The 222859-nt window shown below is 62.8% G+C and carries 232 protein-coding genes and 5 tRNA genes (2 of these 237 only partly in view); 117 read left to right on the top strand and 120 right to left on the bottom strand.

Going from position 1 to position 222859, the window contains the following annotated elements; all coding sequences use genetic code 11:
• The 4 genes in view from FHR23_RS05190 to FHR23_RS05175 are tightly spaced (at most 6 nt apart) and all read left to right on the top strand, a layout consistent with a single transcriptional unit that may run on beyond the window.
• Positions 1–473, top strand: the final stretch of a protein-coding gene (locus FHR23_RS05190) for an ABC transporter permease (RefSeq protein ID WP_184001810.1). It extends 625 nt beyond the left edge of the window; only the last 473 of its 1098 coding nucleotides appear in the window; the start codon falls outside the window, past its left edge; it ends in the stop codon at positions 471–473.
• Positions 470–1252 carry an ABC transporter ATP-binding protein gene (locus tag FHR23_RS05185; RefSeq protein ID WP_184001809.1) on the top strand — a complete coding sequence of 261 codons (783 nt, stop codon included), beginning with the start codon at positions 470–472 and terminating at the stop codon, positions 1250–1252. Before FHR23_RS05190 ends, FHR23_RS05185 begins: the two co-directional genes overlap by 4 nt.
• 6 nt (positions 1253–1258) lie before the next feature.
• Complete coding sequence (locus tag FHR23_RS05180) at positions 1259–2233, top strand: MlaD family protein (protein ID WP_184001808.1); 975 nt, start codon at positions 1259–1261, stop codon at positions 2231–2233.
• A complete protein-coding gene (locus FHR23_RS05175; protein ID WP_343043006.1) occupies positions 2230–2823 on the top strand; it encodes an ABC-type transport auxiliary lipoprotein family protein in 594 nt (197 codons plus the stop codon). The genes FHR23_RS05180 and FHR23_RS05175 overlap by 4 nt, the downstream gene beginning before the upstream one ends.
• Positions 2824–2827: 4 nt before the next feature.
• On the opposite strand, the gene FHR23_RS05170 is transcribed toward FHR23_RS05175, so the two are convergent.
• Positions 2828–3688 (bottom strand): peptidylprolyl isomerase, encoded by an 861-nt coding sequence (locus tag FHR23_RS05170; protein WP_184001807.1) that lies wholly within the window; start codon positions 3686–3688, stop codon positions 2828–2830.
• Positions 3689–3787: 99 nt separating this feature from the next.
• On the opposite strand from FHR23_RS05170, the gene FHR23_RS05165 reads away from it, so the two are divergent.
• Positions 3788–3878 (top strand) — tRNA-Ser (locus tag FHR23_RS05165).
• 228 nt (positions 3879–4106) lie between these two features.
• Here FHR23_RS05165 and FHR23_RS05160 read toward each other — a convergent pair.
• Positions 4107–4182 (bottom strand) — tRNA-Lys (locus tag FHR23_RS05160).
• Between the two features lie 39 nt (positions 4183–4221).
• Positions 4222–4686 (bottom strand): 2-amino-4-hydroxy-6-hydroxymethyldihydropteridine diphosphokinase, encoded by a 465-nt coding sequence (folK, locus tag FHR23_RS05155; RefSeq protein ID WP_184001806.1) that lies wholly within the window; start codon positions 4684–4686, stop codon positions 4222–4224.
• Positions 4687–4708: 22 nt separating this feature from the next.
• Here folK and FHR23_RS05150 point away from each other — a divergent pair, with 22 nt between their 5' ends.
• Positions 4709–5368, top strand: coding sequence for a uracil-DNA glycosylase (locus FHR23_RS05150; RefSeq protein WP_184002194.1), 660 nt, complete (start codon positions 4709–4711; stop codon positions 5366–5368).
• A 3-nt stretch (positions 5369–5371) separates the two neighbouring features.
• Here the strand turns inward: FHR23_RS05150 and aguB are convergent, their stop codons facing one another.
• The 7 genes from aguB to rpsD all read right to left on the bottom strand — a co-directional run bounded on the left by aguB (position 5372) and on the right by rpsD (position 13428).
• Complete coding sequence (gene aguB, locus FHR23_RS05145) at positions 5372–6220, bottom strand: N-carbamoylputrescine amidase (protein WP_184001805.1); 849 nt, start codon at positions 6218–6220, stop codon at positions 5372–5374.
• Between the two features lie 36 nt (positions 6221–6256).
• The gene (locus FHR23_RS05140; RefSeq protein WP_184001804.1) at positions 6257–7036 is read right to left on the bottom strand and encodes an SDR family oxidoreductase; all 780 of its coding nucleotides are present in this window, start codon (positions 7034–7036) and stop codon (positions 6257–6259) included.
• 35 nt (positions 7037–7071) lie between these two features.
• On the bottom strand, positions 7072–7626 hold the full coding sequence (locus FHR23_RS05135; RefSeq protein ID WP_184001803.1) for an isochorismatase family protein: 555 nt from the start codon (positions 7624–7626) through the stop codon (positions 7072–7074).
• Between the two features lie 49 nt (positions 7627–7675).
• A complete protein-coding gene (locus FHR23_RS05130) occupies positions 7676–8662 on the bottom strand; it encodes an agmatine deiminase family protein (protein ID WP_184002193.1) in 987 nt (328 codons plus the stop codon).
• Between the two features lie 146 nt (positions 8663–8808).
• Positions 8809–10917: a prolyl oligopeptidase family serine peptidase gene (locus FHR23_RS05125; protein ID WP_184001802.1), complete on the bottom strand. Its 2109-nt coding sequence runs from the start codon at positions 10915–10917 to the stop codon at positions 8809–8811.
• A 129-nt stretch (positions 10918–11046) separates the two neighbouring features.
• The gene (locus FHR23_RS05120) at positions 11047–12687 is read right to left on the bottom strand and encodes a M28 family metallopeptidase (protein ID WP_184001801.1); all 1641 of its coding nucleotides are present in this window, start codon (positions 12685–12687) and stop codon (positions 11047–11049) included.
• A gap of 126 nt (positions 12688–12813) precedes the next feature.
• Complete coding sequence (gene rpsD / locus FHR23_RS05115; RefSeq protein WP_184001800.1) at positions 12814–13428, bottom strand: 30S ribosomal protein S4; 615 nt, start codon at positions 13426–13428, stop codon at positions 12814–12816.
• A gap of 226 nt (positions 13429–13654) precedes the next feature.
• On the opposite strand from rpsD, the gene FHR23_RS05110 reads away from it, so the two are divergent.
• The gene (locus FHR23_RS05110) at positions 13655–13957 is read left to right on the top strand and encodes a chorismate mutase (RefSeq protein WP_184001799.1); all 303 of its coding nucleotides are present in this window, start codon (positions 13655–13657) and stop codon (positions 13955–13957) included.
• Positions 13958–14179: 222 nt separating this feature from the next.
• Here FHR23_RS05110 and FHR23_RS05105 read toward each other — a convergent pair whose 3' ends face one another.
• On the bottom strand, positions 14180–15025 hold the full coding sequence (locus FHR23_RS05105) for a methyltransferase domain-containing protein (RefSeq protein WP_184001798.1): 846 nt from the start codon (positions 15023–15025) through the stop codon (positions 14180–14182).
• 44 nt (positions 15026–15069) lie between these two features.
• On the opposite strand from FHR23_RS05105, the gene FHR23_RS05100 reads away from it, so the two are divergent.
• The 8 genes from FHR23_RS05100 (at position 15070) to FHR23_RS05065 (ending at position 19859) form a co-directional block, all read left to right on the top strand.
• Positions 15070–15804 carry a ComF family protein gene (locus FHR23_RS05100; protein ID WP_184001797.1) on the top strand — a complete coding sequence of 245 codons (735 nt, stop codon included), beginning with the start codon at positions 15070–15072 and terminating at the stop codon, positions 15802–15804.
• A 31-nt stretch (positions 15805–15835) separates the two neighbouring features.
• A complete protein-coding gene (gene grxC / locus FHR23_RS05095) occupies positions 15836–16090 on the top strand; it encodes a glutaredoxin 3 (protein ID WP_184001796.1) in 255 nt (84 codons plus the stop codon).
• Between the two features lies 1 nt (position 16091).
• Positions 16092–16916 carry a carbon-nitrogen hydrolase family protein gene (locus FHR23_RS05090; protein WP_184001795.1) on the top strand — a complete coding sequence of 275 codons (825 nt, stop codon included), beginning with the start codon at positions 16092–16094 and terminating at the stop codon, positions 16914–16916.
• Positions 16913–17389 carry a DUF1178 family protein gene (locus FHR23_RS05085; protein WP_184001794.1) on the top strand — a complete coding sequence of 159 codons (477 nt, stop codon included), beginning with the start codon at positions 16913–16915 and terminating at the stop codon, positions 17387–17389. The genes FHR23_RS05090 and FHR23_RS05085 overlap by 4 nt, the downstream gene beginning before the upstream one ends.
• A gap of 34 nt (positions 17390–17423) precedes the next feature.
• Positions 17424–17500 (top strand) — tRNA-Arg (locus FHR23_RS05080).
• Positions 17501–17584: 84 nt separating this feature from the next.
• Complete coding sequence (gene trhO / locus FHR23_RS05075) at positions 17585–18553, top strand: oxygen-dependent tRNA uridine(34) hydroxylase TrhO (RefSeq protein WP_184001793.1); 969 nt, start codon at positions 17585–17587, stop codon at positions 18551–18553.
• Complete coding sequence (locus tag FHR23_RS05070; protein WP_184001792.1) at positions 18546–19190, top strand: glutathione S-transferase; 645 nt, start codon at positions 18546–18548, stop codon at positions 19188–19190. The genes trhO and FHR23_RS05070 overlap by 8 nt, the downstream gene beginning before the upstream one ends.
• 111 nt (positions 19191–19301) lie before the next feature.
• Positions 19302–19859: a hypothetical protein gene (locus FHR23_RS05065; protein WP_184001791.1), complete on the top strand. Its 558-nt coding sequence runs from the start codon at positions 19302–19304 to the stop codon at positions 19857–19859.
• Positions 19860–19908: 49 nt separating this feature from the next.
• Here FHR23_RS05065 and FHR23_RS05060 read toward each other — a convergent pair whose 3' ends face one another.
• Positions 19909–22383 (bottom strand): glycoside hydrolase family 3 protein, encoded by a 2475-nt coding sequence (locus FHR23_RS05060; protein WP_425506342.1) that lies wholly within the window; start codon positions 22381–22383, stop codon positions 19909–19911.
• A 184-nt stretch (positions 22384–22567) separates the two neighbouring features.
• Here FHR23_RS05060 and FHR23_RS05055 point away from each other — a divergent pair, with 184 nt between their 5' ends.
• The gene (locus tag FHR23_RS05055) at positions 22568–23371 is read left to right on the top strand and encodes an SGNH/GDSL hydrolase family protein (protein WP_184002191.1); all 804 of its coding nucleotides are present in this window, start codon (positions 22568–22570) and stop codon (positions 23369–23371) included.
• A gap of 50 nt (positions 23372–23421) precedes the next feature.
• Here the strand turns inward: FHR23_RS05055 and FHR23_RS05050 are convergent, their stop codons facing one another.
• The 5 genes from FHR23_RS05050 to FHR23_RS05030 form a co-directional block, all read right to left on the bottom strand.
• Positions 23422–24534: a LacI family DNA-binding transcriptional regulator gene (locus FHR23_RS05050; RefSeq protein ID WP_184001790.1), complete on the bottom strand. Its 1113-nt coding sequence runs from the start codon at positions 24532–24534 to the stop codon at positions 23422–23424.
• Between the two features lie 10 nt (positions 24535–24544).
• Positions 24545–26053, bottom strand: coding sequence for a tryptophan halogenase family protein (locus FHR23_RS05045; RefSeq protein WP_343043003.1), 1509 nt, complete (start codon positions 26051–26053; stop codon positions 24545–24547).
• Positions 26050–27081 (bottom strand): cupin-like domain-containing protein, encoded by a 1032-nt coding sequence (locus FHR23_RS05040; protein ID WP_184001789.1) that lies wholly within the window; start codon positions 27079–27081, stop codon positions 26050–26052. Before FHR23_RS05040 ends, FHR23_RS05045 begins: the two co-directional genes overlap by 4 nt.
• A complete protein-coding gene (locus FHR23_RS05035; protein WP_184001788.1) occupies positions 27074–27790 on the bottom strand; it encodes a SapC family protein in 717 nt (238 codons plus the stop codon). Before FHR23_RS05035 ends, FHR23_RS05040 begins: the two co-directional genes overlap by 8 nt.
• Positions 27791–27926: 136 nt before the next feature.
• Positions 27927–30983 carry a TonB-dependent receptor gene (locus FHR23_RS05030; RefSeq protein WP_184001787.1) on the bottom strand — a complete coding sequence of 1019 codons (3057 nt, stop codon included), beginning with the start codon at positions 30981–30983 and terminating at the stop codon, positions 27927–27929.
• Between the two features lie 262 nt (positions 30984–31245).
• Here FHR23_RS05030 and FHR23_RS05025 point away from each other — a divergent pair, with 262 nt between their 5' ends.
• Together FHR23_RS05025 and FHR23_RS05020 are read left to right on the top strand one after the other, a co-directional pair.
• Complete coding sequence (locus FHR23_RS05025; protein WP_343043045.1) at positions 31246–33450, top strand: beta-glucosidase; 2205 nt, start codon at positions 31246–31248, stop codon at positions 33448–33450.
• 111 nt (positions 33451–33561) lie between these two features.
• Entirely contained in the window at positions 33562–34743 is a 1182-nt protein-coding gene (locus FHR23_RS05020) for an MFS transporter (protein ID WP_343043002.1), read from the top strand.
• A gap of 44 nt (positions 34744–34787) precedes the next feature.
• Here FHR23_RS05020 and FHR23_RS05015 read toward each other — a convergent pair whose 3' ends face one another.
• Positions 34788–35615, bottom strand: coding sequence for a glycoside hydrolase family 16 protein (locus FHR23_RS05015; protein ID WP_184001785.1), 828 nt, complete (start codon positions 35613–35615; stop codon positions 34788–34790).
• 119 nt (positions 35616–35734) lie between these two features.
• Here FHR23_RS05015 and ung point away from each other — a divergent pair, with 119 nt between their 5' ends.
• A complete protein-coding gene (gene ung, locus FHR23_RS05010; RefSeq protein ID WP_184002188.1) occupies positions 35735–36454 on the top strand; it encodes a uracil-DNA glycosylase in 720 nt (239 codons plus the stop codon).
• Between the two features lie 34 nt (positions 36455–36488).
• On the opposite strand, the gene FHR23_RS05005 is transcribed toward ung, so the two are convergent.
• From FHR23_RS05005 to FHR23_RS04985, 5 genes are all read right to left on the bottom strand, one after another.
• Positions 36489–36893: a BLUF domain-containing protein gene (locus tag FHR23_RS05005; protein WP_184001784.1), complete on the bottom strand. Its 405-nt coding sequence runs from the start codon at positions 36891–36893 to the stop codon at positions 36489–36491.
• 105 nt (positions 36894–36998) lie between these two features.
• On the bottom strand, positions 36999–37544 hold the full coding sequence (gene ssb, locus FHR23_RS05000) for a single-stranded DNA-binding protein (protein ID WP_184001783.1): 546 nt from the start codon (positions 37542–37544) through the stop codon (positions 36999–37001).
• 16 nt (positions 37545–37560) lie between these two features.
• Positions 37561–39426 carry a ferrous iron transporter B gene (gene feoB / locus FHR23_RS04995; protein ID WP_184001782.1) on the bottom strand — a complete coding sequence of 622 codons (1866 nt, stop codon included), beginning with the start codon at positions 39424–39426 and terminating at the stop codon, positions 37561–37563.
• A gap of 5 nt (positions 39427–39431) precedes the next feature.
• On the bottom strand, positions 39432–39656 hold the full coding sequence (locus FHR23_RS04990; protein WP_246359685.1) for a FeoA family protein: 225 nt from the start codon (positions 39654–39656) through the stop codon (positions 39432–39434).
• 109 nt (positions 39657–39765) lie between these two features.
• Complete coding sequence (locus FHR23_RS04985; RefSeq protein WP_184001780.1) at positions 39766–40434, bottom strand: COQ9 family protein; 669 nt, start codon at positions 40432–40434, stop codon at positions 39766–39768.
• A gap of 174 nt (positions 40435–40608) precedes the next feature.
• Here FHR23_RS04985 and FHR23_RS04980 point away from each other — a divergent pair, with 174 nt between their 5' ends.
• Positions 40609–41700, top strand: coding sequence for an alkene reductase (locus FHR23_RS04980; RefSeq protein ID WP_184001779.1), 1092 nt, complete (start codon positions 40609–40611; stop codon positions 41698–41700).
• 3 nt (positions 41701–41703) lie between these two features.
• Here the strand turns inward: FHR23_RS04980 and FHR23_RS04975 are convergent, their stop codons facing one another.
• The 9 genes from FHR23_RS04975 to gltX all read right to left on the bottom strand — a co-directional run bounded on the left by FHR23_RS04975 (position 41704) and on the right by gltX (position 49306).
• A complete protein-coding gene (locus tag FHR23_RS04975; protein ID WP_184001778.1) occupies positions 41704–42057 on the bottom strand; it encodes a YbaN family protein in 354 nt (117 codons plus the stop codon).
• Positions 42057–42608, bottom strand: a complete 552-nt coding sequence (locus FHR23_RS04970; RefSeq protein WP_184001777.1) for a GNAT family N-acetyltransferase — start codon at positions 42606–42608, stop codon at positions 42057–42059. Before FHR23_RS04970 ends, FHR23_RS04975 begins: the two co-directional genes overlap by 1 nt.
• Before the next feature lie 2 nt (positions 42609–42610).
• Positions 42611–43036 (bottom strand): 6,7-dimethyl-8-ribityllumazine synthase, encoded by a 426-nt coding sequence (gene ribH, locus FHR23_RS04965; RefSeq protein ID WP_184001776.1) that lies wholly within the window; start codon positions 43034–43036, stop codon positions 42611–42613.
• 13 nt (positions 43037–43049) lie between these two features.
• Positions 43050–44180: a 3,4-dihydroxy-2-butanone-4-phosphate synthase gene (gene ribB / locus FHR23_RS04960; RefSeq protein ID WP_184002187.1), complete on the bottom strand. Its 1131-nt coding sequence runs from the start codon at positions 44178–44180 to the stop codon at positions 43050–43052.
• Positions 44164–44772 carry a riboflavin synthase gene (locus tag FHR23_RS04955; RefSeq protein ID WP_184001775.1) on the bottom strand — a complete coding sequence of 203 codons (609 nt, stop codon included), beginning with the start codon at positions 44770–44772 and terminating at the stop codon, positions 44164–44166. Before FHR23_RS04955 ends, ribB begins: the two co-directional genes overlap by 17 nt.
• Before the next feature lie 2 nt (positions 44773–44774).
• Positions 44775–45728: a bifunctional diaminohydroxyphosphoribosylaminopyrimidine deaminase/5-amino-6-(5-phosphoribosylamino)uracil reductase RibD gene (gene ribD / locus FHR23_RS04950; protein ID WP_184002186.1), complete on the bottom strand. Its 954-nt coding sequence runs from the start codon at positions 45726–45728 to the stop codon at positions 44775–44777.
• Positions 45729–45742: 14 nt separating this feature from the next.
• Complete coding sequence (locus FHR23_RS04945; protein WP_184001774.1) at positions 45743–46093, bottom strand: hypothetical protein; 351 nt, start codon at positions 46091–46093, stop codon at positions 45743–45745.
• A 283-nt stretch (positions 46094–46376) separates the two neighbouring features.
• Positions 46377–47870 (bottom strand): S10 family peptidase, encoded by a 1494-nt coding sequence (locus FHR23_RS04940; protein ID WP_246359684.1) that lies wholly within the window; start codon positions 47868–47870, stop codon positions 46377–46379.
• 113 nt (positions 47871–47983) lie between these two features.
• Positions 47984–49306 carry a glutamate--tRNA ligase gene (gltX, locus tag FHR23_RS04935; RefSeq protein ID WP_184001772.1) on the bottom strand — a complete coding sequence of 441 codons (1323 nt, stop codon included), beginning with the start codon at positions 49304–49306 and terminating at the stop codon, positions 47984–47986.
• A 121-nt stretch (positions 49307–49427) separates the two neighbouring features.
• Here gltX and FHR23_RS04930 point away from each other — a divergent pair, with 121 nt between their 5' ends.
• Both FHR23_RS04930 and FHR23_RS04925 read left to right on the top strand, forming a co-directional pair.
• Positions 49428–50363 (top strand): ribose-phosphate pyrophosphokinase, encoded by a 936-nt coding sequence (locus tag FHR23_RS04930; RefSeq protein WP_184001771.1) that lies wholly within the window; start codon positions 49428–49430, stop codon positions 50361–50363.
• A 53-nt stretch (positions 50364–50416) separates the two neighbouring features.
• On the top strand, positions 50417–50746 hold the full coding sequence (locus tag FHR23_RS04925) for a PilZ domain-containing protein (RefSeq protein WP_184001770.1): 330 nt from the start codon (positions 50417–50419) through the stop codon (positions 50744–50746).
• A 17-nt stretch (positions 50747–50763) separates the two neighbouring features.
• Here the strand turns inward: FHR23_RS04925 and FHR23_RS04920 are convergent, their stop codons facing one another.
• Positions 50764–51276, bottom strand: a complete 513-nt coding sequence (locus FHR23_RS04920; protein WP_184001769.1) for a sterol desaturase family protein — start codon at positions 51274–51276, stop codon at positions 50764–50766.
• A gap of 199 nt (positions 51277–51475) precedes the next feature.
• Between FHR23_RS04920 and sucC the strand changes: the two genes are divergently transcribed.
• From sucC to FHR23_RS04905, 3 genes are all read left to right on the top strand, one after another.
• Positions 51476–52675, top strand: a complete 1200-nt coding sequence (gene sucC, locus FHR23_RS04915; RefSeq protein WP_184001768.1) for an ADP-forming succinate--CoA ligase subunit beta — start codon at positions 51476–51478, stop codon at positions 52673–52675.
• 205 nt (positions 52676–52880) lie between these two features.
• The gene (locus FHR23_RS04910; RefSeq protein ID WP_184001767.1) at positions 52881–53630 is read left to right on the top strand and encodes an electron transfer flavoprotein subunit beta/FixA family protein; all 750 of its coding nucleotides are present in this window, start codon (positions 52881–52883) and stop codon (positions 53628–53630) included.
• A complete protein-coding gene (locus FHR23_RS04905) occupies positions 53627–54556 on the top strand; it encodes an electron transfer flavoprotein subunit alpha/FixB family protein (RefSeq protein ID WP_184001766.1) in 930 nt (309 codons plus the stop codon). The genes FHR23_RS04910 and FHR23_RS04905 overlap by 4 nt, the downstream gene beginning before the upstream one ends.
• Before the next feature lie 150 nt (positions 54557–54706).
• Here the strand turns inward: FHR23_RS04905 and FHR23_RS04900 are convergent, their stop codons facing one another.
• The 4 genes from FHR23_RS04900 to nhaA all read right to left on the bottom strand — a co-directional run bounded on the left by FHR23_RS04900 (position 54707) and on the right by nhaA (position 57900).
• Positions 54707–55270, bottom strand: coding sequence for a fasciclin domain-containing protein (locus tag FHR23_RS04900; RefSeq protein ID WP_184001765.1), 564 nt, complete (start codon positions 55268–55270; stop codon positions 54707–54709).
• 84 nt (positions 55271–55354) lie between these two features.
• Positions 55355–56080, bottom strand: a complete 726-nt coding sequence (locus FHR23_RS04895) for an anti-sigma factor (protein WP_184001764.1) — start codon at positions 56078–56080, stop codon at positions 55355–55357.
• A complete protein-coding gene (locus tag FHR23_RS04890; RefSeq protein ID WP_184001763.1) occupies positions 56073–56654 on the bottom strand; it encodes a sigma-70 family RNA polymerase sigma factor in 582 nt (193 codons plus the stop codon). Before FHR23_RS04890 ends, FHR23_RS04895 begins: the two co-directional genes overlap by 8 nt.
• A 22-nt stretch (positions 56655–56676) precedes the next feature.
• Positions 56677–57900, bottom strand: a complete 1224-nt coding sequence (gene nhaA / locus FHR23_RS04885; protein ID WP_184001762.1) for a Na+/H+ antiporter NhaA — start codon at positions 57898–57900, stop codon at positions 56677–56679.
• 128 nt (positions 57901–58028) lie between these two features.
• Here nhaA and FHR23_RS04880 point away from each other — a divergent pair, with 128 nt between their 5' ends.
• The 9 genes from FHR23_RS04880 (at position 58029) to csgH (ending at position 67181) form a co-directional block, all read left to right on the top strand.
• Complete coding sequence (locus FHR23_RS04880; protein ID WP_184001761.1) at positions 58029–59633, top strand: DUF389 domain-containing protein; 1605 nt, start codon at positions 58029–58031, stop codon at positions 59631–59633.
• A gap of 64 nt (positions 59634–59697) precedes the next feature.
• Positions 59698–59771, top strand: a tRNA-Gln gene (locus FHR23_RS04875).
• A 427-nt stretch (positions 59772–60198) separates the two neighbouring features.
• Positions 60199–60660: a curli production assembly/transport component CsgF gene (locus FHR23_RS04870; RefSeq protein WP_246359683.1), complete on the top strand. Its 462-nt coding sequence runs from the start codon at positions 60199–60201 to the stop codon at positions 60658–60660.
• Positions 60661–60662: 2 nt separating this feature from the next.
• Positions 60663–61664, top strand: a complete 1002-nt coding sequence (locus tag FHR23_RS04865) for a CsgG/HfaB family protein (RefSeq protein WP_221227344.1) — start codon at positions 60663–60665, stop codon at positions 61662–61664.
• 232 nt (positions 61665–61896) lie between these two features.
• Positions 61897–63351 carry a hypothetical protein gene (locus tag FHR23_RS04860; RefSeq protein WP_184001760.1) on the top strand — a complete coding sequence of 485 codons (1455 nt, stop codon included), beginning with the start codon at positions 61897–61899 and terminating at the stop codon, positions 63349–63351.
• 94 nt (positions 63352–63445) lie between these two features.
• Positions 63446–65029 (top strand): hypothetical protein, encoded by a 1584-nt coding sequence (locus FHR23_RS04855; protein ID WP_184001759.1) that lies wholly within the window; start codon positions 63446–63448, stop codon positions 65027–65029.
• Between the two features lie 93 nt (positions 65030–65122).
• Positions 65123–65776: a hypothetical protein gene (locus FHR23_RS04850; RefSeq protein WP_184001758.1), complete on the top strand. Its 654-nt coding sequence runs from the start codon at positions 65123–65125 to the stop codon at positions 65774–65776.
• Between the two features lie 285 nt (positions 65777–66061).
• Entirely contained in the window at positions 66062–66799 is a 738-nt protein-coding gene (locus FHR23_RS04845; RefSeq protein ID WP_184001757.1) for a hypothetical protein, read from the top strand.
• Between the two features lie 16 nt (positions 66800–66815).
• On the top strand, positions 66816–67181 hold the full coding sequence (csgH, locus tag FHR23_RS04840; protein WP_184001756.1) for a curli-like amyloid fiber formation chaperone CsgH: 366 nt from the start codon (positions 66816–66818) through the stop codon (positions 67179–67181).
• Positions 67182–67308: 127 nt separating this feature from the next.
• Here csgH and FHR23_RS04835 read toward each other — a convergent pair whose 3' ends face one another.
• Genes FHR23_RS04835 through FHR23_RS04820 form a run of 4 tightly spaced genes read right to left on the bottom strand, consistent with a single transcriptional unit; the run spans position 67309 to position 72022 of the window.
• Positions 67309–68508, bottom strand: coding sequence for an ABC transporter permease (locus FHR23_RS04835; protein WP_184001755.1), 1200 nt, complete (start codon positions 68506–68508; stop codon positions 67309–67311).
• Complete coding sequence (locus FHR23_RS04830) at positions 68508–69263, bottom strand: ABC transporter ATP-binding protein (protein ID WP_184001754.1); 756 nt, start codon at positions 69261–69263, stop codon at positions 68508–68510. The genes FHR23_RS04835 and FHR23_RS04830 overlap by 1 nt, the downstream gene beginning before the upstream one ends.
• The gene (locus FHR23_RS04825) at positions 69260–70579 is read right to left on the bottom strand and encodes an efflux RND transporter periplasmic adaptor subunit (protein WP_184001753.1); all 1320 of its coding nucleotides are present in this window, start codon (positions 70577–70579) and stop codon (positions 69260–69262) included. The genes FHR23_RS04830 and FHR23_RS04825 overlap by 4 nt, the downstream gene beginning before the upstream one ends.
• On the bottom strand, positions 70580–72022 hold the full coding sequence (locus FHR23_RS04820) for an efflux transporter outer membrane subunit (RefSeq protein ID WP_246359682.1): 1443 nt from the start codon (positions 72020–72022) through the stop codon (positions 70580–70582).
• Between the two features lie 190 nt (positions 72023–72212).
• Here FHR23_RS04820 and acs point away from each other — a divergent pair, with 190 nt between their 5' ends.
• Together acs and FHR23_RS04810 are read left to right on the top strand one after the other, a co-directional pair.
• Positions 72213–74153, top strand: coding sequence for an acetate--CoA ligase (gene acs, locus FHR23_RS04815; protein ID WP_184001751.1), 1941 nt, complete (start codon positions 72213–72215; stop codon positions 74151–74153).
• Between the two features lie 61 nt (positions 74154–74214).
• Positions 74215–74406, top strand: a complete 192-nt coding sequence (locus FHR23_RS04810) for a DUF5818 domain-containing protein (protein WP_184001750.1) — start codon at positions 74215–74217, stop codon at positions 74404–74406.
• Between the two features lie 3 nt (positions 74407–74409).
• On the opposite strand, the gene FHR23_RS04805 is transcribed toward FHR23_RS04810, so the two are convergent.
• The gene (locus FHR23_RS04805) at positions 74410–75105 is read right to left on the bottom strand and encodes an NnrU family protein (protein ID WP_184001749.1); all 696 of its coding nucleotides are present in this window, start codon (positions 75103–75105) and stop codon (positions 74410–74412) included.
• Positions 75106–75130: 25 nt separating this feature from the next.
• Complete coding sequence (locus FHR23_RS04800) at positions 75131–76738, bottom strand: peptide MFS transporter (RefSeq protein WP_184002183.1); 1608 nt, start codon at positions 76736–76738, stop codon at positions 75131–75133.
• Positions 76739–76886: 148 nt separating this feature from the next.
• Here FHR23_RS04800 and FHR23_RS04795 point away from each other — a divergent pair, with 148 nt between their 5' ends.
• The 3 genes from FHR23_RS04795 to FHR23_RS04785 all read left to right on the top strand — a co-directional run bounded on the left by FHR23_RS04795 (position 76887) and on the right by FHR23_RS04785 (position 78411).
• Positions 76887–77468: a nitroreductase family protein gene (locus tag FHR23_RS04795; protein ID WP_184001748.1), complete on the top strand. Its 582-nt coding sequence runs from the start codon at positions 76887–76889 to the stop codon at positions 77466–77468.
• A 37-nt stretch (positions 77469–77505) separates the two neighbouring features.
• Complete coding sequence (locus FHR23_RS04790) at positions 77506–77862, top strand: GntR family transcriptional regulator (RefSeq protein WP_184001747.1); 357 nt, start codon at positions 77506–77508, stop codon at positions 77860–77862.
• A gap of 315 nt (positions 77863–78177) precedes the next feature.
• Entirely contained in the window at positions 78178–78411 is a 234-nt protein-coding gene (locus tag FHR23_RS04785; protein ID WP_184001746.1) for a hypothetical protein, read from the top strand.
• A gap of 3 nt (positions 78412–78414) precedes the next feature.
• On the opposite strand, the gene FHR23_RS04780 is transcribed toward FHR23_RS04785, so the two are convergent.
• Positions 78415–80136: an acyl-CoA dehydrogenase gene (locus tag FHR23_RS04780; RefSeq protein WP_184001745.1), complete on the bottom strand. Its 1722-nt coding sequence runs from the start codon at positions 80134–80136 to the stop codon at positions 78415–78417.
• 66 nt (positions 80137–80202) lie between these two features.
• Here FHR23_RS04780 and FHR23_RS04775 point away from each other — a divergent pair, with 66 nt between their 5' ends.
• The gene (locus tag FHR23_RS04775; RefSeq protein ID WP_184001744.1) at positions 80203–81144 is read left to right on the top strand and encodes an L-threonylcarbamoyladenylate synthase; all 942 of its coding nucleotides are present in this window, start codon (positions 80203–80205) and stop codon (positions 81142–81144) included.
• Positions 81145–81221: 77 nt separating this feature from the next.
• Positions 81222–83099, top strand: a complete 1878-nt coding sequence (locus FHR23_RS04770; protein ID WP_184001743.1) for a gamma-glutamyltransferase family protein — start codon at positions 81222–81224, stop codon at positions 83097–83099.
• Between the two features lie 126 nt (positions 83100–83225).
• On the opposite strand, the gene msrA is transcribed toward FHR23_RS04770, so the two are convergent.
• On the bottom strand, positions 83226–83774 hold the full coding sequence (gene msrA, locus FHR23_RS04765; protein WP_184001742.1) for a peptide-methionine (S)-S-oxide reductase MsrA: 549 nt from the start codon (positions 83772–83774) through the stop codon (positions 83226–83228).
• Positions 83775–83832: 58 nt separating this feature from the next.
• Here msrA and galE point away from each other — a divergent pair, with 58 nt between their 5' ends.
• Entirely contained in the window at positions 83833–84828 is a 996-nt protein-coding gene (galE, locus tag FHR23_RS04760; protein WP_184001741.1) for a UDP-glucose 4-epimerase GalE, read from the top strand.
• A 32-nt stretch (positions 84829–84860) separates the two neighbouring features.
• A complete protein-coding gene (gene lldD / locus FHR23_RS04755; protein ID WP_184001740.1) occupies positions 84861–86018 on the top strand; it encodes an FMN-dependent L-lactate dehydrogenase LldD in 1158 nt (385 codons plus the stop codon).
• An 8-nt stretch (positions 86019–86026) separates the two neighbouring features.
• Here the strand turns inward: lldD and FHR23_RS04750 are convergent, their stop codons facing one another.
• A complete protein-coding gene (locus tag FHR23_RS04750) occupies positions 86027–86458 on the bottom strand; it encodes a TlpA family protein disulfide reductase (RefSeq protein ID WP_343042994.1) in 432 nt (143 codons plus the stop codon).
• Positions 86459–86615: 157 nt separating this feature from the next.
• Here FHR23_RS04750 and argH point away from each other — a divergent pair, with 157 nt between their 5' ends.
• The 5 genes from argH to FHR23_RS04725 are packed head-to-tail and all read left to right on the top strand — an operon-like array spanning position 86616 to position 91244.
• Positions 86616–87983 (top strand): argininosuccinate lyase, encoded by a 1368-nt coding sequence (argH, locus tag FHR23_RS04745; RefSeq protein ID WP_184001738.1) that lies wholly within the window; start codon positions 86616–86618, stop codon positions 87981–87983.
• Positions 87983–88225 carry a hypothetical protein gene (locus FHR23_RS04740; protein ID WP_184002182.1) on the top strand — a complete coding sequence of 81 codons (243 nt, stop codon included), beginning with the start codon at positions 87983–87985 and terminating at the stop codon, positions 88223–88225. Before argH ends, FHR23_RS04740 begins: the two co-directional genes overlap by 1 nt.
• A 13-nt stretch (positions 88226–88238) precedes the next feature.
• Entirely contained in the window at positions 88239–89498 is a 1260-nt protein-coding gene (gene lysA, locus FHR23_RS04735; protein ID WP_184001737.1) for a diaminopimelate decarboxylase, read from the top strand.
• Between the two features lie 7 nt (positions 89499–89505).
• On the top strand, positions 89506–90285 hold the full coding sequence (locus FHR23_RS04730; RefSeq protein WP_184001736.1) for a precorrin-2 dehydrogenase/sirohydrochlorin ferrochelatase family protein: 780 nt from the start codon (positions 89506–89508) through the stop codon (positions 90283–90285).
• On the top strand, positions 90285–91244 hold the full coding sequence (locus FHR23_RS04725) for a CorA family divalent cation transporter (RefSeq protein WP_184001735.1): 960 nt from the start codon (positions 90285–90287) through the stop codon (positions 91242–91244). Before FHR23_RS04730 ends, FHR23_RS04725 begins: the two co-directional genes overlap by 1 nt.
• A gap of 12 nt (positions 91245–91256) precedes the next feature.
• On the opposite strand, the gene fliS is transcribed toward FHR23_RS04725, so the two are convergent.
• The 18 genes from fliS to FHR23_RS04635 all read right to left on the bottom strand — a co-directional run bounded on the left by fliS (position 91257) and on the right by FHR23_RS04635 (position 107217).
• On the bottom strand, positions 91257–91655 hold the full coding sequence (fliS, locus tag FHR23_RS04720) for a flagellar export chaperone FliS (protein WP_184001734.1): 399 nt from the start codon (positions 91653–91655) through the stop codon (positions 91257–91259).
• Positions 91656–91660: 5 nt separating this feature from the next.
• Positions 91661–93106: a flagellar filament capping protein FliD gene (gene fliD, locus FHR23_RS04715; RefSeq protein WP_184001733.1), complete on the bottom strand. Its 1446-nt coding sequence runs from the start codon at positions 93104–93106 to the stop codon at positions 91661–91663.
• 46 nt (positions 93107–93152) lie between these two features.
• Positions 93153–94280 (bottom strand): flagellar type III secretion system protein FlhB, encoded by a 1128-nt coding sequence (gene flhB / locus FHR23_RS04710; RefSeq protein ID WP_184001732.1) that lies wholly within the window; start codon positions 94278–94280, stop codon positions 93153–93155.
• On the bottom strand, positions 94280–95050 hold the full coding sequence (gene fliR / locus FHR23_RS04705) for a flagellar biosynthetic protein FliR (protein ID WP_184001731.1): 771 nt from the start codon (positions 95048–95050) through the stop codon (positions 94280–94282). Before fliR ends, flhB begins: the two co-directional genes overlap by 1 nt.
• A 3-nt stretch (positions 95051–95053) precedes the next feature.
• Positions 95054–95323 (bottom strand): flagellar biosynthesis protein FliQ, encoded by a 270-nt coding sequence (gene fliQ / locus FHR23_RS04700; RefSeq protein ID WP_184001730.1) that lies wholly within the window; start codon positions 95321–95323, stop codon positions 95054–95056.
• A 52-nt stretch (positions 95324–95375) separates the two neighbouring features.
• Entirely contained in the window at positions 95376–96170 is a 795-nt protein-coding gene (fliP, locus tag FHR23_RS04695; RefSeq protein WP_184001729.1) for a flagellar type III secretion system pore protein FliP, read from the bottom strand.
• Positions 96167–96421, bottom strand: coding sequence for a FliO/MopB family protein (locus tag FHR23_RS04690; protein ID WP_184001728.1), 255 nt, complete (start codon positions 96419–96421; stop codon positions 96167–96169). Before FHR23_RS04690 ends, fliP begins: the two co-directional genes overlap by 4 nt.
• Positions 96418–96720 (bottom strand): flagellar motor switch protein FliN, encoded by a 303-nt coding sequence (gene fliN / locus FHR23_RS04685; RefSeq protein ID WP_184001727.1) that lies wholly within the window; start codon positions 96718–96720, stop codon positions 96418–96420. The genes FHR23_RS04690 and fliN overlap by 4 nt, the downstream gene beginning before the upstream one ends.
• Positions 96717–97682, bottom strand: a complete 966-nt coding sequence (locus tag FHR23_RS04680) for a flagellar motor switch protein FliM (RefSeq protein ID WP_184001726.1) — start codon at positions 97680–97682, stop codon at positions 96717–96719. The genes fliN and FHR23_RS04680 overlap by 4 nt, the downstream gene beginning before the upstream one ends.
• A 6-nt stretch (positions 97683–97688) precedes the next feature.
• Entirely contained in the window at positions 97689–98339 is a 651-nt protein-coding gene (locus FHR23_RS04675; RefSeq protein ID WP_184001725.1) for a flagellar basal body-associated FliL family protein, read from the bottom strand.
• Positions 98340–98351: 12 nt separating this feature from the next.
• Positions 98352–100205: a flagellar hook-length control protein FliK gene (locus FHR23_RS04670; protein WP_184001724.1), complete on the bottom strand. Its 1854-nt coding sequence runs from the start codon at positions 100203–100205 to the stop codon at positions 98352–98354.
• 71 nt (positions 100206–100276) lie between these two features.
• Entirely contained in the window at positions 100277–100711 is a 435-nt protein-coding gene (locus FHR23_RS04665; RefSeq protein WP_184001723.1) for a hypothetical protein, read from the bottom strand.
• Positions 100704–102035, bottom strand: a complete 1332-nt coding sequence (locus FHR23_RS04660; protein WP_184001722.1) for a FliI/YscN family ATPase — start codon at positions 102033–102035, stop codon at positions 100704–100706. The genes FHR23_RS04665 and FHR23_RS04660 overlap by 8 nt, the downstream gene beginning before the upstream one ends.
• Positions 102029–102835 carry a FliH/SctL family protein gene (locus tag FHR23_RS04655; RefSeq protein WP_184001721.1) on the bottom strand — a complete coding sequence of 269 codons (807 nt, stop codon included), beginning with the start codon at positions 102833–102835 and terminating at the stop codon, positions 102029–102031. The genes FHR23_RS04660 and FHR23_RS04655 overlap by 7 nt, the downstream gene beginning before the upstream one ends.
• Positions 102828–103841, bottom strand: a complete 1014-nt coding sequence (fliG, locus tag FHR23_RS04650; RefSeq protein ID WP_184001720.1) for a flagellar motor switch protein FliG — start codon at positions 103839–103841, stop codon at positions 102828–102830. The genes FHR23_RS04655 and fliG overlap by 8 nt, the downstream gene beginning before the upstream one ends.
• Complete coding sequence (gene fliF, locus FHR23_RS04645; RefSeq protein ID WP_184001719.1) at positions 103838–105571, bottom strand: flagellar basal-body MS-ring/collar protein FliF; 1734 nt, start codon at positions 105569–105571, stop codon at positions 103838–103840. The genes fliG and fliF overlap by 4 nt, the downstream gene beginning before the upstream one ends.
• Positions 105572–105574: 3 nt before the next feature.
• Positions 105575–105958, bottom strand: a complete 384-nt coding sequence (gene fliE / locus FHR23_RS04640) for a flagellar hook-basal body complex protein FliE (RefSeq protein ID WP_184001718.1) — start codon at positions 105956–105958, stop codon at positions 105575–105577.
• Positions 105955–107217: a sigma-54 interaction domain-containing protein gene (locus FHR23_RS04635; protein ID WP_184001717.1), complete on the bottom strand. Its 1263-nt coding sequence runs from the start codon at positions 107215–107217 to the stop codon at positions 105955–105957. Before FHR23_RS04635 ends, fliE begins: the two co-directional genes overlap by 4 nt.
• A 258-nt stretch (positions 107218–107475) precedes the next feature.
• Between FHR23_RS04635 and FHR23_RS04630 the strand changes: the two genes are divergently transcribed.
• Positions 107476–108300 carry a flagellin N-terminal helical domain-containing protein gene (locus FHR23_RS04630; RefSeq protein ID WP_184001716.1) on the top strand — a complete coding sequence of 275 codons (825 nt, stop codon included), beginning with the start codon at positions 107476–107478 and terminating at the stop codon, positions 108298–108300.
• Between the two features lie 136 nt (positions 108301–108436).
• On the opposite strand, the gene FHR23_RS04625 is transcribed toward FHR23_RS04630, so the two are convergent.
• From FHR23_RS04625 to FHR23_RS04585, 9 genes are all read right to left on the bottom strand, one after another.
• Positions 108437–109294, bottom strand: a complete 858-nt coding sequence (locus FHR23_RS04625; RefSeq protein WP_184001715.1) for an oxygenase MpaB family protein — start codon at positions 109292–109294, stop codon at positions 108437–108439.
• 116 nt (positions 109295–109410) lie between these two features.
• Positions 109411–110160, bottom strand: a complete 750-nt coding sequence (locus FHR23_RS04620) for a sigma-70 family RNA polymerase sigma factor (protein WP_184001714.1) — start codon at positions 110158–110160, stop codon at positions 109411–109413.
• Positions 110157–112235, bottom strand: coding sequence for a flagellar biosynthesis protein FlhA (gene flhA / locus FHR23_RS04615; RefSeq protein ID WP_184001713.1), 2079 nt, complete (start codon positions 112233–112235; stop codon positions 110157–110159). The genes FHR23_RS04620 and flhA overlap by 4 nt, the downstream gene beginning before the upstream one ends.
• Before the next feature lie 4 nt (positions 112236–112239).
• Positions 112240–113181 carry a lysozyme family protein gene (locus tag FHR23_RS04610; RefSeq protein WP_184001712.1) on the bottom strand — a complete coding sequence of 314 codons (942 nt, stop codon included), beginning with the start codon at positions 113179–113181 and terminating at the stop codon, positions 112240–112242.
• Positions 113182–113288: 107 nt separating this feature from the next.
• Positions 113289–113600 (bottom strand): flagellar protein FlgN, encoded by a 312-nt coding sequence (locus tag FHR23_RS04605; protein WP_184001711.1) that lies wholly within the window; start codon positions 113598–113600, stop codon positions 113289–113291.
• Complete coding sequence (locus tag FHR23_RS04600) at positions 113587–113880, bottom strand: flagellar biosynthesis anti-sigma factor FlgM (RefSeq protein WP_184001710.1); 294 nt, start codon at positions 113878–113880, stop codon at positions 113587–113589. The genes FHR23_RS04605 and FHR23_RS04600 overlap by 14 nt, the downstream gene beginning before the upstream one ends.
• 67 nt (positions 113881–113947) lie before the next feature.
• The gene (locus FHR23_RS04595; RefSeq protein ID WP_184001709.1) at positions 113948–114475 is read right to left on the bottom strand and encodes a flagella basal body P-ring formation protein FlgA; all 528 of its coding nucleotides are present in this window, start codon (positions 114473–114475) and stop codon (positions 113948–113950) included.
• An 86-nt stretch (positions 114476–114561) separates the two neighbouring features.
• Positions 114562–115116, bottom strand: coding sequence for an OmpA family protein (locus FHR23_RS04590; RefSeq protein ID WP_184001708.1), 555 nt, complete (start codon positions 115114–115116; stop codon positions 114562–114564).
• Entirely contained in the window at positions 115113–115790 is a 678-nt protein-coding gene (locus FHR23_RS04585) for a motility protein A (RefSeq protein ID WP_246359681.1), read from the bottom strand. The genes FHR23_RS04590 and FHR23_RS04585 overlap by 4 nt, the downstream gene beginning before the upstream one ends.
• Before the next feature lie 241 nt (positions 115791–116031).
• Here FHR23_RS04585 and flgB point away from each other — a divergent pair, with 241 nt between their 5' ends.
• The 13 genes from flgB to FHR23_RS04520 all read left to right on the top strand — a co-directional run bounded on the left by flgB (position 116032) and on the right by FHR23_RS04520 (position 126843).
• Complete coding sequence (gene flgB / locus FHR23_RS04580) at positions 116032–116400, top strand: flagellar basal body rod protein FlgB (RefSeq protein ID WP_221227343.1); 369 nt, start codon at positions 116032–116034, stop codon at positions 116398–116400.
• A gap of 1 nt (position 116401) precedes the next feature.
• Positions 116402–116812, top strand: coding sequence for a flagellar basal body rod protein FlgC (flgC, locus tag FHR23_RS04575; RefSeq protein WP_184001707.1), 411 nt, complete (start codon positions 116402–116404; stop codon positions 116810–116812).
• A 3-nt stretch (positions 116813–116815) separates the two neighbouring features.
• The gene (locus FHR23_RS04570; RefSeq protein ID WP_184001706.1) at positions 116816–117505 is read left to right on the top strand and encodes a flagellar hook assembly protein FlgD; all 690 of its coding nucleotides are present in this window, start codon (positions 116816–116818) and stop codon (positions 117503–117505) included.
• 23 nt (positions 117506–117528) lie between these two features.
• The gene (flgE, locus tag FHR23_RS04565) at positions 117529–118800 is read left to right on the top strand and encodes a flagellar hook protein FlgE (protein ID WP_184001705.1); all 1272 of its coding nucleotides are present in this window, start codon (positions 117529–117531) and stop codon (positions 118798–118800) included.
• Between the two features lie 25 nt (positions 118801–118825).
• Positions 118826–119572 (top strand): flagellar basal-body rod protein FlgF, encoded by a 747-nt coding sequence (gene flgF, locus FHR23_RS04560; RefSeq protein ID WP_184001704.1) that lies wholly within the window; start codon positions 118826–118828, stop codon positions 119570–119572.
• A gap of 12 nt (positions 119573–119584) precedes the next feature.
• Positions 119585–120373 (top strand): flagellar basal-body rod protein FlgG, encoded by a 789-nt coding sequence (gene flgG / locus FHR23_RS04555; RefSeq protein ID WP_184001703.1) that lies wholly within the window; start codon positions 119585–119587, stop codon positions 120371–120373.
• Between the two features lie 31 nt (positions 120374–120404).
• On the top strand, positions 120405–121076 hold the full coding sequence (locus FHR23_RS04550) for a flagellar basal body L-ring protein FlgH (RefSeq protein ID WP_246359743.1): 672 nt from the start codon (positions 120405–120407) through the stop codon (positions 121074–121076).
• Positions 121077–121095: 19 nt separating this feature from the next.
• The gene (locus FHR23_RS04545) at positions 121096–122187 is read left to right on the top strand and encodes a flagellar basal body P-ring protein FlgI (protein WP_184001702.1); all 1092 of its coding nucleotides are present in this window, start codon (positions 121096–121098) and stop codon (positions 122185–122187) included.
• Between the two features lie 8 nt (positions 122188–122195).
• Entirely contained in the window at positions 122196–122549 is a 354-nt protein-coding gene (locus FHR23_RS04540) for a rod-binding protein (protein WP_343042992.1), read from the top strand.
• Positions 122546–123889 carry a flagellar hook-associated protein FlgK gene (flgK, locus tag FHR23_RS04535; protein ID WP_184001700.1) on the top strand — a complete coding sequence of 448 codons (1344 nt, stop codon included), beginning with the start codon at positions 122546–122548 and terminating at the stop codon, positions 123887–123889. The genes FHR23_RS04540 and flgK overlap by 4 nt, the downstream gene beginning before the upstream one ends.
• Before the next feature lie 5 nt (positions 123890–123894).
• The gene (gene flgL / locus FHR23_RS04530) at positions 123895–124800 is read left to right on the top strand and encodes a flagellar hook-associated protein FlgL (protein WP_184001699.1); all 906 of its coding nucleotides are present in this window, start codon (positions 123895–123897) and stop codon (positions 124798–124800) included.
• A 107-nt stretch (positions 124801–124907) separates the two neighbouring features.
• Positions 124908–125771 (top strand): flagellar motor stator protein MotA, encoded by an 864-nt coding sequence (gene motA, locus FHR23_RS04525; protein ID WP_184001698.1) that lies wholly within the window; start codon positions 124908–124910, stop codon positions 125769–125771.
• Between the two features lie 166 nt (positions 125772–125937).
• Positions 125938–126843, top strand: a complete 906-nt coding sequence (locus tag FHR23_RS04520) for a flagellar motor protein MotB (protein WP_184001697.1) — start codon at positions 125938–125940, stop codon at positions 126841–126843.
• An 18-nt stretch (positions 126844–126861) separates the two neighbouring features.
• Here the strand turns inward: FHR23_RS04520 and dprA are convergent, their stop codons facing one another.
• A complete protein-coding gene (gene dprA, locus FHR23_RS04515) occupies positions 126862–127950 on the bottom strand; it encodes a DNA-processing protein DprA (RefSeq protein ID WP_343042991.1) in 1089 nt (362 codons plus the stop codon).
• Entirely contained in the window at positions 127943–128548 is a 606-nt protein-coding gene (gene plsY, locus FHR23_RS16560; protein ID WP_343042990.1) for a glycerol-3-phosphate 1-O-acyltransferase PlsY, read from the bottom strand. The genes dprA and plsY overlap by 8 nt, the downstream gene beginning before the upstream one ends.
• 85 nt (positions 128549–128633) lie before the next feature.
• Here plsY and murI point away from each other — a divergent pair, with 85 nt between their 5' ends.
• The 3 genes from murI (at position 128634) to FHR23_RS04500 (ending at position 133080) form a co-directional block, all read left to right on the top strand.
• Positions 128634–129431: a glutamate racemase gene (gene murI, locus FHR23_RS04510; RefSeq protein WP_184001695.1), complete on the top strand. Its 798-nt coding sequence runs from the start codon at positions 128634–128636 to the stop codon at positions 129429–129431.
• Positions 129432–129926: 495 nt separating this feature from the next.
• Positions 129927–131171 (top strand): 5-aminolevulinate synthase, encoded by a 1245-nt coding sequence (gene hemA, locus FHR23_RS04505; RefSeq protein WP_184001694.1) that lies wholly within the window; start codon positions 129927–129929, stop codon positions 131169–131171.
• Positions 131172–131247: 76 nt separating this feature from the next.
• Complete coding sequence (locus tag FHR23_RS04500; RefSeq protein WP_184001693.1) at positions 131248–133080, top strand: PDZ domain-containing protein; 1833 nt, start codon at positions 131248–131250, stop codon at positions 133078–133080.
• On the opposite strand, the gene FHR23_RS04495 is transcribed toward FHR23_RS04500, so the two are convergent.
• From FHR23_RS04495 to FHR23_RS04485, 3 genes are all read right to left on the bottom strand, one after another.
• Complete coding sequence (locus FHR23_RS04495; RefSeq protein ID WP_184002178.1) at positions 133067–133690, bottom strand: class I SAM-dependent methyltransferase; 624 nt, start codon at positions 133688–133690, stop codon at positions 133067–133069. The genes FHR23_RS04500 and FHR23_RS04495 overlap by 14 nt on opposite strands.
• 28 nt (positions 133691–133718) lie before the next feature.
• Positions 133719–134954, bottom strand: a complete 1236-nt coding sequence (locus FHR23_RS04490) for a BtaA family protein (RefSeq protein ID WP_184001692.1) — start codon at positions 134952–134954, stop codon at positions 133719–133721.
• A gap of 109 nt (positions 134955–135063) precedes the next feature.
• Complete coding sequence (locus tag FHR23_RS04485; RefSeq protein WP_184001691.1) at positions 135064–135531, bottom strand: hypothetical protein; 468 nt, start codon at positions 135529–135531, stop codon at positions 135064–135066.
• A gap of 52 nt (positions 135532–135583) precedes the next feature.
• Between FHR23_RS04485 and rpiB the strand changes: the two genes are divergently transcribed.
• From rpiB to FHR23_RS04465, 4 genes are all read left to right on the top strand, one after another.
• Complete coding sequence (gene rpiB, locus FHR23_RS04480) at positions 135584–136024, top strand: ribose 5-phosphate isomerase B (protein ID WP_184001690.1); 441 nt, start codon at positions 135584–135586, stop codon at positions 136022–136024.
• Positions 136025–136113: 89 nt separating this feature from the next.
• Entirely contained in the window at positions 136114–137433 is a 1320-nt protein-coding gene (gene glyA, locus FHR23_RS04475; RefSeq protein WP_184001689.1) for a serine hydroxymethyltransferase, read from the top strand.
• Between the two features lie 109 nt (positions 137434–137542).
• Positions 137543–138007 carry a transcriptional regulator NrdR gene (nrdR, locus tag FHR23_RS04470; protein WP_184001688.1) on the top strand — a complete coding sequence of 155 codons (465 nt, stop codon included), beginning with the start codon at positions 137543–137545 and terminating at the stop codon, positions 138005–138007.
• Between the two features lie 45 nt (positions 138008–138052).
• A complete protein-coding gene (locus FHR23_RS04465) occupies positions 138053–139657 on the top strand; it encodes a cisplatin damage response ATP-dependent DNA ligase (RefSeq protein WP_184001687.1) in 1605 nt (534 codons plus the stop codon).
• A 3-nt stretch (positions 139658–139660) separates the two neighbouring features.
• Here FHR23_RS04465 and FHR23_RS04460 read toward each other — a convergent pair whose 3' ends face one another.
• Entirely contained in the window at positions 139661–140722 is a 1062-nt protein-coding gene (locus FHR23_RS04460) for a DUF3667 domain-containing protein (protein WP_184001686.1), read from the bottom strand.
• Between the two features lie 68 nt (positions 140723–140790).
• Here FHR23_RS04460 and FHR23_RS04455 point away from each other — a divergent pair, with 68 nt between their 5' ends.
• The 13 genes from FHR23_RS04455 (at position 140791) to FHR23_RS04395 (ending at position 152149) form a co-directional block, all read left to right on the top strand.
• Positions 140791–142074 carry a glutamate-5-semialdehyde dehydrogenase gene (locus tag FHR23_RS04455; protein WP_184001685.1) on the top strand — a complete coding sequence of 428 codons (1284 nt, stop codon included), beginning with the start codon at positions 140791–140793 and terminating at the stop codon, positions 142072–142074.
• A gap of 113 nt (positions 142075–142187) precedes the next feature.
• The gene (locus FHR23_RS04450; RefSeq protein ID WP_184001684.1) at positions 142188–143231 is read left to right on the top strand and encodes an aldo/keto reductase; all 1044 of its coding nucleotides are present in this window, start codon (positions 142188–142190) and stop codon (positions 143229–143231) included.
• A gap of 7 nt (positions 143232–143238) precedes the next feature.
• Positions 143239–143907: a nicotinate-nucleotide adenylyltransferase gene (locus FHR23_RS04445; protein WP_221227342.1), complete on the top strand. Its 669-nt coding sequence runs from the start codon at positions 143239–143241 to the stop codon at positions 143905–143907.
• A 9-nt stretch (positions 143908–143916) separates the two neighbouring features.
• The gene (gene rsfS, locus FHR23_RS04440) at positions 143917–144306 is read left to right on the top strand and encodes a ribosome silencing factor (RefSeq protein ID WP_184001683.1); all 390 of its coding nucleotides are present in this window, start codon (positions 143917–143919) and stop codon (positions 144304–144306) included.
• A gap of 21 nt (positions 144307–144327) precedes the next feature.
• Complete coding sequence (locus FHR23_RS04435) at positions 144328–144750, top strand: 23S rRNA (pseudouridine(1915)-N(3))-methyltransferase RlmH (protein ID WP_184001682.1); 423 nt, start codon at positions 144328–144330, stop codon at positions 144748–144750.
• 4 nt (positions 144751–144754) lie between these two features.
• Positions 144755–145942, top strand: coding sequence for a murein hydrolase activator EnvC family protein (locus FHR23_RS04430; RefSeq protein WP_246359680.1), 1188 nt, complete (start codon positions 144755–144757; stop codon positions 145940–145942).
• Positions 145943–146048: 106 nt separating this feature from the next.
• Entirely contained in the window at positions 146049–147368 is a 1320-nt protein-coding gene (locus FHR23_RS04425) for a S41 family peptidase (protein WP_184001681.1), read from the top strand.
• 15 nt (positions 147369–147383) lie between these two features.
• Positions 147384–147875 (top strand): disulfide bond formation protein B, encoded by a 492-nt coding sequence (locus FHR23_RS04420; RefSeq protein ID WP_184001680.1) that lies wholly within the window; start codon positions 147384–147386, stop codon positions 147873–147875.
• Positions 147875–148408, top strand: coding sequence for a demethoxyubiquinone hydroxylase family protein (locus FHR23_RS04415; RefSeq protein ID WP_184002175.1), 534 nt, complete (start codon positions 147875–147877; stop codon positions 148406–148408). The genes FHR23_RS04420 and FHR23_RS04415 overlap by 1 nt, the downstream gene beginning before the upstream one ends.
• A gap of 32 nt (positions 148409–148440) precedes the next feature.
• Complete coding sequence (locus FHR23_RS04410; RefSeq protein ID WP_184001679.1) at positions 148441–148842, top strand: hypothetical protein; 402 nt, start codon at positions 148441–148443, stop codon at positions 148840–148842.
• An 89-nt stretch (positions 148843–148931) separates the two neighbouring features.
• Positions 148932–150179, top strand: a complete 1248-nt coding sequence (locus tag FHR23_RS04405) for a putative DNA modification/repair radical SAM protein (RefSeq protein WP_184001678.1) — start codon at positions 148932–148934, stop codon at positions 150177–150179.
• 59 nt (positions 150180–150238) lie between these two features.
• Positions 150239–150721 carry a hemerythrin domain-containing protein gene (locus tag FHR23_RS04400; RefSeq protein WP_184001677.1) on the top strand — a complete coding sequence of 161 codons (483 nt, stop codon included), beginning with the start codon at positions 150239–150241 and terminating at the stop codon, positions 150719–150721.
• Positions 150722–152149: a UdgX family uracil-DNA binding protein gene (locus FHR23_RS04395; protein WP_184001676.1), complete on the top strand. Its 1428-nt coding sequence runs from the start codon at positions 150722–150724 to the stop codon at positions 152147–152149.
• Here FHR23_RS04395 and FHR23_RS04390 read toward each other — a convergent pair.
• The 3 genes from FHR23_RS04390 to FHR23_RS04380 are packed head-to-tail and all read right to left on the bottom strand — an operon-like array spanning position 152138 to position 154807.
• Positions 152138–152770 (bottom strand): DUF6445 family protein, encoded by a 633-nt coding sequence (locus tag FHR23_RS04390; protein WP_184001675.1) that lies wholly within the window; start codon positions 152768–152770, stop codon positions 152138–152140. The genes FHR23_RS04395 and FHR23_RS04390 overlap by 12 nt on opposite strands.
• 43 nt (positions 152771–152813) lie before the next feature.
• Positions 152814–153341, bottom strand: coding sequence for a DUF3833 family protein (locus FHR23_RS04385; protein ID WP_184001674.1), 528 nt, complete (start codon positions 153339–153341; stop codon positions 152814–152816).
• Positions 153342–153376: 35 nt separating this feature from the next.
• The gene (locus FHR23_RS04380) at positions 153377–154807 is read right to left on the bottom strand and encodes a sigma-54-dependent transcriptional regulator (RefSeq protein ID WP_184001673.1); all 1431 of its coding nucleotides are present in this window, start codon (positions 154805–154807) and stop codon (positions 153377–153379) included.
• A gap of 152 nt (positions 154808–154959) precedes the next feature.
• Between FHR23_RS04380 and FHR23_RS04375 the strand changes: the two genes are divergently transcribed.
• The 8 genes from FHR23_RS04375 to FHR23_RS04340 all read left to right on the top strand — a co-directional run bounded on the left by FHR23_RS04375 (position 154960) and on the right by FHR23_RS04340 (position 160809).
• Positions 154960–155085, top strand: a complete 126-nt coding sequence (locus FHR23_RS04375; protein ID WP_184001672.1) for an aa3-type cytochrome c oxidase subunit IV — start codon at positions 154960–154962, stop codon at positions 155083–155085.
• Between the two features lies 1 nt (position 155086).
• Positions 155087–156214, top strand: a complete 1128-nt coding sequence (locus FHR23_RS04370; protein ID WP_184001671.1) for a Re/Si-specific NAD(P)(+) transhydrogenase subunit alpha — start codon at positions 155087–155089, stop codon at positions 156212–156214.
• Positions 156215–156336: 122 nt separating this feature from the next.
• Positions 156337–156687 (top strand): endonuclease domain-containing protein, encoded by a 351-nt coding sequence (locus FHR23_RS04365; protein ID WP_246359679.1) that lies wholly within the window; start codon positions 156337–156339, stop codon positions 156685–156687.
• Positions 156687–156986 carry an NAD(P) transhydrogenase subunit alpha part 2 gene (locus FHR23_RS04360; RefSeq protein ID WP_184001669.1) on the top strand — a complete coding sequence of 100 codons (300 nt, stop codon included), beginning with the start codon at positions 156687–156689 and terminating at the stop codon, positions 156984–156986. The genes FHR23_RS04365 and FHR23_RS04360 overlap by 1 nt, the downstream gene beginning before the upstream one ends.
• A 123-nt stretch (positions 156987–157109) precedes the next feature.
• Positions 157110–158585: an NAD(P)(+) transhydrogenase (Re/Si-specific) subunit beta gene (locus FHR23_RS04355; protein WP_184001668.1), complete on the top strand. Its 1476-nt coding sequence runs from the start codon at positions 157110–157112 to the stop codon at positions 158583–158585.
• A gap of 78 nt (positions 158586–158663) precedes the next feature.
• The gene (locus FHR23_RS04350) at positions 158664–159596 is read left to right on the top strand and encodes a hypothetical protein (RefSeq protein ID WP_184001667.1); all 933 of its coding nucleotides are present in this window, start codon (positions 158664–158666) and stop codon (positions 159594–159596) included.
• A gap of 35 nt (positions 159597–159631) precedes the next feature.
• Positions 159632–160651, top strand: coding sequence for a helix-turn-helix domain-containing protein (locus FHR23_RS04345; RefSeq protein WP_221227341.1), 1020 nt, complete (start codon positions 159632–159634; stop codon positions 160649–160651).
• An 82-nt stretch (positions 160652–160733) separates the two neighbouring features.
• Positions 160734–160809 (top strand) — tRNA-Val (locus tag FHR23_RS04340).
• 18 nt (positions 160810–160827) lie between these two features.
• Here the strand turns inward: FHR23_RS04340 and FHR23_RS04335 are convergent.
• On the bottom strand, positions 160828–161391 hold the full coding sequence (locus tag FHR23_RS04335; RefSeq protein WP_184001665.1) for a helix-turn-helix domain-containing protein: 564 nt from the start codon (positions 161389–161391) through the stop codon (positions 160828–160830).
• A gap of 91 nt (positions 161392–161482) precedes the next feature.
• On the opposite strand from FHR23_RS04335, the gene FHR23_RS04330 reads away from it, so the two are divergent.
• The gene (locus FHR23_RS04330) at positions 161483–161959 is read left to right on the top strand and encodes a DUF6456 domain-containing protein (protein WP_184001664.1); all 477 of its coding nucleotides are present in this window, start codon (positions 161483–161485) and stop codon (positions 161957–161959) included.
• Positions 161960–161971: 12 nt separating this feature from the next.
• Here FHR23_RS04330 and FHR23_RS04325 read toward each other — a convergent pair whose 3' ends face one another.
• On the bottom strand, positions 161972–162931 hold the full coding sequence (locus FHR23_RS04325) for an NAD-dependent epimerase/dehydratase family protein (RefSeq protein WP_184001663.1): 960 nt from the start codon (positions 162929–162931) through the stop codon (positions 161972–161974).
• A 99-nt stretch (positions 162932–163030) separates the two neighbouring features.
• Here FHR23_RS04325 and FHR23_RS04320 point away from each other — a divergent pair, with 99 nt between their 5' ends.
• On the top strand, positions 163031–163801 hold the full coding sequence (locus FHR23_RS04320) for a class II aldolase/adducin family protein (protein WP_184001662.1): 771 nt from the start codon (positions 163031–163033) through the stop codon (positions 163799–163801).
• 50 nt (positions 163802–163851) lie between these two features.
• Positions 163852–164550: a hypothetical protein gene (locus FHR23_RS04315; RefSeq protein ID WP_221227340.1), complete on the top strand. Its 699-nt coding sequence runs from the start codon at positions 163852–163854 to the stop codon at positions 164548–164550.
• A 2-nt stretch (positions 164551–164552) separates the two neighbouring features.
• Here the strand turns inward: FHR23_RS04315 and FHR23_RS04310 are convergent, their stop codons facing one another.
• The 6 genes from FHR23_RS04310 to FHR23_RS04285 all read right to left on the bottom strand — a co-directional run bounded on the left by FHR23_RS04310 (position 164553) and on the right by FHR23_RS04285 (position 170646).
• Positions 164553–165575 (bottom strand): sensor histidine kinase, encoded by a 1023-nt coding sequence (locus FHR23_RS04310; protein WP_184001660.1) that lies wholly within the window; start codon positions 165573–165575, stop codon positions 164553–164555.
• Positions 165576–165722: 147 nt separating this feature from the next.
• The gene (gene pnp, locus FHR23_RS04305; protein ID WP_184001659.1) at positions 165723–168008 is read right to left on the bottom strand and encodes a polyribonucleotide nucleotidyltransferase; all 2286 of its coding nucleotides are present in this window, start codon (positions 168006–168008) and stop codon (positions 165723–165725) included.
• 228 nt (positions 168009–168236) lie between these two features.
• On the bottom strand, positions 168237–168506 hold the full coding sequence (gene rpsO, locus FHR23_RS04300; RefSeq protein ID WP_184001658.1) for a 30S ribosomal protein S15: 270 nt from the start codon (positions 168504–168506) through the stop codon (positions 168237–168239).
• Positions 168507–168529: 23 nt separating this feature from the next.
• On the bottom strand, positions 168530–169525 hold the full coding sequence (truB, locus tag FHR23_RS04295) for a tRNA pseudouridine(55) synthase TruB (protein ID WP_184001657.1): 996 nt from the start codon (positions 169523–169525) through the stop codon (positions 168530–168532).
• Positions 169526–169596: 71 nt separating this feature from the next.
• On the bottom strand, positions 169597–170019 hold the full coding sequence (locus tag FHR23_RS04290; protein WP_184001656.1) for a hypothetical protein: 423 nt from the start codon (positions 170017–170019) through the stop codon (positions 169597–169599).
• A 27-nt stretch (positions 170020–170046) separates the two neighbouring features.
• Complete coding sequence (locus FHR23_RS04285; protein WP_184001655.1) at positions 170047–170646, bottom strand: thymidine kinase; 600 nt, start codon at positions 170644–170646, stop codon at positions 170047–170049.
• 154 nt (positions 170647–170800) lie between these two features.
• Between FHR23_RS04285 and FHR23_RS04280 the strand changes: the two genes are divergently transcribed.
• Together FHR23_RS04280 and FHR23_RS04275 are read left to right on the top strand one after the other, a co-directional pair.
• Positions 170801–171697, top strand: coding sequence for a DUF481 domain-containing protein (locus FHR23_RS04280; RefSeq protein ID WP_246359740.1), 897 nt, complete (start codon positions 170801–170803; stop codon positions 171695–171697).
• Between the two features lie 120 nt (positions 171698–171817).
• Positions 171818–172642 carry a class I SAM-dependent methyltransferase gene (locus FHR23_RS04275; protein ID WP_184001653.1) on the top strand — a complete coding sequence of 275 codons (825 nt, stop codon included), beginning with the start codon at positions 171818–171820 and terminating at the stop codon, positions 172640–172642.
• 9 nt (positions 172643–172651) lie between these two features.
• Here FHR23_RS04275 and rbfA read toward each other — a convergent pair whose 3' ends face one another.
• The 6 genes from rbfA to rimP all read right to left on the bottom strand — a co-directional run bounded on the left by rbfA (position 172652) and on the right by rimP (position 179079).
• Positions 172652–173050, bottom strand: a complete 399-nt coding sequence (gene rbfA / locus FHR23_RS04270) for a 30S ribosome-binding factor RbfA (protein ID WP_184001652.1) — start codon at positions 173048–173050, stop codon at positions 172652–172654.
• A 145-nt stretch (positions 173051–173195) separates the two neighbouring features.
• On the bottom strand, positions 173196–173294 hold the full coding sequence (locus FHR23_RS04265; protein ID WP_184001651.1) for a putative holin-like toxin: 99 nt from the start codon (positions 173292–173294) through the stop codon (positions 173196–173198).
• 99 nt (positions 173295–173393) lie between these two features.
• The gene (infB, locus tag FHR23_RS04260) at positions 173394–176087 is read right to left on the bottom strand and encodes a translation initiation factor IF-2 (RefSeq protein WP_184001650.1); all 2694 of its coding nucleotides are present in this window, start codon (positions 176085–176087) and stop codon (positions 173394–173396) included.
• A 7-nt stretch (positions 176088–176094) separates the two neighbouring features.
• Positions 176095–176784, bottom strand: coding sequence for a DUF448 domain-containing protein (locus tag FHR23_RS04255; RefSeq protein ID WP_184002174.1), 690 nt, complete (start codon positions 176782–176784; stop codon positions 176095–176097).
• A gap of 106 nt (positions 176785–176890) precedes the next feature.
• Positions 176891–178528 (bottom strand): transcription termination factor NusA, encoded by a 1638-nt coding sequence (nusA, locus tag FHR23_RS04250; RefSeq protein WP_184001649.1) that lies wholly within the window; start codon positions 178526–178528, stop codon positions 176891–176893.
• Positions 178529–178536: 8 nt separating this feature from the next.
• Positions 178537–179079, bottom strand: a complete 543-nt coding sequence (rimP, locus tag FHR23_RS04245) for a ribosome maturation protein RimP (RefSeq protein WP_184001648.1) — start codon at positions 179077–179079, stop codon at positions 178537–178539.
• A 174-nt stretch (positions 179080–179253) separates the two neighbouring features.
• Here rimP and FHR23_RS04240 point away from each other — a divergent pair, with 174 nt between their 5' ends.
• Positions 179254–180429, top strand: coding sequence for a PQQ-dependent sugar dehydrogenase (locus FHR23_RS04240; RefSeq protein ID WP_246359678.1), 1176 nt, complete (start codon positions 179254–179256; stop codon positions 180427–180429).
• Between the two features lies 1 nt (position 180430).
• Here the strand turns inward: FHR23_RS04240 and rpe are convergent, their stop codons facing one another.
• The 12 genes from rpe to FHR23_RS04180 all read right to left on the bottom strand — a co-directional run bounded on the left by rpe (position 180431) and on the right by FHR23_RS04180 (position 193017).
• Entirely contained in the window at positions 180431–181099 is a 669-nt protein-coding gene (gene rpe, locus FHR23_RS04235; RefSeq protein WP_184001646.1) for a ribulose-phosphate 3-epimerase, read from the bottom strand.
• Positions 181084–181923, bottom strand: a complete 840-nt coding sequence (locus FHR23_RS04230) for an HAD family hydrolase (RefSeq protein WP_184001645.1) — start codon at positions 181921–181923, stop codon at positions 181084–181086. The genes rpe and FHR23_RS04230 overlap by 16 nt, the downstream gene beginning before the upstream one ends.
• A complete protein-coding gene (zwf, locus tag FHR23_RS04225; protein ID WP_221227338.1) occupies positions 181902–183386 on the bottom strand; it encodes a glucose-6-phosphate dehydrogenase in 1485 nt (494 codons plus the stop codon). The genes FHR23_RS04230 and zwf overlap by 22 nt, the downstream gene beginning before the upstream one ends.
• The gene (gene gnd / locus FHR23_RS04220) at positions 183383–184360 is read right to left on the bottom strand and encodes a phosphogluconate dehydrogenase (NAD(+)-dependent, decarboxylating) (protein WP_184001644.1); all 978 of its coding nucleotides are present in this window, start codon (positions 184358–184360) and stop codon (positions 183383–183385) included. The genes zwf and gnd overlap by 4 nt, the downstream gene beginning before the upstream one ends.
• A gap of 38 nt (positions 184361–184398) precedes the next feature.
• The gene (gene tkt, locus FHR23_RS04215) at positions 184399–186465 is read right to left on the bottom strand and encodes a transketolase (protein WP_246359677.1); all 2067 of its coding nucleotides are present in this window, start codon (positions 186463–186465) and stop codon (positions 184399–184401) included.
• Positions 186466–186589: 124 nt separating this feature from the next.
• Positions 186590–187279 (bottom strand): ribose-5-phosphate isomerase RpiA, encoded by a 690-nt coding sequence (gene rpiA, locus FHR23_RS04210; protein ID WP_184001642.1) that lies wholly within the window; start codon positions 187277–187279, stop codon positions 186590–186592.
• Positions 187279–187599 (bottom strand): cytochrome o ubiquinol oxidase subunit IV, encoded by a 321-nt coding sequence (locus tag FHR23_RS04205; protein WP_184001641.1) that lies wholly within the window; start codon positions 187597–187599, stop codon positions 187279–187281. The genes rpiA and FHR23_RS04205 overlap by 1 nt, the downstream gene beginning before the upstream one ends.
• A complete protein-coding gene (cyoC, locus tag FHR23_RS04200; RefSeq protein WP_184001640.1) occupies positions 187596–188222 on the bottom strand; it encodes a cytochrome o ubiquinol oxidase subunit III in 627 nt (208 codons plus the stop codon). The genes FHR23_RS04205 and cyoC overlap by 4 nt, the downstream gene beginning before the upstream one ends.
• Entirely contained in the window at positions 188219–190312 is a 2094-nt protein-coding gene (locus tag FHR23_RS04195) for a cbb3-type cytochrome c oxidase subunit I (RefSeq protein ID WP_184001639.1), read from the bottom strand. The genes cyoC and FHR23_RS04195 overlap by 4 nt, the downstream gene beginning before the upstream one ends.
• Positions 190309–191265: a COX aromatic rich motif-containing protein gene (locus tag FHR23_RS04190; RefSeq protein ID WP_246359676.1), complete on the bottom strand. Its 957-nt coding sequence runs from the start codon at positions 191263–191265 to the stop codon at positions 190309–190311. Before FHR23_RS04190 ends, FHR23_RS04195 begins: the two co-directional genes overlap by 4 nt.
• Positions 191266–191380: 115 nt before the next feature.
• Positions 191381–192481, bottom strand: coding sequence for a 3-dehydroquinate synthase (gene aroB, locus FHR23_RS04185; protein WP_184001638.1), 1101 nt, complete (start codon positions 192479–192481; stop codon positions 191381–191383).
• Entirely contained in the window at positions 192478–193017 is a 540-nt protein-coding gene (locus FHR23_RS04180; protein WP_184001637.1) for a shikimate kinase, read from the bottom strand. The genes aroB and FHR23_RS04180 overlap by 4 nt, the downstream gene beginning before the upstream one ends.
• Positions 193018–193102: 85 nt before the next feature.
• Here FHR23_RS04180 and FHR23_RS04175 point away from each other — a divergent pair, with 85 nt between their 5' ends.
• The 4 genes from FHR23_RS04175 to FHR23_RS04160 are packed head-to-tail and all read left to right on the top strand — an operon-like array spanning position 193103 to position 196901.
• Positions 193103–193240: a hypothetical protein gene (locus FHR23_RS04175; protein ID WP_184001636.1), complete on the top strand. Its 138-nt coding sequence runs from the start codon at positions 193103–193105 to the stop codon at positions 193238–193240.
• On the top strand, positions 193221–195038 hold the full coding sequence (locus FHR23_RS04170) for a hypothetical protein (protein ID WP_184001635.1): 1818 nt from the start codon (positions 193221–193223) through the stop codon (positions 195036–195038). Before FHR23_RS04175 ends, FHR23_RS04170 begins: the two co-directional genes overlap by 20 nt.
• Positions 195035–195940, top strand: coding sequence for a tyrosine recombinase (locus tag FHR23_RS04165; RefSeq protein WP_343042983.1), 906 nt, complete (start codon positions 195035–195037; stop codon positions 195938–195940). The genes FHR23_RS04170 and FHR23_RS04165 overlap by 4 nt, the downstream gene beginning before the upstream one ends.
• Positions 195941–195953: 13 nt before the next feature.
• Positions 195954–196901: an acetyl-CoA carboxylase carboxyltransferase subunit alpha gene (locus FHR23_RS04160; RefSeq protein ID WP_184002170.1), complete on the top strand. Its 948-nt coding sequence runs from the start codon at positions 195954–195956 to the stop codon at positions 196899–196901.
• A gap of 244 nt (positions 196902–197145) precedes the next feature.
• On the opposite strand, the gene FHR23_RS04155 is transcribed toward FHR23_RS04160, so the two are convergent.
• Together FHR23_RS04155 and FHR23_RS04150 are read right to left on the bottom strand one after the other, a co-directional pair.
• Positions 197146–197313 carry a Flp family type IVb pilin gene (locus FHR23_RS04155; RefSeq protein ID WP_184001634.1) on the bottom strand — a complete coding sequence of 56 codons (168 nt, stop codon included), beginning with the start codon at positions 197311–197313 and terminating at the stop codon, positions 197146–197148.
• Between the two features lie 120 nt (positions 197314–197433).
• A complete protein-coding gene (locus FHR23_RS04150; RefSeq protein ID WP_425506341.1) occupies positions 197434–197622 on the bottom strand; it encodes a Flp family type IVb pilin in 189 nt (62 codons plus the stop codon).
• Between the two features lie 42 nt (positions 197623–197664).
• Here FHR23_RS04150 and FHR23_RS04145 point away from each other — a divergent pair, with 42 nt between their 5' ends.
• The 4 genes from FHR23_RS04145 to FHR23_RS04130 all read left to right on the top strand — a co-directional run bounded on the left by FHR23_RS04145 (position 197665) and on the right by FHR23_RS04130 (position 201995).
• A complete protein-coding gene (locus FHR23_RS04145; protein WP_184001633.1) occupies positions 197665–198105 on the top strand; it encodes a (deoxy)nucleoside triphosphate pyrophosphohydrolase in 441 nt (146 codons plus the stop codon).
• 108 nt (positions 198106–198213) lie between these two features.
• Positions 198214–198861 carry an aldehyde dehydrogenase iron-sulfur subunit PaoA gene (paoA, locus tag FHR23_RS04140; protein WP_184001632.1) on the top strand — a complete coding sequence of 216 codons (648 nt, stop codon included), beginning with the start codon at positions 198214–198216 and terminating at the stop codon, positions 198859–198861.
• Entirely contained in the window at positions 198858–199799 is a 942-nt protein-coding gene (locus FHR23_RS04135; protein ID WP_184001631.1) for an FAD binding domain-containing protein, read from the top strand. Before paoA ends, FHR23_RS04135 begins: the two co-directional genes overlap by 4 nt.
• Before the next feature lie 15 nt (positions 199800–199814).
• The gene (locus FHR23_RS04130; RefSeq protein WP_184002168.1) at positions 199815–201995 is read left to right on the top strand and encodes a xanthine dehydrogenase family protein molybdopterin-binding subunit; all 2181 of its coding nucleotides are present in this window, start codon (positions 199815–199817) and stop codon (positions 201993–201995) included.
• A 170-nt stretch (positions 201996–202165) separates the two neighbouring features.
• Here FHR23_RS04130 and FHR23_RS04125 read toward each other — a convergent pair whose 3' ends face one another.
• From FHR23_RS04125 to FHR23_RS04115, 3 genes are read right to left on the bottom strand one after another with little or no spacing between them, the layout of a single operon-like run.
• Positions 202166–203026, bottom strand: coding sequence for a hypothetical protein (locus FHR23_RS04125; protein WP_343043043.1), 861 nt, complete (start codon positions 203024–203026; stop codon positions 202166–202168).
• Complete coding sequence (locus FHR23_RS04120; RefSeq protein ID WP_184001629.1) at positions 203016–203357, bottom strand: MmcQ/YjbR family DNA-binding protein; 342 nt, start codon at positions 203355–203357, stop codon at positions 203016–203018. Before FHR23_RS04120 ends, FHR23_RS04125 begins: the two co-directional genes overlap by 11 nt.
• A complete protein-coding gene (locus FHR23_RS04115; RefSeq protein ID WP_184001628.1) occupies positions 203354–204667 on the bottom strand; it encodes a replication-associated recombination protein A in 1314 nt (437 codons plus the stop codon). The genes FHR23_RS04120 and FHR23_RS04115 overlap by 4 nt, the downstream gene beginning before the upstream one ends.
• A gap of 109 nt (positions 204668–204776) precedes the next feature.
• Here FHR23_RS04115 and FHR23_RS04110 point away from each other — a divergent pair, with 109 nt between their 5' ends.
• Both FHR23_RS04110 and FHR23_RS04105 read left to right on the top strand, forming a co-directional pair.
• On the top strand, positions 204777–205355 hold the full coding sequence (locus FHR23_RS04110; RefSeq protein ID WP_246359675.1) for a PadR family transcriptional regulator: 579 nt from the start codon (positions 204777–204779) through the stop codon (positions 205353–205355).
• 91 nt (positions 205356–205446) lie between these two features.
• Complete coding sequence (locus FHR23_RS04105) at positions 205447–205767, top strand: DUF2218 domain-containing protein (RefSeq protein ID WP_184001626.1); 321 nt, start codon at positions 205447–205449, stop codon at positions 205765–205767.
• A gap of 32 nt (positions 205768–205799) precedes the next feature.
• On the opposite strand, the gene FHR23_RS04100 is transcribed toward FHR23_RS04105, so the two are convergent.
• Entirely contained in the window at positions 205800–206954 is a 1155-nt protein-coding gene (locus tag FHR23_RS04100; protein ID WP_184001625.1) for a glycosyltransferase family 4 protein, read from the bottom strand.
• Positions 206955–207045: 91 nt separating this feature from the next.
• Between FHR23_RS04100 and FHR23_RS04095 the strand changes: the two genes are divergently transcribed.
• From FHR23_RS04095 to FHR23_RS04065, 7 genes are all read left to right on the top strand, one after another.
• Positions 207046–207264: a hypervirulence associated TUDOR domain-containing protein gene (locus tag FHR23_RS04095; RefSeq protein WP_184001624.1), complete on the top strand. Its 219-nt coding sequence runs from the start codon at positions 207046–207048 to the stop codon at positions 207262–207264.
• 62 nt (positions 207265–207326) lie between these two features.
• A complete protein-coding gene (gene radA / locus FHR23_RS04090; protein WP_184001623.1) occupies positions 207327–208700 on the top strand; it encodes a DNA repair protein RadA in 1374 nt (457 codons plus the stop codon).
• Positions 208701–208714: 14 nt separating this feature from the next.
• A complete protein-coding gene (locus tag FHR23_RS04085) occupies positions 208715–209281 on the top strand; it encodes a CvpA family protein (RefSeq protein ID WP_184002167.1) in 567 nt (188 codons plus the stop codon).
• Positions 209282–209328: 47 nt separating this feature from the next.
• Complete coding sequence (locus FHR23_RS04080; RefSeq protein ID WP_184001622.1) at positions 209329–209766, top strand: iron-sulfur cluster assembly scaffold protein; 438 nt, start codon at positions 209329–209331, stop codon at positions 209764–209766.
• Complete coding sequence (locus FHR23_RS04075; RefSeq protein ID WP_184001621.1) at positions 209766–211544, top strand: cation:proton antiporter domain-containing protein; 1779 nt, start codon at positions 209766–209768, stop codon at positions 211542–211544. The genes FHR23_RS04080 and FHR23_RS04075 overlap by 1 nt, the downstream gene beginning before the upstream one ends.
• Positions 211545–211576: 32 nt before the next feature.
• Complete coding sequence (locus FHR23_RS04070) at positions 211577–211912, top strand: DUF423 domain-containing protein (protein WP_184001620.1); 336 nt, start codon at positions 211577–211579, stop codon at positions 211910–211912.
• A 29-nt stretch (positions 211913–211941) separates the two neighbouring features.
• Positions 211942–212727: an enoyl-CoA hydratase-related protein gene (locus FHR23_RS04065; protein WP_184001619.1), complete on the top strand. Its 786-nt coding sequence runs from the start codon at positions 211942–211944 to the stop codon at positions 212725–212727.
• A gap of 82 nt (positions 212728–212809) precedes the next feature.
• Here FHR23_RS04065 and FHR23_RS04060 read toward each other — a convergent pair whose 3' ends face one another.
• Positions 212810–213001, bottom strand: coding sequence for a hypothetical protein (locus FHR23_RS04060; RefSeq protein ID WP_184001618.1), 192 nt, complete (start codon positions 212999–213001; stop codon positions 212810–212812).
• Positions 213002–213030: 29 nt separating this feature from the next.
• Positions 213031–214314, bottom strand: a complete 1284-nt coding sequence (aceA, locus tag FHR23_RS04055) for an isocitrate lyase (protein ID WP_184001617.1) — start codon at positions 214312–214314, stop codon at positions 213031–213033.
• 202 nt (positions 214315–214516) lie between these two features.
• Between aceA and FHR23_RS04050 the strand changes: the two genes are divergently transcribed.
• Positions 214517–215920 (top strand): helix-turn-helix domain-containing protein, encoded by a 1404-nt coding sequence (locus FHR23_RS04050; RefSeq protein WP_184001616.1) that lies wholly within the window; start codon positions 214517–214519, stop codon positions 215918–215920.
• A gap of 73 nt (positions 215921–215993) precedes the next feature.
• Here FHR23_RS04050 and FHR23_RS04045 read toward each other — a convergent pair whose 3' ends face one another.
• From FHR23_RS04045 to FHR23_RS04030, 4 genes are all read right to left on the bottom strand, one after another.
• Positions 215994–218423, bottom strand: coding sequence for a TonB-dependent receptor plug domain-containing protein (locus FHR23_RS04045; protein ID WP_184001615.1), 2430 nt, complete (start codon positions 218421–218423; stop codon positions 215994–215996).
• Positions 218424–218771: 348 nt separating this feature from the next.
• Positions 218772–219737, bottom strand: coding sequence for an aldo/keto reductase (locus FHR23_RS04040; protein ID WP_184001614.1), 966 nt, complete (start codon positions 219735–219737; stop codon positions 218772–218774).
• Positions 219734–219937, bottom strand: coding sequence for a hypothetical protein (locus FHR23_RS04035; RefSeq protein ID WP_184001613.1), 204 nt, complete (start codon positions 219935–219937; stop codon positions 219734–219736). The genes FHR23_RS04040 and FHR23_RS04035 overlap by 4 nt, the downstream gene beginning before the upstream one ends.
• 79 nt (positions 219938–220016) lie before the next feature.
• Complete coding sequence (locus FHR23_RS04030; RefSeq protein ID WP_184001612.1) at positions 220017–220268, bottom strand: hypothetical protein; 252 nt, start codon at positions 220266–220268, stop codon at positions 220017–220019.
• A gap of 123 nt (positions 220269–220391) precedes the next feature.
• Here FHR23_RS04030 and FHR23_RS04025 point away from each other — a divergent pair, with 123 nt between their 5' ends.
• From FHR23_RS04025 to FHR23_RS04015, 3 genes are all read left to right on the top strand, one after another.
• Positions 220392–221351 (top strand): ArsR/SmtB family transcription factor, encoded by a 960-nt coding sequence (locus FHR23_RS04025; protein WP_184001611.1) that lies wholly within the window; start codon positions 220392–220394, stop codon positions 221349–221351.
• A complete protein-coding gene (metF, locus tag FHR23_RS04020) occupies positions 221348–222289 on the top strand; it encodes a methylenetetrahydrofolate reductase (protein ID WP_184001610.1) in 942 nt (313 codons plus the stop codon). Before FHR23_RS04025 ends, metF begins: the two co-directional genes overlap by 4 nt.
• A 109-nt stretch (positions 222290–222398) precedes the next feature.
• Positions 222399–222859: the 5' portion of a homocysteine S-methyltransferase family protein gene (locus FHR23_RS04015; protein ID WP_184001609.1), read on the top strand. Its footprint extends 586 nt past the window's final position; 461 of the gene's 1047 nt are visible here — the first part of the coding sequence; it begins with the start codon at positions 222399–222401; the stop codon falls past the right edge of the window.

The following is a 222859-nucleotide window of genomic DNA, read 5'->3' as shown; positions in this document are numbered from 1 at the left end:
TCATGGTTGCCGGGCGTTCGGGATCGGCCTTTGCGGCCCAGCTCGGCACGATGAAGCTGACCGAGGAAATCGACGCGATGCGTACGATCGGCGTGTCGCCGATGGAGGCGCTGGTGGTGCCCCGTACGCTGGCGGCGGTGCTGATGATGCCGTTGCTGGGCTTTTACGCCTCGGTCATCGCGATTATCGGCGGCGGGGTGCTGTGCTGGGTGTCGCTGGGAATCCCGCCGGTCACTTTTGTCCAGCGGCTGCATGAGGTGGTGCCGATCACTGACCTGTATGTCGGACTGGTCAAGGCACCGGTATTCGGTGCGATCATCGCCATCGCCGGTTGTTTTCAGGGCATGCAGGTCGAAGCTGACGCGGAACAGGTCGGCAACCGCACGACTTCTGCGGTGGTGCAGGCCATCTTCCTCGTCATCGTGCTCGACGCGTTCTTCGCCGTTTTCTTTACATGGATCGGCTGGATATGAGCGACGATATCGTCATTTCGGTGCGCGGCCTGAAAAACGCGTTCGGCGAGCAGGTCGTGCATGAAAATCTCGACCTTGACGTCCATCGTGGCGAAATTCTGGGCGTCGTCGGCGGATCGGGCACCGGTAAATCGGTGCTGATGCGTTCGATTATCGGGTTGCAGCCGCCGGTCGAAGGCGAGATTTCGGTGTTCGGCGAACCGATGGCCCACCTGTCCGAAAGTGAGGCACTGGAGATTCGCAAACGCTGGGGCGTGCTGTTTCAGGGCGGAGCGTTGTTTTCGACGCTGACGGTGGCCGAAAATGTGCAGGTGCCGCTGCGCGAATTCTATCCGAAACTCGATCTGGCACTGATGGACGAAATCGCCGCGTACAAGATCATCATGGCCGGCCTGCCCGCAGATGCGGGGCCGAAATTCCCGGCAGAACTGTCGGGTGGGATGAAGAAACGTGCAGGCATCGCACGCGCGCTGGCGCTCGACCCGGAACTGCTGTTTCTCGACGAGCCGACGGCGGGGCTGGACCCCATCGGTGCCGCCGGATTCGACGAACTGACCAAATCGTTGCAGAAGACACTGGGGCTGACGGTGTTTCTGATCACCCATGATCTCGATACACTCTATGCGATTTGTGACCGGGTAGCGGTGCTGGCCGACAAAAGAGTGATTGCGGTGGGGACCATCGACGAACTTCTTGCGTTGGATCACCCGTGGATCGAACAATATTTCAAGGGGCCACGCGGACGCGCAGCCGTGGCCGCTGCGCACGCCGGAGGATAGACAGGGATGGAAACAAGATCGAACCATGTGCTGGTCGGCGCGGTCGTTCTGATCCTGCTGGCGATGCTGGCATTGTTCACCGTATGGATGGCGCGCCTGAACGGGCCGTCCGCCAGCGATTATGACATCTTCTTCAAACAGTCGGTCGACGGCCTCGCCAAGGGGTCGACGGTCACCTATTCGGGCGTTCCTGCCGGACAGGTGAAACAGATCGCGCTGTTCAAGCAGGATCCGCAATTCGTGCGGGTGCGGATCAGCATCAACGACGATATCCCGATTTTGCGGGGCACGACCGCGACCGTGCAAAGTTCCTTTACCGGCACAAGCACGATCGAGCTGGATGGTGCAGTGAAGGGAGCGCCGCCGATTGTCTGCCCCCAACAGAACAGACACGCGGCCTGCCCGCTGGGCGTTCCGGTCATTCCGACCAAGGTCAGCGGATTCGGGGCGGTGCTGAACTCCGCGCCAAAGCTGTTCGAGCGGCTGACGTCGCTGACCGAGCGGCTGACCGAATTGCTATCGGATAAGAATCAGGCGTCGATTGCGGGGATTCTCGAAAACACCGACCGGTTGACCAAGGCGCTGGCCGATCGCGGCCCTGAAATCGCCGCAACGCTGGCGCAGACCCGCATCGCGGTTAAGCAGGCGGGCGATGCCGCGGAGAAGATCGGCGATCTGGCGCAGACCACCAATGGTGTGTTGTCGAGCGATGTGAAGCCCGCCATGGCCAATCTGAACAAGGCCATTCAATCCGCCCAAAAAAGCATGGATACGCTGAACGGCACGATTCAGGATGCGCGGCCGGGCGTGAAGACCTTCTCCGACCGTACCGTTCCGGAGATCAACCAGCTTGTGCATGATCTGCGCGAAACTTCCGAATCGCTGAAATCGATTGCGCAAAAGGTCAATCAGGGCGGCGCCACCTCTATATTGGGGCCGCAGAAGCTGCCGGACTACAAGCCGAAGGATTCGAAACAGTGAGCATCGCCACCAAGACTCTGCCCGCGCTTGCCCTGCTCGCCCTGCTGGGCGGGTGCGTCAAATTCGGCAGCAATCCTCCGCCGTCGCTGCTGACGCTCGACAGCGCCGCCCAGACGCCGGTGGGGCAGGTGCGCAGTTCAGGATCCAGTCCGACGATCGTCGTCGATGTGCCGACCGTGTCGCAGGAACTGGCGGTGCAGCGCGTGCCGGTGCGGGCGACCGACACCTCGATCGCCTATATCAAGGATGCGCAATGGGTGGAGCCGCCCGCGCAACTGTTCGCGACGCTGCTGGGCGACACGATTTCGGCACGCACCGGGCACGTCGTGCTGGGGTCGTCGCAATCGGCGATTGTGCCGGGCGAGGAACTGGCCGGGTCGCTGCGCGACTTCGGGATCGATGCCGCCAGCAAGGAAGCGGTGGTGACCTATGACGCGGCGCTGATGCACAGCAGCCCGCAAAGCGTCGAGAAGCGCCGCTTTCAGGCACGGGTGCCGGTGAACACTATCGATGCGGCGGATGCCGGTCGTGCGCTCAATCAGGCCGCCAATCAGGTTGCAACACAGGTCGCCGACTGGATCGGGAAGTAACGCTTTATCCGGGCGTCCTGCGGGTCTCAAGCGGCACGTTGCACAGATCGGCACCTCCCGCGGGCACGGTAAAGAACGGCGGCTGCCGGTTTTCACGCGCCCTGATATAAGCGGCGAAGCGGGGATTGTCGGTCGCGCGATACTGATAGTGCGGCTGTTCCGCCGCCGGCAGGTCGGTGCCGAGCCGGACGCTGACGATCTTCACCCGCCGTTTCGGATCGGCATAGAAGCCCATTTCCCCTTTGCCGCGCGGTAAGGCCGACAGATTGTCCATCCCGTCGATGACGCGTCCCACCAGCGCGATATTGCGATCCAGATGACGCGGCGCATGGCCGATCACGGTATAGAGGTCGCCGCCGCTGCCCGTGCTGGGGGCCAGATCGCGCGCGACGCCGACCATGCCATAGCAATGGGTCAGCCATTGTTCCGTGCCATTGCTCGCCAGCGGCCAGCCATCGGCGCTGAACCCGTCGATCGCGGCATAGGGATCGCGCCGCGACATGCGCGCGGCAAGCGGTCTGGCAGGCCATTCATATTCGGCCGGGGGATTGGCGATGACCCCGGCGGGCAGCGGTTTCTTCTCAGTCGCGTCGCCCCATTGGGTGACGTAGTTATCCTGCACCCGATAGACGGTTTCGCCGTCCCACCAGTGCGCGTGGGCAAGCTTGCGGATATTGGTGACATGCGCGGGCGCATATTCCGGCGCGAGTCGGATGACCACGCGACCCCCGTCCGCCAGCGTCATTACCAGCAGATTGTTCTCCGGAATCGCATGCCAGTCGGATGCAATCGGTGCGTCGGCTTTGGGCGCGGCGGTGGCCGGAGCGGGCAGGAGCGCGAGCAGCGCAAGGATAGAGGTCAGCATGGAAAAGATGCTGGCACGTGCCTTGTTGCAAGGCAATCGTTCAGCACGCTTGCACAAGCGGACATCAGGCCTTAGTGGAAGCGCCCTTCCAGTGCATGCGGAGCGGTGGCCGAGTGGTCGAAGGCGCTCGCCTGGAAAGTGAGTATACGGCAAAACCGTATCGAGGGTTCGAATCCCTCCCGCTCCGCCATTTATGGATATAAATCAGTTGCTTATCCGGATAAGCCTGGTGCCGGTCACCTTAAATTAGCGCTTAATAGGCTATGGGAAGCTTCAACGCGCGAACCTCGTCGATCAACTGGCCAACAGCTTCTTCGGTATGGCCCATTTCGCCACCGCCGGATATTGGCTCAAATTTGTCCACGCGGCCCAGGCGGCACCCCGCGCCGCCGACCACATGTCCAAGTTATTGAAAAGGTGGTGAGCCCTGCTGGGTTCGAACCAGCGACCTACTGATTAAAAGTCAGTTGCTCTACCGACTGAGCTAAGGGCCCCCATGGGAAGGGTGCAGGTAAGGCCGCTTTGCGCTGCGGTCAACCGTGTCTGCGCCGATTGGCGAGTTGTTTGATGGTCCGGTGGGTGATCGGGTCGCGCCAGGCCGGGGCGATGGCGTTCAGCGGGTCGAGTACGAAACGCCGTTCGCGAAAAGCGGGATGGGGGATGACGAGGCCGCGTCCTTCCCAGCACCCCTCCGACCACAGGATGATGTCGAGATCGAGCGGGCGCGTGCCCCAGCGCTGTCCGCGCCGCCTGCCGAAGTGACGTTCCATGGCTTTGAGCCGGTCGAGCATTTCCGGTGGCGACAGGGCACTTTCGATCAGCACCGCGGCATTGGCGAAGCGACGGACAGACGGGCCGAGCGGGGCGCTGTCGATGATCGGCGAAACCGCCGTCACGCCTTCCAGCATGGCCATTGCGGCGCGCAGCGTGGCGCGCGGCGTACCATAGCGGGTAGCCCGGTTCGATCCCAGCGCGATGGCATAGCTTGCGGCCGTCATGTCCACCTCCTATCCCGCCGGGATGTTTGCAGCCAGCCCCATTCCCGATACCGAGCCACCGCACGATTGTCCGCTGTGCCCGCGCCTTGTCGGGCTGAGGGAGGAATTGCGCGGTGCATATCCCGACTGGTGGAATGCGCCGGTCAATGCCTTTGGCGATCCGCAGGGCTGGCTGGCGATTATCGGGCTGGCGCCGGGCAAGCATGGGGCGAACCGGACCGGCAGGCCGTTTACCGGCGACTATGCGGGCGACCTGCTGTTCGCGACGCTGGACAAGGCGGGCTTGTCGGAAGGGCGTTATGACAGCCGCGCCGATGACGGGCTGCGCCTCAAGGGTGTGATCATCATCAATGCGGTCAAATGCCTGCCGCCGCAGAACAAGCCGACGCCGGAGGAAATCCGTACCTGTCGGCCGTTTCTGGAAAGGCAGGCAGCGGTGCTGCCGAACGTGCGGGTGTTTGTCGCGCTGGGGCGGATTGCGCATGATTCGGCACTGCGGGTGTTCGGGGCAAAGCCGTCACAGGCGAAGTTCGGGCATCTCGCCGAACACCGCCTGCCCGATGGCCGGGTGCTGATCGACAGCTATCACTGCTCCCGGTACAACACCAATACCGGGCGCCTGACGCCTGAAATGTTCGAAGCGGTGTTCGAACGCGCAAGGGCAGTCCGGGAAGCGGGTTGACGCTCAGACGTCCTGCGCCAGCCGTCCGTACAGGTCCGGGCGGCGATCCCGGAAAAATCCCATTCCCGCCCGGTGCCTGCGCGCGCGATCGAGGTCGAGCGTCGCGGTGATGATGCCGGTTTCCCCGCGCCCCAGCTCGGCAACGACGTCACCCCATTCGTCGGTGATGAAGCTGGTGCCGTAAAATGTCTGGTCGCCCTCGGTGCCGATGCGGTTGGCGGCGACCACCGGCACGGTGTTGGATACCGCATGGCCCTGCATCGCGCGGCGCCACATGCGTGCGGTATCGAGTTCGGCGTCATAGGGTTCGCTGCCGATCGCGGTGGGATAGAACAGGATCTGCGCGCCCATCAGCATCATCGCGCGCGCGGTTTCGGGATACCATTGGTCCCAGCAGATGCCGACGCCCAGCGTGGTGTCGGCGGCATTCCAGACCCTGAATCCCGTATTGCCGGGGCGGAAATAGAATTTCTCCTCATAGCCCGGCCCATCGGGAATATGGCTCTTGCGATAGACGCCCGCGACCCTGCCGTCAGGACCGACCATGGCGAGGCTGTTATAATGGTGCGGGCCATCGGCCTCGAAAAAGCTGGTCGGAATCCAGATACCCAGTTCGCTCGCCAGCGCACGCATCGCCAGCACTGCCGGATGCGCGTCGGTGGGTTTTGCCTGCGCGAACAGCGCCTCATCCTCCACCCGGCAGAAATATTCGCCCTCGAACAGTTCGGGCGGCAGCACGACCTGCGCGCCCCTGTCGGCCGCCTGTCGCACAAGATCGGACACATGGGCGATATTGGCGTCGGTATCGGTCGAGAAAGCAAGTTGCAGCGCGGCGACGGTGATCTGGGTCATAACCGGCTATCTAGGCCCTGTGGCAGCGAACGGCAATCAGCCGGGCGCAGCGGCGGACCCGGCGAGCAGGCCGCCGTCGATATTGAATTCCGCGCCGGTGACGTAGGTGGCTTCGTCGCTGGCCAGCATTACCGCGACCGCCGCGACCTCTTCGGGCGTGCCGAAGCGTTTGAGCGGGGTGTCGGCAACCAGTGCGGCCATGCGGTCTTCGCGATCCTCACCGGTCCCCAGCATCGGTTCCCATATCGGGGTGAGGATGGCGGCAGGGTGGATCGAATTGCAGCGGATTTTCCATCCCTGCTGCGCGCAATAGAGCGCGACCGACTTGCTATGGTTGCGCACCGCCGCCTTGGACGCGGCATAGGCGGCGGCGAGCGGGATGCCGACCAGCCCGGAACGCGAGGAGATGTTGATGATCGAGCCTGCGCCCTTCGCCTTCATCGCACCAATGGCATAGCGGCAGCCGAGAAACGTACCGTCGAGATTGACGCGATGCACCGCGCGCCAGTCCTCCAGCGCGGCATGTTCGGGATCGTGCGCGACCGGGCCGTCCTCGAAACCCGTGATGCCGGCATTGTTGACGACGACATCGGCGGTCGGAAAGCTGTCTGCCAGCGCCGCCCAGTCCGCTTCCCGCGTCACGTCGAGCGGATGGAAGGTGCAGCCGATATCCTCGGCAGTGCGCGTGCCGGTTTCCCTGTCCTTGTCGGTGACAAGCACGGTTGCACCCTCTGCATGAAAGGCGCGGGCGATGGCTTCCCCGATGCCGCGTGCGGCGCCGGTGACGATGCAGGTCTTTCCCGTCAGTCGGTTCATCCGGCTCCCCCTGTCGGCGCCAGATGGCACCCGTCTTAAATGCCGATCGCGTCGGCTTTCACGATCCGCGCGATATTAGGCAGGATGCGCTCAATCGCAAAATCGTGCAGGTCGGCGGCGCGCGACGTGCAGCCGTCTTCGACCACGACCATGTCATAGGACAGTTCCCAGCCAGATCGCACCGTCGATTCCACCCCGAAATTGGTGGCGATCCCGGCGACGACCAGCGTGCGGATGCCGCGGCGGCGCAGTTGCAGGTCGAGGTCGGTGCCGATGAACGCGCCCCAATGATGTTTGAGGACGACGATATCGCCCTCCTGCTCCAGCCCGTCGACCAGCTTGGCAAAGGCGGGCGGCGTACCGTCGGCAGGCAGAGAGGCGGTATCCGCGTTCAGGCTAGGCAGTTCGTCCTTTTTGAAGCCGACATGGACGAGGACGACCGGCGCACCGGCCTTGCGGAAACGATCGGCCAGTGCCTTGCAGGTGGCGACGACTTCGGTGCCGGAGCGCGGCCCCTTGTCACCGGCGACGATGCCGTCCTGCAGATCGATGAGGATGAGAGCGGTGGTGTGTGGATCGAAATCGGGCATGTCGCACTAACCTTGAAGCAGGGCCGGGAGTTCCGGACGTATCCGGGTTTCAGCGCAATTTGGGGATTTGCTGGCTGATACAATGGAAGCTGCCGCCGCCGGTCAGGATATGATCGGCGCGCAGGCCCACCACCTCGCGGTTCGGAAACAGTTTCTCGATCGCCGCGACCGCCGCCATGTCGGCGGGCATGCCATAGATCGGCACGACCACGGCGGCATTGCCGATATAGAAATTCATGTAGCTGGCGGGCACCACGTCCCTGTTACGGTCGAGATAGCGGCCGGGCGAGGGGATACGCACCACGTCGCACCCGAACGCCTCCGCCGTGCGCGCTGCCGCCTGATAGATCTGCCAGTTGGGATCATTGTCGGCGGCCATGGGAATGGCGATTCGGTTTTCGCCGACGAAGCGCGCCAGATTGTCGACATGGCCGTCGGTATGATCGTTGACCAGCCCGTCGGCGAGCCACAGCACCCGGTCGAAGCCAAGGTCGCGATAGAGCCAGTCCTCCACCGTCGAGCGGGTGACGAAGCCGTTGCGATTGGTGTTGAGCACGCATTGCTGCGTCGTCACGACCAGCCCGGTGCCGTCGCCGTCGAGCGCGCCGCCCTCCAGCACCCAGTCATGGTCGGCAACCTTCATCCGTTTGCGTTTCGCGAGCCGGATGCCGACATCTTCATCACCGGGGAAATCGTATTTGCCGCCCCAGCCGTTGAACTGAAAATCATGGGCAACGCCGTCGCCGTCGATAATGACGCCGGTATCGCGCAGCCAGACATCGCCGAAATCCTCCCGCACGATGGTGATGCCGGGATCGACGCGCATCCGCGCCGCGCGCTCCGCCTCCTCATCCGCGACGACAAGCAGCACGGTTTCGCCGCGACCGTCCGCATGGACGGCATCGGCGAATGCGGCGGTTTCATCGCGCGCAATTTCGAAATCCGGGCCCCAGATTTCGGAATGGCTGGGAAAGCCGATCCAGACGGCGCGGTGGGGCGCCCATTCAGGCGGCGGTGGGGTGGGCGCGGTTGCCATAGCCATGCCGATTAGCGCGTTGCGGCGCGTCCGAAAAGACGGTTCGCGCCGCCTTGCCGCACAGTCATCCCTTCAGACCGCATCGGCCATCGCGGCTGCGCCCGTGATCTCCGCCGGATTGCCATGTCCCGTCGTACCGGAAGGTGTTACTTGCCCGCACCGTCCGGATCGAGTTCCTTGTTGAGATAGACGGTCACCAGTGCGGCGCGCTTTGCGTCTTCGACGCGGTCGGCACCGGCGGCATGGCCGCCTTCGGGATTTTCATAATAATAGAATTTGTCGCCATACTGCTCCAGCCGGGCGGCGAATTTGCGCGCATGGCCGGGATCGACGCGGTCATCCTCGGTCGAGGTATAGATGAACGGCACCGGATAGTGCACGCCGCGCTTCAGATTCTGATAGGGCGAATATTTGGAAATGAATGCCCAGTCGGAGGGCTTGTCCGGGTCGCCATATTCACCGATCCACGATGCGCCCGCCAGCAGGTGCGAATAGCGCTTCATATCGAGCAGCGGCGATCCCATCACCACCGCGCCGTACATTTGCGGGTGCTGCTCCATGCCCGCGCCGACCAGCAGGCCGCCGTTGGAGCGCCCGGAAATCGCGACGTCGCCTTTTTTCGTCACGCCGCGCTTCACCAGATCCTGCGCTACTGCAAACTGATCGTCAAAGGCGTTCTGGTGCTTTTCACGCATCGCACCCTTGTGCCAGCGCGGCCCGTATTCGCCGCCGCCGCGGATATTGGCGAGCACATAGACATTGCCTTCCTGCACCCAGAACAGCGCCGCCGGGCCGGAACGATAGGGTTCGGTGACCAGATAGCTGGGCGTCTGCGCGTCCGCGAACCCGCCATAGGCATGGAGCAGTACGGGGCGCGGGCCGGTCACGCCCTTCTTGCGCACCTCGAAATAGGGGATTTTGGTGCCGTCCTTCGACGTCGCGAAATGCTGTTCGACGACCATGTCCGACGCATTGAAACGAGTGGGGCCGGTTTCGAGCTTTACGGGCGTAGTGTCGGGCCGCGCGGCATAGAGGGTCGGCGGATTGAGGAAACCCTCTACCGTCGCGAAGGCGAGATTGCTCTCGTGCGAGACCGAATTGAGGTGGATCGTCGCCTTGTCGGGCAGCGTCATCGGATGCGCCTGCCAGTGTCCGTCCCCCTGATGCGTCAGCGCGACGAGGCGGCCCGACACGTCATCGAGCAGCTTCACCCACAGCACCGAACGGCTGGCCATCACCTGTTCGACCGCCTGATGCCGATTGGGTGCGAACACCAGCGACACCCTGGGCTGCTTACCCGCCAGCGCGTCGGCCATGGGATAGGAGACCACCGACCCGGCGGTCAGCCCTTTCCAGTCGCTGACCAGCGTGGCGATCAACTGCCCGTCGAGCACATCGTCGATCTTTGCGTCGCTGGGCAGCGGCAGCGGAATCAGATGGCCGTCGGGCGCGATCAGATTGCGTTTCGAATGGAAGAAATCGGTTGCCTGATCGAGGATCGGATAGCGCTTGGCGCCTTCGGTCAGCACGCGGACATCGACGGCGACATCGGTCATCTTGCCGGTGGCGATCGTCTTTGCCGAGGACAGGGGCGTTCCGCGCCGCCACAGTTTGACAATGCGTGGGTAGCCGGAATTGGTCATCGACCCCTTGCCGAAATCGGTGCCGACATAGAGCGCGTCATTCCCGGCCCAGCTCGTCTCGCTCTTCGCGGTCGGCAGGGTGAAGCCGCCGGTGACGAAGGTGCCGGTGTTCAGGTTGAATTCGCGCTGGATCACCGCGTCGCCGCCGCCGTTCGACAGCGACACCATGCACAGGTCATGGTCGGGTGAGTTGCAGTCCGCACCCTTCCACACCCAGCTCTTGCCCTCCTGCTTGCCCAGTGCGTCGATATTGATCAGCGTATGCCATTGGGGCTTGCCCGAAGCGAAAGATTCAAGCGTCGTCATCCGCCACAGTCCGCGCGGATTGGCCTTGTCGCGCCACAGGTTGAGGACATGATCGCCCACCACCTGATCGGGCGTCGAAAGCTGATGGTCGTTCTGAAGAAGCTGCAGCGCACGCTGCTGATAGCTTTTGAAACCGGGCAGTGCCTCCAGCGCGTCGAGGCTGCGGGTGTTCCAGCGCTTTACCGTCGCCAGCGCGCGGGCACCGTGGATATTTTCAAGATAGAGATTGGGGTCGGGTTTAACGGGCTGCGCGGCAATCAGAAGGGGGGCGGCCAGGATAGCGGCCATCGGCAGCAGCGAACGCATTGCGACATCTCCAATGGTATAAAGTTACGTCGCATATACAGTAGTGACGTCAGAACGCCAGAAGGGGTACGTATTTATGCCTATTCCGGCCGGTGCCCGCAGGACACCGACCGGAAATGCGCATTTGCGTTACATTCCCGCGCGGCTCTTGTCGCGCACGGCGCGGAATTCGGCGCCCTTATACCAGTTGGGCCACATCGTGCCGTTGGCAAGCTCGCGACCGAGATCGTAATAGATGGTCAGATCGGCGACCGCGCCCGACCAGTCCCAGTCGGGATTATATTCGTCCTGCGGCTTGTGATAGCGATGCTCGGTATAGTCGCGCGACGCGGCTTCGCCTGCTGCGACACCGCCCTTGACCAGATCGTTGCCGCTGGTCGCATCGAGCATCGGCACCCCCAGCTTGGCGAAGCTGAAATGATCGGAACGGAAATAGCCGCCCGCTTCCGGATGCGGTTCGGGTTTGATCACCCGGCCTTCCGCTGCCACAAAGGGCTTCACCATATCCTCAAGCTGCGACTTGCCTGCGCCGGTGATGACGAAATCGCGTGCCTTTCCGTTGACGTTGAGCACGTCCATATTGACGCCGCCGACTGTATTCGCGAGCGGATAGATCGGGTGTGCGGCATAATAGGCCGACCCCAGCAGCCCCGATTCCTCCGCCGTCACCGCCAGATAGACCTGGCTGCGTCGGGTCGGCCCCGCTTCGTGATTGGCCTTGGCAAGCGCTACCAGACCCGCAACGCCGCTGGCATTATCGACCGCACCGTTGCAGATGCCGTCGCCATCGACCGGGTCGCAATGGCCCAGATGATCCCAGTGCGCGGAAAACAGCACCACGTCCTGCGGCGCGGTGGTGCCGGGCAGGATGCCGACGACATTGTGTGATTTCTGGCGACGGATAGTGTTGGTGAACTGCGTCGAGGCTTTCAGGTCGAGCGGGACAGCGTGGAAGCCCTTGTGCTTCGCGGCTTCCAGCAGCTTCGCATAATCCTTGCCCGCTGCGGCGAAGAGCTGCTGCGCGGCGTCCTGCTGAATCCAGCCGATCACCTTGGACTGGTCCATATGATCGCCCGGCGCATCGGGTTCGAGCTGCGGCCCGGTCCAGCTCGACTGCACCACGCCCCAGCCATAGGCGGCGGGTTCGGTGTCGTGAATGATGATCGCGGCCGCCGCGCCCTGCCTTGCCGCCTCTTCATATTTATAGGTCCAGCGACCGTAATAGGTCATTTCGCGACCGTTGAAGAGGCCCTTGCGCGCCATGGTCTGCCAGTCGGGGTCGTTGACCAGAATGATGACCGTCTTGCCCTTCACATCGACGCCGGCATAGTCGTTCCAGCCGCGTTCGGGTGCGTTGATGCCGTATCCGACGAACACCACGTCGCTGTTCTTCAGGTCGATCTGCGGCGTGACGCGATAAGTGCCGACGACCATGTCCTTGCGATAGTCGAAGGACAGTGGCGTTTTCCCACCGGTAAAGGTCAGCGGCTGGACATCGTTGGCGGTAATCTGGACCAGCGGTACTTCCTGAGTCCACTTGCCATGATTGCCCGGTTGCAGCCCGGCAGCCTTGAACTGCTGAATGATGTAATCGACCGTCTTCGGTTCCGCGGGCGTCGCGGGTGCGCGCCCTTCGAACGCATCGGACGACAATGTCTTCGTCACGGTCTTCAGCGTCGCAACGGAAATGTCGGGTTTTGGTATCGCGGTCTGGGCAAGCGCCGGTGTGGCAGTGATCGCGGCAATTCCTGCAAGCAGACATAAACGCATTCATATTCCCCCTGATATGCACATGGTACCGGGGCAGCAGCCCCCATGCGCTGGCCAGCTTGCACGAAAAAGGGCGACCCTGCAAAGGGCCGCCCTCTTGATTTCGTAAATGGTGTGTCCGCCGGATCAGCGCGAATAGAATTCGACGACCAGGTTCGGTTCCATCTTCACCGGATAGGGTACTTCGTCCAGCGTCGGTACGCGGGTGAAGGTCACCTTCGCAGCACCGTCGGGAGCGACATAATCGGGAATGTCGCGTTCCGGCAGGCTCTGCGCTTCCATGACCAGCGCCATTTCCTGCGCCTTCGAACCCAGCGTGACTTCGTCGCCCGGCTTTACGCGGCGCGATGCGACGTTGCACTTCACGCCGTTGACGATGACGTGGCCGTGGCTGACGAGCTGACGCGCGGCGAAGATCGTCGGCGCGAACTTGGCGCGATAGACGACCATGTCGAGACGCTGTTCAAGGATGCCGATCAGGTTCTGGCTGGTGTCGCCTTTCATCCGCGACGCTTCTTCATAGGCGCGCTTGAACTGCTTTTCGGTGACGTCGCCATAATAGCCCTTCAGCTTCTGCTTGGCGCGAAGCTGGATGCCGAAGTCCGACATCTTGCCCTTGCGGCGCTGGCCGTGCTGGCCGGGGCCATAGGGGCGCTTGTTGACGGGGCTTTTCGGGCGACCCCAGATGTTTTCACCCATCCGGCGGTCGAGTTTGTACTTGGCGCTGGAGCGCTTAGACATGCGATATTCCTTTGCAAATTGCCAACAACGTTGACCCGGCAGCGTTCGGACTGCCTGATCGCGGTCCCGGTCATCGCCTGTAAAAAACAGGGCCGCCGCTTCACCGGGGTGCGGAGCCGAAATGCGAAGCATGGGCCGTTAGCGACGGGCAGGGGCAGAGTCAAGGCGGAGGGGCGGTCGGAAAAGCAATCTGGACAGCCGCAGCGCCGCGCGGCACTAGGCGGGCATGACGAATATTCTCGATCCTGAAGCCTGTACGACGATGCCGGAAGTACGCGCGGGCGTTGACGATGTTGACCGGCAACTGGTGGCGCTGCTGATACGGCGTTTCGGCTATATGGATGCGGCGGCCCGGATCAAGCCGGAGCGCGGCCATGTGCGTGACGAGGGGCGCAAGGCGGAGGTGATCGCCAATGCCATGGCCCATGCCCGCAAAGGCGGCATTCCGGACAGCGTGGTCGGCGACATCTGGGAAACGCTGGTCGAAGGCTCGATCGCCTATGAGCTGGAGGCGTTCGACAACCGATAAGTCGGCGGCAATCCCGCGATGTTCGGGTGACGTGGATTGCTTCGCTACGCTCGCAATGACGCCGCACCAGGCCATTTTGGCCAAATCCCGCAGGGACGCCCAAATGGCTTCCATCTCGAACCGAACACCGCTTGCAAAGGCAAAGAGCCTTTGCCGCGCGTCGTTCAGCCCGATCTGTTCGCCATTTGGACGCCTCGACGGTGCCGTTTATGGGTTTACGGCCTAGTCCTTTTTGTCGGGAATGCGCAGCGCCTCGGCAAGCGAGGTGGTGCCGCTGCCGCGCTTTGCGGGCTTGGGCTGCGACGGGGCAGGTGCCCAGCCGGTCAGCGTGACGATTTCGAAACGCTCGGTCGTGCGGCCTTCGGTATCGGCCATCTCGGCAAAGGCGGCACCGGTGCGCAGCCATGCCGCCCGCGACAATGGATGGCGATCTTTCATCAGGTTGGTGGCCGCCATTGCGCGCAGGTCGCGCACCAGCCCCATGATCGAGCCATAGCGTACGCTGATCGTTTCCCCGTCCGCGACCGGCAGGGCAAAGCCCGCGCGGACCAGCAAATCGCCCGCCGACCGTACGTCGATTTGCGGGTGCATTCTGGCGACCGGGCGCTCGGCTTCTCCGCGCAGCAACGCCGTGCGCAGGCCGGGCAGGCTTCCCGCGCCCAGAAACGCGGCAAGGAACAGCCCGTCGGGCTTCAGTGCACGCCGCGCCAGCGTCAGTGCGCCGGGCAGGTCGTTGACGCTGTCGAGTACGCCCACCGACACCACCAGATCGAAACTTTCTGGCGCGAAGGGCAGGCGATCCTCTTCGCATTGGGTGCCACCAGCCAGCGTTGCGAACTGTTCACCCGCGTCGACCCGCGTCACCGAGGCACCGGCCGGAGCAGGAAAGCGCCCGTCCCAGCAACCGATGTCGAGCATGGCGGTGAAGTCGCGCTTCACCATCGACAGCCGGTCGGTGACGCTGTCGAGCATCAGGCCGTGGAGAAAGCCGTGTTCGGCAAAACTGGCGGCAGCACGGTCGCGGCGCAGGCCGCGCAGATTGCGGTCGAAAAGATCGGGTACACTCACGGCGGCGCTTGTGCCGCCTTCGCGCCTCGGCGACAAGAGGGACAATGCCGTTGCTCACCGCCCCCCTGCGTGCCGTTGCCGATTATGCGTTGCCGCCGCGCTGCCCGTCGTGCGGGGCGATTACGCAGGGCGATCACCGGTTGTGCGCGCCGTGCTGGGGTGCGCTGACCTTTCTTGGCGATCCGGCCTGTGCGGCATGCCGCCTGCCGTTCGAATATGACCGGGGGGAGGGAGCGTGGTGCGCGATGTGCATGGCCGATCCGCCGCTTCATGCCGGGATCCATGCCGCGGTCGCCTATGACGATGTGGCGGCGGCGATGATCCTGAAGTTGAAATATGGTGGCCGCATGGCGATTGCCGATACCGTGGCGCGGCTGATCCGCCCGCATGTGCCGGACGATATCGACCTGATCGTGCCGGTGCCGCTCCATCGTCGCCGTATCTGGTCGCGCGGGTTCAATCAGGCGGCGCTGATCGCGGGCGCTCTGGGCAAGGCAAACGGCGTGTCGGTCGCACTCGATATACTGCGCCGGACACGCGCGACGCCGGTGTTGCGCGGCATGGCGGCGCGGGCGCGGGCCAAGGCGCTGGCGGGCGCGTTCGCACTGGCTCCGGCGGCTGCAGAGCGGGTAAAGGGCAGACGCCTGTTGCTGGTCGATGACGTCTATACCAGCGGCGCGACCACCAATGCCTGTATCCGGGTGTTGCGGCGTGCGGGCGCGCAGAGCGTGGCGATTGCCGCCTGGGCCCGGGTGCTGCCCGATACCGGCGGTGATTGACATTCGCCTTCGGACGCCACACCTCACAGCTATGGCAAAAGTCGAAATCTACACCAAGGCGTTCTGCCCTTATTGTTCGCGCGCGAAGATGCTGCTCGATCAGAAAGGCGCGGATTATGCCGAATATGACATCACCATGGATGCACCCAAGCGTGCCGAGATGATCGAGCGATCGAACGGCGGCATGACAGTGCCGCAGATTTTTATCGACGACCGGCATATCGGCGGATCGGACGACATGGCCGCGATGGAGCGTCAGGGTAAGCTGGACGCGTTGCTCGGCTGATATGCGCGCCGCCCTCCTGCAAATGACGAGCGGGATCGACCCTGCGGCCAATGCGGCGGTGCTGACCGACGCAGTAGAGCAGTCGGCGGCGCAGGGCGCGGCAATGCTGTTCACGCCGGAAATGTCGGGCGCGCTGGACCGTGACCGCAAGCGCGCCGAGGGCAATCTGCACGAAGAGGGCAGCGACCCGGTGCTGGCGGCGGTGCGCGACGCGGCGGCGAAACACGGCATCTGGGTATCGCTCGGTTCGCTGGCCCTTGCGCGTGGCGATGGCAGGCGCGCCAACCGGGCGTTCGTGATCGACGATACCGGCGCGATCCGGGCGCGCTATGACAAGCTGCACCTGTTCGATGTCGATCTGGCAAGCGGTGAAAGCTGGCGCGAATCGGCGGTCTATGCACCCGGCGAAAGCGCGGTGGTGGTGGCGACGCCGCTGGGCAGGCTGGGTCTTTCCATCTGCTACGACATTCGTTTTCCCGACCTGTATCGCGCGCTGAGCGATGCCGGTGCGGAGCTGTTCGCGATTCCCGCCGCCTTTACCCGGCCGACCGGGCGTGCGCACTGGGACGTGCTGTTGCGCGCCCGTGCGATCGAGGCAGGTGCTTTCGTGCTCGCCGCCGCGCAGACCGGCGAGCATGAGGATGGCCGTGCGACCTGGGGCCATTCGATGGCGGTCGATCCCTGGGGAGAGGTGCTGCTCGACATGGGAGAGGCGCCGGGCATCGGCTTTGTCGAGATCGATCCGGCACGGCTGACCGAGGCGCGCGGACGGGTGCCGGTGCTGAATCACCGTCGACCGATCCCGGCGGTGGAGACAGTGGCATGATCGTGTTCGACCTGCGCTGTGGGGCGGGCCATGTGTTCGAGGCATGGTTCGGATCCAGCAGCGCCTATGAGGAGCAGCGCAAGCAGGGATATGTCGCCTGCCCGCATTGCGGCGATAGTGATGTGGCCAAGGCGGTGATGGCGCCCAATGTCGGGGCCAAGGGCAACCGGCGACAGGACGTCACCCCGGCGCGCGCCGCCGACAAACAGCCGGATGGCGATGCGCCACCGCCCCCCGAAGCGGTGAAACAGGCGATGGCCGCACTCGCCAAAGCGCAGGAAAAGGCACTGGAAGGATCGCAATGGGTCGGTACCGCCTTTACCGACCGTGCCCGTGCGATGCATCACGGCGAGGAAAAAGCCGCGCCCATCCATGGTCAGGCGAGCATCGAGGATGCCAAGGCGCTCCACGAGGAGGGCGTGGCGGTCGCGCCGCTCCCCTTTCCGGTCGTACCGCCCGACATGCGCAATTGACCGGCCGCGGGCCAGCCGATACCACCGCCCGCAGGCGCCCGTAGCTCAGCAGGATAGAGCATCAGATTCCTAATCTGGGGGCCACTGGTTCGAATCCAGTCGGGCGCACCAATCACATCCCCACTGAACTGTCGTATCGGCGGTCGATGCATGCTTGTGGCTGACGCCATGCGCGAATGCCCCTATGTAAGGGGAATGAACACCCCTTCTCGCGATACCGCAACGGGCGTGCGAGTTGCCGCGCTGTACCGTTTTACGCCGTTCGAAGATTGCATCGCTTTGCAGACGCCGCTGGAACGGGTCTGCCGCGAGCAGAATATCCGCGGTACGCTGTTGCTGGCGTCCGAAGGAATTAACGGCACGATTGCCGGACCTGCCGATGGCATCGATACGGTGTTGCGGCATATCCGCAGCCTGCCCGGCTGCACCGAACTGGACGTCAAGTTTTCCGAAGCGTCGCACCAGCCCTTTCACCGGATGAAAGTCCGCCTGAAAAAAGAGATTGTGACGATGGGGCAGCCGGACATCGACCCGCGCAAGAGCGTCGGCACCTATATCGATCCGCAGGACTGGAACGCGCTGATTTCCGATCCCGACACCATCGTCATCGATACCCGCAACGATTACGAAGTCGCGGTGGGCAGCTTTGACGGCGCGATCAATCCGAAGACGGCTAGCTTTCGCGACTTTCCCGATTGGTTTCGGGCACAGCGCGACCAGATACTGGGCACCGGCGCGGCACCAAAGGTCGCGATGTTCTGCACCGGCGGCATCCGGTGCGAGAAATCGACGGCATTCCTGAAACAGGAAGGGGTGGAGGATGTCTTCCACCTGAAGGGCGGCATCCTGAAATATCTGGAGACCGTGCCGGAGGAGGAAAGCCTGTGGCACGGCGAATGTTTCGTATTTGACCAGCGGGTGACGGTCGGCCACGGGCTGGTCGAGGGCAGCTATGGTCTGTGCTTTGCCTGCCGCGCGCCGATCAGCGCAGAAGACCGGCAATCGCCGCTGTTCGAGGAGGGGGTGAGTTGTCCCGCCTGCCATGCCCGGCGTAGCGAGGAACAACGCAAATCCTATCGCGAACGCCATCGGCAGGAAGCGCTGGCGGCGCAGCGCGGACAGGCGCATGTCGGTGCGGTGCTGGCCGGGACGGTGGATGACTGACGCGCGGTTGCCGGTTCTCTACAGCTTTCGCCGCTGTCCCTATGCCATGCGCGCGAGACTGGCGCTGGCGATCAGCGGAACGCAGTGCGAACTGCGTGAGGTGAAGCTGTCGGCCAAGCCGGAAGCGATGCTGGCCGCTTCCCCCAAGGGTACGGTGCCGGTGCTGGTGCTGCCCGAGGGGCAGGTGCTGGAGGAAAGCCTCGACATCATGCGCAGGGCCCTGTCGAGGCACGATCCCGAAGGCTGGCTGGAGCGCGATGACGCCGACCTGATTGCGGCCAATGACGGTCCGTTCAAACAGGATCTCGACCGCTATAAATATCCCGATCGCCATGGATCGGATGCGCTGGAGCACCGGCAAAGGGCAGTCGGGTTTTTACGCAGGCTTGATGAGAGGCTGGCCGGGCAGGGGCAGTTGTGCGGGACGGAGAGAGGGCTTGCCGATGCGGCGATATTTCCCTTTATCCGCCAGTTTGCAGCGGTCGATCGCGACTGGTTCGATGCCGGCGACTGGCCGCATCTGCGCGACTGGCTGGCGGAGCATCTGGCATCGCCGTTATTCGCCGATATCATGATCCGGGTACCGCCCTGGAACGCGCAGGAAAGGCCGGTCCTTTGGGGCGGGACAGAACCATAAGGGGCCGCTGACAAGACAGCGCGGCGCTATATTGCCGCCGAAATGGTCGTGAAAAGGCTTGACCGCTGCCCCTTCCCCGCTCTTTTAATGGGGGGAGGGGTGGTCAAATAGATGTGTAAAATCATGGTCATGGTGCTTGGGCTCGCCTTGGCGGCCTGCACGGCGCCATCGCATGGCAAGGATGCGGCGGACGGCAATCTGTCGGGTGCGGATGCCATTTCTGCGGCGACAGGCGTATTGGACAACACATCATCGACCTCGGCGCAGGGGTGGCATTATTCCACGCCGGTGGACTCAATGGCGCACAGTGCGTCGATCAATGCGACTCAGGCACTCCACCTTCCCTTTCCTTATGGCGTAACGATGCCGAAGCTGAACATTCGGGAGAGCACCAGATCCGGCTTCGACATCACCATCACCAGCGACGGGCAGCCCTTGTGCAGAAGCTATGACCATGAAACGCTTACGATCCGGTTCGACGCCGGACCGGTGCAGGAATATCGTTGCACAGAGGCTGCGGACGGATCGCCGGGCATCGTCTATTTCAGCAATCCGCAGGCCGTGTTGAAAAAGATACGCACGGCCGACCGGATGACCGTCGACATCAGCTATTTCGATGCGGGCCGCAAACAGCTTGTCTTCCCCGTCAAGGGGTTGCGCTGGAACTAAGCATGTGCATCGGTTCCGGCCTGTCGTGCCGGAACCGATGATGCTTATGCTACTGACAGGTTATGTCGGGTGAGGCGACGCTCTTGATCTGAATGCCTGAAATGTCGATGCCCAGCGGTCCGGTACTGGTCAGGACGAAGCTTTGTCCGACCGCCTTCATATCCGCCCCTGCGGCGGCGAAACAGCGCAGCGGTACCGCCAGGGTGCGCCATGCACCGGTCTCTGTACCCAGTTTCTGCGTTACCGGCACCATGCCCGCTTTGCCGCTGCCCGATAGGCCCAGCGATACCGCACCGGCGGGCGCGCTGGTCAGGCGATAGTCCATCACCAGACTGAGATCGCCATTGGTTTCGCGCGTCAGGTCGATGGGTTCGGCCTGATCGATCGCCACGGTTCCGGTGCCGGTGAAGGTGGCACGCAGGCTGTCTTCCTGCGCATTGCGATCGGTACGGCTGACCTGCACGGCGCCATCGGGGGTAACGCGCGCGCCGCCCGCCACTTTGCCCCGCACGAAAATCGCGTTCCGGTCGCCAGCGATATTGGTCGGATGGGTTTCATCGAGATGCGGGACCGTGACATCGCTGGCATAGGTCAGGCCATAGCCGAACGGGAATAGCGGGTTGTAGGGCTTTTCGCCGATGTTGAGATCGTACTGGTCGAAACGACGCGGCCAGGAGAAGCTCAGCTTGCCGTGGAAGTCATAGTCTGGCTTGCCATCCGGCCTGGCGATCAGCACGTCGGCCACGCCCTCGCCCTCAGTGCCGGGCAGGAACGCCGCGACAAAGGCGTCGGAGGCGTTAATCTCCCGGTTGACCCAGAGCGGACGCCCCGACAGGAACACCGATACCACCGGAATGCCCGCAGCTTTCAGCCTGTGGAGCAATTTCAGATTGCTGTCGTCGTCGGGCGAGAATTCCAGCGTCGGCCGATCCCCGTTGAACTCGGCATAAGGATGCTCGCCGAACACCACGATCGCGACATCGGGCTTCGTCGTATAGCTGCCGTCGGTCGACAGAGTGGCGGTGCCGCCCGTGGCGTCGACGGCATCCCTGATCCCCGCCCAGATGGATTCGCCATTGGGGAAATCTTTGTTGGTGGTGCCCGTGCCCTGCCAGGTCAGCGACCAGCCGCCCGACTGCATCGCGATATTGTTCGCGCCGTCTCCTGCCACCAGCACATTGGCACCGGGTTTGACGGGCAGAACATGGTCGTTGTTCTTCAGCAGGACGAGCGATTCCCGTACCGCCTGCCGCGCAATGGCGCGATGCGCAGGGGAGCCGACGATGCTGAAATCGCCGGCGGTCTTGTGCGCGGACGGGCGCCCGCGATCGAGCGCGCCGGACAGGATCTTGACGCGCAGGATGCGGCGCACCGCATCGTCGAGGCGCGTCATCGGGATGACGCCGGTCTGCACCTCGCGCAGGGTATTGGCGTAAAGCTGTTTCCAGTGGTTGCCCGAATACATGAACATGTCGAGCCCGGCATTGATCGCCTGCGGACAATCCTCGTTCGTGCAGCCGGGAACCTGTCCATGGGCGTTCCAGTCGCCGACCACGATCCCCTGAAACCCCCAGCGCTTCACCAGCACACCGGTTATCAGGCTCTTGTTGCCGGTCATCTTCTCACCATTCCAGCTTGAGAACGACACCATGACCGTCAGCGCACCGGCTTTCAGTGCGGGCGGATAGCCGGCACCATGGATGTCGCGCAGCCCCGCCTCTGAAATGCGGGTATCGCCCTGATCGTGACCGCCGGTGCCGCCATCGCCGAGAAAGTGCTTCACGGTAGCGATCACATGGCCGGGCGTCATGAAATTCTGGCCGATCGTGCCCTGCAATCCCCGCACCATTGCACCCGAATAGGAGGCGACCACGGCAGGGTCTTCGGAATAGCTCTCATAGGTGCGTCCCCAGCGATCATCGCGTGACACCGCGACGGTGGGGGCGAAGCTCCAGTTGATGCCGGTCGCGGCGGTTTCGGCCGCCGTCACCTGCCCGATCTTTTCGACCAGTGCCGCATCGCGCATCGCGCCCAGCCCGATATTGTGCGGAAACAACGTGGCGCCGACGACATTATTGTCGCCATGCACGGCATCGGTGCCCCAGATCACCGGAATGGCGGGACGGCCGTCGCTGCGTTTCATCGAGGCGTCGTAAAAGGCATCGGCCAGCTTCAGCCAGGCCGCAGGCGGCGCGAACGCCTTGCCACCGGGAGCGGAGTTGCCGCCGTTCAGCACGGAGCCGATCTTGAACGTCTCCAGATCCTTCGGGGTGATCGAGGCGATATCGACCTGAATCAGCTGCCCCACCTTATCCTTCAGCGACATGCGCTTCATGATCGCGGTAATCCGCGCCTCAACCTTCGGATCAAGCTTCGGCGCGGTCGCGATTTTCGGCCACAGGTCGGGATGGGCGATGGAGGCCGCAGGCTGTTGCATGTGCGATTGTGCGATGACGGGCGTCGTTCCGGCAATACCGACCATGGCCAGCGTCAGAGCACTGGCCCCAATATACCCGAATTTCATGCGATTCCTCCCCTGTTATTCCAGCCGTACATATATGTCGGCGATTGATGCGAGATGCGCTTAGCCCAGCCGATATCGCCCGATACCCCAAGGATATGCCATAATCCGTTTGCCCGTTGTACGTTACCTGGTTCATGATGGAAGAAACGATTTCGAACACGTAAAAAAGGATGGGACGATGAACATGCGCGCGGTGCTTGGTAGCGCTATAGCGATGATCGCTCTGGCAGGGCTGACCAGCGGGGCATTCGCCGAAACGAAAGTCCCCGGCGATCCCCATGCCGACGACCCCGTGGGCATCATGGCCGACCCGTGTCCGCATCCGCTTTATACCCCCGGCAAAGACTACAACATGTGGAGCATCCACATGCTGACCCGCGATTTCGGGCAGCTTTGCCGGTACAAACAGGCCAATCGCGCGCTTGCCGGAAAGAAGGTGCGCGTCGTCTTCATGGGCGATTCGATCACGGACAACTGGGACGATTCGGTTCCCGATTTCTTCAAGGACGGGTTGGTGGACCGCGGGATCAGCGGCCAGACCACGCCGCAGATGGTGGTGCGGTTCCGGCAGGACGTGATCGACCTGCACCCGCAAGCCGTGCACATCATGGCCGGAACCAACGATATTGCAGGCAATACCGGCGCCGCGACGATGGCGACGGTGGAGGGCAATATCAAAACCATGGCCGAGCTGGCGAAGGCGCATGGGATCAAGGTCATTCTGGCCTCGATTCCCCCGGCGATAGCCTTCCCCTGGCAAAAGGGGATCAAGCCCGCGCCGCAAATTGCCGAAATGAATCGCTGGCTGAAACATTATGCGGCGAAGAACGGCTTCACCTATGTCGATTATTACGACGTACTGGCAACGCCCGATGGCGCGATGAAGAAGGGCATGTCGATCGACGGGGTGCATCCCACGCCCGCCGGTTATGCGCTGATGGAGCCGCTGACCCTTGCCGCGATTACGAAGACGCTGGGCGGAAAATAACTGCTGATTAGCGTAATCTTTTAACGGCTGCATCAGACCGGTTCCCGATTTCAACCGGATTGCGCTGCCGAAGGCGAGGGCGGCTCCGAAGGGAGCGAGGCGCTTTCGACCCCGATTGCCGGCGAGGCGGTTGAGGTTCGCTCGATCAGGCGGACGGGAACCACGACCGGCTCTTCCGGTGGTTTCTGTCCGCGACGGTCGGCGATGATGAGTTCGACGGCGCGGGCGGTGACTTCGGCGATCGGCTGCTGAATGGCGGTCAATGGCGGCTGCGCAAAGCGGACGACCGGCGTGTCGTCGAAACTGAGGATCGACAGGTCGTCGGGAATGATCAGCCCGCGCTGCTTCGCCACGTCGAGTGCGGCGCGGGTCATCTGATCGTTGCTGACGATGATCGCGGTGGCCGGATCCGGCTGGTCGAGCAGTGCCGCGGTTGCCGTCAGCCCCGATTCATAGCTGAAATCGCCTTCCGCCAGCAGGCCTTCGCTGTCCAGCCCCGCATCCGCCATTGCCGCGCACCATCCGTCGATGCGCCAGCCGCTCAGTTCATAATCGCGCGCCCCCGCGATCAGGCCGATCCGCCGGTGTCCCAGCGCGGCAAGATGTTCCGTGGCGAGACGGGCTGCCCCTTCATCATCCATGGTCAGCGAAAAGCCCGGTCCTTCCTTCAATGAACCGATCCGGGCGATGGAGATATTATGCTTGTCGAGAATTCGGGTGATGACCGGATTTTGCGAATGCGGCGGGGTCAGGATCACACCATCGGGCTGAATCGCGGCAATGGCCGCGAGCAGTTCGCGTTCGACATGATCGCTATGCGTGTCGATCAGCTCGACGATCATGCGATAGCCGTGCTCTGCGCATTTCAGCATCCCGCCCAGCAGCATCTGATCGACCCAGTCGGTACCATGCTGGTCGCGCCAGTCGGCAATGGTACGCTCGCGGTCGTTCAGCGCCATGATCAGATAGGATCGCGACCCGCTCATCCGCTGGGCGGCAATCGAGGGGACATAGCCCAGTTTCTCGATCGAATCGCGCACCCGTTTCTGCATTTCCGGGCGGACATTGGGTTCGTTGTTGATGACACGGCTGACGGTTTGCAGGGAAACCCCTGCATCGGCCGCGACATGCTTGATGGTTACGGATTGCCGTCGTCTTGCCATGGACGTCCGTTCAGACCGGTTCGGCGCGTTTGGCGCCGCAATAGCGTGAGACATACTCGCCATGCGGCGGAAGCGAGCCGACCGTGCGGCGGACATCGTCGCGCAGGCCGGAGAGCAGACGATCCAGTTCCTCGTCAGGCAGTTTTTCCGCAATCGGGTGATGGCTTTGCGGCATAATTCCCTGACCCATCATCACCTGCACCCAGCTATTTTCGGCAAAAAGTTCTTCATTCTTGCGGAATACCCGGCCGGTTTCGCGGAACAGTTCGATCTTTTGTTGCAGCGTGTCGGGAATGTCCATCGTCGCGCATTGGCGCCAGAAGGCGCTGTCGCGTCGATCCGTCGCCTTGTAGTGGAGGATCAGGAAGTCGCGGATCTGTTCCATGTCGGTGAACTGCTGATCGTTGAACTCGGCCACGTCGCGCGCGCTGATATGGGTGAGCGGCATCATCCGGATCAGGCGCAGCACCGCCCGCTGGATCAGGTGGATGCTGGTCGATTCCAGCGGCTCCATGAAACCGCCCGACAGGCCGATGGCGACGCAGTTGCGATACCATTGCCGCCGCCGCGCGCCGGTGGTGAAGCGCAGCATGTTGGGCTTGGTCCGCATATCGCCCTCGATATTGCCGAGCAGGCGTTCGAGGGCCGATTCCTGATCCAGATAGCGGCTGCAATAGACCAGTCCGTTGCCGGTGCGATGCTGGAGCGGAATGCGCCATTGCCAGCCCGCATCATGCGCGATCGAACGGGTATAGGGCGGCGGCGGGCCGACATTTTCGGTCTGTACCGCAATCGCGGAGTCACAGGGGAGCCAGTGGGTCCAGTCGTCGAACCCGGCATGGAGCGCCCCTTCGATCAGCAGCGCGCGAAAGCCGGTACAGTCGAGGAACAGGTCGCCTTCGATCCGTTGTCCCGATTCCAGTTCGAGTGCGGTTATATTGCCGCTCTCACCATCCAGATCGACCTGCGCGATCCTGCCCTCGACCCGCTTCGTGCCGTTCTTTTCGGCGAGGGTGCGCAACAGCTTCGCATAGAGCGTGGAATCGAGGTGATAGGCATAGTTCATGCGGTTGTCGGGCAAGTGCGCGAACTTGCCGTCCAGTGCCGCGACCAGTTCCAGGCAGTAATCGTCATAGGGCCGGTCATGCCCGCGTTGCAGGCCGCTGAGCCAGAAATGCTGAAACCCCGCCGACCAGTGATCGCGCCCGGTCAGTCCGAAAGAGTGGAAATAGCGGTCGTGCCCGTTCTTCCATCCGTCGAACAGGATGCCGAGTTTGAACGTCGCCTGCGTCGCGCGCATGAAATCGGCTTCGTCGAGGTTGACGATCCGGTTGAAGGTGACGAGCGGCGGGATCGTTGCCTCACCGACGCCGACCGTGCCGATGGCTTCGGATTCGACCAGCGTCAGATCGACGACATCGCCCAGCGTATTGGCAATTGCCGCCGCCGCCATCCATCCGGCGGTGCCGCCACCGGCGATGACCACCCGGCGCAGGCGGGGTTGCGTCGGCGCGTTCACTGGCTGAGCTGCCGCAGGAGGAAGGCACGCAGGCGGCTGGCGCCTTCCGCCGTCATCGGATCGAGTATGCCGCGGGTTCCCTCCGGAATATGGTCGATGACCGAGCCGTCATTGTGAAAGACATAATGGTCGAACAGATCGCGCCAATAGGCTTTTTCGGCGTCAGGCAGATCGCGGATCGCCATGATCGCGAGGTTCAGCGCATTTTGCGGTTGCCCCAGCCAGCGCGGCGTGTCGCGCCACCAGAAATTGACCAGCACGTTGAATGCCGACAGTCCTTCGACATGATGCCACCAGGATGACGGGATATAGAGCGCGTCGCCCGGTTCCATTTCCGCGACCTGTGCATGGTCGAGTGCCTCGCGGAAGCGCGGGAAACGCTCGAAATCGGGGTCGTGGAAATCGACCATGCTGATCGCCCGCCCGGCCGGCGTGTTGTCGATCGGGCCGAGATAGAGGTTGCGGAACTGTTCGGGCGGAAACAGCGTGAAACGGCGGCGACCGACCGCGACACAGGCCAGATTGTCGGGAAAGTCGTTATGCGCGGCAACCCGCGTCGCGGTGCCGATCCAGATACCGTCCAGCGTCTTGCGATCGCCGAGGTCGACATGGTTTGCGTCGTAGAGTCCGTCGAAGAACCGGTGCATGTCGAGCGACTGAAGATAGACGGGGTTGGCGTCGGGGCGGTTCTCTCCCGCATCCATGCGTGCAAAGATTTCGGGCAGTTTCGCCTGCAGCGTGCGGAAATTCATTCCCATCTGATCGGTATAGAACATGCGGCCATCGGCACCGGGCGGGCCGACCGAGACGGTAAAGTTCATCGCGCGGGCATGATCGAGCAGATAGCGGCGTACCGCGCGCGGCGATTCATGGCCGAGTGCGACCAGCGGCCAGTCCTTCACCAGAGAGCGCACGATGAAGGGACGGTCGGCGTCGCGCAGCCCGGCATCCAGCGCCGTGGCATCGGCAAAGCTGCGTTCGGGAACGCTCGCCAGCGTCCGGAAAAGGCCGGGATCGGCTTCAGCCATCGCGCATCCGTTCGTTCTTGCGCCGGATCAGCGCGCTGACATTGGACAGCGAGGCCAGCGCCATGAACACGGGCATCAGATGTCCGCCGCCATGCAGATCGGCCAGCGCATCGGCATCCAGCGCCTGCAACCGTTCCTCATGGATTCCGTGAAAGCCGACAAACCGGTTGACCGAACCGTCGACCAGCGGAATCTCGACCGACAGCGGTTCGAGCAGATCGTGGCGGCGCAACGCAGCAAAAAAAGCCGGGGAGGATTGATAGCCTGCGTCGAGTTCGCCGAGTTGTCCGATAACCCGCCGGAGATAGTCGGTCGGCTGTCCTTCGTCGTCGAAAATGGCGGTGCCGCCGCTTTGTGCGATCCGCTGGCTCGCCATGTCGATATGGACCTGACCTTCGCTGGAGTCAGGGGAGGAACGACCGATCAGGAAGGGCTGAATGTCCATCGCCAGGGGACGATAGCGGGCGTTCCAGCGGCCATCCTCCACAAACAGATTTTCGCCGTTTTCAAAACCGAACAATGCGAATGCAACGAACTCGTCGCGTTCGATATTCAGGCGGAAGAGGATGGGATATTCGTTCTGGACCCGCCGGAATTCGCTCGGCACCGTGACGCAGCACATCACCGCATCGCCATAATCGGCACCATATTCGGTGTGGACGTGCAGGTCTTTATGGGTTTGGGGCGTCAGAGCGGCGTGATCGGACATGATGTGCAGATAAACCTGTATTCAGTAAATGCGCAGGGCGAAGGGGCCGGGGACGCCGGGGCGAGCCGGCATCATGGCACAAAGGGCACCCCCTTTCGAGAGTGCCCTTTGCTGATTCCGTTCACCGCGCCTTCGATCAGAAGGTGAAGCGGATACCGGCCGAATAGCGGGCATAGCCGGGTGAAATAGAGGTCACATAGGCATCTGACCGGCGATGAGCACGACGACTTGCTCCGGTCAGGTTGATCACCTGTCCATAGAGCGACAGTCCGTGCATGAACTCGAAGCTGCCGCTGAGGTCGACCTGCCCATAGGGTTCGATATAGGTCGGGTTCGGTCCCGAAGCCTGCAGGAACTGATCGCGCCAGTTATAGGCGACCCGGAACTGGATCGGCCCCTTGTCATAGAAGGCAACGGCATTGGCACTGTTGCTCAACCCGGTCAGTGCGAACTGCGTGACGTCGAAGGGCAGAGTATTGTTGTATTTGGCGGACCCGTCGACGATCGTATAGTTCAGGATGACGCCGAACCCGGTGTTCCAGAAATTATGCTGGATCGCGAATTCCCAGCCGTCGATGGTTGCGGTCTGATCGCTGTTGACCGGTGTGGTGATCTGATAAATCAACGGATCATCGTCCGGTGTGCCGGGGATGATAAGCTGCGGGGAATCACCGCCGGTATAATAGACGGCATCGGGGTAATTTGTTGCGATATAGTTGCGGATCGCAGTGGACGTGGGCGGAACACCGGGATTCGCAGCAGAAAGCGCGGCAATCGCGGCGCGGGTGAGCGGGCCCGAGCTTGGGTTGGTCAGATTCGATACGGTGTTGAACCGCGTGCTGCCGATAAAGTTGGAAATGTCCTTATGGAAATACCCCACCGAGATGTAGCTTGACGGCCCGTAATACCATTCCGCCGACAGGTCGATATTCTTCGACTTATACGGTAACAGACCGGGGTTGCCCTGGCTGCCGGTGGCCGGTGCGTCGACCCGGAACAACTGATCGATGGTTCGCCCGCCCTGAAGATCCGCATAGTTCGGCCGGGTAATGGTATGGCTATAGGCGGCGCGCAATTTGACGTTATGGAGCGGCTCCATGTCGAAATTGAACGCAGGCAGCCAGTTCTGATAATGGCCTTTCAGAGTGTCGGTGGTGTTGCCTGAAAAGGTGATGTTCAGTTCGTTGGCCGAATTCCATGAGGTAGCCGCGGGAAATAATACCACGCCCGAGGACCGGATGGTCGTGGTTTCGTAGCGTACGCCCAGAACCAGATGGGCCGGATTGCCGAACAGGTCGAACTTGTTCGCGACCTGAATATAGGGCGCGATGGTGCGTTCATCGAACTGGCGGTCGGTCGTATAGGGGGAACGGCAACTGCCGTCCCCGCCGCAAATCCCGAATTTCTGATCGAGCAACGGCACCAGTTTGTTGAAATCGAACGTGTAGAACTGCGAAATCATGCCGTCCTGGCCGACACCGTTCAGGCCCGGGAATTTATCGTTGATGCTTTCCAGGGTAAACAGATTGTCGGGAATATCGTCCGGCGTGCCGAGACCGCCCCAGGTGTCGTTCTGAATATAGCCATAGGCCGAACGCACCTTGTTATCGACATAGTCTACACCCCAGTCGATGCTGTCGAGGAAGCTGCCTTCATTGTCATAATGGCCCATCAGGCGGATCTGGTTGATCCGATCCTTGAAATAGGAATTGCGGAAGACATTGCCGGTTGCGTGAATTTGCCCGGCATCCAGCGGATCGATGCCCGGATAGAAAGAGGTCGAGATGATCGGGAAATCATGCTGGAAATTGATCGACTGATTATCGATTCCGAAAATCGCCGTGGTGACTGAATTGCTGTTTCCATAAGGGCTGTCGGGTTTCGATTCAGCGGTCGAATGGTGCGCGTCCAGAGTAATGGTCACGCCCTGCGGCGCTTCCCATTTCAGGTTGAAGCCGAGCGATTTATTCTCGTTCAGAGTTTTGGTGAGCGAACCGGAATAGGTGTAATCCTTGTTCTCGCTCTGCTGGAAATGCTCTGAATAGAATATCGGATCGGCGATCGGGCCGTCCGTCCACGCGCTGGAGGTATCGGCGTGGTTGTAATAAATGCCGACGCTGCTGTCGTGCGTTTCGATCGTGTAGCGCGAATAGGTGTAATCGAGCGTCGCCGTCAGCGAGTCGACGGGGCGGAACTGCAACACCGCCTGACCATTGATGCGTTCGCGATTGGTGTCGACGATATCGTAAGAGGCGTTCTGCGCCACCGCATAGACATCGTTGGGACCGGGGCGGTTGGTGATGTTGGCCGCCCGGGGGTCCGGCGCCATCGGTAGTGCACCCCAGTTATTATCGGGGGAGTAGGAACCCAGATAACCGTCACGCCAGCCGACATTGGCACTGTTGTTGCTGCGTTCGATCTTGGAATAATCGCCGATCAGCATGATGCCGATACGGTTGTCGGCGAAGGTGTCGCTGATGATACCGGAGATTTCCGGCGTAATCGGCTTTTTGCCGTTGCGCGACGAATCCAGAATGCCCTTGACCGAAAAACTGCCGTGCAGGCCGGGACGGTCGAGCGGACGCGGGGTGATGATATTGATGGTCGAACCGATGCCGCCCGATTCAAGCGTGGCTTCACCCGATTTATAGACTTCGAGCGCCTTCACGCCTTCGGAGGCGAGGTTGGCGAAGTCGAACGAGCGCGACGAAGGCGCACTAACCCCGTCGCCGATCGTCGAGGTCGGCATCTGGCGACCATTGAGCAGGACGAGGTTGAAGGACGGACCGAAGCCCCGCACCGTGACGGTGGAACCCTCACCGTTTGAACGGTCGATCGACACACCGGTAATACGCTGCAGCGATTCGGCGAGGTTGGTGTCGGGGAACTTGCCGATATCCTCGGCGGAAATCGCATCGACAACGCCGATCGCGTTGCGCTTGATGTTCATCGAGCTGCGAAGGCTGGCGCGGATACCGGTGACGACAATGTCCTGGGCGGTGTCGGCGACAACGGCCGGGGACTGGCTGCCCTGAGCGGAGGGCGTCGGCGTCGGTGCTGTCTGAGTTGAGTCGGCCTGCGTGTTCTGCGTAGTGCCGGTTTGCGCGAGAGCGGTTGCCGGTGCGGCAGCAATCGCCAGGGTCGAAACGCCGATTACCCAGCGTGAAAGCGAGCGAGCAGCGGAGCTGCGCATAATCATCCCTCCCCAAATCTATATGGCGCGGTACCATCCGCGCTCAATTGAGAACGTTCACTTGCGCGCTTCAATTTGCTCTGTCAAGTAATCCCCTGAAGCAGAATCCGGTTCGCCGTTGCGCCTGTGGCATGCGGGCAACAGTGGTCAGACCGGACCTGGGAGAAAATCATACAGACCGTATCCGGGCGGTCGAAGAGGAGGGGTGATCGTGTCTATTCGATTGAAAACACTTTTTATTGCGTCTTGCACTGTGCTGGCCATTACCGCACCGACCGTCGATGCGCGGCCGGCAACGCAGGCCGCAAGTCATCATACCGATGCCCGAGCACGCGCCGCAGCACTGGTCGCGCGCATGACGCTGGATGAGAAGATTGCGCTGGTCCACGGGTTGTTTCCGCCAATGGCCAGGGGCAAGACGAAACATGAGCTGATTCCGTCTGCCGGGCATATCGACGGCATCCCCCGGCTCGGGGTTCCGCTGGTGCGCGAAACCGATGCGTCGCTAGGTGTCGCCAACCAGGTCAACCAGCGCAAGGGCGATGTCGCGACCGCGCTTCCGGCGGGGCTGGCGACGGCGGCGAGCTTCGACCCCGAGATTGCTCATGAAGGCGGCGCGATGATCGGTTCGGAAGCGCGCGCCAAGCGGTTTAACGTGATGCTGGCGGGCGGGGTCAACCTGACGCGCGATCCGTGGGGCGGGCGCGATTTCGAATATCTGGGTGAAGACCCGCTGCTCGCCGGGCGCATGGCGGGTGCGCATATTGCGGGGGTGCAGTCGAACCATATCGTTTCGACGGTCAAGCATTTCGTCCTGAATTCTCAGGAAACCGGGCGCATGGTGTCGGATGCACGGATCGGGGAGGCGGCGCTGCGCGAGAGCGATCTGCTCGCCTTTGAAATTGCGATCGAACAGGGCAATCCCGGTTCGGTCATGTGTTCCTACAACATGGTCAATGGCGACCATGCCTGTGAAAGCCATCATCTGCTGACCGATGTGCTGAAGCATGACTGGGGCTATCAGGGCTGGGTGATGAGCGACTGGGGCGCGGTGCATTCCACGGTCAAGGCGGCGAATGCCGGGCTGGATCAGGAATCGGGCCAGGAACTCGACAGCGAAATCTTCTTCGGCAAGCGGCTGAAAGCGGCGGTCGAGGCGGGCAAGGTGTCGATGGCGCGGCTCGACGATATGGTGACGCGCTATCTGACCGGGCTGATCGAAACCGGTGCGTTCGACACACCGGAACCGAAAACGCCGCAGCCGATCGATTATGCTGCCCATGCCAAGGTCGCTCAGGCCGCCGAGGAGGCGGGACTGGTGCTGCTGAAGAATGAAAACAATATCCTGCCGCTCGCGGCAAAGGCGCGCAATATCGTACTGATCGGCGGCCATGCCGATGTCGGCGTATTGTCCGGCGGCGGATCGAGCCAGGTGCGTTCGGTCGGCGGCGTGCCGATTGAAATCCCGTTGAAATCGGGGGCGGCGGCGTCGTTTGCGCGCGTCACCTATCACGACTCTTCACCGCTCAAGGCGCTGCGTGCGGCATTGCCCGACGCGCACATCACCTATGTCGACGGCAGCGACCCGGTGGCGGCGGCAAAGGCCGCGAAGGCCGCCGATATCGCCATCGTCTTCGCGACCGAGTGGAGGACCGAGGCGGAGGACGTGCCCAACCTGTCGCTGCCCGATAATCAGGACGCGCTGATCGGCGCCGTGGCGGACGCCCAGCCCAACAGCGTGGTCGTGCTGGAAACCGGCGGTCCGGTGCTGATGCCCTGGCTCGCTAAGGTGCCGGGCGTGATTGAGGCATGGTATCCCGGCCAGCGCGGCGGTCCGGCGATCGCCAATGTGTTGACCGGCATGGTCAATCCGTCGGGGCGTCTGCCGATCACCTTCCCGGCGGCGGCATCACAGGCGCCGAGGCCGAAGCCGGTCGGGCTGGACACGCTCAACAAGCTGGAGGCGCAGGCTGCGGCCAACCCGGCGGATGCGGGCAATCATCCGCTCAAGACCTTTCCCATCGATTATGTCGAAGGCAGCAATGTCGGATATCGCTGGTATGAACTGAAAGGGGAAAAGCCGCTTTTCCCGTTCGGATATGGGCTGAGCTACACCAGCTTCGCCTATCGCAACGCGAAAGTGACGGGCGGCAAACAGCTGACCGTGTCGTTTGATGTCGTAAACACCGGCAAACGGGCTGGTGCGGACGTCGCGCAAATCTATGTCACGCGCAAGGGGTCGGGCACGCCGATGCGGCTGGCCGGGTTCAAACGGGTCGAACTGAAACCGGGTGAATCGCGCCATGTCACGCTGGTCGCGGCGCCGCGCATCGTCGCCGATTACGATACGAAGCTGCCGGGCTGGCGGATTGCGGGCGGCGCGTATGAAGTGGCGCTCGCCCGCGATGCGAGCGACCGTTCGCAGACCTTTACCGTCAATCTTGACCCGGCCACAATGAAGCCCTGACGCACCGGTTCGCCCGGTAGGACAATCTTGCGCTTGCCGCCCGATGTCCTACCGGGCATCCCCTGTGGAATGGTTGGGGATGCTGCATCGTCAGAGAGCGGAGAGGCCGGGGTGCCGGAGCGGCGTTCGTTTGCCTTCCTGCTGATATACGGCATCGCCAATATCGGCGGGGTCGTCGCCTATATGCCGCTTTTATCCCTGCTGCTGCCGGTCAAGGTAGAGGCGATTGCGGGCGCCGGGCGGCTTGGGGTGTTCACCGCCTGTGTGGTGGCGGGCGGTGTCGCCGCGGCACTGTCCAATATTCTGTTCGGCTGGCTGAGCGACAGGTCGCTGGCGCATGGAAAGGGGCGGCGGCGCTGGATGCTGGCGGGGCTGGTCGCGCTTGCTGCTGCCCTGACGGGTATTGTCGCCGCTGCGTCGCCCTATGCAATCGTTGCGGCGATCGTGGCGTTTCAGATCGCGGTCAATATTCTGCTCGCGCCGTTGCTGGCGATCATGGCGGATGAGATTCCCGACGCGCAAAAGGGGGTGGCGAGCGGTCTGTTGTCGCTCGGGCGCCCTGTTGCCGCTGCGCTTTCGGCGGCATTGGTTGCGCTGCCGCTGATCGGGGAGGGCGCGCGCCTGTTGCTGGTCTTGCTGGCGGTGATCGTTTGCGTGCTGCCGCTGATGCTGGTGCCCGCGCGCCGCGTGGAATCGGCAGTGCCGGTTGCGGAGCAGCGGTATTTGCTGCGCTACGACCTGACCATGGCCTGGGGCGCGCGTTTTCTGATTCAGGTCGCCGGTGCGGTGCTGTCGGTCTATCTGCTTTATTATTTTCAGAGCCTGTCGAACGAACCGGCGGAAACGATGGCGGCGCGCGTCGGCAACGTGTTTACCATTGCCTATCTGTTGCCGGTGCCGATTGCTTTGGCGATCGGGCGCGCCTCGGACCGGATCGGGCGGCGTAAGCCGTTCCTGCTGGCCACCGCCGCTGTGGCAGCGATCGGGCTCGGTGGTATGGCGCTGGCGCAGGACTGGATAGCGGGCGCGGTCGCCTTTTGCGTCTATGCCAGCGGTGCGGAAGCGTTTCTGGCGCTGCATGCCGGCTTTGCGATGCAGTTGCTGCCCGATCCGCGCCATCGCGGCCGTGACCTGGGCATATTGAATCTGACCAACACGCTGCCTTCGGTGCTTGGACCGGTGATCCCCTGGTTATTGGCAACCCCGCACGATTTTGACAGTGCGATGCTGGCGCTGGCGGCCTGTGCACTGGCGGGTGGCCTGTTGATCCTGACCGTGCGGGGAAGGCGTTAGTTCTTCCCGGTGCTGTGCTGATTCAACGTACCCGAATCACAGGCCTAGTCCTTCGGCTTCGCTTTCCAGTAGCGGACGTAATCGACGGTCATGCGCTGCGGCATCGCCTGGTCATCAATGCCTTCCTTGCCACCCCAGTCGCCGCCGATCGCGAGGTTCAGAATCATCTGAAAGGGTCGGGTGAAGGGCCATGCGCCGTGTCCGCCCGGCTGATCGTTGTTGACGCGCATATAGCCGTGATCGTCCACGCCGATGGTGATGCTGTGCGGTTGCCAGTCGAGCTGATAGCGGTGGAAGACGGTGCAACTGGTCGGTACCAGCGTTTCGGCACCGCGCTGGGTATTGAGGCGATGGTTGAACAGCTTCGTATGCAGCGTGGCATGCACCACATGCGGATCCCAGCCGACCATTTCCATGATATCGATTTCGCCCTCGTCGGGCCATGTGCCACTGGAAGGAAGCATCCAGATGGCGGGCCAGGTGCCGCGTGCACAGGGCAGTTTCGCGCGGATTTCGTAAAAGCCGTAGCCCATCGATTTGCGGCTCACCAGCTTTGCCGAAGTGTAGTGTTGTCCGCCCCAATCGGGATATTTCGCTTTCGACAGCGTTTCGTGCCGCGCCTCGATCACCAGCGCGCCGTTCTCGATCCGTGAATTTTGCGGCCGGTCATCGGCATAATATTGTTTTTCATGGTTGAACCAGCCGGTTGCATTGCGGCTGGTGTCGAAGCGCCATTTTCTGCGGTCGACCGATAGCTTGTTGAATTCGTCGGCAAAGGTCGGCGCGGTTTGCGGCGCGTGCAGCGCCACCTCTACGGAATAATTATCGGCACCCAGCGACGTCGCCTGTGCCAGCAGCAATGCCAGAATCATGAAATTAGGGTCTCCCTGTTTGCACAATATGCCGCGCGTCCCATCCGGCAGGCAAGGCTTGCGTGATGACTGACCTGTTGTCGGCTGATATCGCACAGGGGAGCGAACGGAGGATGGATATGACCGAGGCCGTACAGGGCGTGAAACTGCATTCAAGCTGGCTGAACCCGCTTCGCGGGGAATTCGACAGTCCCTATATGGCGGCGCTCAAACAGTTTCTGGTCGCGGAAAAAGCCGCGGGCAAGGCGGTCTTTCCGGCCGGGAGTGAGTGGTTTCGTGCGCTCGACCTGACACCGCTGGAGGAGGTGCGCGTGGTGATATTGGGACAGGATCCCTATCACGGCGCGGGACAGGCGCATGGCCTGTGCTTTTCGGTACGTCCGGGCGTGCGCACGCCGCCCAGCCTCGTCAATATCTACAAGGAACTGAATGCCGATCTGGGCATCGCGCCGCCGCGCCACGGCTTTCTGGAACATTGGGCGAAGCAGGGGGTATTGCTGCTCAATTCGGTGCTGACCGTCGAAATGGGCCGCGCCGCCTCGCACCGCGAAAAGGGGTGGGAGAAGTTCACCGATGCGGTGATCCGCGAAGTTGCGACAAAGGAAGAGCCGGTCGTGTTCATGCTGTGGGGCAGCTATGCCCAGCGCAAGGCGGCGTTCATCCCGTCGGTGGAAAAGGGCGGACGGCACCTGGTGCTGAAGGCGCCGCACCCCTCCCCGCTATCGGCGCATACCGGCTTTCTGGGCTGCCGCCATTTTTCGAAGTGCAACGCGTTTCTGGAACAGGCGGGCAGGGGAGTGATCGACTGGGCACTGCCACCGGTCGAACAGCCCACCTGAGGTCAGTGCCGATGTCGGAGAACCCGGCGCATAGCTATGCCGCGTGGCGGCGCACGAATCCTTCGAAATCGGCTTTCAGGTTCGGATCGCTGATCGGTGCGATCAGTGCCATAAGGGCTTCATTCGGTGTGCCCGCGCCGGAAAGCGATCCGGCATCCTGAAACCCCATCGCCCACTCGGCGAAGATGCGCTCTGCGACGTGGCGGCGGCTCAATATCACGGGGGCAACGTGACGATGGTCGGTAGAAATGCGACGATAGGTTTTTTCGACCGCCGCTTCAGGACCTTCCAGAACCTGTAAAAAGCGTTTGCCCCCGGCGACTAAAAGGCCGGAAACACCCGCCGCGGCATTGTTGCGACGCGACGCGCGGAGGATGGGGTCCAGCACAGATGAGGCATGCGCCTGGCGTGCAGTGCTGATGTACAGCAGTCGAATCACGGTAAGACTCTTTCCGTCAGAAGAAGGTCAAGGATATGGAATATAAACCAAAATACCGTTAACTCGCCGCCGTTGCCTCGCGTCCCCGCCGCGGGGAGTTCCGCCTCAGAACGGCACGTCGTCGTCGAGATCGTCGGGGAACCCGCCGAAATCATTGCCGCCCGAGCGCACATTGCCCGACTGACCGCCGCCTGAATTGAAACCGCCGCCGCGACCGCCCGATGAACCGCCGCCGAAATCGTCACCGCCCGCGCCCCAGCCGTCATTACTGCGCCCCGCGCCCTGACCCTGACCGCCGCCGGGCGAATCGAGCATCGTCAGTACCGAGTTGAAGCCTTGCAGCACGACCTCCGTCGAATAACGGTCCTGACCGTTCTGATCCTGCCATTTTCGGGTCTGAAGCTGGCCCTCGATATAGACTTTCGAACCCTTGCGCAGATAGCGTTCGGCAACGTTGGCCAGCCCTTCATTGAAGATCGCGACCGAATGCCATTCGGTCTTTTCCTTGCGTTCGCCGCTATTGCGATCCTTCCACGTTTCACTGGTCGCGATGCGCAGATTGACCACCTTGCCGCCGTTCTGAAAACTGCGGCTTTCGGGATCGCGGCCCAGATTGCCGACCAGAATTACCTTGTTCACGCTGCCGGCCATGATCCGCTCCTTATCCCTACAAACCGATTGCCACGGCGATCCAGTATGTCGCCCCTGCTGCGATGTAGGCGAGTGCGAACAAATAGCCAACCATGAAGGCAGGCCATTTCCATCCATTCGTCTCTCGTCGGGTGATCGCGATGGTCGAAATACATTGCGGCGCGAACACGAACCACATCAGAAAGGCAAGCGCGGTGGGCAGCGTCCAGTGGGTGCGCAGATTCTGGATCAGGTTGCGTTCACCCGCAGGCTGATCGGGATTGTCGATGGCATAGACGGTGCCGATTGCCGCCACTGCCACTTCGCGCGCCGACATGGCGGGCAGCAGGGCGAGTGAAATATCGCGGTTGAACCCGATGGGGGCGACGACCTTTTCGATGCCATGACCGATCCGGCCCGCAATCGAATAATCGACCGGAGAGACGGTGCTGCCGATCGGTGGCTTGGGAAAGCTGAGCAGCAGCCAAAGCACGATGGTCGTTGAAGCGATAATCGTGCCCGCGCGTTTCAGGAAGATCAGCGCACGTTGCCACAGCCCCAGCAGCAAATCCTTCGGATGCGGCCACTGATATTTGGGCATCTCCATCAGAAAGCCCGATGATGCCCCCTTGGTGACGGTTTTGCGCAGGATCAGCGCGGCGAAAAACGCACCGATAATCCCCGCGACGTAAAGGCTAAACAGCACCAGCCCCTGCAATCCCACACCGGGCAGCACGTCGCGGGCGGGAATGAAGGCGCCGATCATGATCGAATAAACCGGCAGGCGCGCCGAACAGGTCATCAGCGGGGCGATCAGGATCGTGGTCAGCCGGTCCTTTTCATCGTCGATGGTGCGCGTCGCCATGATGCCCGGTACCGCGCAGGCGAAGGACGACAGCAGCGGGATGAAGGCGCGGCCGGAAAGCCCGACACTCGCCATCAGCCGGTCCATCAGGAAGGCCGCGCGGACCATATAGCCCGATGCCTCCAGCGTCAGGATGAAGGCGAAGAGGATGAGGATCTGCGGCAGGAACACCACCACTGCACCGACGCCCGCGATCAGCCCGTCGACCAGCAGCGAGCGGATGAAACCTGGGGGCAGGGCGGCGGATACCGCACCACCCAGCGCATCCATGCCGCCCTGAATCCAGTCGATCGGCGCCTGCGACCATGCGAACACCGCCTGAAACATCACGAACAGGATGGCGAGCAACAGCAAGGTGCCGAACACCGGATGCAGCGCGACCGCGTCCAGGCGATGCGTCCAGCGCCGCACGGCGGTTTCGGAGACGGTTGCTTTTTCCGACAGCGCGCGCGCCCGGCGCTGCAGCGTGACGATATCCTCCGCAACCGGATGATCGCTGGGCCGGATCGGATGCGCCGGTCCCTGTTGCAGCACGGTTGCAAGCGCTTCCTTCAGCGCATCCAGCCCGCGCCGCCGCACCGCGACGGTGGGAAGCACCGGAACGCCCAGTTCCTGCGCAAGGACATTGGGATCGAGTGTCAGCCCGTCGCGCTCGGCCAGATCGATCATGTTGAGCGCGACCACTACCGGCAGGCCCAGCGCGACGAGTTGCAGCGTGAAGCGCAGATGGTTGTCGAGATTGGCGGCATCGACCACCACGACAATGGCATCGGGCAGGCGCTCGCCCGTCTGCGTGCCGGTCACGACGTCGCGTGTCACCTGTTCGTCCGGGCTGGACGGGTCGAGGCTGTAGGCGCCGGGCAGGTCGACCAGTTCGACCGGGCGGCCATCGGGCAGCGCCATTCGTCCGGAATGCCGCTCCACCGTGACGCCGGGATAGTTGCCCACTTTTTGCCGCGCGCCGGTCAGTGCGTTGAACAGGGCGCTTTTACCGGCATTCGGGTTGCCGACCAGCGCGACGAGGGGGGCGGGGTTCATGATGTTCAGGCGGCAGGAATAACGTCGATGGCACCTGCGATATGGCGGCGCAGCGCGACCGTCATGCGTCCGATGCGGCAGGCAATCGGGCCGCGGCCAAAGGCCGAGCGATGGAGCAGTTCGATGCGGACGCCTTCATCCAGTCCCAGTTCCCGCAACCGGCGTGCCTCTGGCGGAGACAGCGTATCCCAATGCACATCGGCCACCCGCGCCTGTTGATGGCGGGGCATGTTCGACAGGGCGACTCGCTGATCTACGGCATGGGGGGCGTTCATATTGCGACTAAGTATCAATAACGGTATCGAATGGCCAGCGAAATATCCCTTTGGTGCGTGCAGATCAGATTGCGGGGTGGCGCAACCGCCCGATGAAGCGGCTGAGGCTGAGCTTGTGGTCGCCCTGCATCCGGCCGGTCAGCTTTGCCTTCGCCTTTTCGAACCGCATGATGCCGTCGATCCGGCGGGCGAGAAAGGCGCGCGTTTCGGCCCAATCCTCCGATTCGTCGTCGAGAAAGACGCTCAGCGTCGCGGCATAGATGCCCGCCAGCATCGTCCGCTTGGTATAGTGGTTGTAATCGGTCGCGGTGTCGCCCGCGAGCCGCCACATCCTGTCCGCCGCCCGCCAGCCGAGTTTGGTCGCGGCGGGGATATTCTGCGGCATGGCAAGGATGGCGAGCGCACGGCGCAGTGCTTCGCGTTCCGGGGCGAGCGTAGTGAGTCGCTGTTCGACCAGGGCGGTGATGCGTTCGCGGATTTTCATCGTCGCGAGCTTTTCGGCCGGCAGCGCGCGTGCCATTTCCGCATCGACATAGGCGAACCATGCGTCGATCCGATCGACCGCACCGTCTGGAAAGGCAAGCGCGGCAACGTCCGGATCGACGCCCGCACTGTCGGCCGCTGCCGTCACCGCTTTCGCGGTCCAGCCGTCAAATGCGGCGTTCTTCGGCAGTTCGGGGGCCAGCCCGGCGCGGATTTCGTCCAGCGTGGCATCTTCGGCAATCGCGGCCATCGGTGCATCTCCTTCGCGACCGATTTAATGCCCCGGCGCAAAGGCACAAGCATCGTCGCAGGAAATCGCCCCTGTTTCCCGGCCCCAAGTTTTTCTTGTTGCAGCGCACTCGTATGAATCGGGGCGGCACCTTATCTGGTTTCCATCTGAAACTGTTTTGAGGGAGACCTGCCCATGCCCAGCCTGTTCGATCCTATCCAGCTTGGTGCGATTGCCGCGCCCAACCGTATCCTGATGGCGCCGCTGACGCGCGGACGTGCGACCGAAGGCCATGTGCCGACGCCGATCATGGCCGAATATTATGCCCAGCGGGCGGGCGCGGGTCTCATCATCTCCGAAGCCACGGGCATCAGCCGTGAAGGGCTGGGCTGGCCCTATGCGCCGGGATTGTGGACCGACGAACAGACCGAGGCATGGAAGCCGGTGACCGACGCGGTGCATAAGGCCGGTGGACGCATTGTCGCGCAGCTCTGGCACATGGGCCGCATCGTCCATCCCAGCTTTCTGGACGGGGCAGCGCCGCTTTCCTCCTCTGCGACCACCGCACCGGGGCAGGCGCACACCTATGCGGGCAGGCAGGATTATGCCGAAGCGCGCGCAGCAACCACCGATGATATTGCGCGGGTGCTCGACGATTATTCGAATGCCGCGCGCAATGCGAAGCGGGCCGGGTTCGATGGAGTGCAGTTGCATGCCGCCAATGGCTATCTGATCGACCAGTTTCTGCGCGACGGCGCCAATTTCCGCGATGACGATTATGGCGGCAGCCCGGAAAACCGCGCGCGTTTGCTGCGAGAGGCGACGGAAAGGCTGATCGCCGAAGTCGGCGCGGATCGTACCGCCGTCCGTTTCTCGCCCAATGGGGATACGCAAGGCGTACAGGACAGCAATCCAGAGGCCGTTTATGTGCCCGCGGCAAAATGGCTGGCGGAGCAGAAAATCGCATTTCTCGAACTGCGGGAGCCGGGGCCGGAAGGCACGTTCGGCAGTACCGACCAGCCGCGTATTTCGCCTGCCATCCGGCCGGTGTTCGACCGCCCGCTGGTGCTTAATCAGGACTATGGGTTCGATCAGGCGCAGGCCGAACTGGATGCCGGTTTGTGCGATGCGATTGCGTTCGGACGTCCTTTCCTCGCCAATCCCGACCTGCCGGTACGCTTTGAAAAAGGGGCGCCGCTCAACGAGTGGAATATGGCGACCTGGTATGCGCGCGGGCCGGAAGGCTATGTCGATTATCCGACGCTGGCAGAGGTGGAAGCGGCCTGAGGTTCAGGCCTCCGGTCTTGTCCAGATCCAGATCCCGCTGGCGCACATTGCTGCCAGCGGGAACAGCATCCACGGCATTTTGAGCCAGTAAAGCGTGGCGGCGATGCTGATCGCAAAGGTCACTGTCGCCGCCCATTTCCCACGCCGGGAAATCGACCCGCTTTCGCGCCATGCGACGATATGCGGGCCGAAGCGGGGGTGGTCGAGCAGCCAGCGTTCCAGTCGGGGGCTGCTGCGCGCGAAGCAATAAGCGGCAAGGATCATGAACGGCACCGTCGGCAGCAGCGGCAGGAAGATGCCGACCACGCCCAGTGCGACTGCAATCCAGCCCGCGACGTGAAACAATGCGCGGCGCATCAGGTGTCCGTGCGGACTTGTCGCCTCGCCCGCCAGTCCGATGCGCTTTGCCCCCATTTGTTGACGGGCATATCCTGCAAGGGCGCAGGCAGACGGGTCGGTTCCAGCCGTTGCGAACCGAGGCGCGCGGCAAGGACGGCAGAGCGATGGTTGTCGGGCGCGATGACGTGGATGATGTCGTTCCAGCCGAGCATGTCGACCGCGAAATCGATCGCCGCGCTTGCCGCTTCAAAGGCATAGCCGGTGCCTTCGAAACCCCGTGCGACGCCCCAGCCGATTTCGGTGCCCGGCCAGCCATCGGGTTGCCAGGGGCCGATACGCCCGACCCAGCGGCCGCTGTCGCGTTCGATCACGGAAAACATCGCAAAACCCCGAATGGCCCATGCACCGCGCATCGCACACAGTCCGCGCCATGCTTCGCTGCGCGTCTGGACGCCGCCCAGATGCTGCATGGTTTGTGCATCGGCGTGGAAGTCGGCCCAGGCGTCCAGGTCATCGGCCTGCGGCAGGCGCAGCATCAGCCGGGGCGTGAAGAGCACCGGCTCCGCCATGGTTACTGACCGGGCCAGCGCTGGGTGAGGTCGAACATGGCGACGGCAGCCTTTGCCGCTTCGCCGCCCTTGTCCTTTTCATCCGGCCTGGCGCGGGTCAGCGCCTGCGCTTCGTTTTCGACCGTCAGGATGCCGTTGCCGATGGCGATCCCGTCCATGGCCAGCGCCATCAGTCCGCGTGCGCTTTCGTTCGAGACAATCTCGAAATGATAGGTTTCGCCGCGGATCACCACGCCCAGCGCGACAAAACCGTCATAGCGCCCGGTTTCCGCCGCTATGGCGACCGCGCCGGGGATTTCCAGTGCGCCCGGCACCGTGACCGTTTCATGGGCGTGCCCGGCTTCTTCCAGCGCGGCACGTGCGCCTTCCAGCAGCAGGTCGTTCAGATGGCCGTAGAAACGTGCCTCTACGATCAGGAATTTTGCCATGGGAATATTCTCCTCAGTCGATCGGTCGTTCGCCGACGATCGACAGGCCATAGCCGTCCAGCCCGATCAGCGTGTGGTGGGTGTTGGTGAGCAGGATCATCTCCTCGACGCCCAGCTCGTTCAGGATCATCGCGCCAACGCCATAATCGCGTAATTCGTCCATGTCGCCGGGTTTCAGCGCGCCTGCGCGCGCCTGCACCGCCATGGTGAAGGCATCGCTGCGCTGTTTGTTGATGACAACGACGACACCGGCGCCTTCCTTTGCGATGATTTCCATCGCACGTCGCAACAGGCTGCCGCGCGGACCGCCTTCCCCGAAAATGTCGGTGAAGGGGGAAAGGGCGTGCATGCGCACCAGGGTCGGCTTCGTGGGATCGACCCTGCCCTTCACCAGCGCGATCTGTTCGGTGCCGGTAGCGGTGTTCCAGAAGGTGATGGCGCGCCAGTCGCCGCCCCATTCGCTTTCGAAGCGCACCTCGGCCCGCTGTTCGACCAGATGGTCGTAGCGACGGCGATAGGCGATCAGGTCGCGGATCGTGCCGATTTTCAGATTATGATACTGCGCGAAGGTGACGAGATCGTCCATGCGCGCCATCGTCCCGTCATCCTTCATGATCTCACAGATCACGCCGGACGGATTGAGGCCCGCCAGACGGGCGACATCGACGGCAGCCTCGGTATGGCCGGCACGCACCAGCACGCCGCCTTCGCGTGCGACAAGCGGGAAGACATGGCCGGGGGTAACGATATCTTCGTTGTCCTTGGCCGCGTCGATGGCAACGGCGACCGTGCGCGCGCGATCAGCGGCGGAAATGCCGGTGGTCACGCCGTCCTTCGCCTCGATCGAGACGGTGAAGGCGGTTTCGTGCCGGGTGCCGTTGTGGCGGCTCATCAGGTCAAGGCCGAGTGCGTCCACTCGGCTCTTCGTCATGGCAAGGCAGATCAGGCCGCGACCATATTTCGCCATGAAGTTGATCGCATCGGGCGTCGCCATCTGGGCGGGAATCACCAGATCGCCCTCATTTTCCCGATCTTCGTCATCGACCAGAATGAACATCCGGCCGTTGCGCGCTTCGTCGATGATTTCTTCCGGGCTGGACAGGAACCCGTGGCGCAGCCGCGCCAGTTCAGGCTTTTGCACGATAGTGCTCCATGCGTTGCAGATAACGGGCGAGCACGTCGATCTCCAGATTGACGGCCTGCCCCGGTGCCAGCGTGGCGAATGTCGTCACGGCGGCGGTATGCGGGATGATGTTCAGGCCGAAATGGGTGCCGTCGGCGACATCTTCAACATGATTGACGGTCAGCGATACGCCATCGACCGTCACCGATCCCTTGGCGGCGAGATAGGGCGCGATTTCCGGCCCGGCGGCGATGACGACGCGGTGCGATCCGCCTTCTTCCGTCACCGAGACGACGGTGCCGATGCCGTCGACATGGCCGGTGACGATATGCCCGCCCAGTTCGTCGCCGATCTTCAATGCGCGTTCGAGGTTGAGGCGTCGCCCCGCCTCCCACATGCCTTGTGCGGTGCGCGATACGGTTTCGCCCGAAACATCGACGGCGAACCAGCCCGCGCCCTTGCCCACCACGGTCAGGCAGACGCCGGAACACGCAATCGACGCGCCCATGTCGATGGTGGTGGTGTCATAGCCGCAGGCGATGCGGACACGCAGGTCGCCCTGCGGCTCGACGGCATCGATCGTGCCGATATCGGTGATGATTCCAGTAAACATATTCAGCCTCGCACGCGCTCGTAGCTTTCCATGCGGTCGCTGCCAAGCATCCGCGTATCGGTGAGACGCCAGCGGCCATGCGCGTCGGCCAGATGCGCCAGCCCGATATCGCCCAGAGCATGCCGGCCATCGCCGATCAGGATCGGTGCGCGGTAAAGCAGCATGCGGTCGACAAGGTCAGCGGCCAGAAAGGCGGAAGCCGTTTTCGCGCCGCCTTCGATCAGCAGGTGATTGGTCTGCTCCAGTCCGACGACCGCGGCGGGATCGGGAAGGACGCGCCAGCCGGGTGGCGGCGCGACGGTGCCGGAAAGCAGCAGCCGCTGCGGACTTCTGTCGCGCAGCCCCTCCAGCCGGACATCGAGTTGCGGCCGGTCGGCTTCAAAGGTGCCGCGTCCGACCAGAATGGCGTCGTGGCGCGCGCGTTCGAGATGGGCATGGGCGCGCGCCGGTGCGCCGGTGATCCAGCGGCTTTCGCCGTTGGCGCGGGCAATGCAGCCGTCGAGCGAGGTGGCGAGCTTGAGCGTCACCTGCGGGCGGTTGAGTGCGATCCGGCTGAGAAAGCCGGACATGCTCGCGCGCGCCTCCGCTGCGCCGATGCCGCTGACGACCTCTATGCCTGAGTCACGGAGCAGCGCGATGCCCCGGCCATTGGTACGCGGATCGGGATCGGTCAGCGCGATAACAGCGCGGGCAATCCCCGTCTTTGCCAGCGTCGGCGCGCAGGCGGGGCCGCGCGGCGACGGATGTGCACAGGGTTCGAGCGAGACATAGGCGGTGGCACCGCGTGCGGCTTCTCCCGCCTGTGCGAGGGCCATCGCCTCGGCATGGGGGCGCCCGCCGGGCTGTGTCCAGCCACGGCCGACGACGCGGCCATCGCGGACCAGGATGCAACCGACATTGGGATTGGGGGCGGTGCGGCCCCGCCCGCGCTCGCCCAGCGCAATGGCGGCGGCCATCCAGCGCCGGTCGCTCAAAGCCAGGGCGCCAGCTTGTTGTTCAGCGCCTCAAATTCTTCCTGATTCTTTTTGCGCAGCTTGGCGAGTTTGGCGTCCTCGACCTTTTTCTCCGCCATGGATTTCTTCTGATCGGCGAGAATTTGCGCTTCAGTACGGTTCAGCGGCCAGCTTTTGGCATAAATGATCGTCGGCGGCTGATAAGGCGGCGTGACATGCGCATCATGCGCAAAAGCGACGATGATCAGCGTGGTTACGGCCACGGAAGCGGCCATGAACCACAGTTCATGCTTGCGCCGCTGACCCATAAAGGCACGCAGGTCGCGAATGGCGCGCAGCGGCGACAGGAATCGGAAGAACGAAAACATCGCGCTAAAGATAGGGATACGAAGGGCTGACGGCCAGCCCCTCCCATCCGGGGGGTAATCGGTCGCGTGGAACGAAGCACAGTGTCATCGTTTTCCGGTTTTTTCTAATAGTGCCGCCGTGCGTGACGGGGTGACCGGCGCCATAGCCGTGGCGCTGCGCGGGTCGATGCCCCGGTGTCCGACATATCTGTCCGGTGTCGGGGATGCCGTGGCTTGCGGTATAGAAAGAAAAGGCCGTGGCGAATCAGATCGCCACGGCCGTATTTCCAGATCGTCAGTAAGGTCAGCGGGTATAGATGGCCTTCGCATCATTGCGGAACGCTGCGCCGCTGTCGTCGCGGGTGTAGAACATGTGTCCGCCCGGGAAGATGTCGAGATGGATGCGGTCCGCAACGCCATAGCCCGGCATCTGTTCGATCAGCAGCTTCGATCCGAAGAAGGGGCAGGACAGATCGTTCCAGCCATGCGCGATGATCACCTGCATCTTGGGATCGTTGGCGATTGCCTTGCGCAGATCCTCAACCGGCTTGTCGTCGGGCGTGCCGCGATCCCAGGCCTCGTTCACCGCATAGGACAGAGCCTCATAATGGCGGCCCTTCACATCCCAGCCTACCGTGCGGGTGATGAAATCGACCATCGCGCTGGTCGTCGGGGCAAGGATCGCGTTGAGGATCGGGTCGTTCGACTTGCGCTCCGCCGAACCGGGGAACGGATCGAAGGCGGTGACATTGCTGTCATAGACGCTGCCGATCTTCTTTTGCGCCCGATGCCCTTCGCGCAGGAAGGTGCCGATGTCGATGCGGCCGTTCAGTTTTGCCACCAGCGCATGATCGAGACCGGTCAGTTCCGCGACCTTGTTGACCAGCCGGTCGGTCGCGACCTTGTCTTTCGGTCCGGCGAAAAAGTCCGTGACGAACTGCGTCTGGGTATAGTTTTCGATCGGCGCCATGTTGGCGGCGGTCAGCTTGCCCTCGCGTTCCAGCTTGGCAGCCGCCATCGACGGCAGGTTGATCATCCACGGCAGGGGCGACAGGCCGTTGTCGCCACTGACCGAGGCCGGATCGAGATAGGGCGACACCATGACAAGGCCCGATACGCCGACCCCCATCTGCGTTTGCAGTTCGTAGGCGATGCGCGGTGCGCGATAGCCGCCATAGCTTTCGCCGATGACATATTTGGGGGAACGCAGCCGCTGATTCTGGACCAGCCAGTCATAGACGATGCGCGACAGATATTTGATGTCGGGATCGTTGGCGTAGAAATCCTTCTTGGTTTTGTCCTTGTCCTCCAGGCTGCGGCTGTAGCCGGTGCCGACGGGGTCGATGAAAACCAGATCGGTAAAGTCGAGCCAGCTATGCGGATTGTCGCTCAGCACCGGCGCGTCGGAGGGGCTGTCGCCCGCATCGCCGAAGCGCACCCGTTTCGGGCCGATCGCGCCGAGATTGAGATAGACCGAGGATGCGCCGGGGCCGCCGTTAAAGGCAAAGGTCACCGGGCGCGACGGGCTGGCACCCGGCACGGTATAGGCGGTATAAACGACCTCGGCGATGATCTTGCCGTCGGAATTGCGTACCGGCAGCTTGCCGACCGTTGCCTTGTAATGAAGACTCTTGCCCGCGATGACCGTGGTCTGGTCAACGCTCTTGTCGGCGGGAAGCGGCGGCAGCTTGCTGGAATCGTCCTGTGGATCGCTCTTCTGCTCGCTTTTCGCATGGTCCTTGGGCGGGTGCGCATAGGCTGGAGTGATAGTGGCTGCAGCAAACAGAGTTGCGGCCATGGTCAATAGCCTGAAGCGCATGAAATTCTCCCGGTGGACGTTTGAGCGCGTTTTGTGCCCGGATCGGCGCACTCATGCAAGGTAATAATATTATATACGATGAATGGATTATGTCAGGCGGACAGGCGTTCGATGGCGCGTTCCCGGCCGATGAGCGGCAACAGCGCCGCCATGTCGGGGCCATGGTCGAGACCCGTCAGCGCGCGACGGAGGGGCAGGAACAGGGCGCGCCCCTTGCGTCCGGTGCGTTCCTTCAACGCGCCCGTCAACGCGTGCCAGGGATCGTCCGACCAGTCGATTTCGGATGCGACCTCAGCCGCAATCTCCAGATACTCATTTTCTTCGCTCAGATCGCCGGTTTCGACGGGCCCTTCGATAATGCGCCACCAGTCGGCAGATTCGCGCACGGTGGAAAGGTTGGGCCGCACCGTTTCCCACGCTTCGCCTCCCATGCCGGAGGGCAACCGGTCGGCCACCCTATCATAGGGGAGTTGATGCACGATTTTCGCGTTCAGCGTCGCCAGTTCGCTTTCGTCGAATCGGGCGGGTGCGCGTCCGAAGCGGGCAAAGTCCATCGTCGCGGCAAGTCTGCCGGCGTCCGGTTCCGGTTCGACCGGATCGCTGGTGCCGATGCGTGCGAGCAGGGCAACCAGCGCCTGCGGCTCGATGCCGGCTTCGCGAAAATGCGCGATACCCAGCGACCCCAGCCGCTTCGACAGCTTGCCTTCGCTGCCGGTCAGCAGTGCCTCATGCGCGAAGGCGGGCGGGGTCGCTCCCAGCGCTTCGAACATCTGAATCTGCACGGCGGTGTTGGACACATGATCCTCACCGCGCACGACATCGGTGATGCCCATATCGATGTCGTCGATGACCGATGGCAGCAGATAGAGCCAGGAACCGTCCTCGCGCCGGATAACCGGATCGCTCATCCGCGACGGGTCGAACCGCTGTTCGCCACGTATATGGTCGGTCCAGCCGATCGGCGCGTCATGATTGAGGCGGAAGCGCCAGTGCGGGCGGCGGCCCCCGGCTTCGAGTGCCGCGCGCGCATCGTCGGTGAGGTGCAGGGCGGCGCGATCATAGACCGGCGGCAGGCCGCGACCCAGCAGCACCTTGCGCTTGAGGTCGAGTTCCTGCGGCGTTTCATAGGCGGGATAGACCCGGCCGGCCTCGCGCAGCGCCTGAAACTGTGCCTCATACCTGTCGAAGCGTGCCGATTGCCGTTCCTCGCCGTCATAGCCAAGTCCCAGCCAGTCCAGATCGGCGCGGATGCCGTCGACAAATTCCTCACGCGACCGTTCGGCATCGGTGTCGTCGATGCGCAGCAGGAAACGGCCGCCCTGTTTGCGCGCCCACATCCAGTTGTGCAGCGCGGTGCGCAGATTGCCGACATGCATATGGCCGGTCGGGCTGGGGGCGAAACGTGTAATAACCATGACTGCGCTGTAGAAAGCGGCGGGAAAGGGGGCAATGCCCCTTTTCGCATCGGCATGTCGGCTTTATGAGCCTTTTGACATCGAAACCGCATAGCGCAGAAATCAAGGAAACGGGGCGGGCATGAAGCTTTTGGTCGGAAATTCGAATCTGCCGCTGGGCGATGCCATTGCCAGCTATCTGGAAATCCCCAAGACCAGCGCCAGCATCCGCCGGTTCGCGGATGAAGAAATTTTCGTCGAGATTCTGGAAAATGTGCGCGGCGAAGATGTGTTCATGCTGCAATCGACCTCCTATCCGGCCAATGACAATCTGATGGAATTGCTGATCGGTATCGATGCGCTGAAGCGTGCGTCGGCACGGCGCATCACGGCGGTTATCCCGTATTTCGGCTATGCCCGGCAGGATCGCAAGCCGGGGCCGCGCACGCCGATTTCGGCCAAGCTGGTCGCCAATCTGATCGCCGGTGCAGGTGCCGACCGCGTGCTTTCGGTTGATCTGCATGCAGGCCAGATTCAGGGCTTTTTCGATATTCCGACCGACAATCTCTATGCCGCACCGGTGATGAGCGAGGATATCAAGGCGCGCTTCTTCGACAAGAATCTGATGGTGGTTTCCCCCGATGTGGGTGGTGTGGTGCGTGCGCGGGCACTGGCGAAGCGGCTCGACAATGCACCGCTGGCCATTGTCGACAAGCGACGCGAACGGCCCGGCGAATCGGAAGTCATGAACATCATCGGCGATGTGTCGGGGCGGTTTTGCATCCTGATTGACGATATCGTCGATTCGGCCGGTACGTTATGCAACGCCGCCGCTGCGTTGAAGGAAGCGGGCGCGGAAGGGGTCGTTGCCTATTGTACGCACGGCGTGCTTTCGGGCGGCGCAGTGGCGCGGGTCGAAAAATCGGCGCTGGAGGAACTGGTCATCACCGATTCGATCGGCAATCACGACGTTATCGCCAAGGCGGATCATATCCGCCACCTGACGATTGCGCCGCTGCTCGCCGAGGCAATCCGCCGCATTGCTGAAGAAGCATCGGTTTCCAGCCTGTTCGACTGATTTTTTCCACATCGTTTGCAATTCGCTAACCCTGTTCCGCTAGCGTCTGGGGCATGGGCGCAATTGATTTGAAATTCGGTGCGGATTCGCATGATGATATGCGGCAATTCCCGCGCGAGCCGGTGGCGATGCAGGCCATGCTGCGCGGACCGCGCAGCCTGCGTTTCCGGATCGATGTGCTGGATATGTCGGTGAGCGGTTTTCGCGCGACGGCGGCGCCCAATCTGGAACCTGGCGATACGATCTGGCTGCAGATTCCCGACATGGCCGGGCAGGAGGCGCAGGTCGTCTGGCGGCGGCATTTCTGCTACGGTTTCGTCTTTCGCCAGCCGCTCTATCCGGCCGTTCTAGATCGTATCAAGGCCATGTATCCCGGAACCTGACGGATTCGTAAGGGGAATTATGCGACGGGATTTTCGCCGCGCGGCGCCCGTATCCCATGCCTGCCGCTGTCGCGAAGCGCTGCCTTCAGTTTTTCCGGCGCCGGTGCCCAGAGAAATCCGAAACTGACCGTGCCGTGCTTCGTCTCCACCGCGTGATGGAGACGATGGGCCTGCATGATGCGCTTCATATAGGCTGAGCGCGGGACATGGCGATGGCCGATCCGGCGATGGACCAGAATGTCGTGAAAGCCGAAATAGATCGCGCCATAGGCGGCAATGCCCGCACCGATCCAGGTGCAGCCGGGCCACCAGCCCCATCGCACGCCGCCCGCCAGCAGGACGATCGACGGAATCGCGAAGATCACCGCATAAAGGTCATTCCATTCCCAGTTGCCGGTGCGCGGGCGGTGATGGCTGGCATGCAGGAACCAGCCCGGCCCATGCATCACCCAGCGGTGCATGGCATAGGCAAAGCCTTCCATACCGATCACGGTGGCGACGAACAGCCCGATTGCGAGGGTCCAGTGCATGACGCATGCTATAGCGCCTCGGGTGACGAAGGCGAATAGCCGATTACCCGGCGCAATGCCGTTCCCCGCAATTATTGTTGTTGCAAATCAATAGCGATAAACGGGCGCGCTATTCTGATTCAGGGGGTGGATTCCTCGCTTCGCTTGTGCGAAAGGCGCAAGCAACTCCCATGGTCATCGAGAAAGTCGAGATTGCCCCATGAATATTCATGAATATCAGGCCAAGGAACTGCTGGCCAAATTCGGCGTCCCCGTTCCCGCAGGGTTTGCTGCCCTGTCCGTCGAGGAAGCGGTGGAAGCGTCGAAAAAGCTCCCTGGGCCGCTCTATGTCGTCAAGGCGCAGATTCACGCCGGCGGCCGCGGCAAGGGCAAGTTCAAGGAACTCGGCCCCGATGCCAAGGGCGGTGTCCGCCTCGCCAGGACTGAGGAAGAGGTTCGCGCTGCGGCGGCCGACATGCTGGGCAACACGCTGGTTACCGTCCAGACGGGCGAAGCGGGCAAGCAGGTCAATCGCCTGTACGTCACCGACGGCGTCGATATCGACAAGGAATTCTATCTCGCGTTGCTCGTCAACCGCGCGACGGGCCGCATCTCCATGGTCGCTTCGACCGAAGGCGGCATGGATATCGAGGAAGTGGCGCATTCCACGCCTGAAAAGATCCACACCATCGATATCGATCCGGCGACCGGCTTCATGCCGCATCATGGCCGTTCGGTGGCGGCGGCGCTGGAACTGACCGGCGACCTTGCCAAGCAGGCGGCGTTCACGGCGTCGAAGCTGTATGATGCGTTTCTGGGCACCGATGCCGCGCAGATCGAGGTCAATCCGCTGGCGGTGACCGGCGACGGCAAACTGATGGTGCTCGACGCCAAGGTCGGGTTCGATTCGAACGCGATGTTCCGCCACAAGAATCTGGCCGAGCTGCGCGACGAGACCGAAGAAGACCCGATGGAGCTGGAAGCGAGCAAGTACGACCTCGCCTATATCAAGCTCGATGGCGATATCGGCTGCATGGTGAACGGCGCGGGTCTGGCCATGGCGACGATGGACATCATCAAGCTGAACGGCATGTTCCCGGCCAACTTCCTCGACGTTGGCGGCGGCGCGAACAAGGAGAAGGTCACGGCGGCGTTCAAGATCATCCTGAGCGATCCGGCGGTGAAGGGCATCCTCGTCAACATCTTCGGCGGCATCATGCGCTGCGACATCATTGCCGACGGCATCGTCGCGGCGGCGAAGGAAGTGAACCTTTCGGTGCCGCTGGTCGTTCGACTGGAAGGAACCAATGTACAGCAGGGCAAGGACATTCTTGCCAATTCCGGCCTGCCGATCGTGGCCGCGAACGATCTGGGCGATGCCGCCCAGAAGATCGTGGCAGAGGTCAAGCAGGTCGCCTGATTGCACACCTTGCACAGGTAGCAAACGGGGTTCCGGCGACTGGTCGGGGCCCCGTTTTGCATTCGGGAGTGTAATCAGGGAAATATCGGCGTGATGATGAAAAGAGGGCCATACCGTACTTGCGAAAGCAACGGAAAAACGCCATGTCACGCCAGACTGAACATGCAAAACCCGCTTTTCGGCGGATAGTTGGGAAGGGAAGCATATGAAGGTGCTGGTGCCGGTCAAGCGCGTGCTTGACTATAATGTCAAACCACGGGTGAAGGCGGACGGGTCGGGTGTCGACCTCGCCAATGTCAAGATGAGCATGAACCCGTTCGACGAAATTGCGGTCGAGGAAGCCATCCGTCTGAAGGAAAAGGGCGTGGCGAGCGAAATCATCGCGGTTTCGATCGGCGAACACAAATGCCAGGAAACGCTGCGTACCGCGCTCGCCATGGGTGCCGATCGCGCGATCCTGATCCAGACCGATGACAAGGTCGAGCCGCTGGGCGTCGCCAAGCTGCTTGCCAAGGTGGTCGAGGAGGAAAGCCCCGAACTGGTGATCCTCGGCAAACAGGCGATTGATGATGACAATAACCAGACCGGCCAGATGCTGGCCGCACTGCTGGGCTGGGGACAGGGTACGTTCGCATCCAAGGTCGAGATCGCGGACGGCACGGCGAGCGTGACCCGTGAAGTCGATGGCGGGCTGGAAACCGATGCTCTCAAGCTTCCGGCAATCGTCACCACCGATTTGCGCCTCAATGAGCCGCGCTATGCTTCGCTGCCCAACATCATGAAAGCGAAGTCGAAGCCGCTCGCGCAGAAGACGGTTGCCGATTACGGCGTCGATGTCGCGCCGCGCCTGACAGTCACCAACGTGTCCGAACCGCCCAAGCGGACGGCGGGCGTGAAGGTCGCCGATGTCGATGAACTGGTGGCGAAACTCAAGGCAATGGGAGTTGCGGCATGAAGACGCTGGTCTGGGTCGAACATGACAACAAGGACATGAAGGACGCGACGCTGGCCACCGTGACGGCGGCATCCAAGCTGGGTGAGGTGCATCTGCTGGTCGCGGGCGAAAATTGCGGCGGCGTGGCTGAGGCCGCGGCGAAAATCGCCGGTGTGGGCAAGGTGCATGTTGCCGACGATGCGGCCTATGCGCACGCGCTCGCCGAAAATGTGGCGCCGCTGATCGTCGACCTGATGGGACATCACGATGCGTTCCTGGTTCCCGCGACAACGACGGGCAAGAATATCGCGCCGCGCGTCGCCGCGCTGCTCGACGTCATGCAGATTTCCGACATTCTGTCGGTTGAGGGTGAGGACACGTTCACGCGTCCGATCTATGCCGGCAACGCAATCGCGACGGTCAAAACGAGCGACAAAAAGCTGGTTATCACCGTGCGCGGCACCGCGTTCGAAAAGGCGGCTGCCGAAGGCGGTTCGGCCGAGATCGAGAATGTTGCCGCGGCAGGCGACAAGGGGCTTTCAAGCTTTGTCGGTCAGGAAATCGCCGAGAGTGAGCGTCCTGAACTGACTAGCGCGAAGATTGTCGTTTCGGGCGGCCGCGCGCTGCAGAACAGCGAGAATTTCCACACCATCATCGAACCGCTTGCCGACAAGCTGGGTGCCGCCGTCGGCGCATCGCGTGCGGCGGTCGATGCGGGCTATGTCCCCAACGACTATCAGGTCGGTCAGACCGGCAAGATCGTCGCGCCGGAAGTGTATATCGCCATCGGTATTTCGGGCGCGATCCAGCATCTTGCGGGGATGAAGGATTCGAAAACCATCGTCGCGATCAACAAGGATGAGGATGCACCGATCTTTCAGGTCGCCGATCTCGGCCTTGTCGCCGATCTTTACAAGGCGGTGCCGGAGCTGACTGAAAAGCTCTGAACGATAGCGCCGTATAGCAAGAAGGGCCGGGAAGCGATCTGCTTCCCGGCCCTTTTCGTTACGGGTCCGCCGAAACGGAGGAGCTCGACGGACCCGCGTATCGCCGCCCTCAGGGCAAAAGCGGCGATACTAGTGGAGACGGATCAGGCGTCAGGGCATCATCACGGTGTCGATGACATGCACCACGCCGTTCGACTGCATTACATCGGGCATGGTGATGTTGGCGTGATGGCCCTGGGCATCGGTCAGCATCCAGCCGGACGGTCCTTTGGATACGGTCAGGTCTTCGCCCTCCACCGTCTTCAGCATCGCCTTGCCGCCATGCGCCTTGGCGTCCGCAGCCAGCGTCGTTGCGGTCAGTCTGCCGGGTACGACATGATAGGTAAGAATCTTGGTCAGCTTTGCCTTGTTCTCCGGTTTGAGCAGGGTCTGCACGGTGCCCGCAGGCAGCTTGTCAAACGCAGCGTTGGTCGGCGCGAACACGGTGAACGGACCGGAGCCGCTCAGCGTTTCGGCAAGGCCCGCTGCCTTGACCGCTGCGACCAGCGTGGTGAGGTTCTTTGCCTGTGCGGCGTTCTGAACGATGGTCTTGGTCGGATACATCGGCGCACCGCCGACCATCGGAACGTGCTGGGCGATCGCATAGGAGCCGGAGACGGTAAGCGCAGCGGCAGCGACGGCCATGGGCAGGCGCTTCAGGGAAAATTTCTTCATCGGGCATTCCTTTCCTCGCGCACCCGATTTGCGGGTGCTGTCGAAGCTACGGAGGCATCCGGCATACGGATGCAGCCCGAATTTTCAGATCGTCGCTATTTTGCCACTGGCCACCGGCGCGCTGCTGGGCGCGGCGTGCGGGGCGCCTGCTGCCGGTTCCATCGTCACCGCCAGCGTTGCTCCGTCGCGCAGCATCGCGCGCATCGGGACGGGGACGTGCATGTGCATGCGCCCGGTGCGCGCAACCAGTCCGAGCGAATGCGGGGTACCGTCTGCCGGAATGACCCAGAGTTCAGGCGCAAGCCCTTCGCGCGGAACGTCCTGCGAATCGACCACCATGCCACCGGTCTGACGGTTGATGCGTGCGATAAAACTGGGTCCGTTGTCGCTTCCCGTGAGCTGGGCCACGGTAACGAGCGATGCCGGTCTGGGGGCGGGAATGGTGCGGTTCGGTTGCTGCCAGGTGAAGGTCAGGAAGATCAGCAGGATGGCGGCGACCGCCGCGCTGGTGATCGCGCCGCGCTGCCACCAGCGAAGGCGCTGCCGGAGCGTTTGAGCGTCATTGTCGTTGGCGGCGCCATGCAGGGCGGCGGCGATCCGTTGCCAGTGCCCCGGCGGTGCGGGCACCGGTGCAATTTCATCGAACAGCGGCGCGAAACGCTCTTCCCACGCGACCACCTCGGCTGCGAAAGCGGGATCGTTCCGCTGCAACTGCAGGGCCTGTTCGCGCGTCTCTCCTTCCGGCAGGCCAAGGGCCAGTTCGGCGGCCAGCGCCTCCCATTCGTCACGGGGGATCTCGGGCTCAGCCATGTTCGATACACGCCTTGAGTCGTTGAAAACTGCGGCGCATCCAGCTTTTCATGGTGCCCAGCGGCACGTCTGCACGCCGGGCCAGTTCGGCATAGGTGAAGCCTCCGAAAAAGGCCGCGCGAATGGCGCTGCGCGGGCGTTCGTCGAGTTCGTCCAGACAGTGATGCAGCCGCTCGCTCGCCTGGCTCTGTTCGATGAGCATATCGGCGGCCGGCCGATCGTCGGCAATCCCGGTGGCGGCGTCCTCAGTATCTGCGGACAGGTGGCGGCTGTTCGCGCGCCGCCAGTCGATCGCCGTATTGCGTGCGATCGTCGCCAGCCAGGTAATCGGGCTGGCGCGAGTGGGGTCGAACCGCTCCGCCCGATCCCAGATTTTCAGATACACGTTTTGCAAGATGTCCTCTGCTGCCTGTCGCTCACCGGAGATACGCAGGCAAATGCCGAACAGTTTCGCCGAGGTGCGTTCATGCAGCCTGTGCAACGCCTCCTGATCCTTGCGCGCGACGTCGGCGAGCACGCCCGTCAGATAGGCTCTGTCGGCCGATGCCGTATCGGAATCAGACGACCCGGCCATGGTCAGGACAGCCTATTCGGGATCATGCGGCATGCCCTTCAGAGGTGGTGTTTTTCTGTGGCGCGAACCGCAGGATACAATATCCCGCCAGCGCCGACAGGATCGAGCCGGAAAGCACCCCGATCTTCACCTCGTCGACCAGCAATTCGTTACCGGGAAAGGCCAGGCCGCCGATGAACAGGCTCATGGTGAAACCAATACCCGCCAGCAGCGACACGCCATAGGCCTGCCGCCAGGTGGCACCGCCGGGTGTTTTCGCAAAACCGGTTTTTGCTGCCAGCCAGATACTGCCGAGAATGCCGATCTGCTTGCCGAGGAACAGGCCGAGCGCAATCGCCAGCGGCAGCGTGTTGAACAGGATCATCGGGGTCAGCCCCTTGAAAGATACACCCGCATTGGCAAAGGCAAACAAGGGGACGATCACGAATGCCACCCAGTTTTCCAGCGAATGTTCCAGCCGGTGCAGTGGTGAGTCGGCATCATCCGGTGCAGCGGGCGATTTGGTGATCGGAATCATCATCGCCGCCAGCACACCGGCAATGGTTGCGTGCACCCCCGACAGAAAGACGAAATACCACAGTACCGCCGCCAAGATCAGATAGGGCCAAAGTACCTGCACATGGCTCTTGTTAAGGACATACATGACGAGCAGCACCAGGGCCGCCAGCGCCAGCGCGATGCTCGAGAGATGCGCGGTATAGGCCAGCGCTATGATCGCCACCGCGCCCATATCGTCGACGATGGCGACGGTGGTAAGGAACAGCTTCATCGACGCAGGCACGCGCGATCCCAGCAGCGCGAGCACGCCGATCGCGAAAGCGATGTCGGTAGCGGCGGGGATGGCCCAGCCCGATTGCAGTTCGGGACGGCCCCAGGTGATGCCGAGATAGATCAGCGCGGGAAACACCATGCCCGCGGCCGCCGCGATGACCGGCAGCCGCCGCCTTTCCCATGTCGCCAGCCGTCCGTCGACAAACTCGCGCTTGATCTCCAGCCCGACGAAGAGGAAGAAAACCGCCATCAGTCCGTCATTGATCCACAGATGGATCGTCATCGGATGGCCGGGTTTGAAGGTCGGACCGAGTTCGGCATGCAACAGGTGGAAATATTCTTCCGAGATGCCGGGGATGTTGGCGACGACCATCGCCGCGATGGCTGCGACGATCAGGACGATACCTCCCGCCGCTTCGCTTCTCAGAAAGCTGCGAAGTGCCGATTGAATCCTGACGGGTTCGTCTGCGGCCATGAATGCCCCCTTGCTGTTATCCGTTGCGCCATTCCTATCGGCTGGAGGTGCCGAGGCAAAGCCCAAGCGGATCGCAAAAGCTGCAAATCCGATTTGGCACGCGGAAAAAATGGGCTAGATCGCTGCGAATGAGTAGTTCTGCCGGTATCGTTTCCCGCAACCCCATTCTTTCCTGGTGGTATGATCATGTCATCGCCACGGTCGATCATGTCCGCGTGGTGGACAAGGTTCAGGCAGAGCTGGGCTGGAGTGGCCGCTACGCCTTTATGACGCTGATGTCGGCGGGCATCGCGGTGCTGGGCCTGTTGCTGTCTTCGCCGGCGGTCGTGATCGGTGCGATGCTGATCTCGCCGCTGATGGGGCCGATCATCGGGCTGGGCTTCGGTCTGGCGACCTTCGACACCGCACAGATCCGGCAGGCCTCGTTCGCGCTGGCGATGGGCGTGGTGCTGGCGGTGCTGTTCACCGCGCTGGTGGTGATGCTGTCGCCGTTGCAGAATGTGACGCCGGAAATCGCGGCGCGCACGCGTCCCAATCTGTTCGATCTGATGGTGGCGCTGTTTTCGGCGCTTGCCGGTGCCTATGCGATGATCCGGGGGCGCGAAGGCACGGTGGTCGGCGTGGCCATCGCCACCGCGTTGATGCCGCCGCTTGCGGTGGTCGGGTTCGGGCTGGCGACGCTGAACTGGACGGTGTTCGGTGGCGCGGTCCTGCTGTTCTTTACCAACCTGATGACGATTGCGCTGCTGGCGGCGGTGATGGCGCGTCTCTATGGCTTCGGGTCGAACCTGTCGCCGCAGCATACGATGTTGCAAAGCGTTGTCGGCTTCGTGGTGCTGGTGGCGCTGGCCATTCCGCTGGGGATTTCGCTCTATAACATCGCCTGGGAAGCACGTGCCTCGCGGCAGGCGCAGGATGTGATTCAGGCACAGTTCGCAAGTGACGCGCGGCTGAGCCAGATGGACGTTTCCTATGGCACCAAGCCGCTGCGGATCAGTGCAACGGTGCTGACACCGCAATTCCGGCCCAATGCCGAGCGCGATGCCAAACGTACGCTGACCCAGTTGCTGGGCAAACCGGTGGAAGTGGCGCTGGAGCAATATCGCGTGGGCACCAGTCAGGCGGCGGAAGCGGCGCAGATTGCTTCGGCCCAGGCCAATGCGCGGCAGGTGGCGGCGGACCGGGTGGCGGTGCGCACTACCGAACAGCTTGCGCTGGTCGCGGGGGTCGACCCCAGTGCGGTATTGCTGGACCGCGATCAGCAGCGCGCGCTGGTGACGGCGAAAGTGCTGCCGGGGGCCGGGTTGCAGGCCTATCGCACCTTGGAGCAGCGCGTGGCGAATGTCGCGACCGGCTGGACCGTTGAACTGATCCCGCCCGCGGCCGACCTGCCCGATGTCTCCTTCGAGCCTCCCCCACCCAAGGAGAAGTCGGCCAAGGCGAAACCGGCATCGTCCTCCGGCGACCAGAGCCAGCAGGCGCCCGCCGATACCGGTCCGGTGCCAGACGCTGCGGGCAAGCAGGCGATTGCGACTGCCATCTGGGGTGCCAGGCGGCTGAACGTGCCGATCGGCGTGTCCGGTAACAAGGATAAGGTCGCCGTGGTGGTGAAGGCGCTGACCGACGGCGGGGTGCATGCCCAGGCGGTGACGGGTGCGGGCGGCCGGGGCGGCGCCGTGCGCCTGACCTGGCTGCCGCCCGATGCAACGCCGGATGCCGACGCGACTGGGTAATAGCAGCCCGCGCCATCACCCCCCTTGACCCGGACGAATGAGCCGACTATCTGCGCCCCCTCTTTGCCCCGTCGTCTAATGGCAAGACTACGGACTCTGACTCCGTCAATCGTGGTTCGAATCCACGCGGGGCATCCAGCATTTGAATGGCGATAGCGGCGCAGTCGCCTGCACTACCCCTTGCGATAGACATGCCCATTCGGATGAGGCACTGCCCTTGTCGGGAACCGGTTTGCTTGTCTTCGCACCGGCCACTCTGCGCCGCCTGTCGATACCGTTGCGGCATAAACCCGGCGCCTTCATTCGTGCGACTCGTGCTGTAAGGCCGGAATACGCCCCCCCATCCTGTCGGATGAAGCTCTACCTCCAAAGTATTACTATCTGAAATTTCTAATATTTCCCGATTTTGTCCCGTAAAGTGACACTTATCGGCACACCCCTCTTTTCGAGCCTCCTACCACAAATTGCAGATGCCAAGGCCGCTTCGGACTCGTTAACGTAAGATTAACAAGTCGGCGAATCGTGAGTCGTTCGTCGATTAAGAGAGGATGAGGCAGGGGGACATATGACTGCTCGAAACTCGGTGCGTACCCGGTTGATACGGGGGATGTCGGTGGCGGTTACATCGACCATGGCGATCGGTTTTTCCGCAGCGCCGGCGATGGCGCAGGACATGGTCTATACGCCGATCGATCCCTCCTTTGGGGGTAATCCGTTCAACTCAAGCCATCTGCTCGGCATCGCGAATGCGCAGAACCAGTATAAGGATCCTTCGTCGAGCAGCAGCAGCAATTCGCAGGCGGATATTTTCGCCCGACAGTTGCAATCGCGCCTGCTTTCGGCACTGTCTTCGCAAATTGTCGACGCGATTTTCGGCGATAATCCGCAGCAGCACGGCACGATTTCCTTTGGTGGTCAGACCATCGAGTTCGACCGCGGGCTGGATGAGGTGACGCTGACCATCACCGATGACGGGACGGGCGAAATCACCACGATCGTTATTCCGACCTTTGTCGACGTCAACTGATCATGCGCCGTTATCTTGCCATGATTGGCGCACTGTTCGTGCTGTCCGCCTGCACCACGCTGGGCGATGACGGGCGGGCATTCATTCCCGAAACCACCAGTCTGGCCTATTATCCGCAGACCACGCAGACCCAGCGCGAGTTGCAGGCGATCCCGCCACCTGCGCGACCGGTGGCGATTGCGGTCTATGGCTTTGGCGATCAGACCGGGCAGTTCAAACCCACCGATACCGGCCAGACATTGTCACGCGCGCTGTCGCAGGGGAGTGCGGCGATGCTGGTCAAATCGCTGCAGGATGCGGGCAACCGCAAATGGTTCACCATCGTCGAGCGGGAATCGCTGAAAAACCTGCTGAGCGAGCGCCAGATCATCCGCGAGATGCGTGAACGCTATCTGGGCGAGAAAAATCTCGACCCCAAGGCGCTGCCCGCACTGCTGTTTGCCGGTGTCCTGCTGGAAGGCGGAGTGATCGGGTTCGATTCCAACACCGTCACCGGCGGTGCGGGGGCGGCATTTCTGGGCATCGGCGCGCATGGCGAATATCGTCAGGATACGGTGACGGTGTATCTGCGCGCGGTATCGGTGCGCACCGGTGAGGTGCTGACCACCGTTACCGCGTCCAAGACGATCGCGTCCAAGGCGATCAGCGCCAACGCCTTTCGCTATGTCGCGTTCAAGGAATTGCTGCAGGCCGAAACCGGCATCACCACCAACGAACCGAAACAACTCGCCCTGCAACAGGCGATCGACAAGGCGGTCTATGGCCTGGTGATGGAAGGGGTCGACCTGAAGCTGTGGCAGTTCGCCGATTACAAGGAAGGCTGGCCGATGCTCTGGCGCTACCGTCAGGAGCGCGCCGGGGTGTTTGCCGCCGATGAGGTCCGCGACGCGATGAAGCAATCCGGCGAACTCGCACCCAGGGCGGTGAAGCCCAAGGCAAGCGAGGTGCCGCCGCCTCCATCGCAGGAGGCGCGTGTGAATATCGCGAAGCCGCGAGCGTTTTGAAGAGCTTCCGGGGTTGCCGCCCCGGTGGAACCAGTCCGGTGAGATGCCTGCGCTCGACCGGAACGAAAAAAGCAGGAGGGACCCCGCTTTGAACAGGTCGTCGGGGGACTGAAAAATCGTGCGCCCGAGTTGCCGCTCAAGCGCACGAGGATTTGCAGATGCTGATTTTCATGTCGGCCCCTCTTCGATGGGGGCGGCGTGGTTATCAGTCCTACAGGAAGGAATGACAACCATGAAACGCACACTATTGTTTTCGGTATCGGCTGCGGCGCTGTTCATCGCCGCCCCGGTTTCGGCGCAATCGAACAACTCGACGATCACCCAGACCAACCAGTATAACGACGCCAGCGTGACGCAGGACGGCACCAATGGCATGTCGCTGGTTACGCAGTCGGGGGACGGCACCAGCGACGAACGCAAGAACCAGGTCAAGGTCATGCAGTCGGGCGACGGCGCCGATTCCGAGGTCGAGCAACTGGGCAGCGACCGCAATGAGGTCGAGGTCGTCCAGAACGGCGCCAGCACCTCCTATGTCCGGCAGGAAGGTACCTCCCAAGGCGCGGAAGTACGTCAGACCGGCGATGGCAACGACTCGACGGTGCTGCAGCACGGCAATAGCAACCAGGTCGGCAATGCGCTGAACGGTTCCTCCGCCGGGGTTCAGCAATATGGCAATAACAACTCGTCGATGGTCGATCAGGACCCGGCGAGCTATAGTGCGGCCAATGTGTTGCAGGACGGCGATTACAACATGTCGACCGTCAAGCAGGAAGTACGTGGCGGTGCGGGCGCGAACCGCAGCGACGCGACGGTGGTCCAGACCGCAAATTACAACAATGCGACCATCAATCAGACGACCGACCTGCAACCGGCACGCGTCAGTGCATCGATCACCCAGACCGATGACGGCAACACCGCCCAGATCGATCAGACAGCGCAGGACGCCACCGGCGACATCGTCCAGTCGGGCCAGAGCAACAATGCCATGCTGACGCAGGGACGCCCTGAACCGACCAATTATCAGACGAATTCCCAGAGTGCGCTGATTGTTCAGGGCGGCAATAACAACCAGCTATGGGCCGTACAGTCGGGCTCGCACGGCAGCCTGAATGCCTCCCAGTCCGGCGATCATAACATGGCTGATATCAATCAGCCGGGTTTCAACAACTCTTCCGGCGACGCGGATGATCTTAATGACGTGGGGGTCGATCAGAGCGGTTCGTATAACCAGGCCTATGTCACGCAGGCAGCCCAGAACTCGTCCGCCTATGTCGATCAGATCGGCGACGGCAATATGGGTACGATCAACCAGACCAATGGTGGCCCGAGTGATACGCGCACGCGTAACATGAGCGCCAGCATCACGCAGGGCGGCAATAATAACGAAAGCACGATCAATCAGACGAACGATTTCGTCGTGACGGATTATGCCTCGAACGATGCCAGCTCGAATCAGGCGGGCGATCACAACCAGTCGACCATCACCCAGAATGGCGAACTGAACCTTGCGTCGGTCAGCCAGGACGGAAGCTACAACCAGAGCATGATCATGCAGACGGGCACGAGTAACTCCGCCATGGTTGGTCAGGGGTCCGACGGCAACACGTCAACAGTCACCCAGACCGGCGACAATAACTCCGCCACGATCATGCAGGGTGCCAGCATCGCGCCGCCGCCCGCATTCTAATCAACCCGTTCATTTGCGGCGATGGCCCGGCCATCGCCGTAATAGGGGCGGGTGTTGAATACAGGAAATACCCGCCTTCTATCAGGAGGTTATCATGAAAAACATTCTGTTTATCACTGTATCGGCCGCAGCACTCGCCATTGGCGCTCCCGCGGTTGCCCAGACCAACAACTCGACGGTTAACCAGACCGGCACGATGAACGATGCCAGCGTCAGTCAGGGCGGTTCCAACAACACGGCGACTGTTGATCAGGATGGTGTCGGGACGAACGATGCAACCGGCAAGTCGAATACTGCCACGGCCGTCCAGAACGGCAGCAACAGCAGCATCGACCTTGACCAGACCGGGCATAACAATGCCACGCTGCGTCAGCTTGCCGGAACGGCGGACAGCACGATGAAAGTGTCGCAGGAAACCGTGCCGGACAACAATAATGGCGGAAACGCCACCAATGCCACGCAGGACGGAGCCGTCAACAGCTCGCTGGACGTGACGCAGTTCGGGCGTTCGCAATCGGTATTCAGCGAACAGACGGGCACGGATTCGACCTCTCTCGTCATCCAGACCGACCCGGAAGATCCCGCGGTTGCGCCTTATACGCAGGCCAATCGCGCCGAAATCCGCCAGTCGGGAACCGGTGCGGACTCGGAAATCTATCAATATGGTAATTTCCAGCAGGCCGAACTGCGTCAGGATGGCGACAGCACATCGTTCATCAGCCAGACCGGAACGCGCAACGCCGCTGCGGTCGACCAGTCGGGGGACGGAAACGACTCCAGCGTGATCCAGAACGGTAATTTCAACTCTGCCGGCACGCCGAATGGTCCCAGCGCCTTCACCAACAATGTCGGCGTTTCGCAGACCGGCAACAACAACAGCTCGACGCTGCTTCAGCAGGGCAATCAGGCCGATGCCATGATTACCCAGACGGGCGACGGCAACATGGTGGATGCCACCCAGGGTTCGCCCAACCGGACGACCGACAACCAATCGCTGACGGTGGTGCAGACGGGCAACGACAATATGTCGCGCTCGACCCAATATGGCAGCCGCGGTACGATCGATCTGCTTCAGCAGGGTAATGAGAACCTGTCGGAAATCGATCAGGGCGGTCTGGAAAATACCGCTGCCCAGATCAGCCAGATCTCCGATTCGAGCGAAAGCTACATCACCCAGAGCAGCAATTTCGCAACCGCATCGGTCAGTCAGGCGGGTATGGACCAGATCAGCACGATCAACCAGACCGGCCGTGCCAACTTCGCCAATGCCGTGGTGGATCAGAGCGGGGACAGCAATACCAGCATGATCGAGCAGTTCGCTGCTGCACCTGCCGACGGCGGTCCAGCCGCCAATCTGGACGCAAAAGTCACGCAGTCGGGCACGGGCAATGACAGCACGGTGTCGCAGACCAACACCTTTGGCGATCCGGCGGATTCGAGCAACTATGCCGAGGTCAACCAGCATGGTTCCTTCGGCATGTCGTCGATCGATCAGGATGGTCACAACAATGATGCGATGCTGACCCAGTATGGCGTCGGCAACAACAGCATGATCATGCAGTCGGGCAGCGACCTGAGTGCGTCCGTCAGCCAGTATTCCGACGGGAATATGTCGACGGTCGATCAGAGCGGTACGATGAACTCGACCACGGTCGTGCAGGGTACGCCCTCCAGCTGAGGTGGAGCCTGAATTGCGGCGCCCCAATCACGGGGTGCCGCATTTTTCCCCGGACGGTAGCGACAGTTGCAATAGCCGGGATGGAGAAGTTCAATGCGCACCAAAATCGTCACGACGACATGCCTGGCATTCGCGATCGCCCACGCCCCGCTTCATGCCCAGACCAATGGAGGCACCACGACGGTATCCGGCGGGCAGCAGGCGCAGACGCTGGAAGTGCCGCGCCCCGATGTGGTGCGCAATACCGCCTATATTGCCCAGATCGGTGACGGCAACCGCGCCACCATTCTTCAGTCGGCGACCAATGCCGATGCCAGTATTCGCCAGACCGGGAACCGCAATGTCGCGCAGGTCGCGCAGCAACAGGATGCCGCAAGCTATGCCGACCTGAAACAGGACGGCGACGATAACGATGCCGGGGTCACGCAGCAGGGAAGTGTGGGCAATGCCGCCTATCTGACCCAGACCGGCGACCGCAATATTGCGCGCGCCACGCAGACATCCGGTGCTGCCGGTGAAAACGGCGCGATCCTGATGCAGCAGGGTTCGGATAATCTGATGGCGCTGACCCAGGATGGCGGCGACAATCAGGCGCTCTTGACGCAGACCGGTGACGGGAACAGCATGACTGCGCGTCAGGAAAACGGCGCCAATCGCCTGATCTGGCAGCAGACGGGAAATAATCTCAGCGACCTGCAGATCACGCAGAGCGGTGGTGCCGCGATGCAGATTACGCAGTCAAACTAGGCCGTAAACCCATAAACGGCACCATCGCGTTTGGGCCAAAATGGCGTGGTGCAAGGAGGAAAGGCGCAGGAATATGTCAATATTTCCAGACTTTTCGACGCCGCACCGGGCCATTTTGGCCAAATCCCGCAGGGACGCCCAAATAGCTTCCATCTCGAACCGAACGCCGCTTGCAAAGGCAAAGAGCCTTTGCCGCGCGTCGTTCGGCCCGATCTGTTCGCCATTTGGGTGCCTCGACGGTGCCGTTTATGGGTTTACGGCCCAGGCTGTGCGGGAGATGGAGTGATGGCAGGCATCGGCATCGGATCATCTTTTCAACCGGCCCTTGTCCCGGCGGTTGCGTTGGTCCTCATATCGGTCATAGCAACCGGTGCGACGGCGCAGGAGCGTGCGGAAAAGCGCCATGATCTGACCAGCGTTACCCAGATTGCGCCGATCCTCAGTACCGATCCGGATGATGATATCGTCCAGCAGGTCGATACGAATACACGATCCGGTCCCCAGGCTGTTGTCGAAACGCAGCTTGGGCCGCAGGGGCGGTCCGCCGATGCCGGTCCGCAACTGGTCAGCGGTAAGCCGACCGCACATGCCCCGACTCCGCTTTCGCGACCGGAGGACGGTCGTGCGCAGCAGCTTGTGCGAGTGGAGGGTAAGGATCGTTGCGATACGGCGAATGACGCTGCACGCAAGAACCCCGATTGTGCCCACGTCATCGAGACCCGGTCGGCCGACTATGCCAGACCGAATCCCGTTACCCTGTCGCCCGAACAGCGCCTGCTGATGTATCAGGGCGCGGATGAAGACGGCACCGGTGTCTCTCGCGCGATCCGCCGGGTCGGCAGCCAAAGCCTCGACCCCAACGATCCCGATGCGCAGTCCGTGGCCTCCGTCGTCCTGCCGCAGGATCAGACGGATCAGACCGCCAGTCCGGACAAGAAGAATCCGGACACACCGTCTGCCGCCGATCAGCTCGTTGTCGATATCTTGCAGGCGATTGCGCAACAACAAGGGCAGCAACCATGAAGGAAGGAGGCACGCAATGGCGATGGTTCCCACGATTGTCTTCGCGGCGGGACTGGCGACGATGACCATGACTGCATCCGCAGATGATGAAACCGGCCGCCCGATCACCCTGCTCGTCAGCCAGCAGCAGGACAGTGTTGAATTGCGGGTGGTCGGCCAGTCGCCCGAAGCCGTCCAGGCGCATTACACGCTGGAAGTGAGCGGCGGCGACAAGAGCAACAGCAACCGGACCGTGCAGCGCGGATCGGCCCGGTTGAAACCGGATCAGGCGGTTGTGCTGATGACCCTGAAGCTGGGAGCGGCCGGCGGCCGGCACTGGCACGCGGTGCTGAAGGTGGAGCCGGAACACGGCAAGGCGTACGAACTCAGCGAAGGTCGGTAAGGCGGTCTGACACTGCCGAAGCCCGCCGGATTGCGGACGGGGCGTTGGGTTGCTTCGTACCTTCGGCGCTCGCACTGACGTTCGGTTTCTCGCCACGCAGCGTTTCATCGATATGGCTGTTGGTGCCCTATTCGTGGCGCAGAGCCTCGATCGGATCGAGGGCGGCGGCGCGCTGAGCGGGGAAATAGCCGAAGACCACCCCGATCAGCGCCGAAAAGCCGAAGGCGACGATGTTGATCATGGGATCAAAGGCGAACGGCACCTTCGCCGCGCTGGTGATCGCCAGCGACAGGCCCAGCGCCAGCACCATGCCGACCATTCCGCCGAGACAGCACAGCACCACCGCTTCGGTCAGGAACTGCATCCGCACTTCGCGGGCAAGCGCACCGATGGCGAGCCGGATGCCGATCTCCCGCGTGCGTTCGGTCACCGACACCAGCATGATGTTCATGATGCCGACGCCGCCGACGATCAGCGAAATCGCCGCGACGGCCGCCAGAAAGGCGGTGATGACGCTTAACGACCCGGTGACGGCGGCGGTGATCTGCGCAGTGTCGATGATGTTGAAATCATTCTCCGCTGCATCCGACAGGTGGCGCCGGTCGCGCAACAGCTTGACCAGCTGGTTCTGGATCGAGGTGCTGTCATACTGTCCGTCATAGGCGACAACGATGGTCTGAATATCCGGCGAGCCGGTGAAGCGCCGCTGCACGGTTTTCAGCGGCATTACGACCATATTGTCCTGATCCTGCCCGCCGCCGCCCTGGCCGCGTTCCTTCAGCACGCCGATGACGGTGCACGATACGGTATCGAGGCGCATCCGCTGACCCAGCGGACTGGTATCGGCCTGAAAGATGTTCGACTGTACCTTGCTGCCGATGATGCAGACGCTTTTGCCCGCTTCCTGTTCGGTATCCGAAAAGATGCGGCCCGACGACAATTCCATGTTGCGCGCAACGAGAAACGTGTCGTTTGCGCCATTGACCGTAGTGGCCCAGTTCTGGCCGTTATGAATGGCGGTCACGCTTTGCGAAACCTGACCGGCGACGGTCTTCACGCCCGCGATCTGCGTCCGGATCGCCTCGATATCCGACGATTTGAACTGCCGTGGCGTACCCGACCGGTCGCCGCGGGTGGGGAAGACCATCAGCACGTTGGTACCCAGCGAACTGATCTGGTCCTCGACGCTTTTCGACACGCCGTTGCCCAGCGTCACCATGGTGATGACGGCGGCGACGCCGATAATGATGCCCAGCGTGGTCAGAAAGGACCGCAGCAGGTGACGGCGAATCTCGCGAAAGGCGAGCAGCAGCGTGGTTCCGAACATCAGTCCTTGCCCTCCACCACGACATCGGGCGGTGCGACCCCGTCGACCGGCTGGCCCGGACGATGGTTGCGTTCGATCCGTTCGACCAGCCCGTCGCGGAAATGTACGACCGTATGCGCAAAGGCCGCCATTTCCGGCTCATGCGTTACGAGCAGGATAGTGATGCCGCTGTTGCGGTTGAGATCGGTCAGCAATTCCATGATCTCGACCGAGCGTTCGGTATCCAGATTGCCGGTCGGTTCGTCGGCAAGCAGCACGTCGGGATTGGTGACGATGGCGCGTGCGATTGCTACGCGCTGTTGCTGCCCGCCCGACAGTTCGGCGGGGGTGTGGGTGGCCCAGGGTGCAAGTCCCACCTTGTCGAGCGCCGCCATTGCGGCCTCGCGCCGGGCAGCCTTGGATTCACCGCGATAGAGGAGAGGCAGTTCGACATTTTCCAGCGCACTGGTGCGCGCCAGCAAGTTAAATCCCTGAAACACGAAGCCGAGATATTGCCGCCGGAGCAGCGAGCGCTGATCGCGATTAAGCGACTGCACCGGGACATCGCGAAAGGTGAAGGTGCCGCTGGTCGGTATGTCGAGACAGCCGAGAATGTTCATCGTCGTCGACTTGCCCGATCCCGACGGTCCCATCACCGCCATGAAGTCGCCGCGCATGATGTCGAGGTCGACGCCCTTCAGTGCCTGAAAGGCTGCGGTTCCCTTGCCGAACGTCTTGGTGATGCCCGACAGCCGGATGAGCGGCGCGTCGGTCATTTCTTCGAAGCCCGAACCCCGGTGATGACCTGCTGGCCTGCCTTCAGCTTGGTATCCTTGACCACCGTCTGCTCGCCGTCGCTCTGACCGGTAACGACGCTGACCGCTTCAGGCTGCTGTTTAGCATTCAGGATATAGACGGTCTGCTTGCTGCCGACGCCGATGCTTGCCTGCTGTTCCTTGTTCAGGCCGAACCGCTGCGGACCCATGTGGAACCCGCCGCTGCTGCTGCTTGTCGTACTCGGTGTGAAGCGCAGGGCACCATTGGGCACCAGCAATTGCTCGCCGGTCTGATCGGTCTGGATCGTCGCGGTCGCGGTCATGCCGGGGCGCAGCACGCCGTCAGGGTTCTGCACATCCAGAATGGCGGTGTAGGATACGACGCCGCTGGTACTGCTCGAACTGCTGCTGCTGGAGGAACTGCTCGAACTCGAACTGCTTGAGGCGATACTGGTGGAGGCCAGATCAACCCGGTTGATCGTCGCCGGGAAATTGCGGCCCGGATAGGCATCTACGGTAAAGGTTGCCTTTTGGCCCGCATGGACCTGTCCGACATCGGCTTCGTCGATCGACACTTCAAGCTGCATCGACGTCAGATCCTGCGCCAGCACGAACAGGGTCGGGGTGCTGAACGATGCCGCGACGGTCTGCCCCGGTTCGACTTCGCGTGCCAGCACGACGCCGGAAATCGGCGAGACGATCACGGCACGCGAACGGTTGGTCAGATAGGTCGATAGCTGTGCCTGATTCGCGGCGACATTGGCCTGCGCCGACTGTACCGCGGCCTTATCGCGTGCGACATTGGCGATGGCGGTATCCATTTCGGTCTTCGACGGCACCTTGCCGCCGGACAGTTTCTGCACCTGCTGCAACCGGTTGAGCGATGCCTGGTCGCCCTGCAACGTCGCCTTTGCCTGCGCGACCGAGGCTTGGGCGGCGGACAGGTTGGCACGGCCCTGCTTGATCTGATCGTTGACGACATCGGTGTTGATGACGGCCAGCACCTGTCCCTTGGTGACATGATCGTTGACGTCGACCATCACCTTGTCGATCCGGCCGGACACTTCGGAACCGACATCCACCTGATTGGTGGGTTTCAGGTTACCCGTCGCGGTAACCGAAATGTCGAGCGAGCCTTTTTTTACGGGCTGGGTGATATAGCCCGATTGCTCCTTTCCCCCGAAACAGCGCGAAACCAGCAGGGCGAGCAGGATCACGCCGATACCGATGGCGATCCATTTCACCCAGCGCCGCCAGCGGGGCGTCGGCCTGGCACCAAGAAACTCGTCGAGTTGGGCCTGATCCTGCTCGGCCATTTAGCGTTTCCCGTTGGTTGTTGTCTGGTCAAGCGGCGTGGTGGGCGCGGTATCGGATTGCCAGCCGCCGCCCAGCGCGCCGTAAAGCTGAATCAGTGCGTTGGCGCGGTCGGCACGCGCCTGTGACAGGCTGTTGGCTGCGCTCAGCAACGCGCTTTCCGCCTGATTGAGAGTGGTGAAGTCGGTCAGGCCCGCGCGATACTGGCTGCGTGACAGGATCGCGGCGTTGTTCGCAGCGTTCAGGGCAGTCGTGTAATCGCGCTCGCGCTGTTCGGCGGTGTCGAGCGCGGTGATGCCGTTTTCGACATCTTCCAGCGCGCTGAGTACCGTTTGTTTATAGTTGTAAAACGCGCCCTGTGCGGCGGCTTCGTTCGACCGCACCTGCGCACGCTGACGACCGCCGTCGAAGATGGTCTGGGCAATGGTGGCGAACAGCCGGCCGGTGATGATGTTGGTCAGGCTCGACAGCGCATTGGCGCTGGAATCGATGCTGCCGCCGATATTGAATTGCGGAAAAAGCTGCGCCTTTGCGACACCGATCTGCGCGGTGGCGGCGGCAAGATCACGTTCGGCGGCGCGAACATCGGGGCGCTGGCGCAGCGTATCGGCAGGGATGCCGACCGCGATATCGGACGGTCCTTGCGGAATCGGCTCCTTCTTTTCCATTTCGGTCTTGAGCGCGCCCGGCGCCTGGCCGGTCAGCACGCCAAGCCGCGATACCGCCTGATTATAGCTGTTTTCCAGCGACGGGATGGTTGCGGCGGTCTGTGCGCGTTGTTGACGCGCCTGTTCCTGATCGAGCGAGGAAACCAGACCGGCCTGCACCCGCCATTGCGCGATCTGGAGATTGTCATCCTGAATCGACAATGCATTGCGGGCATTGGTGAGCTGCGCCTGATAGAGGCGGGCGAGGATATAGTTGCGGGCGATTTCGCCCTGTACGGTGATCAGCACGTCGGCATAATTATATCCCGAGGCGGCCAGGCTGGCGCGCGCCGCCTGCACGCTGCGCAGGTTGCCGCCGAACAGATCGGCCTGATAGCTGGCGTCCGCGCCGATCGAGAAGCTGGTCGAATTGCCCGTGGTGATCGATGTCACCGTGCCGTCGGGCAGGGTATAGGTGCTGGTGCCGCCGCGCAGATTCTGGTTGCGCGATACCGTGCCCGACGCGCTGAGCGAGGGCAGCAGCGATGCACGCGACTGTACCAGCGATTCGCGTGCCTGACGCAATCGGGTCAGCGCCTGCGCGACATCGAGGTTGGTGGCTTCGGCCGAGCCGACAAGTTGTGTCAGCAAGGGATCGTTGAAGCTGGTCCACCAATGGGTGAGGTCCGCGCGCGGCTGTTCATCGGCCGCCACAGAATATTGCTGCGGGACGCCCAGCGATGCTCCGGACTGCGGATGATAGTCGGGGCCGACTGCGCAGCCTGACAGAAGCAGCATCGCCGGCGCGCTAACGGCCCAAATCCGTTTTACATCCATAGAACACTTAAATGCGAAATTGGTTGGCATTCGTCCACTAGTTTTTTGTCGCAAACTGTATCAGCGCCACAATAAAGTTTCCCGCATATGTCTGAGCACGGCTTGCACGTCGCCGGGCATACCCCCACAAAAGAGGGCAAGGAGAGCATCTATGTCGGAACCGCAAGTCTATCCCGTCCCCGAAGCATGGAAACGGCGCGCGCGTGTCGATGCGAAAGGGTATGAAACCCTGCACGGCCGTTCGATCGCTGACCCCGGCAGCTTCTGGCTGGAACAGGCGCGGCGGCTGGACTGGATCAAGCGGCCCGAGCTGGCGGGCGACTGGTCGTTCGACGAAAATGATTTTCACATCAACTGGTTCGCCGACGGCAAGCTGAACGTCGCGGCCAACTGTATCGACCGGCATCTGAAGGATCGCGCGGCCGCCACCGCGATCATCTGGGAGCCCGACGACCCGGAAGAGCCTGCGCGACGCTATACCTATCTGGAACTGCATCGCGAGGTGTGCCGCTTTGCCAATGTCCTGAAAGCGCAGGGGGTGCGCAAGGGCGACCGGGTGACGATCTATATGCCGATGATCCCGGAAGCCGCCTTTGCGGTGCTGGCCTGCGCGCGGCTGGGTGCGATCCATTCAGTGGTGTTTGCCGGTTTTTCGCCCGAGGCGCTGGCGGGGCGGATTACCGATTGTGATTCAGCGGTGCTGATTACCGCTGACGAAGGGCGGCGCGGCGGCAAGCGGGTGCCGCTGAAAGCCAATGCCGATGCGGCGGCGAAGCATGCCCCGGCGCTGGAAAAAATGATCGTGGTCAAAGCGACCGGCGCCGATATCGCGATGCAGGACGGGCGCGATATCTGGTATCATGAAGCATCTGCAGAGGTTTCCGAAGACTGCCCCGCCGAGGCGATGGATGCCGAGGACCCGCTGTTCATCCTCTATACCTCCGGCTCGACCGGCAAGCCGAAGGGCGTGCTGCATACGTCGGGCGGTTATCTGCTCTGGGCCAGCTATACGCATGAACTCGCCTTCGACTATCGTGAGGGCGAGGTGTTCTGGTGCGCCGCCGATATCGGCTGGGTGACGGGGCACAGCTATATCCTCTATGGTCCGCTCGCCAACGGGGCGACCACGCTGATGTACGAAGGCGTGCCGAACTGGCCCGATTCCAGCCGGATGTGGCAGGTGGTCGACAAGCATCAGGTGACGTCGCTCTATACCGCACCGACGGCGCTGCGTGCGCTGATGGCGGAGGGCGACGAACCGGTAAAAGCGACCAGCCGTGCCTCGCTGCGCGTGCTGGGCAGCGTCGGCGAGCCGATCAACCCCGAGGCCTGGCGCTGGTATTATGAAGTGGTGGGCGACAGCCGGTGCCCGATCATCGATACCTGGTGGCAGACCGAAACCGGCGGGCACATGATCGCGCCGCTGCCCGGCGCCACCGCACTCAAGCCCGGTTCCGCGACGCTGCCCATGCCGGGGGTGGACCCGCAGATCGTCGATGCCGAAGGCCAGATCCTGCATGGTGCGACCGAAGGCAATCTGGTGATCGCGAAAAGCTGGCCGGGGCAGATGCGCACCGTATGGGGCGATCATGACCGCTTCTTCCAGACCTATTTCAGTACCTATCCCGGTAAATATTTTACCGGCGACGGCTGCCGCCGCGATGCGGACGGCTATTACTGGATCACGGGGCGGGTCGATGACGTGATCAACGTATCGGGACATCGCATGGGCACCGCAGAGGTCGAGTCCGCGCTGGTCGCCCATCCGCATGTGGCCGAAGCCGCCGTGGTCGGACGTCCGCATGACGTGAAGGGGCAGGGTATCTATGCCTATGTCACGCTCAACGCCAACGATGAACCGACGGAGGAATTGCGGCGGGAACTGCGCCAATGGGTGCGCAGCGAAATCGGACCGATCGCCACGCCCGATGCGATCCAGTTCGCGCCCGGGCTGCCCAAGACGCGTTCGGGCAAGATCATGCGCCGTATCCTGCGCAAGATCGCGGAGGGCGATACCTCCAGCCTTGGCGATACCTCGACCCTGGCCGATCCGGCCGTGGTCGATGACCTGATCGCCAACCGGGTGGCGTGACGCGGCTTGCCGTCGATAGCGCGCTGCTGGCTGACGCTTATGCAGATTGGTTGGTCAACAGATGAAAGATCACGTCACCGTGACCGGCACGCTGACCCGCGATGGCGGCGGCTTTGTGCTCAAGCGCGATGATGGCGGGCGTTTGCCGCTGCGGCTGGCGCGTACGCCGGTCGATCATGTCGAAAAGCGGGTGCGCCTGTCGGGTGAGATGATGGGGGCGGTGCTGGAAGTCACCGCCATCGCCCGCGAATAGGCTTTAACCGATCCAGCGCCATATTCCGGCGGGCCATCCGGCGAGCGGCATATGCGCCCAGCTTGCGATCAGCCATAGTGCGATGCCGCCCAGCGTAACGCCGGTGCCGGGCCAGGCGGCGGCCCATTGCGCGCGGCCTTCCCGCAAGGCAACGAAGGGCCAGAAAGAGGTAACGCCTTCCCAGCGTTCCCAAAAGCGCGGTTCCAACCGCTCTTTCTTGCGGTCCTGCAACGCCGCGCCGACCAGCGACAGGATGGCGATGGCGAGCGCCAGCACGATGTTGGACGCAATCGGCAGCACCAGAATATGGGCGAGCGACCACAGTGCGAAGGACCACAGCATCGGATGCCGGGTAACCGCGAACACGCCGCGCGGTGCGGGTGGGCGGCTGGTCGTCTTCGGCGTCGGGTCGGGCAGGGCAGGGTTCCCGATCAGCGACCCGACCAGCAGAATGCTCGCCACCAGCATGATGAGCGTCGCCAGCGCCCATAAGGCGGTACCGACATGCCAGTAATAGGGCTGCATCGGCACGGCGCGATAGGCGACCACCATCCAGCCCAGTGTGATGAAGGATATGAGCGAATAAAGCCCCAGAAAGCCGCGCTCACCCATCCGAGCGACCAGCGTCGCGCGCAGCGGATGGGAGAGGAGGAAATGCGTTCCGACAAAGGCGGCGCACGCCAGTATCAGGTTGAACATTTCCTCCTCCCTTCAGCGGCTCGGATCAGCGCGTTTCCGTGCTGGTGTTGAAGCCTGCGGCCTCCGGCTCGGCAAGCTCGCCTTGTCCGGCCAGCGGATCGTCCCGAAGCGTGTCGAGATGCGACAGTTTCTTCACCAGCGGTGCGATCACCATCACGAACACGCCGATAGCGACCGTGATCCAGCCGATATCGGAGTAAATGGCGAGGATCGATTGTTTGGTCGCCTCGCCCCCATCGCTGCCGGTGGCTTCACCGATCTTGCCCGCGACGAAATTGCCGCCCGCGGTGCCAAAGAACCACGCCGCCATGATGAGGCTGGCCATATGTTTGGGCGACAGCCGGTTCATCGCGCTCAGCCCCACCGGCGACAGCGACAGTTCGCCGATCGTGTGGAACAGATAGATGAGGAAGATGAACAGCACCGGCGTCGCCACCATCATGCCCGCGCCATGCGCCCCCCAGTTGAGCACCAGGAAGCCCAGACCCAGCAGCACCAGGCCGATACCGAACTTGGCAGGTGTGGAGGGTTCGAGTCCGCGCTTGCCCAGCTTCGTCCACAGCATCGCCATCAGAGGGCCGAAGATGATGATGTAGATCGGGTTGACCGACTGGAACAATGAAGCGTCGATGCCCGCCCGGTCGACATAGCGGTCGGTGAACAGGCTGAGCGAACCGCCCGCCTGTTCGAACAGGCCCCAGAAGACCGGTTGCAACAGGATCAGGAAGATGATCGCGAAGATACGATCGCGCGAATGCGCATCCAGCCGGAATGCCTCTATCAGCATATAGCCGAGCAGGATGACGCCGCACACCAGCATCAGCCAGCCGATCACGTCCTGATACTGGATCAAGGCCCAGATGATCGCGATCGAGGCGATGCCCGCGATATAGATCAGCCATTCCAGCTTGATGCCCGCCACCGGCTTTGCCAGCGCAACGGGATCGGGGGATTCGCCCTGACCCAGCAGCAGCGGCCGGAACACGACGAACACGATCAGGCCCAGCAACATGCCGACACCGGCCGCGCCGAAGCCCCAGCTCCAGCCCCATTGCTGACCCAGCCAGCCGGCGATGATCGTACCGACCGCCGCACCGACGTTAATCCCCATGTAGAAGATGGTGTATGCACCGTCACGGCGCACATCGGTGCGCGGATAAAGCTGGCCGACGATCACCGAGATATTGGCCTTCAGGAAGCCCGAACCGACGATGATGAAGGACAGCGCCAGCCAGAAGATGTTGATCGTCGCATCGCCCTGTCCGCCGGTTCCTTCGAACGCCATCAGGAAATGGCCGCCGGTAAGAATGATCGCGCCGAACAGCACCGCCTTGCGCTGACCAAGCCATTTATCGGCAAGATAGCCGCCCAGAACCGGCGTAATATAGACCAGTGAGGTATAGGCGCCGTAGATCAGCGTCGCCTTTGCGTCGGTGAATTTCCAGTGCATCGTCAGATAGAAGATCAGCAGCGCGCGCATCCCGTAATAGGAAAAACGCTCCCACATCTCCGCGAAGAACAGGACGTACAGTCCCTTGGGATGGCCCAGAAATTCCGGTTGCGGTCGGGTGACGGCATAGGCGCCGCCCAGCAGGAAGAGCACGAGTACCGCGATCCCTCCCACCAAAATCATGTCGTTGAAACTCACCGGCAAAACCCTTTTGCAATTCTCTTGTCGCCCGTCGCATCTGCGGGGCGTTTCATGACGGGGGAACGTAACGACAGAAACCGGCTTGCCAAGCGCATTGTTACTTTGCGGATGACGACCTACATCGCGCCGCATGACGTTCAACGACCGCACCACCCCGCTTTCGCTGCTTTCAACCCGTCGTTCGGGCAAGCCGCGCGACCTTATTGCGCCTGGCCCTGACATGGATGCACTGCGTTCGATGGTTGCCGTCGCCGGCCGGACTCCCGATCACGGTAAACTGGCGCCCTGGCGGTTCGTGATCGTCCCGGACGACCGCCGCGCAGCGCTGGCCGAACTGTTGAAGAGCGCGTATCTGGCCGGGAAACCTGATGCCGGAAGGCTGGAGCTGGAAGCGGCGGAACAGTTTGCCCATCAGGCACCCGCGCTGGTCGTGGTGCTTTATTCTCCCCGGACGGAGAGCAAAACTCCCTTATGGGAGCAGGAATTATCGGCAGGCGCCGCGTGTATGAACCTGCTCCATGCCGCACACGCCATGGGCTATGCGGGTGGCTGGCTGACCGGCTGGGCCGCGTTCGACGACCGGGTGCGCGACGCGTTCGGCGCTGCGCCCGAGCGGATCGCCGGTTTCATATTCCTCGGCACGCCCGGCAAGGAACTGTCCGAACGCCCGCGTCCCGAACTGGATCAGGTGTTGAGCGTATGGGACGAATAGGGCTGGCTTTTTTACGTGGTTGCTGTATTAAAGCAGCATGACGGCACTGGAGCATGAGGACGGCCCGGTTTACCTGCGGCTGAGGGCGATCGTCGCGGCAGCGATCCTTCGCGGGGAATATGGCGCTGGCGATCAGCTTCCCTCGGTACGCGCGTTTGCGGCTGAACAGGGCGCCAATCCGCTGACCGTCGCCAAGGCCTATCAAAGCTTTCAGGACGACGGTTATGTCGAGGTGCGCCGCGGCGTCGGCATGTTCGTGCTGCCCGGCGCAGTGGAACGACTGCGGGTGGCGGAGCGCGAGCGCTTCCTCACCGGGTATTGGCCGCGCGTGTGCGAACATATTGCCTTGCTGGGTCTTAACACGGCCGAATTGCTGGATTGCGAAACCGCCTGAACGCGGGATACGATTTGTAATCATACGCAACTATCTTTTGGACAGTACGGCATCCTTCATAGGGATTATGCCATAAGGCGTACTGATGGCTGGACCGTCTCCGGTCTCGCCGAGCGTGACCAATAGGGCTTAGGCCGCCCTTTTTCCCGCATCTGAAAAAGCCGCCGACCCCGGCGATTCGGCCCTTTGACAAGTGGTAAAATACCGTTGCATTGCAGCAACAGTGTGCCTTGTCGGACCGGCTGTAGCAGCTTATCGTCGGAACAAAACGGGTCGTCGCGCGCTTTTTCTCTTCACAAGTCAGGGAGTGTGGACATGTACCAGTTCAAGCAGCCCGTCGTCCCCGGTCGAACCGGATATCGCGTCGGCTATCGCATGCATGAGGTCAATCATTGCCCCGGTTGCGGCAACACCCAATGGGTGATCGGACGCACCACTGCGGAATGCGCATTCTGCGCCACCGCGCTGCCGATCAATGGCGGTGGGGTGCGCGGCTTCGGCCTGTTCCGCAGTCATGGCGGCAAGCAGGTGGAGCCGCTCGCCGCGTAAACCTTATGCGGCGAATGTTTCCGGCTCCACCGCATAGAGCGGTGCCGCCGGTGCCATTGCTGCGGCCTTGAGACCAAGCGCCTCCGGCACGATCTGTTCGCCATAGAAGCGCGTTGCGGCGCGTTTCATTGCGACAAAGGGCGAATCCGGCAGTTCGGCCGCAATCCGCCCCTCTCGTTCCAGCAGCCAGCCGCAGGTCGCGACCGACAGCATGGTCAGGAACGGGCTGCTGGCCGCCAGTCGATCCTCGATATCGCTGGCGAGCAGATTGCGAGCCACGTCTTCGCAAGCATCTATCAGCGTCAGAAGCGCCTCGCCCTGCGCCTCACCGCGCATATCGGCAAGCAGCGAGGTGAGCGTTGCGCCATTGTCCATCGACAATTTGCGCCCGACCAGATCGGCGGCCTGAATGCCATTGGTGCCTTCATAGATGCGGGTGACGCGTACATCGCGGAAATGCTGGGCGGCGCCCGTTTCCTCGATATAGCCCATGCCGCCATGCACCTGAATAGCGATGTCGGCGACTTCGGCGCCCAGATCGGTGCCGTGCGCCTTCGCCAGCGGAGTCAGCAGGTCGAGCCGCTTCTTCGCCTCCGTATCGCCCAGATTGGCATGATCGACCTGCGACGCAGCGTAATAGAGCAGGGCGCGTGCAGCCATGGTCTGAGCCTTCATGCGCATCAGCATCCGCCGGACATCGGGATGTTCGATGATCGCCACCGGTTCCCGGCTACCCGATCCGGCGCGCGCCGACTGGATACGTTCGCGGGCATAGGCGACGGCGCGCTGCGTTGCGCGTTCGGCGGTCTGCACCCCCTGTAGTCCAACATTGAGGCGGGCATTGTTCATCATCGTAAACATCGCCGCGATGCCGCCGCCTTCCGCGCCGATCAGTTCGCCGATGCAATCGCCATGGTCGCCGAAGCTCAGCACGCAGGTGGGAGAGCCGTGCAGTCCCATCTTGTGCTCGATCGACACCACGCGAACATCGTTGATGTCGCCGGGATTGCCGTCGGCGTCGAGGCGGTATTTGGGCACCAGGAACAGTGACAGCCCCTTCGTACCTTCCGGTGCGCCGGGAGTGCGCGCGAGCACCAGATGGACGATATTGTCCGTCATGTCGTGATCACCGAAGGAGATGAAGATCTTCGTGCCCCGGATCGACCAGCGCCCGTCGTCGCGCGGCTCCGCCTTCGTCTTGAGCGCGCCGACATCGGAGCCTGCCTGCGGCTCGGTCAGGTTCATCGTGCCGGTCCATTCTCCGGTCGAGAGTTTCGGCAGGTACGCCGCCTGCTGCTCCGGCGTGCCGTGATGGGTGAGCGCCTCGATTGCGCCCACGGTCAGCGTCGGTGCCAGTGCAAAGGCCATATTGGCGGACCCCAGCGTATCCAGCACGGCAGTCGCCAGCACGAAGGGCAGGCCCTGTCCGCCGAATGCTTCCGGTGAGCCTATCGTACCCCAACCGCCTTCGACATACGCCTGATAGGCGGCGCGGAAGCCGTCGGGCATCACCACACCGTCTTCGGTCCAGCGCGCGCCCACCGTGTCGCCGATACGGTCGAGCGGCGCCCATTCGCCGGCGGCGAACTGGCCGATTCCTTCCAGTACGGCATCCACCAGATCGGGCGAGGCGGCGGCGAAACGCGGTGTGTCGGCAAGCGTGTCGAGACGGGCGATATGATCGAGTACGAAACGCTGTTCGGTGACGGGGGCGGTAAAGTCCATGATCCTCTCTTGTGCCTTTTCCGAACTGGCTATAGCCCCGCTTTCGTGCCCGATTCAAATGCCCCGATGCTCACGCGAACCTTACCCTACGGCGAGGCCGGACTGGTGGAGGCCGCGCATGTGATCGCGGCGGGCGGATGCGTCGCGGTACCGACCGAGACAGTGTACGGGCTGGCCGCCGACGCCACCGATTCGCGCGCGGTGGCGGGCATCTATGCGGCCAAGGGGCGACCGAGTTTCAACCCGCTGATCGTGCATGTCGCCGACTTGGCGATGGCGCAAGCGATCGGGGAGTTCAACGATGCGGCGCTGGCGCTCGTCGAACGCTGGTGGCCGGGGCCGCTGACGCTGGTGGTGCCGCTGGCAGAGGGGGCGCCGGTGGCCAGCTTGGTGACGGCAGGCCTGCCGACGGTCGCGATCCGTTGTCCGGCGCACCGCGCGATGCAGGGGTTGATCCGGGCGACGGGCAAGCCGCTCGCCGCGCCGTCCGCCAATGCCAGCGGGTCGATCAGCCCGACGCGGGCCGAGCATGTCGTTGCCAGCCTGAACGGGCATATTTCCCTGATCCTCGACGACGGGCCGACGGAACGCGGGCTGGAATCGACCATCGTTGCGCCGGGACCGCCGCCGCGCCTGCTGCGTCCCGGTCCGGTTACGGCGGAGGCGATCGAGGCTGTGCTGGGGGAGCCATTGCAGGGCGCGGGTGGCGGGATCAGTGCACCGGGCCAGCTTGCCAGCCATTATGCGCCGGTAAAGCCGGTGCGGCTGAATGCGATGGCGGCGCGCGTCGGGGAGTGGCTGATCGGGTTCGGCGATGTGCGCGGGAACGATACGCTGTCGGCGTCGGGCGACGCGATGGAAGCGGCGGCGCGGCTGTTCGACTGTCTCCACCGCGCCGATGCGTCGTCGGGGCAAGCGATTGCGGTGGCACCGGTGCCGATGGCGGGGGTCGGTGCGGCCATTAACGACCGCCTGTCGCGCGCGGCGGTACCGCCCGAACGCGGCTGATAAGGGCGGCTGGGAACAATAGTTGCATCGTGCCGGTGCGTCGGTCAGCATGACCGGATAGCTGCTGGAGACCCATAATGTTCCGTCGAACCTTTCTCGCTTCGCTGCCCGCCACCGCATTGGCCACCAAATTGCTTACCCGAAAGGCCGACGCACGTGCAGCATCGACCGGTGCGGGAACGGGCGGTGCGGCACCGGAGGCGGGTCCGCAACAGGCGGCGGACAAGCCGAAATTCTGGCCGAAGGGCAAAGACCGGTTCGTGCGCTATGACGTTCGGGCGGGCGACCGGCCGGTCGGCGCGACCTTCGCCTCTCGCACGGCAGTGTACGGGACGTCGGGAGCGTGCGGATCGGCGCATCCCTATGCGACCATGGCGGGCCTCGACATTCTGAAGAAAGGCGGGTCGGCGGTCGATGCCGCGGTTGCGATCAACGCCTGTCTGGGTTTTCTGGAACCCACATCCAGCGGCATCGGCGGCGACTGTTTCGCGATGGTATGGGATCCCAAGGTGGGGAAACTGGCCGGGCTGGCAGGGTCGGGCGGATCACCGATGGGACTGAGCCTCGAAACGGTGCGTCGACATGCCAAAAACGGTGCGATTCCGGCGCTGGGCCCTATTGCCGTATCGGTGCCCGGCGCGCTCGACGCCTGGTGGACGCTGCATCAGCGTTACGGCAAGCTGCCCTGGGCAGAGGTGCTGCAACCCGCGATCGACTATGCCGAAAACGGCGTGCCGGTGCCGGATGTGATCGCCTATTATATCCGCCGCAACATGGCGATTTTCAAACAGCGCAAGGCCGAGATCGGCGAAATCGAAAACGCCTTCAAAACCTATGCCCCCAACGGCGTCGGCCCGGCGACCGGCGGGATGTTCCGCAATCCCGATCTGGCCCGCACGTATCGCATGATCGCCAGGGGCGGCCGCGATGCCTTTTACGACGGGCCGATCGCCGACACGATCGACGCCTATTTCCGGCGCATCGGCGGCTGGCTGCGAAAGTCCGACCTGCAGGCGATGCACAGCGAATGGGTACAGCCCTATACCACCGATTATCGCGGGGTGACGGTGCATGCGCTGGGCGCCAATACGCAGGGGATCGCAACCTTGCAGATGCTCAACATGCTGGAGCATTTCGACCTGCGCGGGGAAGGGTTCCAGTCGCCGCGCTCTATCCACTTGCAGGTCGAGGCAAAGCGCCTCGCCTATGAAGACCGCGCGCGCTATTATGCCGATCCGCACTTTTCGAAAGTGCCGGTCGAATGGCTGATTTCCAAGGAATATGCCGCCAAACGCGCCGCGCTCATCAAACCTGACAGCATCCTGACGCCGGTCTATCCCGGCCATGCGCCCGATCATGCCGAAACCACCTATTTCAGCGCCGCCGACAAGGACGGGATGATGGTGTCGATGATCCAGTCCAATTTCCGCGGCATGGGGTCGGGGCTGGTTGCCGACGGGCTGGGCTTCATGTTTCAGGATCGCGGGCAGCTCTTCTCGCTGAAGGACGGGCATCCCAACATCTATGCGCCGGGCAAGCGGCCGTTCCAGACGATCATTCCCGGTTTTGCCAGCATCAAAGGCGTGCCGTGGATGGCGTTCGGCGTGATGGGCGGCGACATGCAGCCGCAGGGCCAGACGCAGATCATCGTCAATCGCAAGGATTATGGGCTGGAAATCCAGTCCGCCGCCGACAGTCCGCGCTGGCACCATGAAGGCTCTTCACAATCGATGGGGGAAGACGCACCGGGCCTGCCCAAAACCGGGCTTTTGCGGCTGGAAACCGGCATTCCGGCGGCAACGCGGTCTGCGCTGGCCGATATGGGCTGGACGATCGGCGAGCCGGACGGCGGGTTCGGCCGCTATGAATGCGTCGAAAACCGGCATGAGGGCGACACGCGCATCTACGCTGCCGCCAGCGAGATGCGCGCCGATGGCTGCGCGCTGGCCTATTGAGAGGAGGCATAAAAGGCCGTCATTGCGAGTCCGGCATAAACCGGGCGAAGCAATCCAGCGCGCGTTGGGCCGGGGCTGGATTGCCGCGCGCCTTTGGCGCTCGCAATGACGATGGAGCAGGGGTGTTCAGGCTTCCGCCGTTGCCGCTTTCGACCGTTCGGCAAAACTCTTGCGCAGTTTGGCGAGCTTGGGCGGAATGACGGCCATGCAATAGGGATTGCGCTGTCCTTCGCCTTCCCAATATTCCTGATGATAGTCCTCGGCCGGCCACCATTCATTCGACTGTTCGATAGTGGTCACGATGGGCTGGGGCCAGTTCACCTGATTACGTTCGATCGCCATCATCGCCTGATGGCTCTGCTCTGGCGTTTGTGGGAAAATGGCGGAGCGATACTGTGTGCCGACATCGTTGCCCTGCCGGTTGAGCTGCGTCGGATCGTGAGTCGCGAAGAAAATGTCGAGCAGATCGGCATAGCGGACCTGATCGGGGTCGAAGGTTACCCGGATCGCTTCGGCATGGCCGGTATTGCCGTCGCAAACCTCGCGATAGGTGGGATTGGGCTTCGTGCCGCCGATATAGCCGCTTTCGACGCTGTTGACGCCGATAATATCCTTGAACACGGCTTCGGTGCACCAGAAACACCCGCCCGCAAAAATCGCGGTTTCGCTTGCCATTGTAACACTCCTTCTGTTTGACAGTCATGTAGGAAGCATCGAGCGAAAGGGAAACCGCATGGCCAGCAAGGGATGCGTGATGGTAACCGGCGGGGCAGGCTATATCGGTAGCCATGCCGTGCTGGCGCTGCTCGATGCCGACTGGGACGTGGTGGTCATCGACAACCTCGTCACCGGCTTTGCCTGGGCGGTGGACGATCGCGCGACGCTGGTCGAGGCGAATGTCGCCGATGATGATGCGGTGCGCGCAGCGATGCGCGATTATGATGTGGTCGCGGTGATGCACTTCGCCGGATCGGTCGTAGTGCCCGAATCGGTGAGCGATCCGCTCAAATATTATCGCAACAATACCGCCGCCAGCCGCGCGCTGATCGAAAGTGCGGTGGCATGCGGGGTGAAGCATTTCATCTTTTCCTCGACGGCGGCGACCTATGGCATTCCCGACGTCGTGCCGGTGCGTGAGGATTCGCCCAAACAGCCGATCAACCCCTATGGCATGTCGAAGCTGATGACGGAGATCATGCTGAAGGACACGGCGGCAGCGCACCCGATCAATTATTGCGCGCTGCGGTATTTCAACGTCGCGGGTGCCGATCCGCAGGGGCGCAGCGGGCAATCGACTGCCGGAGCGACCCACCTGATCAAGGTCGCGGTTGAGGCGGCGATCGGCAAGCGCGATGGGGTGAGCGTGTTCGGCACCGATTTCGACACGCCCGACGGCACCGGGGTACGCGACTATATCCATGTCAGCGATCTGGCGGCGGCGCATGTCGATGCGCTCGACCTGCTGATCGCAAAGCCCGATGAGAGTCATACGCTCAATTGCGGCTATGGCCGGGGCTATTCGGTGCTGGAGGTGCTGGATGCGGTCGATCGGGTGACGAATATGAAGATCGACCGGCGGATGGAGGGGCGCCGTGCGGGCGATCCCGATGCGCTGGTGGCCGACAACGCCGCGATCCTCAAAGCGCTGCCCTGGCGTCCGAAGCGCGATGACCTTGACGGCATCGTACGCGATGCCCTTGGCTGGGAACGCAGGCTCGCTGAGCGCTAGACAAGCCTGTCCCCCTTCATCAAAGGCCCATAATGCTGATTTCGTCTCCCACCGATTATCGTGAAGCGGCCCGTCGGCGGCTTCCGCCTTTTCTGTTCCACTATATCGACGGCGGCGCCTATGCCGAGCAGACACTGCACCGCAATGTCGCTGACCTGTCAGATATCGAATTGCGCCAGCGGGTGCTGAAGAATGTCGAAAACCTCGACCTGACGACGGAAGTTCTCGGCACGCAGCTTGCCATGCCGGTGGGGCTGGCGCCGGTCGGGCTGACGGGCATGTATGCTCGCCGCGGCGAGGTTCAGGCGGCGTGCGCAGCGGCGGGGTTCGGCGTTCCCTTTACCCTGTCGACCGTATCGGTGTGCCCGATTGCCGAGGTGCAGGCGGCATCTTCCGCACCGATCTGGTTCCAGCTTTACGTGCTGAAGGATCGCGGTTTCATGCGCGACGCGCTGGAACGCGCGCAGGCAGCGGGGATCAAAACGCTGGTCTTTACCGTCGATATGCCGACGCCGGGTGCACGCTATCGCGATGTGCATTCGGGCATGTCGGGGCCGAATGCGGCGTTGCGCAGGATGGCGCAGGCGGTGCTGCACCCGGTATGGGCATGGGATGTGGGATTGCGCGGACGCCCGCACGATCTGGGCAATATTTCCGCCTATCGCGGCGAGGCGACGAAGCTGGAAGATTATATCGGCTGGCTTGCCAATAATTTCGATCCGTCGATTTCCTGGCGCGATCTGGAGTGGATTCGCGACTTCTGGAAGGGGCCGATGGTCATCAAGGGCATATTGGACCCGGAAGATGCGCGTGATGCGGTGCGCTTCGGTGCGGACGGCGTGGTCGTTTCCAACCATGGCGGCAGGCAGTTGGATGGCGTGCGTTCCACCGCACGCGCCTTGCCGCTGATTGCCGATGCGGTCGGCGGCGATATGAAGGTGCTGGTCGATTCGGGCGTGCGCTCCGGGCTGGATGTGGTGCGGATGCTGGCGCTGGGTGCCGATATGGTGCTGCTGGGCCGTGCTTTCATCTATGCGCTGGCCGCAGAAGGGGAGGCGGGGGTGCGCAACCTACTCGACCTGTTCGCGAAGGAAATGCGGGTCGCCATGACGCTGACGGGCGTGCGTTCGATTGCCGAAATCGATCGCTCGATCCTCGCGAGTGAAGTGTTCGCCGCCGCCAAAGCCTGATTCGGCGGCTACCCGGCTTCGTCGATCAGCTTGCGAGCCTTGGCGCTGGTCCAGTCCATACCGCCGCTGACCCGCCAGACTTCCTTGCCCTGCGCGTTGAACAGGATGGTGGTGGGCAGATTGACCGCATAGAGGGTCGACAGCGCGATCTTCGGGTCGAGATAGGGCTGAAGCGTCCTGAACTGCTTCTTTTTGAAATAGGGGGCGACGACCTTCGTGCCCTCCAGATCCTGGCTGACGGTCAGCACCTGCACCTTGCCTTTCAGATCGCTCGCCAGCGTGTCGAGCGTCGGCATCTCCGCGACACAGGGCGGGCACCAGGTCGCCCACAGGTTGAGCAGCACCGGCTTGCCGCGAAAATCGGCGAGCGTCACCTGTTTGCCGTCGGGCGCGGTGAACGGGGTGTCGGGTTCGGCTTCCCCGGCATGGCTGCGGTCCACTTTCGCGGCGGTCGGCTGCGTGATGCTACCATTGCTATCGGCATTGGTAGCGGCTGTTGCTTGCTCCGGGGCGGGGGATTGCCTATCGCAACCCGCGATTCCAACGGTGACGAGCAGGAGAAGCGCGATTCCTGAGCGCAAGGCAGACTCCAATCAGATGTGGGGCGGGCGGTTCGCCGAAGGCCCCTCGGCGGTTATGCGGGTGATAAATGCCTCCATCCCGTTCGACAAGCGGATGTGGCGGCAGGACATTGCCGGATCGAAAGCGCATGTCGCGATGCTGGGCAAACAGGGAATCGTCGCTGCCGGGGATGCGCAAACGATTGCCGATGGGCTGGACGCGGTCGCGGTGGACTATGAACGCGACGGCGTGCCGGAGGATCTGGCGCTCGAAGACATTCATATGGTCACCGAAAATGCGTTGGCCGAAAAGATCGGCGCGGTGGCGGGGCGGCTGCATACCGCGCGGTCGCGCAACGATCAGGTGGCGACCGATTTCAAATTGTGGGTGCGTGCAGCGATCGATGAAGTCGATGCCGGGCTTGCGGCACTGCAGACCGCGCTGCTCGACCGGGCGGAGGAACATGCCGACAGCGTGATGCCGGGCTTTACCCATTTGCAATCGGCGCAGCCGGTGACGCTGGGCCATCATCTGATGGCGTATCACGCGATGATCGCGCGCGACCGGGGGCGGTTTCGCGATGCGCGGGCACGGCTGAATCAATGCCCGCTGGGCGCGGCGGCACTCGCCGGAACCGGTTTTCCTATTGACCGGGAGGCAACGGCGGCGGCGCTGGGGTTCGACGGCCCGACGACCAATTCGCTCGACAGCGTGTCGGATCGCGACTTTGCGCTCGAATATCTGACCGCTGCGACGCAATGTTCGCTGCATCTGTCGCGACTGGCCGAGGAATTCGTGATCTGGGCGTCGCAGCCCTTCGGCTTCGTATCGCTTAGCGATCAGTGGTCCACGGGCAGTTCGATCATGCCGCAAAAGCGCAACCCCGATGCCGCCGAACTGGTGCGCGGCCATGCCGGGCGGATCATGGGCTGCATGACCGGCCTGATGATGACGATGAAGGGCCTGCCGCTCGCCTATTCTAAGGATATGCAGGACGATAAGCCGCCGGTGTTCGAAGCGCACGACCTTTTCGGCCTGACCATCGCGGCGATGACCGGCATGGTGGAAAGCGCGACGTTCCGCACCGAGAGGATGCGGGCGCTGGCCGAAAGCGGCTTTGCCACTGCTACCGATCTTGCCGACTGGCTGGTGCGCGAGGCTGGTCTGCCGTTTCGCGAGGCGCACCATGTCACGGGTCGTGCGGTCAAGGCGGCCGAGGATGCGGGCGTGCGGCTGGATCAGCTACCGCTGGAAACGCTGCGTGCGATTGATGACCGGATCGGCGAAGGCGTGTATGACGTGCTGAGCGTCGATGCCTCGGTCAACAGCCGCCGCAGCTTTGGCGGAACCGCGCCCGAACGGGTGCGTGAGGCGATTGCGGCGGCGCGTCGGGAGAATGGGTGATGCGTAGGGCAATGCTGGCCGCTGTGGCGCTCGTCGCGCTGGCCGGGTGCGGGTCGCGCAAGGAACTGGCGCCGCCCGCCAAGGAGCCACTGCCCGTCAAGCCCTATGGCGCGGCCGCCACGCCGACGCCCCAGCAGTTGCTCGAACCCCGCCCGGAAGCGCGTCCGACGCGCAACGATGAACTGCTGAAGGAATCGAAGGAGCGTCCTGAGGACCCCTTCGACATTCCCCCCAAGAACTGAAGGCCCACCGCTCATGGATCATTTTACGCTGCGCGACGGGCGCATGTTTTGCGAAGACGTGCCGCTGGAACGCATTGCCGAAGAAGTCGGCACCCCCGTTTATGTCTATTCGCAGGCGACGCTGGAACGCCATGCGCAGGTGTTTCGCGATGGCCTGAAAGACATTCCCAGCGTTCACATCGCCTTCGCTATCAAGGCCAATCCCAATCTGGGCGTGCTGCGGGTGCTCGCCGATCAGGGCTATGGTGCCGATGTGGTGTCGGGCGGAGAGATGGCGCGCGCGCTTGCAGCGGGCGTTCCTGCCGATGGTATCCTGTTTTCGGGCGTGGGTAAGACCCCTGCCGAACTGAAGGCCGGACTGGAAGCGGGTATCGGCCAGTTCAATCTGGAGCATGAACCCGAAGGCATGGCGCTGGCTGAAATCGCCGCGGCGATGGGTAAGCGTGCGCCCGCCGTGCTGCGCGTCAACCCGGACGTCGATGCGCACACCCATGCGAAAATCTCCACCGGTCGCGCGGAGAACAAGTTCGGTATCCCCATCCATGAAGCGCGTGCGATGTTCGCGCGACTGGCGGCGCAACCCGGTCTCGACCTGCGCGGAGTTGCGATCCATATCGGTAGTCAGCTTGGCGACCTGGCTCCGCTGGAGGCCGCCTATACCCGCATTGGCGAACTGGTGCGCGAACTGCGCGCCGATGGCCATAAAATCACCCATGTCGATCTGGGCGGCGGGCTGGGCGTGCCCTATCGCGCCGACGACGTGATGCCCAGCCCGGCGGAGTTCGGGGCGATGGCCGCACGGGTGACGCGCGACTGGGATGTCGAACTGATGTTCGAACCCGGCCGGGTGATCGCGGGCAATGCGGGCGTGCTGCTGACCAAGGTGATCTGGGTGAAGCCGGGGGTGCAGAATCCCTATGTCATCGTCGATGCGGCGATGAACGACCTCGCTCGCCCGGTATTGTACGATGCCTATCATGATTTTGCCGCCGTCCGGCCGACGGGCGAAACGATGATGGCGAATATCGCAGGACCGGTGTGCGAGACGGGCGATACGTTCGCCATGAACCGCGAAATCGATGCGGTAGAGCCGGGCGATCTGGGCATTTTCAGGACCGCCGGGGCCTATGGCGCAACCATGGCATCGACCTATAACAGCCGCCCGCTGGTACCCGAAGTGCTGGTGTCGGGCGATCGCTATGCGGTGGTGGCCGACCGAATCGCGGCAGGTACGATCATGGCTGCCGAGCGCGTGCCCGAATGGCTGAAATGATCCGCTGATGCGCGATGCCGGCCTGCCCCTGTTGCTGCGTGTGGCGGACAGGCCGGTGATCCTGTTGGGCGACGGTCCGGCGGCGGAAGCGAAACGGCGCATATTGGAGCGGGCCGGAGCGCGGGTCGTGGGGGAAGCGGATGATATGGCGCGGATCGCCGTCGTAGCCGTTGCCGAAGAACGGGCAGCGCAGGATGCGGTGGCGAGGCTGAAGGCGCGCGGTATCCTCGTCAATGCCGTTGATCGTCCGGCGTTGTGCGATTTCACGCTGCCCGCCGTCATCGACCGGTCGCCGGTGTTGATCGCGATTTCGACCGGCGGCGTTTCGGCGGGGCTGGCGGCGGCGTTGCGACAACGGCTGGAGGCGATCCTTCCGCAATCGCTGGGCAGGCTGGCGGTGGCACTCGGACAGGCGCGCGCAGCGATCCGCGCGCGCTGGCCCGACGGCGCGGTTCGGCGGCGTGCACTGGGCGAAGCATTGTCGGAGGGCGGCAGGCTGGACCCGGTCGCCGTGCATGAGGAAAATGTCGTTGCACAATGGCTTGCATCGTCCGAAACGCTGGAGCAGGCTGATCGGATGGAGCATATCCGGTTGCGCAGCGACGATCCCGACGACCTGACCCTGCGAGAGGCACGCTGGCTGGCGCAGGCGGATCGCGTATATTATGCCGTCGACGTCCCTTCATTGATTTTGAACCGTGCACGTGCCGATGCCGGGCGCATCCTTTGCGACACGCCGCCCACCCGGTTGGAGCCGGGGCTGTCGGTGATGGTGAAGGGCGTGTGATGAACGGCTTTGCGATCCGGGTGAAAAATCATCTGGCGGAGAAGATTCCGCTGGAGCAGGCACTGAAATGCGATGCCGAACTGGTCTGGGTGCATCTCGCTTCGAATGATGAGGCAGTGCAGCGCTGGCTGCGTGAAGAAGCGCACCTGAGCGAATATCTCACTGACATGCTGACCGCGACGGAAACGCGTCCGCGCTGTGATGCGGCGCCCGATGGCGGGGCGCTGATCAACATGCGCGGTCTTTCCGATGATGAGATGGAGCCTGCCGATCCGCTGGCGTCGATCCGTATCTATGCCCATGCCGGCCATGTCTATTCGGTCAGCCGCAAACGCTTGCATGCGGTGGGAGAAGTGCGTGACGAAGTGATGGCCCGGGCGGAAATCGACGATCCCGGCGATCTGATCGCTGAATTTGCCAGCGCGATTACCGAAGAACTTGATCCCAATGTTGCTGATCTGGGCGACCTGCTCGACGATTGCGAGGAGCGGTTAAGCGCCGATCAGGCGTTCGAGATGCGCCGTCGGGTCAATCAGGTGCGGATCAAGGCAATCGGCTATCGTCGGTTCCTGAACCCGCAGCGATCGGCGCTGGAGAAGCTGGCGACGCTGAATGTCGACTGGCTGGAGGATGACGACCGGCTGCATCTCGCGGCGGCGGCCGACCGGGCGGCGCGTATGTCGGAAGAACTGGATTCCATCCGCGAACGCAGTGCGCTGATCCATGAAACGCTGACCGATCTGCGGGCCGAGCAGATCGACCAGCGCTCGCTGATCATCGCAATCGTGGCGATGGTGTTCCTGCCGCTGACTTTCCTCACCGGTCTGCTGGGCATGAATGTGGAGGGGATTCCCTATGCCAGGGAGCCCTGGGCATTTGACGGCGTGCTGCTGGTATGCGCGCTGATGGCGGCGGGGATCACCATCTTTTTTCTCTACCGCCACTGGTTCGCCAAATAAGGCGAGGCTGCTTCAGTTTCGTACGCTGTTCCAGGCAGCGGCGACTTCCGAAAGGTCGTTGGCGGCGTTGCGAAAGGGGGCGGGGTCGCTGCCGATGCTGGCCGCTACGATCTGCTCGCGTATGCCACGATACAGCGTTGCGAGCGTGCGCGACACCTGACCGCCCTTTTCGAAGTCGAGGCCCGATTCAAGCGCGAACAATACGGCGATTGCACGCGTAACCCGTTCGCTTTTCGTCTTGAACTGATTGTTTTCAGTCGCCCAGGCGGCTGTACGAAGCGCGCGAACCGCCTCTTCGTAGAGCAGACCGACGAGCTGATGCGGGTCGGCGCCACCGATCCGCGATGTCATGTCGATCTGCTGATAAGTGTGCGCCGGATCGCAGGCCAGGGCGCTTGCATAGCGTGTCATTGACGTTAGCCGTTACTGCTCGAATTCCAGGCGTTGATTTGCTGGGTAAGGAAGGTCTGCGTCGATTTATACGCAGCAACCTTTGAATCCATGCTGGCGAATTGCTGGGTCAGGCGCGTGCGCATCGCATCGGCATCGCTTGCCGCCTGAGTCTGTTCATCCGTGATATGCTGCTTCTGCGTGGTATAGGACGCTGCACTGGCACCAAGACCGTACACCACGCTGGTCGCGCGGGTGGTGATCGAATCGAGCGCCGCCGACAAGCCGTCCCCGGTGGACAGCAGGCCGGGGGAAAACATCTTTTCCACCGCACGCGGGAAGTTGCTGAGCGCGGAATCGAGTTGATCGGTGTTGACGCTCAGCGAACCGTCACGATTGGTGGATATCCCGATTTCCGCCAGCGTCTGCGGTGAGCCGCTGGGTTCGTCATTGACGAGGTTGGTCAGCGTCAGTTGCGACAGCGCCGATTGCAGGGCGCGTGCCGCCGTGTCGGTGCTCAGCGGCCCCGTTTTTGAATCGGTATCGGTCTGCAACGTCGACATCACCTGATTATAGGTGTCGACAAAATCATTGACCGCATTGCGCAGATTGTCGGTCTGGGCCTGGCTGCCGATCTGGACGGTGGTGCCGGGGCTGGCCGAAACGAGGTTGAGGGTAACGCCGTCGATCAGGTCGCTGATCTGATTGCTGGAGCGTTTGACCGAAACGCCATCGACCGCGACGACCGCATCCTGTGCGGCGGTGCCGATGGTGGTGTTGCCGGCACCGACGCCGACATCGAGCGCCGACAGGCCGGGAGCGCTGCTGTCTTCGGTGGCGGAGAGGGTGAATGCCTGATCCGCGCCGGTGGCGCTTTTCAGTACGAGCCGCGCACCGTCGGAGTCGCTCAGCACGCTGGCCGTAACCCCTGCTCCGGCAGCATTGATGGCCTTGGCAATACCGTCGAGGCTGTTGTTGGTGCTGTCGATGGTGATGTTGACCGGCGTGCCGCTGCCTGCGGTGAAGCTGGTCATCTGACCGTTGGAAACGCTGGCCGTGCCCAGTGTGATGGTCAGCGTGCCGGTGCCGATCGCGCTGGTGCTGTCGGCAAAGGGCGTGGTGTTGGCAACCTGCGATGCAGCAAGTTGCTGCACCTGAATCGATGCCGAAAGGCCGGACAGGTTCGCGGTCGAACCGCTGGTCGCCTTGGCAGTCACAATGCCGGTGTTGCTGCTCGTCGGCTGGGTATTGAGCGTGCCGCCCTTGACCAGTTGTTTGAGCGCGGTGTTGAAGCTGCTGATTGCGCTCTTGATATCGGAAACGGCCGAAATCTTGGTATCGAGCGCGTCCGACTGATTGCTGAGCTGGGTGTTTTTCGCATCGAACTGCGCAGTAACGAGCTGATCGACCAGCGCGGTCGTGTCGATCCCCGAACCGGTACCCAGTGTTTTGGCGATCGACTCAACGGCCATGCGTGTTTCCCTTCTTCCCCATCAAACGACCGTACAGCCCAAATCTTTACGACATCTGACGACCATTTTCGTCGAAACGAGCGGTTGCCGGAACGTCGATATGCGGCAAGGTGCCGCCGGCCTGCGCATTGACGTTGAAAACAAAGGCAAGAACGGTTGCGATCGAACGATACAGGTCGTCGCGAATTTCCTGTCCTTCGCGGCTGGTATAATAAACCGCACGGGCGAGCGCGGGCGATTCCAGCGTCGTGATCTCCAGCTCCTTCGCCAGCTCACGAATGGCAAACGCGGTTTCGCCGCGGCCCTTTGCCACCACCACCGGCACCTGATCGCGGCCCGTCTGATAGCGCAGCGCCACTGCGAAATGGGTCGGGTTGGTAAGCACGACATGCGCCTCTGCCACCGCCTTGCGGAAGGAGCGTTTCATCACCTCGCGCTGCTTGCCGCGAATGGCCTGTTTCGATTCGGGCGAGCCTTCGCTTTCCTTGTGCTCGTCGCGCACTTCCTGCTTGGTCATCATCAGCTTGTTTTTCAGGCGATAGGCGGCGATCGGCACGTCGATCGCGGCGATGGCCGCAAGTCCCGCCGCCATGGCGAACAAAAGGATGGTGAAGTCGCTGCTCAGAACGCCGACCGCGCCCTCCAGATCAGAGGAGAGCAGCCCCATCGAATGGTGCGCGGCCTGACTGAGCAGGACATAGCCGATGCTGCCGAGCAGGATGACCTTCAGCAGCGACTTGCCCATTTCGATCCAGCCCTGCGGGCCGAAAATACGCTTGATCCCGGAAGCGGGATTGATGCGTGACGGCTTTGGTGCGAGCAGCTTCGCGTTGAAGCTGAACGCGCCCAGTCCGACCTGGCTGAGGATCGCGGCAAGGAACACCAGCGCCAGCAACGTGCCCATCGGGACGAAGAGGCGGGTTCCCGCCTCGATCAGCGGGCGCATCGGTTCGAAATCGTCAACATCGGCGCGGCCGAAGGTCAGGCTGGCGGCCATTATGCCCTGCACCGCGCGAACCATCGAGCCGCCGAACATCGCAATCCAGCCACACCCGAACAACACGACGATCGCCGCCGCGAAGTCCTTGGAGCGCAGGATATTGCCCTCGTCCCGCGCCTTTTTGAGGCGCTTGGCTGTCGGGGCTTCTGTTTTGTCCTGACCGCTTTCCGACATTATCCCAGTACCAGCCTTTGTGTCGCGTCCAGGCCGTCGCGGATAATGATGAACATATAGTCACTCATCGCCGGCATCGCGACGAACAGTGCAATCACCCCGACCATCAGGCTGGCGGGAAGGCCGACCGCGAACAAATTGAGGGCAGGTGCGGAGCGCGACACCATGCCGACGACCAGATTGAGGCACAGCAGCAGAAAGCCGACCGGCAGCGCCAGCATCAGTCCGGCCATGAACGCATAGCCGCCGAAAAACGCGATATTCTTGAGCTGTTCGGCACCCAGCCATGCGCCCGGAGGAAGCAGCGTGTAGCTTTTGACGATCAGTTGAACGAGGATCAGATGGCCGTTCACCGACAGGAACAGCAGCGTCAGCAGAATCGACAGGAAATTGCCGAGCGCAGGCGTCGAGGCACCGCGCTGCGGGTCCATCATTGTCGCGAAGCCAAGCCCCATGGTGATGCCGATCGCCTCACTCGCCACCATCGGCGCAGCAAAGGCGATTTGCAGGATAAAGCCGAGCGCGAGACCGATCAGCGCTTCCCCCGCCACCGACAGGAAGGTGACAAGCGAGAAGACCTGCTCGGGCGGATGAATATGCGCGACGTTCATCGCGAGGACCGCGATTGCGCCGGAGAGCGTGATGCGCACGGGCAGCGGCACGGTTATCGCACCGAATACCGGCGCCGCGATAAAGGCGGCGCCGACGCGCACCATCGTGAAGATGAGCGTCCAGAGCTGTGGCTCGATCGAGACGCCGAAACCCAGCATCGGCTATTTCACAAGGTCGGGGATACGGTTGAAAATCTGCACCGTGAAATCGCTCAGAAGACCGAACATCATGCCGCCGAAAATGACCAGCGAGATGGCGACGACGATCAGTTTCGGTACGAAGCTCAGCGTTTGTTCGTTGATCGAGGTTGCCGCCTGGATCATGCCGAGAATCAGGCCCGACAGCAGCGCCGGGATCAGCACCGGCGCAGACACCAGCGCCAGCACCCACAGGGCCTGTCTGGCGACGGAGAGGAAATAATCGGCGTCCATGATGCAAATTCCGGGTCGGGATTGAGAAGAAAGCGGTGGTGGTAGGGTTCGGCTAGGTGACGAAGCTGTTGGCGAGGCTGCCCATGGTCAGTGCCCAGCCGTCGACCAGCACGAACAGTAACAGCTTGAACGGCAGCGATATGATCGTCGGCGACAACATCATCATGCCGAGCGACATCAGCACGGTCGCGACGACGAGGTCGATGACGATGAACGGCAGGAAGATCAGGAAACCGATCTGGAATGCGGTTTTCAGCTCGCTGGTGACGAAAGCGGGAAGCAGTACCGAATAGGGCACGTCTTCGGGGCGGGCATAGGGACCGCTCTTGGCCATTTCCGCGAACATGGTGAGGTCGCGGGTGCGCGTCTGCTTGATCATGAAGGCGTGCAGCGGACGGCCGCCCTGCTTGATCATCTCGGTCGCGCCGATCTTGCCCGCGGCATAGGGCTGGATCGCGGTCTGGTTGATCTGGTTGATGGTCGGCGCCATCACGAAGAAGCTGAGGAACAGCGACAGACCGATCAGCACCTGATTGGGCGGTGTCTGTTGCAGGCCCAGCGCCTGACGCAGCACCGCCAGCACGATGACGATGCGGGTGAAGCTGGTCATCATCAGCAGAATGCCCGGCAGAACCGTGAGCAGCCCCATGATGATGAGGATTTGCAGCGACAGGCTGAGCGGGGCATTGCCGCCGCCAAGGTCGCCCAGCGCACGGTCGATCGCGTCGCCCGTGCCCGGCGTTGCCGCAGGTGCGGTCTGTGCGAACGCAGGATGTGCGAGGATCAGGGCAATCAGAATGGCGCCCAGCGCGAAGAGGATGCGCCGGGGCGGAAACGAAATCGTCATTGCCCTGCCTTGTCGATCAGCGTGACTCCACCCCGGCTGACCGAGACGAGCAGGCGCTTTCCTTCGAATTCGATGACCGCCAGACGAGTGCCGGTGCCGACCATCATGGTTTCGCGGACATGGATCAGTTTCTCGCCCTGATTGCCGGGCAGGCGTGCCTCAAGCTTGCGCCATGCCCACAGGCAGGCGATCAGCAGACCGCAGACCAGCGGCAGCAGGATCACCAGTTTCAGGACATAAGCCCACATCATTTGCCAGCGACCCGCTTTTCCGGGCTGACCAGTTCGGTCATGCGCACTCCGAAACGTTCGCCGACGGTGACGACCTCGCCACGGCCGATCAGCGTGCCGTTGACGAACACGTCGAGCAGTTCATTGGCCGCGCGGTCGAGTTCGATCACGCTCGATTCCCCCAGCGCCAGCAGTTCGCGCAGCGTGAGTTCGGTCGAGCCGATCTCTACCGTCAGCTTCACATCGACGTCCTGAAGCAGCCGGAAATTGGCCGCGACAGCTCCGTCCACGGGCAGGCCGCCGTTCGTCATATCGTTCATTGGAAGTCCTCTTCTTCAATTCGTTCGAGGCTGTGGAGCCTGATTGCCGCGCGTCCGTTGGCGGTGCCGACGGTGCCGGTGCCCAGCCGGTTGCGACCGACCATGACAGGGACATAGGTGCCGAAGCTGATCGGCAGGACGTCCCCTTCCTTCAGCTCCATCAATTTGCCCAGCGACACCACCGGCTCGGCAAGCACCGACCGGACGGGGAATTTCACGCTCATGGTCGAGCGGGTCAGATTATGCTGCCATTTCGGATCGGCCTCTGCCGTGCGGCCATGTACCTTGGCGGTCAGCGACGGCGCATGCGGTTTCAGGTCGGCAACCGGATAGATGATGTCGATGAAGACCGGATCTTCCTTGTCGCCCGCCAGCCCGAAGCGGGTGACGACCATCGGATCGTCGCCGTCGAGCGAGGAGAACATGGCCGGATTGATCTCGACATGGCGCGGATCGAAGGTGAGGCGGGCGATCGGCTCCCACGCATTGTGGAGCGAATCGAGCATCATCGTCGCCAGCCGCTGCACCATTGCTTCGGCGGACGGAGAAAATTCACCGGGCAGGTTGTGCGGCGCTTCGCCGTTGCCGCCGAAGAACAGGTCGAGCAGTTCAAGCACGAAGCGACCGTCCATCACCAGCAGGGCATGCCCGCCTGTCGGCTGTATCTCCATGGGAAGCCAGGCGGTCAGCCCGTCGCCGCGCTCCACCCGGTAATCGGCAAAACGTTGTACGCTGACCGGCTCCGCCCAGCTTCGCAGTGCTTTGTGCTGCAACGGTTCGAATACCCCGCGCAGCGACCGCGCCAGACGCGCGGACAGGTGCTGCAACGTGTGCAGATCCCCGAACGGATTACGATTCGGGTCGCCAAACAGTGGCGCGTGGCCGACGCCCACGGTGCCCCGTGTGCGTTCGCGCCTGTCCTGCCGCTCCTGCGGGGCTTCTGGTGAATCAGCGTTAACCATGCAAGTTCACTGAACAACAAAATTGGTAAAGTAGACGTTACTAACGCCACCGAATCCTTCTTTTTGCTGGAGCACCTGATTGATGGTTTTCACCAGTCGCTGTTGCAGTTTGCGCTTGCCCTCGACTGAGAAAACCTGATCCTCATCGGTCTGGCCCAGCGTCATCAGGATCGCGGAACGTACTGCAATCTCATGAGTTTTCAGGTTTTCGAGCACCCGGTCGTCATAGGGCGTGGAGACCGCCAGACCGACCTGGATGAAGTGCACGCTGTCGAGAAGGTTCGACGTGAACTCTTTATCCATCACAAAATAATTTGAGGCATATTTATCGCCGCCCTGACCGGCGGGCGTGGGCAGGCCGCCATGGCTGCCGCCTGAATCGCCGCCGCCTTCGCCATGGCCGCCGTCGCCGTCACCGCCGAGCGAGGCGCGTTTTTCTTCCGATTTGGGGACCAGATGCGGCACGTCGGGGGCAGGGGCGGCATGGGCCTTTGCCCCGCCGCCGCCAAGCAGGCCGGACTGGGCGGCGTAAATACCCGCTCCGGCTCCGCCGCCGCCAAGCACCAGCACGCCGCCGACGAGCAGGAGCATCTTGCCCATGCCGCCCTTTTTCTTCTTGCCGTCCTTAGCGTCGTCCTTGTCGTCTTTCTTACTCATTCCAGTTCCCCGTTAAGCGATTCGAGCGTCGGCGATTCCGGATTCGGAATCATCGGCCGCCGATGTTGGCGCGAAATTGCGGATATTCGGTTGCTGCTGCCCTTGCGGTTGCTGCTGATTCGATTGATAGCCCTGACCGGCAGCGCCTGAATCGACCGTGGTATTGCCGAGTTTCAGGCCGCGTGCGTCCGCCATTTCGGCAAGGCGCGGCTGCGCGTCGTGCAACAATGTGCGGGCAGCCAGCGTATCGGTGGTGAAGTGCACATGCGTTTGCGCACCGTCGTGACGCACCGTCACCTGCACATTGCCAAGCGCATCGGGCGCCAGCCGGATGCGGGCGTCGTTCGCGCCCTTTCCGGCATCGCGCAGCGCGGCGATGCGGTCGATCATCTGCTCCATGCCCTGCTGCTGTTTCAGGTCGAGCGCGGTGCCGTCCTGGCCTGTGGCACCTGAAAGCGCGGTGGCGGTGGTTTGCCCTGCGGCCGCACCATGCGACAGCAGCATGGAAATCTGACCGTCGCCGGACGAATCGCTCGCGGGTGTCAGCGGTACGTTTCGGCGTGTCGCGCTCTGACCGGCGAGCTGCGCGGCGAATTGTGCCGGCAGGGCGGATGTCATGGCAAGTGTCGCGCGGATGACGGCGGGTGGTGGCGCGGTTGTCGTGAACTGAATATCGACAGGCGACTTGCCGAGTATATCAGTGTGCGCGGCGCTGGGCGTTGGCGCAGACGACGCGGTGCCCGATACCGGCGTTGCGGATTGAATCGCTGCCTTGAGCGCCAGCGATTCAAGCTTGTCCGGTTGGGGAGCCGCCTGCGTATGTGCCTGAGCGGTCGCCTGCTGATTGGCGGCAATCGCCGTATTGCCGATGTCCTTTGAAAGTGCCGGACCTTGTCCGGTTACAGGCTGCGCCGCATGCGCGACCGGGGCGGCGGTATTACCAGTCGCGGGGGTAGTGCCCGCCGACGGATTGAACGGAGCCTGCCAGGCAAAGGCGAGTGTCGGAGCCACCTTTCGGGGTGTCGGCGCATCCCCTTTTGTCGTCGATGCTCCGTCTCCATGACCGGTATCATCGGCTTTTGCGGAAGCCGAACGGGCGACCCCGCTCGCTGCCGGCGTATCCGAAGCGACTGCTGCAACGATGGCAGCGGCGGCGCTGTCTGTCGCTGTCGGGCGCGATGCAGATGTCTTGCTCTTTTCGGGAGCCTTCTTTGCAGTCTGTGCGACGGCTTTATCGCCGGTCCCGGTGTCAGGTCCGGCCTGCGCCGTCATGTTCGCATCATTGCCATCGGCGATGTCGGCGGCGGTGGGATCGGTGATTGTGACCGTTGCGTCGGCTGTACCTCTGGTCGGCTGTGCGCGATGCTTTGTGGGTGTCGTTGCAGGCTGGCTGCCCTGATGTGAGACCGACGCCGTCAAACTCGGTACCGTTGGGGATGTCGCATCCAAAGCATCGTCGGCGGTCACTATCGTTTTTGCAGTCGACACGGGAGCGGATGTTTTGGTGTCGGTGGCAGACTGTGCCTGTGCGGTCGTGTCGGCTTCGCCTGATGCGTCGGCGCCTTTTGCATTTTTCGCAACCGGCAAGATTTTGCCGGGCGTGGCGGAGGTTTGCCGCTTTGCGCCACCGGCCGTTTGCGTGGTCTTTTCTGTAGTCTTGAGTTTGGAATCAGGAAGGCGTGCTTTCGCCGGAAGCGCCTTGTCCTGAGCAACAATCGTGTCGGCTGAAACCCGCTTTGCGGTGCCGCTACCCTTGATTGCATCGGCAAGGGCAGGGGCAAAGTCCTTTACCCCCTTGCCGCCGGTTTTGGGCGCAGCGCCGGGGGTTCCCGGATTGAGGGAAAGAGGCAGGCTGATCTTCATCATCGCGCTATGTTTCCGAAACCATGCATATCCTGCGTTTAAGCAAGGACCGTGCCGTTTTTGGGGAAACGGCTCTATTCCGGATCGTTGCGGCGCTTGCGCGGTTCGCCGGGCATCGCCTCCAGCGCGCGCATGGCGCGGCGCGCGGCTTCCGCTTCGGCGCGTTCGATCAGCTTTTCCACCGCGGTCTGTTCGCGTTTGGCTTCGCGGGTCGCGCCGCGTGCGGATTGCAATCCGGCCTCGGCCACTTCGATCCGGCGTTCGGCGGCTTCGGCCGACTGGTGGAGGCGGTGACGATAATGGGCAGCGGCAATCAGGCTGCCCGCGCTGGTCGGCGCAGGGGTGGCGACGGGCGCGACCGACTGGCTGAGCCGGTGAATACGGTCGCGCAAATTGGATTCGTCGGATACGCGCTGGGCGGCGCGGGCTTCGTCAGCACGCACGAGATCGAGTTGCAGCGTGCGGACCCGGTGAATGCGGTCGAGGCGCTTTTTGGAGCGTTCAGCCATCGCCGAAGACGCCGGTCAGTTCGGCAATCGCATCGGCCAGCGGCACGACGGCGTCGGAATCCTGGCGGATATATTCAAGCACCGCCGGATGACAGGCAAGCGCCGCGTCGATCGCGGCATCGGTGCCGGGGCGATAGGCACCCATCAGGATCAGGTCGCGATTTTCCTCATAGGTGGCAAGGTGCCGACGCAGCACCCGCGCGGCGGCAACATGCTCTTTCGTGGCGATATCGGTCATCACGCGGCTGACCGACGGGCCAAGATCGATGGCGGGGTAAACCCCCTGTTCGGCAAGCTGGCGCGACAGCACGATATGCCCGTCGAGGATCGAGCGCGCTGAATCGACGACCGGATCGTTACCGTCATCGCCATCGGCCAGCACGGTATAGATGGCGGTAATCGAGCCGCCGGTGGTGACATCGGTGCCCGCGCGTTCGATCAGGCTGGGCAGCATGGCGATGGCCGAGGGCGGATAGCCGCGCGCGGAGGCCGGTTCGCCCAGCGCCAGTCCGATTTCACGGCCCGCATGCGCTACGCGCGTCAGCGAATCCATGATCAGCAGCACCTTCTTTCCTTCCGCGCGGAAGGATTCGGCGATGGCCGTGGCGCGCAGGGCGCCGCGAATACGCAGTACCGGCGAATGGTTGGCGGGCACGGCGACGACGACCGAACGTGTGCGTGCCTCGCCCGAAATCTTGGTTTCGAGAAAGTCGGCGACTTCGCGGCTGCGTTCGCCGATCAGTCCGACGACGACAACATCGGCCTGGGCTGCGCGCACGATCATGCCGAGCAGCACCGATTTACCGACGCCCGAACCGGCCATGATGCCGACACGCTGGCCCTGACCGATGGTCAGCAGGCCGTTGATCGCGCGCACGCCGACATCCATCGGTTTGAGCACGCGGCCGCGATCGAGCGGGTTTTGGATCTTGCCCGCCAGCGGCCAGTGTCCGGCATCGCGGATCGGGCCTTTGCCGTCGATCGGCTTGCCCGCACCATCGACCACGCGGCCGAGCAGGGCGGAGCCGACCTCTGCCTCTCCCGGCGGACCGATGGGCCGCACCGGTGCATTAGGCAGAAGCGCGGCTGGACCGCCGAGATTCATCAGCAACGTCCTGCCGCCGCGAAAGCCGATGACTTCGGCCTCCACCGTACCGCCATTGGCGGTGGAAATCGCGCAGACCGTACCGACCGGCAGCGACAGGCCGACCGCCTCCATCAGCAACCCGTCGAACGAGGACAGACGTCCGGCAACGCGCGGCTGCGGACGAAAATTCGAAAGGTTGAGCGAGCCCAGATAGTCTTCGGCGAACTGATTCAGCATGAAGGCGGTGTCACATGTTCCAGAGCAGCAGTCAGTTGTTCGATCCACAGATCGGGACCGTCCTCAATGACGGTCGATGCCGATTCGATCACGAAATGGCCGCGTTCGACATGGGGATCGCCGACGGGAAAGACGGTTTTGGGCAGCTTGTCCTCGACCATTGCAAGGTCGTCGGGGTTGAGGCGCAGCATCGCCGATTCGGCGCTGTCGCTCAGCATGTCGGCGGCAACTTCCACCCGGTTGGCGAGATAGTCGGGCGCAATGCCGGTTTCGCCGATGATTTTCTGAACCAGCGCCAGCACCGTCTGGCGCAATTGCCGGGCGACGCGTTCGCGATCAAAATGCGACCCTTGTGCCAGCGCCTCGGACAGTCGGGTGACGAGCGCTTCCTCACGGTGCTGTGCCTGCGCCATTTCAGTGCGCGCGGCGGCCAGCCCTTCGGCATAGCCGGCGGTACGAGCCGCTTCGAACGGATCGTGAAAGTCGCTGTCATTTGCCCCCGGAGCGGCGCTTGCCTGCGTCCGCTCTTCGGGATCGGCGGGGCTGAAATGGCGCGGACCTGGCTGGGCGGCGTCGGCTGTGCCGGTATGCCTGCTTTGCGGGCTGAACCCGACCGGGCCGTCGGCTGCCGGTTTCGGACGGGCGTCGCGGATACGGTCGCGAATGTCGATTGCGGAGAACCCTTCGACCGGCGCGAACGCCTTGCGCAGCGCTTCGCCCGCGCGATCGTGGCGGCTGGCGAAACCGGGAGTGAATCCCGGTTCAGGCGCGTCGGGAAAGGCGCGTGCGGCATCAGACATAATCGTCTTCTCCGCCGCCCATCATGATCGTGCCGTCCTTCGCCAGCTGGCGCGCGGTGGTGATGATGACCTTTTGCGATTCGAGCACTTCGGCAAGGCGCATCGGCCCGCGCGATTCCATCTCGTCGACGATGCCGTCGGCGGCGCGTGCGGACATGCAGCCCAGGAAACGACCGCGCACCGTCTCGTCCACGCCCTTGAGCGCGCGCACCAGCGTATCGGTGTCGATATTGCGGATGAGGATGCCGAGATTCTTGTCGTCCATCTCCAGCAGATTTTCGAAGACGAACAATGCCTCCTCAATCTCCTTGGCGACCGCACGGTCGATCTTGGCGAGTTTCGGCATGACGCGGGTTTCGGTCGACTTGCGCGCGCTCGACAGGATTTTGGCGGCATCTTTCGATCCGCCGAGCCTGAGGCCGGTGGACGCCTGTCCCTTGCCGATGCGGCGCGACAATGTGACCTTCAGCGTCTCGATCGCCTCCGGCGTGATCGGGCCGAGACGTGCGACGCGATGCAGGATCTGCGGCTGTACCGCTTCGGGCAGCGTTTCCAGCACCTTGCCCGCCACTGCCGGGTCGAGATTGGCGATCAGAACCGCAGCGATCTGCGGATGTTCATCCTCGATCAGTTGCGCGATTTCGGCCGGCTCCAGCCAGTCGAGCAGGTCGATGGCACAGGCAGCTTCCGGCGGAGTAATACGTGACAGCACGCTTTCCGCCTTTTCAGGGCCGAGCGCGCGATTCATCATCGTTTCGATCTTCGGGCGCGGGTTGAAGCCGATGGCGGTACGTTCGACCGCCTTGTCGATGAAGTTGTCGAGGACGTCGTTGACGTCCATCTCGCTCACATCGGCGACGGCGAACATCGCCCGGCCAAGCTCTCGCACCTCTTCGGGATCAAGCTTTTGCAGGATTGCAGCAGCTTCGTCTTCACCGACGAGCATCATCAGAACGGCGGCGCGTTCGATGCCGGTAAAGCTGCGGGTGGTGGTCGGCGCGTTCATCCTTTTGCATCCGCCTGGATCATGTCACGAACCGCGAGCGCGGCGCGCGAAGGGTTGTCACGGGTGAACCCGCGGACGAGATCGACCCGGTCGCCATAGTTACGCGAGGCGGCGAGCATCTCGACACTGACGGGCGCTTCGCCGGGGGTCTGATTCTCGACCTGACCCGGTCCCGAAGCGCCGGGAAGTGCGGCGATCGCCTTTTCGGCGTCGATTTCTTCCTTCTTCTTCAGCAGCGACTTGGCGAGCGGACGAACGCCCAGCAGCAGCACCAGCAGCGCGATGATAAGCGCGGTGCCGTTGCGGGCGACCATCGGTACCCAGTCGGCCTGATACCAGGCCGGCTTGTCGGCATCGGCAGTGGCATCGGGTGAGAATTTGCGGGCGATGACCGTTACCTGATCGCCGCGTGCCTGCGAATAGCCGACGGCGGCACGCACCAGTTCGGTAATCTGCTGGATATCGGCCTTGCTGCGCGGCTTGCCGGTGGTGGGGTCGCGCAGCAGGACGGCGACGGACAGGCGCTTGACCTCTCCCGGCACCGCGCGGGTGACGGAGATTTCCTTACCATTGGCATAGGTGCGGGCATATTGCTCGCTGGTCTTCTGCGTGGAGTCATCGGTCGATCCCGATGCGGTGCCGGAGGTGGCTCCGGTGGCAGGCGTGCCGTCGGCATTGGTCGCCTTGGGATCGGGCTTCACCAGCTTGGGATCGGCTGGCGGCGTGTTGGAGAGCGCGCCGGGAATGCCTGCGGGCGTCTTGCCGGAGTCCGGATCGCGGGTCCAGTTGCCCTGTTCGGTGCGCAGCACGCCGTCCTTGTCATAGGCTTCGCGGGTCGCCTGCGTCTCATCGAGGTCGACATCGGCCTGCACCTCGGCGGAGAAATTGCCCGCGCCGACCAGCGGGGTCAGCAGCTTGGTGAGTTGCTGGCGATATTTGTCCTCCACCCGGCGCTGGAAATCGATCCGCGCGTCCCCGGCTTCGGAGGCGCTGTCGCTCTTTTCGGGATCGGACAGAAGGTTGCCCATCTGATCGACGATGGTGACGCCGTCGGGCGACATCCCCGGCACTGAAGATGCGACGAGGTTGACGATCGACTGGACCTGCGAATCGCTGAGCGACCGGCCGGGCTGAAGCCGGACGATCACCGAAGCCGAAGGTTTTGAATTGTCGCGGACAAAGGCGGAAGCCTCCGGGGTGGCGAGATGGACGCGGGCGTCGGCGACGGCATCGATCTCCTCGATCGATTCGGCCAGTTCGCTTTCGCGCGCCTGTCGCAGCCGTTCGCCCTCTACCGCACGGCTGACGCCCATCGGCAGATTGTCGAGAATGGCATAACCGCCCGGAGCCGCTTTCGGCAGATCCTGCCCGGCAAGCAGCATCCGCGCCTTGTTATACTGATCTTCCGCGACGGTAACCGATCCGGCACCGTCGAAATGCGTATCGATCCCTGCCTTGTTGAGCGCCTGCGTCACCGCCGCCTTGTCGCTGTCGTCGAGATTGGCGAACAGGATCCGTTGCGAGGGTGTACGCAGCATCGCCCAGGACAGCAGCGCGGCGGCCACCAGACTGACCATGAAGATCAGCGGCAGGCTGCGCTTGATCGCCGGCTGGGTGAGGAAATCCCTGATCTGCGAAAAGGGATTGGCAAAGCTGAAGGGCGCCGCTGCCGGAGCAGAGACGCCGCTGGCCGTCATATTGGCGGCGGGTGTGGGAAGAGCGCTTTCCATGGATTACACCGGCATGTTCATGATGTCTTTGTACGCGGACAACAGCTTGTTCCTGACCTGCATGGTCGCTTCGAAGCCGACGGACGCCTGCTGACGGGCGAGCATCACCTTGGCGATGTCGATCGTTTCGCCGCGTTCATAGGCGGACGACAGTTCGCCCGCTTTCGATTGCGCCTGATTGACGCTTTGCAGCGCATCCTGCAGCGAATCGCTGAAGCTGGGTTGCGAAGCGCCGCTGGTCGCCTGCGCGCCGCCGGTCGCCGCCGTCGAGGCGTCGGCCGTGCCCGCGTTTTTGAGCGCGGCGTTGCGTTCGAGGATCTGCGCACGCAGCGCCATCACCCGATCGACGCCCATGGCGCCGCCGCCGATCCCGCCGACGCCGCTCATGCCGAGATCCGGCGATTGGCGGTGTCGACGATTTCGTCACCCTGTTCGCGGGCCTTGGCGAGACGGTAGCGCAGGGTGCGCTCCGAAATGCCGAGGCGCTTTGCGGTTTCGATGCGGCTGCCGCCACAGGCGGCCAGCGTCTCGCGGATCGCCTGAAATTCCGACATCTGGACGATGTTCGACAGTTTTTCCGGCTGATTGGCGTTGGCCGCCGGGCGCGATGCGCGGTCGAAGACGATGTGATCGGTTTCAATCGTCGCGCCGCTCGAAAGCAACAGCGCGCGCTGAATGACATTTTCCAGCTCGCGGACATTGCCCGGCCAGTCATGCGCGGCGAGCATTGCGATCGCGTCGGCGCTGAGCCAGGGCATCGGTTTTCCGGCCTGGGCATGGCGTACGACCATGGCCGCGGCGAGCACGGTGATGTCGCCGGGCCGTTCGGCCAGCGCGCGGGTTTCGAGCGGAAATACGCTCAGGCGGTAGTACAGGTCGGGACGGAACCGGCCTTCCTCCGCTTCGCGTTGCAGGTCGCGGTTGGCGCAGGCGATGACACGCACGTCCACCGGAATGGCCTCGGTCGCGCCGATGGGAACGACTTCGCGCTCCTGCAATGCACGCAGCAGCTTCGCCTGAAGCTGAAGCGGCATTTCGGCGATTTCGTCGAGCAGCAGCGTGCCGCCATGGGCAGCGCGGAAAAATCCCTCACCGCCCGATGACGCGCCGGTGAATGATCCTTTTTGATGACCGAAGAGCATCGCCTCCAGCATCGTTTCGGGAAGCGCGGCACAGTTAATGGCGATGAAAGGTCCTTCGGCACGCGGCGATGCGTTGTGAATCGCGCGGGCCAGAACTTCCTTGCCTGTGCCGGTGGGGCCATTGATCAAAACGGTGATGTCCGCACCCGCCACGCGTTCGGCCAGCGCCAGCAGGGCAAGGCTTTCGGGGTCGGCCGCAATCGGTGCCTGCGGCCCGCGCAGCATGGCGCTCGCCATGCCGGAAGCGATCGCGACATCGTCGGCCGGATAGGTCAGGCGAGCGGGGTTGCCGTCGCAGAAATGCTGCGCAAATGCTTCGTTGCCCGATTCGAGGATCAGCGTCCGCGCCGCGATCGGCGGCGTCTCCCCCTGGCAGACCAGAAACAGATCGTCCCGCCCGGGTCGGCTGCCCGCTTCGGCGATTCCGAAACCCTGCGCACGCAAGGCCGAGATCAGCATGAAGTGTTCTTCCTGAACCGCACCGGAAAGATGAAGTGAACGCATTGGCATTTCCCCCTGTTGGAAATTCCTATGCCCCGAACAGGGTAAACACTTTGTAAATTTACCCCCCGGTTTTATCCGAAAGCGGCTCCAGTTTTTTGCGCGCGGTTGCGTGTACGCGCGTAAGGGCCCCGATCCGGCGATGATCTTTTTTGTTTAATCCTCTCCGACAGCGGTCGTTCAATGGGTTGGCTACTCCGGCTCCCGCAATCTTAGGGGGGAGGTCGGGAGGAAGCCGGACGTAGAACGGAGACACGGAACATGACTGTTATCGGAACCAATATCGGCTCGATGCGCGCCGCCAATGCCTCGACCTCAGCGAATATGGCGCTGACGGACAGCATGGAGCGCCTGTCGACCGGCAAACGCATCAACTCCGCGAAGGACGACGCCGCCGGCCTCGCCATCGCTTCCTCGATGACCGCACAGATCACGGGTATGAACCAGGCGGTTCGTAACGCCAATGACGGTATCTCGATGGCGCAGACCGCCGACGGCGCGCTGAACGAAGTTACCAACATGCTGCAGCGTATCCGCGAACTGGCCGTGCAGTCGTCTTCGGGCACCTATGGCTCGGACGACCGCGCGAATCTCAACACCGAAGTTACCGCGCTGAAGAGCCAGATCAGCGACATTCTGTCGAACACCGAGTTCAACGGCGTGAAGCTGTTCGACGGTACGGCGGGTTCGGGTGGTTCGGTTTCGATCCAGACCGGCGCAAACAGCGGCAACACCGTTGCGCTGGACCTGAGCAAGGTCGATCTGTCGACCATCACGGGCAGCGGCACGGCGGTTGACACCTCGACCAACGCTTCGACCGCGATCGGCAATGTCGATACCGCGCTGACCACGGTCAACACCAAGCGTGCGACCTATGGTGCGACGCAGAACCGTCTGCAGTCGGTCGTCAACAACCTGACGCAGAACGTCACCAACCTGAGCGACGCGCGTAGCCGGATCGAAGATACCGACTATTCGACGGAAACGACGAACCTCGCCAAGTCGCAGATCCTGGCCCAGGCCTCGACCGCGATGCTGGCGCAGGCCAACCAGAGCCAGCAGGGCGTTCTGAGCCTGCTGCGCTAAGAATGGCGGACGGGCCCGCCGCCGCCCCCCTATAAGGTGGCGGGTTCGGCCCAGCCCTACCCCAACAGGAGGGCAAGCACGGAAGCCCCGATGGTCGCAAGACTATCGGGGTTTTTGTGCGCCCACCCCATGCCGGTCAACGAAATGCCCAGCGCAGGGTGCGCGCCATGCCGGTCGCGCCGATACGGACGAGCGGCGCGGAAAGCGGGCCGGGTGAAAGACCGTGCATCCGTCGCGCCCATTCGGGGAGCAGATCGATACCGGCACGCAGAGTCACGGCATGGAACGGCGCGGCCGCCAGTTGCGGGGAAGGTTGTTTCAGCAGGAAGCGGGCAACGGTGCGCGCGCGGTCGTCGCACACCAGTTCCTTGCGCATCGACTCTATATATAGAGTCGCTTCTGTTCTGCTTTCGGGAATGTCGGTCGCGCCCAGCCGTGCCGCGATCTGTGCGACCTCTTTGAAATAGCGGTCCTGATCCGCCGCGGGCATGTCCGGTTCGCCATAGCGTATCCAGCCGTTCAGGAAGCTGACCGCTTCGGTGACATGCACCCAGGTCAGTAGGTGCGGATCATTGGCATCATACGCTGTGCCGTCCGGCAGCGTGCCGTGCACCCGATCGTGAATCGAGCGCACCCGCGCCAGTGCGGTCTCCGCCTCTTCCCGCCCGCCATAGGTGGTGAGCGCAATGAAGCGCGCGGTGCGGCGCAACCGGCCCAGCGTGTCGTGCCGGAAATCGGAATGATCCCACACGCCTGCCAGCGCACGCGGATGCAGCATCTGGAGCAGCAGCGCCGAAATGCCGCCGATCATCATACTGGTGACATCGGCATGGACACGCCAGGCGACCGAACCGGAACCGAACAGGCCGTCCTCTTTCCGCTGAACGGGTTTTTCCCCACGGGCGGTGTCGTTGAACAGGGCGCGTACCCGGCCGACCAGCAGCTTCTTGACCGGGCGGCTGAAGGGCAGGGCAGGGGGGTGACGCGTTGCCATCCCCTTGAATGTGCGTACGCCGGGAGCGTAGCGCAAGCATCACGGGTGATGAGAGGCAGGTACTATGTACCGTGTGGCTGCGTTGCTACGTTCCTCGCAATGACGAGCGAGAGGAGCTAGCCGAGGCGTTTGTGGAGCAGGTCTTTCAGCCGGTCGTGCGCCGACTTCTTGATCTGGCAGACGCGCGCGGAGCCGACGCCGATCACCTGTCCGATCTCGTCAAGGTTCATTTCCTCGACATAATAGAGCTGGATGACCAGCGCCTCACGTTCGGGCAGGGCAGCAATCGCGCCGATCAGCGCATCGCGCAGGTCGGATTCGGCGAGTTGTTCGAACGGGTCCGGCTCGTCGCTCATGAACCAGGGGCCTTCGTCGGTATAGACGTCGTCGATCGAATCGAAATGCAGCGCTTCTGCCGCAGCATAATCGGTGCGCAGCTTTTCCGGGGTGACTCCCAGATGTTCAGCCACTTCCGCATCCTCCGGCTTGCGATCGAGTTTGACGGTCAGCGATTCGACGGCTTCGCGATACATGCGGCGTCGTTTCATCGCGCCTCGGGTCAGTGTCGCCTGACGCCGAAGCTCGTCGATCATCGCCCCGCGCACGCGCGTCGACAGATATTGTTCGAACGTGACCTGGCCGCGATCTTCGAAAGCGTTGACCGCCTCTACCAGCGCGACCATGCCGATCTGGACGAGATCCTCGACCTCGACGATACCGCTCATCGCGCCATGGATGTGCCAGGCAATGCGGCGGACCAGCGGCAGATGCGTGCGGACCAGCGCTTCGGTGTCGCGTTGCGACTGGCCGGTGCGGCTGTAGGTCAGCGGCCCCTGGGGCGTCAGTTTTCCGGTGGGCATATTCATGCGGGCAGAGCCTCCGGCGCGCCGACAACGGCAACGACCTCAACGGGTTTTTCCTCAGGTACTTCAAAGAAGCTCATCACCGGCGTGTCGGGCAGAACCGAGCGAACGAGCCTGCGGATCGCAAGCCGGATCGAAGGCTGCACGACCAGTGCGAACGGCTTGGCCTCCGCGATCATCGGCTGGGCGGCGCGTTGCAGGGCATCGACGATGCGGCGGCCGAGATCGGGTTCGATGGTGTGGCTGCGCGAGGCATCGCCGCGCACGGCCTGACCCAGCAGCGATTCGAGCTGGCCCTCCAGCGTCATCACGCGTAGCGGTTCGCGTACCGAGCACAGTTTCTGAATGATCAGCGGGCCGAGTTGGGGGCGGATCAGTTCGATGATTTCCTCGGCATCCAGCGTGCGCTGGGCGGCGATGGCGACGGCCGAGGCGATACGGCGGAATTCCTTGAGCGGGATATTTTCCGCCAGCAGGCCGCGCAGCACCTGAGTCAGCGTGGTCAGCGGTACCGGCTGCGGGCAGAGCGAGGCGACGAGCTGGCCGGCGCGCTCCTTCAGCCCGTCGAGCAGCGCCTGTACCTCATCCGGGCCGAGCAGATCGGACGCATTCTGAAGCAGCATGTGATTGAGATGGGTGGCGATTACCGTGCCCGGATCGACGACCAGATAGCCAAGCCCCGTGGCGGCGTCGGCGTCGGATGGGTTGATCCAGATGGCGTCGAGGCCGAAGGTCGGGTCTTTGGCGGGTTTGCCGTTGAGATGCCCCGAAGCCTGACCGGTGTTCAGCGCCAGCACATCGTCGGGCGACACGCTGTCTTCACCGACCACCACGCCGTTGATGCGGATGCGATAGGCATAGGGTTGCAGGTTGATGTCGTCATTGACGCGCGCCTGCGGCACGACGAAGCCGAGGTCTTTCGACAACTGGCGACGGACCCCCGTGATGCGGCCCATCAGTTGCTTGCCCTTGCGCTCGTCGACCAGCGGCACCAGGCCATAGCCGATTTCGATCACCACCTGCATCGCGTCGGTGACTTCATCCCAGCCGATCTTCGACAGGTCGGGCGCGGGTGCTGCCGGTTCGGGCGGCGGCGGACGATTGGCGATCTGATGCAGGCGGTAGGCCGTGAAACCGGCGGCGCCCGCGGCCGGCAGGATCACCAGCATCGGCATGCCGGGCAGGAAGGCGAGGATGCCGAGGATGCCCGCAACCGGCGTCCAGATCTTATGGCTGCCGAACTGGCCGCCGATCTGACCGGCAAGGTCGTCTTCGGATTTGACGCGGGTGACGATGGCGGCAGCGGCGATCGACAGCATCAGCGACGGGATCTGCGCGACCAGCGCGTCACCGATGGCGAGCAGGACATAATTATGCGCGGCATCGCCGATCGACAGGCCATGGCTGACGGTGCCGAGGATCAGACCGCCGATGACGTTGACGCCCAGGATCAGCAGCCCGGCAATGGCATCGCCCTTCACGAATTTCGACGAACCGTCCATCGCGCCGTAGAAATCGGCCTCGGTCGCGACCTCGATCCGGCGCGCGCGCGCTTCGTCCGGGGTGATGAGACCGGCGTTCAGGTCGGCGTCGATCGACATCTGCTTGCCGGGCAGGGCGTCGAGGGTGAAGCGCGCGGATACTTCCGACACGCGGCCCGCGCCCTTGGTCACGACGATCAGGTTGATGATCAGCAGGATCGCGAAGACGAAAATGCCGACGACATAATCGCCGCCGATCAGGAAGGTGCCGAATGCCTCGATCACATGGCCGGCGGCTGCTTCGCCTTCATGGCCATGCACCAGCACGACGCGGGTTGAGGCAACGTTGAGGCCGAGCCGGAAGAGCGTCGCGAACAGCAACACCGTGGGGAAGGCGGAGAAGTCGAGCGGCTTGCGCGCGTTCAGCGCCACCATCAGCACGGCAAGGCTGATCATGATGTTGGTGATGAAGAAGGTGTCGAGCAGGAAGGCCGGTATCGGCACGACCAGCAGCACGATCAGCATCAGGATCGCGAGCGGCAGGGCGCCGCTGCGTGCTAGCGAGGAAAAATCACTACGCGGAAGGAACGGACGCATTCAGTTACGCTCCGAGACTGGCAAGCAACATATAGGCGAGGCGCGCCGTTTCCGGCGTCGGGCGGTACAGCGCGGACTGGACGAGCGTACTCGCGTCATTTCCGGCAATCAGGGTATTGGAGGCGGTCTCGGTCGCGGCGCTGGCGACGCTGTCACCAGTGCGGGTTGCCGAGTTGAGCATGTCGAGCGTCGAGGCAAGCCACGCCTTGTCGCCGTCGATCGCCTTGCTGCCGAGCAGAACCTGAACCCCCTGCATCGTGCCGGGGATGTTCGGGGCGGCACCGTCGAGCGCATCGGAGGCAAGGCCGGTGGCACCGGCGGCACCCGCACCGCTGTCGAGCTTGCCCGCGAACCGCTGATAGATTTCAGACAGCGTCCGAGGCTGGCCGTTGGAGGCATAAAAGACGTTGCGGTTGGCGCGCGCGGCAGCCGGGAACATCGATGCGCCGGTCCGGTCCGGCGAAGACTGCATCGCACTCAGGAAGGAGCGGGCACCGCCCAGTCCCAGAAAATGCGCCATATACAGGTCAGTGCCGGTAACGTTGCGATCCAGCGTGTTTTCCAGCGCGGCCTTGTTATCGGCGGCATGTTCGGCGGCCATGATTGCGGACGTTTGCGGATCGTTGCGCAACGCGAGAATGGATTTGCGCAGCGACGGGTCGCTGACGGTGTAGCGGCCGCCGGACGTCTGGGTGATGCTGTCGGCCGCCCAGCCAAGCCCATGTTCGGCACCATGTTGTTTGATGATGCCAAGCCAGCTCTGGTCAATGAACTGATACAGGCCCGACGCGCTGGACGTCGATGCACGGGCGTCGGGACGCAGGCCGCTTTCGACCTGCGCCTGACCGAGAAGATAGTCGAAATCGATCCCCGTGCGCTTGCTGGCAGCAGCAATCGCCTTTTGAACCGATGTCGTTTCAGTGGGATTGAAGTTTACGGCACCCATCAATCGCTGCTCTCAGTTCCTCCTGTTCAGGAGGCCTATAAGCAAGCGGCGTGCCAATTATGTAGAATGTAGCCCGATCAGAGCAGCAATGCGGATTTTCGCGCGTTTCAGGCCGCGTATGGGCCGGCCTGGTAGGTGCCCATGCCGTGACCGGCAAGATCCTGCAGGCGGCGGCGAACATTTGCCGTCATCAGGTTGACGTAAATGCGCGCGGTTTCGTTCAGGCGATTTGCCTCGGCCGCAAGCGCGCGTATCTCCGCGCTGGGCGGCAGATCGTCGTCATTGGCGGCAATCGTCTGGATATGGCCAAGCTTCGCGGCGGTCACCTGTTCCAGCGCCGCGATATCATTCGCTTTCAGCGCCGCGATTTCGGCATGCAGGCAGTTGATGACCTGCATCAGGGCGTCACGACGGGTCATTCGGATTCCATTGCATTTTCAGCGCGAGCAGACGGTCGGCGACCGTGGCGGGCAGGATCGGAAATCTGCCTTCCTTGACGGCCCGACGTACCTCGGCGACGTGATCGGAATCGATCGGCGCCTTGTCGGCAAGCTTCTTTGCCGCCGTCGCAATCGAATCGCTGCTGCGTGCCTGTTGCGTTGTTGCCTGTTCCGCCTGTACCGACGGTGCCGTGGGCGCGACGGATTTTACGTCGCGAACAGGCGTCGATACGGCTTTCGGGCCAATTGAGTCCACCATGTCTGCAAGTCCTGATTGTTGCCGACACCATGTGGAACGACCCCTTTCGCAAAAGCTTTAGAAAAAATTATTCCGCCCATCCGGGCAGTGTCACCTGACCGGGGCCGACAGCGACGGCCTGGATCGGCGGCTGGCGTTCCCCGACCTTGACGGGAAGGCGCGCACCCTTGACCGCATCGGCCATGGCGATGCCGTCGCGCGTGATCGAAAAGCCCCTGGCGCTGGCTTCGATCGTAACCGGGTCACCGCGCTTGATGACTTTTTCAGGCTTGGCGGCAGGGGCAGCGGCGGCAACCGGTGTCGCGGCAGGGGCCTGCGGCGCGACGTTGACGGGCACGTAAATGCGCCATTGCGGCGACATGCAGCGTACCACCACCGCATCATGAAAGCTGCCGCGCCAGGAAAGCTGGGGCAGCGCGCAACTGGCCAGTTTCAGCCGTGCGTCGACCGCTGCGCGCGCACCGCCGACATCGCCGATGGCCTTGCCGGTAAACTGCTCCACCGCAGTGTCGAGCACCTTGGTATCCTGAAACTGACCCGCCTGCGCTGCCGCCGGAGCGGCGATCAGCAACGCGGGAACCAGAAGGCGCAACATGATATTCTCCCTTGCAAAGAAGTCGGATGAGGCAAAGCAAGCCCCGTGCCGGTTTGACCGGCAAAGCGGCAATGCCGGGCGGCAAATCATTGCCGCTTTCCCCGGAAGCCGATGGTGGCGGTGACCGCGCGCATGCGGGCGGCGGTCATGGATTCAAAGCGGATCTGATCCGGCGCGACGACACCGCGCGCAATCAGCCCGGCAGCCACCGCACGGGCACGGTCAGCGGCCAGAATAGCAGCGCTGCCGCTATCCGCATCGACGTCGGCAGAAGACCCGTCCGTGGCTCCGGACAGGATGATTTCGGTCCGCGGATCGCTTGCCGCGCCACGAGCCCAGTTTGCCAGCGAGTCCAGGGCTGCCGGTGACGGTGTGGCGCTGCCAATTGCAAAACTGCCGATCCGGCCGATATCGACCGGCATTGCCGCCGGCAGGGGTGCGGCCGCCGCCGCTTCTGGCATCGGTGCATCGAACGCGGCGCGGATGCTCTTAGCGATCTTGCCGTGATCGTCGATACCGGTTGCATGGACCAGCACCAGAAAGCCGACCAGCAACAGGCCGAGATCGGCCAGCGTCGTCAGCCAGAGCGGACGGCGTTCGCGCGGGATGGCGTTGAACCGGGCAAGGGCGGCGCTTCTCATGCGGCAGCCTCTTTCAGGCGTGGACGTTCGCGCGCAGCCAGCGCCACCAGCGGAGCGATCAGCCGGGTACGCTCAAGCGCTTCGCTGCGGGCCTGTCTGCGCAGCCGCGTGGCGACGGGCATCGCGATCAGGCTGGCGATCAGGGCACCGTACAGCGTCGTGAGCAATGCCACCGCCATGGCGCCGCCGATCGCGTCGGGGTCCGTCATCACCAGAAACATGCGTACCAGTCCGATCAGCGTCCCGATCATTCCCATGGCAGGGGCGACATCGGCCATGCCCGCCCAGACATCGGCAGTGGCAAGGTGCCGCTCACTGCGTACGAGCTGACGCGTTTCGAGCAGCAGTTCGACCTGTTCCGGGCCTTTGCCGTCGACAATTGCTTCGACTGCACAGGCGATATCGGGGTCGCGGATGATCGAGCGATCAAGCGCCAGTGCGCCATGACGGGCAGCGATGCGAGACAATGCCGTGATCTGTTCCAGCGAGCGGTCGGCCTGCCACCGGCGGCGCGGCAACACCCGCAGTGCTGCCACCGCGCGGCCGAGATCGGCGAGCGGCGTGCGCAGGAACATGGCCAGCACCGTGCCGCCGACGACAATCGCCAGCGCCACGGGGTCGAGAAACGGTGCCATCGCCTGCGCGAAGGCGGGGTCGAACGCAAATCCTGTCATACGGGCCTGTACTGCAAAAGCCGGGCCAAATGCGATGGATGTGTTTCCTGCCGCGATGACTTGCCGGTTGAGGCAGTGCTTTGCCGCCGACCGGCAAGATTTTGCCGCTTGCCGTTGAAAAACCGCCAATTGCGCGGGTTTGGGATTGCCGGAATGCGATAAATTCGAAACTGGCACAGCCTTTGCAAGAATGTCCCACGGAATTTTCGTCGCGCGGATTTCGCGCTTTTGGGAGGCCATTATGGCGCAAGACAGCTTGTTCGGCGTGCACGCGGATGCACTGCTGGTACGCTCAAAGCGTATGGGCGTGCTCGCGTCGAATATCGCCAATTCCTCGACGCCGGGGTTCAAGGCGAAAGATATCGATTTCCAGAAGGCAATGACGGAGATCGAAGGGGCCAACGGGATGGGCGGTACCATGTCCGCCGATCAGGCGATCGACAGTGCGACCGAATATCGCGTGCCGATCCAGCCGTCGATGGACGGCAATACGGTGGACCTTTCGACCGAACAGACCGCCTTTGCCGAAAACGCCGTGGCGTATCGCACCACTTTGTCTTTCCTGAACGGGCGCATCAACACGATCACCCGTGCACTGAAGGGTGAATAAGATGGGGATCGGTCCTTCCAACATCTTTCAGGTCGCAGGCCGTGCCATGTCGGCGCAGCTTGTGCGGATGAACACCACCGCGTCGAACCTGGCCAATGCCGATACGGTTTCGACCACCGAGGCCGGTGCCTATCGTACCATCAAGCCGGTGTTCCAGACGCATATGGACAAGGCCACCGGCCTTTCCACAGTCGATGTCAGCGAGGTCGTGACCGCAGGCGAGCCGCCGGTGAAGCGCTACGATCCGGGCAATCCGCTCGCCGACAAGGACGGCAATGTCTACGCAAGCTCCGTTCAGGAAACGCGCGAGCTGGTCGACATGATGGATGCCGCGCGCAGTTATCAGAACAATGTGGAGGTGATGCAGACGGCCAAGTCGCTGATCCTCGATACCCTCAAGCTGGGACAGTAAGGTATGACGACCACCTCTTCCTTTGATTCAACGCTGACGAGCCTGGGCATTACCAACAGCTCGACCGCGCAGAGCACGTCCAACACGACGGGAAAGACCACGCTCGATCAGGCGGATTTCCTGAAGCTGATGACGGCGCAGTTGCAGAATCAGGATCCGTTCAATCCGGTCGACAACACCCAGATGGTGTCGCAGATGGCGCAGTTCTCCACCCTTTCGGGTCAGACGGAGATGAATTCGACGCTGAAGGCGATCGCCGCCAAGCTGGGCGCGACCAGCACCAGCGACGCGATGTCCTGGGTCGGCAAGAATGTGCTGACCGAAGGCAGTGTCGCCTATCCCAATACCGACGGCACGTTGCAGGCGGCGGTCGACCTTTCCAGTGACGCCACCGACGTCAAGGTAACGATCCAGAACGCCAATGGCGCGACGCTGCGCACGGTGTCGCTGGGTCCGCAATCGGCGGGCACCGTCAATTTCGTCTGGGACGGATCGACCGACAGCGGCGATGCTGCAGGTTCGGGGCCATTCACGATCACCGCGTCGGCCGAAAACGGCACCGACAAGGTGGATGCGCAACCCCTGGTCTGGGCGCCCGTAACATCGGTGCAGATGACCACCGACGGCGACCCCGTCCTCACCCTTCCCGGCATCGGTCAGGTGCCTTCTTCCGCCGTCCGCAGCGTCGGCTGAGTTTTGACTGGAGTATACTGAAAATGTCTTTCTACACTTCGCTCAGCGGCCTTCAGGCGTCGCAGACCGATATGTCGGTGATTTCGAACAACCTGGCCAACGTTTCGACCAACGGGTTCAAGAAGTCGGATGCGTCTTTCGCGGACGTGATGGCATCCAGCCTGTCGACCAGCCCGACCAAGATGATCGGCTCGGGAACGGTTACCAAGTCGATCACCCAGGATTTCGGTCAGGGGTCGATGAAGCAGTCCAGCTCCGCGCTTGATCTCGCGATCACCGGCGATGGCTTCTTCGCAGTCAAACCCAATGCCGACGGTACGCAGGTCAACTTTACCCGCGCCGGCAGCTTTCAGGTCGATGCCAATCGCTATGTCGTCGATTCCAATGGTAGTAATCTTCAGGTTTACCCGGTTGACGGCAGCGGCGCGGTGGTTGCCACCGGTCTCGATCAGACGGTCAACCTGCGCCTGCCGGAAACCAGCGGTACGGCCACCGCGACGAGCAACGTCGCGCTGGGCGTCAACCTGAATTCCAACAGCACGATGCCGAGCGGCAGTTTCGACCGGTTCGATCCGACGACCTATAACCAGTCGACGGCGACCACGATCTACGATTCGAACGGCAACCCGCTGACGATGACAAGCTATTTCGTGCGCAAAACGGCGGCGGACACCACCGATCCGACCAGCACCAGCACCTGGGACGTGTACAACTATGTCGGCGACACCGAACTGACGCCGACCGGCGGCAGCAGCCCGGTGACGATGACATTCGATTCGTCCGGTGCGCTGACGTCGCCGACCACCGCAACCAGCTTTGATCCGTTTACGCCGGGCAGCTCCAGCGCGGCGCAGGGCATTTCGCTCGATCTCGCATCGAGCACGCAGCTTGCTTCGCCTTTCAACGTCGCCAGCCGCACCCAGGATGGTCAGGCCGTCGGCCAGCTTCAGGGCGTGACCGTCAATGACAAGGGCATGGTCGTGGCGAGCTTCTCGAACGGCGATACTCAGGCGCTGGGGCAGGTGGCGCTGGCCAACTTCTCCAACCCCAAGGGACTTCGCCAGTTGGGTAACGGCTATTGGGCTTCGACCGGCGTGTCGGGCAGCCCGACGCTGGGTTCGGCCAATACCAAGGGGTTCGGTTCGCTGTCGTCGGGGATGATCGAGGGCTCGAACGTCGACATTACCGAAGAACTGGTCAATCTGATTGCGGCGCAGCGCAACTTCCAGGCGAATGCCAAGGCGCTCGATACCTCCAACCAGATTTCGCAGACCATCTTCAACCTGCGCAGCTAAGCGTTGAACTGAGGGGGGAACGACCATGGACCGGCTGATCTACACCGCGATGTCAGGGCTGAAGAGCCAGATGGCCGCGCAGGCAGCGATCGCCAACAACATCGCCAACGCATCGACCATCGGCTATCGCGCCGACCGGATCAATTTCGACCGGATGATGGTACAGGGCGACGGGTTCGATTCACGTCAGCCCACCGATGGCGAAGTTGTCGATATGGATCGTTCCGCCGGTACCATGGAATCGACCGGTCGCCCGCTCGACGTGGCGGTCGCCGACGATAGCTGGATCGCGGTCCAGGCAACCGATGGTACAGAAGCCTATACCCGTCGCGGCGACCTGAAGGTCGCGGATTCGGGTGTATTGGAAACCGGCGACGGTTTCCCGGTGATGGGGTCGGGGGGCCCCATCACCGTGCCCCCGTACAAGAAGATCATGATCGCCGATGACGGCACGATTTCGATCGAGCCGCTGGGCGGCCAGCCCGGCGCCGCGCCGCAGGTCATCGGCCAGATCAAGCTGGCCAATGCGGAAGGCAGCGACACCGTAAAAGGTACCGACAACCTGCTGCACGTCAAAGGCGGCGGGGTTCTGCCCCAGAATATGGACGGCAGGGTCGTGTCGGGTTCGCTGGAACAGTCGAACGTCAACCTGACCCAGTCGCTGGTCGACATGATTGAAAACCAGCGCAGCTACGAGGTGCAGGCGAACCTGCTCCGCGATGCAAAGAAAATGGATGAGAGCGGCGCATCGGTGATGCGTCTGCCGAGCTGAAGGAACTGAATCATGGGTAGTGCGGCAATGCATATCGCGCGTACCGGGCTGGATGCCCAGGATATGCGCATGCGGGTCATCTCGAACAACCTGGCCAACGTCAACACGACCGGGTTCAAGAAGGACCGCGCCAATTTCGAGACGCTGGCCTATCAGACGGTGACCGCGCCGGGCGCGCCCAGCACGTCGGAGACCAATTACGCCACCGGCCTGAACCTCGGCACCGGTGTGCGCGTGCAGGGCACGTCGCGCATCGACACGCAGGGGTCGCTCCAGACCACGAACAACAGCCTCGACATGGCGCTGGACGGCGATGGCTATTTTCAGGTCCAGCTTCCCGGCGGCCAGCTCGGCTATACCCGTGCGGGCAATTTCACGCGCTCTGCCGATGGTACGCTGGTCACGTCGGAGGGCTATCAGGTGATGCCGGGCATCACTATTCCCGAGGGCGCGACCTCGATCACGGTCGGCACCGACGGTACGGTTTCCGCAACCGTCGCGGGGCAGACCGATCCGCAGCAGCTCGGCCAGATTCAGGTTGCAAGTTTCCCGAACGCCAGCGGACTGCAGGACAAGGGCGACAACTATCTCATCGAAACCGCCGCTTCGGGCGCCGCCAATCTGGGCATCGCCGGCCAGGACGGTCGCGGCCAGATCCGTCAGGGAATGCTCGAAGGTTCCAATGTCAATGTCGTGGAATCGCTGGTCGACATGATCGAGACCCAGCGCGCTTACGAAGTCAATTCGAAGATGATTTCCGCCACCGATGAGATGCTGAAATATGTCAACCAGAACATCTGATCGCCGCCACACGGCGCGTATTTTCCTTGGCATGGCCGCCGGCGCGATGCTGGCCGCCACGGTCGGCGCACCTGCGCCCGCCCATGCGGGTATCTTCGGCAAGAAGAAAAAGCACGACAGCCCGGAATTTGCGACTGTCCTGCCGTCGCCGCCACCTGCGGCGCCCGCAAACGGCGCCATCTTTCAGGCATCGAACGGCTATGCAGGCCTGTATTCGGGCAATCGCGCGGCTGCCGTCGGCGATCCGGTGACGATCGTGCTGACCGAACGGACCAGCGCGAGCAAATCGGCCGGTTCCAATCTCGACAGTTCCGGCGGAGTTTCGCTCGTGCCGCCGACGACCGGCCTGCTGAACCTGTTCAACAAGACGGACGCGAGTGCCAGCGGCAGCCGCGGGTTCAAGGGTACCGGGACGGCCGATCAGTCGAACGCGCTGACCGGTGAGATCACCGTGACCGTCGCACAGGTTTATCCCAACGGCACCATGCTGGTGCAGGGCCGCAAGAAGGTTACGCTCAATCGCGGCGACGAGTGGCTGGAAATCCGCGGAATCGTTCGTTCCGCCGATATCGACCAGTATAATCGCATTCCGTCGACCCGCGTCGCCGATGCGCAAATCGCTTACACCGGCAAGGGCGATGTCGCCCGTGCCAGCCGTCAGGGCTGGCTGAGCCGGTTCTTCCAGATCATCAGCCCATTCTAACGAGCCGGAACACAAGACCATGCGCTTTCTTCTTTCCCTGATGGCGGCCCTGCTGATCGCGACGCCGGCCATGGCCGACCGGATCAAGGATCTGGGCGAGTTCCAGGGCGTTCGTTCGAACCAGCTTGTCGGCTACGGTATCGTGGTCGGTCTGGCCGGAACGGGTGATGACAATCTGGAATATACCGTCCAGTCGGTACGCGGCGTCGCATCGCGCATGGGACTGCAGCTTCCGGCGGGGATCAACCCGAACCTGAAGAATGCTGCAGCCGTGATGATTACGGCGGATCTTCCTGCCTTTGCCAAGCCGGGACAGCGTATCGACGTGACCGTTTCGGCACTGGGCAAGGCCAAGAGCCTGCGCGGCGGCAGCCTGATCCTCACCCCGCTTCAGGGCGCGAACGGCCAGATTTACGCGATGGCGCAGGGGAATCTGGTCGTCGGCGGTCTGGGCGCGGAAGGCGCGGACGGATCGAAGATCACCGTCAACATTCCGTCTTCGGGCCGTATTCCCGACGGTGCGTCGGTTGAACGCGCGGTCGACACGGGGTTCGAAAACTCTCCCTATCTGACCTTCAACCTGGCGGATGCCGATTTTACTACCGCACAGCGCGTGGCGACGGCGATCAACCGCCGCTTCGGTGCGGGCGCGGCGGATGCTCTGGATGCCGTATCGGTGCGGGTCAACGCGCCGCAGGGCGCGGGCGTTCGCTCCACGCTGATGAGCCAGATCGAGAATCTGGATGTGGATCCTGCGGAGGCGGCTGCAAAGGTAATTGTTAACGCTCGGACGGGTACGGTCGTTATTAATTCTGCGGTGCGTGTGTCGCCGGCTGCCGTGACCCACGGCAAGCTGACGGTCCGCATCAGTGAACAGCCGCGGGTCAGCCAGCCTGCGCCCTTCAGTCAGGGGCAGACGCAGGTGGTGCAGAACAGCGCGGTTGGCGTTGACGAGGAAAAGCGACCGATGTTCCTGTTCAGTCCCGGCCCGAAACTGGCCGACATTGTGAAGGCGGTGAACGCGATCGGTGCTTCGCCGAGCGATCTGGTGGCGATCCTCCAGGCGCTCAAGGAAGCCGGTGCGCTGAAAGCCGATCTGGTGATCCTGTGACGACGCCGGTGACCTCAACCAACGCCGTGGCGTCATCGCCGTCGGGGGTGTCGCAGGACACCAGCCGGCTGGCGACGGCTGCCAACCTGAAAAAGGCGGGGCAGAAGTTTGAGGCGATTTTCGTCAACATGATGCTGAAATCCATGCGTCAGGCAAAGCTGGCGGACTCGCTGTTCGACGACAAGGCGACCCAGCAGTTTCGCGACATGCAGGACCAGCAGCTTGCGCAGAACATGGCAGCGACGACGCCGCTGGGCATCGGCAAGGCGATGACCGACTTTCTGGCCAAGGGCAATCCGACGCTGCTCGACCCGACAACGACGGTCGATCCGCAAACCCAGGCTGAGGCCAAGACAAAATGAGCGACCTGCTGACCATCGCTGCCAGTGGGGTCAATGCGTATCAGAGCGCGCTGACCACCGTGTCGGAGAATATCTCCAACGCGGGCACCGCTGGTTATGTACGGCGGGCAGTCAACCTGACGGAAGTCAGTTCCAGCGGTGGTTCGATCAACGGGCTGACGTCTAGTGTCAGTGGCGTGCGTTATGACGGCGTCGATCGTCAGGCCAATGAATTCCGTTCGGAAGAGGTGCGCACCACCAGTTCCGACCTGTCCCGCTCGTCAAGCGGCGTGACATGGTTGCAGCGGATCGACAGCGCGCTGAACGACAATGGGCTGAGCGATCAGCTCACGGGATTCTTCAACTCGGTACAGGCGGTTGCCGCCGACCCGACCGCGACCGCGCCGCGCGCATCCATGCTGGAGGCCGCGAAAAGCGTCGCCAGTGCTTTTACGATAACGGGCAAGGCGCTGGATACCGCGACTTCGGATATGAAGGCCAGCGTTACCCAGTCGGTCAACCAGTTGAACCAGTTGTCGACGACTCTGGCCACGGTGAACGATGCGCTGGGCCGTTCCAAAGCGGGTTCGTCGGGCCAGGCGGCGTTAATGGATCAGCGCGATCAGGTGCTCGACCAGATGAGCCAGTTGGTGAACATCAACGTCAGCACCGATTCGACGGGCCGCGCGACGGTGCGGGCCGGGGGCGCTTCCGGTCCCTTGCTGGTCGAAGGGAACATTGCCGGTACCGTCGTCGCCGCGCATAACAACACCGGTGTTTTAAGCTTTTCGGTCCATCGTAACGGGCAGACCTCGACGATGACGCCGGGCGGCGGTTCGCTTGCCGGGATGGTCGATAGCGCGCAGAAGATCGCCGACGCGTCCACTGCACTGCAGAGCATGGCGACCGATTTCATGAACGGCGTGAATAGCGTGCAGGCGGGTGGTCAGGATCTGTCGGGCAATGCCGGCCAGCCCATTTTCGCGGCCGGAAGCGGTACCGCCGCCCTGAGCGTCGTGATGGACGATCCACAGGCGATCGCGGCTGCTGCAACCGGCGGCGGAACCCGCGACAACAGTAATATTCAGGCGTTTAATGCGCTCCGCAGCAGCGGCGGGTTCGAACAAAATCTGACCAATATGATTGCCGACAACGGCTCCACGCTGTCCGGACGGCAGCAGGTTGTCGACGCGCAGACTTCCATTCGCGATCAGGCGGTTTCGTCGCGGGATTCGCTTTCAGGCGTCAATCTGGATGAGGAGGCGGTCGACCTGATGCGCTTTCAACAGGCCTATCAGGCGTCGAGCCGCGTCATTCAGGTCGCGCGGGAAACCTTTCAGTCCTTGATCAATATCGGGTGATGTCGATGCGGATTGCCACAAGCCAGTTTTATGATCGCTCGACGAGCCAGATCCAGTCGCTGAATGCCGAGGCGGACAAGCTGCAGACGCAGATTGCCACCGGCAAGAAGCTGACCGGTGCATCCGACGACAGTGTCGCCTGGACCCAGTTGGCGACGCTGAAGCGCGCATCCGCCAACGACACTGCCTATAGTGCCAACATCAAGCTGGCACAGGGCGTCCTGTCGCAGACGGATTCGACGCTGGGCAGCATCAACACCCAGTTGCAACGCGCCAATGAACTGATGGTGCAGGCCAATAGCGGCACCCTGTCTCAGGATCAGTTGCAAAGCGTGGCGTCGTCGCTGGACGGGATCGTCGATGAACTCGTGTCGCTGTCCAACAGCACGGACCTGCGCGGTCAGCCGTTGTTCGGCGGCTCCGATTCCAATGCGCCCTATGTGAAGAATGCGGACGGGACGGTGAGCTATGTCTCCAGCGGAAACGCACCGTCGATTCCGATCGGCGACAGCGATAATGTGCAGGTTTCGGTCAACGGCGCCTCGGTTTTTGGGGGCGACGGCGGCAGCACGCCCGACATGTTCAAGACAATCACCGATTTCGCCGCCGCGATTCGGTCCGGCGGTGACCTGAGCGGTCCGGCATCGACGGCGATCGACGGGATTCAGGCCTCGATCAATTCGGTGACCAATGCGCAGGCCGTGGCCGGTGCGCGCGCCGCACGCGTGGATCAGGCATCGACCCGCATGACCACCACAGCGACGACGCGCGAAACGCTGCGTTCCGGACTGGAAGATACCGATGTCACTTCGGCGATCACCGAACTGCAAAAGACACTGACGGTGTTGCAGGCAACGCAGACGAGTTTTTCGAAACTCTCCGGTCTGTCGTTGTTCAATTATCTGAATTGACAACGATTTGGTAACCAAGATCGGCCAAGGTGAAAGTGCAATCGCATCCGGCGGTTGATGAGTGTTTGTAAGCCGGAGAAATCCGGCCGGGGGGAATTCATACTAGCATGTTTCCGGTAATCGGCCTTGTTGTCCTGCTGGTCATGGTGTTCGGCGGCTTTGCCTTTACCGGCGGCGCGCTGGGCCCGGTCATGCATGCGATTCCGCACGAGATGCTGATTATCGGCGGTGCCGCTGTCGGCGCGCTGATCATGGGCAATTCAGGCAAGGAACTGAAGGCGATCGGCAGCGGCCTCGCCAAGGTGATGAAAGGCCCGAAATACAAGAAACAGGACTATCTCGACACGATTTTCCTGGTGTCGAAGCTGATGAAGATGCTGCGCACCGACGGGCCGATCGCGCTGGAACCGCATGTCGAGGACCCGAAGTCGTCGGATGTGTTTAACGAATATCCCCGGTTGCTGGCGGATCACACGCTGGTCAACCTGATCGCCGATACGCTGCGGCTGGTCGTCGTCTCTTCCGGCACGCTGGACGTTCATGCGGTCGAGGAAGTGATGGATAACGCCATCAAGACCCACCATCATGAGGTGGAGGGACCGCAACACACTCTGCAATCGCTGTCCGACGCACTGCCGGCGCTGGGTATCGTCGCGGCCGTGCTGGGCGTGGTGAAGACGATGGGCTCGATCGACAAGCCGCCGAGCATTCTCGGTGAAATGATCGGGTCGGCGCTGGTCGGCACCTTCATGGGCGTGTTGCTCGCTTATGGTATCGTCGCGCCGCTCGCCAACCGGTTGCAGCAGGTGATCGACGCCGATGCCGCCATCTATCACGTCGTCAAGCAGATCATCATCGCATCGCTGCACGGTCATCCGCAACCGCTGGTCATCGAAGCGGCGCGGTCGGGTATCGCCCATAACAACCAGCCGGGTTTCGGCGAGGTCTTCGACGGCCTGAGAGGGCGTTAATGGGTTTGCTGACGCATTGTCGCGGCACCAGCCCGCTCCCCCACCCGGCCACCCATGAGCGTATCCTGATCGGGTGGCCGGGTGACGGGTATGCCCCGCAAAGTATTACTTTGCGGGGGCCCCGTGGGGGAGCGGGCTGGTGCCGCTTACCCGGAGGGTTCGAATAATGGCCGCGCGCGCTCCGCACGGCTCCAACCAGCCGCCCAAGGTCATTGTCAAAAAAGTCTATATCGAGGGCGGCGGCGGCCATCACGGCGGTGCGTGGAAGGTCGCCTATGCCGACTTCGTGACGGCGATGATGGCGTTTTTCCTGCTGCTGTGGCTGTTGGGCGCGACGACGGAGAAGCAGCGCAAGGCGCTGGCAGACTATTTCTCGCCGACGCTGATCGAGCTGAAGCAGAACAGCGCGGGATCGAACGGCATGTTCGGCGGTTCGTCGATCACCGATGCCGACAATTATCCGCACAAGGCGCAGCAGACCGGGACGCAGGCGATGACCATTCCGGTGGGCGCGCAGGGCGGCAAACGGGTCGGTTCCGGGCAGAAGGGTTCGCTGAAAAGCCGGGAGGCGATTGCGGCGGAAGATCGCAAGAATTTCGAAAAAATTCGTGCCGAGCTGAAGCGGCGTCTCGCCTCCATGCCCGACATGGCGAAACTGTCCAAGCATATCCGGTTCGTGCAGACGCGCGACGGGATGCGGATCGACCTGCTCGACGATGCCAATTATTCGATGTTCGACCTGGGTACGACGCAGCTGGAGCCGAAGGCGGCGAAGCTGGTTGAAATGGTGGGACAGGCGATTGCGCCGATGACCAACCCGATCATGATCCGCGGCCATACCGACAGCCTGTCCTATGGCGATCCCAAGTCGATGAACAACTGGATGCTGTCGAGCAGCCGTGCCGAAGCAACCCGCCGCGCGCTGGCGAAAGCGGGCGTTGCCGAAGGGCGCTTCGAACGGATTGAAGGCGTTGCCGATCGCGAACCGATGATTGCCGATAACCCTGCCGATCCGCGCAACCGCCGGGTTGCAGTGACGCTGCTTTATCGCCGCGCGACCTTCGGGGAATAAGCCAGTCGACTCATGCTGCTAGCCGAGGCTGACGCGACCTCCGGCATGGCGTTCGAGCCGACCCGCAAGTTCCAGTTCCAGCAGAATGGTCTGGACGATGGCGGGCGCATGGCCGGATTGGCGGATCAGTTCGTCGACCGCTACGGGCACCGGGCCGAGCAGGCCGGTAATATCGCTGCGTTCGCGCTCGCTTGCATCGGCGCAGACCGGTGCCGGATCAAAGCCGCTTCCCGGCGAACGCACTGCACGCGGGTCGATCGGACGCAGCATTTCCAGCACGTCGGCTGCATTCTGGATCAGCGTTGCGCCGTCGCGAATCAAAAGATTGCAGCCCTGCGCGCGCGGGTCGAGCGGGCTGCCGGGCACCGCCATGACTTCCCGTCCGGCCTCATTGGCAAGCCTTGCCGTAATCAGCGAACCCGATTTGGGCGCGGCCTCCACCACAACGGTGCCCAGACTAAGCCCGGCAATGATGCGGTTGCGATAGGGGAAATGACGCGCGCGGGGTTCGCTGCCCGGCGGCTGTTCGGCGATCAGCAGGCCGCGCGTCGCCACCGCTTCCTGCAATTCGGCATTTTCGGGCGGGAAGGCGATGTCGATCCCGCTGGCGATCACGCCCACCGTGCCGCCGTCCAGCGCGCCGATATGCGCCTGCGTGTCGATGCCGCGCGCCAGCCCGGAAACCACCGTGACGCCCTGCATGGACAGATCCTGTGCCAGCCCGCGGGCAAAACGGCAGGCGGCGGCCGATGCGTTGCGTGCGCCCACCATGGCCACACACGGGCGCCGGGTCAGCGTCAGGTCGCCGCGAAATGTCAGGGCGGGCGGTGCACTTTCCAGCTCGGCGAGCAGTGGCGGATAGTCCGGGTCGCCCCGGAACAGATAGTGCGCGCCAAGACGGTCGACTGCGGCGATTTCGCGCTCAACCTTTGCGCTGTCGGCGATGACCGGTGCCCGTCCGCCGCCGCGTGCGGCCAGCGCGGGAAGCGCTTCGAGGGCTGCCTCGGCCGAGCCGAAGCGTGCCAGTAGCTGGCGATAGGTCACCGGCCCGACATTGGCGGACCGGATCAGTCGGAGAGGGGCGAGCCGTCGGTCGCTGTCAGGCACGCGATCCGCCGACACGGGGTTCGGAACCGGCCAGCAGGCGGTCGATATTGCTGCGATGCTTCCACAGGACGAGCAGGGCGAGCGCCAGGAACAGCAGGACGAGCTGGAAATGGCCGAACCATGCGGCGCTGAGCGGCGCGCTTGCCGCCGCCAGCATTCCCGCGAGCGAGGAAATGCGCAATGTTCCCAGCACGCCGAGCCAGACCAGCGCATAAATCAGGCCGCACGGCCAGCTTAACGCCAGCACGATGCCCATCATCGTCGCCACGCCCTTGCCGCCGCGAAATTTCAGCCAGACGGGATAGCAATGGCCGATAAAGGCGGCAGCCCCCGCCAGCATCGCGTCACCGGGGAACAGCCAGCCCGCAAGCATCACCGCGGCCCAGCCCTTCAGCAGGTCGAGCAGCAGCGTGGCGGCGGCAATCCCCTTGCGCCCGGTGCGCAGCACATTGGTTGCGCCGATATTGCCCGAACCGATACTCCGCAGGTCGCCTGCGCCTGTCAGCCGTGTCAGGATCAGGCCGAACGGGATGGCGCCGAGCACATAGCCCAGGAGTAAAGCCGCGGTCGGCGCTATCCACAAAATCTCGGTATGCACGTCTCGCCCCCTTGCGGCAGTGAAGCTAGGAGGCGAAAGACAAAAGGGCAACAACCTCCATCAACCGGACCTTTGCACCGCAGCGATGAACGATACCAGACCCATTTTGTTTTTTGATTCCGGCGTCGGCGGATTGTCGGTTCTGGATGAAACGCGAAAGCAGTTGCCGCAAGCGCGTTTCATTTATGCCGCTGACTCGGCAGGCTTTCCCTATGGCGCCAGGCAGGATGCGGAAATTGCCGCGCGGGTTCCGGCGCTGCTGGGGCGGCTGACCGAACGCTATCGCCCGCGGCTGATCGTGATTGCGTGCAACACGGCCTCGACGATTGCGCTGGCGGCGGTGCGCGCCGCGCTCGACCTGCCGATTGTCGGCACGGTGCCGGCCATCAAGCCTGCCGCCGAGCAAAGCCTGTCGCGCGTCATCGGGGTGTTGGGAACCGAAGCGACGGTGCGGCAACGCTATGTCGACGATCTTGCCGCACGCTATGCCGGTGATTGCCGGGTGCTGCGCCACGGTTCGGCGACGCTGGCCGGACTGGCAGAGGCGCGGTTACGCGGAGAGGCCGTGCCGCCATCCGCTTTTCGTGACGCGGTGGTCCCGCTGTTCGAGCAATCGGGCGGCGATTCGATGGATATCGTCGTCAATGCCTGTACGCATTTCCCGCTGGTGACGCCCGATCTGATGGCGGTGATACCGCATCGGGTGCGTTTTATAGACGGTGCGGCAGGGATTGCGCGTCGTGTTGCCTATCTGACCCGCGATCAGCAATGGCCTGACCAGACTGGCGACGATATCGCGGTCTTTACCCGATGGGGAGATAGCGAACGCGCATTGACGCCCGCCCTGAAGCGCCATGGCCTGCACCATTTCGAGTCGATCTGAGGCCATAGTTTCACGCAGGCCGAAAGGTGCTTCGCCGCTGACGGTCGAAAGCCTTCCCCTTCATTCTGTCGGCCTGCGCGATCCCTTATCCGCGCGTGGGTAGTGTCGAACCTATGGTGTCCGGGCTATTGCGTAACGCGTTATAGCGATCTGCCAGCTCCGCATGGGCGCGACGTGCGCCCTCATCATTTGCACGATGCGCGGAGTCGCGTTCCTGCTGCTCGCGTTTTTCCCAATATTGACTGTCTTGCTGGTTAGTCATGTGCGTTCCCAGTCTTTCGCTTACGGAGACGCGTTCAAAAATGCCGCGGATGTGCGAATCCAAACTCCGCGACACAGGCTCTGTATATAGCATATCCGGGGGGTGCCTGCATAACCCACATCAAGAATCCGGGATTAATCGGGGTGAATCGCGCCTTATCCATGGCATGGGACAATTTTACGGGCTTCCCGCACTGGAAATTATCCGCGTCGGGCGCTACCTGCCGTTTTGACATGACTAGCGATACCACGGCTCCACGTCCGGTCGATTATGACCGCGTGTTTTCGCAAGCGATCGATCGGCTCCACGCCGAAGGCCGCTATCGGGTGTTTATCGACATTTTGCGCAACAAGGGGATGTTCCCCAATGCGCGGTGTTTTGCGGGCCATAACGGGCCGAAGCCGATCACCGTATGGTGTTCGAACGACTATCTGGCGATGGGCCAGCATCCGGATGTAATCGCCGCGATGGAAGAGGCGCTGCACGATGTCGGCGCAGGGTCGGGCGGCACGCGCAATATCGGCGGCAACACCCATTATCATATCGACCTGGAAGCTGAGCTGGCGGACCTGCACGGCAAGGAAGGGGCGCTGCTCTTCACCTCCGGCTATGTCTCCAACGAGGCGACGCTGTCGACCATTGCCAAGGTGCTGCCGGGCTGCATCATCTTTTCCGACGAACTGAACCACGCGTCGATGATTGCGGGCATCCGCCATTCGGGATGCGAAAAGCGGGTGTTCCGGCACAATGATCTGGTGCATCTGGAAGAATTGCTGGCCGCCGAAGACCCGAACGTGCCGAAGCTGATCGCGTTCGAAAGCGTCTATTCGATGGATGGCGATGTCGCCCCGATCCACGCGATCTGCGATCTGGCGGACAAATATAACGCGCTGACCTATCTGGATGAGGTGCATGCGGTCGGCATGTACGGCGCACGCGGCGGCGGTATTTCCGAACGCGATGATGCCGCCCACCGCCTGACCATTATCGAGGGCACGCTGGCCAAGGCGGTCGGCGTGATGGGCGGCTATATCGCCGCCGATACCACCATCATCGATGTGATTCGCAGCTATGCGCCGGGGTTCATCTTCACCACCTCGCTGTCACCGGTGCTGGTGGCGGGCGCGCTGGCGAGCATCCGGCACCTCAAATCCTCTTCGGCCGAACGCGACGGGCAACAGGCATCGGCCGCACGGCTGAAGGCGATGTTCCGCGATGCCGGATTGCCGGTGATGGATTCGACCACGCATATCGTGCCGCTGCTGGTCGGCGATCCGGTCAAGGCAAAGCGGATCAGCGACATTCTGCTCGCCGAATATGGCGTCTATGTGCAGCCGATCAATTTCCCGACCGTGCCGCGCGGCAGCGAACGCCTGCGCTTCACGCCGGGACCGACGCATGACGAAGCGATGATGCGCGAACTGACGGACGCACTCGTCGAAATCTGGGACCGGCTTGAATTGCAAAAAGCGGCCTGACCGATCCCGGCATCGCTGTAAGCCGTTGCGCTGATCCGACTTTCTGGTGCACCCTGTCCGACCGGAAGGAAGGGCGATGGGGGAACGCATAATAGGGGGTGGATCGACGCCGGGCAGCACGCTGCGGCCGGAGCGGTTGCATCCGGTGCCTGCGCGCCTGAAACCGGTTATTGCCTTTGTCTGGTATGCGGCGCTGATCGGTCAGGTCGGCGGTTTCTGGCGCTATTCTGTCCAGCTTACGCAAATCGAGCCCCAATTTGCCGCGTTCGGCATGCTTTATGATGCATGGCCCGATGGGGGTATCGTTATCGGCCCGCTCGATACGGCGGCGACGCGGGCGGGTATTCCCGATCAAGCGCGCCTGATCGCCGTCAACGGCAAGCCGGTGGGCGCAGGCGTAAGCGAAGAAGCCGTTGCGCGCCGACTTAAACTTGCCGGACCGCGGATTGTTGTAACGTTCGATGCCGTCGATGGCGCGGTGCGTAAGGTCGGCCTGCAGCGACGACCGCCGCCGGATCTCGCTCAACGATGGGCGCAATCGGGATCTGTGCTTTTTACCCTGCTGCTGTTCGCACCGGCGTCGCTCACCTTGCTCGTCGCCGTGGTGTTGTTGCGCATGCGCCGGAAAGACGATCCGGTCGCGCTGTTGATCTCGCTGGGTTTTCTGTTTGCGGTCGGCGGTCTGTTCATTCCCGACAGGTTTTACGCCTGGGCCGGTGTCGACGGGTTGAGCAGTATTCTGCTTTCCCTCTTTCTCATGTGCATCATGATCGCCTTTCCGGCGTTCCCCGATGGACGATTCCGGCCGCGCTGGGGCGGCTGGGTCGCATTGACCGCCCCGCTTGTCGCACTGCTGACCCTGCTGAATTCCGATGCAACGGACCTTCTGGGCGTTCTGGCGCTGCTGGTCGCCGCGATCCCGCCCCTCATCCGCTATCGGCGGACACCGCCGGGCCTCGACCGGCAACAGCTTAAATGGGCGGCGTTCGGATTTGTCGGCGGCATGCTGAGCATGGGGGTCGCCGCCATCGCCATTCTGGTCGATATGAGCGGAATGTTCGCCGGGGAGACCGCCTTCACGCTTTCCGCCATCGGCGCTGTCGGCATGGCGTGCGCATTTCTTTTCCCGCCAGTGGGAATCATCATCTCGCTGATGCGCTATCGTCTGTGGGATGCCGATCTCGCGATCGGGCGGTCGATCGGCTATGCGTCGATGACGTTGCTGCTGGCCGGTATCTGGGCCGCATGCATGACGCTTTTCAACGAATTGCTGGCAACCAGTGTCGGCGGCAGCAAGCCCCTGATCGCGGCGGTCAGCACGATTATCGCCGCGCTGGTTTTCGGCCCGGCAAGAGAGCGGATCAACGGCTGGGTCGATCAGCGATTTCAGCCCGGCGTGCTTGAGTTGAAAAAGGTGCCGCATCGCCTGAACCTATGGCAGCATGGCGATTTGCCGGAGGTGCTGGGCGGCCATATCGTGGGTGCGGTGATCGACAGCCTGCATGCCCGCCATGCCGCAGTGCTGATTTATGACGGCAACAGCTATCGCACGGTCGGTCGCGAAGGCATTGACGATGTCGCCATTCACAACTGGACGGTCACGCATCTGGGCACCAGCAGTCTGGCGGTGGACAATATCGACCGCCGCGATCACGTCTTTCCCGTGCGTATCACGCTGGATGACGGCGACCAGCCGATCGGCGCGCTGTTGCTCGGTCCGCGCAGCGACGGCAGCATTTACGCCAGACCGGAACGCACCGCGCTTCAGGAGATTGAAAACCCGCTTGCCGCCGCGCTGAATTCGGCCGGGCAACACCGCCGTCGTGCCGATCGCGTCGAAGCGGTTATCGAGTCGCTGGAGAAACGTGTCCGCGACCTGGAAACGCAACTGACGCTCAGGGCGGGCTGAGCCGTCCCTTCCAGGCATAACCGCGATAAAGCGGACGGCAATCGTCATGCAGCGATTGCGCCTGCGCGATGCGGCTGAGCGTCAGCGCCAGTTCGGCGCGTGGCGTTACGTCGAATTTGTCGAGCCAGGCGAACAACCCGCGGCGAAACCAGCGGGGCAGGCGCTCCTGCTGCCCGAAATCGACGATGTGGAGGTTTCCGCCTGCCGCGACAGCGCGGGCTGCGGCGGCGATTGCGTCCTGCCAGCCGGGGATCATCGACAGCGTATAGCTCATGAACACGCGATCGAAACCGGGTAGCCCGAACATCGCCTGCGCGTCGAAATCGGTGGCATCGCCGCGCGCCAGCGTAATCCGGTCGGCAAGTCCTGCGCGCACGATGTTGCGATGGGCGGTTTCCAGCATCGCGCTCGAAATGTCGAAGCCATAGAAGCGCCCGTCGGGCCAGCGTTTCGCCGCCGCGATCAGGTTGCGTGCGGTGCCGCAGCCGACCTCCAGCACGGTGCCGCCTTCGGGTGGATCGAGGTCGCGCAGCAGCGAATCGCGGCCCAGAAGATAATATTTGCGCGTCAGATCGTAAAAATGGCGCTGCGTGGCATAGATGGCATCCATGCGCTCGGCATGACCGGTCGCCACTGCGTTAGTCCTTCAGGACATAGAGATGGACGCCGCCGTAAATGGCCGAACGGTCGCGCTGCGTGAAATCGAGCGATTCCGTTTCGCGATAGTCCCAGCGGTCGAGAATGGCATCGGGCACGCGACCGGGGAGCAGCGTCGGCTTCGCGGCGGTGCGGAACAGCACGCGTGATCCCGGCTTTGCGGTGCGGGTGATCGCGGTCCACAGCCGGGTAAGCTGCGCATCGGTCATCCAGTCCTGCGCATCGAGCAGAATGTAACGGTCGAGCGAATCGTCGGGCATCGCATCGAGATAGTCCGCCATATTGATGTGCCGTACCTCCACCCGCTTCACCCGCGCGATCACATCGTCGTAATTGTCGGATTGGAGATAGGGCGGCAGCGGCGCCGCCGGACCGTCGCCATAGCCGCGCCCGAATGCCTGCCAGGCGAAATAATTGTCGGAAAGATCGAAATCGCAGGCGAGCTTTTCCAGCCGGTGGCGCAGTACCGCGCTGATCCCTTCCGGTTCGTCGCCCGCCAGCACTGCATATTGCGCGGGCGGGATGCCGAGGCCGAACAGCGATGCGGGCTGGTCGATCAGCCAGCGGACGAAACGGCGTTCGAAAAAGGGCGCGAACTTGGCGTCGAAAATCGCGCGCTGTTCCTCCACGCTTTTGGCTTCCAGCAGCACGCGGGGATTGATGCCGTGCAGCTTCGCCAGCAGGTGCGCCGCGCCGATAAACCCGCCCAGCAGCCCCTGACGATAGAAGCCGCGGGCAAAACCGTTGATCCGGCGACGCCCGTTCAGTCCGCGCCCTTCCCAATAGCGCCGGGTGGTATCGTCGAGATGCGGGGCGACGAATTGCCTGTAGGCGGCGATATTCGCCTTGTCGTCGGCGCGCCCGAAAAAGCGGTGAAAACGGTCATAGTCGGGCAGATTGGCCGCCGCCGCCAGCTTCAGCCGGTTGAGTGCGATATGCGCCGTGTTGAGATCGATGGCGGTGATGCGGCGCGGATCGGCGGTGAGGTAGCTCAGCACATTGCATCCGCCGCTGGCGATGGTCACGACATGGCTGTCGGGGGTGATCGCCAGTGCTTCCAGATCGACTGCGGGGTCTTCCCAGATCTGGGCGTAAACCAGCCCGCGAAAGGCGAAGGTGAAGGCGCGTTCCAGCACGCCTTGTCTCGATAGCTGCCCGTGCCGATGCACGGCCCCGCGCACCGCACCGTTGCCCAGCCTGCTCGCCGCTGTTGCCATGATTTCTGTTCCCGCCCGGTTGGTTTCGATCGGGCGGAAGCAATAGGCGGTTTGTATGACGCTACCGCGTCAGCCGTCTTTCAGTTCGATGTCGTGGTGCAGAGAGGAATCAGTCGCGGCAATAGCCTTCGCCGGACTGGACGATCAGGCAATCCTGCTTGTCGGCGAGATATTTCAGGCCGGTTGCCTTGCCGTCTCCGGGGCGCAGAACATGCCTGCCGTCGGGCCGCGTGAACGCGATGCCCTGCGGGGTCGCCCTGCCCTCGAACGTACCGTGATGGTCGAGGTCATATTGCATCTTCAGCGTATAGAGATCGCCGCCCTCGGGCGCTTTTTCGATATCCAGATACATGCCCTCGACGCCCAGCCAGCGCCCGACCCATTTATCATATGGGCCGGGTACGACGGGGCCGACAATCGTATTGCCGGCATCATGAATGGCATTGCCCATGACACCGGCCGCCTGACCGATGGCGTTGCCGGTGTCGTTGGCGGCATTGCGGATGCCGGTGGGATCGTTGCTGCTGCACGCACTGACGGTGCCCGCAAGCATCAGGGCAAGGGTCCGGGTTCGCATTTGATCTCTCCTCCGCTTGGCAAACAGAATCATTCAGGCCAAAGGAGGTTCCATGACGACGATAGCAATCGCATGCGACCATGCTGCCTGGCAGCTGAAGGACGAACTCGCCGCGTGGCTGCGCGATGCAGGGCATGATGTAACCGATCTGGGTACCAATGGCCCGGAAAGCGTGGATTATCCCGATTACGGCTACAGGCTTGGCGAAGCGATTGCGGACGGGCAGGCGGCGTTCGGTGTCGCGCTGTGCGGATCGGGCATCGGCATTTCGATTGCGGTCAATCGTAACCCTGCCTGTCGCGCCGCGTTGGTCAACGAACCGCTGTCGGCCCGGCTTGCGCGCGAACATAACGACGCCAATGTCATTGCCCTGGGCGCGCGGCTGACGGGTATCGAGATGGCGAAGGCCTGTATCGAGACCTTTCTTGCCACCGATTTTCTGGGCGACCGGCATCAGCGACGGGTGGACAAGCTGGGTCAGCCCAAAAACTGACTCTTTTCGTGTCAAGCACGGTGGCAATCGGCGCGGACCGGCGATAGAGAGCGCGTGAGTCCAAATGCCCTTTGCAGAAAGGCTTTGCCATGAGCACCAGCCCGACCCTTCTTCACGATGTTCAGCCCGATGGTTTCTTCACGCGCGGCCTTGCCGATGCCGATCCGGAAGTCTTTGCAGGCGTCGAACATGAACTGAAACGCGAACAGCATCAGATCGAGCTGATCGCGTCCGAAAATATCGTGTCCAAGGCGGTACTGGAGGCGCAGGGTAGCGTCTTCACCAACAAATATGCCGAGGGCTATCCGGGGCGCCGCTATTATCAGGGTTGTGCGCCGTCGGACGAGGTCGAGACGCTGGCCATCGAGCGGGCGAAAAAGCTGTTCGGCTGCAACTTCGCCAATGTCCAGCCGCATTCGGGCGCGCAGGCCAACGGCGCGGTGATGCTGGCGCTGACCAGACCGGGCGACACGATCATGGGCCTCAGCCTCGATGCGGGCGGGCACCTGACCCACGGCGCGAAGGCGGCGATGAGCGGTAAATGGTTCAACGCGGTGCAATATGGCGTGCGCGAAGAAGACCATCTGATCGATTTCGATCAGGTCGAGCGGCTGGCGAAAGAGCATAAGCCGAAGCTGATTATTACCGGCGGATCGGCCTATCCCCGCCAGATCGATTTCGCGAAGTTCCGCGCGATTGCCGATGAGGTCGGCGCGCTGTTCATGGTCGATATGGCGCATTTCGCGGGTATCGTTGCGGGCGGGCTGCACCCCACGCCGTTCGGTCACGCGCATGTCGTCACCACCACCACGCACAAGACGCTGCGCGGTCCGCGCGGCGGCATGGTGATGACCGATGACGAGGCGATTGCGAAGAAGATCAACTCGGCGGTGTTCCCCGGCCTTCAGGGCGGGCCGCTGATGCATGTCATCGCCGCCAAGGCGGTGGCGTTCGGCGAAGCGCTGCGCCCCGATTACAAGCACTATATTCAGGCGGTGGTCGACAATGCGAAGACGCTTGCCGCGACGCTGAAGGAGCGCGGCAGCGATCTGGTCGCGGGCGGCACCGATACGCATGTCGCGCTGGTCGATCTGCGGCCGCTGGGCGTGACCGGGCGCGATGCCGACGAGGCGCTGGAGCGTTCCGCCATCACCTGCAACAAGAACGGCGTGCCCTTCGACCCGCTGCCGCCGATGAAGACCAGCGGTATTCGCGTCGGTTCCCCGGCGGGCACGACACGCGGTTTCGGTGCGGCAGAGTTCCGCGAAATCGGGAATATGGTCGCCGATGTGCTCGACGCGCTGGCCGACAAGGGCGAAAGCGGCGATCCGGCGGTCGAGGCCGATGTGAAGCAGCGCGTCCGGGCACTGTGCGAGCGATTCCCGATTTATGGCGATTTGATGCGTTGAGGCGCACGGCACCGGCCCGCTCCCCCTCCCGGCCACCCAGTCAGGGTATCGTCATGGGTGGCCGGGAGGGGGAGCGGGCCGGTGCCGCCCTCCAACAGGAAACACAGTAATGCGGTGTCCGTTTTGCGCGCATGAAGCGAGTCAGGTGAAGGACAGCCGTCCGACCGAGGACGGCGCGGCGATCCGCAGGCGGCGGCAGTGTGAGGCGTGCGGCGCGCGGTTCACCACGTTCGAACGCATTCAGCTACGCGACCTGACCGTGCTCAAGAATGAGGACAAGCGCGAACCGTTCGACCGGGACAAGCTGGTACGATCGGTCTCGATCGCGTGCCGCAAGCGCCCGATCGCGCCGCAGCAGATCGAGAAACTGATTTCAGGCATTCAGCGGCAGCTGGAAACCGGCGGCGATCCCGAAGTGCCCTCCAAACGCATAGGCGAACTGGTGATGGACGGGCTGAAAGGGCTCGATTCGGTTGCTTATATCCGCTTCGCCAGCGTGTATAAGGATTTCAGCGAGGCCAAGGATTTTGAGGATTTCGCCGGGAATGTGAACGAGGTTGCGGCCAAACAATAGCCGTGATGGCACCCTTGACGGCGTTTCGGCGTTGAAACGATCGCCATGCATGCCTTTGCCGATCTTCTCGACCGCCTGATCTATACCCGTTCGCGCAATGCGAAGCTGAAGCTGATCGGCGAGTATCTGCGCGCCACGCCGGATCCCGATCGCGGCTGGGCGATGGCGGCGCTGACCGGCGACCTCGACCTGCCCGCGGTCAAATCATCGACGATTCGGGCTCTGATCGAGGAGCGCACCGATCCGGTGCTGTTCACGATGAGTCGCGATTTCGTCGGCGATACTGCCGAGACGGTGGCGCTGCTCTGGCCCGAACCTGAACCGCTGCGTGCCGAAGCCTTGCCCGGTTACGATCTGCGCCTGTCGGCGGTGGTCGAGCGGCTGGCCGCGCTGTCGCGTTCGGATGCGCCCGCCGTGCTGGCCGCCATGCTCGACCGGCTGGAGGCGAATGAACGGTTTGCATTGCTCAAGCTGGCGACCGGTGGCTTACGCGTCGGGGTGTCGGCGCGACTGGCCAAGACGGCGCTCGCCAATGCGTTCGATCTGGACGTCGATGCGGTCGAGGAAGTGTGGCACGGTCTGGCACCACCCTATGAACCGATCTTCGCCTGGGGGGAGGGGCGGGGCAAGCAGCCGACACCCGCCGATGTGCCGGTATTCCGCCCCTTCATGCTCGCCCACCCGCTGGAGGACGGGACGGTCGATCTCGACCGGTTCGCGGCGGAATGGAAATGGGACGGCATTCGCGTGCAACTGGTCCATGTCGCGGGCGAGACGCGGCTTTTCAGTCGGGCGGGCGACGATATCACCGGCGCGTTTCCCGAAATCGCCACGCATTTTGCGACGCCCGGCGTGCTCGACGGCGAATTGCTGGTGCGCGGCGAGGCGCAGGGACATGCGCTGGGCGAGGGCGGTGGTGCCGCCAGCTTCAACGCGCTGCAACAACGGCTGGGGCGCAAGACGGTGTCGAAAAAGATGCTGGCCGACTATCCGGCGTTCGTCCGGCTGTACGACCTGTTGTTCGATGCGGAGGCGGACCTGCGCGAACTGCCATGGGAGCAAAGGCGCGGTCGGCTGGAGGCGTTTGCGGCGCGACTGGACCCGGAATATTTCGATGTGTCGGCGCTGATCGAGGCGGCGGATTTCGCAGCACTGGCCGAATTGCGCGAAGGTGCGCGCTCAGCGGCGATTGAGGGGGTAATGCTGAAACGCCGCGATTCGGCCTATGTCGCCGGGCGCCGGGTGGGGCTGTGGTATAAATGGAAGCGCGATCCGCTGACCGCCGATTGCGTGATGATGTATGCCCAGCGCGGTAATGGGCGGCGGTCGAGCTTCTATTCCGACTACACCTTCGGATGCTGGAACGAGGCGGGCGAATTGCTGCCGGTCGGCAAGGCCTATTCGGGCTTTACCGATGAAGAGCTGAAATGGCTCGACCGCTTCGTGCGGGGCAATACCGTCAATCGCTTCGGCCCGGTGCGCGAGGTTGAAAAGACACTGGTGCTGGAGGTCGCGTTCGATTCGGTACACCATTCGAAACGGCACAAATCCGGGCTGGCGATGCGCTTTCCCCGCATCAGCCGTATCCGGCGCGACAAACCGGCAGCGGAGGCCGATACCATCGCAACGCTGGAATCGTTGATTGTGTGACGGTTAGCCGACCAGCCCGAGCATGACGAGCGCGGCGATGAAGAGGATCAGCACGACGCCGATAAATCCGATCAGGACCACCGTGCGCCAGACGGCGGAAAAGGTGCCGAGGCGATAGGCACCCTTTAGCTGGCGATGGATATGCCAGACGGGGATCGCGGTGCCCGCCAGGCTGAGCCAGCCGCTGGTGACGCCAAGCCCGCCCGCAATGGTGATGGCGATGAACAGCAGCGACATGAACGCAATCGAATAGGTCGCGAAGATCGCATGATCATAAAGATGGATGCCGGGTTTCCAGAAGAACAGCAGCCACAGAAAGGGCAGTGACAGCGGGATCAGCAACCAGGAGAATTTATAGCTGTTCGATTGTAGCTTGTAGAGCATCAGGCCCGGATTCTTGCCCCATTTGGCGATGCCGTGGTCGAGCCGGTGCCAGCCGGTATGCACCTTTGTCAGCCCGTCGGCGCTGGGTTGCAGATCCAGCACTTTGCGCACGCCCTTTTCATTTTCGTTCAGGGTGGCGATGCGTGTATCGAGTTCCTTCGCACGCGGATCGCCGGCGGCCAGTTTTGCGCGCTCCGCTACGGCTTCCTTGCGCTGCACGGTCAGTTCGCTTGCCTGCTTGTTCAGTTCCTGCGCAACTTTCGGCGAAGTGTTGACGGTAGCGGGCGGGGCAATACCCATGATCGAAAACACCGCGAACATCGTGAAAATGGAAAACAGGAACAACGCCATGGGCGATACGAAGCGTGCGCGTTCGCCCGCAATATAGCGGCGTGTCAATTCACCGGGGCGCCATGCCAGCATCGGCAGCGTGCGCCATAACTTGCCCTCGAAGTGAAAGACCCCATGTAGAAGGTCGTGACCGATGGCACCGACGGAACGGTGGATATGGCCGGACTGGCCGCAGCGATGGCAATGCGCGCCAATCAGCGCAGTGCCGCAGTTGAGGCAGATGCCGCTATAATGGGGATCGTCCCCGTCTTCGCCATGTGCGGGCTCCAGCGCGCGTCCGATCAGCGCGCCGGTGACGAAATCGCCTGCCCCTTCGATCCCCCCGGTCATCGGGATAGAATATCAGCGTCGTCCGTTGAAATCGAGTAGGATGACGCAAACAACAGGAGACTTTTTGAATGAATGCGACCGTGACGACCCTGACCGAGGTACAGGACCCCAAGGCACTGGTGGCCGATATGGGGGTCCGTGCCCGCAGCGCGGCCAGGACGTTGGCCGCACTGTCGAGCGCGGAAAAGGCAAAGGCGCTGAAATCGGCTGCCGCTGCCATCCGCGCCGATGCCGACGCGATCAAGCAGGCCAATGCGATCGATATGCAACGCGCTGCCGACAAGGGACTGTCGGGCGCGATGCTCGACCGGTTGAAGCTCGACGATGACCGGATCGAGGGAATCGCTTCAGGAATTGAGGCGGTGGCCGGGCTGAACGATCCGGTCGGTGAGGTGATTTCCGAAAGCGAGCGGCCCAACGGGCTGAAGATGCGCCGGGTGCGTATTCCCATCGGCGTCATCGGCATCATTTACGAAAGCCGTCCCAATGTGACCGCCGACGCCGGTGTGCTGTGCGTCATGTCGGGCAATGCGGCGATCCTGCGCGGCGGATCGGAAGCGATCGAGAGCAACCGTGCCATCCATGCCGCATTGACGCGCGGCCTTGCCGAAGGCGGCGTACCCGCAGACGCGGTACAACTGGTGCCGACGACCGACCGTGCGGCGGTGGGCGCAATGCTGACGGCGGCAGGGCTGATCGACATGATCGTGCCGCGCGGCGGCAAGAGTCTGGTAGAGCGCGTGCAGAACGAAGCGCGCGTGCCCGTGCTCGCGCATCTCGACGGTATCAACCACACCTATATCGACGCTGCTGCCGATCCCGATATGGCGCGCGCGGTGGCGGTGAACGCCAAGATGCGCCGCACCGGCGTTTGCGGGGCGATGGAAACCCTGCTGATCGATACCGGTTATGCCGACCCCAGGCAGATTATCGATGCGCTGGCCGATGCCGGGTGCGAAGTGCGCGGCGACGCGAAGGCGCAGGCGCTGGGTGCGGGCATCAAGGCAGCGAACGACGAAGACTGGGACACCGAATATCTGGAACCCATCGTATCGGTGAAATTCGTCGATGGTGTTGACGATGCGATCGAGCATATCGCCGAACATGCATCGGGTCATACCGACGCGATCATCACCGGTGACGAGGCGACGGCCGAAAAATTCCTGAAAACCGTCGATTCGGCGATTGTGATGTGGAACGCCTCCAGCCAGTTCGCCGATGGCGGCGAGTTCGGGCTGGGCGCGGAAATCGGTATTTCCACCGGCCGCCTGCATGCGCGCGGGCCGGTCGCGCTGGAAGGGCTTACCACCTATAAATGGGTGGTGTACGGCACCGGACAGACGCGTCCGTAAACGGAAATTGGCGCTGCGGGCATTGTTCCGGGCACCAGCGCTTCCCATCTGAAAGGGCGTGGCCGGTTCCGGCTGCGCCCTTTTCCTTTCCCCCAAGAATAAGGAGGCATCCCATGCGCTATACCCAACTCGGCAGCACCGGCCTGATGGTATCGGAACTGTGCCTTGGCACGATGACGTTCGGGGGGCAGGGATTCTTCAAGGCGGTGGGCCAGGTCCAGCAGGACGAGGCCGACACCCTGATGGGTGCCGCCATCGATGCGGGCGTCAACTTCATCGATACCGCCAATGTCTATTCCGAAGGCCTGTCGGAAGAAATTACCGGCAAGGCTATCAAGAACCTCGGCCTGAAGCGCGAGGATGTGGTGCTGGCGACCAAGGTGCTGGGTCCGATGGGCGAGGGGCCGAATGCGCGCGGCGCATCGCGCGGACATATCATGGATCAGGTGCGGGCCAGTCTGAAGCGGCTCGGCACCGATCATATCGACCTGTATCAGATTCACGGCTGGGACCCGCTGACGCCGATTGAGGAAACGCTGCGCGCGCTCGACGATCTCGTGCGTGCGGGCGATGTCCGTTATGTCGGGGTGTCGAACTGGGCGGCGTGGCAGATTGCCAAGGCGCTGGGCATTTCCGAACGCGACCGGCTGGCGCGGTTCGAGACGGTGCAGGCCTATTATACGCTGGCGGGCCGCGATCTGGAACGCGAACTGGTGCCGATGATGCGGTCCGAGGGCGTCGGCCTGATGGTCTGGAGCCCGTTGGCGGGCGGGTATCTCAGCGGCAAATATCGCAAGAACGACGCCGAGGGGCGGCGCGCGAATTTCGATTTCCCGCCGGTCGATATGGATCGCGGCGAAACCGTGCTCGACGCGATGGAACCGATTGCGAAGGCGCATGGCGTGTCGATGGCGCAGATTGCGCTGGCCTGGCTGCTGCACCAGCCGCATGTGACCAGCGTCATCATGGGTGCCAAGCGGCTCGACCAGTTGCAGGATAATCTGGCCGCTGCCGATGTGACGCTGAACGACGACCAACTGGCGGCGCTCGACACGGCAAGCGCGTTGCCGGCGGAATATCCGGGCTGGATGATCGAGCGGCAGTCGGAATATCGTAGCGGCGCCGTGGCGGGATCGCCGCCCGCGCAAAAGGACTGACGGACGATTGCGTAAAAAGGGGGTCTATATACGCCGCAACGGCGTCGCGACGCGAATCGGGCTGCTGGGCGGGTCGTTCAATCCCGCCCATGCGGCCCATCGCCATATCTCGATACAGGCGCTGCACGCGCTCGACCTCGACGAGGTCTGGTGGCTGGTGTCGCCGGGCAATCCGCTGAAGGACGATGCGCACGACATGGCGCCGTTCGAGGCACGGCTGGCATCGGCACGGTATCAGGCCCGGCACGCACCCATTCGGGTCAGCGATATCGAGCGGAAGCTGGGTACGCGCTACACCGCCGACACGCTGCGCAAGCTCATCCGGCATTACCCGAAGAAGCGCTTTATCTGGCTGATGGGCAGCGATAATCTCGACCAGTTCCACCGCTGGCGCGACTGGCGGAAAATTGCGCGTGACGTTCCGATTGCGGTTGCCGCCAGACCGGGATATGATGGCGATGCCCTCGCAAGCCCTGCGATGGGCTGGCTGCGGCGCTTCGTGCAGCCCGCAGGCCAGGCGAAGAACTGGACTAAGTGGAGATTGCCGGCCCTCGTGCTGATGCGCTTCCGCCTCGATCCGACTTCGGCGACCCGCATCCGCGCCGCCGACCCTGCCTGGCATCGGCGTTTTGCGCCGCCCCATTTCACGAATTGCACGATGGCTTCGAAAGGCTAGGAAACACCCTTGGCAACGTCACCCAATGCGACTTCCGCGTCCGAACCTCCGCAAGGAGGCGACGCGTTGCATGCACTCGTCCTGGCATCGCTGGACGACGATCAGGCGGTGGAGACGGTATCGATTCCACTCGCCGGTAAAAGCAGCATTGCCGATCATATGGTCATCGCATCCGGTCGTTCGACCCGGCAGGTAGCCTCGATGGCCGCCAAGCTGGCCGAGAAGATCAAGGCGAAGTTCGGCCAGACGCCCCGGATCGAAGGGCTGCCCACCGCCGACTGGGTGCTGATCGACGCCGGCGATGTGATCGTCCATCTGTTCCGCCCGGAAGTGCGCAGCTTCTACAATCTGGAACGGATGTGGTCGTTCGGCGAAACGCCTGACGCTGCCAGCGCCTGACGCTTTTTCCCGGTCGCGCCCATGTTGCTGCATATCGTCGCGCGCGGGCGCATCGGGCGAAGCCCGGAAGGCGAAATTGTCGAGCGCTATCTGAAGCGGCTCGGCTGGCCGTATCGGGTGACGGAACTGCCGGATCGCGGCGGCAAAATCCCCGCGCCCGTAACGCCGATGCGTACGGTGCTGCTCGATGAAAAGGGCAAGGACATGCCCTCCACCCGCTTTGCCGATATTCTGGGCCGCTGGCGTGAGGATGGCGTGCGTGAGGTGCGCTTCATGATCGGCGCGGCGGACGGGTTCGACGATGCCGAACGTGCGGAGGCCGATCTGCTGATCTCGTTCGGACGGCTGACCTGGCCACATATGCTGGCGCGCGCAATGCTGGCCGAACAATTGTGGCGGGCGACGAGCATCCTTGCCAATCACCCCTATCATCGCGAAGGATAGGCGGATGCGACGGGGGCGCATCCTTGGACTGGGTATCTGCGGCGCGGTCATGATGGCCGGAGCCGCCACCATGCTGCCCGCGCAGACTAACAGCGTTGCCGATCAGCAGACCCGGCTGAGCACGGCAAAGCAGGAGGCAAAACAGGCACGGTCGCGTTCGGCGCAACTCGAAAAGGCAGCGAAGGCGGAGCGTAACGAGGCGGCGAAGGCGCAGGCAGAGACCGCGGCCGTCAATGCGCGAATACAGGCGACGCAGGCGGATATCGTCGCGGCGCGTGCGCGGATTGCGATTGTCCGTAACCGGCTGACCGTGCAGCAGCAGCGGCTGGCGCGTGAACAGGGGCCGATCGCGCGGCTGGTCGCGGCGTTGCAATCGATGGCGCGGCGGCCGGAAATCCTCAGCATCGTACAACCGGGCAGCACCGACGATATGGTGCATGTCCGCGCAATGCTGGGCACCATGCTGCCGGTCATCCGTCAGCGCACGGCACAGGTGCGTGGTGAGATCGACCATACGCGTGCGCTGCGAGAACAGGCGCGGCAGGCGGCGGCGGGGCTGATCGACAGTCGGCGCACGTTGGAAAAGGAACGTATGGCGCTGCTCGATCTGGAAGCGCAGCATCGGCTGAAATCGCGCGACCTGAACCGCAATGCGCTGTTCGAATCCGACCGTGCAATCGCGCTGGGCGAACAGGCGCGCGACATTGTCGAGAAGATGGAGGAGATGCATCAGGACAGCACGACGCGTGCCACGCTGGCGACACTGCCGGGGCCATTGCCGCGTCCGTCGAGCGGCGATGCCGATACATCGCCGTCTGCCGGAAAGCCGCCCTATATCCTGCCCGTTCACGGTCGGCTGGTGACCGGGTTGGGCGAACTTTCCGACAATGGCGTGCGCTCTCGCGGGTTGCATTTCGTGACCTGGCCGGGTGCGAAGGTGGTGGCGCCCGCAGCCGGTCGGGTGCGCTTCGCCGGTCCGTTCAAAAGCTATGGTACGATCGTCATCATCGATCATGGCGACGACTGGTCGACGCTGGTGACGGGGCTGGCGTCGACAACGGTTGCGAAGGGCGACACGGTGGCGCAGGGCGCGCCGATCGGCAACGCGCCGTCGGGCAATGATCCGACCATCGGCGTCGAACTGCGTCGGCGTGGTGAGCCGATCGACATCACCGGCCTGCTTGGCGGCTGACGCCGGGGGATACGCTCACCCGCGGTTCAGCCAGGACATGCTTTGATCGCGCGGCTTTTGTCGCTACACCGGCGACCCTACGACACAGGTTTTTGAAAGCGTCTTCATGTTGCGACCCTTGCTTCAGGCCACTGCCATCGTTGGTGCGCTTGCGATTATTCCCGTTTCCACCAGCGCCATGGCCCAGGTCGATACCAAGAGCTATCGCGAACTCGACCTGTTCATGAACGTCTTCAACAAGGTGAAGTCGGATTATGTCGACCCGGTCGACAACAAGACGCTGGTCAAGGGTGCGATCGACGGCATGCTGGCCGCGCTCGACCCGCACAGTTCGTATATCGACGCGCTCGATTATCAGAATATGCAGATCCAGACGCAGGGCAATTACGGCGGGCTGGGCCTGACGGTTACCGCCGAGGACGGGGTCATCAAGGTTATCGCCCCGGCGGAAGACACGCCCGCCGACCGGGCCGGGATCAAGGCGGGCGATTACATCACCAAAATCGACGGCAAGCTGATCTATGGCGACTCGCTCGACAGTTCGATCGAGAAGATGCGCGGCAAGCCGGGGACGAAGGTATCGCTGGAAATCATCCGGCCGGGCCGGGACGAGCCGATCGACGTCACGCTGACGCGTGAGATTATCGTCCAGAAGCCGGTGAAATGGGAAATCAAGGATGATGTCGGCATCCTGAACCTCAACACCTTCTCCGCCACGACGGGTGCGGACACCCGCGCGGCGATTGCGGCGATCGTGAAGAAGCTGGGGCATCAGCCGCTGGGCTATATCATCGATCTGCGCGATAATGGCGGCGGTCTGCTCAGCCAGGCGATTTCAGTGTCCGACACGTTCCTGACGCATGGCGAGATCGTGTCGCAGCGCGGGCGCGGCAACGATATCGAACGCTATTATGCCGAATCCGATGTGCCGGGCGACCTGACCCACGGCCTGCCGCTGATCGTGCTGACCAATGCGGGGACGGCATCGGCGTCGGAGATCGTCGCGGGCGCGTTGCAGGATCAGCATCGCGCGCTGATCATGGGCGAGCGCACGTTCGGCAAGGGATCGGTGCAGACGCTGATCCCGCTCGGCCCCGACAGCGCACTGCGGCTGACCACCGCGCGTTATTACACGCCGTCGGGCCGGTCGGTGCAGGAAGGCGGGATCGAACCCGATATCATCGTGCCGGAGCTTTCCGACCCCGATTACAAGACGCGACCGGTGTTCCGGGAAGTCGATCTGCGCAAGCACCTGATCAACACCAAGAAGGTCGACAACTCGCTGCTGGAAAGCGACGACAAGACCGATCCGCGCTTCGACATGACCGCCGAGCAGTTGAAGAAGGAAGGGATCAAGGACTTCCAGTTGCACTATGCGGTCGAAACGCTGGCGCGGCTGGCGAGCAAACCGGCTGCGGCCAAATAAGGGAGCGTCTCCGGCATGGGATCTGATCGCAATTTCCGGCTGGCGCGCTGGATTGCGCTGCTGCTGCCCGCGGCACTGATGGCAGGTGCGCTGGGGTCGCAATATTGGGGCGGGCTGATCCCGTGTGAAATGTGTCACTGGCAGCGCTGGCCGCACTATGCTGCGATCATACTGGCGCTGCTTGCCTTCGTGGTGCCGGGGCGTGCATTCAGATTGCTGCTGGTGGCACTGGCGGCACTGGCAATCGCGACCAGTGGAGCGATCGGTGTGTTTCATGCTGGTGTCGAATATCACTGGTGGAACGGGATTACGGCGTGCACCGCCAGTTTCACCGCCACGCCGGGCACCAATTATATGGAACAGATCATGCACGCGCCCTGGGTGCGGTGCGATGAGGCGCAATGGCGGCTGTTCGGAATCTCGCTGGCGGGCTATAATGCCATTTTCTCGCTGGGCGGCGCGGCGGTCATCGCGGCGCTGCTGCTGAAACGGAGGCGTCGGGCATGATGCGCTGGAAACCGGGCGATCGGCGTGAGCCGGTGGATTCGATGGTCCGCGTGGATCAGGCGGGTGAGTTCGGCGCGGTGCGCATCTATGCCGGGCAACTGGCGATCATGGGCGACCGCACGCCTGCTGCACGATCGATTGCGGGCATGGCCAATCAGGAAGAGCGCCATCGTGCTTTTTTCGACGCAATGATTGCAAAGCGCGGCGTGCGCCCGACGGTGCTGCAACCCTTCTGGTATCATGCGGGATTTGCGCTGGGGGCGGTCACGGCGACGATAGGCCCGGAAGCCGCGATGGCCTGCACGGCGGCGGTCGAGACGGAGATCGACGCCCATTATCAGGCACAGCTTGACGCATTGGGCGACAGCGACCCGGAACTTTCCGAGGCGGTCGCCCGATTCAGAGAGGAAGAACTGGAGCATCGCGATACCGCGCTGGAACAGGGTGCGGAGAATGCGCCCGCCTATCCGGTACTTGCCGGGTTGATTCGGCTGGGGTGCAAGGCTGCAATCGCGATTTCAAAGCATATATAGGCAAGGCCCGATGGTCGGGCGGGAGTAGCGATATGAAGGCAGGTTGGATTGTATCGGCGGCTGCGGCGGCGTTCGCCCCGCTTGTCTTTGCCGTCCCCGCACAGGCGCAGATGGATAACGGTGTCCTGATCATCTACGGCAACGACAAATGCCCGACGGATGCGAACGGCAATGAAATCGTCGTCTGCTCGCGCCGCCCGGAAGAGGATCGCTATCGCATTCCCAAGGAACTGCGCGACAGCGATATTCCGCCGCAGAAACAGGCATGGTCGCGCAAGGTGGAACGGATCAGCGATACCGGCGCCACCGGTATCGGCAGTTGCTCGACCGTCGGGCCGGGCGGTCAGACCGGATGCCTGTCGCGGATGATCCAGCAGGGATCGGCCGAATCGAAACAGCGGATGGACAAGGACGACGCCATTCCGCCCGAATAAGGCGAAGCGTTCGCCATATACGATCGGGCCGTTTCGACTTGTTTTCGTATCCTGTCGACATGGGCACGAAAAGAACATATAGCGAACATATGGCGCAGCTTGATGTTCAGCAAAAGCTTTCGATTTTGGCCGATGCGGCGAAATATGATGCATCCTGCGCCTCTTCCGGAACGTCGAAACGCGGATCGGCGGGCAGCAAGGCAATCGGCTCGACCGAGGGGATGGGGATTTGCCATGCCTATGCACCCGACGGACGCTGTATCAGCCTGTTGAAAATCCTGTTGACCAACAGCTGCATTTTCGACTGCCATTACTGCATCAACCGCCGCAGTTCGAATGTCCGCCGCGCGCGATTTACGGCGCGGGAAGTCGCTGACCTGACCATGGCGTTCTACAAGCGCAATTATATCGAGGGGCTGTTTCTGTCATCGGGCATCATCCGTTCGTCCGACTATACGATGGAGCAGATTGTCGAAGCGGCGCGGCTGCTGCGCGAAGAGCAAGATTTTCGCGGCTATATCCATCTGAAAACCATTCCCGATGCCGATCCCGATCTTGTGCGGCAGGCAGGGCTGTATGCCGACCGGGTATCGATCAATGTCGAATTGCCGACCGCAGGCGGACTGAAACGGCTGGCACCGGAAAAATCGGGCACCCGGATCGAAGGAGCGATGCGCGATATGCGCCATGCCATCGATGACGGTGACGACGCGCGGCGGCGCTATCGTTCCGCACCGCGCTTCGCACCGGCCGGGCAGTCGACGCAGATGATCGTCGGTGCCGATGCCGCGACCGATGGCGATATCGTACGGCGGGCCTCCGCACTGTACGGCCGGTTCAACCTGCGGCGGGTTTATTATTCGGCGTTCAGCCCGATTCCGCAGCCCAGCGTGGTGCTGCCACTGCGCCGCCCGCCGCTGCTGCGCGAACACCGGCTGTATCAGTCGGACTGGCTGATGCGCTTTTACGCCTATAGCCCCGATGAGGTTGCGGCTGCCGCCGATGCCCGCACCGGCATGTTGCCGCTCGATATCGATCCCAAGCTTGCCTGGGCGCTGAAATTTCGCGACCGTTTTCCCGTCGATGTCAATCGCGCGCCAAGGGAAATGTTGTTGCGGGTGCCCGGGCTGGGGGTGAAAGCGGTGGATGCGATTCTGGCCATCCGGCGCTGGCGACGATTGCGGCTTGCCGATATCGCGCGGCTGACCGTGTCGGTGAAGAAATGCCGTCCGTTCCTGATCGCCGAGGACTGGCGACCGGTAGCACTGGCAGATCGCGCCGACCTGCGCCCGCTGGTCGCGCCACGCGCCGAGCAACTGGAATTGTTTGCGGCGTGATGAACCTTCGCACGCCCTGGCCGGTTATTCCCCTGATTGAACCGCAACAGGAGAATGAAATGGCAGACGCAAGGATTTTCGATGATCTGAAACGCGATCACGATCGGCACCGCAAGCTGCTCGAACGGATCGGGGATACGTCGGGCGACAGTGCGGAACGGCGCAAATATTTCGAGGCGTTCCGCGTCGAAGTGTCCGCCCATGCGGCGGCGGAAGAAGAATCGCTGTACGCCGCGATGCTCGCCGATCCCGATCTGCGCGACGATGCGCGGCATTCGGTTTCGGAGCATAAGGAGATCGACGATTTTCTGGGCGAACTGGCCGATACCGATATGAGCTCCGGCGCATGGCTGACAAAGTTCAAGGAAATGCGTCATCGCTATGAACATCATATCGATGAGGAAGAGGAAGACATGTTCCCCGCCGCCGCCAAGGGGCTGTCCGAGGCGGAGGAGCAGCGCATCACGAAGGTTTTCGAACAGCGCAAACCCAAAGAGCTGGAAATGGCGGAAGATTCCGAATCCGGCGACAGCCGCGAATAAATGAAAGCGGGCGCGGCGACGGCCTGTGTGCGGCTGGCCGCGCCCGACGATTTCGACGGCTGGCGCAACGCCGCGCGCGCTCTTGCCGCAGCCGGGGTGTCGCCTGACGATGTGATGTGGCAGGTGGAAGGCGCGTCCGGCGACCTGTTTGCCCAGCCGCCGACGCCGTTGCCCGACGCTTCAGCGGATACTTCAGCGGATATCCGCGTGTCGCGACGCTTTATCGATCTGGCGCGCAGCGTAGTGCTGCATCGCGATCCCGAACGCTTTGCGCTTGCCTATCGTGCGCTGGTGCGACTGACCGGCGAGCCGCGCCTGCTCGACGATGCAGCCGACCCGCTGGTCCGACGGCTGGAGATCATGGCAAAAGAGGTGCGCCGTGACATTCACAAGATGCGCGCTTTTGTCCGCTTTCGCGAGGTAGCCGACGATGCAGGCGAACGGTTCGTAGCCTGGTTTGAGCCCGAACATCATATCGTAAGGGCCAATGCGGCGTTTTTCGTCAATCGCTTTGCCGGAATGCGCTGGTCGATCCTGACGCCGGAATGCTCGTTGCACTGGGATGGCGCGGCATTGCAGGAAGGGCCGGGGGCGACGCGTGCCGATGCGCCCGACGGCGATCCGGTCGAGGCGGTGTGGAAGACCTATTACGCGTCGATCTTCAACCCCGCGCGGCTGAAGACCGGGGCGATGCTGAAGGAAATGCCGCGCAAATACTGGAAGAACATGCCGGAAACGGCGCTGATCGGCGAATTGATTGCGGGCGCGCGGCAACGTGAAGAACGGATGATCGAAACCGTGGTGCCGCGCAAAGACGGCACCATCGAGGCGGCGTGGACGGCGCTGCGCGACGAAGCGGCGCATTGTACGCGATGTCCGCTGTGTCAGGCCGCAACGCAGACGGTGTTCGGCGAAGGGCCGCTGGATGCGGCGATGATGCTGGTCGGAGAACAGCCCGGCGATCAGGAGGATCTGGCGGGGCGACCCTTTGTCGGTCCGGCGGGGCAGGTGCTCGACGATGCGCTGGCGCAGGCGGGGGTTGACCGGGCGCGGCTTTATGTCACCAACGCAGTCAAGCATTTCAAATTCACGCCGCGCGGCAAGCGGCGGATTCACGCTAAACCGGACAGCGGCGAAATCAGCGCCTGCCGCTGGTGGCTGGAACAGGAAAGCCGGCTTGTCCGCCCGAAACTGACGGTGGCGCTGGGGGCGACGGCGGCGCGCGCGCTGACCGGGCGGACGGTGACGATCGGGCGCGAACGCGGGCGGCCGATTGCCTTGCCCGATGGCGGGGAGGGGTGGATCACGGTCCATCCCAGCTATCTGTTGCGCATACCCGATGCCGGGAAGGTAGCGGAGGAAACGGCGCGCTTTATCGAGGATCTGAAAGCTGCACAGGCGCACGCTGAGCGTTTGTCAGTCGCCTGACGCGCGAACCGGCTGCTTCGCGGCGGCGAAGAACAGCGTCTGGATCAGGCGTCCGTTTTCCGGTGCCGTGCCGAACGCCGCCCCGGCATTGTGGAACATCCACGGGCTGAACAGGATCAGCCGGTTGAACCGCATCGGCACGCGCATCGTGCGTTCCCAGCGCGCGGGCTTTGTCGTGTCGCGGTTCACCACCTCCTCGATCAGGCGGTTGATGTCGGTATAGCCGGTGGCGGCGAGTGCGGTGGCATCCTGCGGAATGCGCTCCAGCCCGGTCGGCTTGTGCCGGAAGAATTCGGTGCCGCCGCGGCAATGTTCGGGCAGGCTGAGATAGAGGATGCCCGAATAGAAGCACGGATCGATATGGACGCCGGTTTTTCCCTTGTCGCTGGCCAGCGTCAGGCGGCAATGCAGATGGGTGGTGCCGGGACATGCCGTCACCGGCACGCCGATCCGCGCGGATACCGCTGCGTCCAGTCCGCCGAGCGGCAGCGCCTCGCCGGACATCAGCCCCGGATAATTGCCCTTTTTAAATGCCGGGTCATAGGTGAGCGCCAGTGCGCGCCGCCGCACCGCATGGGGGTCGCGCAGAAAATCGTCTAGGATTAGGAGCGAAGGCAGCATCGCGCCTTCATGGCAGAGCGAAGGTGTCCCCGGCAATCCCGGTTCAGGGCGTTGTATCGGGCAGGCGGCGGATGGTTTCGTGCAGGCTTGCCACGGTCAGGCCCAGCTTGCGCACCTGCATGATATTGTCGGCGGACTGGCCGTCGGGGGCCAGCGTCAGCCATTGCTGCGTCGGAAACCCGCCCTTCATCGTGAAACGGATGTGCAGGCGGTTGCCGGAAACGTCGGCTTCGACCGGGCCTTTGGCATCGGTCAGCGTGCCCGTGTAGCGACCGGGAGCGACCTTGTGGATGCGCCATTCCCGTTTCGTCGGCTTCTTCCCCTCCTCGAATACCTTCTGATCGAGCACCAGCACGCCATCGGCAGTGACATGGCCACGCCCTTCGACCCGCACCGCATGGGGCGCGGAAAATATCTTGTGCAATGTGGCGTGTCCTTCCGTCCTTCCGGTGAAGAAGGCGATCGGATCGAACACCGGACCACCGGGCGTCGGTTGGGGAACGGGCGGCGTCGATACGCAACCGGCAAGGCCCAGCAGCGCCGCCATCGGAACGGTTTTTTTGATGGTCATGCTGTCCCAACGCGGGCAGAGGCCAAAAGTCCCGATCAGGCCGCGTTCTGATCGATGCCCAGTTCACCCAGCTTGCGATAGAGTGTCGAGCGGCCGATCCCCAGCCTGCGCGCCACTTCCGTCATGCGGCCGCGATAATGGCCGATGGCGAGGCGGATGACATCGGCCTCAATCTCTTCCAGCGCGCGCAGATTCCCGTCGGGATGGAACAGGGTGACGCCCGCATCGCCCATCGAGCGGGTCCGCGTCGTGGTTCCCCCGCTGCCGCGTGCCGCCGATAGTTCGGCGATCTGCGGAAAGTCGGTCATGGTCAGCGCATCGCCCTCGCACAGCACGGCGGCGCGAAACAGCGCATTGTGCAACTGACGGACATTGCCGGGCCAGTCATAGCTGCCGAGCAGCGCAATTGCGTCGTCGGTAATGCCCAGCGGGCGCAGCCCCGGCTGTTCGGCAATCCGCGCCAGCAAGTGTCGCGACAGCGCGGCGATATCGCCCGCACGCTCCCGCAGCGGAGGGATCGTCACCTGCACGACGTTGAGGCGGTAATACAGGTCTTCGCGAAACCGACCGGCCTCCACTTCTTCGGTGAGTTGTTTGTTGGTCGCGGCGATGACGCGGACATCGACTTCATGGATGTGGCGCGCGCCGATCGGCTGGACCTCGCCCGATTGCAGCACACGCAGCAGCTTGACCTGCGCGTCGAGGGGCATTTCGCCGACCTCATCGAGGAACAGCGTGCCGCCATCGGCTTCGCGGAAACGCCCGATCTTGCGTTCGAACGCGCCGGTAAAGGCACCCTTTTCATGGCCGAACAGTTCGGATTCGACCAGATTGGCGGGAATCGCGCCGCAGTTGATCCGCACGATAGGTTTGTTGTGGCGTGGTGAGGCGGCGTGGATGGCATCCGCCACCACTTCCTTGCCGACGCCGCTTTCGCCCTCGATCAGCACGGGCACACGCGCCCTTGCGGCCTTTGCCGCGATGGCAAGTGCGGCGCGAAATTTGGGGGCGGAGCCGACCACTTCGTCGAACCCCAGCGGTTCGGACAGTTTTTCGGAAAGCGGGCGCAACTCGCCTTTCGCCTCGCCCCCGGTCGCGGCCTCCAGCGCGGCGAGCAGGCGTTCGGCGGCAAGCGGCTTGACCAGAAAATCGGTGGCACCGGCGCGCATCGCGGTGACTGCACCCGACACCGATTCATTGGCGGTCAGCATCAGGATCGGCAGTTGCGGGCGGTTGCGCCGCAATTCGATAATCAGCGCGGCGGCATCGGTTTCCGTGCCCCAATGATCGAGAATGATCGCATCGAGCGCCATGCCGTCGGGCGTACCCAGGGTTGCCAGCGCGCGTTCGGCGCTGTCGGCAAAAACCGTGCGCCACCCGCGTCGTGCCGTGATCGCCGCGACCAGCCGACGCTGTGCCGGTTCCTCGTCGATCAGCATCAGCATGCGCTGTCCGTCTCGCGTCATTGCCGAAATGTCCCCGTTGTCCCGATTCTGAACAGCGACCATAGGCACAAGGCGTAAAGGCGAGCTTAAACCATCCCTTGTGGTACTATCTTGAGCGAACGCCTCGCTGTGCTACTATTGTTCGAAAGCAATCAGGTGCAGGGGGATGATGCATGGCCGGTGACGGTGACATCAAGGCGCACGAGCAGACCTATGGGTCGGTCATGTCGATGCTGAAATGGGGCGGCGTCGCCTGTTTCTTCGTCGCGGCGGTCGTCATCTGGCTGATCGCGCCGTGAGATGAAGATTGCGGTTCTGAAAGAACAGACGGCCGGCGAACGCAGGGTCGCCGCGACGCCCGAAACCATCAAGAAATTTGCAGCGCTGGGTGCGGAACTTGCGGTCGAAACGGGCGCGGGCGAAACCGCATCCTGCGCGGACGCCGCCTATGCGGAGGCGGGTGCGACACTGGGATCGCGCGCCGAAGTGCTGGCGGGTGCCGATATCGTGCTGGGCGTGCAGGGGCCGTCGCCCGACAGCCTGACCGGCATGGGCAAGGGGGCATGGCTGGTCGCGGGCCTCAATCCGTTCGGGGAGCGGGAGCGGATCGACCAATATGCCGCGCTGGGTATCGAGGCGCTGGCGATGGAATTCATGCCGCGCATCACGCGTGCGCAGTCGATGGACATATTGTCCTCCCAATCGAACCTGTCGGGATACAAGGCGGTGCTCGACGCGGCGGCCGAATATGGCCGTGCCTTTCCGATGATGATGACCGCGGCCGGTACGGTGTCGGCGGCGCGGGTGTTCGTGATGGGCGTGGGCGTTGCCGGGTTGCAGGCGATTGCCACCGCACGGCGGCTGGGCGCGCAGGTGTCGGCCACCGATGTGCGCGCCGCGACGAAAGAGCAGATTCAGTCGCTGGGCGCGAAGCCGATCTTCGTCGAGGAAGTGAAGGGCATCGAGGGCGAGGGTACCGGCGGCTATGCCACCGAGATGAGCGAGGAGTATAAAAAGGCGCAGGCCGAACTGGTTTCCAGCCACATCGCCAAACAGGATATCGTCATCACCACCGCGCTGATTCCGGGACGCCCCGCGCCGCGCCTGATTTCCGACGCGCAACTGGCGACGATGAAGCCGGGCAGCGTGATCGTCGATCTGGCGGTCGAGCAGGGCGGCAATGTCGAAGGCGCGGTCGCGGGTGAAGTTGTCGAAAAGCATGGCGTGAAGATCGTCGGGCACCGCAATGTGCCCAGCCGCCTCGCCGCCGACACCTCCGCACTGTTCGCGCGCAACCTCTATAACTTCCTCTCCGCCTTCTGGGATGCCGAGGCGAAGCGGCCTGTATTCCCCGATGACGATGAGATCGTGCAGGGCGTCCGCGTGACAAAGGATGGCAAGGTCGTGAACGAGCGGTTGCTGGGGTGACGATATCGCGCGCACTGCATCCTCCCCGGAACGGGGAGGGGGACCATGCGAAGCATGGTGGAGGGGGTGTGCGTGCTGCGTTACGACCCGAAGTTGTAACCGCTCGACAACTAAGGCGCTCTATGACTTTACCGGAGGTAAAGCTCTGGCAGCGTCTGCGGGGTACGAGAACCGGACTGCGGTTCAGGCGGCAGCACCCGCTTGGATCATATGTCGTCGATTTTTGCTGTCTCAATCAGCGCCTGGCTGTTGAAGTGGATGGCGAGGCGCATAGCCGGGGAACTGCACCGGTACGAGACGATCTGCGAGATCGGTTTATGGAAGAGAACGGGTTCCGGGTATTTCGGGTGAGCGCCGTCGACGTCCTTCGTGATGTGGATGCAGTCGTTGAGGCGATTGTATCGTTTGCGGCACTCCCCCTCCACCACGATGCTGCGCATCGCGGTCCCCCTCCCCGTTCCGGGGAGGAATAATGGACTTCATTGCGATCCTGTCGATCTTCGTACTGGCCTGTTTCGTCGGCTATTACGTTGTCTGGTCGGTGACGCCCGCGCTGCACACGCCGTTGATGGCGGTGACCAATGCGATTTCGAGCGTGATTATCGTCGGCGCGCTGATCGCGGCTGCGGCGGCGGGGGAGGCGGTGTCGAAATGGCTGGGGCTGCTGGCAGTGGTGCTGGCGAGCGTCAACATCTTCGGCGGCTTCGCGGTCACGGCGCGGATGCTGGCGATGTACAAGAAGAAGGAACGCCCGGTAGCGGCGAAGAAATAGGCGTCCCCCCGGCGAAGGCCGGGGTCCATGGCTGTCGCGGCGCAAGACGCGGACACGGCATGATCGCAACGGACATGGATGCCAGCCTGCGCTGGCATGACGGTTGAAGGGGAGCGGAACGGAATGGAACATACAGCACCGGTCAATCCCTGGGTGGCGCTGGCCTATCTGATCGCGGGGATATGTTTCATCCTGGCGCTGCGCGGGCTGTCCAGCCCGGAAAGCAGTCGGCGCGGCAACCGGTTCGGCATGATCGGCATGGGCATTGCGATTATCACGACGCTGGTGACGCATGTGCCGCTTGGCGGTTTGAGCGGTGCTCACGGCCCAGCGATTGCGTTGCACGGAGATTTTGTCGATCTGGTTACAGCAGGCGAAATCCTCGTCGCCATTGCCATCGGTGCAACCATCGGCCTGACCATCGCGCGGCGGATTCAGATGACGGCTATGCCGCAACTTGTGGCGGCCTTTCACTCGCTGGTCGGGCTGGCGGCGGTGCTGGTGGCGGGCGCCGCGTTCCTCAATCCCGGTGCGTTCGGCATTGCCGAGGCGGGCGTGATCTTTGTCCAGAGCCGGATCGAGATGGGGCTGGGCGTCGCGATCGGCGCGATCACGTTCAGCGGCTCGATCATCGCCTTTGCCAAGCTGAACGGCAATATGTCGGGTAAGCCGATCCTGCTGCCCGGCCGTCATATCCTCAATCTGGGCGTGCTGGCGGCGATTCTCGCGCTGGTGGCGTACTTCACGCAGGATCAGGCGCCCTGGATATTCTGGACGATCACGGTGCTGGCCTTTGCCATCGGCTTCCTGCTGATCATCCCGATCGGCGGGGCGGACATGCCGGTCGTGGTCAGCATGCTCAACAGCTATTCGGGCTGGGCGGCGGCGGCGATGGGCTTCACGCTGCACAACACGGCGATGATCATCACCGGCGCGCTGGTCGGGTCGTCGGGCGCGATCCTGTCCTACATCATGTGCCGGGCGATGAACCGCAGCTTCATTTCAGTGATCGCGGGCGGGTTCGGCGCGGAGGATGCGGGCGGCGGTGGCGGGGGCGAGAAGATCGACCGCCCGTGGAAGCGCGGTTCGGCGGAGGATGCGGCGTTCCTGATGAAGCAGGCCGAACAGGTCATCATCGTGCCCGGATACGGCATGGCGGTGGCGCAGGCGCAGCATGTCCTGCGCGAAATGGCCGACAAGCTGAAGGAAGAGGGCGTCACGGTGAAATATGCCATCCACCCGGTCGCGGGACGGATGCCGGGGCATATGAACGTGCTGCTTGCCGAGGCGAACGTGCCCTATGACGAGGTGTTCGAGCTGGAGGACATCAACAGCGAATTCGCGCAGACCGATGTCGCCTTCGTCATCGGTGCGAACGACGTCACCAATCCGGCGGCGAAAACCGACAAATCCTCGCCGATCTACGGCATGCCGATCCTGGATGTGGCGAATGCCAAGACGGTGCTGTTCTGCAAACGCTCGATGGGCGGTGTCGGCTATGCGGGCGTCGATAACGAGGTCTTCTATCAGGACAATACCATGATGCTGTTGTCCGACGCCAAGAAGATGGTCGAGGAGATTGTGAAGGCGCTCGACTGATCGCGCATCCGTCCTTGCCGCCTCCGTAAAAACCGATAGTCTGTTGTGATACGGGGCGCAAAAAAGGGGCGGGAGAATATGCTCGATATCGGTGCGGTGATCGGCGCGGGCTTTGAAACGGCACGGTCGAAGCCGAAGGCGCTGGCGATCTGGTTCGGCGTTTACCTGATCCTGACCGTTGCGGTCGGATTGCCGATGATGTCGATAATGCAAAACGACTTCGCTGCGATGGGAACGGGCGCAGATGCCTTTGCGTCCGGAAATTTTGCGGCGGCGATGATGCAGATTTATGGTCTGTATCTGATGCAGTTGATCGTCATGCTGGTGCTGAGTGCCGCGATCTATCGCGCGGTCTTGCGCCCGCAGGAATCGGCGGCCGGCTATTTGCGGCTGGGCATGGACGAACTGCGCCTGCTGGGCCTGTCGATCCTGTTCGGGATTGCGTGGGTTATTCTGCTGGTCGGCATCTCGATCGTAATCGCGCTGGTCGCCGGGGTCGGTGCCGTCGGCATGGGGCTGGGATCGAACGGCAGTGCCGGGCCGGGTGTGCTGGCGATTGTGCTGAGCATCGTGTTGGGACTGGGCAGCCTGGTCCTGATGGCATTTCTGGGCGTGCGGTTCGCGCTTGCCTTTCCGCTGACCGTCTATCGCCGCCGGATCATGATCGGCGAGGCATGGCGGCTGTCGCGCGGCAATTTCTGGGCGATGCTCGCCGCCTTCATCGTCGTTTTCATCATCAATATCGTCGTCATGGTACTGGTCAATGCGATCGGAGGCGCAGGCTATATGGCCAGCCTGTTGCGTGGGATGAGCAACCCCGAACAACTGTCGGCCGCTTCACAGGCGCGTATGGAGATGCTGTCGCATTTCAGCTTTTTCATGATCCTGACTTGGATATTGTCCGCAGTGGCCGGGCTTTTGTGGCTCGTGCTGAACTGTTGCGGTCTGGCCAATGCCGCCCGGCAGCTACTGGGCGATACGCAGGAGGATATCGAAGCCGTCTGGGGCTGAAATTCCGCAATTTACGTGAAGCTCCTCCATAATGGATGGAGTTTGACTGGTCCGATATGGAGATGCCGGGCATGACGCCGGAACAGACCATGAACTATGGGGCGTCTATGCAGAATTACGGGGACAGGGCGGCGGATGCGCGGCGCATGGCGGTCGCGGTGGTGGCGATCGTCGGGGACGATGCGGGCGAAGCAGAGGCGCGCGAGGCGGTGACGCTGGCCGGGGGGCGGCTGGCGGCGGCGGTGCGGTTCGAAGGCGCGGCCGACCGGCTGGCGATGCAGGCGGCGGCGGATATCATCCTGATCGACGCGATGCGGGTTTCGGCGACGCTGCTCGACAGCGCCATCGCGGCGGCGTCGCACCTGGCGGAAGAAACGCAGGCGCGGATCGTCATCTGCTTCGATGAGACGCGAATCGACGCGGTGGCCGCGCAATTGTTCGGACCCGATGTCCAGTTGCTGTGCAATCCGGGGCGAAGCGAACTGGTGGCGGCGCTGGCGCTGGCCGGGCGATCGGGTACGCTCGCGGTCAACGACATTACGCGCGAAAGCGAATCGGACCGGTTGCGGCGGCTGAACGACGAAGTGGCGCGGATCGCGGAAACGCTCGCCCGGCTGACGCAGCATGATGGTGGAGATGGGCAAAACGGCGTTGTGAAGGACCGCGCCCCGGCTTATGGCGCGCCGCCGCCCGCAGCCGGAGCGATGCCGGTCGATGCGGCGACGGTACGCAAGACGATCCGCGCGCGGCGCTTGCGCGATCAGGTTTTCGATGCGGGGCTGTTTGCCGATCCGGCCTGGGACATGCTGCTCGACCTCTATGCGGCGAAGCTGGAACATGCGCGCGTGTCGGTGTCGAGCCTGTGTATCGCCGCTGCGGTGCCGCCGACCACGGCGTTGCGATGGATCACCAGCATGACCGAAGCAGGGCTGTTCGAACGGCAGGCCGACCCGCTGGACCGTCGCCGGGTCTATATCGGGCTGAGCGAAGAGGCATGTGGTGCGATGAACCGTTACTGGACGGATATCGGCAGGGCGGGCCTGATTACGGTGTAGGGTCGGAGCGTAAAATGCAGGCGTAAGGCAATCCTGCGCTTGCGATTTTGCCGCAACCCGATTATCGCCGCGCTTCACGTCCGGGCGGTTAGCTCAGCTGGTAGAGCATCTCGTTTACACCGAGAGGGTCGGCGGTTCGAACCCGTCACCGCCCACCATTTTCCCAAAACGTCTTTTTACAGTTCGCGCACAAGCCGTGCCGCGACAGCGATCCACGGTGCTTCGGCGATAATCACCTGACGCTGGCCCGGTCCGGGCGGCAGCAGTTGCAGGCGACTGCCTTCCACTCCGATCAGGCGACCAAAGGCGAAACGTCCCGCCGGTCGCGGTGCCAATATGTCACGGTTAAGCGCCCGTCCGAACGCATCCGGGGCGAGGCGAAGGCACCATAGCTGATCGCCCGCACGATAGTCGCCGGTCGCGCCGGTCACCCGCACCGCCACCATTTCCGGTTCGACCGCAGGCGGCGGTACGGTTTCGCTGTGTCGCGGGGCCTGTGCACCGCTGCCGTCGAGGGTTGCGGCGACCGACAGGTCGGGGCGTTCAGGCAGCTTGACCAGATCGCTTGCATCGACGCCCAATGCCGCTGCAATCCTGTTGAGCCAGGCGACGGATACCGTCCGGGTGCCGGTTTCCAGCCGCCCGATGGTCTGCGCGGTGGTCGGCGGATCGCAGCGTTGGGCGACATCCTCCAGCGTCAGTTTCTTCGCACGGCGTACATCGCGGATAGCGGTGATCATGACAGCCCCCAATGAACCATATCGGTTTCTTCTGTCCTACAAACGATCCTGCATGGCAAGAGGTTTTGCGAATCGGCATGGGAGAACAGCGATGCGGGCACTGGCAGAACGGGCAATGGTGGATGGCCGGATCACGGATCGGGCGGCGGGCCGCCGGGGGCGCAGCGTTACCGTCAATCTGGCCGAATCGCCGCTGAGCTGGCTGCGTGCGCGCGGCCATGTCGATGCACGCCAGTTCGAGGCGGGCGAGCGGCTGCGCGGCGATTATGAGCGCGCTTCGCTGGGGCCGAGCGTTACTATGCGCTGGGATGCCGCGCCCGCAGCACGCGGACGACGCGGCCCGGCGCAAGCGGATGATCCGACACTGGCGCAGCTATCCGCAAAACGCCGTTTCGATGCTGCGACGCAGGCCGCCGGGCCGGGGCTGAGCGATATTCTGTGGCGTGTGGTGTGTGCGGGCGAAGGATTGCCGACTGCGGAAAAGGGGCTGGGCTGGCCCGCACGGTCGGGCAAGCTGGTGCTCTGCCTCGCGCTCGACCGGGTAGCGACGTTTTACGGTATTCGCTGAGCGCGACCGGGATCAGGATTGCGGCATTTTGTCCTTGGGCGCGACATAGGACGGATCGTGCACGAAGGGCAGGCGGCGTCCTTCGCGCAACGCATCGAGGATTTCGGCAAAGCCCGTTTTGCAGCGAAAGCCCAGCCGCTTTTCGGCATGGCCGGCGTCATAAACCCGCCCGATGGTTGCAGGCAGTGTCCATCCGCGTTTGGCGAAAAGCGCAGGAGCGTCGGGGAAATGTCGCGCGATCACGCTTGCGGCATCGCGTTTCAACAGCGCCGCTTCCTTGCGCGTAAACGGGGTGGGAGCCGACAGGATGAAGGTGTCGAAACCGAGTTCAGGAGCGCGTTCCAGGGCCGCGATATGCGCGTCGGCGGCATCCTCCACCGTCAGGCGGCGATGAAGAAACTCGATGGCCTTCAGATTGTCGCCCGGCGGAGTGCTATGCGTGTCGTCGTCTTCGGGAAAGAAACGCGCGGTACGCAGCACGACACAGGCCAGCCCTCGATCGGCGGCGTAGAGGCGGCACAGCCCCTCGGCGGCAAGCTTTGTCACGCCATAGATATTACGCGGGGCCAGCGGCCCGGTCGATTCGTCCAGCCAGACGGCTTCCTCGCTCGTCTCGTCGCGGATGGCCTGACTGATCATCAGCGAGGTGGTGGAGGTGAAGACGAAGCGGTTATGCCCGGCCCTTGCCGCCGCTTCGAGCAGGTTGCGCGTCCCGGTGACGTTAACGTCGATAAAGGCCTGTTCGGGCATGTGCGCAATGTCGGGTTTGTGCAGTGCGCCCGCATGGATCACCGCGTCGACGCCCATGGCGAAAGCGCGTGCGACCGTGTCCGCGTCGGCGACCGAGCCTACCAGGTCGGTATGCATGCCCGGTGCGATGTCCAGCCCGATGACGCCATGGCCCGCCGCTTTCAGCCCTGGAGCGAGAAACCGGCCCAGCCAGCCCGACGATCCGGTGAGCAATATCCGCATGGCCTTCCCCCTTCGTGTTCGGGCCGCCGTTCATCGGGCCGCGATTGTGAGCGTCTCTATACAGGGTTATACTCGCGCGAAAATACAGGAGAGCGATGCATGGCAACCGTGATGGAAACGCGCCCGGCGGCAATCGATGAGGCGGAATGGGCGGTGCGGGTCGATCTGGCAGCGGCCTATCGACTGGTCGCGCTTTATGGCTGGGACGATCTGATTTTCACGCATCTGTCGGCGCGGGTGCCGGGGCCGGAGCATCACTTCCTGATCAACCCGTACAATCAGATGTTCGGGGAAATCACCGCCTCCAGCCTCGTCAGGATCGATACCAAGGGGTTGCCCGTCGGGGCGAGCGACAGTCCGGTCAATCCGGCCGGCTTCACCATCCATTCGGCGATCCACATGGCGCGCGATGATGCGCAGGCGGTGATGCACCTGCATACGCCGTACGGGCAGGCGGTCTCGGCGATGGAATGCGGGCTGTTGCCGCACACCCAGACGGCGATGATCGCGCAGCACGATCTGGCCTATCACGACTATGAAGGCATCGCGACCGACCATGACGAGCGCGAACGGCTGGTCGCCGATCTGGGCGAACGGCACGCGATGCTGTTGCGCAACCACGGTACGCTGACGGTGGGAGACAGCGTCGCGTCCTGTTTCCTGCGCCTTTATTTTCTGGAGCGCGCCTGCGAGGCGCAGGTACATATGCTGGCCGCCGGGCGCGACGGCCTCAACACCCCGCCGCAGGGCGTGGATCGCAAGGTCGCCGAACAGTCGCCGCCCGCCGGACAGGCGATGCTGGCGAAAGCGCTGGCCTGGCCCGCGCTGCTGCGCAAGCTCGACCGCATCGACCCGTCTTATCGGGAGTGAGGGCGCGCGCGGGATGCCATTCGCCATGTATCGATGCGAAGAGGGGAAGAATGCCGGACATGCGTTTCGATGTCGGAAGACGGCCCCGATGGCTGCGCTGGCTTCATCGTATCGGCTATGTGACAACCGCGCTTATACTGGCAGAAATTCTTCTGGTTACGGTCGTGGCGGGGCGGGAGTGGTATCGCCACCGTCAGGAACGCGCAAAATTAATCGAACAAACCCGGACGCACGATTCGCCATGGGCGTTGAATGATGACCCGTATTTTCGTGAAGAAGCGCGGCCCCTGCTTTCCGTAATGCCGTCGCTGGCCGATCTGCACGGGAACGGACTACGTTTTATTTCCATGCCCGCCCTGAGGGGCGTCAGATACGGTGTCGTCCTGTGGCTTCCTCAGCCAAATGCGAAACAGGCGAACGGCATTTTCGTTATGGCCGATAAGCAACAGGACGGGGCTGTCACACACCAGCGGGCCTTTTTCATGCCCGCACGCGATTTCCGTGCCCTGATGCACCGGATCGATATCCTGACCGATGGGTGGGCGGGAGATGCGGATGGGATATGCCTTGATGGAAACCCTGTGGCGTTCGAGCGTATTCGCGGAACGAAGATCACGTCCGGAGCCGGCAATTGCAGTTCGCATTATGACCGGCTGAAAAAGCTACTGTATCAGGCTGTGCAGCGTTTTGCGCCTGGCAAGGATCTGCCGGGTGGGCCGAACTGGTATCCCCCGGACGAAAGCCAATAGGATCACACCGGCAGCGTCAGCCGCGCGGTCGTGCCCCTGCCGCCGGTCAGCGCGAAATTGCCGTTCAACTGCCCGGCCAGCATGGTGGCGATTTTCAGGCCCAGACTGTCGCTTGCCTCGATATCGAAATCGGGGGGCAGGCCGTGACCGTTGTCGCGCACCTCGATCGCCACCAGTTCGTCACCTTCGCGCGCCAGAATGACTTCGATATGGCCGGTGTCGCGATCGCGGAACCCATGTTCGATGGCGTTGGCAATGGCTTCGGCGACGATCAGCGCCAGCGGGACAGCGGCATCGGACGAAAGCGGGGCGTCATGCTCCACCTGAACGGTGCAGCGAATGCCGTTGCGGCCGCTTGCTTCGAGCACATCGGCGCAAAGCGGTTCGAGAAACTCCTGCATCGTGCGCGTTGCGCCGTCGGCGCTGTAAAGCTGGCGGCTGATCCGGCCGATCAGGCCCAGGCGTCGCGAAGCCTCGTCCAGCGCCAGCCGACCGCGTTCATCGGTGATTTGCCGCTTCTGGATGGCAAGCAACCCGGCCGCGACCTGCAGGTTGTTCGAAACCCGGTGTTGCAGTTCGCGGAACAACAATTGGCGCGTTTCGGCGAGCGCCCGGCTGCGTTCGCGTTCGTTCGCCAGCTTGGTATTGGCACGCTGCATCCAGTGGATGATCACGATATCGGTGACGACGACGAACGTATAAAAGCCAAGCGCGATAAAGCCGCCTGAAACCAGTCGGAAGCTGAATTCGGGCGGGATGAAGAAATACCAGGAGAAGATTCCGCAGATCAGGGCGGCCACACTTCCCCAACGCGCCCCGAACAGAAATGAGGTGACGACGACGGCCGGGAAGAAGGTGACATAGGGAAAGCCGGGGGGGAGACTTTCGGCAGACGCAACCCGCAGAAAGAGCGCAAACGCAACCAGTCCAGCCATCACCAGCGCAGCGATCCACGGACGGTCGCGCGCCAATGGCAGCCGTTCCAGAAATGGCTCGCGATCAGGCGAGCGTGCCGGTGTACGCATGAACCGCGACTGCCCCTTTCTTCTCACCCCTAGGGGTTTTTCCTTAGTCTGTACTTGATCGAGAGCAAGATTATTAATGTCGTAACCGAAACAAAAAAAGGGGAGCCGGTTAAGGCTCCCCTTTCGAACGGATCGGTCTGTTCGCGATCAGTCTTCGGTGATGAAGGACGGCAGGCCGATATCGCCGCCGTCGTCATCCTTCTTTTCCGAACGCTCACCGCGATCGCGACGCGGTCCGCGATCGCGACGGCCGCCGCGATCACCGCGGTCGCCCCGGTCGCGACGGGGACGATCCCCGCGATCGCCACGCGGTTCGCGCGGCGGACGGGTGTCTTCCAGTTCCTCGCCGGTTTCCTGATCAACGACGCGCATCGACAGGCGAACCTTGCCGCGCGGATCGATCTCCAGCACCTTGACCTTGACTTCCTGACCCTCGGACAGTTCGTCGGCAACCTTTTCGACGCGCTCATTCTTGATTTCGGAAACGTGGACGAGACCGTCCTTGCCGCCCATGAAGTTCACGAACGCTCCGAAATCGACCAGATTGACTACCTTGCCGGTGTAGATCTTGCCGACTTCCGGTTCTTCGACGATGCCCTTGATCCAGTTCATCGCCGCTTCGATCTGCGACAGGTCGGACGAGGACACCTTGATGACGCCTTCATCGTCGATATCGACCTTGGCGCCGGTTTCCGCGACGATTTCGCGGATGACCTTGCCGCCCGTGCCGATGACGTCGCGGATCTTCGATTTGTCGATCTGCATCGTTTCGATACGCGGTGCGTGTGCGGACAGCTCTTCACGGGTGTGATCGAGCGCCTTGGCCATTTCGCCGAGGATGTGCGCGCGACCTTCGTTTGCCTGAGCCAGCGCGACCTTCATGATCTCCTCGGTAATACCGGCGACCTTGATGTCCATCTGCAGCGAAGTGATGCCCTCGCTGGTGCCCGCAACCTTGAAGTCCATATCGCCGAGGTGATCCTCGTCGCCGAGAATGTCCGACAGGATGGCGAACTCGTCGCCTTCCAGGATCAGGCCCATGGCGATGCCCGACACCGGACGCTTCAGCGGAACGCCCGCGTCCATCATCGACAGCGAACCGCCGCATACCGTCGCCATCGACGAAGAGCCGTTGGATTCGGTGATGTCGGACAGCACGCGGATGGTATAGGGGAACTCTTCCTTCGACGGCAGCACGCGGTGCAGCGCACGCCACGCCAGCTTGCCATGGCCGATCTCACGACGGCCCGGCGCGCCGAAGCGGCCGACTTCGCCGACCGAATAGGGCGGGAAGTTATAGTGCAGCATGAAGTGCGAATAGGTCAGGCCTTCCAGCCCGTCGATCATCTGCTCGCTGTCCTTGGTACCCAGCGTGGTCGTGCAGATCGCCTGCGTTTCACCGCGGGTGAACAGCGCCGAACCATGGGTGCGCGGCAGGAAGTGGACCATCGCCTCGATCGGGCGGACCTGCTTCGTATTGCGGCCGTCGATACGGCTGCCGTCCTTCAGGATCGCACCGCGGACGATTTCGGCCTCAAGCTTCTTGAGCATCTTGCCGGCGGCCATCTGTTCCTGACCCTCGGCCTCGGCAAAGGCGGTCTTCACCTTGGCGCGGGCTTCGTTCAGCGCGGCCGAACGTTCGGACTTGTCGGTCTTCTTGTAGGCGGCGGCGATGTCGCTGCCGACCAGATCCTTGATCTTCGCCTTCAGCGCCGACTGGTCGCCCTTGTCGGCGATTTCCCACGGCTCCTTGGCGGCCTGTTCGGCGAGGTCGATGATCAGGTTCACGACCTTCTTGATCTCGGCATGCGCGAACATCACGCCGCCCAGCATCACCTCTTCCGACAGCTCATTGGCTTCGGATTCGACCATCATCACGGCATTGCCGGTCCCGGCAACGACGAGGTCGAGATCGCCCTCGGCCGCTTCGGCCATGGTCGGGTTGAGGACATATTCGCCGTCCGCATAGCCGACGCGCGCACCGGCGATCGGACCCATGAACGGCACGCCCGAAATGGTCAGCGCCGCCGACGCCGCGATCATCGCGACGATGTCGGGCTCATTCTCGCCATCATAGGAGAGAACCTGACAGATGACGTTGATTTCGTTGTAGAAACCTTCGGGGAAGAGCGGGCGGACCGGACGGTCGATCAGACGGCTGGTCAGCGTTTCCTTTTCGGTGGCGCCGCGCTCACGCTTGAAGAAGCCACCGGGGATGCGCCCGGCCGACGAGAATTTTTCCTGATAATGGACGGTCAGCGGAAAGAAGTCCTGCCCTTCCTTGACCGACTTGGCGGCGGTGACGGCGCACAGCACGACCGTTTCGCCGAGGGTTGCGAGGACCGCACCATCGGCCTGACGGGCGACGCGGCCGGTTTCCAGAGTGAGGGTCTGTCCGCCCCACTCCATTTCTACCTTTTTCATATTAAACATGGATATTCCTTTTCACCGGCGACCCTATGCCGCCGGGGCAGCTATTTGCGGACTAGCCGGTCCGCACGGTTCGGGGCGCGTCCGGCCCCGGTTGAACGCCAAGGCCGGATTGCCCCCGCGTTCCTGTCTTATGTGCCGATCCGGCCCTGTCGGTGGATCGTAACGGGCGTATCGTGTGTTTATGATACGCACATGAAAGAACGGCCCCGCAGCGGGGGCCGTCCGGTGTTATTTGCGAAGACCCAGCTTCGCGATGAGATCGGAATAGCGACCCGCATCCGTCTTCTTCAGATAGTTGAGAAGGCTGCGGCGCTTGTTGACCAGCATCAGCAGACCGCGACGCGAATGGTTATCCTTGGCGTGGGTCTTGAAATGCTCGGTCAGATTGGCAATGCGCTCGGTCAGGATCGCGACCTGAACTTCGGTGGAACCGGTGTCGCCGTCGGCGCGGCCATGTTCCTTGATCAGCGCTTCCTTGCGCTCCTGCGTAATCGACATGTATTTTCCTTCGACATCATGGCTTATAGATTAAACCCGCGTTCGACCCGGACCTGTCGGTCCTCGACCCGGACAAGCGCGACCGGTACATCGTCCAGCATCGCAAAAGCGGGGCCATCGTCGGCGGCAATCCCGATCAAGACCCGCCCCTGACGGAGCAGCCCTGCCTGATCGGGGGTGACGGGTAGAGCCGGGATGTCGTCCAGCCCCGCCGTCAGCGGCAGAGAAATGTCTTCAAGTGCGCGGGCCTTAGCCATTTCGGCCAGTTTGTCCAGCGAAATCGCAGATTGCAGGTCGAACGGACCCGCCTTGATCCGGCGAAGCATGGTGACATGCCCGACCGTACCCAGCGCCAGCGCGATGTCGCGCGCGAGGCTTCTGATATAGGTGCCCTTGGAGACATGGGCAACCAGCGTGGCTGTTTCCAATTCTTCCCCGGTACGGGGAGGGGGACCAGCCGCAGGCTGGTGGAGGGGGGGCTCGTCAGGTGTATCGCCAAGGGGTAAACCCCCTCCACCACCGCTTCGCGGCTGTTCCCCTCCCCGTGCCGGGGAGGAATGAAGCGAATGTACCGTCACGCGACGCGGTGCCAGTTCGACTGCTTCGCCTTTGCGCGCGAGGTCATAGGCGCGTTTCCCGTCGACTTTCAGCGCGGAAAAGGCGGGCGGCATCTGATCGACGGCACCCGTGAATTGCGACAGAACCTTTTCCACCGCGTCAAAGGTCGGGCGGCTATCGCTGGTTGCGATCACCTGTCCTTCCGTATCCAGCGTATCGGTCTGTTCGCCGAAGCGGATCGTGAATTCGTACACCTTGTCGCTGTCGAGCATCCTGCCCGCCAGCTTCGTCGCCTCGCCCACCGCGACCGGCAGCACGCCCGATGCCAGCGGATCGAGTGTCCCGCCATGGCCGACCTTGCGTTTCGGATAGCCGCCGTCGCGCAGCGCGCGCTTGACCGCGCTTACCGCCTGTGTGGAACCGAGGCCCACCGGCTTGTCGAGAATGATCCAGCCATGCATGGCCGCGGCGCATAGCGGAACCGGAGGCGCATCGGCAACCGGCCCCGCCAGCGAGGTGCGCTATGGAACGATCAGCTCTTTTCTTTCCGGTCCTTGCGGTGGGAGGCAGGCGGCAGCGCGTTGGTCACGCTGATTACCGGGCAGCTCATATGCGGCGGTTCTGTCGAATAGATTTTCGAAAATGGTCCGAACGATCCGGTGGGGCCGGTCGAATAGGCAAGACCGATGCCGATATTGTTCATCATGCACGGCCCGGCCATCTTCACCAGATACCATTTGCCGAAATTGTCCTGAACATAGACGGAACTGTCCGTCGGTCCGGCGGTCCAGCTATACAGGCCCTGCTGACTGGCAAAGGGGATGGTGGTCTCGCGACCGACGACGCGACCGTCCTTGGTTCGGACGATGGCGGGTTTTGCAGCGGACTGCATGGCGGGCGGGGCGGGGGTGGCGGTCGTTGCTGTCGCAGCGGCCGCAAGAAGTAATGCGAGCATGACGACACCTTTCCTTGTTATATCATCTCAACGCATATCTGCCTCGGAATATCCCCCAAGCGCTGCAATAAAATGCTTGCGGCACAGCGCCACATAGCGGTCATTACCGCCGATTTCGGTCTGCGCGCCCTGCGCCACCGCACGGCCTTCGGCATCGACGCGCAGGTTCATCGTCGCCTTGCGCCCGCACCGGCATACCGATTTGAGCTCGACCAGCGCATCGGCAATGGCGAGCAGGCGCGCCGCACCGGGAAATAACGCGCCCTGAAAATCCGTGCGCAGGCCATAGGCGAGCACCGGCACGTTGAGTTCGTCGCAGACGCGCGCAATCTGCGCCACCTGCGCCTCGGTCAGGAACTGGGCTTCATCGACCAGCACGCACCCGACCGGCTCCACCCGGTGCCTTCCGGCGATGGTGTCGAACATATCGGTATCGGGCGCGAAGACATGCGCTTCCGCCGCCAGCCCGATGCGTGAGGCGATGCGGCCGTTGCCCGCCCGGTTGTCGATCGCGGAGGTGAACAGCATCGTCGTCATGCCGCGTTCGCGATAGTTGAAATCCGCCTGTAGCAGCGTGGTCGATTTCCCCGCGTTCATCGACGCATAGTAAAAATAAAGCTTTGCCATCGTCGCCCTTGTCGCCCGGTCCGCACGGCAAATCCAGCCCCGTTGCGCAGCGACCGCCGATTTGCGTCTCTGGCCGAATTATGCACAAGCGCGGGCAAGCACCGGGGGGGCATCGCAATGCCCGACATGCACAGGGAGGTAAAGCGTGAAGCGAATGATGTTCGGAACCAGCCTGGCTATGGTCGCCGTGTTGACGACGTCTCCCGCACAGGCGGATCAGATTCCCGACAAGGTGGCGGCGATGATTCAGGCGGCTGCCGATACCGGCAATGCCGCGACCCTGAAAACGGTTGCCGATCTTGCGAAGAAGACCAACCCGCAATCGGCTGCTGAAATCGATGCGATGGTCGCGTCTATTCAGAACAAGGTGGAGGCCAAACGCCTTGCCAAGCTGCGCAGCCAGAGCTTCTTCGAGGGCTGGAAGGGCCACGGTCAGGCGGGTGGGTCGATCGCCACCGGCAATACCAGCAGCAAGGGCCTGTCGCTGGGGCTGGATCTGACCAAGAACGGCATTCACTGGCGGCATACAATCAACGCGACGTTCGACTATGCCCGGCAAAACGGGCAGACCGCGCAGAAACGCTATTTCGCGTCCTATGAGGCGAATTACAAATTCTCCGACCGCTTCTATGCGCTGGGACTGGTAAGCTGGGAGAATAACAGATTTGCCGGGTTCAACCGCCGGTTCAGCGAGAATATCGGTCTGGGCTACAGTGTCATCAAGCAGCCGGACATGACTCTGGACCTCGAAGGCGGTCCGGCCCTGCGCCAGACCAACTATATTACCGGAGAGTCGCAGAACGAGCTCGCGGGGCGTGCGGCGGTCGATTATTCATGGAAGATCGCCCCTGGCATCACCTTCGGCGAAAACGCGACCTATTACGCGCAGGCGCATGACAGTACGTTGACCTCGACCACGGCGCTGACCATGAAACTGAACGGTGCTCTGTCGCTACAGACATCGTTCCTGATCAATCATGAAACCAATCCGCCGATCGACCTGGAAAAGACCAATACGCTCAGCCGGTTGACGCTGGTGTACGGGTTCTGATCGCCGGAGGGGCGGACGGCTGCTTACTGCCGTCCATCTTCTTTAACGAATATTTTACCCACTTCCTTAACATGTTCACCCTGTCGGTGGGTTCCGATCGACGGGAAGGGAAGTGGAAAGATGACCGATTTGCTGATCCATTCGATGTCCGAATTTTCCGACATCATCCTGCCGGGGCTTGCACTGGCGGAAGCGGGCAATATCGTCGAAATCGGTGCCGAATTCGGGGGCATGACCACACTTCTCGCCAATCATTGCGCCACGCATGACGGGCAACTGGTGTCGATCGACCCGGAACCGAAACCCGAATTTATCGACTGGGTCGCGGAAAATCCGCATGTCCGGCACGTGATGGAACCGAGCCTGGACGCCATTGCGGGAATGAAAGACGTCGATGCCTGGATCATCGACGGCGATCATAACTGGTACACCGTCTATAATGAATTGCGCCAGATACGCGATGTCTGTCGCCGCGACGGCAAGCCCTTTCTGGCCTTTCTGCACGATATCGGCTGGCCCAGCGGACGGCGGGATCAATATTATGCGCCCGACCGTATTCCGCAGGCGTTCCGCCATCCCTTCAGCTATGAAGGCGGGTGCAATCCGGGCAACAGTGCGCTGCGCCCCGACCGAGGATTTCGCGGCATGGGGCATTTCGCCTTTGCCCTGCACGAGGGCGGGCCGCGCAACGGCGTGCTGACCGCGATCGAGGATTTCGCCTCCGACGAGTTCGACGCGGGCGCGGAATATGGCTTTGCCGAGGTACCCGGCGTATTCGGCCTTGGCGTGCTGTTCGATATCGATGCAGGCTGGTCGGCGGCGCTTGCCGAAATGATCGCGCCCTATCATCAGAACAAGCTGCTGCAGACGCTGGAGGATAACCGGCTGCGCAACTATCTTGAGCTTATCGAGCGGCAGGACGCGGCAGCCGCTCAGGCGGCCTGAGCCCGAACCCTATTCGGCGTCGTCGAGGTCTCGCGCCACTTTCGGATCGCGCAGCAGCTGGTCGATGCGGCTGCCTTCCTCAAAGCTTTCATCGGCGAGGAATTTGAGCTTCGCGGCATATTTCATCCGCACGCGATGCGCGACCTCGCGTTGCAGATAGGCGGTGTTGGTTCTGAGTGCCTTCAGCACCGCTTCCTCATCCTCACCCAGCAGCGGTTTCACGAACACCGTTGCATGGCGCAGGTCGGGCGACATGCGCACTTCGGTGATGCTGACCATGTGTTTCGCCAGCGTCTCGTCATGCACATCGCCGCGTTGCAGGATCGCCGACAGCACATGCCGCACCTGCTCGCCCACGCGCAACAGGCGGACGGACTGGGTTTCGGGGGTTTCGTTATTCTGGCGCATATTGAAAATTTAGTGATTCTGCTTTATGTAGGGGTCACTACAGCGGGAGTGTTCGAGCTTCCACCTTCTGAGCCCGGATGCTGCAACATCCGGGCTCAAACTATATTAGGGCCCCGGCGCTGCAACGCCGAGACCCCGTTTGGCATTACTTGTGCTTCAGCTCAATGAGCTTCACCACCAGCGCGAGCAGCGCAACGACGAACGTCGCGAAACTCAATGCCAGTACTACAGCGTTTGCGTTCATAGGCTTCACCTCCTTCCAGCCGCAGTTGCGACCGAAAGGAGGTATAACATACTCGCGAACCAAGGCGAGAACAGAACAAGAACTTACTGAGTTACTTGTTTACAGCGTCCGTTCGCGCATCTCGACCTCGAAGGTTTCGAGATAGTCGCCCGGCTTGATGTCGGTGAAGTTCTGCGTGAACGTCACACCGCATTCCAGCCCTGCGCGAACCTCCGGCACATCGTCCTTGAAGCGACGCAGCGAAGCGATTTCGCCATTGTAGATGATGACATCGTCGCGGGTGATGCGTGCCTTGAGCGCCTTGCGGATCGCGCCTTCGGTGACGAGCAGACCGGCGGCCTTGCCGTGCTTGCCGGCGGAGAAGACTTCCTTGATCTCGGCACGGCCGACGACCGTTTCGAACGCTTCGGGGCCAAGCTCGCCCGCCATGCCCGCACGGATTTCATCGGTCAGGTCGTAGATGACGTCATAATATTTGAGCGCCACATGCTGCCGTTCCGCAATCTCTCGCGCCTTGGCATTGGCGCGCACGTTGAAGCCGATGATCGGTGCACCGCTGGCACCGGCCAGCGTCACGTCGCTTTCGGTGATGCCGCCCACGCCCGAATGCAGGATGCGCACGCGGATCTCGTCGGTGGAGATCTTGTTGAGCGCGCCGATGATCGCCTCGACGGTGCCCTGCGTATCGCCCTTGATCACCAGCGGATATTCGATCGCCTGATTTTCCTTGAGCGCGGAGAACATGCTCTCCAGGCTCGCAGGGGCCTGGGCGGTACGTTTCTCGTTGAGAACGCCCTGACGATATTCGGCGATTTCGCGCGCCTTGGCCTCACCGTCGACGACCTGCAGCGGATCGCCCGCCATCGGCACACCCGACAGGCCGAGCACCTCGACCGGCATAGACGGTCCGGCTTCCCTCACCTGACGACCCTTGTCGTCGATCAGTGCACGGACCTTGCCGCTTTCCGCACCGACGACGAACACATCGCCGACCCGCAGCGTACCGCGGTTGACGAGGATCGTCGCGACCGCGCCGCGGCCCTTGTCGAGCTTCGCCTCGACCACCGTACCTTCGGCATTGCGGTCGGGGTTGGCGGTGAGTTCGAGCAGTTCGGCCTGAAGCTGGATCTTGTCCATCAGGTCGTCGAGGCCGGTCTTCTTGAGCGCCGACACTTCGACATCCTGCACGTCACCCGACATCTCTTCCACGATGACTTCGTGTTCGAGTAGGCGTTCGCGGATCTTCTGCGGATTGGCTTCCGGCTTGTCGCATTTGTTGATCGCCACGATCATCGGCACGCCGGCCGCCTTGGTATGATTGATCGCTTCGATCGTCTGCGGCATCAGCCCGTCATCGGCCGCCACCACCAGCACGACGATATCGGTGACGTTCGCACCGCGCGCGCGCATTTCGGTAAAGGCCTCATGCCCCGGCGTGTCGAGGAAGGTGATCTTCGACTTGTCCTTCAGCGTCACCTGATAGGCACCAATATGCTGAGTGATACCGCCGGCTTCGCCCGATGTGACATCGGTTCCGCGCAGCGCGTCGAGCAGGCTGGTCTTGCCGTGATCGACATGGCCCATGATCGTCACCACCGGCGGGCGGGGCTTCAGATCCTCGTCCGCATCGTCACCGGTATCCAGTTCCAGCTCGATATCCGAGTCCGATACGCGGCGCATATTATGGCCGAATTCGGTGACCAGCAGTTCGGCGGTATCCTGATCGATGGTCTGGTTGACGGTGACCGCCATGCCCATCTTGAACAGCGCCTTCACCAGGTCCGCACCCTTTTCGGCCATACGGTTGGCGAGTTCCTGCACGGTGATCGTTTCGGGCACCTGCACGTCGCGAACCTGCTTTTGCTGCGGTTCGCGTGAGCCGCCGCCGGAATGCGCGCGCCGTTCCTTTTCGCGGGCGCGTTTGAGCGCCGCCAGACTGCGGGCGCGGGCACCCTCATCACCGCCAAGCGCACGGTTGACCGAAAGCTTGCCCGACTGGCGCCGGTCTTTGCGGTCCGGCTTTTCACTGCGCGCAGGCTTATTAGCGGCAGGCGCATCGCCGCTGCGCTTCGGCTGGGACGGAGCGCGTGCAGCCGTCTTGTCCTGCTTTGCAGCGGGTTTCGGCTTGGGCTTGGGCGTTTCGGGCCGCTGCACCGGCGTAAAGGTACGCGGCGCGGGCATCGACGGATCGAGCTTCAACTCGACCGGCTGTGCCGGTTCCGGTGCAGGCGCGGGGGTCGGGGCAGGGGCCGGAGCAGGCGTTTCCTGCGTCGTCTCCGCTTCCGCTTCCTTTACCTCGGCCTTTTTCGCCTTGGCGGTGGTCTTCTTTTCCTCTGCGGCGCGCGCCTTTTCCTCGGCCGCCTGTTTGGCGGCTTCCTCTTCGGCCTTCGCCTTTTCCTCGACGCGGCGGGCTTCGTCCTCGGATGCCTGCTGACGCTCGCGCTCTTCACGGCGGCGCGCTTCTTCCAGCGCGTTCATCCGCGCTTCTTCGGCCTCGCGCAGCAGCTTTTCCTGCAACTCGCGACGCGACTGTGCATCGTCGGCGGCCGGTTTCCTCGGCGCCGGTGCAGGCGTTTGGGGAGCGGGGGCAGGCGCGGGAGCGGCTTCCCTGGCCTCTTCGCGCTGCGGTTCCTCGCCCGGACGGCCGAGCACACGCCGCCGCTTGACCTCCACCACCACGGTGTTGGACCGGCCATGGCTGAAGCTCTGCTTCACCTTGCCCGTTTCCACCGTGCGCTTAAGGCCCAGCTTGCGTGCTCCCAGTTTCGGCTTTTCGTTGTCGGTATCGCTCATCCGGTACTTAAAATCCTTCGTTTTCTTCGCTCGTCGCCCGCGATTCCGGTTCCAACGCGGATGCGCCTTGCGGGCGGGTTTCGCAAGGTGCGTTTACGCGTTCGGGTCCGATAAAGTGCAGCCAGCGGTCAAGTGCTTCACGCACTCGTCTCGCCGCCTGGGCGTCGGTCAGCCCGGCATGTACCACATTTTCGCGGCCGAGGGCCAAAGACAATATGGTGCGTGTGACCGGCAATGCCAATCCCCTAAGTCCCGATCCTTCGCGATCGGACCCGACACGCCAGGCCTGTGCCAGTTTTGCCGCGCCGTCCGCGCCCGCATCCGATGCGTGGAGCAGCAGGCGCAACCGCCCTTCCCGCGCGGCCTGCACGATCCGGTCACTGCCGGTCAGCAGATTGCCCGCGCGCGCTTCCAGTCCCAGCCGGTCGAGCGCGTTGCGTTGCAGCGCCTCCTCGATTCGGGCGGGCAGGTCGTCGGGGATCGTCAGCGTGCCCGTTTTGAAGGCACGGGACAAGGCACCGCGCAACCGCCCTTTGGCGATCGCGGTTTCCAGTTCGTCGCGCGCAACACCGATCCATGCGCCGCGTCCCGGTGCTTTGGCACGGACATCGGGCAGCACCATGCCGTCGGGGGCCAGTGCGAGCCGGATCAGGCCATCACGCGGGGCTTCCTCCCGCGACAGGATACAGGTACGCACAGGCCCGCTCTCCGGCGACGCCTTTGCAGCGCGCGCCGGGTGCGAACCCCTGGCACCCTTCCCGGTACGGGGAAGGGCGGCCTTGCTGTCGGTTACGCCGTCATGCTCATTGGTCGGAGTCCGCAACCGCGTCCTCCACCGCCGGTGCCGGCGTTTCTTCGGCCTGATCCTCGTCCTCGAACCAATGGGCGCGGGCGGCCATGATGATTTCGTTGCCCTGCTCTTCGCTCAGGCCATATTCGGAAAGCACGCCGCCCTTGTCCTCGGAACGCTGCTTGCCGGCATCGCCGCCACGGCGGCGCGGCTCGCTGCGCTTCTTCGCGACCAGTTCGTCGGTGGCGAGGTCGGCGAGATCGTCGAGCGTTTTGATACCCGCCTTGCCCAGCGTAACGAGCATCGCTTCGTTCAGATAGGGCATGGTGGCCAGATCGTCCTCGACGCCCAGCGCGCGGCGTTCCTCGCGATTGGCTTCCTCGCGGCGTTCCAGCGCTTCGGTGGCGCGGCTTTGCAGCTCCTGCGCCAGTTCCTCGTCGAACCCTTCGATGGCGGCCAGTTCGTCCATATCGACATAGGCGACTTCTTCCAGCGCGCCAAAGCCTTCGGCGACCAGCAACTGGGCTAAAGTTTCGTCGACATCGAGTTCCTTCTCGAACATCGAGGAGCGTTCGACGAATTCCTTCTGCCGCTTTTCGCTGGCATCGGCTTCGGTCAGGATGTCGATGCCCTTGCCGGTCAGCTGGCTGGCAAGGCGGACATTCTGGCCGCGACGGCCGATGGCGAGCGACAGCTGATCGTCGGGAACGACGACTTCGATGCGGTCCTCTTCTTCATCCAGCACGACGCGTGCGACGCTGGCGGGTTGCAGCGCGTTGACGACGAAGGTCGCGGTGTCTTCGGACCAGGGGATGATGTCGATCTTCTCACCCTGCATTTCCTGCACGACCGCCTGCACGCGGCTGCCCTTCATGCCGACGCACGCACCGACCGGGTCGATCGATCCGTCATGGCTGATGACGCCGATCTTCGCACGGCTGCCCGGATCGCGGGCAGCGGCCTTGATCTCGATAATGCCATCATAGATTTCGGGGACTTCCTGCGCGAACAGCTTGCGCATGAAATCGGGGTGCGCACGCGACAGGAAAATCTGCGGTCCGCGATTTTCGCGGCGCACGCTCAGGATCAGGCTGCGGATACGGTCGCCGACGCGGACCAGTTCGCGCGGAATCTGCTGATCGCGGCGGATGACGCCCTCGGCGCGGCCAAGGTCGACAACGACATGGCCGAATTCGACGCGCTTGACGACGCCGGTGATGATTTCGCCCGCGCGATCCTTGAACTCTTCATACTGCCGCTCGCGCTCGGCATCGCGCACTTTCTGGAAGATCACCTGCTTGGCGGCCTGTGCGGCGATGCGGCCGAATTCGATCGGCGGCAGCGGATCGACGATATAGTCGCCGATCGCGGCGTCTTTTTTCAGCTTCTGCGCACCCTTCAGGTCGACCTGCTTGAAATAGTCATCGACCTGTTCGACCACTTCGACGACGCGCCACAGGCGCAGGTCGCCCGAATTGGGGTCGAGCTTTGCGCGAATGTCGTTTTCCGCGCCATAGCGGGCACGCGCCGCGCGCTGGATCGCGTCTTCCATCGCCTCGATGACGATGGTCTTGTCGATCAGCTTTTCGCGCGCAACCGCATCGGCGATTGCGAGCAGTTCTGCCTTGTTGGCGGAAATGGCGGTGGCCATAGCCTCGGTTATCCTTCCACTTCGATAATCTCGTCGGCACCGTCCGCCGACAGGGGTTGGGTTGCGGCGATCAGCCGGTCGGTCATCACCAGCTTGGCGTCGGCGATGGCCGCGAACGGCACGCGATATTCGACGCCGTCGGGCGCGGTGATCGTTACCGTCTCCCCCTCCACGGCGCCAAGATCGCCCTTGAACTGTTTGCGCCCGTCGATTTTCTCGGCCAGCGTGATGCGCGCCTCATGGCCCTGCCAGTCGGCATAATCCTTCAGCCGGGTAAGCGGGCGGTCGATGCCGGGCGACGACACCTCCAGCCGATAGGCATGGTCGATGGGATCGCGGCCCTGTTCCTCCAGCGCGTCGAGCCTGTCCGACAGGCGGTGCGACAGCGCGGCGCAATCGTCGATGGTGAGCTGGCCGGTTTCCGGGCGCTCGGCCATGACCTGCAAGGTGGGGTCGGAGGTGCCGCCGAACATCTTCACACGCACCAGTTCAAGCCCGAGCGCCTTCGCTTCGGGTTCGATCAGGGCTGTCAGTCCGGCGATATCCGCCACGCAATTCTCCATCCGGTCATGGCCTTCCCGCGCCGCAGCCGAACCGGCTGCGACCTCGGCAAAGTTACCAATGTCGAGAAAGCAGGTGCGATATACGCTGGCTTGCGCCGGGAAACAAGAGGGGATCAACAACGATTGTAGTTGCGTTACTATCACGATGATGAGGACGGAGGCATGACAATGCGGTTATCACTGATTGCGGGATGCGCATTGCTTGCCGCCTGTTCGCCGGGGGGCGGTAATACGAAACAACAGGCCGATATGACAACCGGCGCAGCCGTGCAGGGCAAGCCGTTCAGCTTCCCCGCTTCTGCGACCGCGCCGTTTACCGTCACGCGCTATGGCAGTTTCGACAATCCTTTCTCGCTGACCTTTCTGCCGGACGGCAGTGCGCTGGTGACGGAAAAGCCGGGCGCGTTGAAATGGTGGCATCCCGACGGCTCGGTCGCCGATGTCGCGGGGGTGCCGAAGGTCGCCTATGGCGGGCAGGGGGGCTTGCTCGACATTGCGCTCGCGCCCGATTTCGCGACCAGCCGCACGGTGTACCTCACCTATGCCGAACCGCGTCCGAACGGGCGCAGCTTGGCGCTTGCCAAGGCGACGTTGCCGCAAGGGGGCAAGCCAGTGCTGAGCGACCTCAACGTGATCTGGCGGGCCGGCTCGGATGGCGATGGCGGTCAGTTCGGCGGCGTCATCGCCTTTGCGCCCGACGGCAGGACGCTGTTCCTGTCGACCGGCGAGCGGATGCGCAAAACGCCCGCGCAAGACCCTGATCAGGCGATCGGCAAGATCATCCACCTGACGCTGGACGGTAAGCCTGCGCCGGATAACCCGATGGTCGCGCAGGGCGGTATGCGTGCCGATATCTGGACGCTCGGTCACCGCAATCCCTATGGGCTGGCGTTCGACAAGGCGGGCAACCTCTGGGAAATCGAGATGGGACCGAAGGGCGGCGATGAGCTGAACCTGATCCTGAAAGGCAAAAATTACGGCTGGCCGGTGGTGTCGAACGGCGACAATTATGACGGATCGCCCATCCCCGATCATGATACGCATCCTCAGTTCGAAGCGCCGAAACTCTGGTGGAATCCGTCGATTTCTCCTGCGGGACTGGTGATCTATTCGGGCAGGGATTTTCCGCAATGGGACGGATCCGCGCTGATGGGGGCGCTTTCCGGGCAGGCGCTGGTACGCGTCGCGCTCAACGGGACGCAGGCGGCCAAGGCCGATCGCTGGGACATGGGTGCACGCATCCGCGACGTGGCGCAGGCACCCGACGGGTCGATCTGGCTGTTGCAGGATGGCGACGATGCCGGGATGCTGAAGCTGACACCGAAGCAGAAACCGTAGGTCAGCCGCGCCCTTCGCGAATGGCGGCGATGGCGCGGGCATAATCGGCGCTGCCGAAAATCGCCGACCCGGCAACGATCACATCCGCGCCCGCGTCGATGCATCCGGCGACGGTGTCGGGGTTTTGCCCGCCATCGACCTCGATATGCGGGGAAAGGCCGCGTTCCTCACACCGCGCGCGCAGAGCGGCGATCTTGGGCAGCATTTCGGGCAGGAACGCCTGTCCGCCGAAACCGGGATTGACCGTCATCACCAGAATGACGTCGACGAGATGCAGGACATGGTCGATCCAGTCGATCGGTGTTGCGGGGTCGAGCACCACGCCGGGACGGCAGCCCAGATCGCGCACCCGGCTGAGTACACGGTGCAGATGGACGGTCGATCCCGGTTCCGCCTGCACCAGCAAATGATCGGCCCCCGCATCGCGATAGCGTTCGAGCACGCGTTCCGGCTCGACGATCATCAGATGCACGTTGAGCGGCTTGTCGGTCGATTTTCGGATCGCCTCGACAATGCCGGGACCGAAGGAGATTTCGGGCACGAAGCGCCCGTCCATGATATCGACGTGAATCCAGTCCGCCCCTGCCGCATCGACCGCGCGTACCTCATCGCCCAGCCGGGTGAAGTCGGCTGCGAGGACCGAGGGCGCGACCTTTACCCGGCGGGACATGCGCGTGCTTCCAGCAATGCGTCGATGGCTTTTGCCACGCCGTCCTCGTCATTCGACGCGGTGACGAAATCGGCTGCGTCCCGGACGCGGGCAGGGGCCTGTCCCATCGCGCCTTTCCAGCGCGCGCGTGCGAACATCGGCAGGTCGTTGGGCATGTCGCCGATCACCAGCGTCGCGTCGAGCGGAATGCCGATAGCCTCGGCAATTGCCGCCACGCCATTGCCCTTGTTCGCAGCAGGCGCGGTAATGTCGCAATAATAATCCTGAGACCGCACGACATTGGCACGGTCGCCCAGCCGGTTGCGCACCCGTTCCTCGATCTTGTCGAGCAGCGCGTAATCGTCGCTGACGCCGACAATCTTGTCGACCTTGTGCGTCAGCCCGGAAAAGTCGTCGCGGACCACCGGCTCCTGATTGGCGGACACCCGTTCGCGCTTGGCATGATCGTTATCGCCTTCATGCGCGTACCAGCAGCCATTGGCGAAGATCCAGTATTCGATTCGGCCTTCGAACAGGTCGATGGTGTCAACGGCGGCATCCTGAGAGAGGTGATGCGCCTCGACCGGCTTCCCGTCCGCGCAAAAGATCGTGCCGCCGTTGAACGCGCCGAACGGACCGTCCAGACCCAGCTTGTCGCCGATCCAGCCGATCCCGCTGGGCGGACGCGCGCTGATCAGGCTCATCGCGATCCCTGCGGCTTTCAGCCGTTCGACCGCTGCGATCGTTGCCGCAGTGAGTTGTTTGTCACCATTGACCAGCGTGCCGTCGACGTCGGATATGAACAACCGGATCTGACCGGCGTCTATTCCCCGAAAACATGCCATTTCCGGCCATCCCTTTCCAATAGAGCATCTGCGGTCGCGGGCCCCGTCGATCCGGCGCGATAGGCGTCGGGCGCGTCCTTTTTCCATGCGTTGAGGATCGGCTGTACCACCGCCCAGGCGGCTTCGATCCCGTCGGCGCGCTGGAACAGCGTCTGGTCGCCGCGCAACAGGTCATAGAGCAGCGTTTCATAGCCGGTGGTGTGGCTGATATCGAAATGATCGGCATAGCGGAACGCCATCGTCACGGGCGTCGTGGCGATGGCCGGGCCGGGCTGTTTGGCCAGAAAGTCGAAGTCGATACCCTCGTCCGGCTGAATCTGGATGACCAGCTTGTTGGCGGGCAGGTCGCCCACTTCCGCATCGCGAAACCCTGCATAGGCGACGGGGCGGAAGGTCAGCACCACCTCGGTATCCTTCTTTCCCAGTGCCTTGCCGGTGCGCAGGTAGAAGGGAACGCCCGCCCAGCGCGGCGTGTCGATCTCCAGCTTCAGCGCGGCATAGGTTTCGGTGGTGCTGTCGGGCGCGACATCGGGAGCTTTGGTATAGGCGACGACCTTCTTTCCATCGACCGTGCCCGCGCCATATTGCCCGCGCACCGCATTGGTCTTCGCCTCTTTGGCGGAGGGAATGCGGATGGCCTTCAGCAGCTTGGATTTTTCGTCGCGGATCGAATCGGCGTCGAAGCGGTTGGGGGCCTCCATCGCCACCATCGACAAGAGCTGAAACAGATGGTTGGGCACCATATCGCGCAGCGCACCGGCATGATCGTAGAAATCGCCGCGCGTGCCGACATCGACGGTTTCCGCCGCGGTGATCTGCACATGGTCGATATAGGTGCGGTTCCACACCGCCTCGGTCATCGCATTGGCGAAACGCGCAACGAGAATGTTCTGGACCGTTTCCTTGCCGAGGAAATGGTCGATCCGGTAAAACTGGCTTTCATCCGCCTGCGCCAGGATGCGCTTGTTGAGCGTTTTGGCCGATTGCAGATCGTGGCCGAACGGTTTTTCGATGGCGACGCGGCGGAACGCGCCGTCTTTTTCCTCCAGCAGGCCCGCCTTACCGAGATGTTCGACGATATCGCCGAAAAAGCGCGGCGCGACTGCCAGATAAAAGGCGACATTGCCGCAGCCCAGTTTGTCGAGCCGTTTCTTTAGCGCTTCATAGCATTCGGCCCTGGTGAAATCGCCTTGTTCGAACAGCACGCGTTTGCGCAGCGACTTCCACGCCTTTTTGGACGCGCTTTCCAGTTTCTCCATGCAGCCGGATTCATCGAAACTGGTGCGCAGTTCCTCGTCGCTTTCCTTCGATCGACCAATGCCGAGCACGCGGAAATTATCGTCGATCAGCCCGGCCGCCGTCATATTGGCGAGCGACGGCATCAGCAATCGATGCGCCAGATCGCCGGTCGCGCCGAAAATGACCAGCGTTGCGGCGGGTGCCGCTTCCACTTTCACGCTCATTGCGGAATCTCGACATGGCCGCCGAAGCCATAGCGCATCGCCGACAACAACTTGTCGCCGAACGTGTGTTCGATCCGGCTGCGATAGCGGGCGTAGAGTGCGGAGGAGAGGACATAGGCGGGCACCGCTTCCTCCATTGCCGCTTCGATCGTCCAGTGCCCTTCGCCGCTGTCGGCGACATCGCCGCGAAACCGGCTGAGTTCAGCGTCCTTTGCGAGCGCCTCCGCACTCAGGTCGAGCAGCCACGAACTGATGACGCTGCCGCGCCGCCAGACCTCCGCCACATCGGGCAGATTCAGGGTGAAGCGTTCCTCCTCCGGCAGCTTGTCGGAGGATTTGTTGGCAAGGATGTCGAACCCTTCCGCATAGGCTTCCATCAGGCCGTATTCGATGCCGTTATGCACCATCTTGACGAAATGGCCCGCGCCGACCGGACCGGCATGGATATAGCCGCGTTCGGCGCGGTCGTCCTTTGAATCGCGTCCCTCGGTGCGCGGGATGCTGCCATATCCGGGCGCCAGCGTGGCAAAGATCGGGTCGAGCCGGTCGATCACCTGCTTTTCGCCGCCGATCATCATGCAATAACCGCGCTCCAGCCCCCAGACGCCGCCCGAGGTGCCGACATCGACATAATGAACCTGCTTTTCGCGCAGCGCCTTTGCGCGGCGGATATCGTCCTTGTAAAAAGTGTTGCCGCCGTCGATCACGGTTTCACCGCCCGACGCCAGTTCGCCCAGTTCCCTGATCGTTTCCTCGGTCGGTTTGCCGGACGGCAGCATCACCCAGAAAATCGCGTCATCGCCCAGCTTTGCGCGCATATCTTTCAGGTCGTTGCTGGCGGTGGCGCCTTCGCCTGCCAGCTTCTGCACGGCGTCGCCGTCGCGGTCATAGACCACGACTGCATGCCCATCCTTCATCAGCCGCCGGGCAATATTGCCCCCCATACGGCCAAGACCGATCACACCGAGTTTCATGCTCTTTTTCCTTATGCTTGATTGGGGGGAGGAAGGGGTCAGGCGGGTTCGGCCTGCCGGACCAGTGCGGACGCCAGCTTGCAGACATGGTCGACCGTGAAGCCGAACTTTTCCTGTACGTCCGGTGCTGGGCCGGATGCGCCGAAGCCGTGCATGGCAAGGATGTCGCCGTCCGGGCCGGTATAGCGGTCCCAGCCGAGCGGGGAGGCGGCCTCTACCGCAAGCCGCGTGGTGACCGTACGGGGCAGCACCTTCTCCCGATAGGCGGCATCCTGTTGCTCGAACAGCGACCAGCACGGCATGGAGACCACCCGCGTCTTTACGCCGCGTTTCGCCAGTTCGACACGCGCATCGAGACACAGCGACACCTCGCTGCCGGTCGCCATCAGGATCAGGTCGGGATCGCCGCCTTCCGCATCGGCGAGGATATAGGCGCCCTTTGCAACGCCTTCGCCCGCATGGTCGCGCGCTTCGTCGAGGATCGGCAGTTTCTGACGCGAGAAGATGAGCGTGGAGGGTGTGCGCGACTGCTGCACTGCGACCTTCCATGCCTCACGCGATTCATGCGCGTCGGCGGGGCGGAAAACGTGCATGTTGGGAATGGCGCGCAGTCCGGCGATCTGTTCGACCGGCTGGTGCGTCGGGCCGTCTTCTCCCACGCCGATCGAATCGTGTGTGAAGATGAAGAGCGTCGGCACTTCCATCAGCGCGGCGAGCCGCATCGGCGGGCGCATATAGTCGGAAAATACCAGAAATGTCGCGGTGAACGGGCGCAGGCCGGATACCGCCATGCCGTTGGCAATGGCGCCCATGGCATGTTCGCGAATGCCGAAATGCATGGTTCGTCCGCCGGGGCTGTCGGCCTCCAGCGCGCCTGCGCCCGGAAAATCGAGTTTGGTCTTGGTGGAAGGAGCAAGGTCCGCCGCACCGCCGACCAGGGTCGGGATCTTCTGCGCCAGCGCCACCAGTACCTCGCCGCCCGCATTGCGCGTGGCGACGGGATCGTCGCTGTCGGTGAAGGAGGGCAGGTCGCTCTCCCAGCCATCGGGCAGCGCGCCGCTTTCCATCGCATCATAGGCGGAGGCGAGGTCGGGGTTGGCCGTGCGCCAGTCCGCCAGCATCGAATCCCAGCGTTCGGTGAGCGGCTTCACCCGTTCCGCCATGGTCCGGTGGAAATGATCGGCCACGCCGTCGGGAACGAGGAACTGCGCGTCTTCGGGCCAGCCATAGGCGCGTTTGGTCGCGCGCACCGCCTCTTCGCCCATCGCGTCGCTGTGCAGTTTCGACGTACCCGCATCGGGCGCGCCGAACCCGATCACGCTGTCGAGCAGGATGAGCGTCGGGGCGTCGTCGCTGGTCTGGAATGTTTCGATGGCATGGGCGATCGCCTCGCAATCCTCGGCATCGGCGACGTGCAAGGTGTTCCAGCCATAGCCGCGAAAGCGCTCTGCCACGTCTTCGCTGAACGCGAGCGGCGTATGCCCTTCGATCGTCACGCTGTTGTTGTCGTAAATCCAGCACAGGTTCGACAGTTTCAGATGCCCGGCGAGCGACGCGGCCTCGCTTGCCACACCCTCCATCATGTCGCCATCGGAGCAGAAGACATAGACATCGCTGTCGAACAGCGTGTCGCTGCCGCGATTGAACCGCGCCGCCTTCCACTTTGCCGCAATCGCCATGCCGACGCTGTTGCCGCACCCCTGACCCAGCGGGCCGGTAGTGGTTTCTACCCCCGTGGTGTGACGATATTCGGGATGGCCGGGCGTCTTTGAATCGAGCTGGCGGAAGTTCTTGATGTCGTCGAGCGAGACGGCGGGTTTGCCGGTCGGCCTGCCGTCCTTGCCGATTTCCTTGACGCCCGACAGGTGGAGCAGCGCGTATAGCAGCATCGAGGCATGGCCGTTGGATAGCACGAAGCGGTCGCGGTTGGGCCAGTCGGGGCGGTCGGGATCGTAGCGCAGGAACCGGCTCCACAGTGTATAGGCAGCGGGTGCCAGCGCCATCGGCGCGCCGGGATGGCCCGAATTGGCTTTCTCCACGGCGTCGATCGCCAGGGTGCGGATCGTGTCGATGGTTTTGCTCGAGAGGGTTTCGTCGGCGGACATTGCTGTCTCCATCCTTTGGGGCATGATTTCGGGGGCGGCCGGGAAAAGTCGCTCTCCCTTGCTGAACACGCGCGGAGGAAAATCGGTTCCGTTCGAAACGGGATTGCCGAAACGATCCCATGTTTCAGCCGCGTTTGCGATGGTCCACACCATCGGGACCGGCGACGGACAGTTCGTCGATCTCGGTCAGGAACAGGCCATGTGCCAGCACGCCGGGAAGGGTCGCCAGCGCGTCCGCCAGCGCCTGCGGGTCGGCCATGTCGGGAAAACGGCAATCGAGGATCGGGTTGCCCTGATCGGTGCGATAGGGCGCGCCATCGGCCATGCGCAGCACCGGCTGTCCGCCCAGCGCCTCGATCCGCGCGGTGACGAAGGCAGTGGCGAAGGGCAGGATTTCGACCGGCAACGCCGCGTGGCCAAGCCGCGCCACCGGCTTACGGTCGTCGGCGATGGCGATCATCCGGGTGGCGGCGGTGGCGATGATTTTTTCGCGCAGCAACGCGCCGCCCGCGCCCTTGATGGCGCGCAGGTCCGGGTCGATCTCGTCCACCCCGTCAATCGCGATGTCGAGCGTAGCCAGCGTCGCGAAGTCCCGCACCACGATGCCCGATGCGCGGGCCAGGTCGGCACTGCGCCCGGAGGTGGCAGCGGCGGTGATGGTCAGTCCGTCGGCCACGCGCCTGCCCAGCGCCTTGATGGCGAAGGCGGCCGTGGTGCCGCTGCCCAGTCCGACCGCCATGCCGTCGCGCACTTGCGCCACCGCCGCTTCGGCCGCCGCGCGCTTGCAAGTATCAATCGGGTCGGCACCGATCATCAGAACATGCGCGATTTCAGGTTGAACAGCACGATCAGCGTGCCGCCGACCATCAGCAGCACGATCATCGTCGAGAACAGGATGAGTTGCAGGTCGTCGCGTGCCGATTTGCGCAGGTCGATATGCAGGAAATAGCGAAAATGCGCGATTATCTGCACCAGCGCCAGCAGATAGATGGCGATCAGGATGCCGGTCGGCGCGGAAAACAGCCGCCAGTGGACGGTTGCGAACGATGCCGCCGTCAGCACCAGTGCCGCGATCAGCCCGATGATATAGCTGCGCAGTTCGCGGCGATATTCGGCGCGGTCTTCCTGATTCATGGCGTCAGCCCCTGCAGATAGACGATGGTGAAGATGCCCACCCAGATAATGTCGAGAAAGTGCCAGAACAGCCCCAGCCGCAGGATCCGGGTCTTGACCGCCGGTGTCACGCCGAACACCGATAGCTGGACCAGCATGACGACGATCCAGATACTGCCGCCCAGCACGTGCAGCCCATGGGTGGAAACCAGCGCGAAGAAGGAGGAGAGAAAGCCGCTGCGTTCCGGCGTGGCGCCTTCGCCGATCATCTTCACGAAGTCGTGCATTTCCATGCCGAGAAAGCCGAGGCCGAGGATCAGCGTCACGGCCAGCCACACCGAAATCCGCGATGCCTTGCCCTCATATTTCATTGCCAGCGAGGCCATGCCGAAGGTGAAGCTGCTCGACAGCAGCAACAGCGTTTCGATGAACGCGCTCTTCATTTCATAGACGTTTTGCGTGCCCGGCCCGCCCGCGGTTCCCGACAGCATCACGCCATAGGTCGCGAACAGCAATGCGAACAACACCGCATCGCTCATCAGGAATACCCAGAAACCGAAAACCCTGCTTTCCGCTTCCTCATGCGTTTTCGGGTCGGTCTGTTGCAGGTTCAGACCGGCATGTTTCAGCTCGCGCGTGCTCATGTGTCGGCCTCCGCCAGGCCGCGATTTTGCGGCGTCATCTCATAATCGCGGTCGACAGCGCGGGTTTCCGAAACTTCTTTCAGAAACGCGCGATGCTGGCGTTCCACTTCGTCGGCCGGGATGATTTGATGCGTCTCGGTGATGAAGCTGCGGAAGATCACCATCCCCCACATGATCAGCACGCCCAGAATCGCCAGCCACCAGATATGCCAGACCAGCCCGAACGCGGCCGCCAGCCCGCCCAGCCCGATCACCGCGCCGGAGGCGTTATCGCGCGGCAGCTCGATATCCTGATATTCAGCCGCGGGCTGATAGGCCTCGCCCTGTTCCTTCCTATGGGTGAAGGCGTCGCGTCCGGTGACTTTGGGCAGGACATGGAAATTATATTCGGGCGGCGGGGCCGCCATCGACCATTCCAGCCCGCGCCCGTCCCACGGATCGCCGATGGGCACGCGATTGGCGTCGCGCTCGCGGATGCTGACCCAAAGCTGGATGAACAGCGTCAGCAGTGCCGCGAGCAGTACCAGCCCGCCGATCCCGGCGACGATCAGCCAGGGCAGATAGCTGGAATGGAACAGTTCCTGGCTGCGGCGCGGCATCCCGTCGGCGCCGAGCACATAGAGCGGCATGAACGCCAGATAGAAGCCCAGCACCCAGCACAGGAAGGACAGTCGCCCCCAGCGTTCGTTGAGGCGGAACCCGAATGCCTTGGGAAACCAGTATTGATAGCCCGCGATCATCCCGTAGAGCAGGCCGGGGATCAGCATGTTGTGGAAATGCGCGACCAGAAACACGGTATTGTGAACCATGAAATCGATGGGTGGCGTCGCCAGCAAAATGCCCGTCACCCCGCCGACGACGAAGGTGATGAGGAAAGCGAGCGAGAACAGCATCGGCACCGAAAACCGTACCCGCCCGCGGAACATCGTCCACATCCAGTCATAGATTTTCACGCCGGTCGGAATGCCGATGGTCATCGTCGCGATGCCGAAAAACGCGTTGATATTGGCGTTTTGCCCCATGGTGAAGAAATGGTGCAGCCAGACGGTGAAGGACAGCACTGCAATCGCCATGGTCGCGATCACCAGCGAGGTATAGCCATAGAGTTTCTTGGCCGAGAATGTGGAGAACACCTCCGAATAGACGCCGAATGCGGGCAGGATCAGGATATAGACTTCCGGATGGCCGAACAGCCAGAACAGGTTGGCGTAGTTCATCAGGTTGCCGCCCATTCCGTTGGTGAAGAAATGGAAGCCCAGATAGCGGTCGAGCGCCAGCATCGCGGTCGCCACCGTCAGCGGCGGCATCGCGAAAATCATCAGGATGGAAGTGCACAATGCCGTCCAGGTGAACAGCGGCATCCGCATCAGGTGCATCCCCTGCGTGCGTTCCTTGTAGATGGTGACGGCGAAGTTGATGCCGGTCATCGTCGTGCCGATCGAACTGAGCGTAACCGCCCAGATCCAGTAATCCGGCCCCTCGCCGGGATTGTAGCTCATCTCCGTATAAGGCGGATATCCGCTCCATCCACCGGTCGAGAATTTTCCCAGTACCAGCGAGATCATGATCAGGATCGCACCCGCCGTGGTCAGCCCCAGGCTGATCGAGTTCATCGTCGGGAAACTGACATCGCGCGCGCCGATCTGCATCGGCATGACGAAGTTGATGAGGCCGGTCAGCAACGGCATCGCCACGAAGAAGATCATGATCGTACCGTGGGTGCTGAACAACTGGCCGAAATGGTCGGGTGCGAGAAAACCCGGCTTGTTGACGGCATCGGCCTGTTGCAGCCGCATCAGCACCGCCTCGATCAGCGCGCGGGTCAGCATCACGCCCGCCAGCACCATGTACATGATGCCGATTTTCTTGTGATCGACGCTGACGACCCAGTTCTTCCATAAGGGGCGCCATGCGCGGTAATATGTCAGCGCCGCGAACAGCGCGACCGCACCGATAACGACGAGTGCCGCAGCACAGGAGCCGATAATCTCACTGACCGTCGGGTCGTGCCATGCGCGCACGAACGCCAGCGAATCCCAGGTCATTCGTCCCAGCAGGATATGCCAGAAACCATGTGCGGGCGCGCTCATTGGGCCTCCTTCGGCTTGGCGGGGACGGAAGGGCCGCCGGGATGGTATTTTGCGATGATGCGCTGAAACAGATCGGGTGCCACGCTGCTGTAGAAGCTGGGTTTATCCGGCACCGATTGCTGGGCGACCTTCTGATATTGCGCGATGGTCAGCGGCTTGCCGTCGGCACGCACCTGCTGCACCCATTGGGTGAACTGGCCGGGCGTGACGGCGCGGGTCAGGAATTTCTGCTTCTGGAAACCGGTGCCGTTATATTGGGTATTCTCGCCGTAGAAATTGCCCGGCCGGCTCGCCATGAAATTGAGCTTCGTGCGCATTCCGGCCATGGCATAAATCTGTCCGGCCAGTTTCGGGACCATGAAGGACTGCATCACCGTATCGGTGGTGAGCTTTAACTCGACCGGGCGATCGACGGGGATGACCAGCCGGTTGACCGTGGCGATGCCCTGATCGGGATAGATGAACAGCCATTTCCAGTCGAGGCCGACGACCTGTACCTCCAGCGGCGGTTTGGCGGACCGGATCGGTTTGTAGGGATCGAGCTTGTGCGTCCAGTGCCACAGCGCGACGCTGAGGATCAGGACGATGACGATCGGGCCGCCCCAGATGAAAAATTCCAGCGGCCACGAAAATTCCCATTTCGGGGCGTAGGTCGCGCGCTTGTTGCCGCGCCGGTACCACCAGGCGATGGCGGGTACGAGGAGGAAGATCGGCACATAGACGGTGGCGAGCAGGATCAGCACGAACCAGAAGGCGTGCGACTGTTCATGGGCGACAGGGCCGGCGGGCGCGAGAAACCCATGCGAATCCGCGCAGCCGCTCAGCGCCAGCAGCACCGCCGTACCGGCAACCGTGCCCAGGCGGCGATATGGGGAGTGGTTTCGGGGCGGGGGGCTGGCGCTGTCAGCGTCGGCAACGCGTGGCGCGTTCGAACAGACATTGCGCTGTCGCAAGATTCCCGATCTCCCTTATTGCGGCTGGTTCCCGGTTCGTCATCCGAACGGGACAAAGCGTGCAGGTTGATCGGCCAACGTACTTTTACTGGAGAGGTTCCGAACGAAAATCGGTTTAGCGCGGCCGGGAGTCGAGGAACGCCGCTACCGTGTCCAGGCGGACGTCGTTCGCGACAAAGGTTTCGCCGATCCCGCGGGCGAGCAGGAAGGGAAGCGACCCGCCCTCCATCTTCTTGTCATGGCGCATATGATCGACCAGTGCTGCGCCGGACGCCGACACACCCGCCGCCGCCAGTCCGTCGGGAAGGCCGCTGGCGCGCAGATGGGCGGCAACCCGCGCGACGTCTTCGGCATGGCAAAGATCCTGTTCCGCCGAAAAGGCAAAGGCCAGCGCTATACCCGCCGCCACTGCCTCACCATGCAGCAGGCGGTCGGAAAAACCGGTATCCGCTTCCAGCGCATGGCCGAAGGTGTGGCCGAGATTGAGGAGCGCGCGACGCCCCTTCGTCTCACGCTCATCCTCACCGACGATACGGGCCTTGGCGGCCACCGAATGCGCGATTGCCTGGGCGCGCGCTTCCGCGTCACCGGCCAGCAACGCCGCACCATGCGCTTCGCACCAGGCGAAGAAATCCGCATCGTCGATCAGGCCGTATTTGACGATTTCGGCATAGCCAGCACCTACTTCGCGCGGGGGCAGCGTATCGAGCGTCGTCGGATCGATCAGCACCCTTGCGGGCTGATGAAAGGCGCCGATCAGATTCTTGCCTGCCCGCGTATTGATCGCGGTCTTGCCGCCGACCGACGAATCGACCTGCGCGAGCAGCGTCGTCGGAATCTGGATGAAGTTGCAGCCGCGTTTCAGGATCGCGGCGGCAAAGCCCGTCAGGTCGCCGATCACGCCGCCGCCCAGTGCAATGATATGACCGGAACGTTCGATGCCCATTTCCAGCAGGCGATCGCAAAGACGTTCCAGCACCCGCCAGCTCTTAGTGGCCTCGCCCGGTTCCAGCACGATGGCTTCGCTGGCGATTCCCGCCGCATCGAGCGACGCGCGCAGCCGGTCGCAATGGTTTGCGACATTGGGATCGGTAACGATCGGCACGACGGCCTGACCGAGAACGGGTGTCAGCATGTCGCCCGCCCGGTCGATCAGTCCGGAGTCGATATATATGGGATAGCTGCGCTCGCCCAGCGCCACCTCAATCGATTTCACAGTCCCAGTGCCTTGATGATTGCCTCCACCGTCACCTCGTGCGGTGCCTTCAGGCTGGGCACGCGGATCGGCGCAAGCGCATAGAGCGGATTGCGCACTTCCGCCAGTTCGGTGAGTACCTCCAGCGGATCGCGGTCGCGCAGCAGGGGGCGGGTGTCGCGGCGGCTGACGCGTTCGGCCAGCACTTCGGGCTGCGCGTCCAGCCATATCGCGATTGCGTCGCTCAGGATGAGGGCGCGGGTCTCCGCGTTCAGGAACGCGCCGCCGCCCGTGGCGATGACCTTTGGCGATCCGTCGATCAGCCGGTGAATCACCCGACGCTCGCCGTCGCGAAAATATTCTTCGCCGAATCGGTCGAAGATTTCGCTGATCGTCATGTCGGCGGCGGTTTCGATTTCCTGATCGGCGTCGGTAAAGGGAATATCGAGGCGGTGGGCCAGCCTGCGCCCCACGGTGGACTTGCCCGCACCCATCAGCCCGATCAGCACGATCGGCCTGCCATTCCAGTGCAGCGATGAATCACGGGTTTGTAACATTGCGGATGGGGCTATACAGCGAGGCCGGGTGTCGGGCAAAAGGCGCGGCACCTTTTATCGTAACGCTTAAATTTGCGGGTCAGGCATGTCGCGATCACTGCTTCTTCTTCTCATCCTTCTCGTCGTCATCGTTGGCGGCATGATCTATCTTGCCGGGCGCAACACGGAACGCCCGCAGACCACCGTTGAAAAGGCCGTGCCGCTTGAAAATCTTCAGAACTAGCGTCGGCCTTGGTGCGGTAGCGGTTGCACTGGCGGCGGCGGGATGGCCGGCGCTGGGGCAGGACGTGCCCGAATCGCTGCTGCCGCCCGGTTTCAATCAGGCACCGTCGCCGACACCGACTCCGCGTCAGGCGCGTCCGGCACCGGCTCCAACCCCGACGCCAGTGCAGGCCACCCCGGTTTCGGGGGCGCCGTCGCCTGCGGCTTTGCCCGGTGGGGAGCCGACGCCCGGTCCGACGCCGACCGATACGCCGACGCCGCTGACCGCGCAGGAACTGCTCAAATATTCGCTGCCGCCTTCGGCGAAACGGTCACTCAATCAGGCCGGTTTCATCACCCGGCGTAACGGGGGCCTGCCCGCCAATGCCTGGGGACGCAGCAACGGATTGTTTCTCGCCGCGCTGATGGGAGAGGTGGACGCGCCGATCGCGTCGCGCTGGCTGGAAATCGGGCTGCGCCGCGCGCTGTCGAGCGCGACGCTGGTGCCGAACAGGATCAATGGCGCCGATTTCGCGGCTGCGCGTGCGACGCTGCTCGCGCGGCTGGGGGAGGCGAATGCCGCGCGCGCCGTGGTGCAGGCGGTCGATACCGACAATTATACCCGCAAACTCTATCGTGCGGCGCTGCTCGCGCATCTCGCCGCCGCCGATCCCGGTGGCCTGTGCGCGTTACAGCCGACCGCGGTGCTGGTGACGGACGCCCCCGGCTGGCAACTGGCTGCGCCGATGTGTGCGGGACTGTCGGGAATGCCGCAAAAGGCCAATGACCTGTTCCGCGATGCGCGGCGCAAGAATGTCGCGCAGGGCATCGACCTGCGGCTTGCCGAAAAGGTGATGGGACTGGGCGCGCAGGGACAGCGTTCCGTCACTGTGGAATGGGGCGGTGTCGGGGAGCTCAACGCGTGGCGCTATGGCCTTGCGACTGCGACTGACACCGACATTCCTGACGACGTACTGGCTGATTCGCCCGAACGTGTTCGGTTGTGGCGGGCGCTTGCGCCGCAGATCAGCGCGTCGAAGCGACTGCCCTATGCCCGGCTGGCCGCTGCGCGCGGTGTGCTGTCGAGTGCGGCGCTGGTCGATGATTATGCCTCGCTGGATGAAGACGGCGATGCCGACAGCGCGGACAGTGCCATCGCCCATGACCTGCGCACTGCCTATGTCGCGCCGACCGCGGCGGAGCGGATCGATACGCTGAAACGGCTGTGGGCCGAACCCAAATCGGAGGACGGCAAGTTTGCGCGGCTGGTGCTGACGGCGCGCGCGTCGAGCGGCATTCCGGCGAATCAGCAGAATGCGGCCGATGCCGAACGGCTGATCGCATCAATGCTGACGGCGGGACTGGACAGCGCGGCGATGCGCTGGCGCAATGTCGTGCAGCGCGGCAGTGCGGGCTGGGCCTTGTTGACCGTGGCCGATCCCGGATCGATCAGGCCGCTCGACCATGGCGATATCGACGCCTTTCGCAAGAATGGCGGTGCGAGCGACCCGTTGAAGGCGCGGATGCTGGTCGCGGCGCTGGCGGGGCTGGGGCGGCTTCGCGATGGCGAGGTGACGAGTATCGCGCAGTCGGTCGACCTTACGCTGGGTACGACCAACCGCTGGACCGAGGCGATCGACAAGGCGGGACAGGCGCGTGAAGCCGGAACGGTGCTGCTGCTTGCCGCCATCGGGATGCAGACCCCGTCGTGGAAGGCGGTGTCGCCGGTTGCGCTGTTCCACATCGTGTCGGCGCTGCGTGCGGCGGGGCAGGAGGGCTATGCCCGGATGATCGCTGCCGAGGCGGTTTCGCGGGTGTGACCTCCGGCGGCGACCGGGCGCTGATCGACCGCTTTCTGGAAATGATGGCGGTCGAATCGGGCGCGGCGCGCAACACCTTGTCCGCCTATGCCACCGATTTGCGGCTGGCATCGGAAGCGCTGGACGGCGGACTGGCGGATGCCGATGCGGCGGCGCTGGCGCGGCTGGCCGATGGCTGGGCGCCGCTGTCGCGCTCGACGGTTGCACGCAAGGCGGCGGCGTTGCGCCGTTTCTATGCCTTTCTTGCCGATGAAGGGCTGCGTGCCGACGATCCCGGACGGCATTTGCCGCGACCGGGAAGCGAGCGCGCATTACCGAAAATCCTGTCCTCGGCGGAGGTCGATTCGCTGTTCGCCGTGATCGAGCGACGGCTGGAGCGGGTGCCCGCCAATCCGCTCGACCTGCGGTTATCCGCGCTGATCGAGCTGCTTTACGGGTCGGGGCTTCGCGCGACCGAACTGGTGTCGATGCCGCGCAATGCAGTGGCACCCGACCGTCCCTTCCTGATTCTGCGCGGCAAGGGCGGGCGCGAGCGGCTGGTGCCGATTTCCGACCGTGCGCGTGCGGCCGTCGGAGCGTGGCGCGACCATGTGCCCGCCGACAAAGCCTGGCTTTTCCCATCGGGAAAAAAGCATCTGACCCGCATCAGGCTCTACCAGATTCTGAAGGAACTGGCGGTCGTTGCCGACATTCCGCCCAACCGGGTCAGCCCGCATGTGCTGCGCCACGCCTTTGCCACCCACCTGCTGGAAGGCGGAGCCGACCTGCGCGCGTTGCAGTCGATGCTGGGCCATGCCGATATCGCGACGACGGAAATCTATACCCATGTCGACAGCCGGCGGCTGGTCGAACTGGTCAACCAGCGTCATCCGCTCGTTGACGTTGCGCGCAGAGGTGCGTAACCGCAATCGCCTGATGACAAGTTTTCTGGACTTTGAAAAACCCATCGCAGAATTGCAGGGCAGGATCGACGAACTGCGCGAAACCGCAGCCGACGGCGCCCTCAATATCGATGCGGATGTAAAGCGGCTTCAGTCCAAATCGGACAAGCTGCTGCGCGATACCTATGCAAAACTGACGCCCTGGCAAAAAACACAGGTGGCGCGACATCCGCAACGCCCGCATTTCAATCATTATGTTTCGGCGTTGATCGACGATTTCATGCCGTTGGGCGGCGACCGCGCCTTTGCCGACGATAATGCCATTCTGGGCGGTTTCGGCCGCTTCCGCGGGCAGCGCGTGATGGTGATCGGCCATGAAAAGGGCGACGATACCGCCAGCCGCCTGAAGCATAATTTCGGCATGGGCAAGCCGGAAGGGTATCGCAAGGCGATCCGCCTGATGCAGCTTGCCGACCGGTTCGGCCTGCCGGTGGTGACGCTGGTCGATACCTCTGGCGCATTTCCCGGCATTCAGGCCGAGGAACGCGGTCAGGCGGAGGCGATTGCCCGTTCCACCGAGCAGTCGCTGGCGCTGGGCGTGCCGATGGTCGCGGCGATTCTGGGCGAGGGCGGTTCCGGCGGCGCGATTGCGCTGGCCAGCGGCAATCGGGTGCTGATGTTCGAACATGCCGTCTATTCGGTGATCTCCCCCGAAGGCTGCGCGTCGATCCTGTGGCGTACCGCCGACAAGGCTGCGGATGCTGCCGAAGCGATGAAGGTAACCGCACAGGATCTGAAAGAGCTGGGGGTGATCGACAGGATCGTTCCCGAACCGCTGGGCGGTGCGCATCGCGACCATGCGGCGGCGATCAGCGCGCTGGGCGATGCTATCGCCGAGTCGCTGGCAGCGATGAAGGAGATGTCCGCGGATGCCCTGCGGCAGGACCGCCGCGCCAAGTTCCTGCAAATGGGCCGTTTATAGGGCGCTGCTTATGCGGCGCGTTGAACGCGTCACTGCGAGGAGCGAAGCGACGCGGCAGTCCGGCCATGCATATGGTGCGCTGGATTGCTTCCCCCGGCACAAAGCCGCTGTCGCAATGACGATAATTGTTCAGTCCGGGGCATCAGGCTTCCACTGCGCAGACTGAGCCATATTCGATCCGGGCAAAGAAAAAGGGCGACGGTGCGCGATGCACCGCCGCCCCTTTGTTCGAAGTCAGCTGGACTTAGCTGGCCTTCAGGTTCGACGACACGTTGTTGAACGTGTGGGTCAGGTTGTTGCCGAGCGTGCTCATCGCGGCAATCGCGGCAACCGCGATCAGCGCTGCGATCAGGCCGTATTCAATGGCCGTGGCACCCTTGGAATTGCGAATGAACTTGCGAATGGTCTGCATACCGATCTCCATCGTTTAAACGAAAACGCTTCAATTACCCGGTCGACCCAGGCAAAGACCCCAGCCGACGGCACCGGTTTATGATGGGAGTATTGATAAAGGTTTAAGCCGCAGACCGTCTCAGCCGGCGACTTCAAGCACTTTCGTGCTGACGAAATTCCACATATCGGTGGTGGCGCCGGCGAACTGAACCAGTGCGCCCATCATTGCGAGCACGACCAGTGACAGAATCAGTCCATATTCCACTGCCGAAGCAGCAGCTTGATTCCGGATCAGACGGACTGTGATATGACGGATCGCCTGCAACACTGTGATCGTTTCCCCAAAGATGCCATGGGAGATAATCGGATAATGCTTAACAAAGCGTCTAATATCGCTCCGAAGCAGAACGATTCGCCGTGGTTTACGGTCGTCGCGGCGGCACTGGTCGATGCCGACGGCCGGGTGCTGGTGCAGCAGCGCCCGCCGGGCAAGCCGATGGCGGGATTGTGGGAATTTGCAGGCGGCAAGCCGGAAGCGGGCGAAACGCCCGAGGCAGCGCTGGTGCGCGAACTCCACGAAGAACTGGGGATCGCAACGGAAGAAAGCTGCCTTGCCCCCGCCGCCTTTGCCAGCGAGCCTCTGGGCGAACGGCACCTGTTGCTGCTGCTCTATGTCCTGCGCAAATGGCAAGGTATTCCGCAGGCACGCCATGCCACCGCGCTGCAATGGCTACGACCGGTGGAACTGCATCGGCTGGACATGCCGCCTGCCGACCGTCCGCTGATCGGCCTGCTCGAAATGATGCTTTAGGCGGAAAGAAAGCCGCTCTTGAGCGGCTGCTCGAAAGGGGACTGGAAGCAGAGGGTGTATGCTACTAGTCTGAATGCTCCACTCTTCGCCCAGCGAGAGGAGCGTCCCATGGATCAAGACTCCAATCCCAAACGCACCGGTGTCACCCGACGCGGGCTGCTGGCCGGCAGCGCCGCGACGGTTGCACTGGCCAATGCACATGCCCTGGCCGACCCGGCGACTCCGTCGCCTGCACCCGCACCCGCGACGGTGCCGGTCAGCCTGAACGTCAACGGTACGAAACACAGCTTGAAACTCGACCCCCGGGTGACGCTGCTCGATGCGCTGCGCGAGCGACTGGGGCTGACGGGTACGAAAAAGGGCTGTGACCATGGCCAGTGCGGCGCGTGTACGGTGCATGTCAACGGTACGCGCATCAACAGTTGCCTGTCGCTGGCGGTGATGCACGAGGGTGACGAAATCACGACGATCGAGGGGCTGGGCCTGCCCGGCAACCTGCACCCCATGCAGGCCGCGTTCGTGAAGCATGACGGCTTTCAGTGCGGATATTGCACGCCGGGGCAAATCTGTTCCTCGGTCGCGATGCTGAAAGAATTCGATCAGGGCGTGCCCAGCAACGTCACCGAAGATCTGGAGAATATCGTATTCTCCGATGAGGAGGTACGCGAGCGGATGAGCGGCAATATCTGTCGCTGCGCCGCCTATCCCAACATCGTCGCGGCGATCCGCGAAGTGCATGGGGGAGGGGTGGCATGAGGGCCTTTACCTATGAACGTGCCGACAGTCCGCAGGCAGCGGCGCAGGCAGTAGCAAGTCATCCCGAAGCGAAGTTCATCGCGGGCGGTACCAATCTGCTCGATCTGATGAAGCTGGAGGTGGAGCGGCCTGCGCATCTGGTCGATGTCACCCGGCTCGACCTGAAAAAGGTCGAACGCACCGGTGACGGAGGTTTGCGGATCGGCGCGCTCGTTACCAACACCGCGATGGCGTCGCATCCGATCGTCAAGCGCCACTATGCGGTGCTGTCGCGTGCGGTGATGGCAGGCGCATCGGGGCAGTTGCGCAACAAGGCGACGACCGGCGGCAATTTGCTCCAGCGGTCGCGCTGCCCCTATTTCTACGACACGTCCAAACCGTGCAACAAGCGCAAGCCCGGCACCGGATGTAGCGCGATCGGCGGGTTCAGCCGCAACCTTGCGATCCTCGGCATCAGTGATGCGTGCATCGCGCAGCATCCGTCCGACATGGCGGTGGCGATGCGGCTGCTCGACGCGAAGGTTGAAACGATCATGCCCGATGGCGGCACGAGAGCGATTCCGATTGCCGATTTCCATCGCGAATGGGGCAATACGCCGAATGTCGAAAATGCGTTGCGGCATGGTGAGTTCATTACCGCGGTAACGCTGCCCAAACCGCTGGGCGGCACACATGTCTATCGTAAGGTGCGCGACCGCGCGTCCTATGCCTTCGCAACCGTGTCGGTGGCGGCGGTGATCGGTGACGGCGTGCAGCGTTTCGCCTTTGGCGGTATCGCCTCCAAACCCTGGCGGGTGGAGGCGGCGGAGAAACTTTCCGGCGCGGATGCCATCGCCAAAGCGGTGCTGGCGGGCGCACGTCCGACCGCACAAAATCGTTTCAAGATTCCGCTGACCCGGCGCACGCTGGCGGCGACGATCGAACAGGCACAGGCATAAGGGAGCGGGACGATGATGAAATTCGATACCCCCGCAGGTCCGAACCCGACCGACAAGCTGAAGGTGCTCGACAAGCCCTATGACCGGATCGACGGTCCGTTGAAGGTGTCGGGACAGGCGCCCTATGCCTATGAATATCAAGATGCCGCACCCAATGCCGCTTATGGCGTGGTGGTGACTTCGACCATCGGCAAGGGGCGGATCGACACGATCGACACCAGCGATGCCGAACGCGCGCCCGGCGTGCTGATGGTGATGACGCATCTCAACGCGCCGAAGCAGAATGACCGCGGATCCCCGCAGCTTCAGGGAGCGGAGATCAAGCAATATGGTCAGGCGGTGGCACTGGTCGTCGCCAATACGTTCGAACAGGCAACGGCCGCCGCACAGATGCTGCATATTGGCTATAGTCAGGAAAAGGGGCGCTTTTCACTCGACCTGCTGAAGGACGGCGAACTGTCCCAGCGTGCAGGCAATGTCGATATGGGCGATTTTGCCGGGGCGTTCGCCGGCGCGCCTGCGAAGGTCGATGTCACCTATACCACGCCGAACCAGAGCCATGCGATGATGGAGCCGCATGCCTCCACCGCGGTATGGCATGGCGACAAGCTGACGCTCTATCTCGCGCACCAGGTGATGCACTGGGTAACGTCGGGCGTGGCGGGTACGATCGGTATTCCCGAAGCCAATATTCGCGCGGTTTCCGCCTATGTCGGCGGCGGTTTCGGGTCGAAGCTGGTGATTTATGCCGATGCGATTCTCGCGTCGCTGGCCGCGCGCAAGCTGGGCCGACCGGTCAAGATCGCGCTGACCCGCGGGCAGATTTTCAATCATACCACCCATCGTGCGCAGACTATGCAGCATCTGCGGCTGGCGGCGGGGCGCGACGGCAAGCTGGTGGCGGTCGGCCATGCCACCTATACCGGCGACCAGCCCGGCGGCGGGGGCGAACATGCGTCGGGCCAGACGAAATTGCTCTATGCGGGCAAGAACCGGCTGATCCAGACCTATCTGGCCGAACTCGACCTGCCAAAGGCGGGGGCGATGCGTGCGCCGGGCGAAGCGGTGGGCCTGCTCGCGCTTGAAAACGCGATGGACGAACTGGCCGAACAGCTCGACATGGACCCCGTCGAGCTGCGCGTCGTCAATGATATCCAGTACGACCCCGAAGTCGGGCCGGACCGTCCTTTCTCCGAACGCAAGCTGGTCCAGTGCCTGCGTACCGGTGCGGAGCGTTTCGGCTGGTCGAAACGCAACCCGAAACCGGGACAGGTGCGCGACGGGCAGTGGCTGGTCGGCATGGGGGTGTCGGCCGGTATTCGCGGTAACCCCGTTACCGCGTCAGGCACGCGGGTGACTCTGCGCCCGGACGGAACCGTGCTGGTCGAAAGCGCGATGACCGATATCGGCACCGGCAGCTATACGATCAACGCGCAGACGGCAGCGGAAATGCTGGGCGTGCCGATGGCCGCGGTCGAGGTACGGCTGGGCGACAGCGCCCTGCCCAGGGCATCCGGGTCAGGCGGTTCCTGGGGCGCCAACAGCTCGACATCGGGCACCTATGCGGCGTGCTGGCTGTTGCGCAGGATGCTGGCCGAAAAGGCGGGATTCGATCCCGAACAGGCGCAGTTTGCCGATGGCGCGATTGCGGCGGGCGACAAGCGTGTCGCGCTGAAAAGCCTTGTCGGCGGGTCGCCGGTTACTGCCGTCGACAGCATCGAATTCGGCGATCTGACGAAGAAATATGCACAGGCGAGTTTCGGTGCGCATTTCGCCGAAGTGGGTGTCGATATGCATACCGGCGAACCGCGCGTGCGCAGGTTGCTGTCGGTCTGTTCGATCGGGCGTGTGCTCAACCCGAAAACCGCGCGCAGCCAGTGTCTGGGCGGGATGACGATGGGCGTCGGTTCCGCACTGATGGAAGACCTGATCGTCGATCCGCGCTTCGGCTATTTCGTCAATCACGACATGGCCGAATATCAGGTGCCGGTGCATGCCGATATTCCCGATCTCGACGTCGTGTTTCTGGAAGGGGAGGATAACAAATCCTCGCCGATGAAGGCGCGCGGCGTGGGGGAACTGGGCATTTGCGGCGTCGGTGCGGCCGTCACCAACGCGATCTACAATGCCTGCGGCGTGCGCGTGCGCGACTATCCGGCGACGATGGACAAGATCCTGGCGGGCCTGATGACCTAGGCCCGTCGCCATTCAGCCCTGATGGCCTGCAAATGGTTGCTTTCCGGGCTTCCGGTGCTCACGTACTGAAAGTACGCTGCGCGCCGGGTCACGAAAATCCACCATATTGTTCTACGAACGTCTGCGACTCCGCCACATCATCTTCTGAATGGCGATCGACCCTAGGGCGGTCAGATAACGCCGAACGTCCAGCCTTCGCCCTGTGCGGCGGCGGGGGTCAGGGCGGTCGGGTTCCAGTACTCGTTGCGCCCGGCATGGCGGCGCAGCCATGCCGAAGTGAGGATTGCGTCGGTGGCATGGTCGTCATAGCGGATCAGCGGTGCATGGGGACGGGAGTCGAACTGCGCGAGTGCCGCGTCCAGCGCCTCCGCCTCCCGCACCTTGCTCCGGCCCTTGCGCATTCCCGCCGCACGCGCGGCGATGGCGGTATAGATTTCGACCACCAGCGCGCCCTTGTCCGGCACCGGGTCGAATGGCCAGACGGGGACATTCTCGCCCAGATGGTGCAGCAGCCGCATCCCGGCAAAGCTGGCCTTTGCCACCTGCGCCGCGCCGATCGCATCATAGACGGTGGAGGGTTTGCCGCCTCCGTTCGCATTGTAATGCGCTTCGCAGCGACGAAAGTGCATGAAGCGCGCCTTCACACCATCCGCTGCGCCGAGATAGAAATGCGTGCCGCGCCGCGCCTCCAGAAAACTGGCGGCACCCAGATCCTCATCCGGGCAATGCGCATCGACATAGGCCCAGAAGCGCCGCGCGGTGGCTGGTGTTTCCTCTCCGGGCAGATAGGCGCTGCGCTCGACAATGGGCGGCGCAAAGCTGAAGTCGAAGCCGATCAGCGTCGGTGTGTCGGCCTGCGCCTCCACCCAGCGCAGTGCATCGGTGCGTGACCAGATGCCGTTCGGCGCTTCGACCAGCACCGGCGCGGCGTCGCCTGCCGCGCACATTGCCACTGCGATGCCGCGATGGCGGCTGCCCTTCGCCCCCGACCAGTCGATCGCGGCAAAACGGGTGAAATGATCAGGGGCGATCACCGAATGCCTCTCGCTGTGCCTTGTCGGCATAATCCCACCAGGCGCGGGTGATCACGATTTCGATCCGTTCCCGCTCCGGAGACGTGTAACGGATCAGCACGGCGGGCCAGCCTTCATAATGCGCGGTCTGCCAGAAGGTGTCGGGGTCGGTTTCGATCAGCACCATCTTTTCGTGCTCCGGGCATCGCACCACGAAGCTGGTATCGGGTTCGTGCCCGACATTCAGAAATGCTTTGCCGTTCACCTTCACCGCGGGCTGGCGATAGGATGTGCCCTTTTCGGCACCGGGCAATGTCAGCGCAAAGGTTACCGCGTCATCAAAGGTCATTGATTACGCTCCCGCCGTTCCTCCCACCAGGCCATGCGTTCGGCGATACGCTTTTCGAAACCGCGATCGACCGGGCGGTAATAGGTTTCGGGCGTCATTTCCTCCGGCCAGTAATTCGACCCGGAAAAGCCGTCGGCGGTGTCATGGTCATAGGCATAGCCCTTGCCATAGCCGATGTCCTTCATCAGTTTTGTCGGCGCGTTGAGGATATTCTGCGGCGGCATCAGCGATCCGGTCGCCTTTGCCGAGCGCCATGCCGCGCCCGCCGCCTTGTACGCCGCATTCGATTTTGGCGCGGTCGCGCAATAAAGGCAGGCCTGCACGATCGCCAGTTCGCCCTCCGGACTGCCGAGGAAATCATAGGCGTCCTTGGCGGCGAGGCACTGAACCAGCGCATTGGGGTCGGCCAGCCCGATATCCTCGCTGGCGAAACGCACGATCCGGCGCAGCACGTAAAGCGGTTCCTCCCCCGCCACCAGCATCCGGGCGAGATAATAGAGCGCTGCCTGCGGATCGCTGCCGCGCAGGGATTTATGCAGCGCGGAGATCAGGTTGTAATGCCCCTCCCGATCCTTGTCGTACACCGCGACCCGGCGCTGGAGCAGCGCCGACAGGCCCGCCGGGTCAAGTGCTGCATCAAGATTGACCGAAAACAGCGTCTCCGCCTGATTGAGCAGGAAGCGCCCGTCGCCGTCCGCGCTGGCGATCAGCGCATCGCGTGCGGCAGTGTCGAGGGGCAGGGGGCGCTCCTCCTCCGTTTCGGCGCGATCGAGCAACTGGCCGAGCGCTGCCGCATCGAGCCGGTGGAGGATCAGCACCTGTGCGCGGCTGAGCAGCGCTGCGTTGAGTTCGAAGGAAGGGTTTTCGGTCGTCGCGCCGACCAGCGTGACCGTGCCGTCCTCGACATAGGGCAGGAAACCGTCCTGCTGTGCGCGGTTGAAGCGGTGAATCTCGTCGACGAACAACAATGTGCGTTTGCCGATCTTCGCATGGTCGCGCGCCTCGGCGAAGACGCGCTTCAGGTCGGCAACACCGGAAAAGACGGCCGAGATGGAGGCGAAGCGCAGCCCGACCGCATCGGCGAGCAGCCGCGCGATCGTCGTCTTGCCGGTGCCGGGCGGGCCCCACAGAATCATCGACGACAGCTTGCCCGCCGCGACCATTCTGCCGATTGCACCTTCGGGACCGGTCAGATGATCCTGTCCCACCACATCGGCCAGCCGTGCAGGTCGCAGCCGGTCGGCAAGCGGGGCATCGGGCGCGACTTCATGCGCCGGTTGCGGTTCGTCGGAAGCGAAAAGATCAGCCATCGCCGCCCGATATAGGCGGTCCAAATCATGAACAACAGCCGGGGACTTGCATAAAAGCACCGACTGCACTATTTCACGTTCGACTCAAGATATATCGGAGATAGATATTATGCGTTTTGGAAAAGGATATGGAGCCTGGACCGATGGGATGGGTATGGGCGGTCACGGGCGTGGTCGCGGCCATGGTTTCGGCGGGCACGGACATGGCCGGCATCATGGCGGCCGCCGTCGCCGGATGTTCGACGGTGACGAGTTACGGCTGTTGCTGCTTGCGCTGATCGCGGAAACACCGCGCCACGGCTATGACCTGATTCGGGAAATCGAAAGCCGCACCGGCGGGCAATATGCGCCCAGCCCCGGCGTGGTCTATCCGACCGTCACCATGCTGACCGAGATGGACCTGATCGCCGAACAGGACAGCGAGGGCGCCAAGAAGACTTTTGGCGTCACCGATGCCGGACGCGCGCATCTGGAAGAGCATGAGGCCGATCTGAAGATGTTGTTCGCGCGGCTCGACCAGCTCGGTTCGATGGGCGCGCGCACCAGCGACGGGCCGGTGCGCCGTGCGATGGGCAATCTGCGCACCGTATTGCAACAAAGGATGAGCGCGGAGGACGTCAAGCCAGAGATGCTGCACGATGTCGCCGACATTCTCGACGATGCCGCGCGGCGGATCGAACGGCTTTGACCGCTTGGCGCCCATGACGAGACTGGAGCTTTTGCGTCGGCGGCTGGGCATCCCCATGTCCCCGCCTGACGCCTGTATTGGAGATGACACTATGACCGCAACTGCCATCGCCGACGTGCCGACCGGCCATGCCAGCCGCTATCTGCAGCAGCTTTGTAAACACTGGCAGCACAGCCTGAACGTCGAGTTCACGCCCGAACACGGCACCATCACCTTCCCGCGCGATGCGCGTGGCGCGAACTGGGACGATGACGGCAAGGCGACGCTGGACGCGAAGGACAAGGCGCTGACCGTCCGCCTTGATGCCAGCAATGCCGACCATCTGGAGGGGCTGAAGGGCGTGCTCGAACGCCATCTCGACCGCTTCGCCTTTCGCGAAGCGCCGCTTAGTTATGACTGGCAGGCGGGTTGATCGGCAGGAAGGGGAAGGGGGCGTCCCTTCCCCTATCTTTTTGCACGCGCGTTCAGCACGTCGAGATAGCCCTGTAGCACCACCTCGTTCACTCGGTCCCAGACATAGGGTTCCGCCGCCTGGTGTCCGGCCTCGCCCATGCGGTCGCGCAGACCCCGTTCCTCGCACAGACGCTGGATCGCATCGGCATAGGCGCCGATGTCGCGCGGAGGGACCAGAAAGCCGGTCACGCCATCCTCCAATATGTCGCGGGCGCCGGTCGCATCGGCGGCGACCACCGGAACCCCTGCGGCAATCGCCTCCAGCGTCACATTGCCGAAGGTTTCGGTCACCGACGGGTTGAACAGCAAATCCATGCTCGCCACTGCGCGACCGAGATCGTCGCCGGCCTGAAACCCCGCAAACACCGCTTCGGGGGCAAGGGCGGCGAAATCGTCGCGTGCCGGTCCCTTGCCGATCACCAGTACCCGGTGCCTGACACCACGCCGTTTCAGTTCCCCGACTACCTCGCCGAAAAACCGCAACCCCTTTTCCAGCACCAGACGGCCGAGAAAACCCACCGCAATCTCGTCATCGCGGATACCCATCGAGCGCCGCCATTCCAGGCTGCGGCGTGCGGGCGTGAAGCGATCATGGTTGCAGCCGCGCGACCAGATGCTGGTCGGCGTCGTCACGCCCCAGTCATGGATGACATCGGCCATCGACTGACCCGGTACGAACACGCGCTCGACACGATTGTAGAATCGCGTCAGCAGCTTCACCAGCATCGGTTCCATGAACCCGATGCCGTAATAGCGCGGATAGGTTTCGAAGCGTGTGTGCAGAGAGGCCACCGGCGCGACATCATGCCGCAACGCCCAGCTGATCGCGCGATGGCCCAGCGTTTCGGGTGAGGAGACATGGACGATATTGGGCGCAAATTCTTTCAGGTCGCGGCGCACCGACGCGGGCAACCCGCGTGCCAGCTTATATTCGCCGCGCCCGCCCGGCAGCGCCAGCCCCGGTACGCTGACCAGATCGCCGGTCGGTTCGAACGCGGGCCTGTCGGTCGTCGGGGAATAGATGCGCACCTGAACCCCGCGGTCGAGCAGATGGCCGACGAGCAGGTTCAGCGCCTGATTCGCGCCATCGCGTGTATAGTTATAGTTGCCGCTGAACAGCGCAACGCGAAGATCCTGTGCGTCCATGCCGCAGCGCCATAGCGCCGACGCAGGCTTTGGCCAATGGAACAGTGTTACGACCTTGAGAATTTACAGGACGATTGGTGAAAGGGCGATCATGTCGAACAGCTATCGCAAGGGCCAGACGGTGACATGGAAATGGGGGCAGGCAACCGCCTGCGGAACCGTAAAGGAGCGGTTCGAACGCCGGGTCCAGCGCACGCTGAAAGGCAGCAGGATCGTCAGGAACGGCAGCAAGGACAATCCCGCCTATCTGATCGAACAGGACGACGGCGACACGGTGTTGAAAGAGGGTTCGGAACTGTCCGCCGGGTAGGCAGCGCGGCTTTTCCACGGTTCGATATTCCCTTTTCGTTCCGCGCGCGCTACCCGTTGCACATGGCCAAACCCCAGAAACGCTATGTCTGTCAGCAATGCGGCTCCGTCTCTTCCAAATGGGCGGGGCAATGCGGCGATTGCGGCGAATGGAACACGCTGGTCGAGGATGGCGGCGCGGTCGTCACTCCGTTTCAGGCGAAGCATAACCTGCAATCGGGCGGACGTGCGATCACGCTGAGCGGGCTGGACACCGATATTCCGCTGCCCGACCGGATGGCGACTGGTATCGCCGAACTCGACCGCGCGCTGGGCGGGGGCTTCGTCACCGGGTCGGCGACGCTGATCGGCGGCGATCCCGGTATCGGCAAATCGACGCTGTTGTTGCAGGCGGCGGCGAAGCTGGCGCAGGCCGGGCGCAGCGTCGCCTATGTGTCGGGGGAGGAGGCCAGCGATCAGGTGCGCCTGCGCGCGCGGCGGCTGGGGCTGGGCAATGCGCCGGTGCAGCTCGCCGCCGCGACATCGGTACGCGATATTCTCACTACGCTGGGGGCAGGCGCGCCGCCCGCGCTGCTGGTGATCGATTCGATCCAGACCATGCATTCCGACCTGATCGAAGGCGCGCCGGGCACGGTCAGTCAGGTACGCGCCAGTGCGCAGGAACTGATCCGCTTTGCCAAGGAACGCGGCACCTCACTGGTGCTGGTCGGGCATGTCACCAAGGACGGGACGATTGCGGGGCCGCGCGTACTCGAACATATGGTCGATACGGTGCTGGCGTTCGAGGGCGAGCGCAGTCACCAGTATCGTATCCTGCGCGCGGTGAAGAACCGCTTTGGCGGCACCGATGAGATCGGCGTGTTCGCGATGGCGGGCGAGGGGTTGAAGGAAGTCGCCAACCCGTCCAGCCTGTTCCTTACCAGCCGCGATGAAAGCGTCAGCGGCACCGTGGTTTTCCCTGCGCTGGAGGGGACGCGGCCCGTACTGGTGGAGGTGCAGGCGCTGACCGTGCGGCTGGCGTCGGGCGCAACGCCGCGCCGGGCGGTGGTCGGCTGGGATTCGGGGCGGCTGGCGATGATTCTGGCGGTGCTGGAGGCACGCTGCGGCCTCAGCTTCTCGACCTCGGAAGTCTATCTCAACATTGCGGGCGGCTATCGCGTGCAGGACCCCGCGGCCGATCTCGCGGTCGCCGCAGCACTCGTGTCGGCCTTGTCCGAACGGCCGGTGCCTACCGATGCGGTGGCGTTCGGTGAGGTGGCGTTGTCGGGGGAAATCCGTCCCGTCGCGCACGGTAATTTGCGGCTGCGCGAGGCGGGCAAGCTGGGCTTCGGTCGCGCTCTGGTGCCGTCCGCGCTGGCACAGGAAAAGGGTGCGGTGCAGCTTTCGGGCTTTGCCGGACTGCCGGGATTCGTTGACCATATGCTCGCACGCGGATAGCGCACGCAGCCATGCTGGGTCTGACCTCTCTCGATATTGTCGTGCTGCTGCTGGTCGGCGGTGCGGCGATTCTGGGCTTTATGCGCGGCTTCGTGACCGAAGTCCTGTCGCTGATCGCGTGGATTTTCATCGTATTTGCGCTCAAGCTGTTCCACACGCCGCTGACCGGGGCGTTGCTGCCCTGGGTCGGCACGCCTTCGGGGGCGGCGGTGCTGTCCTTTGCGATTATCGCGGGGCTGACCTATTTCGGTGGGCGGCTGGTTGCCAACGGCATCGGGTCGCGGGTGCGCACCTCGATCCTCGGGCCGGTCGACCGTGCGCTGGGATTCGGGTTCGGCGCGCTCAAGGGGCTGATCCTCGCCAGTCTGGCCTTTCTGCTGCTGTTGCTGGTGTTCGATACGATCGGCGGCGGTCCGCGCTCTCGCCCGGACTGGATCACCCGTTCGCGCAGCTATCCGATGTTGAATGCGACCAGCGCCAGTATCGCGGATTTCGTCGACCGGCGTCGGCGTGGCGAGCCGCTTTTCCCGAACCATGACGGCAACAAGTCCGCGATTACGCTCAATCTCTCGCGAAAATGAGCGCATGGCCCCTCGCAACTTGGCGTCGGGGGGCCTAAGTAGCGAAAGTGAACGCGCCACTTTACAATACCGAAATCCTGCGGCTTGCCGCGAATATTCCGCATCAGCAACGGCTGGAAGCGCCGATGGCGAGTGTCGAGAAACGCTCCCCCATTTGCGGCAGTCGGGTTACGGTGGACGTGAACCTCGGGCCGGATGGAACGGTAAGCGAGATAGGGATGCTGGTGCGCGCCTGTGCGCTGGGGCAGGCATCCTCTTCGCTGTTCGCCGCCAACGCACTTGGGCGTACACCGGAGGAACTGGCGGCGGCGCGCGATGCGCTGACCGACTGGCTGGCGGGCGGCGACGGGCCGCCGGACTGGCCGGGGCTGGCAATTTTCACGCCTGCCTTGCCGCACACCGCGCGCCACCCCTCGATCCGGCTTGCCTTTGAGGCCGCTGCCGAGGCGGCACAGGACGCGCGCACCCGCGCCATCGCCGACTGATGGAAAGCGGCGGCGTATCGCTGGTGCGCGAAGCGGCACCCCTGCTCGGCTTCGCACTGTTTTTCGTATTGTTCTTCCGCCGTTTCGGTCTGGGTGCCGTACTCGGCTATCTGGTTGCGGGCGTCCTGGTCGGACCGGAGGCGCTCAATCTCGTCGGTGGTGCCGAATCGAAAATGGGCATTGCCGAACTGGGCATCACCCTGCTGCTGTTCCTCGTTGGGCTGGAACTGAGTCCGACGCGATTATGGCGGATGAAGCGCGATATTTTCGGGCTGGGCCTGTTACAGGTCGCGCTGTGCGGAATCGCGTTGACGGTGGTGATCTGGGCAACGGGATTCAGCCTTGGCGCGGCGATTGCGCTGGGGTTGCCGCTGGGTCTGTCCTCGACAGCGCAGGTGTTGCCGATGCTGCAATCGGCGGGGCGATTGCGCACGCCCTTTGGCGAGCGTGCTTTTTCGATCCTGCTGTTTCAGGATCTGTCGATCGTTCCGTTGATTACCATCGTCGCGATCCTGTCGCGCAATCCTGCCGATTCGGCGGGCCCCCCGGGGTGGCTGCTCGCGCTCTACACCGTTCTGGCCGTCGGCGGTCTGGTGCTGGCCGGTCGTTTCCTGTTGCGACCGCTCTTCGCGCTGATCGGTAAATGGGGCGAGCGGGAGATGTTCGTTTTCGCCGGATTGTTCACCGTCATCGCTGCGGCGGCGATTATGGATGCGCTGGGCCTGTCCACCGCACTCGGAGCGTTTATCGCAGGCGTGATGCTGGCCGACAGCCCGTATCGGCATGAACTGGAAGCCGATGTCGAGCCGTTCCGTTCGATCCTGCTCGGCCTGTTCTTCCTGTCGATCGGCATGATGCTCAACATCCATGCGATTATCGACCGGCCGCTGTTCGTGCTGGGCATGGCAGCGGCGCTGATCGTCACTAAGGCCATTGTGATTACGCTGATCGGCCTGGTCTTCCGCATGAAATGGCAACAGGCGCTGGCTCTGGGTCTGCTGCTCAGTCAGGGCGGTGAGTTCGGCTTCGTCCTGTTCGCGCAGGCGCAGCATGCCTATCTGATCGATCCGGTCGCAAGCAGTATTTTCGGCGCGGTCGTTACCCTGTCGATGGCGACCACGCCGTTTCTGATGAAGCTGACGCGGCGAATTCGCAGCGAGAAAAAGCCGCAGGTCGATGGCCTGCAACCGCCCAAGGAAGACGGCGCCAACGCGGTCGTCGTCGGCTATGGCCGCTTCGGTCAGACGGTTGCCCAGATGCTAATGGTGCAGGGTATTTCGGTGACGCTGATCGATACCGATCCTGAAATGATCGAAACTGCCAGAACCTTCGGCATGACGGTTTACTATGGCAATGGCAGGCGGCTGGATATGTTGCGACAGGCGGGGTCGGGCGATGCGCAGCTCATCCTGTTCTGTCAGGATGGCGACGATATGGACCGCGAATTTCTGGAAAGCGTCAACCACAGCTTTCCCGATGCTGCGATTTTCGTCCGCGCCTATGACCGCCGCTCCATGATGCGTATGAACGACGCCCCGGTCGAGGGCATGTTCCGCGAAGTTTATGAGTCCGCGATTTCGATGGCGCGTGCCGCGATGCAATGTGTCGGCGTGGATGAGGGCGAAATCAACCAGACCGAGCAGGACTATCGCGAATTCGACACCAACCGGTTGAAGGCGCAAAAATCGTCAGGCGATATCTATGCCGGGCGCGACAGCGTGCCCGAGGGGCTTAGCCATTTGCGCAGTGCACGCGATGCGCAGGGGGATTGCGGGTAGACGGACGTGGCGCGGCGCGAGAGGAGGATGCGATGAACTGGATCATGATGCTGGCGGCGCTGTCCGGCGCGCTGGCGGTGGCGGCGGGCGCGTTCGGCGCGCATGGTGCCGGCGGCGAAGCGCAGGAATGGCTGAAGACCGGCGGTCATTATCAACTGATCCACGCCATTGCCGCACTGGTCGCGCTGCGTTTCGACGCAAAAGGGCCTGCGATCCTGTTCCTTGTCGGCGGCATGATCTTTGCCGGGACGCTGTACCTGATGGCGCTCGGCCTGCCGCGCTGGCTGGGTGCGATCACGCCGATCGGCGGAACCGCGCTGATCGCAGGCTGGTTGTGGCTGGCATGGATCGGAATGCGCGCGGGCTGACCGCGCATTCGGAAACCGGGAGAGTATCTATGGCCGATTATCAGACCATTCTGTTCGACCTGAGCGAAGATGTCGCCACCATTACCCTGAACCGTCCGGAGCGTCTCAACGCGATTACCGCCGATATGCTGGCGGAAATTCGTGACGCGCTCGACGAAGCGACGGCGGGAGGAGCGCGGGCGTTGCTGCTGAACGGAGACGATCGCGCTTTCTGTTCGGGGGCGGACCTGCAAGCGGCGGCAGCTTCGGGCGGCGGAAGCGATCTGGGCGAGTCGCTGACCCGCGATTATAATCCGACGATTGCGAAGCTGGCGGCGCTCGACATGCCGGTGGTAAGCGCGGTCAGCGGTCTGGCGGCGGGGGCAGGGGCCTCTCTGGCGCTTCATGCCGATTTCACCATCGCGGCGAAGTCGGCTTATTTCCTGCTAGCCTTCGTTAATATCGGACTGGTGCCCGATGCGGGCGCTACCTGGCTTTTCGCGCAGGCAATGGGCCGCACCCGTACACTGGAGGCCGCGATGCTGGGTGAGCGCATCTATGCCGACCGGGCGGAGGAATATGGCCTGATCTATCGGGTGGTTGCCGACAATCATGTCGAAAAGGAAGCGCGCGCGCTGGCAGTGCGCCTCGCGGCCGGGCCGACACTGGCCTATGGCATGATCCGCAAATCGGTCGCGGCGGCACTGACTTCTTCGCTGGAAGAGGTGCTGGCGATCGAGGCAGCGGACCAGCGCCGCGCGGGTCAGAGCGCCGATTGTCGTGAAGGCGTCGCGGCGTTCATTGAAAAGCGTGACGCGGTCTTTACCGGCAAATAGTGGTTTCCCACGGACAGAAAGAAATACCCGCCGAAAGCGTTGCTTCCGGCGGGTACCTTTTCCTCCCCAGGAAAACAGATAATCAGCTATAGGCGCCCAGACGGTGGTACAGCGCCTTGATCCGCGCAAGTTCGTGTTCGTCCTCAATCTGCTTCGCATAAGCGCCAAGCGCGGTGCGCAGCAAGTGAAAATCGGCAGTAGACAAAAGGGCGCGGGCGCGGCCGGGCTGTCCTTGCGGACGGAGCGGGGTTTCGGTTTCGGTTGCGAGTTGCATGGTCAATCTCCTTGGTCAGGGCGCTGCGCTCAGGCAGCTTCCTTCTTGAACTGTGCGGTTTCGGTGGATTCAGCGAGCGCAGTGGTCGAACTGGCACCCCCGGCCAGCGTGGTCGCGACCCTGTCGAAATAGCCGGTTCCCACTTCGCGCTGGTGCCGCGTGGCGGTGTAGCCGTTCTGCTCGGCAGCGAATTCGGCCTGTTGCAATTCCGAATAGGCGGCCATGCCACGATCCCTGTAGCCGCGTGCCAGCTCGAACATGCCGTAATTGAGCTGGTGGAACCCGGCGAGCGTCACGAACTGGAACTTGTACCCCATCGCCCCGATTTCGCGCTGGAATCTGGCGATGTCGTCCTTGTCCAGATTGGCTTCCCAGTTGAAACTGGGCGAGCAGTTATAGGCCAGCATCTTGTTCGGGAATTCCTTCCTGATCGCTTCGGCAAAACGGCGCGCATCGTTCAGGTTCGGCTTCGACGTTTCCCACCACAGCAGGTCGGCATGTTCGGCAAAGGACAGACCGCGTTTGATGCAATGGTCGACGCCGGTGCCTTCCTTCAGGCGGAAAAAGCCTTCGGGCGTACGCTCGCCGGTCAGGAATTCGTGATCGCGTTCGTCTACGTCGCTGGTGATCAGCTTTGCCGATTCCGCATCGGTGCGTGCGCAGATGATCGTCGGCACACCGCTGACATCGGCGGCCAGTCGCGCGGCATCGAGATTGCGGATATGCGCCTGGGTGGGGATCAGCACCTTACCGCCCAGATGGCCGCACTTCTTTTCCGCCGCCAGCTGATCCTCATAATGCACGCCCGCGGCACCCGCGGCGATATACGACTTCATGATTTCATAGCAGTTGAGCGGGCCGCCGAACCCGGCTTCGGCATCGGCGACGATGGGTGCGAACCAGTCGCGCGTGGCGCCGCCTTCCGAATGTTCGATCTGGTCGGCGCGTTGCAGCGTCGCGTTGATCCTGCGCGCCAGTTCCGGCCCGGCATTGGCGGGGTACAGCGACTGGTCGGGATACATCTGTCCCGCCGTATTGGCGTCGGCCGCGACCTGCCAGCCGGACAGATAGATCGCCTTCAGCCCGGCGCGCACCATCTGCATCGCCTGGTTGCCGGAAAGCGCACCCAGCGCGTTGATATAGTCTTCCGACTGCAACAACTCCCACAGCTTGTTCGCGCCCTTGCGCGCCAGCGTGTGTTCGACCGCAACCGATCCGCGCAGCTTTGCCACATCCTCGGCGCTATAGGGGCGCTTGATACCGTCGAACCTGCCTTGCGGGGCGGGGATCAATTCCTCAAAGGTCGTAGCCATTGTGATTTCCTTTACAAACCGTGGTGACCTGTGGCGGCCTCACGCTTTGAAATGTCGAATATTTGCGGGATATAAAAGAAATTCGTTCTGAATTTACGGTCGTGCCGTGCGGATCGAGTCAAGAATATATGTAAAGTAGTAAAATATTTACAATCTTTGTAAGAGCTGGCAGCATAGAGCTTCCAGAGCGAGGGCGGAGCATATGGCCGATTCAAAACTGTTCGCCGGGCATGCCGTGCGACGTCTGCGTCGGGCGTCGGGGCTAACTCAGGCGGCGATGGCGGAATTGCTCGATATCAGCGCCAGCTATCTCAACCTGATCGAGCGTAATCAGCGTCCGCTGTCCGCCACCTTGTTGCTGCGGTTGTCGGAACGGTTCGATTTCGATCCGCGTCAGCTTTCGGCGAGCGAACCCGGCGGGGGTGCCGATGCCCTTCGTCGTCGGCTGGCCGATCCGATATTTGCCGATCTGGAGATCGACCGGGCAGAGATGGAGGAATGGCTGGCGGGCGCACCGGGGGCGGCGGAAGCGTTCGCCCGCGCCTATGACCGGATCGGACAGGGGGTGGCTCCCGTGGCCGCGGGGACGCATGATCCGGTGGCGCCGGTGCGGCGGGAAATCGAACGCTGGCGCAATCATTTCGCCGATCTCGACCGGATGGCGGAGGAAATTGCCGACGAATTGCGGATGGGGGCGGGAGACCTGTATGGCGCAATCGCCGAACGGCTGCGCGTGCGGCACCAGCTTGCCATCCGTATCCTGCCGTTCGATGTGCTGCCGGGAACGCTGCGACGGCTCGACCTGCACGCGCGCCAGTTGCAGCTTTCGGAACTGCTCGATCCGGCATCGCGGACCTTCGCCGCAGCGTTCCAGCTTGCCCAGATCGAGGCGCGCGACGCGATCGAGGCGCTGGTGCGTGCGGGCGGGTTTGAGGAGCGCCCGTCCGAGCGGCTCTATCGCCGCCACCTGACCAGCTATTTCGCCGCCGCGCTGATGATGCCCTATGCGCGATTTCTGCGTGCGTGCGAATCGACGGGCTATGATGTCGAACTGCTGCAACGCCGCTTCGGCGCAGGGTTTGAACAGATTGCGCACCGGCTGACCACACTGCAACGGGTCGGAGCAAGGGGCCTGCCTTTCTTCATGATCCGTATCGACCGCGCCGGGCAGGTTTCCAAACGCTATGCGGGCGCCAGTGGTGCGGCGCTGGTCGAGGCACCGGGGCGTTGCCCGCTATGGGCGCTGCATCACGCATTCGACCGGCCCGGTACGCTGATCCGCCAGATGGTTGAACTCGATGCCGGGTCGGGCGCGCCGGGACAGCGCTGGTTCACGCTGGCGCGCACGGTACAGCCGCCGGGTAGGCGGCAGGGCGATATTCGTGCGGAATTTGCGGTCGGGCTGGGGGTGGAGGCATCGCTGGCCGCGCCGCTGACCGCTGCGCGCGGCATCGATCTGAAGGGGGAAGCGACCCAGGTGGGCCTGGGGTGCCGTGCCTGTCTGCGCGAGGATTGCCCGCAACGTTCCGCACCCCCGGCCGCGCGCGCGCTTCTCATCAACGACCGCGAACGCGGCCTGTCGCCTTTTGCGTTCGTCAGCGATTGATCGGAAACCGCTTCTAGGTTCTGATCCTGGGTTGAAGGAGGCAGGGCCGTGATGACCCTGCCCCTTTCCATCGTTACCAGTTGACGCCCGCCTTCACATACAGCCGACGGCCGTTGAAGCCGAACGGGGAGTAGAAGGGGAAGGCAACCACACCTGCCGCATATCCGGCTGGCGCCGCATCGGGATAGACGTCAAACAGGTTGTCGACGCCCAGACCGAAGTGAAACTGTTTCGCCACATCGAAACGTGCTTCGATATCGGTGATGAACTTGTCGCCGGTATGCAGGTCGGATGCCGCCGTGCTGCCCGGTTCGTTGACATCTCCGTAATATGTGCCGCGCAGGGTAAGGCCAACCGGCCCGGACGACCAGTCGACGGTACCCGTCACCTTGGTTTCCGGGGTCCCGTCCTCCATCGACACGATCCGCTGGCGGCTTACCAGTGTCGGTGCCGGATTAAGCGTCGAAGTCGTCTCGGGAACGCTCAGGACTTTCAGGTCATTGTAATTTCCGGCCAGCGTGAAATTAAACGTGCCGACCGCCATCGTGTCGAGCTTGTAATTGGCAACGACATCGACACCGCGTGTGCGGGTTTTCACGCCGTTGAGGAAGAAACGGGCGGATGCCACGCCATAGGGCGCGAGCAGATCGCTGACAGCCGCGCTGAAACCGGAACTGATATTTTCCGAAAGCGCCAGGCCGTCACGAAGATCGATCCAATAGCCGTCGACGGTGATGTTGAAGCCACCACGCCGGAAGACGAAACCAGCCGAATAGTTGGTCGACTTTTCAGGCTCCAGCGCCTTGCCGCCGAGCGCCTGTGCCACCGGACTGATCGACGGGAAGGTGCCGGTCAGGATGACGTTGCCGCTGTCGATGATCGAGGCGATCGAGGTGAAATATTGCTGTTGCAGGGATGGCGCGCGGAAGCCTGTCTGAACACCGCCGCGCAGCGCAAAGCTGGGGGTGATGTCCCAGCGCGCGGACAGTTTGCCGTTGGCCGTCGTGCCGAAATCGGAATAATGTTCCAGTCGTCCGGCCAGCCCGACGCTCAGCGTCGAGAACTTGCCTTCAAGATCCAGATAGCCGCTGACATTGTCGCGATGGGCATTGACCTCGTTGTCGGGGCTGAACCCGCCGAACCCTTGCGCACCCGCCGACAGCGAACTGTCCGGATCGGTAAAGCCGTCTGAATAGGGGCCGTGATTATAGGACTCCGGTTCGCCAGCGAAGATCGCATAGCTTTCGCGGCGATATTCCGCGCCGAATGCAACCGTCAGGTCGCTGAGTGCGCCAAGCGTATAATCGTGCGAGAAGTCCAGATTGGTGACGAACTGGTCATAGGACATGGCGCCGTCATAAAAGCTGGTCTTTGAATTCGCTCCATAGGTGGAATTGAGCGTGTTGATCGTCGCATAGTCGATCGTGTTCTTGCCATAGGATGCGGTCAGGCTGGTATCCCATGCTCCGATCGCGCCTTTCAGGCCGCCCGTAACCGAGAAGTCGCGCGACTTGGTCTGGATAAGCGGCAGGAAGCCGTCGGGATAAATGGCGGGAACGTTGTTCGTGTTGCTGGGGTTGCGGGGGAATGCTGCCGATTGCGTGCGGCGATACTGATAGCCGCCCCAGCCAACGATTTTCCAGCCGGTCGTTCCGATCGGCAGGCCCAGATTGGCATAGCCGGTATATTGGTGCACGTCCGGGTCGCCGAAACGCGAACGTACGATATAAGGCTTGTCGCGCGGATCGATGTCGCCGCGACTGGTCGGATTGCGGCGCATATATTCGCCGGTCACATCCAGATAGCCGTCATTGGGCAGTGCGATATTCTGCCACAATGATGCGGTGGTGGTGCCGCCGTCATTGACATGGCGTGGGTCCACCGGTGCGGGAACATGTGTGTCATAGCCGCCGAAGGTGACGCTGGCGCCGCCACCGGTGCGTGCCTGCCTCAGGCGCAGGTTGACCACGCCGGCGATGGCATCCGACCCGTAGAGTGCGGATGCGCCGTCGCGTAGCACTTCGATGCTTTCCAGTGCCGCGGTCGGAACCGTGTTGAGGTCGACCGCCGCCGCGCCGCGTCCCACCGACCCGTTGATGTTGAGCAAAGCGGAGGGATGGGCGCGAATGCCGTTGATCAGGACCAGCGTCTGGTCAGGCGACATGCCGCGCAGCGTCGCGGGCCGGATCGCGTCGGTGGCATCGGTTACAGCCGGACGCGGAAAGTCGATCGACGGGGCCACATTGGCCAGCGCCGCGGCGGTTTCGGTCGTGCCCTGATTTTGGAGGGCGGATGCCGACAGCACATCTACCGGAGATATGCTGTCGAGCCGGGTACGGCCCTGCGCGCGCGTTCCGGTAACGATGATGTCGGTTCCGGCAGCGTCCTTGGCATTCTGGTCGCTTGTGGTGGCAGCGGTGGTTGAACTGGTCTGTGCTGCGGCGGGAACTGCCGCGACGACGGCGAGGGCAACGCTGCTGAGCAGCAACGGCTGAAGGCGCATAAATCTGGAACTCCCTGACTGGTATCTGGCTCTCAGTCCGGCGCCCCCCGTCGCTCAACGGCGCGGCGCATCCCCATGCGGCGCCGTCGGAACTCAAAACCGAACAACCGCCTCAACAAATAGTGCACTGCAACATGAGGCAAGAGAGGATAAGCAGGGTGATGCAAAAAACGTCACAGATATGACATATTTGCAACAATGCTTCTTATCGTAGTTTCATTTGAAACTTTATTCCAAAAATAGGCATTTCAGACGATATTGGAAGGCAATAGCCTCCCACCGGCGCTGTTCTCATCGACACACGCCGTACCTCCGAAAGGCGGGAACGGTTTTCTGACCTGCCGGGCGTCAGTCGGTCAGGGCGGGTTGTCCCGCTGCATCCAGCATCGCCAGTTGCGGTTCGGTCAGATGTACGTCCCAGCTTGCGATCAGTTCGTCGAGCTGTTCGACACTGGTGGCGCTGGCGATCGGGGCGGTAACGCCCGGTTGTGCGGCCAGCCATGCCAGCGCGATCTGGGCGAGGCTTGCGCCGGTTTCGTCGGCTACCTTGTCCATGGCTGCAAGCACATCCTGTCCCTTGCCATCCAGCAGCTCGCTCATGCGTCCGCCGCGCACGCTTTTGCCGAGATCCTCCTTGCTGCGATATTTGCCGGTCAGGAAGCCTGATGCGAGGCCGTAATAGGGTGCGACGCCGATATTGTGCTCGATGCACAGATCCTGCAATTCACCCTCGAATTTGGAGCGGCTGACCAGATTATATTCGGGTTGCAGCACGTGATAGTGCGGCAGATCGTTGGCGGTGGCACAGTCGAGCGCAGATTTCAGCCGCATGGCATGGAAATTGGATGCGCCGAGGACGCGTATCTTGCCCGCCTCGATCAGTTTCCCGAAGGCTTCCAGAACCGCTTCCTGCGGGACGTTTTCGTCGTCGCGATGGGCGTAGTAGAGATCAATGCGGTCGGTTCCCAGCCGCTTCAGTGACGCCTCGCACGCCGCGGCGATCCGCGCCGGTTGCAAACCCTCTCCGCCTTCGCCGGGCAGCATCCCGACCTTGGTCGCGATGAGCACCCGATCTCGCTTGCCGGACGTTTTGAGCCATTTACCGATCATGGTTTCGGACTCGCCGCCCGAATGCCCGTCAACCCAGGCCGAATAAACATCGGCGGTGTCGATCATCGTTCCGCCGCGTTCGACGAAGCGGTCGAGCAGCGCGAAGCCGGTTGTTTCATCGGCGGTCCATCCGAACACGTTACCGCCCAGAATCATCGGCGGAGTCTTCAGGTCGGTTGCGCCGAGCGTGCGAATATCAGTCATGAATTGGTCTCCGGTTCGATGCCGACCGCATTGGCCGACACGCTGTTGGCATCAAGCATCGCGGCCGCGTCGTTCAATGTTCTGGCCTGATCGGCGCTGACTCCGCCGGGGGCGGAATCGCTGCCGTCGCCGGAGCCGCCACAGGCGGACAGGGTCATCGGCAGGGCGATCAGGGCAACGACCAGCAGAGATTTGCGCATTACGGGCTTCTCCCAAACGACACGGGGCCGCGTTCATTCCTTCGAACGCGGCCCCGCCCAATTCGATCCTGTGAACCGGTTATTCCGGGTCGGAATCCGTATCGGTGGCGTTGTCCATCGCGTCGGCGGTGTTATCCATCATGTTCTGTGCTGCGCCGAACGCCTGATTGCTGGCTGCGTCAAGGTCGTCCACTGCGTTGCTCATGGTGGAGTTGGCATCGCCGACAACGGTATTGCCGGCGGCCGCACTTTCATCCTTGGCGGATTTGGAACAGGCGGTCAGCGCCAGCGCGCCCACCAGCATGACCGGCAATATCAATCCCTTGCGCATTCACTTTCCCTTTCTTGTGTCAAACACGGCTGCGACGCTAGTCAGCGCATGGTCAAAGTGCAACCGAATGAACGATTCTTCCAGCATTGACCGCATATAAAGAAATCTTTATATCCCGCTTTCATGGCCGATCCACTCGACATTTTCCGCGCCCTGGCGGATGCGACGCGACTGCGCATCCTTGCCCTGTTGCGGCGTATGGAACTGTCGGTGGGCGAACTCGCACAGGTGCTGGGACAAAGCCAGCCGCGCGTATCCCGGCATGTAAAAATTCTGGTCGATGCGGGTCTCGCCGATCGCCGCAAGGAAGGAAGCTGGGTCTTCGTAACGCCGGGGGAGCAGGCGGTCGTGGCACCGATCCTTGCCGCGCTCGATCAATGGGGCACGGACAGCCCCAATCATTGGGAAGTGGCGGATACCGCGCGACTGGCGGCGGTACGTGCGGACCGGACGGCGGCAGCCACTGCGTGGTTCGAGGCGCATGCCGGGGAATGGGACGCGATCCGCTCGCTCCATATCGCCGAAAGCGAGGTTGAGGCCGCGATGGCAGAGGCGCTGGGCGATGCGTCGATCGGACGGCTGCTCGATATCGGAACGGGAACGGGGCGGATGCTCGAACTGTTCGCGCCGCGCGCGGACAGTGCGATCGGCATCGACCGCTCGCCCGAAATGCTGCGGCTGGCGCGCGCCAAGCTGTCGGCGGACGGGCTGAACAATACCGAGTTGCGACAGGCGGACCTCTATGCGCTGCCGCTGGATGCGCAAGAGGCGGACGCGGCGATCCTGCACCATGTGCTGCATTTCGCGCAGCAGCCCGAGGATGCGATTGCCGAGGCGGCACGTGTGCTCAGCCCCGGCGGACGGTTGCTGATCGCCGATTTCGCGCCGCATGAGCGGGAGGAACTGCGCACGCGCGACGCTCATGCGCGGCTGGGCTTTTCGGATGAACAGATTCTCGGCTGGTTCCGCAATACGGGGCTGGTGCCGGTACAGGTGGAAACGCTGGAAGGGGGCGAATTGACGGTGAAGATCTGGCTGGGACGCAAGGCGGACCCGGCGCGTTTGGAGGTGCAGGCGGCATGACGCTTTCGGTCGATCAGTTGGAAGAGGCGCGTCGCGCGCTCGATGCACCGTTATTTGCCGATCTGGCAGGCGATGCCGAGGTGAGTTTCGAATTCTTCCCGCCCAAGACGGAGAAGATGGCGCAAACACTGTGGCAGTCGATCCAGACGCTGGCGCCGCTGGGGCCGCGCTTCGTGTCCGTCACTTATGGCGCGGGCGGGTCGACGCGCGAACGGACGCACGCGACGGTGGCGCGTATTCAGCGAGAAACACCGCTCAATGCCGCTGCGCACCTGACCTGCGTCGAGGCGTCGAAGGACGAGATCAATCAGGTTGCGGAGGAATATTGGGCTGCGGGCGTTCGGCATATCGTTGCCCTGCGCGGCGATCCGCCAAGCGAAGGCGCGAAGTTTCAGGCGCGTCCGGACGGTTATCAGAATGCCGCCGATCTGGTCGCGGGGCTGAAGCGGCTGCACCCGTTCGAAATCTCGGTCGCGGCCTATCCTGAATGCCATCCCGATTCGGCCGATCAGGCGGCTGACCTCGATAATCTCAAGCGCAAGCTGGACGCAGGCGCGAACCGTGCGATCACGCAGTTCTTCTTTTCGCCGGAAGCATTTTTCAACTTTCGCGATGCAGCCGCAGCGGCAGGGATCGATGCGGAAATCGTACCGGGCATCCTGCCCGTTTCGAATGTCGCGCAGACGCGCAAATTCGCCGGAATGTGCGGTGCGCAGATTCCGGCATGGATGGATCGGCTGTTCGACGGCCTCGACGACCATCCCGATGCGCGAAAGCTGATCGCGGCGACGGTGGCGGCGGAAATGGTGCGGAAACTCTATGCGGGCGGCGTGCGGCATTTCCATTTCTACACGCTCAATCGCGCGGAACTGAGCTTTGCGATCTGCCACCTGCTAGGCCTGCGCGCCAACGGCGCAAAGGTGGAAGCAGCGGCGTAGGTCAAATACGCCCCCATCCCCGTTGGTTTCGAGCGAAGTCGAGAAACGGGGCCATGAATTACGATCAACGTGTCTCGATTTTGCTCGACACAAACGGAAGTTTTTGACGATGACCCCACGCGAACAATTTCTGGCGCAGGCGAAAAGCCGTGTCCTCATCACCGACGGGGCGTTCGGCACCGAGATCCAGAATTACAAGCTGTCCGAAGCCGATTATGCGGGCGATCTGGGGCTGGAGAAGGATCAGAAGGGCAATAACGACATCCTCGCGCTGACGAAGCCGGAGGTGCCCGAGGCGATTCACCGCGCCTATTTCGAGGCGGGCGCGGATATTGCCGAAACCAACACCTTTTCCGCCAACCGCATCAGCCAGGCCGATTATGCCGCCGAAGGACTGGTGCGCGAGATCAACGTCGCCAGTGCGGCACTCGCGCGCAAGGTGGCGGACGAATTCACCGCGAAGGACGGTCGCCCGCGCTTCGTCGCAGGGGCGATCGGGCCGACCAACAAGACGCTGTCGCTGAGCCCGGACGTCAACGATCCCGGCTTTCGCGAGATCGATTTCGATTA

It is taken from the genome of Stakelama sediminis (assembly GCF_014199335.1).
GTDB lineage: Bacteria > Pseudomonadota > Alphaproteobacteria > Sphingomonadales > Sphingomonadaceae > Sphingomonas > Sphingomonas sediminis.
Note: the sequence above shows the minus strand (reverse complement) of the source record. Positions and strands in the feature narration are given on the sequence as shown.

What these genes read in the sequence shown, in the direction of transcription:
- FHR23_RS05185 (WP_184001809.1), top strand. Translation starts at nt 470, where the DNA reads ATGAGCGACGATATCGTCATTTCGGTGCGCGGCCTGAAAAACGCGTTC.
- FHR23_RS05180 (WP_184001808.1), top strand. Translation starts at nt 1,259, where the DNA reads ATGGAAACAAGATCGAACCATGTGCTGGTCGGCGCGGTCGTTCTGATC.
- FHR23_RS05170 (WP_184001807.1), bottom strand. Translation starts at nt 3,688, where the DNA reads ATGCTGACCTCTATCCTTGCGCTGCTCGCGCTCCTGCCCGCTCCGGCC.
- folK (WP_184001806.1), bottom strand. Translation starts at nt 4,686, where the DNA reads ATGACGGCCGCAAGCTATGCCATCGCGCTGGGATCGAACCGGGCTACC.
- FHR23_RS05150 (WP_184002194.1), top strand. Translation starts at nt 4,709, where the DNA reads ATGTTTGCAGCCAGCCCCATTCCCGATACCGAGCCACCGCACGATTGT.
- aguB (WP_184001805.1), bottom strand. Translation starts at nt 6,220, where the DNA reads ATGACCCAGATCACCGTCGCCGCGCTGCAACTTGCTTTCTCGACCGAT.
- FHR23_RS05140 (WP_184001804.1), bottom strand. Translation starts at nt 7,036, where the DNA reads ATGAACCGACTGACGGGAAAGACCTGCATCGTCACCGGCGCCGCACGC.
- FHR23_RS05135 (WP_184001803.1), bottom strand. Translation starts at nt 7,626, where the DNA reads ATGCCCGATTTCGATCCACACACCACCGCTCTCATCCTCATCGATCTG.
- FHR23_RS05130 (WP_184002193.1), bottom strand. Translation starts at nt 8,662, where the DNA reads ATGGCAACCGCGCCCACCCCACCGCCGCCTGAATGGGCGCCCCACCGC.
- FHR23_RS05125 (WP_184001802.1), bottom strand. Translation starts at nt 10,917, where the DNA reads ATGCGTTCGCTGCTGCCGATGGCCGCTATCCTGGCCGCCCCCCTTCTG.
- FHR23_RS05120 (WP_184001801.1), bottom strand. Translation starts at nt 12,687, where the DNA reads ATGCGTTTATGTCTGCTTGCAGGAATTGCCGCGATCACTGCCACACCG.
- rpsD (WP_184001800.1), bottom strand. Translation starts at nt 13,428, where the DNA reads ATGTCTAAGCGCTCCAGCGCCAAGTACAAACTCGACCGCCGGATGGGT.
- FHR23_RS05110 (WP_184001799.1), top strand. Translation starts at nt 13,655, where the DNA reads ATGACGAATATTCTCGATCCTGAAGCCTGTACGACGATGCCGGAAGTA.
- FHR23_RS05100 (WP_184001797.1), top strand. Translation starts at nt 15,070, where the DNA reads ATGCCGTTGCTCACCGCCCCCCTGCGTGCCGTTGCCGATTATGCGTTG.
- grxC (WP_184001796.1), top strand. Translation starts at nt 15,836, where the DNA reads ATGGCAAAAGTCGAAATCTACACCAAGGCGTTCTGCCCTTATTGTTCG.
- FHR23_RS05090 (WP_184001795.1), top strand. Translation starts at nt 16,092, where the DNA reads ATGCGCGCCGCCCTCCTGCAAATGACGAGCGGGATCGACCCTGCGGCC.
- FHR23_RS05085 (WP_184001794.1), top strand. Translation starts at nt 16,913, where the DNA reads ATGATCGTGTTCGACCTGCGCTGTGGGGCGGGCCATGTGTTCGAGGCA.
- trhO (WP_184001793.1), top strand. Translation starts at nt 17,585, where the DNA reads ATGAACACCCCTTCTCGCGATACCGCAACGGGCGTGCGAGTTGCCGCG.
- FHR23_RS05070 (WP_184001792.1), top strand. Translation starts at nt 18,546, where the DNA reads ATGACTGACGCGCGGTTGCCGGTTCTCTACAGCTTTCGCCGCTGTCCC.
- FHR23_RS05065 (WP_184001791.1), top strand. Translation starts at nt 19,302, where the DNA reads ATGTGTAAAATCATGGTCATGGTGCTTGGGCTCGCCTTGGCGGCCTGC.
- FHR23_RS05060 (WP_425506342.1), bottom strand. Translation starts at nt 22,383, where the DNA reads ATGAAATTCGGGTATATTGGGGCCAGTGCTCTGACGCTGGCCATGGTC.
- FHR23_RS05055 (WP_184002191.1), top strand. Translation starts at nt 22,568, where the DNA reads ATGCGCGCGGTGCTTGGTAGCGCTATAGCGATGATCGCTCTGGCAGGG.
- FHR23_RS05050 (WP_184001790.1), bottom strand. Translation starts at nt 24,534, where the DNA reads ATGGCAAGACGACGGCAATCCGTAACCATCAAGCATGTCGCGGCCGAT.
- FHR23_RS05040 (WP_184001789.1), bottom strand. Translation starts at nt 27,081, where the DNA reads ATGGCTGAAGCCGATCCCGGCCTTTTCCGGACGCTGGCGAGCGTTCCC.
- FHR23_RS05035 (WP_184001788.1), bottom strand. Translation starts at nt 27,790, where the DNA reads ATGTCCGATCACGCCGCTCTGACGCCCCAAACCCATAAAGACCTGCAC.
- FHR23_RS05030 (WP_184001787.1), bottom strand. Translation starts at nt 30,983, where the DNA reads ATGCGCAGCTCCGCTGCTCGCTCGCTTTCACGCTGGGTAATCGGCGTT.
- FHR23_RS05015 (WP_184001785.1), bottom strand. Translation starts at nt 35,615, where the DNA reads ATGATTCTGGCATTGCTGCTGGCACAGGCGACGTCGCTGGGTGCCGAT.
- ung (WP_184002188.1), top strand. Translation starts at nt 35,735, where the DNA reads ATGACCGAGGCCGTACAGGGCGTGAAACTGCATTCAAGCTGGCTGAAC.
- ssb (WP_184001783.1), bottom strand. Translation starts at nt 37,544, where the DNA reads ATGGCCGGCAGCGTGAACAAGGTAATTCTGGTCGGCAATCTGGGCCGC.
- feoB (WP_184001782.1), bottom strand. Translation starts at nt 39,426, where the DNA reads ATGAACCCCGCCCCCCTCGTCGCGCTGGTCGGCAACCCGAATGCCGGT.
- FHR23_RS04990 (WP_246359685.1), bottom strand. Translation starts at nt 39,656, where the DNA reads ATGCCCCGCCATCAACAGGCGCGGGTGGCCGATGTGCATTGGGATACG.
- FHR23_RS04985 (WP_184001780.1), bottom strand. Translation starts at nt 40,434, where the DNA reads ATGGCCGCGATTGCCGAAGATGCCACGCTGGACGAAATCCGCGCCGGG.
- FHR23_RS04980 (WP_184001779.1), top strand. Translation starts at nt 40,609, where the DNA reads ATGCCCAGCCTGTTCGATCCTATCCAGCTTGGTGCGATTGCCGCGCCC.
- FHR23_RS04975 (WP_184001778.1), bottom strand. Translation starts at nt 42,057, where the DNA reads ATGCGCCGCGCATTGTTTCACGTCGCGGGCTGGATTGCAGTCGCACTG.
- FHR23_RS04970 (WP_184001777.1), bottom strand. Translation starts at nt 42,608, where the DNA reads ATGGCGGAGCCGGTGCTCTTCACGCCCCGGCTGATGCTGCGCCTGCCG.
- ribH (WP_184001776.1), bottom strand. Translation starts at nt 43,036, where the DNA reads ATGGCAAAATTCCTGATCGTAGAGGCACGTTTCTACGGCCATCTGAAC.
- FHR23_RS04955 (WP_184001775.1), bottom strand. Translation starts at nt 44,772, where the DNA reads ATGTTTACTGGAATCATCACCGATATCGGCACGATCGATGCCGTCGAG.
- ribD (WP_184002186.1), bottom strand. Translation starts at nt 45,728, where the DNA reads ATGGCCGCCGCCATTGCGCTGGGCGAGCGCGGGCGGGGCCGCACCGCC.
- FHR23_RS04945 (WP_184001774.1), bottom strand. Translation starts at nt 46,093, where the DNA reads ATGTTTTCGTTCTTCCGATTCCTGTCGCCGCTGCGCGCCATTCGCGAC.
- FHR23_RS04940 (WP_246359684.1), bottom strand. Translation starts at nt 47,870, where the DNA reads ATGGCCGCAACTCTGTTTGCTGCAGCCACTATCACTCCAGCCTATGCG.
- gltX (WP_184001772.1), bottom strand. Translation starts at nt 49,306, where the DNA reads ATGGTTATTACACGTTTCGCCCCCAGCCCGACCGGCCATATGCATGTC.
- FHR23_RS04930 (WP_184001771.1), top strand. Translation starts at nt 49,428, where the DNA reads ATGAAGCTTTTGGTCGGAAATTCGAATCTGCCGCTGGGCGATGCCATT.
- FHR23_RS04925 (WP_184001770.1), top strand. Translation starts at nt 50,417, where the DNA reads ATGGGCGCAATTGATTTGAAATTCGGTGCGGATTCGCATGATGATATG.
- FHR23_RS04920 (WP_184001769.1), bottom strand. Translation starts at nt 51,276, where the DNA reads ATGCACTGGACCCTCGCAATCGGGCTGTTCGTCGCCACCGTGATCGGT.
- sucC (WP_184001768.1), top strand. Translation starts at nt 51,476, where the DNA reads ATGAATATTCATGAATATCAGGCCAAGGAACTGCTGGCCAAATTCGGC.
- FHR23_RS04910 (WP_184001767.1), top strand. Translation starts at nt 52,881, where the DNA reads ATGAAGGTGCTGGTGCCGGTCAAGCGCGTGCTTGACTATAATGTCAAA.
- FHR23_RS04905 (WP_184001766.1), top strand. Translation starts at nt 53,627, where the DNA reads ATGAAGACGCTGGTCTGGGTCGAACATGACAACAAGGACATGAAGGAC.
- FHR23_RS04900 (WP_184001765.1), bottom strand. Translation starts at nt 55,270, where the DNA reads ATGAAGAAATTTTCCCTGAAGCGCCTGCCCATGGCCGTCGCTGCCGCT.
- FHR23_RS04895 (WP_184001764.1), bottom strand. Translation starts at nt 56,080, where the DNA reads ATGGCTGAGCCCGAGATCCCCCGTGACGAATGGGAGGCGCTGGCCGCC.
- FHR23_RS04890 (WP_184001763.1), bottom strand. Translation starts at nt 56,654, where the DNA reads ATGGCCGGGTCGTCTGATTCCGATACGGCATCGGCCGACAGAGCCTAT.
- nhaA (WP_184001762.1), bottom strand. Translation starts at nt 57,900, where the DNA reads ATGGCCGCAGACGAACCCGTCAGGATTCAATCGGCACTTCGCAGCTTT.
- FHR23_RS04880 (WP_184001761.1), top strand. Translation starts at nt 58,029, where the DNA reads ATGAGTAGTTCTGCCGGTATCGTTTCCCGCAACCCCATTCTTTCCTGG.
- FHR23_RS04870 (WP_246359683.1), top strand. Translation starts at nt 60,199, where the DNA reads ATGACTGCTCGAAACTCGGTGCGTACCCGGTTGATACGGGGGATGTCG.
- FHR23_RS04865 (WP_221227344.1), top strand. Translation starts at nt 60,663, where the DNA reads ATGCGCCGTTATCTTGCCATGATTGGCGCACTGTTCGTGCTGTCCGCC.
- FHR23_RS04860 (WP_184001760.1), top strand. Translation starts at nt 61,897, where the DNA reads ATGAAACGCACACTATTGTTTTCGGTATCGGCTGCGGCGCTGTTCATC.
- FHR23_RS04855 (WP_184001759.1), top strand. Translation starts at nt 63,446, where the DNA reads ATGAAAAACATTCTGTTTATCACTGTATCGGCCGCAGCACTCGCCATT.
- FHR23_RS04850 (WP_184001758.1), top strand. Translation starts at nt 65,123, where the DNA reads ATGCGCACCAAAATCGTCACGACGACATGCCTGGCATTCGCGATCGCC.
- FHR23_RS04845 (WP_184001757.1), top strand. Translation starts at nt 66,062, where the DNA reads ATGGCAGGCATCGGCATCGGATCATCTTTTCAACCGGCCCTTGTCCCG.
- csgH (WP_184001756.1), top strand. Translation starts at nt 66,816, where the DNA reads ATGGCGATGGTTCCCACGATTGTCTTCGCGGCGGGACTGGCGACGATG.
- FHR23_RS04835 (WP_184001755.1), bottom strand. Translation starts at nt 68,508, where the DNA reads ATGTTCGGAACCACGCTGCTGCTCGCCTTTCGCGAGATTCGCCGTCAC.
- FHR23_RS04830 (WP_184001754.1), bottom strand. Translation starts at nt 69,263, where the DNA reads ATGACCGACGCGCCGCTCATCCGGCTGTCGGGCATCACCAAGACGTTC.
- FHR23_RS04825 (WP_184001753.1), bottom strand. Translation starts at nt 70,579, where the DNA reads ATGGCCGAGCAGGATCAGGCCCAACTCGACGAGTTTCTTGGTGCCAGG.
- FHR23_RS04820 (WP_246359682.1), bottom strand. Translation starts at nt 72,022, where the DNA reads ATGCTGCTTCTGTCAGGCTGCGCAGTCGGCCCCGACTATCATCCGCAG.
- acs (WP_184001751.1), top strand. Translation starts at nt 72,213, where the DNA reads ATGTCGGAACCGCAAGTCTATCCCGTCCCCGAAGCATGGAAACGGCGC.
- FHR23_RS04810 (WP_184001750.1), top strand. Translation starts at nt 74,215, where the DNA reads ATGAAAGATCACGTCACCGTGACCGGCACGCTGACCCGCGATGGCGGC.
- FHR23_RS04805 (WP_184001749.1), bottom strand. Translation starts at nt 75,105, where the DNA reads ATGTTCAACCTGATACTGGCGTGCGCCGCCTTTGTCGGAACGCATTTC.
- FHR23_RS04800 (WP_184002183.1), bottom strand. Translation starts at nt 76,738, where the DNA reads ATGATTTTGGTGGGAGGGATCGCGGTACTCGTGCTCTTCCTGCTGGGC.
- FHR23_RS04795 (WP_184001748.1), top strand. Translation starts at nt 76,887, where the DNA reads ATGACGTTCAACGACCGCACCACCCCGCTTTCGCTGCTTTCAACCCGT.
- FHR23_RS04790 (WP_184001747.1), top strand. Translation starts at nt 77,506, where the DNA reads ATGACGGCACTGGAGCATGAGGACGGCCCGGTTTACCTGCGGCTGAGG.
- FHR23_RS04785 (WP_184001746.1), top strand. Translation starts at nt 78,178, where the DNA reads ATGTACCAGTTCAAGCAGCCCGTCGTCCCCGGTCGAACCGGATATCGC.
- FHR23_RS04780 (WP_184001745.1), bottom strand. Translation starts at nt 80,136, where the DNA reads ATGGACTTTACCGCCCCCGTCACCGAACAGCGTTTCGTACTCGATCAT.
- FHR23_RS04775 (WP_184001744.1), top strand. Translation starts at nt 80,203, where the DNA reads ATGCTCACGCGAACCTTACCCTACGGCGAGGCCGGACTGGTGGAGGCC.
- FHR23_RS04770 (WP_184001743.1), top strand. Translation starts at nt 81,222, where the DNA reads ATGTTCCGTCGAACCTTTCTCGCTTCGCTGCCCGCCACCGCATTGGCC.
- msrA (WP_184001742.1), bottom strand. Translation starts at nt 83,774, where the DNA reads ATGGCAAGCGAAACCGCGATTTTTGCGGGCGGGTGTTTCTGGTGCACC.
- galE (WP_184001741.1), top strand. Translation starts at nt 83,833, where the DNA reads ATGGCCAGCAAGGGATGCGTGATGGTAACCGGCGGGGCAGGCTATATC.
- lldD (WP_184001740.1), top strand. Translation starts at nt 84,861, where the DNA reads ATGCTGATTTCGTCTCCCACCGATTATCGTGAAGCGGCCCGTCGGCGG.
- argH (WP_184001738.1), top strand. Translation starts at nt 86,616, where the DNA reads ATGTGGGGCGGGCGGTTCGCCGAAGGCCCCTCGGCGGTTATGCGGGTG.
- FHR23_RS04740 (WP_184002182.1), top strand. Translation starts at nt 87,983, where the DNA reads ATGCGTAGGGCAATGCTGGCCGCTGTGGCGCTCGTCGCGCTGGCCGGG.
- lysA (WP_184001737.1), top strand. Translation starts at nt 88,239, where the DNA reads ATGGATCATTTTACGCTGCGCGACGGGCGCATGTTTTGCGAAGACGTG.
- FHR23_RS04730 (WP_184001736.1), top strand. Translation starts at nt 89,506, where the DNA reads ATGCGCGATGCCGGCCTGCCCCTGTTGCTGCGTGTGGCGGACAGGCCG.
- FHR23_RS04725 (WP_184001735.1), top strand. Translation starts at nt 90,285, where the DNA reads ATGAACGGCTTTGCGATCCGGGTGAAAAATCATCTGGCGGAGAAGATT.
- fliS (WP_184001734.1), bottom strand. Translation starts at nt 91,655, where the DNA reads ATGACACGCTATGCAAGCGCCCTGGCCTGCGATCCGGCGCACACTTAT.
- fliD (WP_184001733.1), bottom strand. Translation starts at nt 93,106, where the DNA reads ATGGCCGTTGAGTCGATCGCCAAAACACTGGGTACCGGTTCGGGGATC.
- flhB (WP_184001732.1), bottom strand. Translation starts at nt 94,280, where the DNA reads ATGTCGGAAAGCGGTCAGGACAAAACAGAAGCCCCGACAGCCAAGCGC.
- fliR (WP_184001731.1), bottom strand. Translation starts at nt 95,050, where the DNA reads ATGCTGGGTTTCGGCGTCTCGATCGAGCCACAGCTCTGGACGCTCATC.
- fliQ (WP_184001730.1), bottom strand. Translation starts at nt 95,323, where the DNA reads ATGGACGCCGATTATTTCCTCTCCGTCGCCAGACAGGCCCTGTGGGTG.
- fliP (WP_184001729.1), bottom strand. Translation starts at nt 96,170, where the DNA reads ATGACGATTTCGTTTCCGCCCCGGCGCATCCTCTTCGCGCTGGGCGCC.
- FHR23_RS04690 (WP_184001728.1), bottom strand. Translation starts at nt 96,421, where the DNA reads ATGATGTGGGCTTATGTCCTGAAACTGGTGATCCTGCTGCCGCTGGTC.
- fliN (WP_184001727.1), bottom strand. Translation starts at nt 96,720, where the DNA reads ATGAACGATATGACGAACGGCGGCCTGCCCGTGGACGGAGCTGTCGCG.
- FHR23_RS04680 (WP_184001726.1), bottom strand. Translation starts at nt 97,682, where the DNA reads ATGGTTAACGCTGATTCACCAGAAGCCCCGCAGGAGCGGCAGGACAGG.
- FHR23_RS04675 (WP_184001725.1), bottom strand. Translation starts at nt 98,339, where the DNA reads ATGAGTAAGAAAGACGACAAGGACGACGCTAAGGACGGCAAGAAGAAA.
- FHR23_RS04670 (WP_184001724.1), bottom strand. Translation starts at nt 100,205, where the DNA reads ATGATGAAGATCAGCCTGCCTCTTTCCCTCAATCCGGGAACCCCCGGC.
- FHR23_RS04665 (WP_184001723.1), bottom strand. Translation starts at nt 100,711, where the DNA reads ATGGCTGAACGCTCCAAAAAGCGCCTCGACCGCATTCACCGGGTCCGC.
- FHR23_RS04660 (WP_184001722.1), bottom strand. Translation starts at nt 102,035, where the DNA reads ATGCTGAATCAGTTCGCCGAAGACTATCTGGGCTCGCTCAACCTTTCG.
- FHR23_RS04655 (WP_184001721.1), bottom strand. Translation starts at nt 102,835, where the DNA reads ATGTCTGATGCCGCACGCGCCTTTCCCGACGCGCCTGAACCGGGATTC.
- fliG (WP_184001720.1), bottom strand. Translation starts at nt 103,841, where the DNA reads ATGAACGCGCCGACCACCACCCGCAGCTTTACCGGCATCGAACGCGCC.
- fliF (WP_184001719.1), bottom strand. Translation starts at nt 105,571, where the DNA reads ATGGAAAGCGCTCTTCCCACACCCGCCGCCAATATGACGGCCAGCGGC.
- fliE (WP_184001718.1), bottom strand. Translation starts at nt 105,958, where the DNA reads ATGAGCGGCGTCGGCGGGATCGGCGGCGGCGCCATGGGCGTCGATCGG.
- FHR23_RS04635 (WP_184001717.1), bottom strand. Translation starts at nt 107,217, where the DNA reads ATGCGTTCACTTCATCTTTCCGGTGCGGTTCAGGAAGAACACTTCATG.
- FHR23_RS04630 (WP_184001716.1), top strand. Translation starts at nt 107,476, where the DNA reads ATGACTGTTATCGGAACCAATATCGGCTCGATGCGCGCCGCCAATGCC.
- FHR23_RS04625 (WP_184001715.1), bottom strand. Translation starts at nt 109,294, where the DNA reads ATGGCAACGCGTCACCCCCCTGCCCTGCCCTTCAGCCGCCCGGTCAAG.
- FHR23_RS04620 (WP_184001714.1), bottom strand. Translation starts at nt 110,160, where the DNA reads ATGAATATGCCCACCGGAAAACTGACGCCCCAGGGGCCGCTGACCTAC.
- flhA (WP_184001713.1), bottom strand. Translation starts at nt 112,235, where the DNA reads ATGCGTCCGTTCCTTCCGCGTAGTGATTTTTCCTCGCTAGCACGCAGC.
- FHR23_RS04610 (WP_184001712.1), bottom strand. Translation starts at nt 113,181, where the DNA reads ATGGGTGCCGTAAACTTCAATCCCACTGAAACGACATCGGTTCAAAAG.
- FHR23_RS04605 (WP_184001711.1), bottom strand. Translation starts at nt 113,600, where the DNA reads ATGACCCGTCGTGACGCCCTGATGCAGGTCATCAACTGCCTGCATGCC.
- FHR23_RS04600 (WP_184001710.1), bottom strand. Translation starts at nt 113,880, where the DNA reads ATGGTGGACTCAATTGGCCCGAAAGCCGTATCGACGCCTGTTCGCGAC.
- FHR23_RS04595 (WP_184001709.1), bottom strand. Translation starts at nt 114,475, where the DNA reads ATGTTGCGCCTTCTGGTTCCCGCGTTGCTGATCGCCGCTCCGGCGGCA.
- FHR23_RS04590 (WP_184001708.1), bottom strand. Translation starts at nt 115,116, where the DNA reads ATGAGAAGCGCCGCCCTTGCCCGGTTCAACGCCATCCCGCGCGAACGC.
- FHR23_RS04585 (WP_246359681.1), bottom strand. Translation starts at nt 115,790, where the DNA reads ATGACAGGATTTGCGTTCGACCCCGCCTTCGCGCAGGCGATGGCACCG.
- flgB (WP_221227343.1), top strand. Translation starts at nt 116,032, where the DNA reads ATGGCGCAAGACAGCTTGTTCGGCGTGCACGCGGATGCACTGCTGGTA.
- flgC (WP_184001707.1), top strand. Translation starts at nt 116,402, where the DNA reads ATGGGGATCGGTCCTTCCAACATCTTTCAGGTCGCAGGCCGTGCCATG.
- FHR23_RS04570 (WP_184001706.1), top strand. Translation starts at nt 116,816, where the DNA reads ATGACGACCACCTCTTCCTTTGATTCAACGCTGACGAGCCTGGGCATT.
- flgE (WP_184001705.1), top strand. Translation starts at nt 117,529, where the DNA reads ATGTCTTTCTACACTTCGCTCAGCGGCCTTCAGGCGTCGCAGACCGAT.
- flgF (WP_184001704.1), top strand. Translation starts at nt 118,826, where the DNA reads ATGGACCGGCTGATCTACACCGCGATGTCAGGGCTGAAGAGCCAGATG.
- flgG (WP_184001703.1), top strand. Translation starts at nt 119,585, where the DNA reads ATGGGTAGTGCGGCAATGCATATCGCGCGTACCGGGCTGGATGCCCAG.
- FHR23_RS04550 (WP_246359743.1), top strand. Translation starts at nt 120,405, where the DNA reads ATGGCCGCCGGCGCGATGCTGGCCGCCACGGTCGGCGCACCTGCGCCC.
- FHR23_RS04545 (WP_184001702.1), top strand. Translation starts at nt 121,096, where the DNA reads ATGCGCTTTCTTCTTTCCCTGATGGCGGCCCTGCTGATCGCGACGCCG.
- flgK (WP_184001700.1), top strand. Translation starts at nt 122,546, where the DNA reads ATGAGCGACCTGCTGACCATCGCTGCCAGTGGGGTCAATGCGTATCAG.
- flgL (WP_184001699.1), top strand. Translation starts at nt 123,895, where the DNA reads ATGCGGATTGCCACAAGCCAGTTTTATGATCGCTCGACGAGCCAGATC.
- motA (WP_184001698.1), top strand. Translation starts at nt 124,908, where the DNA reads ATGTTTCCGGTAATCGGCCTTGTTGTCCTGCTGGTCATGGTGTTCGGC.
- FHR23_RS04520 (WP_184001697.1), top strand. Translation starts at nt 125,938, where the DNA reads ATGGCCGCGCGCGCTCCGCACGGCTCCAACCAGCCGCCCAAGGTCATT.
- murI (WP_184001695.1), top strand. Translation starts at nt 128,634, where the DNA reads ATGAACGATACCAGACCCATTTTGTTTTTTGATTCCGGCGTCGGCGGA.
- hemA (WP_184001694.1), top strand. Translation starts at nt 129,927, where the DNA reads ATGACTAGCGATACCACGGCTCCACGTCCGGTCGATTATGACCGCGTG.
- FHR23_RS04500 (WP_184001693.1), top strand. Translation starts at nt 131,248, where the DNA reads ATGGGGGAACGCATAATAGGGGGTGGATCGACGCCGGGCAGCACGCTG.
- FHR23_RS04495 (WP_184002178.1), bottom strand. Translation starts at nt 133,690, where the DNA reads ATGGATGCCATCTATGCCACGCAGCGCCATTTTTACGATCTGACGCGC.
- FHR23_RS04490 (WP_184001692.1), bottom strand. Translation starts at nt 134,954, where the DNA reads ATGGCAACAGCGGCGAGCAGGCTGGGCAACGGTGCGGTGCGCGGGGCC.
- FHR23_RS04485 (WP_184001691.1), bottom strand. Translation starts at nt 135,531, where the DNA reads ATGCGAACCCGGACCCTTGCCCTGATGCTTGCGGGCACCGTCAGTGCG.
- rpiB (WP_184001690.1), top strand. Translation starts at nt 135,584, where the DNA reads ATGACGACGATAGCAATCGCATGCGACCATGCTGCCTGGCAGCTGAAG.
- glyA (WP_184001689.1), top strand. Translation starts at nt 136,114, where the DNA reads ATGAGCACCAGCCCGACCCTTCTTCACGATGTTCAGCCCGATGGTTTC.
- nrdR (WP_184001688.1), top strand. Translation starts at nt 137,543, where the DNA reads ATGCGGTGTCCGTTTTGCGCGCATGAAGCGAGTCAGGTGAAGGACAGC.
- FHR23_RS04465 (WP_184001687.1), top strand. Translation starts at nt 138,053, where the DNA reads ATGCATGCCTTTGCCGATCTTCTCGACCGCCTGATCTATACCCGTTCG.
- FHR23_RS04460 (WP_184001686.1), bottom strand. Translation starts at nt 140,722, where the DNA reads ATGACCGGGGGGATCGAAGGGGCAGGCGATTTCGTCACCGGCGCGCTG.
- FHR23_RS04455 (WP_184001685.1), top strand. Translation starts at nt 140,791, where the DNA reads ATGAATGCGACCGTGACGACCCTGACCGAGGTACAGGACCCCAAGGCA.
- FHR23_RS04450 (WP_184001684.1), top strand. Translation starts at nt 142,188, where the DNA reads ATGCGCTATACCCAACTCGGCAGCACCGGCCTGATGGTATCGGAACTG.
- FHR23_RS04435 (WP_184001682.1), top strand. Translation starts at nt 144,328, where the DNA reads ATGTTGCTGCATATCGTCGCGCGCGGGCGCATCGGGCGAAGCCCGGAA.
- FHR23_RS04430 (WP_246359680.1), top strand. Translation starts at nt 144,755, where the DNA reads ATGCGACGGGGGCGCATCCTTGGACTGGGTATCTGCGGCGCGGTCATG.
- FHR23_RS04425 (WP_184001681.1), top strand. Translation starts at nt 146,049, where the DNA reads ATGTTGCGACCCTTGCTTCAGGCCACTGCCATCGTTGGTGCGCTTGCG.
- FHR23_RS04420 (WP_184001680.1), top strand. Translation starts at nt 147,384, where the DNA reads ATGGGATCTGATCGCAATTTCCGGCTGGCGCGCTGGATTGCGCTGCTG.
- FHR23_RS04415 (WP_184002175.1), top strand. Translation starts at nt 147,875, where the DNA reads ATGCGCTGGAAACCGGGCGATCGGCGTGAGCCGGTGGATTCGATGGTC.
- FHR23_RS04410 (WP_184001679.1), top strand. Translation starts at nt 148,441, where the DNA reads ATGAAGGCAGGTTGGATTGTATCGGCGGCTGCGGCGGCGTTCGCCCCG.
- FHR23_RS04405 (WP_184001678.1), top strand. Translation starts at nt 148,932, where the DNA reads ATGGCGCAGCTTGATGTTCAGCAAAAGCTTTCGATTTTGGCCGATGCG.
- FHR23_RS04400 (WP_184001677.1), top strand. Translation starts at nt 150,239, where the DNA reads ATGGCAGACGCAAGGATTTTCGATGATCTGAAACGCGATCACGATCGG.
- FHR23_RS04395 (WP_184001676.1), top strand. Translation starts at nt 150,722, where the DNA reads ATGAAAGCGGGCGCGGCGACGGCCTGTGTGCGGCTGGCCGCGCCCGAC.
- FHR23_RS04390 (WP_184001675.1), bottom strand. Translation starts at nt 152,770, where the DNA reads ATGCTGCCTTCGCTCCTAATCCTAGACGATTTTCTGCGCGACCCCCAT.
- FHR23_RS04385 (WP_184001674.1), bottom strand. Translation starts at nt 153,341, where the DNA reads ATGACCATCAAAAAAACCGTTCCGATGGCGGCGCTGCTGGGCCTTGCC.
- FHR23_RS04380 (WP_184001673.1), bottom strand. Translation starts at nt 154,807, where the DNA reads ATGACGCGAGACGGACAGCGCATGCTGATGCTGATCGACGAGGAACCG.
- FHR23_RS04375 (WP_184001672.1), top strand. Translation starts at nt 154,960, where the DNA reads ATGGCCGGTGACGGTGACATCAAGGCGCACGAGCAGACCTATGGGTCG.
- FHR23_RS04370 (WP_184001671.1), top strand. Translation starts at nt 155,087, where the DNA reads ATGAAGATTGCGGTTCTGAAAGAACAGACGGCCGGCGAACGCAGGGTC.
- FHR23_RS04365 (WP_246359679.1), top strand. Translation starts at nt 156,337, where the DNA reads ATGACTTTACCGGAGGTAAAGCTCTGGCAGCGTCTGCGGGGTACGAGA.
- FHR23_RS04360 (WP_184001669.1), top strand. Translation starts at nt 156,687, where the DNA reads ATGGACTTCATTGCGATCCTGTCGATCTTCGTACTGGCCTGTTTCGTC.
- FHR23_RS04355 (WP_184001668.1), top strand. Translation starts at nt 157,110, where the DNA reads ATGGAACATACAGCACCGGTCAATCCCTGGGTGGCGCTGGCCTATCTG.
- FHR23_RS04350 (WP_184001667.1), top strand. Translation starts at nt 158,664, where the DNA reads ATGCTCGATATCGGTGCGGTGATCGGCGCGGGCTTTGAAACGGCACGG.
- FHR23_RS04345 (WP_221227341.1), top strand. Translation starts at nt 159,632, where the DNA reads ATGGAGTTTGACTGGTCCGATATGGAGATGCCGGGCATGACGCCGGAA.
- FHR23_RS04335 (WP_184001665.1), bottom strand. Translation starts at nt 161,391, where the DNA reads ATGATCACCGCTATCCGCGATGTACGCCGTGCGAAGAAACTGACGCTG.
- FHR23_RS04330 (WP_184001664.1), top strand. Translation starts at nt 161,483, where the DNA reads ATGCGGGCACTGGCAGAACGGGCAATGGTGGATGGCCGGATCACGGAT.
- FHR23_RS04325 (WP_184001663.1), bottom strand. Translation starts at nt 162,931, where the DNA reads ATGCGGATATTGCTCACCGGATCGTCGGGCTGGCTGGGCCGGTTTCTC.
- FHR23_RS04320 (WP_184001662.1), top strand. Translation starts at nt 163,031, where the DNA reads ATGGCAACCGTGATGGAAACGCGCCCGGCGGCAATCGATGAGGCGGAA.
- FHR23_RS04315 (WP_221227340.1), top strand. Translation starts at nt 163,852, where the DNA reads ATGCCGGACATGCGTTTCGATGTCGGAAGACGGCCCCGATGGCTGCGC.
- FHR23_RS04310 (WP_184001660.1), bottom strand. Translation starts at nt 165,575, where the DNA reads ATGCGTACACCGGCACGCTCGCCTGATCGCGAGCCATTTCTGGAACGG.
- pnp (WP_184001659.1), bottom strand. Translation starts at nt 168,008, where the DNA reads ATGTTTAATATGAAAAAGGTAGAAATGGAGTGGGGCGGACAGACCCTC.
- rpsO (WP_184001658.1), bottom strand. Translation starts at nt 168,506, where the DNA reads ATGTCGATTACGCAGGAGCGCAAGGAAGCGCTGATCAAGGAACATGGC.
- truB (WP_184001657.1), bottom strand. Translation starts at nt 169,525, where the DNA reads ATGCATGGCTGGATCATTCTCGACAAGCCGGTGGGCCTCGGTTCCACA.
- FHR23_RS04290 (WP_184001656.1), bottom strand. Translation starts at nt 170,019, where the DNA reads ATGCTCGCATTACTTCTTGCGGCCGCTGCGACAGCAACGACCGCCACC.
- FHR23_RS04285 (WP_184001655.1), bottom strand. Translation starts at nt 170,646, where the DNA reads ATGGCAAAGCTTTATTTTTACTATGCGTCGATGAACGCGGGGAAATCG.
- FHR23_RS04280 (WP_246359740.1), top strand. Translation starts at nt 170,801, where the DNA reads ATGATGTTCGGAACCAGCCTGGCTATGGTCGCCGTGTTGACGACGTCT.
- FHR23_RS04275 (WP_184001653.1), top strand. Translation starts at nt 171,818, where the DNA reads ATGACCGATTTGCTGATCCATTCGATGTCCGAATTTTCCGACATCATC.
- rbfA (WP_184001652.1), bottom strand. Translation starts at nt 173,050, where the DNA reads ATGCGCCAGAATAACGAAACCCCCGAAACCCAGTCCGTCCGCCTGTTG.
- FHR23_RS04265 (WP_184001651.1), bottom strand. Translation starts at nt 173,294, where the DNA reads ATGAACGCAAACGCTGTAGTACTGGCATTGAGTTTCGCGACGTTCGTC.
- infB (WP_184001650.1), bottom strand. Translation starts at nt 176,087, where the DNA reads ATGAGCGATACCGACAACGAAAAGCCGAAACTGGGAGCACGCAAGCTG.
- nusA (WP_184001649.1), bottom strand. Translation starts at nt 178,528, where the DNA reads ATGGCCACCGCCATTTCCGCCAACAAGGCAGAACTGCTCGCAATCGCC.
- FHR23_RS04240 (WP_246359678.1), top strand. Translation starts at nt 179,254, where the DNA reads ATGACAATGCGGTTATCACTGATTGCGGGATGCGCATTGCTTGCCGCC.
- rpe (WP_184001646.1), bottom strand. Translation starts at nt 181,099, where the DNA reads ATGTCCCGCCGGGTAAAGGTCGCGCCCTCGGTCCTCGCAGCCGACTTC.
- FHR23_RS04230 (WP_184001645.1), bottom strand. Translation starts at nt 181,923, where the DNA reads ATGGCATGTTTTCGGGGAATAGACGCCGGTCAGATCCGGTTGTTCATA.
- zwf (WP_221227338.1), bottom strand. Translation starts at nt 183,386, where the DNA reads ATGAGCGTGAAAGTGGAAGCGGCACCCGCCGCAACGCTGGTCATTTTC.
- gnd (WP_184001644.1), bottom strand. Translation starts at nt 184,360, where the DNA reads ATGAAACTCGGTGTGATCGGTCTTGGCCGTATGGGGGGCAATATTGCC.
- tkt (WP_246359677.1), bottom strand. Translation starts at nt 186,465, where the DNA reads ATGTCCGCCGACGAAACCCTCTCGAGCAAAACCATCGACACGATCCGC.
- rpiA (WP_184001642.1), bottom strand. Translation starts at nt 187,279, where the DNA reads ATGATCGGTGCCGACCCGATTGATACTTGCAAGCGCGCGGCGGCCGAA.
- FHR23_RS04205 (WP_184001641.1), bottom strand. Translation starts at nt 187,599, where the DNA reads ATGAATCAGGAAGACCGCGCCGAATATCGCCGCGAACTGCGCAGCTAT.
- cyoC (WP_184001640.1), bottom strand. Translation starts at nt 188,222, where the DNA reads ATGAGCACGCGCGAGCTGAAACATGCCGGTCTGAACCTGCAACAGACC.
- FHR23_RS04195 (WP_184001639.1), bottom strand. Translation starts at nt 190,312, where the DNA reads ATGAGCGCGCCCGCACATGGTTTCTGGCATATCCTGCTGGGACGAATG.
- FHR23_RS04180 (WP_184001637.1), bottom strand. Translation starts at nt 193,017, where the DNA reads ATGTTACAAACCCGTGATTCATCGCTGCACTGGAATGGCAGGCCGATC.
- FHR23_RS04175 (WP_184001636.1), top strand. Translation starts at nt 193,103, where the DNA reads ATGTCGCGATCACTGCTTCTTCTTCTCATCCTTCTCGTCGTCATCGTT.
- FHR23_RS04160 (WP_184002170.1), top strand. Translation starts at nt 195,954, where the DNA reads ATGACAAGTTTTCTGGACTTTGAAAAACCCATCGCAGAATTGCAGGGC.
- FHR23_RS04155 (WP_184001634.1), bottom strand. Translation starts at nt 197,313, where the DNA reads ATGCAGACCATTCGCAAGTTCATTCGCAATTCCAAGGGTGCCACGGCC.
- FHR23_RS04145 (WP_184001633.1), top strand. Translation starts at nt 197,665, where the DNA reads ATGCTTAACAAAGCGTCTAATATCGCTCCGAAGCAGAACGATTCGCCG.
- paoA (WP_184001632.1), top strand. Translation starts at nt 198,214, where the DNA reads ATGGATCAAGACTCCAATCCCAAACGCACCGGTGTCACCCGACGCGGG.
- FHR23_RS04135 (WP_184001631.1), top strand. Translation starts at nt 198,858, where the DNA reads ATGAGGGCCTTTACCTATGAACGTGCCGACAGTCCGCAGGCAGCGGCG.
- FHR23_RS04130 (WP_184002168.1), top strand. Translation starts at nt 199,815, where the DNA reads ATGAAATTCGATACCCCCGCAGGTCCGAACCCGACCGACAAGCTGAAG.
- FHR23_RS04120 (WP_184001629.1), bottom strand. Translation starts at nt 203,357, where the DNA reads ATGACCTTTGATGACGCGGTAACCTTTGCGCTGACATTGCCCGGTGCC.
- FHR23_RS04115 (WP_184001628.1), bottom strand. Translation starts at nt 204,667, where the DNA reads ATGGCTGATCTTTTCGCTTCCGACGAACCGCAACCGGCGCATGAAGTC.
- FHR23_RS04110 (WP_246359675.1), top strand. Translation starts at nt 204,777, where the DNA reads ATGCGTTTTGGAAAAGGATATGGAGCCTGGACCGATGGGATGGGTATG.
- FHR23_RS04105 (WP_184001626.1), top strand. Translation starts at nt 205,447, where the DNA reads ATGACCGCAACTGCCATCGCCGACGTGCCGACCGGCCATGCCAGCCGC.
- FHR23_RS04100 (WP_184001625.1), bottom strand. Translation starts at nt 206,954, where the DNA reads ATGGACGCACAGGATCTTCGCGTTGCGCTGTTCAGCGGCAACTATAAC.
- FHR23_RS04095 (WP_184001624.1), top strand. Translation starts at nt 207,046, where the DNA reads ATGTCGAACAGCTATCGCAAGGGCCAGACGGTGACATGGAAATGGGGG.
- radA (WP_184001623.1), top strand. Translation starts at nt 207,327, where the DNA reads ATGGCCAAACCCCAGAAACGCTATGTCTGTCAGCAATGCGGCTCCGTC.
- FHR23_RS04075 (WP_184001621.1), top strand. Translation starts at nt 209,766, where the DNA reads ATGGAAAGCGGCGGCGTATCGCTGGTGCGCGAAGCGGCACCCCTGCTC.
- FHR23_RS04070 (WP_184001620.1), top strand. Translation starts at nt 211,577, where the DNA reads ATGAACTGGATCATGATGCTGGCGGCGCTGTCCGGCGCGCTGGCGGTG.
- FHR23_RS04065 (WP_184001619.1), top strand. Translation starts at nt 211,942, where the DNA reads ATGGCCGATTATCAGACCATTCTGTTCGACCTGAGCGAAGATGTCGCC.
- FHR23_RS04060 (WP_184001618.1), bottom strand. Translation starts at nt 213,001, where the DNA reads ATGCAACTCGCAACCGAAACCGAAACCCCGCTCCGTCCGCAAGGACAG.
- aceA (WP_184001617.1), bottom strand. Translation starts at nt 214,314, where the DNA reads ATGGCTACGACCTTTGAGGAATTGATCCCCGCCCCGCAAGGCAGGTTC.
- FHR23_RS04050 (WP_184001616.1), top strand. Translation starts at nt 214,517, where the DNA reads ATGGCCGATTCAAAACTGTTCGCCGGGCATGCCGTGCGACGTCTGCGT.
- FHR23_RS04045 (WP_184001615.1), bottom strand. Translation starts at nt 218,423, where the DNA reads ATGCGCCTTCAGCCGTTGCTGCTCAGCAGCGTTGCCCTCGCCGTCGTC.
- FHR23_RS04040 (WP_184001614.1), bottom strand. Translation starts at nt 219,737, where the DNA reads ATGACTGATATTCGCACGCTCGGCGCAACCGACCTGAAGACTCCGCCG.
- FHR23_RS04035 (WP_184001613.1), bottom strand. Translation starts at nt 219,937, where the DNA reads ATGCGCAAATCTCTGCTGGTCGTTGCCCTGATCGCCCTGCCGATGACC.
- FHR23_RS04030 (WP_184001612.1), bottom strand. Translation starts at nt 220,268, where the DNA reads ATGCGCAAGGGATTGATATTGCCGGTCATGCTGGTGGGCGCGCTGGCG.
- FHR23_RS04025 (WP_184001611.1), top strand. Translation starts at nt 220,392, where the DNA reads ATGGCCGATCCACTCGACATTTTCCGCGCCCTGGCGGATGCGACGCGA.
- metF (WP_184001610.1), top strand. Translation starts at nt 221,348, where the DNA reads ATGACGCTTTCGGTCGATCAGTTGGAAGAGGCGCGTCGCGCGCTCGAT.